General features: G+C 66.1%; 178 protein-coding genes, 8 tRNA genes and 2 pseudogenes (1 of these 188 cut by a window edge). 103 read left to right on the top strand and 85 right to left on the bottom strand.

The window, feature by feature from the left end:
- Window positions 1-621 precede the first annotated feature (621 nt).
- Window positions 622-1,989, bottom strand: a complete 1,368-nt coding sequence (gene purB, locus AC5P7X_RS07170; RefSeq protein WP_329842435.1) for an adenylosuccinate lyase — start codon at window positions 1,987-1,989, stop codon at window positions 622-624.
- A gap of 292 nt (window positions 1,990-2,281) precedes the next feature.
- Between purB and AC5P7X_RS07165 the strand changes: the two genes are divergently transcribed.
- A complete protein-coding gene (locus AC5P7X_RS07165; protein WP_005417504.1) occupies window positions 2,282-3,709 on the top strand; it encodes a class II fumarate hydratase in 1,428 nt (475 codons plus the stop codon).
- 108 nt (window positions 3,710-3,817) lie between these two features.
- Here the strand turns inward: AC5P7X_RS07165 and AC5P7X_RS07160 are convergent, their stop codons facing one another.
- The 7 genes from AC5P7X_RS07160 to AC5P7X_RS07130 form a co-directional block, all read right to left on the bottom strand.
- On the bottom strand, window positions 3,818-4,243 hold the full coding sequence (locus AC5P7X_RS07160) for a hypothetical protein (RefSeq protein ID WP_053499474.1): 426 nt from the start codon (window positions 4,241-4,243) through the stop codon (window positions 3,818-3,820).
- Between the two features lie 106 nt (window positions 4,244-4,349).
- Window positions 4,350-4,955, bottom strand: a complete 606-nt coding sequence (locus tag AC5P7X_RS07155; RefSeq protein ID WP_235648499.1) for a DUF2884 family protein — start codon at window positions 4,953-4,955, stop codon at window positions 4,350-4,352.
- 29 nt (window positions 4,956-4,984) lie between these two features.
- On the bottom strand, window positions 4,985-5,872 hold the full coding sequence (locus AC5P7X_RS07150) for a DUF4097 family beta strand repeat-containing protein (RefSeq protein ID WP_053499448.1): 888 nt from the start codon (window positions 5,870-5,872) through the stop codon (window positions 4,985-4,987).
- A 25-nt stretch (window positions 5,873-5,897) separates the two neighbouring features.
- The gene (locus AC5P7X_RS07145; protein ID WP_065178601.1) at window positions 5,898-6,926 is read right to left on the bottom strand and encodes an ABC-2 transporter permease; all 1,029 of its coding nucleotides are present in this window, start codon (window positions 6,924-6,926) and stop codon (window positions 5,898-5,900) included.
- Window positions 6,923-7,798 carry an ABC transporter ATP-binding protein gene (locus tag AC5P7X_RS07140; protein WP_005417484.1) on the bottom strand — a complete coding sequence of 292 codons (876 nt, stop codon included), beginning with the start codon at window positions 7,796-7,798 and terminating at the stop codon, window positions 6,923-6,925. The genes AC5P7X_RS07145 and AC5P7X_RS07140 overlap by 4 nt, the downstream gene beginning before the upstream one ends.
- Window positions 7,798-8,157 (bottom strand): GntR family transcriptional regulator, encoded by a 360-nt coding sequence (locus AC5P7X_RS07135; protein WP_005417481.1) that lies wholly within the window; start codon window positions 8,155-8,157, stop codon window positions 7,798-7,800. The genes AC5P7X_RS07140 and AC5P7X_RS07135 overlap by 1 nt, the downstream gene beginning before the upstream one ends.
- Window positions 8,158-8,159: 2 nt before the next feature.
- The gene (locus tag AC5P7X_RS07130; RefSeq protein WP_032954303.1) at window positions 8,160-8,396 is read right to left on the bottom strand and encodes a hypothetical protein; all 237 of its coding nucleotides are present in this window, start codon (window positions 8,394-8,396) and stop codon (window positions 8,160-8,162) included.
- Window positions 8,397-8,761: 365 nt separating this feature from the next.
- Between AC5P7X_RS07130 and AC5P7X_RS07125 the strand changes: the two genes are divergently transcribed.
- From AC5P7X_RS07125 to AC5P7X_RS07100, 6 genes are all read left to right on the top strand, one after another.
- Window positions 8,762-9,349, top strand: coding sequence for a glutathione peroxidase (locus tag AC5P7X_RS07125; RefSeq protein WP_053499455.1), 588 nt, complete (start codon window positions 8,762-8,764; stop codon window positions 9,347-9,349).
- Between the two features lie 96 nt (window positions 9,350-9,445).
- Window positions 9,446-10,423, top strand: coding sequence for an FKBP-type peptidyl-prolyl cis-trans isomerase (locus tag AC5P7X_RS07120; protein WP_014037761.1), 978 nt, complete (start codon window positions 9,446-9,448; stop codon window positions 10,421-10,423).
- 23 nt (window positions 10,424-10,446) lie between these two features.
- Entirely contained in the window at window positions 10,447-11,796 is a 1,350-nt protein-coding gene (locus AC5P7X_RS07115) for a UDP-glucose dehydrogenase family protein (protein ID WP_053499456.1), read from the top strand.
- Window positions 11,789-12,031: a SlyX family protein gene (locus tag AC5P7X_RS07110; protein ID WP_495204837.1), complete on the top strand. Its 243-nt coding sequence runs from the start codon at window positions 11,789-11,791 to the stop codon at window positions 12,029-12,031. Before AC5P7X_RS07115 ends, AC5P7X_RS07110 begins: the two co-directional genes overlap by 8 nt.
- A 10-nt stretch (window positions 12,032-12,041) precedes the next feature.
- Window positions 12,042-12,722: a DUF2058 domain-containing protein gene (locus AC5P7X_RS07105; protein ID WP_005417446.1), complete on the top strand. Its 681-nt coding sequence runs from the start codon at window positions 12,042-12,044 to the stop codon at window positions 12,720-12,722.
- A 48-nt stretch (window positions 12,723-12,770) separates the two neighbouring features.
- Window positions 12,771-14,843 (top strand): acyltransferase family protein, encoded by a 2,073-nt coding sequence (locus AC5P7X_RS07100; RefSeq protein WP_329842440.1) that lies wholly within the window; start codon window positions 12,771-12,773, stop codon window positions 14,841-14,843.
- Between the two features lie 12 nt (window positions 14,844-14,855).
- Here the strand turns inward: AC5P7X_RS07100 and AC5P7X_RS07095 are convergent, their stop codons facing one another.
- The 4 genes from AC5P7X_RS07095 to AC5P7X_RS07080 all read right to left on the bottom strand — a co-directional run bounded on the left by AC5P7X_RS07095 (window position 14,856) and on the right by AC5P7X_RS07080 (window position 20,896).
- Window positions 14,856-16,040 (bottom strand): MFS transporter, encoded by a 1,185-nt coding sequence (locus tag AC5P7X_RS07095; RefSeq protein ID WP_495214664.1) that lies wholly within the window; start codon window positions 16,038-16,040, stop codon window positions 14,856-14,858.
- 79 nt (window positions 16,041-16,119) lie between these two features.
- Window positions 16,120-18,804 (bottom strand): methionine synthase, encoded by a 2,685-nt coding sequence (gene metH / locus AC5P7X_RS07090; RefSeq protein WP_495214663.1) that lies wholly within the window; start codon window positions 18,802-18,804, stop codon window positions 16,120-16,122.
- A gap of 57 nt (window positions 18,805-18,861) precedes the next feature.
- Window positions 18,862-19,953: a homocysteine S-methyltransferase family protein gene (locus AC5P7X_RS07085; protein WP_329842441.1), complete on the bottom strand. Its 1,092-nt coding sequence runs from the start codon at window positions 19,951-19,953 to the stop codon at window positions 18,862-18,864.
- A 13-nt stretch (window positions 19,954-19,966) separates the two neighbouring features.
- On the bottom strand, window positions 19,967-20,896 hold the full coding sequence (locus AC5P7X_RS07080) for an ArsR/SmtB family transcription factor (RefSeq protein ID WP_049465810.1): 930 nt from the start codon (window positions 20,894-20,896) through the stop codon (window positions 19,967-19,969).
- A 152-nt stretch (window positions 20,897-21,048) separates the two neighbouring features.
- On the opposite strand from AC5P7X_RS07080, the gene AC5P7X_RS07075 reads away from it, so the two are divergent.
- Window positions 21,049-22,197 carry an acyl-CoA dehydrogenase family protein gene (locus tag AC5P7X_RS07075; protein ID WP_005417433.1) on the top strand — a complete coding sequence of 383 codons (1,149 nt, stop codon included), beginning with the start codon at window positions 21,049-21,051 and terminating at the stop codon, window positions 22,195-22,197.
- A gap of 122 nt (window positions 22,198-22,319) precedes the next feature.
- Window positions 22,320-22,718: a hypothetical protein gene (locus tag AC5P7X_RS07070; RefSeq protein WP_229766042.1), complete on the top strand. Its 399-nt coding sequence runs from the start codon at window positions 22,320-22,322 to the stop codon at window positions 22,716-22,718.
- A 152-nt stretch (window positions 22,719-22,870) separates the two neighbouring features.
- Here AC5P7X_RS07070 and AC5P7X_RS07065 read toward each other — a convergent pair whose 3' ends face one another.
- Genes AC5P7X_RS07065 through AC5P7X_RS07055 form a run of 3 tightly spaced genes read right to left on the bottom strand, consistent with a single transcriptional unit; the run spans window position 22,871 to window position 27,984 of the window.
- Window positions 22,871-26,044: a multidrug efflux RND transporter permease subunit gene (locus AC5P7X_RS07065; RefSeq protein WP_053499470.1), complete on the bottom strand. Its 3,174-nt coding sequence runs from the start codon at window positions 26,042-26,044 to the stop codon at window positions 22,871-22,873.
- A 15-nt stretch (window positions 26,045-26,059) separates the two neighbouring features.
- Window positions 26,060-27,328 (bottom strand): efflux RND transporter periplasmic adaptor subunit, encoded by a 1,269-nt coding sequence (locus tag AC5P7X_RS07060; RefSeq protein ID WP_495214661.1) that lies wholly within the window; start codon window positions 27,326-27,328, stop codon window positions 26,060-26,062.
- On the bottom strand, window positions 27,328-27,984 hold the full coding sequence (locus tag AC5P7X_RS07055; protein ID WP_005417420.1) for a TetR/AcrR family transcriptional regulator: 657 nt from the start codon (window positions 27,982-27,984) through the stop codon (window positions 27,328-27,330). The genes AC5P7X_RS07060 and AC5P7X_RS07055 overlap by 1 nt, the downstream gene beginning before the upstream one ends.
- Before the next feature lie 250 nt (window positions 27,985-28,234).
- Here AC5P7X_RS07055 and AC5P7X_RS07050 point away from each other — a divergent pair, with 250 nt between their 5' ends.
- From AC5P7X_RS07050 to AC5P7X_RS07040, 3 genes are all read left to right on the top strand, one after another.
- Window positions 28,235-33,211, top strand: a complete 4,977-nt coding sequence (locus tag AC5P7X_RS07050; RefSeq protein ID WP_070490443.1) for an NAD-glutamate dehydrogenase — start codon at window positions 28,235-28,237, stop codon at window positions 33,209-33,211.
- A 281-nt stretch (window positions 33,212-33,492) separates the two neighbouring features.
- Window positions 33,493-34,266: an NAD kinase gene (locus AC5P7X_RS07045; RefSeq protein WP_005417415.1), complete on the top strand. Its 774-nt coding sequence runs from the start codon at window positions 33,493-33,495 to the stop codon at window positions 34,264-34,266.
- Between the two features lie 47 nt (window positions 34,267-34,313).
- Window positions 34,314-35,258, top strand: coding sequence for a 5'-nucleotidase (locus tag AC5P7X_RS07040; RefSeq protein WP_005417414.1), 945 nt, complete (start codon window positions 34,314-34,316; stop codon window positions 35,256-35,258).
- 124 nt (window positions 35,259-35,382) lie between these two features.
- Here AC5P7X_RS07040 and AC5P7X_RS07035 read toward each other — a convergent pair whose 3' ends face one another.
- From AC5P7X_RS07035 to asnS, 12 genes are all read right to left on the bottom strand, one after another.
- Complete coding sequence (locus AC5P7X_RS07035) at window positions 35,383-35,934, bottom strand: DUF2939 domain-containing protein (protein WP_053500721.1); 552 nt, start codon at window positions 35,932-35,934, stop codon at window positions 35,383-35,385.
- A 42-nt stretch (window positions 35,935-35,976) separates the two neighbouring features.
- Complete coding sequence (locus tag AC5P7X_RS07030) at window positions 35,977-36,969, bottom strand: aldo/keto reductase (protein WP_053500719.1); 993 nt, start codon at window positions 36,967-36,969, stop codon at window positions 35,977-35,979.
- Window positions 36,969-37,655, bottom strand: a complete 687-nt coding sequence (locus AC5P7X_RS07025) for a DUF2461 domain-containing protein (RefSeq protein WP_053500718.1) — start codon at window positions 37,653-37,655, stop codon at window positions 36,969-36,971. The genes AC5P7X_RS07030 and AC5P7X_RS07025 overlap by 1 nt, the downstream gene beginning before the upstream one ends.
- The gene (gene sbcB, locus AC5P7X_RS07020) at window positions 37,652-39,091 is read right to left on the bottom strand and encodes an exodeoxyribonuclease I (protein WP_005417410.1); all 1,440 of its coding nucleotides are present in this window, start codon (window positions 39,089-39,091) and stop codon (window positions 37,652-37,654) included. The genes AC5P7X_RS07025 and sbcB overlap by 4 nt, the downstream gene beginning before the upstream one ends.
- Window positions 39,091-40,458 (bottom strand): FAD-dependent oxidoreductase, encoded by a 1,368-nt coding sequence (locus tag AC5P7X_RS07015; RefSeq protein ID WP_053500712.1) that lies wholly within the window; start codon window positions 40,456-40,458, stop codon window positions 39,091-39,093. Before AC5P7X_RS07015 ends, sbcB begins: the two co-directional genes overlap by 1 nt.
- Before the next feature lie 31 nt (window positions 40,459-40,489).
- On the bottom strand, window positions 40,490-41,764 hold the full coding sequence (gene kynU, locus AC5P7X_RS07010) for a kynureninase (protein ID WP_005417408.1): 1,275 nt from the start codon (window positions 41,762-41,764) through the stop codon (window positions 40,490-40,492).
- 169 nt (window positions 41,765-41,933) lie between these two features.
- Entirely contained in the window at window positions 41,934-42,455 is a 522-nt protein-coding gene (locus tag AC5P7X_RS07005) for a 3-hydroxyanthranilate 3,4-dioxygenase (protein ID WP_049439577.1), read from the bottom strand.
- Window positions 42,456-42,475: 20 nt separating this feature from the next.
- Entirely contained in the window at window positions 42,476-43,138 is a 663-nt protein-coding gene (gene can, locus AC5P7X_RS07000) for a carbonate dehydratase (protein ID WP_005417406.1), read from the bottom strand.
- A gap of 71 nt (window positions 43,139-43,209) precedes the next feature.
- A complete protein-coding gene (locus AC5P7X_RS06995) occupies window positions 43,210-43,848 on the bottom strand; it encodes an FMN-binding negative transcriptional regulator (protein WP_053500867.1) in 639 nt (212 codons plus the stop codon).
- 7 nt (window positions 43,849-43,855) lie between these two features.
- Window positions 43,856-44,170, bottom strand: a complete 315-nt coding sequence (locus AC5P7X_RS06990) for a hypothetical protein (protein ID WP_005417404.1) — start codon at window positions 44,168-44,170, stop codon at window positions 43,856-43,858.
- Window positions 44,171-44,175: 5 nt separating this feature from the next.
- Window positions 44,176-44,475: a hypothetical protein gene (locus tag AC5P7X_RS06985; protein ID WP_005417403.1), complete on the bottom strand. Its 300-nt coding sequence runs from the start codon at window positions 44,473-44,475 to the stop codon at window positions 44,176-44,178.
- 30 nt (window positions 44,476-44,505) lie between these two features.
- Window positions 44,506-45,900, bottom strand: coding sequence for an asparagine--tRNA ligase (asnS, locus tag AC5P7X_RS06980; protein ID WP_005417402.1), 1,395 nt, complete (start codon window positions 45,898-45,900; stop codon window positions 44,506-44,508).
- 128 nt (window positions 45,901-46,028) lie between these two features.
- Between asnS and AC5P7X_RS06975 the strand changes: the two genes are divergently transcribed.
- From AC5P7X_RS06975 to zipA, 6 genes are all read left to right on the top strand, one after another.
- Entirely contained in the window at window positions 46,029-46,367 is a 339-nt protein-coding gene (locus tag AC5P7X_RS06975) for a HesB/IscA family protein (protein ID WP_005417401.1), read from the top strand.
- A gap of 243 nt (window positions 46,368-46,610) precedes the next feature.
- Window positions 46,611-47,048, top strand: a complete 438-nt coding sequence (gene rpsF, locus AC5P7X_RS06970; protein ID WP_006452997.1) for a 30S ribosomal protein S6 — start codon at window positions 46,611-46,613, stop codon at window positions 47,046-47,048.
- Between the two features lie 11 nt (window positions 47,049-47,059).
- Complete coding sequence (gene rpsR / locus AC5P7X_RS06965; protein ID WP_002804494.1) at window positions 47,060-47,290, top strand: 30S ribosomal protein S18; 231 nt, start codon at window positions 47,060-47,062, stop codon at window positions 47,288-47,290.
- Window positions 47,291-47,394: 104 nt separating this feature from the next.
- On the top strand, window positions 47,395-47,844 hold the full coding sequence (gene rplI / locus AC5P7X_RS06960) for a 50S ribosomal protein L9 (RefSeq protein WP_043398478.1): 450 nt from the start codon (window positions 47,395-47,397) through the stop codon (window positions 47,842-47,844).
- A 259-nt stretch (window positions 47,845-48,103) separates the two neighbouring features.
- Window positions 48,104-51,607 carry a chromosome segregation protein SMC gene (smc, locus tag AC5P7X_RS06955; protein WP_329842446.1) on the top strand — a complete coding sequence of 1,168 codons (3,504 nt, stop codon included), beginning with the start codon at window positions 48,104-48,106 and terminating at the stop codon, window positions 51,605-51,607.
- Window positions 51,608-51,653: 46 nt separating this feature from the next.
- Window positions 51,654-52,394 (top strand): cell division protein ZipA, encoded by a 741-nt coding sequence (gene zipA, locus AC5P7X_RS06950; protein WP_053500863.1) that lies wholly within the window; start codon window positions 51,654-51,656, stop codon window positions 52,392-52,394.
- A gap of 117 nt (window positions 52,395-52,511) precedes the next feature.
- On the opposite strand, the gene AC5P7X_RS06945 is transcribed toward zipA, so the two are convergent.
- A complete protein-coding gene (locus AC5P7X_RS06945; RefSeq protein WP_065178621.1) occupies window positions 52,512-53,636 on the bottom strand; it encodes a pyridoxal phosphate-dependent aminotransferase in 1,125 nt (374 codons plus the stop codon).
- Between the two features lie 257 nt (window positions 53,637-53,893).
- Here AC5P7X_RS06945 and ligA point away from each other — a divergent pair, with 257 nt between their 5' ends.
- From ligA to AC5P7X_RS06895, 10 genes are all read left to right on the top strand, one after another.
- On the top strand, window positions 53,894-56,365 hold the full coding sequence (gene ligA / locus AC5P7X_RS06940; RefSeq protein WP_425520245.1) for an NAD-dependent DNA ligase LigA: 2,472 nt from the start codon (window positions 53,894-53,896) through the stop codon (window positions 56,363-56,365).
- Window positions 56,366-56,415: 50 nt separating this feature from the next.
- On the top strand, window positions 56,416-56,901 hold the full coding sequence (locus AC5P7X_RS06935) for a GNAT family N-acetyltransferase (protein ID WP_070489073.1): 486 nt from the start codon (window positions 56,416-56,418) through the stop codon (window positions 56,899-56,901).
- Window positions 56,898-57,854 (top strand): EF-P lysine aminoacylase EpmA, encoded by a 957-nt coding sequence (epmA, locus tag AC5P7X_RS06930; protein WP_070489070.1) that lies wholly within the window; start codon window positions 56,898-56,900, stop codon window positions 57,852-57,854. Before AC5P7X_RS06935 ends, epmA begins: the two co-directional genes overlap by 4 nt.
- A 138-nt stretch (window positions 57,855-57,992) precedes the next feature.
- Window positions 57,993-58,721 carry a DUF3011 domain-containing protein gene (locus AC5P7X_RS06925; protein ID WP_495214660.1) on the top strand — a complete coding sequence of 243 codons (729 nt, stop codon included), beginning with the start codon at window positions 57,993-57,995 and terminating at the stop codon, window positions 58,719-58,721.
- Window positions 58,722-58,768: 47 nt separating this feature from the next.
- Entirely contained in the window at window positions 58,769-59,833 is a 1,065-nt protein-coding gene (gene mtnA, locus AC5P7X_RS06920; protein WP_053497328.1) for an S-methyl-5-thioribose-1-phosphate isomerase, read from the top strand.
- Between the two features lie 256 nt (window positions 59,834-60,089).
- The gene (gyrA, locus tag AC5P7X_RS06915) at window positions 60,090-62,804 is read left to right on the top strand and encodes a DNA gyrase subunit A (RefSeq protein WP_053497326.1); all 2,715 of its coding nucleotides are present in this window, start codon (window positions 60,090-60,092) and stop codon (window positions 62,802-62,804) included.
- 131 nt (window positions 62,805-62,935) lie between these two features.
- Window positions 62,936-65,464 (top strand): membrane-bound PQQ-dependent dehydrogenase, glucose/quinate/shikimate family, encoded by a 2,529-nt coding sequence (locus AC5P7X_RS06910; protein ID WP_053497324.1) that lies wholly within the window; start codon window positions 62,936-62,938, stop codon window positions 65,462-65,464.
- Window positions 65,465-65,527: 63 nt separating this feature from the next.
- Window positions 65,528-65,938 carry a LysR substrate-binding domain-containing protein gene (locus tag AC5P7X_RS06905; RefSeq protein WP_256337623.1) on the top strand — a complete coding sequence of 137 codons (411 nt, stop codon included), beginning with the start codon at window positions 65,528-65,530 and terminating at the stop codon, window positions 65,936-65,938.
- A gap of 53 nt (window positions 65,939-65,991) precedes the next feature.
- Window positions 65,992-66,498: a DUF4952 domain-containing protein gene (locus AC5P7X_RS06900; RefSeq protein ID WP_495214657.1), complete on the top strand. Its 507-nt coding sequence runs from the start codon at window positions 65,992-65,994 to the stop codon at window positions 66,496-66,498.
- 64 nt (window positions 66,499-66,562) lie between these two features.
- Complete coding sequence (locus AC5P7X_RS06895) at window positions 66,563-67,993, top strand: serine hydrolase domain-containing protein (RefSeq protein WP_053497320.1); 1,431 nt, start codon at window positions 66,563-66,565, stop codon at window positions 67,991-67,993.
- 16 nt (window positions 67,994-68,009) lie between these two features.
- On the opposite strand, the gene AC5P7X_RS06890 is transcribed toward AC5P7X_RS06895, so the two are convergent.
- Window positions 68,010-68,402 carry a DUF3037 domain-containing protein gene (locus tag AC5P7X_RS06890; RefSeq protein ID WP_053497318.1) on the bottom strand — a complete coding sequence of 131 codons (393 nt, stop codon included), beginning with the start codon at window positions 68,400-68,402 and terminating at the stop codon, window positions 68,010-68,012.
- Entirely contained in the window at window positions 68,380-69,156 is a 777-nt protein-coding gene (locus AC5P7X_RS06885) for a HipA family kinase (RefSeq protein ID WP_495214655.1), read from the bottom strand. The genes AC5P7X_RS06890 and AC5P7X_RS06885 overlap by 23 nt, the downstream gene beginning before the upstream one ends.
- A 456-nt stretch (window positions 69,157-69,612) precedes the next feature.
- Here AC5P7X_RS06885 and AC5P7X_RS06880 point away from each other — a divergent pair, with 456 nt between their 5' ends.
- From AC5P7X_RS06880 to AC5P7X_RS06865, 4 genes are all read left to right on the top strand, one after another.
- A complete protein-coding gene (locus AC5P7X_RS06880) occupies window positions 69,613-69,942 on the top strand; it encodes a hypothetical protein (RefSeq protein WP_053497315.1) in 330 nt (109 codons plus the stop codon).
- Between the two features lie 168 nt (window positions 69,943-70,110).
- Window positions 70,111-72,573 (top strand): S9 family peptidase, encoded by a 2,463-nt coding sequence (locus tag AC5P7X_RS06875; protein ID WP_053497313.1) that lies wholly within the window; start codon window positions 70,111-70,113, stop codon window positions 72,571-72,573.
- A gap of 192 nt (window positions 72,574-72,765) precedes the next feature.
- Window positions 72,766-73,530 (top strand): hypothetical protein, encoded by a 765-nt coding sequence (locus AC5P7X_RS06870; protein WP_256337622.1) that lies wholly within the window; start codon window positions 72,766-72,768, stop codon window positions 73,528-73,530.
- A gap of 273 nt (window positions 73,531-73,803) precedes the next feature.
- Complete coding sequence (locus AC5P7X_RS06865; protein ID WP_070489048.1) at window positions 73,804-74,124, top strand: hypothetical protein; 321 nt, start codon at window positions 73,804-73,806, stop codon at window positions 74,122-74,124.
- Window positions 74,125-74,137: 13 nt separating this feature from the next.
- Here AC5P7X_RS06865 and AC5P7X_RS06860 read toward each other — a convergent pair whose 3' ends face one another.
- A complete protein-coding gene (locus tag AC5P7X_RS06860) occupies window positions 74,138-75,121 on the bottom strand; it encodes a hypothetical protein (RefSeq protein WP_171957323.1) in 984 nt (327 codons plus the stop codon).
- Between the two features lie 138 nt (window positions 75,122-75,259).
- On the opposite strand from AC5P7X_RS06860, the gene AC5P7X_RS06855 reads away from it, so the two are divergent.
- Window positions 75,260-76,225 carry a DUF2268 domain-containing putative Zn-dependent protease gene (locus AC5P7X_RS06855; RefSeq protein ID WP_053497308.1) on the top strand — a complete coding sequence of 322 codons (966 nt, stop codon included), beginning with the start codon at window positions 75,260-75,262 and terminating at the stop codon, window positions 76,223-76,225.
- A gap of 49 nt (window positions 76,226-76,274) precedes the next feature.
- Window positions 76,275-77,057 carry an SGNH/GDSL hydrolase family protein gene (locus tag AC5P7X_RS06850; RefSeq protein WP_253135767.1) on the top strand — a complete coding sequence of 261 codons (783 nt, stop codon included), beginning with the start codon at window positions 76,275-76,277 and terminating at the stop codon, window positions 77,055-77,057.
- Here the strand turns inward: AC5P7X_RS06850 and AC5P7X_RS06845 are convergent.
- Entirely contained in the window at window positions 77,032-77,916 is an 885-nt protein-coding gene (locus AC5P7X_RS06845; RefSeq protein ID WP_329842454.1) for a LysR substrate-binding domain-containing protein, read from the bottom strand. The genes AC5P7X_RS06850 and AC5P7X_RS06845 overlap by 26 nt on opposite strands.
- 104 nt (window positions 77,917-78,020) lie before the next feature.
- Between AC5P7X_RS06845 and AC5P7X_RS06840 the strand changes: the two genes are divergently transcribed.
- Both AC5P7X_RS06840 and AC5P7X_RS06835 read left to right on the top strand, forming a co-directional pair.
- The gene (locus AC5P7X_RS06840) at window positions 78,021-79,151 is read left to right on the top strand and encodes an agmatine deiminase family protein (RefSeq protein WP_262090923.1); all 1,131 of its coding nucleotides are present in this window, start codon (window positions 78,021-78,023) and stop codon (window positions 79,149-79,151) included.
- A gap of 67 nt (window positions 79,152-79,218) precedes the next feature.
- Entirely contained in the window at window positions 79,219-79,941 is a 723-nt protein-coding gene (locus tag AC5P7X_RS06835; RefSeq protein WP_111127365.1) for a hypothetical protein, read from the top strand.
- Between the two features lie 3 nt (window positions 79,942-79,944).
- Here AC5P7X_RS06835 and AC5P7X_RS06830 read toward each other — a convergent pair whose 3' ends face one another.
- Window positions 79,945-80,490, bottom strand: a complete 546-nt coding sequence (locus tag AC5P7X_RS06830) for a thioesterase family protein (protein WP_053497299.1) — start codon at window positions 80,488-80,490, stop codon at window positions 79,945-79,947.
- A gap of 69 nt (window positions 80,491-80,559) precedes the next feature.
- On the opposite strand from AC5P7X_RS06830, the gene AC5P7X_RS06825 reads away from it, so the two are divergent.
- The 4 genes from AC5P7X_RS06825 (at window position 80,560) to AC5P7X_RS06810 (ending at window position 83,219) form a co-directional block, all read left to right on the top strand.
- Complete coding sequence (locus AC5P7X_RS06825; protein WP_329842455.1) at window positions 80,560-81,135, top strand: TetR/AcrR family transcriptional regulator; 576 nt, start codon at window positions 80,560-80,562, stop codon at window positions 81,133-81,135.
- Window positions 81,136-81,188: 53 nt separating this feature from the next.
- Window positions 81,189-81,572: a nuclear transport factor 2 family protein gene (locus AC5P7X_RS06820; protein WP_053497297.1), complete on the top strand. Its 384-nt coding sequence runs from the start codon at window positions 81,189-81,191 to the stop codon at window positions 81,570-81,572.
- A gap of 198 nt (window positions 81,573-81,770) precedes the next feature.
- Window positions 81,771-82,505: a hypothetical protein gene (locus AC5P7X_RS06815; protein ID WP_070489038.1), complete on the top strand. Its 735-nt coding sequence runs from the start codon at window positions 81,771-81,773 to the stop codon at window positions 82,503-82,505.
- 240 nt (window positions 82,506-82,745) lie between these two features.
- On the top strand, window positions 82,746-83,219 hold the full coding sequence (locus AC5P7X_RS06810) for a hypothetical protein (RefSeq protein WP_346607447.1): 474 nt from the start codon (window positions 82,746-82,748) through the stop codon (window positions 83,217-83,219).
- Between the two features lie 46 nt (window positions 83,220-83,265).
- Here the strand turns inward: AC5P7X_RS06810 and AC5P7X_RS06805 are convergent, their stop codons facing one another.
- From AC5P7X_RS06805 to hutI, 6 genes are all read right to left on the bottom strand, one after another.
- The gene (locus AC5P7X_RS06805; RefSeq protein WP_495214653.1) at window positions 83,266-85,374 is read right to left on the bottom strand and encodes a TonB-dependent receptor family protein; all 2,109 of its coding nucleotides are present in this window, start codon (window positions 85,372-85,374) and stop codon (window positions 83,266-83,268) included.
- A 194-nt stretch (window positions 85,375-85,568) separates the two neighbouring features.
- On the bottom strand, window positions 85,569-87,005 hold the full coding sequence (locus AC5P7X_RS06800) for a serine hydrolase domain-containing protein (protein WP_495214652.1): 1,437 nt from the start codon (window positions 87,003-87,005) through the stop codon (window positions 85,569-85,571).
- A 164-nt stretch (window positions 87,006-87,169) separates the two neighbouring features.
- Window positions 87,170-88,837 carry a urocanate hydratase gene (hutU, locus tag AC5P7X_RS06795; protein WP_053497289.1) on the bottom strand — a complete coding sequence of 556 codons (1,668 nt, stop codon included), beginning with the start codon at window positions 88,835-88,837 and terminating at the stop codon, window positions 87,170-87,172.
- Complete coding sequence (gene hutG, locus AC5P7X_RS06790; protein WP_206620428.1) at window positions 88,834-89,688, bottom strand: N-formylglutamate deformylase; 855 nt, start codon at window positions 89,686-89,688, stop codon at window positions 88,834-88,836. The genes hutU and hutG overlap by 4 nt, the downstream gene beginning before the upstream one ends.
- Window positions 89,685-91,226 (bottom strand): histidine ammonia-lyase, encoded by a 1,542-nt coding sequence (gene hutH, locus AC5P7X_RS06785; RefSeq protein WP_206627256.1) that lies wholly within the window; start codon window positions 91,224-91,226, stop codon window positions 89,685-89,687. The genes hutG and hutH overlap by 4 nt, the downstream gene beginning before the upstream one ends.
- On the bottom strand, window positions 91,223-92,446 hold the full coding sequence (hutI, locus tag AC5P7X_RS06780; protein WP_070489089.1) for an imidazolonepropionase: 1,224 nt from the start codon (window positions 92,444-92,446) through the stop codon (window positions 91,223-91,225). The genes hutH and hutI overlap by 4 nt, the downstream gene beginning before the upstream one ends.
- A 67-nt stretch (window positions 92,447-92,513) precedes the next feature.
- Between hutI and AC5P7X_RS06775 the strand changes: the two genes are divergently transcribed.
- From AC5P7X_RS06775 to AC5P7X_RS06760, 4 genes are read left to right on the top strand one after another with little or no spacing between them, the layout of a single operon-like run.
- Entirely contained in the window at window positions 92,514-93,884 is a 1,371-nt protein-coding gene (locus tag AC5P7X_RS06775; protein ID WP_053497283.1) for a formimidoylglutamate deiminase, read from the top strand.
- A gap of 27 nt (window positions 93,885-93,911) precedes the next feature.
- Window positions 93,912-94,640 (top strand): histidine utilization transcriptional repressor HutC, encoded by a 729-nt coding sequence (gene hutC, locus AC5P7X_RS06770; protein WP_049438039.1) that lies wholly within the window; start codon window positions 93,912-93,914, stop codon window positions 94,638-94,640.
- Window positions 94,597-94,917 carry a type II toxin-antitoxin system HicA family toxin gene (locus tag AC5P7X_RS06765; RefSeq protein WP_326498121.1) on the top strand — a complete coding sequence of 107 codons (321 nt, stop codon included), beginning with the start codon at window positions 94,597-94,599 and terminating at the stop codon, window positions 94,915-94,917. Before hutC ends, AC5P7X_RS06765 begins: the two co-directional genes overlap by 44 nt.
- An 8-nt stretch (window positions 94,918-94,925) precedes the next feature.
- Entirely contained in the window at window positions 94,926-95,318 is a 393-nt protein-coding gene (locus tag AC5P7X_RS06760) for a type II toxin-antitoxin system HicB family antitoxin (protein ID WP_005417308.1), read from the top strand.
- 165 nt (window positions 95,319-95,483) lie between these two features.
- Here the strand turns inward: AC5P7X_RS06760 and AC5P7X_RS06755 are convergent, their stop codons facing one another.
- From AC5P7X_RS06755 to AC5P7X_RS06745, 3 genes are all read right to left on the bottom strand, one after another.
- Entirely contained in the window at window positions 95,484-96,488 is a 1,005-nt protein-coding gene (locus AC5P7X_RS06755) for a restriction endonuclease (protein ID WP_206620425.1), read from the bottom strand.
- Between the two features lie 236 nt (window positions 96,489-96,724).
- Window positions 96,725-97,216, bottom strand: coding sequence for a phasin family protein (locus AC5P7X_RS06750; RefSeq protein WP_053497278.1), 492 nt, complete (start codon window positions 97,214-97,216; stop codon window positions 96,725-96,727).
- A gap of 81 nt (window positions 97,217-97,297) precedes the next feature.
- Entirely contained in the window at window positions 97,298-97,573 is a 276-nt protein-coding gene (locus AC5P7X_RS06745) for a polyhydroxyalkanoic acid system family protein (protein WP_005417302.1), read from the bottom strand.
- A 125-nt stretch (window positions 97,574-97,698) separates the two neighbouring features.
- Between AC5P7X_RS06745 and AC5P7X_RS06740 the strand changes: the two genes are divergently transcribed.
- From AC5P7X_RS06740 to aroA, 4 genes are all read left to right on the top strand, one after another.
- Complete coding sequence (locus tag AC5P7X_RS06740) at window positions 97,699-98,505, top strand: FHA domain-containing protein (RefSeq protein ID WP_032954286.1); 807 nt, start codon at window positions 97,699-97,701, stop codon at window positions 98,503-98,505.
- A 216-nt stretch (window positions 98,506-98,721) separates the two neighbouring features.
- Entirely contained in the window at window positions 98,722-99,807 is a 1,086-nt protein-coding gene (gene serC / locus AC5P7X_RS06735; RefSeq protein ID WP_005417298.1) for a 3-phosphoserine/phosphohydroxythreonine transaminase, read from the top strand.
- A gap of 51 nt (window positions 99,808-99,858) precedes the next feature.
- Entirely contained in the window at window positions 99,859-101,058 is a 1,200-nt protein-coding gene (pheA, locus tag AC5P7X_RS06730) for a prephenate dehydratase (RefSeq protein WP_053497275.1), read from the top strand.
- 76 nt (window positions 101,059-101,134) lie between these two features.
- Window positions 101,135-102,442, top strand: a complete 1,308-nt coding sequence (gene aroA, locus AC5P7X_RS06725; protein ID WP_070489009.1) for a 3-phosphoshikimate 1-carboxyvinyltransferase — start codon at window positions 101,135-101,137, stop codon at window positions 102,440-102,442.
- A gap of 224 nt (window positions 102,443-102,666) precedes the next feature.
- Here the strand turns inward: aroA and AC5P7X_RS06720 are convergent, their stop codons facing one another.
- A complete protein-coding gene (locus AC5P7X_RS06720; RefSeq protein ID WP_005417293.1) occupies window positions 102,667-103,239 on the bottom strand; it encodes an energy transducer TonB in 573 nt (190 codons plus the stop codon).
- A gap of 119 nt (window positions 103,240-103,358) precedes the next feature.
- Window positions 103,359-103,997, bottom strand: a complete 639-nt coding sequence (locus AC5P7X_RS06715; RefSeq protein WP_053497271.1) for an energy transducer TonB — start codon at window positions 103,995-103,997, stop codon at window positions 103,359-103,361.
- A gap of 113 nt (window positions 103,998-104,110) precedes the next feature.
- On the opposite strand from AC5P7X_RS06715, the gene serS reads away from it, so the two are divergent.
- A complete protein-coding gene (gene serS / locus AC5P7X_RS06710) occupies window positions 104,111-105,391 on the top strand; it encodes a serine--tRNA ligase (protein WP_053497269.1) in 1,281 nt (426 codons plus the stop codon).
- Window positions 105,392-105,569: 178 nt separating this feature from the next.
- Here the strand turns inward: serS and AC5P7X_RS06705 are convergent, their stop codons facing one another.
- Window positions 105,570-105,920, bottom strand: coding sequence for an SH3 domain-containing protein (locus AC5P7X_RS06705; protein ID WP_329842466.1), 351 nt, complete (start codon window positions 105,918-105,920; stop codon window positions 105,570-105,572).
- A 137-nt stretch (window positions 105,921-106,057) separates the two neighbouring features.
- A complete protein-coding gene (locus AC5P7X_RS06700) occupies window positions 106,058-106,645 on the bottom strand; it encodes an FMN-dependent NADH-azoreductase (RefSeq protein WP_495214650.1) in 588 nt (195 codons plus the stop codon).
- Between the two features lie 127 nt (window positions 106,646-106,772).
- Between AC5P7X_RS06700 and AC5P7X_RS06695 the strand changes: the two genes are divergently transcribed.
- On the top strand, window positions 106,773-107,765 hold the full coding sequence (locus AC5P7X_RS06695; RefSeq protein ID WP_005410175.1) for a LysR family transcriptional regulator: 993 nt from the start codon (window positions 106,773-106,775) through the stop codon (window positions 107,763-107,765).
- Window positions 107,766-107,820: 55 nt separating this feature from the next.
- On the opposite strand, the gene AC5P7X_RS06690 is transcribed toward AC5P7X_RS06695, so the two are convergent.
- Together AC5P7X_RS06690 and AC5P7X_RS06685 are read right to left on the bottom strand one after the other, a co-directional pair.
- A complete protein-coding gene (locus AC5P7X_RS06690; protein WP_329842467.1) occupies window positions 107,821-107,982 on the bottom strand; it encodes a hypothetical protein in 162 nt (53 codons plus the stop codon).
- The gene (locus AC5P7X_RS06685) at window positions 107,979-108,893 is read right to left on the bottom strand and encodes a DUF4241 domain-containing protein (RefSeq protein WP_329842469.1); all 915 of its coding nucleotides are present in this window, start codon (window positions 108,891-108,893) and stop codon (window positions 107,979-107,981) included. The genes AC5P7X_RS06690 and AC5P7X_RS06685 overlap by 4 nt, the downstream gene beginning before the upstream one ends.
- Window positions 108,894-109,017: 124 nt before the next feature.
- On the opposite strand from AC5P7X_RS06685, the gene AC5P7X_RS06680 reads away from it, so the two are divergent.
- Window positions 109,018-109,107, top strand: a tRNA-Ser gene (locus tag AC5P7X_RS06680).
- Between the two features lie 1,562 nt (window positions 109,108-110,669).
- On the opposite strand, the gene AC5P7X_RS06675 is transcribed toward AC5P7X_RS06680, so the two are convergent.
- Together AC5P7X_RS06675 and acuI are read right to left on the bottom strand one after the other, a co-directional pair.
- Entirely contained in the window at window positions 110,670-113,423 is a 2,754-nt protein-coding gene (locus tag AC5P7X_RS06675) for a UvrD-helicase domain-containing protein (protein ID WP_346607448.1), read from the bottom strand.
- 151 nt (window positions 113,424-113,574) lie between these two features.
- Entirely contained in the window at window positions 113,575-114,564 is a 990-nt protein-coding gene (gene acuI, locus AC5P7X_RS06670; protein ID WP_171957348.1) for an acrylyl-CoA reductase (NADPH), read from the bottom strand.
- Window positions 114,565-114,665: 101 nt separating this feature from the next.
- On the opposite strand from acuI, the gene AC5P7X_RS06665 reads away from it, so the two are divergent.
- From AC5P7X_RS06665 to AC5P7X_RS06650, 4 genes are all read left to right on the top strand, one after another.
- A complete protein-coding gene (locus AC5P7X_RS06665) occupies window positions 114,666-115,013 on the top strand; it encodes a winged helix-turn-helix transcriptional regulator (protein ID WP_014037677.1) in 348 nt (115 codons plus the stop codon).
- A gap of 488 nt (window positions 115,014-115,501) precedes the next feature.
- Window positions 115,502-115,909 (top strand): hypothetical protein, encoded by a 408-nt coding sequence (locus AC5P7X_RS06660; protein WP_053497258.1) that lies wholly within the window; start codon window positions 115,502-115,504, stop codon window positions 115,907-115,909.
- 76 nt (window positions 115,910-115,985) lie between these two features.
- Window positions 115,986-116,849, top strand: coding sequence for a Smlt3025 familytype IV secretion system inhibitor (locus AC5P7X_RS06655; protein ID WP_206620422.1), 864 nt, complete (start codon window positions 115,986-115,988; stop codon window positions 116,847-116,849).
- A gap of 31 nt (window positions 116,850-116,880) precedes the next feature.
- A complete protein-coding gene (locus AC5P7X_RS06650; RefSeq protein WP_329842471.1) occupies window positions 116,881-118,203 on the top strand; it encodes a Smlt3024 family type IV secretion system effector in 1,323 nt (440 codons plus the stop codon).
- Window positions 118,204-118,252: 49 nt separating this feature from the next.
- On the opposite strand, the gene AC5P7X_RS06645 is transcribed toward AC5P7X_RS06650, so the two are convergent.
- Both AC5P7X_RS06645 and AC5P7X_RS06640 read right to left on the bottom strand, forming a co-directional pair.
- Entirely contained in the window at window positions 118,253-120,394 is a 2,142-nt protein-coding gene (locus tag AC5P7X_RS06645) for a TonB-dependent siderophore receptor (RefSeq protein WP_329842472.1), read from the bottom strand.
- 72 nt (window positions 120,395-120,466) lie between these two features.
- A complete protein-coding gene (locus AC5P7X_RS06640) occupies window positions 120,467-121,111 on the bottom strand; it encodes a TetR/AcrR family transcriptional regulator (protein ID WP_206620419.1) in 645 nt (214 codons plus the stop codon).
- 81 nt (window positions 121,112-121,192) lie between these two features.
- Here AC5P7X_RS06640 and AC5P7X_RS06635 point away from each other — a divergent pair, with 81 nt between their 5' ends.
- Window positions 121,193-122,716, top strand: coding sequence for an FAD-dependent monooxygenase (locus AC5P7X_RS06635; RefSeq protein ID WP_329842473.1), 1,524 nt, complete (start codon window positions 121,193-121,195; stop codon window positions 122,714-122,716).
- An 8-nt stretch (window positions 122,717-122,724) separates the two neighbouring features.
- Here the strand turns inward: AC5P7X_RS06635 and AC5P7X_RS06630 are convergent, their stop codons facing one another.
- The 7 genes from AC5P7X_RS06630 to AC5P7X_RS06600 all read right to left on the bottom strand — a co-directional run bounded on the left by AC5P7X_RS06630 (window position 122,725) and on the right by AC5P7X_RS06600 (window position 127,717).
- On the bottom strand, window positions 122,725-124,428 hold the full coding sequence (locus AC5P7X_RS06630) for an ATP-binding protein (protein WP_188218750.1): 1,704 nt from the start codon (window positions 124,426-124,428) through the stop codon (window positions 122,725-122,727).
- Window positions 124,429-124,613: 185 nt separating this feature from the next.
- Window positions 124,614-124,796 carry a hypothetical protein gene (locus AC5P7X_RS06625; protein ID WP_346607449.1) on the bottom strand — a complete coding sequence of 61 codons (183 nt, stop codon included), beginning with the start codon at window positions 124,794-124,796 and terminating at the stop codon, window positions 124,614-124,616.
- Window positions 124,797-124,806: 10 nt separating this feature from the next.
- The gene (locus AC5P7X_RS06620; protein ID WP_346607441.1) at window positions 124,807-125,055 is read right to left on the bottom strand and encodes a hypothetical protein; all 249 of its coding nucleotides are present in this window, start codon (window positions 125,053-125,055) and stop codon (window positions 124,807-124,809) included.
- 113 nt (window positions 125,056-125,168) lie between these two features.
- Window positions 125,169-125,414, bottom strand: a complete 246-nt coding sequence (locus tag AC5P7X_RS06615; protein ID WP_053500195.1) for a hypothetical protein — start codon at window positions 125,412-125,414, stop codon at window positions 125,169-125,171.
- A 124-nt stretch (window positions 125,415-125,538) separates the two neighbouring features.
- Entirely contained in the window at window positions 125,539-125,808 is a 270-nt protein-coding gene (locus AC5P7X_RS06610) for a hypothetical protein (RefSeq protein ID WP_005417254.1), read from the bottom strand.
- Window positions 125,809-125,958: 150 nt separating this feature from the next.
- Entirely contained in the window at window positions 125,959-127,170 is a 1,212-nt protein-coding gene (locus AC5P7X_RS06605; protein WP_346607442.1) for an MFS transporter, read from the bottom strand.
- Window positions 127,171-127,297: 127 nt separating this feature from the next.
- Window positions 127,298-127,717 (bottom strand): HD domain-containing protein, encoded by a 420-nt coding sequence (locus AC5P7X_RS06600; RefSeq protein ID WP_049415052.1) that lies wholly within the window; start codon window positions 127,715-127,717, stop codon window positions 127,298-127,300.
- Window positions 127,718-127,847: 130 nt separating this feature from the next.
- Here AC5P7X_RS06600 and AC5P7X_RS06595 point away from each other — a divergent pair, with 130 nt between their 5' ends.
- The 17 genes and pseudogenes from AC5P7X_RS06595 (at window position 127,848) to AC5P7X_RS06515 (ending at window position 145,616) form a co-directional block, all read left to right on the top strand.
- Window positions 127,848-128,105 (top strand): hypothetical protein, encoded by a 258-nt coding sequence (locus AC5P7X_RS06595; protein ID WP_005417248.1) that lies wholly within the window; start codon window positions 127,848-127,850, stop codon window positions 128,103-128,105.
- A 35-nt stretch (window positions 128,106-128,140) separates the two neighbouring features.
- Window positions 128,141-129,820 carry a type IV secretory system conjugative DNA transfer family protein gene (locus tag AC5P7X_RS06590; RefSeq protein ID WP_061480696.1) on the top strand — a complete coding sequence of 560 codons (1,680 nt, stop codon included), beginning with the start codon at window positions 128,141-128,143 and terminating at the stop codon, window positions 129,818-129,820.
- Between the two features lie 424 nt (window positions 129,821-130,244).
- Complete coding sequence (locus AC5P7X_RS06585) at window positions 130,245-130,691, top strand: hypothetical protein (RefSeq protein WP_032954281.1); 447 nt, start codon at window positions 130,245-130,247, stop codon at window positions 130,689-130,691.
- 89 nt (window positions 130,692-130,780) lie between these two features.
- Window positions 130,781-131,836 carry a VirB8 family type IV secretion system protein gene (locus AC5P7X_RS06580; RefSeq protein ID WP_019660295.1) on the top strand — a complete coding sequence of 352 codons (1,056 nt, stop codon included), beginning with the start codon at window positions 130,781-130,783 and terminating at the stop codon, window positions 131,834-131,836.
- On the top strand, window positions 131,833-132,612 hold the full coding sequence (locus AC5P7X_RS06575) for a TrbG/VirB9 family P-type conjugative transfer protein (protein ID WP_014037652.1): 780 nt from the start codon (window positions 131,833-131,835) through the stop codon (window positions 132,610-132,612). The genes AC5P7X_RS06580 and AC5P7X_RS06575 overlap by 4 nt, the downstream gene beginning before the upstream one ends.
- The gene (locus AC5P7X_RS06570) at window positions 132,609-133,880 is read left to right on the top strand and encodes a TrbI/VirB10 family protein (protein WP_070488988.1); all 1,272 of its coding nucleotides are present in this window, start codon (window positions 132,609-132,611) and stop codon (window positions 133,878-133,880) included. Before AC5P7X_RS06575 ends, AC5P7X_RS06570 begins: the two co-directional genes overlap by 4 nt.
- Before the next feature lie 14 nt (window positions 133,881-133,894).
- Entirely contained in the window at window positions 133,895-134,938 is a 1,044-nt protein-coding gene (gene virB11, locus AC5P7X_RS06565; RefSeq protein WP_329842475.1) for a P-type DNA transfer ATPase VirB11, read from the top strand.
- 3 nt (window positions 134,939-134,941) lie between these two features.
- Window positions 134,942-135,418 (top strand): annotated as a pseudogene (locus AC5P7X_RS06560) (lytic transglycosylase domain-containing protein); the annotation flags it as partial.
- 580 nt (window positions 135,419-135,998) lie between these two features.
- On the top strand, window positions 135,999-136,406 hold the full coding sequence (locus AC5P7X_RS06555; RefSeq protein WP_049444299.1) for a TrbC/VirB2 family protein: 408 nt from the start codon (window positions 135,999-136,001) through the stop codon (window positions 136,404-136,406).
- A complete protein-coding gene (locus tag AC5P7X_RS06550; RefSeq protein WP_019660289.1) occupies window positions 136,399-136,707 on the top strand; it encodes a VirB3 family type IV secretion system protein in 309 nt (102 codons plus the stop codon). Before AC5P7X_RS06555 ends, AC5P7X_RS06550 begins: the two co-directional genes overlap by 8 nt.
- Window positions 136,708-136,788: 81 nt before the next feature.
- A complete protein-coding gene (locus AC5P7X_RS06545; protein ID WP_206620901.1) occupies window positions 136,789-139,230 on the top strand; it encodes a VirB4 family type IV secretion/conjugal transfer ATPase in 2,442 nt (813 codons plus the stop codon).
- Between the two features lie 45 nt (window positions 139,231-139,275).
- Window positions 139,276-140,073 (top strand): hypothetical protein, encoded by a 798-nt coding sequence (locus AC5P7X_RS06540; protein ID WP_329842476.1) that lies wholly within the window; start codon window positions 139,276-139,278, stop codon window positions 140,071-140,073.
- Window positions 140,074-140,151: 78 nt separating this feature from the next.
- Complete coding sequence (locus tag AC5P7X_RS06535; protein ID WP_065196088.1) at window positions 140,152-141,315, top strand: TrbL/VirB6 family protein; 1,164 nt, start codon at window positions 140,152-140,154, stop codon at window positions 141,313-141,315.
- Between the two features lie 7 nt (window positions 141,316-141,322).
- On the top strand, window positions 141,323-141,874 hold the full coding sequence (locus AC5P7X_RS06530; protein WP_329842479.1) for a DUF4189 domain-containing protein: 552 nt from the start codon (window positions 141,323-141,325) through the stop codon (window positions 141,872-141,874).
- Window positions 141,875-142,648: 774 nt separating this feature from the next.
- The gene (locus AC5P7X_RS06525; protein WP_032954278.1) at window positions 142,649-143,185 is read left to right on the top strand and encodes a hypothetical protein; all 537 of its coding nucleotides are present in this window, start codon (window positions 142,649-142,651) and stop codon (window positions 143,183-143,185) included.
- Between the two features lie 57 nt (window positions 143,186-143,242).
- The gene (locus AC5P7X_RS06520; RefSeq protein ID WP_005417198.1) at window positions 143,243-144,250 is read left to right on the top strand and encodes an XVIPCD domain-containing protein; all 1,008 of its coding nucleotides are present in this window, start codon (window positions 143,243-143,245) and stop codon (window positions 144,248-144,250) included.
- 97 nt (window positions 144,251-144,347) lie between these two features.
- Window positions 144,348-145,616, top strand: coding sequence for a hypothetical protein (locus tag AC5P7X_RS06515; RefSeq protein WP_495214645.1), 1,269 nt, complete (start codon window positions 144,348-144,350; stop codon window positions 145,614-145,616).
- Window positions 145,617-145,668: 52 nt separating this feature from the next.
- Here AC5P7X_RS06515 and AC5P7X_RS06510 read toward each other — a convergent pair whose 3' ends face one another.
- From AC5P7X_RS06510 to AC5P7X_RS06500, 3 genes are read right to left on the bottom strand one after another with little or no spacing between them, the layout of a single operon-like run.
- Complete coding sequence (locus tag AC5P7X_RS06510; protein ID WP_111175872.1) at window positions 145,669-146,997, bottom strand: XVIPCD domain-containing protein; 1,329 nt, start codon at window positions 146,995-146,997, stop codon at window positions 145,669-145,671.
- A complete protein-coding gene (locus tag AC5P7X_RS06505) occupies window positions 146,994-147,647 on the bottom strand; it encodes a hypothetical protein (RefSeq protein ID WP_065186150.1) in 654 nt (217 codons plus the stop codon). Before AC5P7X_RS06505 ends, AC5P7X_RS06510 begins: the two co-directional genes overlap by 4 nt.
- Window positions 147,648-147,690: 43 nt before the next feature.
- Window positions 147,691-148,362, bottom strand: coding sequence for a hypothetical protein (locus tag AC5P7X_RS06500; RefSeq protein ID WP_495214643.1), 672 nt, complete (start codon window positions 148,360-148,362; stop codon window positions 147,691-147,693).
- 244 nt (window positions 148,363-148,606) lie between these two features.
- On the opposite strand from AC5P7X_RS06500, the gene AC5P7X_RS06495 reads away from it, so the two are divergent.
- Complete coding sequence (locus AC5P7X_RS06495) at window positions 148,607-149,113, top strand: GNAT family N-acetyltransferase (protein ID WP_495214641.1); 507 nt, start codon at window positions 148,607-148,609, stop codon at window positions 149,111-149,113.
- A gap of 34 nt (window positions 149,114-149,147) precedes the next feature.
- Here AC5P7X_RS06495 and AC5P7X_RS06490 read toward each other — a convergent pair whose 3' ends face one another.
- Entirely contained in the window at window positions 149,148-149,585 is a 438-nt protein-coding gene (locus tag AC5P7X_RS06490) for an acetyltransferase (protein ID WP_495214639.1), read from the bottom strand.
- A 184-nt stretch (window positions 149,586-149,769) separates the two neighbouring features.
- Between AC5P7X_RS06490 and tadA the strand changes: the two genes are divergently transcribed.
- The 4 genes from tadA (at window position 149,770) to AC5P7X_RS06470 (ending at window position 153,308) form a co-directional block, all read left to right on the top strand.
- Complete coding sequence (gene tadA / locus AC5P7X_RS06485; RefSeq protein ID WP_005417177.1) at window positions 149,770-150,294, top strand: tRNA adenosine(34) deaminase TadA; 525 nt, start codon at window positions 149,770-149,772, stop codon at window positions 150,292-150,294.
- Window positions 150,295-150,369: 75 nt separating this feature from the next.
- Window positions 150,370-150,942 (top strand): oligoribonuclease, encoded by a 573-nt coding sequence (gene orn, locus AC5P7X_RS06480; protein WP_206620893.1) that lies wholly within the window; start codon window positions 150,370-150,372, stop codon window positions 150,940-150,942.
- A gap of 170 nt (window positions 150,943-151,112) precedes the next feature.
- A complete protein-coding gene (locus tag AC5P7X_RS06475; protein ID WP_495214637.1) occupies window positions 151,113-151,985 on the top strand; it encodes an EcsC family protein in 873 nt (290 codons plus the stop codon).
- Between the two features lie 207 nt (window positions 151,986-152,192).
- On the top strand, window positions 152,193-153,308 hold the full coding sequence (locus tag AC5P7X_RS06470) for an alkene reductase (protein WP_495214635.1): 1,116 nt from the start codon (window positions 152,193-152,195) through the stop codon (window positions 153,306-153,308).
- A 131-nt stretch (window positions 153,309-153,439) separates the two neighbouring features.
- Here the strand turns inward: AC5P7X_RS06470 and AC5P7X_RS06465 are convergent, their stop codons facing one another.
- Together AC5P7X_RS06465 and ppsA are read right to left on the bottom strand one after the other, a co-directional pair.
- Entirely contained in the window at window positions 153,440-154,333 is an 894-nt protein-coding gene (locus AC5P7X_RS06465; RefSeq protein ID WP_171957369.1) for a mechanosensitive ion channel family protein, read from the bottom strand.
- Window positions 154,334-154,478: 145 nt separating this feature from the next.
- Window positions 154,479-156,857 (bottom strand): phosphoenolpyruvate synthase, encoded by a 2,379-nt coding sequence (gene ppsA / locus AC5P7X_RS06460; protein ID WP_053499806.1) that lies wholly within the window; start codon window positions 156,855-156,857, stop codon window positions 154,479-154,481.
- Window positions 156,858-157,001: 144 nt separating this feature from the next.
- Between ppsA and ppsR the strand changes: the two genes are divergently transcribed.
- The 15 genes from ppsR (at window position 157,002) to AC5P7X_RS06385 (ending at window position 171,564) form a co-directional block, all read left to right on the top strand.
- Window positions 157,002-157,823 carry a posphoenolpyruvate synthetase regulatory kinase/phosphorylase PpsR gene (gene ppsR / locus AC5P7X_RS06455; protein WP_495214634.1) on the top strand — a complete coding sequence of 274 codons (822 nt, stop codon included), beginning with the start codon at window positions 157,002-157,004 and terminating at the stop codon, window positions 157,821-157,823.
- 178 nt (window positions 157,824-158,001) lie between these two features.
- Window positions 158,002-158,511, top strand: a complete 510-nt coding sequence (locus tag AC5P7X_RS06450) for a DUF1249 domain-containing protein (RefSeq protein ID WP_495214633.1) — start codon at window positions 158,002-158,004, stop codon at window positions 158,509-158,511.
- A 41-nt stretch (window positions 158,512-158,552) separates the two neighbouring features.
- Window positions 158,553-159,041 carry an NUDIX hydrolase gene (locus tag AC5P7X_RS06445; protein ID WP_495214632.1) on the top strand — a complete coding sequence of 163 codons (489 nt, stop codon included), beginning with the start codon at window positions 158,553-158,555 and terminating at the stop codon, window positions 159,039-159,041.
- Window positions 159,042-159,184: 143 nt separating this feature from the next.
- On the top strand, window positions 159,185-159,799 hold the full coding sequence (locus tag AC5P7X_RS06440) for a DUF2239 family protein (protein ID WP_253137485.1): 615 nt from the start codon (window positions 159,185-159,187) through the stop codon (window positions 159,797-159,799).
- 117 nt (window positions 159,800-159,916) lie between these two features.
- Window positions 159,917-161,278, top strand: coding sequence for an MATE family efflux transporter (locus AC5P7X_RS06435; RefSeq protein ID WP_495214631.1), 1,362 nt, complete (start codon window positions 159,917-159,919; stop codon window positions 161,276-161,278).
- Window positions 161,279-161,733: 455 nt separating this feature from the next.
- Window positions 161,734-162,348: a CDP-alcohol phosphatidyltransferase family protein gene (locus AC5P7X_RS06430; protein WP_019660264.1), complete on the top strand. Its 615-nt coding sequence runs from the start codon at window positions 161,734-161,736 to the stop codon at window positions 162,346-162,348.
- Between the two features lie 22 nt (window positions 162,349-162,370).
- The gene (phaE, locus tag AC5P7X_RS06425; protein WP_346607845.1) at window positions 162,371-163,420 is read left to right on the top strand and encodes a class III poly(R)-hydroxyalkanoic acid synthase subunit PhaE; all 1,050 of its coding nucleotides are present in this window, start codon (window positions 162,371-162,373) and stop codon (window positions 163,418-163,420) included.
- Window positions 163,417-164,484 (top strand): class III poly(R)-hydroxyalkanoic acid synthase subunit PhaC, encoded by a 1,068-nt coding sequence (gene phaC, locus AC5P7X_RS06420; RefSeq protein WP_053499798.1) that lies wholly within the window; start codon window positions 163,417-163,419, stop codon window positions 164,482-164,484. Before phaE ends, phaC begins: the two co-directional genes overlap by 4 nt.
- A 33-nt stretch (window positions 164,485-164,517) precedes the next feature.
- The gene (locus AC5P7X_RS06415) at window positions 164,518-164,886 is read left to right on the top strand and encodes a YfeK family protein (RefSeq protein WP_206620887.1); all 369 of its coding nucleotides are present in this window, start codon (window positions 164,518-164,520) and stop codon (window positions 164,884-164,886) included.
- 112 nt (window positions 164,887-164,998) lie between these two features.
- A complete protein-coding gene (locus tag AC5P7X_RS06410; protein WP_194430536.1) occupies window positions 164,999-165,157 on the top strand; it encodes a PspC domain-containing protein in 159 nt (52 codons plus the stop codon).
- A 44-nt stretch (window positions 165,158-165,201) separates the two neighbouring features.
- Entirely contained in the window at window positions 165,202-165,606 is a 405-nt protein-coding gene (locus tag AC5P7X_RS06405) for a hypothetical protein (protein ID WP_141750863.1), read from the top strand.
- Window positions 165,607-165,991: 385 nt separating this feature from the next.
- Window positions 165,992-166,207 (top strand): hypothetical protein, encoded by a 216-nt coding sequence (locus tag AC5P7X_RS06400; protein WP_005417149.1) that lies wholly within the window; start codon window positions 165,992-165,994, stop codon window positions 166,205-166,207.
- A 206-nt stretch (window positions 166,208-166,413) separates the two neighbouring features.
- A complete protein-coding gene (locus AC5P7X_RS06395) occupies window positions 166,414-168,801 on the top strand; it encodes a Tex family protein (RefSeq protein ID WP_206620947.1) in 2,388 nt (795 codons plus the stop codon).
- A 208-nt stretch (window positions 168,802-169,009) separates the two neighbouring features.
- The gene (locus tag AC5P7X_RS06390) at window positions 169,010-171,199 is read left to right on the top strand and encodes a PAS domain S-box protein (protein WP_069138245.1); all 2,190 of its coding nucleotides are present in this window, start codon (window positions 169,010-169,012) and stop codon (window positions 171,197-171,199) included.
- Window positions 171,200-171,261: 62 nt separating this feature from the next.
- Window positions 171,262-171,564: a hypothetical protein gene (locus AC5P7X_RS06385; protein WP_346607846.1), complete on the top strand. Its 303-nt coding sequence runs from the start codon at window positions 171,262-171,264 to the stop codon at window positions 171,562-171,564.
- Here AC5P7X_RS06385 and AC5P7X_RS06380 read toward each other — a convergent pair.
- The gene (locus tag AC5P7X_RS06380; protein WP_065185761.1) at window positions 171,506-171,796 is read right to left on the bottom strand and encodes a putative quinol monooxygenase; all 291 of its coding nucleotides are present in this window, start codon (window positions 171,794-171,796) and stop codon (window positions 171,506-171,508) included. The genes AC5P7X_RS06385 and AC5P7X_RS06380 overlap by 59 nt on opposite strands.
- Window positions 171,797-171,857: 61 nt before the next feature.
- Complete coding sequence (locus AC5P7X_RS06375) at window positions 171,858-172,946, bottom strand: DUF5694 domain-containing protein (protein ID WP_495214630.1); 1,089 nt, start codon at window positions 172,944-172,946, stop codon at window positions 171,858-171,860.
- Window positions 172,947-173,478: 532 nt separating this feature from the next.
- Here AC5P7X_RS06375 and AC5P7X_RS06370 point away from each other — a divergent pair.
- Window positions 173,479-175,305 carry a methyl-accepting chemotaxis protein gene (locus AC5P7X_RS06370; protein ID WP_053500692.1) on the top strand — a complete coding sequence of 609 codons (1,827 nt, stop codon included), beginning with the start codon at window positions 173,479-173,481 and terminating at the stop codon, window positions 175,303-175,305.
- On the opposite strand, the pseudogene AC5P7X_RS06365 reads toward AC5P7X_RS06370, so the two are convergent.
- Together AC5P7X_RS06365 and AC5P7X_RS06360 are read right to left on the bottom strand one after the other, a co-directional pair.
- Window positions 175,288-175,540 (bottom strand): annotated as a pseudogene (locus AC5P7X_RS06365) (nucleotidyl cyclase domain-containing protein); the annotation flags it as partial. The gene AC5P7X_RS06370 and the pseudogene AC5P7X_RS06365 overlap by 18 nt on opposite strands.
- A gap of 269 nt (window positions 175,541-175,809) precedes the next feature.
- Window positions 175,810-175,895 (bottom strand) — tRNA-Leu (locus AC5P7X_RS06360).
- Window positions 175,896-176,027: 132 nt separating this feature from the next.
- On the opposite strand from AC5P7X_RS06360, the gene AC5P7X_RS06355 reads away from it, so the two are divergent.
- Window positions 176,028-176,408, top strand: coding sequence for a response regulator (locus AC5P7X_RS06355; RefSeq protein WP_053500690.1), 381 nt, complete (start codon window positions 176,028-176,030; stop codon window positions 176,406-176,408).
- A 124-nt stretch (window positions 176,409-176,532) separates the two neighbouring features.
- Here the strand turns inward: AC5P7X_RS06355 and AC5P7X_RS06350 are convergent, their stop codons facing one another.
- Window positions 176,533-177,489: an SOS response-associated peptidase family protein gene (locus AC5P7X_RS06350; protein ID WP_495214629.1), complete on the bottom strand. Its 957-nt coding sequence runs from the start codon at window positions 177,487-177,489 to the stop codon at window positions 176,533-176,535.
- 76 nt (window positions 177,490-177,565) lie between these two features.
- On the opposite strand from AC5P7X_RS06350, the gene AC5P7X_RS06345 reads away from it, so the two are divergent.
- Window positions 177,566-177,982: a GNAT family N-acetyltransferase gene (locus AC5P7X_RS06345; protein WP_053500686.1), complete on the top strand. Its 417-nt coding sequence runs from the start codon at window positions 177,566-177,568 to the stop codon at window positions 177,980-177,982.
- Between the two features lie 95 nt (window positions 177,983-178,077).
- Here the strand turns inward: AC5P7X_RS06345 and AC5P7X_RS06340 are convergent.
- From AC5P7X_RS06340 to AC5P7X_RS06310, 7 genes are all read right to left on the bottom strand, one after another.
- Window positions 178,078-178,153 (bottom strand) — tRNA-Glu (locus tag AC5P7X_RS06340).
- A 47-nt stretch (window positions 178,154-178,200) separates the two neighbouring features.
- Window positions 178,201-178,276, bottom strand: a tRNA-Ala gene (locus tag AC5P7X_RS06335).
- A 44-nt stretch (window positions 178,277-178,320) separates the two neighbouring features.
- Window positions 178,321-178,396 (bottom strand) — tRNA-Glu (locus tag AC5P7X_RS06330).
- A gap of 49 nt (window positions 178,397-178,445) precedes the next feature.
- Window positions 178,446-178,521, bottom strand: a tRNA-Ala gene (locus AC5P7X_RS06325).
- Between the two features lie 185 nt (window positions 178,522-178,706).
- Window positions 178,707-178,782: transfer RNA gene (locus AC5P7X_RS06320), tRNA-Glu, on the bottom strand.
- 54 nt (window positions 178,783-178,836) lie between these two features.
- A tRNA-Ala gene (locus AC5P7X_RS06315) sits at window positions 178,837-178,912 on the bottom strand.
- A gap of 103 nt (window positions 178,913-179,015) precedes the next feature.
- Window positions 179,016-179,414 carry a heavy metal-responsive transcriptional regulator gene (locus AC5P7X_RS06310; RefSeq protein WP_049415383.1) on the bottom strand — a complete coding sequence of 133 codons (399 nt, stop codon included), beginning with the start codon at window positions 179,412-179,414 and terminating at the stop codon, window positions 179,016-179,018.
- 186 nt (window positions 179,415-179,600) lie between these two features.
- Between AC5P7X_RS06310 and AC5P7X_RS06305 the strand changes: the two genes are divergently transcribed.
- The 7 genes from AC5P7X_RS06305 to AC5P7X_RS06275 all read left to right on the top strand — a co-directional run bounded on the left by AC5P7X_RS06305 (window position 179,601) and on the right by AC5P7X_RS06275 (window position 189,038).
- A complete protein-coding gene (locus AC5P7X_RS06305) occupies window positions 179,601-180,668 on the top strand; it encodes a GlxA family transcriptional regulator (protein WP_005417111.1) in 1,068 nt (355 codons plus the stop codon).
- Between the two features lie 82 nt (window positions 180,669-180,750).
- The gene (locus tag AC5P7X_RS06300) at window positions 180,751-181,554 is read left to right on the top strand and encodes a redoxin family protein (RefSeq protein WP_206620951.1); all 804 of its coding nucleotides are present in this window, start codon (window positions 180,751-180,753) and stop codon (window positions 181,552-181,554) included.
- A 30-nt stretch (window positions 181,555-181,584) separates the two neighbouring features.
- Window positions 181,585-182,424, top strand: a complete 840-nt coding sequence (gene dsbG, locus AC5P7X_RS06295; RefSeq protein ID WP_206620952.1) for a thiol:disulfide interchange protein DsbG — start codon at window positions 181,585-181,587, stop codon at window positions 182,422-182,424.
- Window positions 182,425-182,938: 514 nt separating this feature from the next.
- The gene (locus tag AC5P7X_RS06290) at window positions 182,939-184,369 is read left to right on the top strand and encodes a DcaP family trimeric outer membrane transporter (RefSeq protein WP_053499659.1); all 1,431 of its coding nucleotides are present in this window, start codon (window positions 182,939-182,941) and stop codon (window positions 184,367-184,369) included.
- 76 nt (window positions 184,370-184,445) lie between these two features.
- Complete coding sequence (gene adiC, locus AC5P7X_RS06285) at window positions 184,446-185,798, top strand: arginine/agmatine antiporter (protein ID WP_005410068.1); 1,353 nt, start codon at window positions 184,446-184,448, stop codon at window positions 185,796-185,798.
- Between the two features lie 20 nt (window positions 185,799-185,818).
- Window positions 185,819-188,107, top strand: a complete 2,289-nt coding sequence (locus AC5P7X_RS06280; RefSeq protein ID WP_053499657.1) for an Orn/Lys/Arg family decarboxylase — start codon at window positions 185,819-185,821, stop codon at window positions 188,105-188,107.
- A gap of 28 nt (window positions 188,108-188,135) precedes the next feature.
- Complete coding sequence (locus tag AC5P7X_RS06275) at window positions 188,136-189,038, top strand: cation diffusion facilitator family transporter (RefSeq protein ID WP_053499656.1); 903 nt, start codon at window positions 188,136-188,138, stop codon at window positions 189,036-189,038.
- 216 nt (window positions 189,039-189,254) lie between these two features.
- Here the strand turns inward: AC5P7X_RS06275 and AC5P7X_RS06270 are convergent, their stop codons facing one another.
- The 8 genes from AC5P7X_RS06270 to AC5P7X_RS06235 form a co-directional block, all read right to left on the bottom strand.
- On the bottom strand, window positions 189,255-189,968 hold the full coding sequence (locus AC5P7X_RS06270; protein ID WP_171957382.1) for an energy transducer TonB family protein: 714 nt from the start codon (window positions 189,966-189,968) through the stop codon (window positions 189,255-189,257).
- A complete protein-coding gene (locus AC5P7X_RS06265) occupies window positions 189,961-190,761 on the bottom strand; it encodes a ChaN family lipoprotein (protein ID WP_495214627.1) in 801 nt (266 codons plus the stop codon). The genes AC5P7X_RS06270 and AC5P7X_RS06265 overlap by 8 nt, the downstream gene beginning before the upstream one ends.
- The gene (locus AC5P7X_RS06260; protein WP_495214626.1) at window positions 190,748-193,219 is read right to left on the bottom strand and encodes a TonB-dependent receptor; all 2,472 of its coding nucleotides are present in this window, start codon (window positions 193,217-193,219) and stop codon (window positions 190,748-190,750) included. Before AC5P7X_RS06260 ends, AC5P7X_RS06265 begins: the two co-directional genes overlap by 14 nt.
- Window positions 193,220-193,283: 64 nt before the next feature.
- Complete coding sequence (locus tag AC5P7X_RS06255) at window positions 193,284-194,210, bottom strand: FecR family protein (protein ID WP_253136476.1); 927 nt, start codon at window positions 194,208-194,210, stop codon at window positions 193,284-193,286.
- Window positions 194,207-194,716 carry an RNA polymerase sigma factor gene (locus AC5P7X_RS06250; protein WP_171957386.1) on the bottom strand — a complete coding sequence of 170 codons (510 nt, stop codon included), beginning with the start codon at window positions 194,714-194,716 and terminating at the stop codon, window positions 194,207-194,209. The genes AC5P7X_RS06255 and AC5P7X_RS06250 overlap by 4 nt, the downstream gene beginning before the upstream one ends.
- 125 nt (window positions 194,717-194,841) lie before the next feature.
- Entirely contained in the window at window positions 194,842-195,348 is a 507-nt protein-coding gene (locus AC5P7X_RS06245) for a hypothetical protein (RefSeq protein WP_329842491.1), read from the bottom strand.
- Between the two features lie 108 nt (window positions 195,349-195,456).
- Entirely contained in the window at window positions 195,457-195,681 is a 225-nt protein-coding gene (locus tag AC5P7X_RS06240; protein ID WP_005417095.1) for a hypothetical protein, read from the bottom strand.
- On the bottom strand, window positions 195,678-196,306 hold the 3' portion of the coding sequence (locus AC5P7X_RS06235) for a glutamine amidotransferase (protein WP_253136474.1). It continues 73 nt past the right edge of the window; only the last 629 of its 702 coding nucleotides appear in the window; the start codon falls outside the window, past its right edge; it ends in the stop codon at window positions 195,678-195,680. The genes AC5P7X_RS06240 and AC5P7X_RS06235 overlap by 4 nt, the downstream gene beginning before the upstream one ends.

The raw sequence follows: 196,306 nt of genomic DNA, 5'->3' as shown, positions 1-196,306 counted from the left end.
GCGACTCGGCCAACTCCACGGCTTGGTGCTTGAACTCATCGGTGTAGCTACGACGGGTGATACGGGACATAAGGGACCTCCAGGTGCGATCAAAGTATCGCTTCTTGGCGTCCGCTGACGGGGGGCCAGATCAGACACCCCCGCGCAGCCCACCCGCCCGGCCCCTGACAGTTTCCTGCGCGGCCCGCCACGGAATGAAAGAAGAAAATCAAAGGCAAAAGCGGGTCGCGCGCTCCGCTTGCTCATGCCCTTGTAGAGCCGAGCCCACGCTCGGCTTGCTTTTGCCCACGCGAAAATCAGCCGAGCACGGGCTCGGCTCTACAAAAGACGCTCAAACAAAGAGGGACGCGGCGAAGCCGCGTCCCTCTCTCAAATTCCGTCCCGACAACCCAACGCTCTTCGATCCGTCCCCGGGAATCTGTCAGAGGTGGGGCGGGAGGGGCCAGCGGGACCGTTGGCGCCATGGATGGCGCCATCGAGCCCCCATGGAAGGGTTCACGGCGTGTCCCGCTGGCCCCTCCCGCCCCGCCCAGCTCGCAGCAATCCAGAGCCTGGATCGCTGTTGCTGTTGCTGTTGCCTGCCGCAGGCAGCGCCCGCGGCCGCCGCCGCAAGCAAACCCCTTAGATCTTCTTCGCCAGCGCCTCGGCCAGGCCGGTGTAGCTGCCCGGGGTCATCTCGAGCAGACGCTGCTTCGCATCCGCCGGCAGCTCCAGCCCCTGCACGAACGCACGCATCGACTCGGCCGTGATGCCTTGACCACGGGTCAGCGCCTTCAGCTGCTCGTACGGGTTCGGCAGGCCATGGCGGCGCATCACCGTCTGCACGGCCTCGGCCAGCACTTCCCAGGCTGCGTCCAGATCGGCATCCAGGCGCTGCGGGTTCACTTCCAGCTTGCCCAGGCCCTTGGCCAGCGAATCCAGCGCCACCTGGCTGTGGCCGAACGCGGTGCCCAGTGCACGCAGCACGGTGGAATCGGTCAGGTCACGCTGCCAGCGGCTGATCGGCAGCTTCGCGCTGAAGTGCTCGAACAGGGCGTTGGCGATGCCGAAATTGCCTTCCGCATTCTCGAAGTCGATCGGATTGACCTTGTGCGGCATCGTCGACGAGCCGACTTCGCCTTCCTTCAGGCGCTGCTTGAAGTAGCCCAGCGAGATGTAGCCCCAGATGTCGCGGGCCAGGTCGATCAGGATGATGTTGGCGCGGCGCGCGGCATCACCGATCTCGGCGACGTTGTCGTGCGGCTCGATCTGCGTGGTGTAGGGGTTGAATACCAGGCCCAGGCCGGTCACGAAGCGCTCGGCGAAGGCAGGCCAGTCCACGTCCGGGTAGCTGGCGATGTGGGCGTTGTAGTTGCCGACCGCACCGTTGATCTTGCCGGTCAGTTCGACCGCGGCGATCTGCCGGCGCTGGCGCTCCAGGCGTGCGACCACGTTGGCCAGCTCCTTGCCCAGCGTGGTCGGCGAGGCGGTCTGGCCATGGGTGCGCGACAGCATCGGCTGGCCGGCCCGGGCGTGGGCCAGGGTCCGCAGGGTGCTGGCGATGCCGTCCAGGGTCGGCAGCAGCACTTCACGGCGGGCCTGTTCCAGCATCAGGCCGTAGCTGAGATTGTTGATGTCCTCGCTGGTGCAGGCGAAATGCACGAATTCCAGCGCCGGGGCCAACTCTGCGTCATCCTTCAGCTGTTCCTTGATGAAGTACTCCACCGCCTTGACGTCATGGTTGGTGGTGCGCTCGATCTCCTTCACGCGTGCAGCCTGGGCCGGGCTGAAGCTGGCGGCCAGGGCGCGCAGGCGGGCGACGGCGGCGTCGGAGAACGGGGCCAGTTCGACGATGCCCGGCTCGGCGGCCAGCGCCAGCAGCCATTCCACCTCGACCGTGATGCGGGCCTTGATCAGGCCGTACTCGGAGAAGATCGGGCGCAGGGCGTCGACCTTGCCGGCATAGCGGCCATCGAGCGGGGACAGGGCGAGCAGGGCGGAATCGGACATGTCGGCAGGGCTGGGGCGAGCGGCGGGGGCCATATTCTACGACGTGCCGGGCAGGCGTGCCCTGTAGAGCCGAGCCTACGCTCGGCTGCTCCGGGTAATCCTGCGCCCACGGGCCAGCCGAGCGCAGGCTCGGCTCTACAACACGGCCCTGCGGATGAAACGATCTGGCCCGCGCTCGTCATCCCACGCTGCGGGCAAGGGAGTATCGTTGGCGCAGCCGCCAGCCCGGGAAGCGACACCCTGCCAGCCGCCGCTTCCCTTTCCCCAACTGAAGTAGTGCGGAGTTGATGCAATGAGCAAAGCTGCAAGCAAGGGTTTCAGAATCGAACACGACAGCATGGGCGAGCTGCAGGTGCCTGCCGACGCCCTGTGGGGCGCGCAGACCCAGCGTGCCGTGCAGAACTTCCCGGTGTCGGGCCAGCGCATGCCGCGCGGTTTCATCCGTGCCCTGGGCCTGGTCAAGGGCGCCGCTGCGGGCGTCAACGCGGAGCTGGGCCATCTGCCGAAGAACGTGGCAAAGGCCATCCAGACCGCTGCCGCCGAAGTGGCCGCCGGCAACTGGGATGCGCAGTTCCCGATCGATGTCTACCAGACCGGTTCGGGCACGTCGTCGAACATGAATGCCAATGAGGTCATCGCCACACTGGCCAACCGTGCCGGCAAGGCGGGCAAGACCGCCGTGCACCCCAATGACCACGTCAACCAGGGGCAGAGCTCCAACGACGTGATTCCGACCGCGCTGCGCGTGTCGGCGGTGTTGGCGACGCATGAGCAGCTGCTGCCGGCGCTCGTGCACCTGCGCAAGACCCTGGACAAGAAGGGCCGCAGCCTGCGCAAGGTGGTCAAGACCGGCCGTACGCACCTGATGGACGCGATGCCACTGACCTTCGAGCAGGAGTTCGGCGCATGGTCGGCACAGCTGGCCTCGGCGCAGGAGCGGATCGAAGACAGCCTCAGGCGCGTGCGCCGCCTGCCGCTGGGTGGCACCGCCATCGGCACCGGCATCAATGCCGACCCGCGCTTCGGCGCGCAGGTGGCCAAGGCACTGAAGCAACAGACCGGTTTCAAGTTCGACAGCGCCGAGAACAAGTTCGAGGGCCTGGCCGCGCAGGATGATGCCGTGGAACTGTCGGGCCAGCTCAATGCACTGGCCGTGGCGCTGATCAAGATCGCCAATGATCTTCGCTGGATGAATGCCGGTCCGCTGGCCGGGCTGGGCGAGATCGAACTGCCGGCGCTGCAGCCGGGCAGCTCGATCATGCCGGGCAAGGTCAACCCGGTGATTCCGGAAGCGACCGTGATGGCCTGCGCGCAGGTGATCGGCCACCACACGGCAATCACCGTGGCCGGGCAGACCGGAAACTTCCAGCTCAACGTCACCCTGCCGCTGATCGCGGTGAACCTGCTCGATGGCATCGGCCTGCTGGCCAATGTGTCGCGGCTGCTGGCCGACAGCGCGATCGCCGGGTTGAAAGTGCGCGAGGACCGTGTGGCCGAAGCGCTGGCGCGCAATCCGATCCTGGTCACGGCATTGAATCCGATCATCGGCTACGAGAAGGCCGCGGCCATCGCCAAGCGTGCCTACAAGGAACAACGCCCGGTGCTGGACGTGGCACTGGAAGACAGCGGGCTGGAGGAGGCCGAATTGCGGCGCCTGCTGGATCCGACCGCACTGACCGCAGGTGGCATCCAGGCTGGCGGTGGTGGCGCCGGCGGTTGATCTGCTGGTTGTAGAGCCGAGCTCATGCTCGGCTCAGGTTCCGGGCAGCAGCCGAGCATGGGCTCGGCTCTACAAAAGGAAACGCCGCCCTGGGGCGGCGTTTCTGCTTCAGCGACGGTCGGCGACGATGTTGCCGAACGTGTCGGTGTAATCCTTGAACTCGGGTATGCGCTGGATCAGGTCCGCCGGAATCACTTCCATGCCCTCCGGCGGCTGGATCTTCACCGGTTGCATGTTGGGATCGGCCGGGGCGGCGACCAGGGTGTTCTGGCGCAGCACCTGCAGCTTGCCGAACATCGTCTGCAGCATCTGCTTCTGCCCTTGGTCCAGCGGGATCTGGATCTCGTCCACCTTCATCGTGCCATCGCCGAGGATGATGATGTTCGGTGCCGGCGGGCGACGCACGGTCACCATGCCTTCGCTGACGGAAATCTTGGGCTTGCCGCGCTCGGCGCGGTGGTTGCGGTAATCCTTGTCACAGCCGACCAGGCCCAGGCAGAGCAGGGCGGCCAGCAGCAGGAACAACTTCTTCATGGCATTCGGTTCGGGGGCGTCCGGGCCCGCCATTGTAAGCCGGCCGGCGCACGACGGCCGGCAGCGGGACGCCGCTGCCGGCCGGGTGCGCTGATCTGTCACAGGCCTAGCGCTGGACCACGGTGTCCTTGCCGCAGTCGTCGACGTCACTCTGGTCCATCGTTGCGTAGGGCTTGAACGCCGGCAGCGATGCGGCCAGGGCCTGCTGGCTGGCCAGCATCGCCGGCAGGCGCTCGCAGATGCGCTTTGCCTGGGCCTCGATCTTCGCCGCCTTGGCGTTGATCCGCTTCTCGATGCCATCGCTGTCGCCACTGAAGATGCCCTTCAGCGCTTCGCTGGCAGCATCGGTGCCGAGTTTGGCGCCGGCCAGGCCGATCTCCATGCCTTCATTCGCCACGGCCACCACCTGGCTGCGGTATGCCAGCAGCTGGCGGCGCTGGTTGGCGTCGGCCGGTACATCTTTGCCGTCGATCAGCAGACGGCCGTCGGGGGTGATCTCGGCCTGTGGCTGGTTGGAGGAAGAAATCTTGATGTTGCCCTCGGTGATTTCCTTGCGGGCATCGTCCATGGCCTCCTTGATGGTCTGGCCGACGCCGCTGGTGGCCTCGGCGACGCTCTTGCCGATGGTCTTGTCGGGTGCGGAAGAAGTGCCGCCGCAGGCGATCAGCGGCAGGCACAGCAGGGTGGCAGGCAGTACGCGCAGCAGATTCATGGCAGTTTCCTCGATCGATCCGTTAGCGGTTACTTTTTACGGGGCAGGGTGACGGTGCCACTGACGTTGCGGTGGCCGACATCGCCGCTGCCGCTGTGGTCGACGGTCAGGCTGCCGCGCACGCCATCGACCTGGATGTCCCCTGAGCCGTGGCTGCGCACATGCACATTGCCGCCGATGTCGGACAGATCAACATCGCCCGAGCCGACCACACCGACCTCGACGTTGCCTTGCACGCGCTTGAACCCGATGTCGCCGGAACCGACCGTGTCCAGTCGTGCGTTGCCGCGGACATCGCTGATCTTCAGGTCACCCGAACCGACAGTGCCGGTGACCGCATCGCCACCGATGTTGCGCACCTTGACGTCGCCGGAACCCAGCGAAAGCAGGTTCAGCGAACTGCCGCCATCAATGTCCAGGTCGCCCGAGCCCACCGCTGCGTGGATGCTGCCGCGGGTGCCACGCACGATGGCATCACCGGAGCCGACATCCACGCTCAGCGACTGCGCGTTGTCCACGCTGGCATCGCCGGAGCCGACCTTCAGCTGCAGGGGCAGGTTGTCCGGCACGCTGCCACGGATGTCCAGCCAGGCGTAGCTGCTGCCCAGGCTGATGCCGCTGTCGCGGCCCTCGCGGCGCAGGCTCACCACCAGCTTGTCGCCCACCCTGCGCTGGTCCAGTACCAGCTGGTCCAGCCATTCCTGGCTGGACGCGCAGGCGCGGCCATCGAGCTGGCCTGTACCCTTGCCGGCGACGACCTTCAGGTCGTGCTGGTTGACCTCGAGCACCACAGCCCTGGCACCGGCCACATCCAGCTTCAGCGTGCGGGCGGCGGTGAACTTGCAGTTCGGAGCATCGGCGGCCAGCGCCGACAGCGGCAACAGCAACAACGCAGAACAGGCGAGCAGGGAACGCATGGGTGGTGCCTCCGGGTGGATGGAATCAGATCTCGCCGGCGCGCTTGCGCAGACGGATGGCAAGGACGATGAACACGGCGCCGACGGCGGCGCCGATCCACAGTTCCGGCATCGCCAGTGACTTCAGCTGCGAGGCCGGCGACATCAGGCTGACCACCGATTCGAGGTCGCGACGCGTGCCTTCCTCGGCGCTGAGGCGATACACCAGGTCCGTGCCCGGTACGCCGCCCAGCAGCAGCCGGCCAACGATGTTCTGCCAGAACCAGCCCGTGGTCAGGCCGATCAGCGGCATCACCTTGGTCGTGCTGACGATGACGCCGGCGAACAGCGGCAGCATCACCGCCCACAGGAACGGCTTGCTGCGGGCCCAGGCCGAGCACAGCAGCAGCCAGCCGGCGGTGGGCAGGGCCCACAGGGCGTAGACCGGGATCCAGGCCAGGTGGCCGGCGGCCAGGGTCAGCGGGCTGGCGGGGCCCCAGATCAGGGTCATTGGGCTGCCGCCGTGCATCAGCGCGACGATGCTGATCACCAGCATGAAGCCGAACATGGTGATGATGCCGGCGATCACCGCGATCAGCGGGGCCACGATCAGTGCGCTGATCACCTTGGACAGCACGGTCTGGGTATCCGACAGCGGCAGTGACTTCCAGAACAGGATGCTGCGGTCGCGGCGGTCGTCGTACAGGGCACCCAGGCAGTAGAAAAACACCACGAAGGCCAGTACCAGGAACGGCCAGGCCGAGCTGAGCACCAGGGTCAGGTCGAGGCCGTTGCCGAGGTCAGCCAGGTCCTTGGCACTGATGTCGCGGGTCAGCAGGGCCAGGTCCAGGCCGTTGATGTTCACGTCTTCGCCGTCGATGTGCAGGCCACCATCACGCGCGGCCCGGTGCAGGGCGAACAGGCCGAAGGCGATGCCGATGGTGCTCATCACCAGCGAGATCAGGCCGGCGATCAACGGTGCATACAGGAAACCGCCACGGTTCTCCCAGTACTCGCGCTTGAGCAGCCAGCGCAGGGTGCCCATCGGGCTGACGGGGTGGTTGACGGCATTCATGCGTAGGTCCCCTTCATGATGGCGACGAACAGATCGGCCAGGCCCGGGCTGCGGGTCTCGCCAAGGGTGGAGAGCTGGGTGCGCGGCACGCCATCGAACAGCATCACGGTCTTTCCGAACGCCAGGCTGCGCTCGTCGATCGGCTTCAGCGCACGCGCGGTCTCCAGCTGGTCGGCGTTGACCAGCAGCTCGGTGTAGCGCTGGCCGACGTCGTCCATGTCCGCGTCGAGCACGATGCGGCCATCACGGATGAACATGACGTCGCTGAGGATGTGCTCGATCTCTTCCACCTGATGGGTGGTGACGATGATGGTCTTCTGTTCGTCGAAGTAGTCCTCCAGCAGGCGCTGGTAGAACTCCTTGCGATAGAGGATGTCCAGGCCGAGAGTGGGCTCGTCCAGCACCAGGATGCGGGCGTCGATGGCCATCACCAGCGCCAGGTGCAGCTGCACGATCATGCCCTTGGACAGTTCGCGCACGCGCTGCTTCGGTTGCAGCTTGGTATTGGCCAGGAAGCGCTCGCAGCGGGCCCGGTCGAAGCGCGGGTGCACGCCGGCGACGAAGTCGATCGCCTCGCGCACCTTCAGCCAGCGCGGCAGCACGGCGACGTCGGCGATGAAGCAGATGTCATTCATCAGCTCGTCGCGATGCAGTCGCGGATCGCGGCCGAGCACGCTCAGGTCGCCTTCCACCGAGGTGAGGCCGAGGATGGCCTTCAGTGCGGTGGTCTTGCCGGCGCCGTTGGGGCCGATCAAGCCGACGATGCGCCCGCTCGGAATGCTGAAGCTGGCGTTGTCGAGGGCTACCGTGGTCCTGTAGGCCTTGCGCAGGCCTCGCGCGGTGATGACGGGTTCGCTTGCAGTGCTGTTCATCAGACGTTCCCCTGGGGCAGCAATTCGTCGAGGCTCAGGCCCAGGCGCTGAATGCGCTCCAGCACCGCGGGCCATTCTTCGTTGAGGAAGCGCTCGCGCTCGCTGCTGCGCAGCTGCGTGGCCGCCTGCTCGGTCATGAACATGCCCAGGCCGCGGCGCTTCTCGACCAGGCCTTCATCGGCCAGTTCCTGGTAGGCGCGCGAAACGGTGATGGGGTTGAGTTGATAGTCGGCGGCCACCTGGCGCACCGAAGGCAGGGCATCGCCCGGCTTCAGGATTCCGTCGAGCATCATGGCGATCACGCGCTCCTTCAATTGACGGTAGATGGGAGCGCCGTCGCTCCACTGGATGTCGCTCATATTCAGCTCCGTGGGGTCAGCGGCTGGGCGAACGAGAAATACGGCATGGACAGGGAGCTGTGCAGCCGACGCGGGGGAGGGGGGGAGGAATCGGCGTTCCCGGCCGGTGCAGCGGTTGCGTCCTGCGCACTGTCGGGAGAGGCGGGGGTGGTGGGCGTGGCCAGCCAGGCCAGCACGATCAGGGTCGAAACAGCAGCGGCCGCGGGTGCGGTGAGGTTGCGACGGATGCGGGCGTTCATGGCTTCCCCCTGTCTCAGGTGACTGGTGTTGTATGCAACTATAACACCGGCACGCCTGGGTGCAACCCCCTGCCGTCCCCAACTGATGGCAGGGGTGGTCGAATTGCTGAAATATCCTCTTATCCATTTGATTGGAAAGGGAAATAAATTTGATGTGCGGGCTGATCCAGTTCCGCCTGCCATTCAGTGTTGTCCATGCTATGTCATCACTGCGCCGTCGTTGGTAAGGCCAGCGGGAAGACGCCACGCCGCGCAAAGCCGCTGGCGCTTGCCGCAACAGGGGGGGCGGGGGGCGGTGCTATAGTTCGGCCGATTCCCGGCCGCTACCGGCCGGCCCTGTGAATGGCTACCGCGGACCGCTCTCGATGCCCCTGCCGACCGTTATCCCGCGCCGCCTGCGCGGCCTGTCCCTGCTGACCCTGCTGGTGGCCGGCCTGGCCGGTTCCTCCCATGTGCTGGCGGCCGATCTGCTGGACCTGGAGTACCGCCCACTCGCGAGCAAGCAGCAGGTCAACCTGCAGCAGCGCTACCACGGGCAGGTACTGCTGGTGGTCAATACCGCAAGCAAGTGCGGCTATACCCCTCAGTACGAAGGCCTGGAGGCGCTGCAGAAGCGTTATGCCGGCCGCGGCTTTGCCGTGCTCGGTTTCCCGTCCAACGATTTCAAGGGCCAGGAGCCCGGTGACGAAAAGCAGATCCAGGATTTCTGCACGCTCACCTACGGCGTCAGGTTCCCGATGTTCGAGAAGGTGCATGTCGTCGGTGCACAGGCCACGCCGCTGTACCAGAGGCTGACCGCGGCCACCGGCGTGGCGCCGGGCTGGAACTTCCACAAGTACCTGGTCGGCCGCGATGGCAAGGTCATTGCCCAGTTCGCCAGCAAGGTAACGCCGGACGATCCGCAGCTGACCGCCGCCATCGACAAGGCGCTGGCCGCAGCCGCCACGCATTGATATCCGGCACGGATGCCTCGACATCGACGGCATGCGTGCGACAATGTTTCTTTTCGCGCCGACGTCGGCGCCCAGACACTTCCAGGAATGCAGCGAATGAAGATGGGAATGCGCGGCGCCGCGGCGTCGGTTCTGATTCTGGCGATGGGCACTTCGGGTGTCGCTCTGTCGCAACAACCGGCTGCCCCCGCAGCCGCCAAGGAGACCGCAACCTTGAATTCCCCCAAGCAGAAGCTCGGCTACGCCATCGGCCTTGATGTCGCCAAGTCGTTCACCCCGATCGCCGATGAGATCGATGTGGCCGCGCTGCGCACTGCCGTGGAGCGTTCGTTCGAAGGCCTGCAGCCGCAGATCACCCAGGAACAGGCCAAGGCCACCGATGCCGCGTTGCGCCAGGTCGTGATGGCCCGCAGTGGCCAGCAGGTGCCGGGCATGGCGCCGGGTTCGCAGCCGCCGAAGGTCGATCGCGTCAAAGTGTCGCAGATGATCGGTTCGTACTCGGTCGGCCCGTCGCTGGCACAGCTGAAGGACGACATCGATGTCGCCTCGCTGTTTGACGCGATCAGCACAGGTCTGAGCAAGGGCCAGCCGAAGATGACGGAAGCTGACGCGACCGCCACCATCCAGGCCTTCATGGGCAGCAAGCAGGCCGAGATGCAGGCCAAGGCCGCCGCCGCTGCGCAGACCAACCGCGAGGAAGGCAACGCGTTCCTGGCCAAGAACAAGACCCAGCCGGGCGTAGTGACCACCCCGTCTGGCCTGCAGTACCAGATCATCCGCCCGGGTAGCGGCGAGCGCCCGCTGCCGAGCAGCAAGGTGCGCGTGAACTACGAAGGCAAGCTGCTCAACGGCACTGTGTTTGACAGCTCCTATGGTCGCCAGCCGGCCGAGTTCGGCCTGGACCAGGTGATCAAGGGCTGGACCGAAGGCGTCGCGCTGATGCCGGTCGGTTCGAAGTACCGCTTCTGGATCCCGGGTGAGCTGGCTTACGGTGAGAACGGCACCCCGGGTGGCCCGATCGGCCCGAACGCGACTCTGACCTTCGACGTCGAGCTGCTGGGCGTCCTGCCGTAAGCGACCACGGAGCCTGCACGGACATGCGCGTTGCGATTTTCGGTACCGGTTATGTAGGGCTGGTGACCGGTACCTGCCTGGCCGACGTCGGCCACCAGGTGGTCTGCGTCGATATCGACCAGGCCAAGGTCGATGGCCTCAACCAGGGCATCATCCCGATCTATGAGCCGGGCCTGGAGCCGATGGTGAAGGCCAACCACGCCGCGTCGCGGCTGGCGTTCACCACCGATGCCGCGGCCGCGATCGGCCACGGCCAGGTCGTGTTCATCGCCGTCGGCACGCCGCCGGACGAGGATGGCAGTGCCGATCTGCAGTACGTGCTGGCTGTGGCCCGCACCATCGGGCGGCACATGAGCGTGCCGACCGTGGTGGTCAACAAGTCGACGGTGCCGGTGGGCACCGCCGACAAGGTGCGTGCCGCCATTGCCGCAGAGTTGGCGGCACGTGGCGCGGACATCGCCTTCGATGTGGTGTCCAACCCGGAATTCCTGAAGGAAGGCGACGCTGTCGCCGACTGCATGCGCCCGGATCGCATCATCATCGGCGCGACCAGCGCCGAGTCGGTGGCGGTGATGCGGCGCCTGTACGCACCGTTCAACCGCAACCACGACCGCGTGGTGGAAATGGACGTGCGTTCGGCGGAGCTGACCAAGTACGCCGCCAACGCGATGCTGGCGACCAAGATCTCGTTCATGAACGAAATCGCCAACATCGCCGAACGTGTCGGCGCCGATGTCGAGCAGGTCCGCCAGGGCATTGGCTCGGATCCGCGCATCGGCTGGCATTTCATCTACCCGGGCGCCGGTTACGGCGGCTCGTGCTTCCCCAAGGATGTGCAGGCGCTGGCCCGCACCGCGCAGCAGGCCGGCCTGGAGCCGAAGCTGCTGAACGCCGTGGAAGCGGTCAACGATGCGCAGAAGGGCCATCTGTTCGCTCTCATCCAGCGTCATTACGACAAGGGTGAAGACGAAGGTGTGCGTGGCAAGACCTTTGCCGTGTGGGGCCTGGCGTTCAAGCCGAACACCGATGACATGCGCGAAGCCTCCAGCCGTCGTCTGCTGGCGCAGCTGTGGGAAGGCGGCGCGACGGTGCGTGCCTACGATCCGGAAGCGATGCACGAGTCGCAGCGCATCTTCGGCGAGCGCGATGATCTGGTGTTCTGCAGCAGTGCAGACGAGGCGCTGCAGGGGGCCGATGCACTGGTCGTGGTGACCGAGTGGAAGCAGTTCCGCAGCCCCGATTTCCAGATGCTGCGCGAGCAGTTGAAGGACGCGGTGGTGTTCGACGGCCGCAACCTGTACGAGCCGGCGGATGTGGAAGCGGCGGGCCTGGCGTACTACGGCATTGGCCGGGGGCGCTCGCTGCATGTCTGATCTGCTTACAACCGAACGCGAGCAGGCGCTGGAAGCGCGCCTGGTCGAACTGGAAATGCGCGTGTCCTTCCAGGAACAGGCGCTGGCCGAACTGAGCGATGCGCTGGCCGATGCCCGCATGCAGGGCATGCGCAACGCCGACGTGCTGCGCGTGCTGCTGGAAGACCTGGGCAAGGTCCGCAACGCGCTGAATTCTTCCGATCCGGCGAGCGAACCGCCGCCGCCGCACTACTGATCCGAATCCTATGAGCGATACCCTCCGCGACCAGCTGATGGGCCTGGGCTTCAAGCCTGCGCCCAAGCCCGAGCGCAAGAATGATGGCCCCCGCCGTGATGGTCGCCCGCAGGGCAAGGGTGGCAACGGCAATGGAAAGCCGCAGGGCGCTGGCAAGGGCGAGCACAAGCCCGGCGAGCGTCGTGGGCATGGCCACGGCGGCCCGGGCAAGCCCGGCCAGTCACGTGGCCCAGGCCAGCAGGGCCCGCGCAAGCCGCGCAGCGCCGAAGAGATGGACCTGGCCAAGGCCTACGCCATCCGCGCGCAGAAGGAAAAGGAAGAGCGCATCGAGACCGAGCGCCTGAAGCAGGAAGAGGCGCGTGTGCGCCGCGAGGCCAAGGCCAAGCTGGAAGAACTGCTGAAGGACAAGAGCCTGAACTCGGAAGCGGCCGATATCGCCCGCCACTTCCCATATGGCGGCAAGATCAAGCGCATCTATGTGACCGCCGAACAGCTGACCGCGCTCAATGCCGGCGAGCTTGGGGTGGTCCAGCTCAATGGCCGCTACCTGCTGGTGACCGCCGAGGTGCTGGCGCAGTCCGAGGCGGTGTTCGCCGCGTCGGTGGCGCTGAAGGTCGATCCGAATGCGCCGGCCGAGGAGGATCCGTACGCGGACCCGCAATACCAGGTGCCGGACGACCTGGTCTGGTAAGCGCGTGACCGCCGCGGGCGCGCTGCCGTCGCGGCCGTGGGGGAAGGGATGACCGCTGATCCAAGCCGCGGCTACGTGCCGCACATTGACGGCCTGCGCGCGATCGCGGTGCTGGCCGTCATCGTGTTCCACCTGGACCCGGCCTGGTTGCCAGGCGGGTTCACTGGCGTGGATGTGTTCTTCGTCATCTCCGGTTTCGTGGTCAGCGCATCAGTACACCGGCTGCCGCCGCTGTCGCTGGGGCAGTCGATGCTGCGCTTCTATGCGCGTCGCATCCGTCGCATCGCTCCAGCGCTGCTGGCGTGCGTGTTGCTGACCGCTGTGGCGAGCGTGCTGTTCATTCCCGAGTCGTGGCTCAGCGAAGCCAGCGACAAGACGGGGCTGATGGCGTTGTTCGGCTTCAGCAACTGGGTGCTGGCGGCGATCGGCAACGATTACTTCGCGCCCAAGGCCGAATTCAATCCCTATACCCATACCTGGTCGCTGGGTGTGGAAGAGCAGTTCTACCTGCTGTTCCCGTTGCTGTTCCTGGCCTGGGCACGTGGCGCGCGCGGGCGTTGGATCAGCCTGGGCCTGTTCGCACTGGTCAGCATGGCATCGCTGCTGCACGCTGCGGTGCTGGGTCTGCGCGAGGCGCCGCCATCGTGGGCGTTCTACGCCACCAGCACCCGTCTCTGGCAACTGGGGCTGGGCGTGCTGCTGTTCCAGCTGCTGCACGTGCGGCAATCGCTGGACCCGGCAACCAGCCAGGCACTGAAGCGCGCTGCGCCGGTGTTTCCCCTGCTGGCCATGATGGCGCTGGCCCTGCTGGGGTGGGCGCTATGGTCCTCGCGTGCCGGGCGCTCGCCGTGGCCTGACGGCCTGCTGCCGGCCTTCGCCACCGCGGGCCTGCTCTGGGCGCTGCATCACCATCCGCAGGCGTGGGTGGCGCGCCTGTTGGCCAGCGCTCCGATGCGCCGCATCGGTCTGCTTTCGTACTCGCTGTACCTGTGGCACTGGCCGGTGTTCGTGCTGATGCGCTGGACCGTGGGCCTGCAGACACCCGGGCAGATGACCGCTGCGATGGTGCTGGTACTGGTGCTGTCATGGGCGTCGTGGCGCTGGGTGGAACAGCCGTTCCGCGGCACGTTGGCGCAGCGCCTGCGCCCCGGGCGTTGGGTGCTGGCCGGCGCGGTCGTACTGCTGTGCGCCGCCGGTATCCAGGCATTGCTCTATCAGCAGGCGCCACGACTGTCGCTGAGTACCGTCAGCCGGCATCCGGCCGATTGGTACCCCAATGGCAAGAGCGTGGCTGGCGATTATCCCAATTGCGCTCTGCTGGCTGCCAAGCATCGTTTCGAAGGCGGCAGTGCGCGGACCTTTGCCCGTGGAAACTGCGACCGCCCGACGCCGGCCGGCGCGCCGAAGCGGGTGTTTGTTGCCGGTGATTCGCATGCGATGGCTTACATCGAGCTGCTGCAGCGGCTGGCGCTGGAAACCGGCTCGGAGGTCTCCCTCTATGGCCGCGGCGGATGCCCGCAGGTGAGCCTGCAGAAGTGGCGTGGGGCGGGTGCCGGTTGCGCTGATTTCGATGCCGCGGTGTTCGCCGATATCGCGCGGCGCGCGCAGCCGGGCGATGCCGTGGTGCTGGTGTCGCTGCGGATGCCGCGCCTGTCCGATCAGTTCGTGCTGTTCGATGCGCGGGCGCAGCTGGCGGGCGAACTGACAGCGGAGGCCACGGCAGGGCGTGAGGCCGAAGCGGTCGAGGCGATCAAGCAGTGGAAGCCACTGGCCGAGCGCGGTGTGCGCATCGTGCTGGAGGCACCCAAGCCGGTGCTGCCGGCGCCGCCCTATCGCTGCTCGGACCGATTCAATTCGCGCAACGAAGTCTGCCGCAATGGCCTGGACAGCACGCGCGAGGCGATGGAAGCGCTGCGTGCGCCGATGCTGGGCAGCCTGCGGCAGGTGGTTGATGGACTGCCGGGTGGCGTGCTGTGGGACCCGATGCCGGTGCTGTGCGACGACGCGCTATGTCCCGCGCAGCGCGATGGCCGCCCGCTGTTCTTCGATGGCGATCATCTCAGCGCGCATGGCAACCGCGTGCTTCTGCCATCGCTGCAGCAGGTGTTGCTGCAGCGCTGAATCGGATCGTTGTCAGTGTGCGCCGTGGGTCCGGCGCGCGCGTATCAGCGGCAGGCTCAGCGCGAAGAAGCAGAGCAGGGCGCCAATCAGGGCGAAGCCGCTGCCGGCCAGGAACGCGGTGCGGCCGTCGTCGATCTTCCACAGTTGGCCGGCAATGAGCGCGCCCAGCACACCGCCGACACCGGACGAAAAGCCGTACAGCAGTCCTTGGCCGTGGCCGTTGAGACGACCGGGAAAGCAGGTCGCCAGCATCTGCATCGCTGCAGCGAAGAACGCGGCAAAGCCCAGCGCGTGCGCGGTCTGCGCCAGCAGCATCACCGGCAGGTTCTCCGGGAACAGTGCTGTCACAGCCCAGCGCAGGCAGGAACTGACCAGCGCGATCAGCAGCATCCAGCTGGCGTCGTAGCGGCGGAAGAAGCGGCCGATGGTGAAGAACACGCCCACTTCGAAGACCACGCCGATGGTCCACAGCAGGCCGAGGGTGGAGGTACGGTAACCGTGATGGTCCATGTAGACCGAAAAGAACGTGTAGTACGGGCCGAACGACAGCTGTTCCATGAAGGCGGCCAGGAAGAACGCCAGCACCGGCGGCCGGCGCACGATCTGCCAGAAGCCGCTGGCGTCACCCGCAGTCTTGCCGATGCCGCGCGCGTAGTGATTGCTGAAGGCCGAGGCAACCAGCAGCACGAACAGGGGCAGCATCATCCACGGCAACAATCCGGCGTGGTTGCCGGCGCCATCGCCTTCGATCAGCCAGCCGAACAAGGTGACCACGGCGATGAAGCCGAGCGAACCCCAGACCCGGATCAACCCGTAACGATGGCTGTCGTTGCCCAGGTGGGTGAGGGTGATCGACTCGAACTGCGGCATCACCGCGTTGTAGAAGAAGCAGAACACGATCATCGCCGGGTACATCCACGGCTGCGGCAGTGGCAGCAGGAAGGCAGCGAAGCTGAGCAGGGTCAGCACGCAGCCGACGCGCAGCAGGCGGATCGGCCGCGGTGATGCGGCCGCCAGCGAGGTCCAGGTACTGGGTGCGATCACGCGGGTGGCGTACCACAGGCCCATCATCACGCTGATCGCGGTCACGCTCATGCCGCGCGCGGTCAGGAACAGGCTCCAGTACGGCGTGAACGCGCCGAGCGCCGCGTAGTAGAACAGGTAGAAACTTGAGAGGCGGGCAACGGGAACGGTCATCGCGGGAATAATGCACGGTAGCGCCGGGCCATGCCCGGCGGACGGGAGATGACGCCGGGCATGGCCCGGCGCTACCGTGTCATTCGGGGTCGTAGTCGAGGTTGGAGGCCAGCCAGCGTTCGGCTTGGGCGCGGTCCACGCCCTTGCGCCGGGCATAGTCGGTGACCTGTTCGCGGCTGAGCCGCCCGACCACGAAGTACTGGCTCTGCGGATGGCTGAAGTAGTAGCCCGAGACAGCGGCCGTGGGCAGCATCGCGAAGCTCTCGGTCAGTTCCATGCCCGCGTTCTTCTCAGCCTGCAGCAGGTCGAACAGGCGGCGCTTCTCGCTGTGCTCGGGGCAGGCCGGGTAGCCCGGTGCCGGACGGATGCCGCGGTACTGCTCGTCGATCAGGGCCTCGTTGTCCAGCGTCTCGGCGCGGTCGTAGCCCCAGAATTCGGTACGCACGCGCTGGTGCAGGCGCTCGGCCAGCGCCTCGGCGAAGCGGTCGGCCAGTGCTTTCAGCAGGATCGCGTTGTAATCGTCATGCTCGGCCTCGAAGCGCGCGACGTGGGCGTCGATGCCGATGCCGGCGGTGACAGCGAACGCGCCGATCCAGTCCTGCTTTCCGCTGTCGGCCGGTGCAATGAAATCGGCCAGGCAGAAATCCGGGCGTTCGGCTGGCTTGTCCACCTGCTGGCGCAGGAAGTGCAGGGTGGTTTCGCCCTGTGCGTGCTGCACGCGGACATCGTCGCCGATGCTGTTGGCCGGCCACAGGCCGAACACGGCCTTGGCCGTCAGCCACTTCTCGCCGACGATGCGCTCGAGCATCGCACGGGCATCCTTGTACAGCTCGCTGGCCTGGGTACCGACGATCCCGTCGGTGAGGATCGCCGGGAACTTGCCGGCCAGCTCCCAGGCCTGGAAGAACGGCGTCCAGTCGATGTAGTCGACCAGTTCGGCCAGGGGATAGTCGTCGAACACGTGCAGGCCGGGCTGATTCGGTGTCGGTGGAGTGTAGTTGTCCCAGCCGCCATGGAATTTCTGCGCGCGCGCATGTTCCAGTGTGACCAGGCGCTTGGCGTCGCCCCGGTTGCGGTGGCGTGCGCGGATTTCGGCATAGTCGGCTTCGTTGGCGGCAACGAAGGCCTCGCGCAGATCACGCGAGATCAGCGACTGCGCCACGCCAACCGCGCGCGACGCAACCTTCACCCACACTGTCGGCGCCTTGTAGTGCGGGTCGATCTTCAGCGCGGTATGCGCACGCGAAGTGGTCGCGCCCCCGATCAGCAGCGGCAGGTCGAAGCCCTGGCGCTCCATCTCGCGGGCGACGTGGCTCATCTCCTCCAGGGACGGGGTGATCAGCCCGGACAGGCCGATCAGGTCTGCGTTGTGCTCGCGGGCAGCATCGAGGATCTTCTGCGCCGGCACCATCACGCCGAGGTCGACCACGTCGAAGTTGTTGCAGGCCAGTACGACGCCGACGATGTTCTTGCCGATGTCATGCACATCGCCCTTCACCGTGGCCATGATGATCTTGCCGTTGCTCTTGGCGGTGTCACCGCTGCGCGCCTTTTCCGCCTCGATGTAAGGCAGCAGGTAGGCCACGGCCTTCTTCATCACGCGCGCGGATTTCACCACCTGTGGCAGGAACATCTTGCCGGCGCCGAACAGGTCGCCGACGATGTTCATGCCGTCCATAAGCGGTCCTTCGATCACGTCCAGCGGGCGGCTGGAGGCCTGCCGGGCCAGTTCGGTGTCTTCCTCGACGAAGGCATCCAAGCCGTGTACCAGGGCATGTGCCAAGCGCTGTGCCACCGGCTTGTCGCGCCAGGCCAGATCTTCGGTCTTCGCCGCGCCCTTCTTGCCCTTGTAGCGCTCGGCGATCTCCAGCAGGCGCTCGGTGGCATCGCTTCGACGGTTGAGGATCACGTCCTCGACACGCTCGCGCAGGTCCGGCTCCAGTTCGTCGTAGATCGGCATCGCGCCGGCGTTGACGATGCCCATGTCCATGCCGGCGGCGATCGCGTGGTACAGGAACACCGAATGGATGGCCTGGCGCACGGTTTCGTTGCCTCGGAACGAGAACGAGACGTTGGAGACGCCGCCGGAGACATGGCAGTGCGGAAGGGTCTGCTTGATGATGCGGGTGGCTTCGATGAAGTCCACCGCGTAGTTGTCGTGCTCTTCGATGCCGGTGGCGACGGCGAAGATGTTCGGGTCGAAGATGATGTCCTGCGGCGGGAAGCCGATCTCGTCGACCAGGATGCGGTAGGCGCGTGTGCAGATCTCGACCTTGCGCGCACAGGTGTCTGCCTGCCCGGCCTCGTCAAACGCCATCACCACTGCCGCGGCACCATAGCGCAGCACCTTGCGCGCGTGCTCGCGGAACAGCGCTTCGCCTTCCTTCAGCGAGATCGAGTTGACCACGCTCTTGCCCTGCAGGCATTTCAGGCCGGCCTCGATCACGCTCCACTTGGAGGAGTCGACCATCACCGGGATGCGCGCGATGTCCGGCTCGGACATGATCAGGTTGAGGTAGCGCGTCATCGCCGCTTCCGAATCGATCAGGCCCTCGTCCATGTTGACGTCGAGGATCTGCGCGCCGCTGGCCACCTGCTGGCGGGCCACGTCCACCGCCTCCTCGTAGCGGCCTTCCTTGATCAGCTTGCGGAACTGCGCGCTGCCGGTGACGTTGGTGCGTTCGCCGACATTGATGAACAGCAGGTCCGGGGTGATGACCAGAGGTTCCAGGCCGGACAGGCGGGTAGGGCGGACAGGCGTCATGGCAGGCGTCGGCTCAACAGCGGTAGGGCGGGAAGTGCGGGACAGTGGCGGCAACGTTCATGCGGCCTGCTCCCGGGTGCCGGGCAGTGCGCGCGGCGGCAGTCCGGCCACGGCATTGGCAATTGCACGGATATGCTCGGGGGTGGAGCCACAGCAGCCGCCGACCAGGTTCAACAGGCCATCCTCGGCGAAGCCGCGCAGGGTGGTGGCCATCTCTTCAGGGGTTTCGTCGTACTCGCCGAACGCGTTGGGCAGGCCTGCATTGGGGTGGGCGCTGACGTAACAGTCGGCGACCTGCGAGAGGGTTTCCACATGCGGGCGCATCGCATCGGCACCCAGCGCGCAGTTCAATCCGATCGACAACGGCCGGGCGTGGGCGAGAGATGCGTGGAAGGCCTCGGCGGTCTGCCCGGACAGGGTGCGACCGGAAGCGTCGGTGATGGTGCCGGAGATCATCACCGGCAGCCGCGCGCCGCGCGCATCGAACGCTTCCTCCAGCGCATACAGCGCGGCCTTGGCGTTGAGCGTGTCGAAGATGGTCTCGACCATGAGGGTGTCGGCGCCGCCGTCGATCAGGCCCTCGATGGCTTCGCGGTAGGTGTCGCGCAGCTCGTCGAAGCTGGTGTTGCGGAAGCCGGGATCGTTGACGTCAGGGCTGATCGAAGCGGTGCGGCTGGTCGGGCCGATCACCCCGATTACGAACCGCGGCTTGCCCGGGGTGGTTGCGGCCACTGCATCACAGCACGCGCGCGCGACCGCAGCGCCGGCCTTGTTCAACTCGTACACCAGGTGTTCGAGGTGGTAGTCGGCCTGGCTGACCGACGTGGCGTTGAAGGTGTTGGTCTCGACCAGATCTGCGCCCGCTTCCAGGTAGGCGGTGTGGATGTCGGCGACGATCTGCGGCCGGGTCAGCAGCAGCAGATCGTTGTTGCCCTTCAGGTCATGGCCTTCCGGTGTGGCGTGATCGCAGCCGGGGCCATGCAGATGGTCGTAGCCATCGGCGAAGCGCTCGCCACGGTAATCGTCTTCCTGCAGGCCATGGCGCTGGATCATCGTACCCATCGCGCCGTCGATGATCAGGATCCGCTCGCGCAGGGCGTCGAGCAGGGCGTTGGCACGATCTGGATGCAACCAGGGCAGGGCGGGCATGGCGGTCTCGGGCTCAGGGCTTGTTGGCGATCAGCGAAATCACTTCGAAGTGCGGCGGACGCTTCTCGCGGGTGACCGTCTCCAGGCTGGACACCTGCAGGCCGGCCTTGTCGACGAACCTGCGCAGTTCCTTGTCGCTGAAGCCGAGGTTGACGTGGCCATAGGCCTCCACGGCCGCCTTGTGCTCGTGCCGGGCCAGGCTGCACAGCAGCAGGCGGCCACCCGGTCGCAGTACGCGCGCGGCTTCGGTCACTGCCTGCGCCGGTTTGCTGGCGTAGGTCAACGCGTGCATCAGCACGACCAGATCGAAGCTGCTGTCCTTGAACGGCAGGGCATGCATGTCGCCCTCGCGCACTTCCACATTGGGCAGGCGGCGCAGGCGCTCGCTGGCGGCGGCGACCACGCGTGCGCTGGTGTCGATACAGATGTAGCGCTTGGCATGCGGGGCAACCAGTTCGGCCAGCACGCCATCACCGGAGGCAATGTCCAGCACGTCGCCGGTTTCCAGCAGTGGCAGCGCGGTGCGCGCAAGGGCCTCCCAGGTCCGGCCTGGAGAGTAGTGGCGCTCCATGTCGCCGGCCACGCTGTCGGCCCAGTTCTGGTCGGAGGCGCGGTGGGCCAGCACGGCGGCGACGCGTTCGGCGTCCTGGCGAAGCAGCGGGTCATCGCTTCCATTGCTCAAGGCATGCCACAATGCACGCTGCGCCGGGTCCAGCTGGGCCTCGTCGAAGCGGTAATAGGCCGACACGCCGGCACGGCGGTCGCGAACCAGGCCGGCTTCCTTCAGGCGCGCCAGATGGGTGGACACCCGCGGCTGTGCCAGCCGGGTGATCGCCGACAGTTCGGCCACGGTCAGTTCCTCCTGCTCCAGCAGCGCCAGCAGGCGCACGCGAGTGGCATCGGCGAACACCTTCAGGCGGGTCGACCAGTCTTCCAGATCCATAAACATCTACCTATCGCGATATAGAGATATATTCGCTGAAGGGGCTGTCGCGGTCAAGTCGCCAGCGTACGGAAACTGCCGGGCCCCGGTACAATCGGAGCACCTGGGCGCGCCGTATGCGGCCCATAACTTCATGTACCCGGGAGGGTGTTGTGGATTTCAGCTTTACCGAAGAGCAGTTGATGCTGCAGGACGTTGCGCGGCGCATCGCGCAGGAGAAGATCGCCCCCAGTGCGGAGCATCATGACCGCACCGGCGAGTTCCCGCTGGACAACATCCGCCTGCTGGGCGAGAACGGCCTGATGGGCATTGAAGTGCCGACCGAATACGGCGGTGCGGGCATGGACCCGGTTGCGTACGTGCTGGCGATGGTGGAGGTCGCCGCCGCCGACGCAGCCCATTCGACCATCATGTCGGTCAACAATTCGCTGTTCTGCAACGGCATCCTGACCCACGGTACCGAGCAGCAGAAGCAGACCTACGTACGTGCCATCGCCGAAGGCACGGCCATCGGCGCGTTCGCGCTGACCGAGCCGCAGTCCGGTTCCGATGCCACCGCCATGCGCTGCCGCGCGGTGAAGCAGGCCGACGGCACCTTCGTCATCAATGGCAAGAAGAGCTGGATCACCTCCGGTCCGGTGGCCAAGTACATCGTGCTGTTCGCGATGAGCGAGCCGGACAAGGCCGCGCGCGGCATCACCGCCTTCATCATCGATACCGACAAGGCCGGTTTCGGTCGTGGCAAGACCGAGCCCAAGCTGGGCATCCGCGCCTCGGCCACCTGCGAGATCGAGTTCAACGACTACGTGGCGCAGGCCGAAGACGTGCTGGGCCAGGAAGGCGAGGGATTCAAGATCGCCATGAGCGTGCTCGATGCCGGTCGCATCGGCATCGCTTCGCAGGCCATCGGCATCGCCCGTGCCGCCTATGAAGCGACGATTGAATACGTCAAGGAGCGCAAGGCATTCGGCGCGGCCATCGGTACCTTCCAGATGACCCAGGCCAAGATTGCCGACATGAAGTGCAAGCTGGACGCAGCGCTGCTGCTGACCCTGCGCGCGGCGTGGGTGAAGGGCCAGGGCAAGCGCTTCAGCAATGAGGCTGCCATTGCCAAGCTGACCGCCTCTGAGGCGGCGATGTGGATTACCCACCAGGCGGTGCAGATCCACGGCGGCATGGGGTATTCCAAGGAAATGCCGCTGGAGCGCTACTTCCGTGATGCCAAGATCACCGAGATCTACGAAGGTACTTCGGAGATCCAGCGCCTGGTGATCGCCCGCAACGAAACCGGGCTGCGCTGAGTCGCATGGCCGCGCCGCCGCAATGGCGGCGCGGCGGTAGGTCCACGCCACGCGTGGATGCGCTGTTCTCTGGCCGTCTGTAGAGCCGAGCCCATGCTCGGCTCCGGTACAAGCAGCCGAGCATGGGCTCGGCTCTACAGAGCGGCAACCTGCGCATCGCCATACATTTCATTCTGCGGCGCCCTCCCAAAGCCCCGCTACAATGCAGGCCGTTTTTTTCATGGGTCTGCACGATGATCTATCGCGGTTGGGGAATCATGACGCTGGTGACGCCGATTGCAGCGATCCTGCTGCTGGCGTACTTCTTTCCGCATGACGGCCCCAAGGGCAATACTCCGCTGTCACAGGTTCTGTTGGGCGCAGGCCTCGGCGCAGCGGTGAACGTGGTGCTGGGCCTGTGGCTCAACCGTGCGCCGCGGCAGAAGGGGGAGGCCGCGCCCCACCATTTCTTCTTCGTACCCATGCAGTGGGCCTCGCTGATTCTGGTGGCGGTGTGCGCCGTGGTCGCGGTGATGCGCTGAGGCGTTGCCCGAACAGCGCCAACCCAGGTTGACGGATATCGGCCATGCCGTTGTTCCGGTAGATGCCAACCTGGGTTGGCATGAATTCAATTGTGGCAATAAAAAGGCCCCGGATCGCTCCGGGGCCTTCTCGTTCTCAGCGCAGCACCGGATCAACGATCCGGACGATGTGCGGCATCCGCATCGCGCTGGCGTTCCATGAACTCCTTGGACGGTTCGTCCAGCTTGTCGCCCAGCATGCGGCGCACGACCACGAAGAACACCGGGATCATCAGCAGGCCGAGCAGGGTGGCGAACAGCATGCCGCCGATCACGCCGGTACCGATGGCGTGGCGGGAGTTGGCGCCGGCACCGGTGGAGATCGCCATCGGGATCACGCCCATGATGAACGCGAACGATGTCATCAGGATCGGGCGGAAACGCAGGCGCGCCGCTTCGATGGTGGCATCACGCAGGTTCTTGCCTGCTGCGCGCTGCTCCACCGCGAACTCCACGATCAGGATCGCGTTCTTCGCCGCCAGGCCGATCACGGTGATCAGGCCGATCTTGAAGAACAGATCGTTGGGCAGGCCGCGCAGCATCGACAGGCCGAGGGCACCCAGCACGCCCAGCGGCACCACCAGCAGCACCGCCACCGGGATCGACCAGCTTTCATACAGGGCGGCAAGGCACAGGAACACCACCACGATGGACAGCACCAGCAGCAGGGTCGCAGCGTTGCCGGCCAGGATTTCCTGGTAGGACATGCCCGACCAGTCGTAGCCGAAGCCGGCCGGCAGGTCGTCGTTGACGATGCCTTCCATGGTCTGCATCGCCTCACCCGAGCTGGTGCCCGGTGCCTGCGAACCGACGATGTTGATCGCCGAGTAGCCGTTGTAGCGGCTCAGCGACGGCGGCGCCGACACCCATTCGGACTTGACCACCGTGTTCAACGGGATCATCGCGTTGGTGCCATCGGCGTTCTGGGTCAGGCTGGACGGGCTGTAGAAGCTCTTCAGCGATTCCTGGCCAGTGCGGTACGGACCATCGGCCTGCATGGTCACGCGCTTGATGCGGCCTTCGTAGAAGAAGTCGTTGACGTACACCGGGGCCAGCATCAGCTGGATGGTGCTGTACACGTCCGACACCGACATGCCCATCGACTGCGCCTGCACGCGGTCCACGTGCAGCTGCAGCTGCGGCGCGTTTTCCAGGCCGTTGGGGCGCACGCCAACCAGGTGGTCCGGCTTCTGCGCGGCCTGGCCGAGCAGGATGTTGCGGGCCTGGGTCAACTGTTCGTAGCCGGCACCGCTACGGTCCTGCAGCCACATGTCAAAGCCACCGAACTGGCCGAGGCCCTGCACGGTGGGCAGGTTGACCACGAAGATCTGCGCTTCCTTGATGCCGTAGAACGCGCCGTTCATGTTCTGGATGAACTCGGGCGCGGTGAACTTGCGTTCCTCCCACGGCTTCAGGCGGATGAAGCCCATGCCCACGTTCTCGCCGGAACCGACGAAGCTGAAGCCGGCCACCTGAAGCATGCCTTCATAGCCATCCTGCTTTTCCAGGATGCCACGCATCTGCGCGAACACTTCGTTGGTCTGGCCCTTGGTCGAGCCCGGCGGCAGCTGCACGATCGCCAGCGCATAGCCCTGGTCTTCTTCCGGCAGGAAGCTGCCCGGCATGCGGGTGAACAGGAAGCCGCACAGCGCGGTCAGCACCACGAACAGGATCATCCAGCGCGGCGCATGGCGCACCGCCGAGGTGATGTGCCCCACGTAGGTGTGGCTGATCTTGTCGTAGTACTTGTTGAAGGTGCGGTAGACGATGTTCGGGTTGTCGTTGTGCGTCGGCTTGAGGAAGGTCGCGCACAGCGCCGGGGTGAAGCCCAGCGCCAGGAACGCCGAGAACGCCATCGAGATGGCGATGGTCAGCGCGAACTGCTTGTAGATCTCACCGGCGGCACCGCCCTGCAGGGCGGAGGGGATGAACACCGCGGCCAGCACGACGGTGATCGCCACCACCGCGCCGGTGATCTGGGTCATCGCCTTCTGCGTGGCCGGCTTCGGCGCCAGGCCCTCCTCGGTCATGATGCGTTCGACGTTCTCGATCACCACGATCGCGTCGTCGACCACGATGCCGATCGCCAGCACCATCGCGAACAGCGTCAGCTGGTTGATCGTGAAGCCGATCATCCACATGCCCAGGAAGGTACCGAGCAGGGCCACCGGGATGACCAGGGTCGGGATCAGCGTGGCGCGGAAGTTCTGCAGGAAGATCAGCATCACCAGGAACACCAGGAACACTGCTTCAAACAGTGTCTTGACCACTTCCTGGATCGAGATCTTGACGAAGGTGGTGCTGTCGTACGGCGAGAACCAGGTGACCCCGGCCGGGAAGCTGGGCTGCAGCTCGTCCATCTTGGCGCGCACCGCTTCGGCCACGTTCAGGGCGTTGGCGCCCGGCAGCAGCTGGATGGCGAAGGCGCCGGTCGGCTTGCCGTTGTACTGGGTGTCGAAGCCGTAGTTGTTGGCACCGAAGGCGACGCGGGCGATGTCCTTCAGCAGCACGCGCGAGCCATCAGCGTTGGCACGCAGGATGATGTTCTCGAATTCCTGCGGCGAGCTGAAGCGACCTTCGGCCGAGACCGTGGCGGTGAAGTGCTGGCCTTCCGGCGACGGATCCGAACCCAGCGCGCCGGCGGCGAACTGCACGTTCTGCGCACGCACCGCGGCCAGTACCTGGCTGGCCGACAGGCCGTAGCCCTGCATCTTTTCCGGGTTCAGCCAGATGTTCATGGCGTACTCGGAACCGAACTGCTGGGTGCTGCCGACGCCGGGGATGCGCGAGACCTGGTCGAGCACGCGCGAGCCCACGATGTCGTTCAGCGCGTCACGGTTGATGGTCGGGGTATCGGACTGCAGCGCCACCACCATCAGGAAGCCGGCGTTGGCCTTGGCCACCACCACGCCCTGCTGGGTGACTTCCGAAGGCAGGCGTGGCGTGGCCAGCGAGACCTTGTTCTGCACCTGCACCTGGGCGATGTCCGGATCGGTACCGGTCTCGAAGGTCAGGGTGATCTGCGCACGGCCGTTGGAGGCGGACGAGGAGCTGAAGTACAGCAGGTGATCGATGCCGGTCAGCTGCTGCTCGATCACCTGGGTGACCGACTTTTCCGTGGTATCGGCGCTGGCGCCCGGATAGGTCGCCGAGACGGTGACCTGCGGCGGGGCGATGTTGGGATAGGACTCCACGCCCAGGTTGAGGATCGCGATCACGCCGCTGAGCGAGATCAGGATCGCAACCACCCAGGCGAAGACTGGATGTTCGATGAAAAATTTAGGCATGACGGAAGGTTCCCGTTACTGCTTGTTCGAATCGGTGGCGGCCGGCTTGGCCGCATCGGCCTGCTCGGGCCTGGCCGCGTCGGCCGGTGCCTTGCCTGCAGCCGGTGCAGCGCCCGCCGGGGCGGCGCCGCCTGCGGCCGGCTTGCCGTTGGCGTCCTGGCCAGGGGTCCACGGCTTGGCCACCGCCGGTGCACCTTCCTTGACCTTCTGCACGCCGGCCACGATCACCTTGTCACCGGCGGCCAGGCCGTCGCTGACCAGCCAGTTGCCGTTCTGCGCGCCATCGGTCTTCACGTTCTTGCGCACGACCTTGCCGTCGGCGCCGACCACCATCACGTAGCCGCCGGTGGTATCGCGCAGCAGGGCCTGCTGCGGCACCAGGAAGGCGTTGTTGCGCTCGCCCAGGTTGGCCTGGAAGCTGACGAAGGCGCCCGGCAGCAGGATCTGCTGCGGGTTCGGCAGCAGCGCGCGCAACGACACGGCGCCGGTGGCCGGGTCGACCGTGGTCGAGGAGAAGTCCAGCGTGCCCGGCTCACCATAGGTGGTGCCGTCGGCGAGCTTGACGTTGACCGTAGCCTTGCCGTCGCCGGACAGCGCCAGCGCGCCCTTGGCCTGCTGCGCGCGCAGCTGGGTCAGCTCGTCCACGCTCAACGAGAAGTTGACGTACAGCGGGTCGAGCTGGTCGACGGTGGTCAGCAGGGTCACATCGCCCTGGCCCACCAGCGCGCCCTCGGTGACCTGCTGCTTGTTGGCCACGCCACTGATCGGCGCGGTCACTTCGGCATAGCCCAGGTTGATCCGCGAGGAGGTCACTGCCGCTTCGGCCTGTTTGACCGCGGCCAGCGCGGTGCGCTCGGCCGATTCGGCGTTGTCCAGGTCGGACTTGGAGACGAACTGCTGCGGGGCCAGCGAGCGTGCGCGGTCGGCGGCGACCTTGGCGTTGGCGTAGGTCGCGCGGGCCGAGGCCAGCTGGGCCTCGGAGGCGTTGAGCGAGGCACGCAGCGGCGCCGGGTCGATCAGGAACAGGGTCTGGCCCTGCTTGACCTGCGAGCCTTCCTGGTAGACGCGCTTGAGCAGCACGCCGGGCACGCGTGCGCGGACGTCGGCGCTGCGGAACGGCGACAGGCGGCCGGCCAGTTCGCGCTGCAGCGGCAGGGTCTGCGGCTTGGCGTCGATCACGCCCACCTCCGGCGGCGGGGGCGTCTGCTGTTCCGGCTTCTTGCAGGCAGCCAGCGCGACAGCAACGGCGCACGTCAAGGCAAGGGTGCGGAGTGGGGCGGTCATCAGGAGGAACTCCGGGGTTGGTTTGTAGACGGGGCCGGCGACGGCTGAGGCGCGAAGGCGCGCAGGAAGCTGTCGACGGAGAACTCTGCCCAGCGCCGACGCAAGAGCGCGTCATCACGGTGGGGGGTATGGAAGCGCTGTTTGTCGAAATCCTGACCGGCGATCATGCTCAGCAGCAGTTCGGCCATGAAGTGCGGGTCGTCATGCCGGAGCTGGCCCTGCATGCAAACGGTTTCAATCCATTCAGCAAGATGAAGCGACAACGCGCCGGCACCATGCCGGTACAGCGTACGCGCCTCTTCGGGAAACTGGGCCGCCTCGGCCGCGATCAGCCGGCAGGCCTGCCCTACGTGCGGTTGGTTGAAATGCTCCAGGAAGTCGGTGGCGAACTGGAGCAGGCTGGCACGCAGGTCGTCACTGCGGAGTGCACGAACCATGGCCCCGGTGGCGTGGCCGACGTGGCGCTGCATTACCCGGCGCAGCAGTTGCTGCTTGCTGCCATAGCGCGAGTAGAGGGTCTGCTTGGAACAGCCGGCATGCTGGGCCACCGCGTCCATGCTCATCTGGATGCCCTGCTGGGCCAGCAGTTCGCGCACGGCATCGAACACGCGCTCATCGCGTGCGTCGAGGGCAACGGGGAGGTAGGCCGGGTTCACGCGGTGGACTATACCGTCCAGTTCAGGATTGTGGAATCGAATCGGCGTCGCCGCGTGTGTCTTCCGGTAACACGCTTTGCCGATCCTGTCGGCAGTGCTGAAGCAGGCGCCAGCTCCATACCGGAGCGAACTGAATAGGCGTCTAAACCGCAGCAAACCCGAATCTGCTTATTCCGTCCTGCAGCAAGGCCTTTTCGTGCGGTAGGGCTACAATTTCATTTTCCCAACTGAGCAAGCGCATCGCTCTGCCATGAAACCGCAAAAAACCGCAGCCAAGACCGTGAAAAACAAGACGAAACCAGCAGAGTCGGAGGTCGCAGTGACCGCTGGTTTCTCCCTGGAGCCGGTGTACACGGCCTTGCGCAAGCGCTACCCCGCGGCCGCACAGGCCGAAGCAGTGGCCTTCGCCACTGACTTCTACAAGCGCATGGAGTCGGACGAGTTCCCGCACCACAGCGCTGAAGAGTGGGCCGCTCTCGCGGCTGAGACGCTGGAATTCGCCCGGGCCCGCAAGGCTGGCAAGGCCAACGTCCGCGTGTTCAATCCGACCGCGAAGGCCAACGGTTGGGAATCGCCGCATACCGTGCTGCAGATCGTCAACGACGACATGCCGTTCCTGGTCGATACCGTCACCATGTCGCTGGCCGAGCAGGGCGTGGGCGTCCACGTGCTGGGCCACCCGGTACTGCGTTTCACCCGCGACAAGGCCGGCAAGCTGGTCAAGGTCGGCGAAGGTGATGCCGAGTCGGTGATGCTGCTGGAAATCGACCGCCAGCCGGCCGATGCGATGGCCGCCATCGAGCAGGCCATCAACAAGGCGCTGGATGAAGTGCGTGCAATCGTGCGCGACTGGCAGCCGATGAAGGACAAGGCGCTGGCACTGGCCGACGACCTGGGCAGCCGCCAGCTGCCCGTCGACGACGCGTCGCGCAAGGAAGCACAGGAGTTCCTGCGCTGGGCCGCTGACAACCACTTCACCTTCTTCGGCTACCGCGAGTACCGCGTCGAGAAGCAGGGCAAGGAAGAGGTGCTGGCGCCGCTGAACGACACCGGCCTGGGCCTGATGCGCGGCAAGGACAAGTCCGCCGCCCGTCCGGTCAAGACGCTGGCCGCGCAGGGCCTGAATACCACGTCCGGTTTGAAGGATGCGCTGATCCTGACCAAGACCAATGCCCGTTCGCGCGTGCACCGCGCCGGCTACATGGACTACATCGGCGTGCTGGAGTTCGACGCCAAGGGCAAGATCATCGGCGAGCAGCGTTTCCTCGGCCTGTTCACCTCCAGCGCCTACAACCGTCGCCCGTGGGAAATCCCGCTGGTGCGCCAGCGCCACGAGCACGTGATGAAGCAGTCCGGGCTGGCCCCGGCCAGCCACAGTGGCAAGGCCCTGCGCCATATCCTGGAAACCCTGCCGCGCGAAGAACTGTTCCAGTCCAGCGAGGACGAACTGTTCCGCACCGCGATGGGCGTGCTGGGCCTGCAGGAACGCGTGCGCAGCCGCCTGTTCCTGCGCCGTGACAAGTACAGCCGTTTCATCTCCGCGCTGGTCTACCTGCCGCGCGAGCGCTTCAACACCGACGTGCGCCTGCGCATCGAAGCGATGCTCAAGGACGCGCTGCACGGCGAGTTCGTCGACAGCTCGGTGGTGCTGGGCGAATCGCCGCTGGCGCAGGTTCACCTGATCGTGCGCCCGAAGCCGGGTGAAATGCTCGACGTCGATACCGCCGAACTGGAGCAGAAGCTGGCCCAGGTGCTGCGCAACTGGCAGGACGACCTGCGCGAAGCGCTGGTGAGCCGCCACGGCGAGACCGAAGGCCTGCGCATCGCCGCCCGCATCGGCAAGGCGCTGCCGGCCGGCTACATCGAAGACAACAGCACCGCCGTTGCCGCCAACGATGTCAGCCAGCTCGACGCGCTGACCGGCCCGGACGACCTGCGCCTGAGCCTGCAGGCCGTGCCGCGCGAAAGCGGCGATGGCCTGCGCCTGAAGCTGTATCGCCAGCTGGATGACATCCCGCTGTCGGACGCGCTGCCGATGATGGAAAACATGGGCCTGCGCGTGATCGCCGAGCGTCCGTACCGCCTGTCGGTCGACAACGCGCCGGTGTACGTGCAGGACTTCGAAGTCGAGTCGACCGCTGGCGTGATCGATGCCGCCAGTGTCGATGAAGCGTTCGGCGAGACCTTCGCCCGCGTCTGGCACGGCGACGCCGAGAACGACGGCTTCAACCGCCTGGTGCTGGCTGCTGGCCTGCACTGGCGCCAGGTCGCCATGCTGCGTGGCTATTGCAAGTACCTGCTGCAGACCGGCGTGCCGTTCTCGCAGGCCTACGTGGAAGGCACCTTCGCGCGTTACCCGCTGCTGGCCCGCCTGCTGGTCGAACTGTTCGAGGCCCGCTTCGATCCGGCTACCGGCCATGAGAGCAAGGACGACATCGCGGCCGGTCAGGCCCAGCTGAAGGCCCACTTCGATGTGCTGGCCGCTGGCGACGATGCCACCCTGAAGGTGCTCAAGAGCGTGGTCGATGCCCGCAAGGGGGACCGCGACGCGCAGATGCAGGCCGCGCGCGATGCACTGCTGAAGCTGATGGATCGCGTGTCCAGCCTGGACGAGGACCGCATCCTGCGCTCGTTCATGGGCGTGATCGACGCGACCCTGCGTACCAGCTACTACCAGACCGATGCCAACGGCCAGCACGGCCATGTCATCAGCTTCAAGTTCGATTCGGCGCTGGTGCCGGACCTGCCGAAGCCGCGCCCGTACCGCGAGATCTTCGTGTACGGCCCGCGCGTGGAAGGTACCCACCTGCGCTTCGGCGCGGTTGCGCGTGGCGGCCTGCGCTGGTCGGATCGTCGCGAAGACTTCCGTACCGAAGTGCTGGGCCTGGTCAAGGCACAGATGGTCAAGAACACCGTCATCGTGCCGGTCGGCGCGAAGGGTGGGTTCTTCGCCAAGACCCCGCCGGTGAACGGCGATCGCGACGCGATCTTCGCCAACGGCGTGGCCTGCTACAAGCTGTTCATCCAGGGCCTGCTGGACATCACCGACAACATCGTCAACAACAAGATCGTGCCGCCGGTGGATGTCGTGCGCCACGACATGGACGATCCGTACCTGGTGGTGGCCGCCGACAAGGGCACTGCGACCTTCTCCGACATCGCCAACGGCCTGGCCATCGCGCACGGCTTCTGGATGGGCGATGCATTCGCCTCCGGTGGTTCGGTCGGCTACGACCACAAGGGCATGGGCATCACCGCGCGCGGCGCGTGGGAATCGGTCAAGCGCCACTTCCGTGCGCTGGGCCGCGACAGCCAGAGCCAGGACTTCACTGCGGTTGGCGTCGGCGATATGTCCGGCGACGTGTTCGGCAACGGCATGCTGCTGTCGCGCCACATCCGCCTGGTCGCTGCGTTCGACCACCGCCACATCTTCCTGGACCCGAATCCGGATGCGGCCACGTCGTTCATCGAGCGTGAGCGCCTGTTCACCCTGCCGCGTTCGAGCTGGGCGGACTACGACACCAAGCTGATCAGCAAGGGCGGCGGCGTGTACCCGCGCAGCCTGAAGTCGATCGAGATCACCCCGCAGGTGCGCGAAGCGCTGGGCCTGGACGAGAACGTCAAGGCGCTGTCGCCGAACGATCTGATGAGCGCGATCCTGAAGGCACCGGTCGACCTGCTGTGGAATGGCGGCATCGGTACCTACGTCAAGGCCGCCAGCGAGCAGCACAGCGATGTCGGCGATCGCGCCAACAACGCGCTGCGCGTGAACGGTGGCGAGCTGCGCTGCAAGGTGGTGGGCGAGGGCGGCAACCTGGGCATGACCCAGCTGGGCCGCATCGAGGCTGCCCAGGCCGGCGTGCTGCTCAACACCGACTTCATCGACAACTCGGCCGGCGTCGATACCTCCGACCACGAAGTCAACATCAAGATCCTGCTCAACGATGTGGTGCGGGCCAAGAAGCTGACCGTCGAGCAGCGCAACAAGCTGCTTGCGTCGATGACCGATGAGGTCGCCGAGCTGGTGCTCAACGACAACTACCGCCAGAACCAGGCGCTGAGCCTGATGGAGCGGATGGCAGTCAAGCGCCTGGGGTCCAAGCAGCACTTCATCCGCACCCTGGAACAGCAGGGCCTGCTCGATCGCCAGATCGAGTTCCTGCCGTCCGATGCCGAGCTCTCGCAGCGCAAGGCACGCGGCCAGGGCCTGACCCGTCCGGAACTGTCGGTGCTGCTGTCCTATTCCAAGCTGGTGGCGTTCAACCAGCTGCTGGATTCGGACATTCCGGAAGATCCGTACCTGTCCAAGGAGCTGCAGCGCTACTTCCCGACCCCGCTGCAGAAGAAGTACGCCGACGCGATGGAGCGTCACCGCCTGAAGCGCGAAATCATCGCCACGGCCGTGACCAACCAGACCATCAACCGCATGGGCGCCACCTTCCTGATGCGCATGCAGGAAGACACCGGCCGTTCCATCGCCGAGGTCGCCAAGGCCTACACCATCAGCCGTGAAACGCTGGATGCACGCGCACTGTGGGCGCAGATCGACGCGCTCGACGGCAAGGTGCCGGAGTCGGTGCAGATCGACGCACTGGAAGTGATCTGGAAGCTGCAGCGTTCGTTCGTGCGCTGGCTGCTGTCGCGCCCGGGCGCGATGCCGGGCATCACCGAGGCGGTCAACCGCTACCAGGGCCCGTTCAACGACATTCGCGTTGCTTCGGGCGTGCTGCCGGATTCGCAGCGTCCGACCTACGAAGCCCTGGTGGCCGAGTGGAAGGAAAAGGGCCTGCCGTCCGCGCTGGCACAGCAGCTGGCCGAACTGCACTTCCTGGAGCCGGCGTTCGACATCATCGAACTGGCCCGCACCCGCAAGCTGAAGCCGGTGGACGTGTCCAAGGTCCACTTCCGCCTGGGCGATGCCCTGCAGCTGCCGTGGTTGTTCGAGCAGGTTGACGCGTTGGAGGTCAACGGTCGTTGGCACGCGGTGGCGCGTGGCGTGCTGCGTGACGAGCTGGCAGCCAACCACCGCAACCTGGCCGGGCAGGTGCTGGGCACCAAGGGCAACAGTGCCGAGGCCAAGGTCGCTGCCTGGATGGGCCGCGACGACAACAGCCTGCGCTTCACCCTGGCGATGCTGGCCGAACTGGCCGAGCAGAAGACCCTGGACTACCCGACCGTCTCGGTCGCGGTGCAGCGCCTGGGCCAGCTGGCCGCGCATGGTGCGTAAGCGCATTCGCGCTGACGCCCCACGGATTGCTCTGCAAACCGTGGGCCCCATGCCAACCATGCTCCCAGACCCCCGCGCCGTTGGCGCGCCCCGCTGACTCAGGGGGGCTCCTGATCTGCAGCAGTTGGAGGAACGGCCCCGCGAAAGCGGGGCCGTTCTGCATTGTCTGGTAGTGCCGGCCGCTGGCCGGCAACCTCATGAATCGCAACCGGGTGCAGCAGCCGGCCAGCGGCCGGCACGACCGGGTATGCTCTTGCTGGCACACCCACCCGGATCCACCGATGAGCGACACCCCCCGCATCGCTTTCCTGGCCAGCACCGCCGAACCTGCACAGATGGCCCGCGCGGCGATGATCTCGCGTTATGGCGATCACGCGCCCGAGCAGGCCGACGTGCTGTGCCCGCTGGGTGGCGACGGTTTCATGCTGCAGACCCTGCACCGGCACGGGCACCTGGGCAAGCCGGTGTTCGGCATGAAGCTGGGCACCGTTGGCTTCCTGATGAACCAGTACCGTGGCGACGATGACGTGCAGGCCCGCATTGCGCGTGCCGAACCGGCCAACCTGCGCCCGCTGGAAATGGTGGCGCTGACCGAGTCCGGGACCAGCACCGGCTCGCTGGCGTACAACGATGTCTCGCTCCTTCGCCAGACCCGGCAGGCGGCCCATATCGGCATCGACCTCAACGGCCAGGAGCGGGTGGCCGAGCTGATCGGTGACGGCGTGCTGGTGGCCACCCCGGCCGGCAGTACCGCCTACAATTATTCCGCGCACGGCCCGGTGCTGCCGCTGGGGTCGCATACCATCGCGCTGACGCCGCTGGCTCCGTATCGGCCGCGACGCTGGCGCGGCGCGATCCTCAAGGCCGACACAGAAGTGCGCTTCCGCGTGCTCGATCCCTACAAGCGTCCGGTCAGCGTCACCGCTGATTCGCACGAGACCCGCGATGTGGTCGAGGTGACCATCCGCGAGTCGAGGGACCGTCGTGTGACCCTGCTGTTCGACCCGGAGCACAACCTGGAAGACCGGATCCTGAGCGAACAGTTCGTTTTTTGAGGACAATGGGCGGCCGGCCCCGCCGACCGCTTGAAGGACCCCCACCGATGGGCGACAACTCCCCCCGTTTGCTGACCGTCGCGGTCACCTCGCGCGCGCTGTTCGACCTCGAGGAAAGCCATGCGCTGTTCGAGAGCGATGGCGTGGCGGCCTATGCCGAGTTCCAGCGCCAGCATGAGGACGACATCCTCGGTCCCGGCGTGGCCTTTCCCGTGGTGCGCAAGCTGCTGGCACTGAACCAGGGCGCCAGCCCGGAGAACCCGCGGGTCGAGGTGATCCTGCTGTCGCGCAATTCGGCCGATACCGGCCTGCGCATCTTCAACTCGATCCAGCATTACGGCCTGGGCATCATCCGTGCGACGTTCACCGCTGGCGAGCCGACCTGGCCGTATGTGAAGCCGTTCGGCACCGACCTGTTCCTGTCGGCCAACCCGGAATCGGTGCGTAGTGCGCTGCGCCATGGCATCGCGGCGGCGACCATCCTGCCCAAACCACCGGGCGAGACCGCTGCGGCAGCGGCCGACCAGATCGATACCGGTCGCCCGGCCGGCCAGCTGCGCATTGCCTTCGACGGTGACGCAGTGATCTTCGGTGACGAGAGTGAGCGCATTTCGCGCGAGCAGGGCGTGGAAGCCTTTGGCCGCCACGAACGCGAACGCGCCCGCGAGCCACTCAGTGGCGGCCCCTTCCGCGGCTTCCTGTCGGCCCTGCACACGCTGCAGGAAGTGTTCCCGGCTGGCGACAGCGCGCCGATCCGTACCGCACTGGTGACCGCGCGGTCGGCCCCGGCGCACGAGCGGGTGATCCGTACCCTGCGGGAATGGGGCGTGCGCCTGGACGAAGCGCTGTTCCTCGGCGGCCGGCACAAGGGACCGTTCCTGCAGGCCTTCGGTGCCGACATCTTCTTCGATGATTCGCAGCACAACATCGACAGCGCCCGCGAGCATGTAGCCGCCGGCCACGTACCGCACGGCGTCGCCAACGAAGGCTGAGCCCGGTAGCTGCCAACCCTGGTTGGCATCGCGGCGCAGCCGCGCCCACCAAGGTGGGCGTCTACCAGAGCGGGGTACAAGGCGGCAGCGCCGGGCCATGCCCGGCGAGCGCAGCGGCATGGGGCTACGGGCTGCCCGACATCCCCAGCTGCAGGTCCACCACTTTCCAGCGCAGGCCCTGCGGCTCCAGCACCACCTTCATCGGTGGCTGGCCGGGGCCGCGATCCACATCGATCACGAAGCGGTCCAGCGCTTCGAAATGATGTTCGGCATTCTTCAACGGCCGCGCCGGTTCAGTTGCGCCGAAGGCGTCGCCACCCTGCAGTTCATTGCGGCCACGCTTCCACAGCACGTGGCCCTGCAGCATCGCGCCGATCCCGGTCGGGGTCACCATGGTTTCCACCGCGGCCCCCCCGAGCTGGTCGCCGAGGCCGTAGAGGAGGGCACCGAACGGGCTGGCCGCCACGTCTGGGCCGGACTGGCGCACCAGGTAGTCATTGAGCTGCGCGCGCAGGCTGCTGCGCACGCGCGGGAAATCGACGTAGCGCTCCAGGCGCGCAGTGTCGCGCTGCTCGATGGCCTTGGACAGGCCATTGACGGTCAGGTACGGGCCGCCGAACCACCAGGCCGCCAAGGCCAGGACCAGCAGCACAAGCAGTGCGGTGAGCTTCTTCATGCCGGACAGACTGCCGCAACGGCGGCAGTGCCGGGTGAAGACTCACTGACTGGGCGAACCACGGCCATCACCGAAGGCATCGACCAGCCGTTGGCGTTCTGCCGGAGTCAGCGCCTCCAGCCGCGTCGCCAGCACTTCGTCCAGGCTGCGGGTGCGGGTGGTGCCGAGGATGCCGCTGGCAACGCCGGGATGGCCCAGCGCATAGGCGAAGGTGGTCTGGGCCGGGCGCTGGCTGTGGATCGTGGCCACCGCGCGCCGCATCTGGCGAGCACTGCGCATCAGCTGGCGGCTGCTGGGCTTCAGCCACGCGCGCGCCAGATACCAGCCATCGGCCAGCCGTGGCAGGCGCGCACGCGCGGGCAGCAGGTGTCCTTGCGCCAGCACGGTGCCGGCCAGCACGCCGATGCCCACTGCCTGCAGCCGATCGATAAGCGGTTCCCGGTCCTGCTGCAGGGCGTTGTAGTCCAGCAGTACCACATCGAAGGCGTCCGGATGGGCGATCATCCAGCGCAGGGTCGAGGCCGAGTGGGTGTTGATGCCGGTGTACCGGATCAACCCACGTTCGCGCAGGCGCTGCAGTGCCGCCAGCAGGTCGTCACTGATGTCGTGTTCGCTGGCGCCATGCAGCTGGTAGACATCAAGATGGTCCAGGCCGAGGTTGCGCAGCGACGCCTCGCAGCTGGCGGTGATGGCCGCGGGCGAGAAGTTGCGTTGCTCGGCGCCGCTGATGCCGGCCTGGCCGGTCAGCGTGCCGCCCTTGCTTGAGATCACCAGTGAATCGCGCGGGTACTGCTTCAGCAACGGGCGCAGGATGCGGCCCAGGCGCGGCTCGGCATGGAAGCCGGAATAGTTGTGACCGGTATCGAGCAGGTTCACCCCGTGGGCAAGCGCATGTTCGACCACGGCAGCCGCCTCATGCTCGGGGAAGCGGCGATGACCCCAGAAGCCGGAGCAGCCCAATCCGATCGGTGAAACGGCCAGGCCGGTGCGGCCGAGCACGCGCCGCTGGCGGGCCAGCGGAAGATTCTGCGACATCAGAATTCCAGGTCCAGCGCAGCGCACAGGTAGTCGACGAACGGGCCGAGCGCGGCCAGGTCCTTGCCCAGCGTGGACAGCAGGCGTGGGCCGGTCATCGTGGCGTCGTCCAGCGAGCGCCACATCACCCAGTTGCGGTGCTTGAGGTCGTCGATGAACTCGAAGTCGGCCGGGAAGCCACGAGGGGGGCGCACCAGCTTCTCGCTCTCCTCGAAATCGAAGCGCTTGCGCAGGGCCGGCGCGTGCGCGGCGGCCTTCCAGCTGCCCGGGTTGTCGAGGATGAAATGGCGCACGCGGCGCTGGGTTTCCGGTTCCGGATGCCACAGGCCGGCGCCGACGAAGCTCTCGCCGGGTTGCAGGTGCACATAGAAGGACGGCGCGGCCACCTCTCGGCGGCGCTCATGGAACAGGCGCGCACCCTGCCAGGTCTTGTACGGTGACTTGTCGTTGGAAAAGCGCGCGTCACGGTGGATGCGGAACAGCGAGCCACCGACGCCGCGGGTATCGGCGCGGAAGTGCTCGCTGACCTCGGCCAGTGCCGGCTGCAGGTCGCCCAGCAGGCGCAGGAACGGCTGCCGGACGTGGTCTTCATACTGCTGGCGGTGGTCGTTGAACCAGGTCTTGTCGTTGTGCCGCGCCAGGCTGCGCAGGAACTTGAAACTGGCGTCCGAGAAATAGGTGCTCACAGCGTCTCCTGCAGGTGCTGGCCCCAGTCGCGCAACGATTGCAGCAGGGCCTGGCGCCGCGCGTCGCCGGGCGCTTCGGCGGCCAGTGCATCAAGCTGTTGCTGGTACTGGGGCAGGTTGAGTTCGCCCAGGCCGCCGTCGCCGAGCAGGCGCTGGCGGCGGTAATCCTGCCAACGCTGGTGTTCAGCCGGCGCGAGGCTGCCGGGATGGTTGCGTGCGCGGTAGCGGAACAGCAGCTCTGGCAGGCGCGGGTCGCGGAAGCGGCCTTCCAGCGCGGCCAGCTGCTCCGGCGCGGTGGTGCGTGCCAGCGCGAGCAGCGGCTTGTCGCCGTTGCCGAGGAATCCGTCGTACAGCGAGGCATCGACATCGGCCACGGTCGCGACGCGGGGCTGGTTGTAGACCTGGCGTGCCTTCTCGGCCAGCTGTGGAGCGAACGCGCGCAGCCGTTCCACCTTGGCTTCGATCGCGGCCACGTCCAGGCCGAGGCGCGCATGGTCATCGGCGCGCAGGTGGTTCCATGCGATCAGTGCCGGCACCTTGTTCAGGTGCACTTCCTTCAGCGGCACGCGTGTCACGCCTTCGGGCAGCTCGCTGGCCCGCATGTACAGGCGCTGTGCGATCACCTCGGCCGGCAGCTCCAGCAGGTCGTCGATCTCGCCTTCCAGGTCGAACACGATCACCCGGTTGTTGATGGTCGGGTGCACGGCCAAGGGCAGAACCGGTGCGGCGCAAAGGCGGCTGGCAGGGTAGCGCATGGAAATGTGCAGGACCGGCTTCATCGCGGCCACGTCCAGCAGGCCGCCGACGAAGCGCTTGTCGCGCAGCTTCAGTGCGTACTCCCACAGGCGCGGCTGCGACTGCTTGAACAGCCGAGCCATGCCGATGGTGGCGCGCACGTCTGACAGCGCTTCGTGCGCATCGCCTTCGCGCACGTTGTTGGCCTCGGCCAGGTGCTCGAGCTTGAACGAGGTGGCGCCGTCTTCGCGCAGCGGCCACCGGATGCCGTCCGGGCGCATCGCGCGCATCAACCGCAGCATGTCCAGCAGGTCCCAGCGCGAATTGCCATTGCGCCACTCGCGCTCGTAGGGATCGTGGAAGTTGCGGAACAACCCGTAGCGGACGAACTCATCGTCGAAGCGCAGGGTGTTGTAGCCAAGTGCGCAGGTGCCGGGGCGCGACAGCTGCTCGTTGATGCGGTCGAAGGCTTCGGCCTCGCTGATGCCCTCGGCCAGGGCCTGCTGCGGGGTGATGCCGGTGACCAGGGTGGCCATCGGCGAGGGCAGCAGGTCGTCTGCCGGGCGCACGAAGAAGCTGACCGGCGTGTCGATCTCGTTGAGGTCGGCATCGGTGCGGATCGCGGCGAACTGCGAGATGCGCGTGCGCCGCGGGTCCTGGCCGAAGGTTTCCAGGTCGTAGAACAGGAAGCTGTCTGCCATCAGTGCGCGCCCTCCAGGACCGGCAACTGCGCGTGGACCTGCGCTTCCAGTGCGGCCCAGTCGATGTTGTCCAGTGAATCGTGACCGGCGGTGGCTGCAACCAGCAGGTCGCGCTGCAGTTCGGTGCGGCGCAGCGCCTCGGCGTATGGCGTGTGCAGGAAGGTGACCATCGTGTAATGCGGCACGAAGCGGGTCGGCCAGCGCCGCTGCAGTTCCTGCTCCAGCTCGCGTTGCAGCAGGAATGCAGGGTCGGCCACGCGGTCGCGCATCTCCAGGTAGTTCTCAAGCGCCATCTGCTGGATGGCACGTGCATTCGGTTTGCGCTCGGCTTCGAACGCGGCGAACGCGCTTTCCAGGTCATCGGCCTCCATCAGCTGGCGGGCCAGTGCAACGCAGTCCTCGAATGCGCAGTTCATGCCCTGGCCGTGGAACGGCACCATCGCATGCGCGGCGTCACCGATCAGCACGGCGCGGCCCTGCTGATGCCAGCGTTCCAGGGTGAGCGTGCCGAGCAGGCCCGGCGGGTGTTGTTCCCAGTCCTTGCGCAGGTTGGGAATCAGCGGCAGGGTGTCGGCGAACTCGCGCGCGAACAGCGCCTCGGCCTGCGCGCCGGTGTTGACCGTGGCAAAGCTGGGATCGCCCTGGTTGGGCAGGAACAGGGTGACCGTGAAAGTGCCTTCGTGGTTGGGCAACGCGATGCACATGTAGTGGCCGCGCGGCCAGATGTGCAGCGCATTGCGCTCGATGCGGAAGCCGCCGTCGGCGGCCGGCGGGATCTCCAGTTCCTTGTACGAATGGTCAAGGAAGGCGATGTCCTCGCCCAGCGGCGCACGACGGTTCATCGCCGCGCGCAGTGCCGAGCCCGCGCCGTCGGCACCGATCAGGGTGTCAAAGCGGATGTCGTGCGGGCTGTCGTCACGGTCATCGATGAAACGCGCGTAGCCCGCGTCGAAATCCACGGTATGCAGGCGGCGATGGAAGTGCACGGTGGCACCGGCCTGTTCGGCCAGTTCCAGCAGCGTGGTGTTCAGATCGCTGCGATGGATCGACCAGATCACCTCGCTGTCGTCGCGGCCATAGCGCTGCAGCTGCGGTTCGCCGTCGCGTGGATGCACCATGCGCCCGCGCATCATCACCGCGCGCGCCATCACCTCGTCTTCCACGCCGGCCTGGCGCAGTGCATTGCGCCCGCGCTCGGCCAACGCCAGGTTGATCGAACGACCGCTCTCGTAGTCGGCAATGCGGGGATCGCCACGGCGTTCGTACAGGGTGATGCGCCAGCCTTGCCGTGACAGCAGGATGGCCAGCAGGGACCCGGCAAGGCCGGCACCGATAATGCTCAACGAGCGGGAGGCGTGTGCGATCAACGAACTGTCCAGCAGCAGGGGAGGGGTCGGCTTACAGGCCGGCCCAGGCTTCCACTTCCTCGACGAAATGGTGCACGTCCAGGTAGCGGTTGTAGAGCGGGGTGGGCGAGATGCGGATCACGTCAGGCTCGCGCCAGTCGCCGAGCACGCCGATGCCGCGCAGGTGCTCGAACAGTGCACGGCCACGCTCGCGGCCACCGATCACGCGCAGCGACAACTGGCAGCCGCGGCGCTGCGGATCGGCCGGGGTAATGATGTCCAGCACCTGCGGCAGGCGTGCGCGGACCAGTGCTTCGAGCAGGCCGGTCAGCGCCAGCGATTTGCTGCGCAGCGCCTCCATGCCGGCACGCTCGAACAGGTCCAGCGAGGCACGCAGTGGTGCCAGGCCGAGGATCGGCGGATTGCTCAACTGCCAGCCTTCGGCACCGATGGCGGGGGTGAACTGGGGCGCCATCTGGAAGCGGGTCGATTCCTCATGGCCCCACCAGCCGGCAAAGCGCGGCAAGGTGGTGTCGCGATGGTGGCGCTCGTGCACGAACGCGCCGGCCACCGCGCCCGGGCCGCTGTTGAGGTATTTGTAGTGGCACCACACGGCGAAATCGGGCGCCACCTCATGCAGGCGCAGCGGCAGGTTGCCAACCGAGTGCGCCAGGTCGAAGCCGATGCGTGCGCCCTGCAGGCGTGCGGCGCGGGTGATCGCATCGAGGTCGAAGGCCTGGCCGGTGCGGTACTGCACGCCGGGCCACAGCACCAGCGCCAGGCGCGGGCCGTGCTCGGCGATGGCGCGTTCGATCGCGGCCAGCGAAATCGTGCCGTTGGCTTCGTCCGGCTGCACTTCCACCAGACACTCGGCCGGGTCGAAACCATGGAAGCGGATCTGAGCTTCCACCGCGTGGCGGTCGGTCGGGAATGCGCCGGCTTCCATCAGGATCACCGGGCGCTGCGTGGTCGGCCGGTAGAAGCTGACCATCATCAGGTGCAGGTTCACGCTCAGCGTGTTCATCGCTACCACCTCGCTGGGCAGCGCGCCGACCACGCGGGCCAGCTGCGCGCTCACCAGGCGGTGGTAGGACAGCCACTGCGTCGGGCCGGTGAAGTGGCCTTCCACCGCCAGTTCGCCCCATTGTTTCATCACTTCCTGCACCGCTGCCTGCGCACCGCGCGGCTGCAGGCCCAGCGAGTTGCCGACGAAGTAGGTCTGCTCGCCGCCTCCATGGCGCGGAATCAGGAATTCGCCACGCAGCGGGCGCAGCGGATCGGCGGCGTCCAGGGCGATGGCGTGGGTGCGGCTGAGCAGGTCGGACATGGTCGGGCAACAGGCTGCAACGGGACCGCCAGTGTAGCGCCTGGGGCCGGCGTGATGCCGCGCGGCGCGCTCGCCGGGCATGGCCCGGCGCTACCTGGGGATCACGCGCATCGGTAGCGCCGGGCCATGCCCGGCGGAGGTAACAGCAATCGCCATGCCCACCGGCCTTTCAACCCGCCGCGGGCACCGGCAGCGGGTCCACGTGCCCGCACTGGCTGCAGGTACGCAGTTCCAGGCTGGCGTGGTAGCGCGCAAACACCTTGGGCAGGTCGGTTTCGATGTTCTGCAGCGGGAAATACTCTTCGTGCAGCTTGTGGTTGCAGCGCTCGCAGTGCCAGATCACGCCGTCCATCTCATGCGGCAGCCGCTTGCGCTCGACCACCAGGCCGATGCCCCCGGGCGGGCGCCGCGGCGAGTGCGGCACCTTCGCCGGCAACAGGAAGATCTCGCCGGCGCGGATCGGAATGTCGCGTACCGCGCCGTCCTCCTGCACCTTCAGCACCATCTCGCCTTCGAGCTGGTAGAACCACTCGGGGCCTTCGTCGTAGTGGTAGTCGGTACGCGAGTTCGGCCCGCCGACCACCATCACGATGAAATCGCCGTTGTCGATCATCTTGTTGCCCACCGGCGGCTTCAGCAGGTGGCGGTTCTCTTCGATCCAGGCGTGCAGGTTGATCGGTGGAGCGAGCATGGTGGTCATCCGTGTGGGGATCAGTCGCGACGGCCCTTGCGCGGCACGAAGGACAGCGCTTTTTCATACGCTGGCTGCAGCTCTTCCAGCGAACCGACGTCGATGCCCATTTCACGCACGCGTCCGTCTTTCAGGCTGTAGACCCAGCCGTGCACCATCAGCTTCTGGCCGCGGGCCCAGGCATCCAGCACGATGGTCGAGCGGCAGAGGTTGGCGACCTGCTCGATCACGTTCAGCTCGCACAGCCGGGCGTGCTTGAGTTCGTCGTCTTCGATGGCGTCGAGGATGCCCTGGTGCTTCTGCACCACGTCACCGACATGGCGCAGCCAGTTGTCGGCCAGGCCGACGCGGGTGTTGTGCAGGCAGGCATGCACGCCGCCGCAGCCGTAGTGGCCGACGATCAGGATGTGCTTGACCTTCAGCTGGTCCACCGCGTACTGCACCACGCTCAGGCAGTTAAGGTCGGTGTGGGCGACCACGTTGGCGACGTTGCGGTGCACGAACACTTCGCCCGGCGCCATGCCGATGATCTGGTTGGCCGGCACGCGCGAATCGGAGCAGCCGATCCACAGGTACTCGGGATGCTGCTGCTTGGCCAGCTGGTGGAAGAAGTCGGGGTCCTCCTTCTCGATGCGGTCGGCCCAGTCGCGGTTGTTCTGCAGCAGCTTGTGGATGTCTTTCATGTTCGGGTCCCTGGCGTCGGGTGGGGCGCACCGCAGCCATCCAGCTGCGACGTCGCGGGAATCGGGGGTGTTCAGCCGCTGCGGGCGGCCTGTTCGCGGTGCCAGCGCATCCACTGCGCCAACTCGGTGGAGGAAGGGGTGCCCAGCTGTTCCAGTTCGGCGATCACGGCGCGCTGGTTGGCGTCGGGATGGTTCTGGCTCAGCTTCAGCTTCAGCTGCACGTGTTCGACCTGGAAACGGAAGCCGACGATGGCACGCAGTTCCGGGCCATGTTCGGCACGCGTGGCATCGAACTGCCAGGCCTGGCCGACGCTGGCTTCGAAGTGGTCGCTGATCGTGCCGACCAGCCCGGCCAGCGCATCGGTGTCGTCGAAGGTGTGCAACTGGCCACGCAGCTCGGCGGCGGCGTAGTTCCAGGTCGGCACCCGCGCGGCAGGCTCCTTGTCCGGATACCAGCTGGCCGAGACGTAGCCGTGTGGTCCGTCGACCAGCACCTTGGCCGCACCGCCGTGGCGCGACTGCGGGTTGGCGCGGGCCCAGTGCCCGCGCAGCTCGATGCGCTCGCCCTCGCGCCGGTACAGCACCGGCATCCGGGTCAGCTCCGGCAGGCCATCGCTGCCGGGGGTGAGCACAGTGACGAATGGATCACGCGCCAGCAGGCGGTCCAGCCAGAGCAGGTCGGTCTCGGCGAAGGCGCGTGGAGTGAACATGCCTGGATCAGGCGCGCGCGCCCAGCGACTGGATCATGCGGCCGCGCAGGCCTTCGTCGTTGTCGGCCTGCGGCGGCTGCACTTCGTGCAGGCTGAAGCCGCGCACCAGCGCGTCTTCCTCGTCCAGACCGTCATACTCGACGAATTCGGCGTCGAACAGCTGCGAACGGGCGGTGTCTTCGCTGTCATAGCTCAGCGTATTGCCGTCGCTGTCGAGCACCTCAGCGGTGCCGGCCGGGCGAACGCGCAGGCGCGCCCAGATCAGGGTGTTGCCGAGGCTGGCCAGCCACCAGCTGTCGCGCGAGGCGGAAATGTCATTCATGGGGGTTACCAGAGCGAGGCCAGCCAGAGCAGGGCGGCCATGCCCAGTCCGGCCAGCAGGGTCAGCAGCGATACCCAGGCCGGCGTCGCCAGCCCGGACAGCGAGCGGTCCGGCTGCTGGCGATAGTCGCGGCGCAACAGCCAGGCCAGGGCATCGGGCTTGAGGAAGGCGCCGCTGCCGAAGCGCTCGGCGAGCGCCGGATGACGGTCGCGGACGTGCACCAGGGTCAGCGGCCAGAAGATCACGAAGGCACTGAACCCGGCCACTGCAACGCCGACGAAACACAGGGCGAAGAACAGGGTCATGGGAGCCGTACCTCCGTGGACGTGTGGGCCTTAGAAGTCCGCACTGCCCGGGGCGCGCGGGTAGGGGATCGCATCGCGGATGTTGGACAGCCCGCAGACGTACACCACCAGGCGTTCGAAGCCCAGGCCGAAGCCGGCGTGAGGCACCGAGCCATAGCGGCGGAAGTCGCGGTACCAGCTGTAGTGCTCACGATCCAGGCCGAACTGGGCCATGCGCGCGTCCAGCACGTCGAGGCGCTCCTCACGCTGGCTGCCACCGATGATCTCGCCGATGCCCGGGGCCAGCACATCCATCGCGGCAACGGTCTTGCCGTCGTCGTTCAGGCGCATGTAGAAGGCCTTGATGTGCTCCGGATAGTTGGTCACCACCACCGGACGGCCGACATGCTCCTCGGTCAGCCAGCGCTCGTGCTCGGTCTGCAGGTCCAGGCCCCATTCCACCGGGAAGTCGAACTTCCTGCCGGACTTCTGCAGCAGGCTGACCGCATCGGTGTAGTCGATGCGCTCGAACGGTGCGTTGATGAAATCTTCCAGCTTGGTGATCGCGTTCTTGTCCACGCGCTCGGCGATGAAGGCCAGGTCGTCGCTGCGCTCGTTCAGCACGGCGCGGAACAGGTACTTCAGGAACTCTTCGGCCAGGCGTGCGTCTTCGGCCAGGTCGGCGAAGGCGATTTCCGGCTCGATCATCCAGAACTCCGCCAGATGGCGGGTGGTGTGGCTGTTCTCGGCGCGGAAGGTCGGGCCGAAGGTGTAGACCTTGCTCAGCGCCAGGCAGTACGCCTCGACGTTCAGCTGGCCGGACACGGTCAGGAACGTTTCCTTGCCGAAGAAGTCGCGGCTGAAGTCGATCGCGCCCTTCTCGTCACGTGGCAGGTTCACCATGTCCAGGGTGGACACGCGGAACATCTGGCCGGCGCCTTCGGCATCGGAGGTGGTGATGATCGGGGTGCTGATCCAGTTGAAGCCGTTCTCGTGGAAGAAGCGGTGCACGGCCTGGGCCAGGCAGTTGCGGATGCGGGTGACTGCGCCGAACAGGTTGGTGCGCGGGCGCAGGTGCGCGACTTCGCGCAGGAACTCCGGCGACATCGGCTTGGGCTGGATCGGGTAGGTGAGCGGGTCTTCGACCCAGCCGACCACGTCCAGTGCGCTGGCCTGGATCTCGAACGACTGGCCCTTGCCCTGCGACTTCACCAGGGTGCCGGTGCCGATGACCGAGCAGCCGCTGGTCAGGCGCTTGATCTCGTCGAAGTTGGCCAGGGTGTCGTTGGCCACGATCTGGATCGGGGCGAAGCAGGAGCCGTCGCTCACATTCACGAAGGCCAGATTCGCTGAACCGCGCACCGTGCGCACCCATCCGCGTACCGTGACTTCGCCGCCTTCCGGGATCTTCCCGGCAAGCGCATGTTCAACGCTGACCACCGTCATGACTTGAATCCTCTGCTGATCGACTCGATCTGTGAACACGGGAGTTTACCGGTTGCAGCGTTCTGCTTGCGAGGCATTTTTCGCGGCAACGGCTCCTTATAATGTTCCCGTACCTCTGGAGTAGCCCCATGGCCGTCAGCCTGACCCCCATTGCCTTCGAGCGCGTGCAGCGCTTTGTCGCCCAGACCCCCGGCGCGCTGGGCCTGCGTTTCGGCGTGACCAGGACCGGCTGCTCCGGTTGGGGCCACGTGACCGACCTGGCCCGAGACGAGCGCGAGGGCGATACCGTGTTCGACCAGGACGGCGTGAAGATCTATGTCGACGCCAAGAGCCTGGCGCTGGTGGACGGCACCGTGATCGACTTCGGCAAGCATGGCCTGAGCGAGACCTTCACGTTCAGCAACCCGAACGCCACCGCCGAGTGCGGCTGCGGCGAGAGCTTCACCACCGACGCCGACAAGGCCTGACGCGCGGCTTTGGCGCCCGCCGGGCATGGCCCGGCGCTACCCGCCTGGTGGGTGCCGACCTTGATCGGCACCGGGGCAGGGCACTCCGGTTCAGAAGGTCGGGTGCCCCCGGTTGCCCGCCATTCCCATCTGCGCCATAATGCGCGGCTTCCTGCCTTCCTGGCGGGAATCCTTGCCCCACCGCGGTCTCAACGGCGGGGGGCTGTCCGGCCGAAAGGCCACATCCGAAAGGTAGAAAAAAACATGAGTCGTCATTACGAAATCGTGTTCATGGTCCACCCGGACCAGAGCGAGCAGGTCCCGGCCATGATCGAGCGCTACAAGTCGCTGGTCGAGAACGGCAACGGCACCATCCACCGCCTGGAAGACTGGGGCCGCCGCCAGCTGGCGTACCCGATCCAGAACCTGGTGAAGGCCCACTACGTGCTGATGAACATCGAAGCCGACCAGGCCGTTCTGAACGAACTGACCGAGAGCTTCCGCTTCAACGACGCCGTGCTGCGCAACCTGGTCATCAAGCGTGACGAGGCTGACACCGAGCAGTCGCTGATCATGAAGAGCAAGGACGAGAAGGGTGACAAGCCGGAGCGCGGTGAGCGCCGTCGTCGTGACGACGAAGAAGGCGAGTCCACCACCACCGCTGACAACGAAGCCGGCGACGACGCCGCTTCCGCCGCCTAAGGAGCCTTCCCATGTCCAAGTTCTTCCGTCGCCGCAAGTTCTGCAAGTTCACGGCTGAAGGTGTGAAGGAGATCGACTACAAGGATCTCAACACCCTGCGCCAGTACCTGACCGAGAACGGCAAGATCGTGCCGAGCCGCGTCACCGGTACCAAGTCGAAGTACCAGCGCCAGCTGGCGACCGCCGTCAAGCGCGCTCGCTTCCTGGCCCTGATCCCGTACACCGACAACCACGACGTCTGATGCCGGCGGGGCGGCCCGGTGCCGCCCCCGCTGTGCCAGCTATTCGGACAGCCTTTGTTGCGGGGCATCGCCTCGCTAACGAATAACTCATCTGGAGCAATACCATGCAGCTGATCCTCCTGCAGAAAGTCACCAACCTCGGCAACCTGGGCGACCTGGTCGACGTGAAGCCGGGCTACGGCCGTAACTTCCTCGTGCCGCAGGGCAAGGCCGTGCCGGCCACCGAGAGCAACAAGGCCGAGTTCGAAGCCAAGCGCGCCGAATACGAAGCCAAGGCCCAGGCCATCCACGCCGAAGCTGACGCCCGCAAGGCCAAGCTGGACGGCGCGAGCGTGACCATCCCGGCCAACGCTTCGACCGAAGGCAAGCTGTACGGCTCGGTCGGCGCCCGTGAAATCGCCGATGCCTTCACCGCTGCCGGCCTGCCGGTCAGCAAGAGCGAAGTCATCCTGGGCGAAGGCGCCTTCCGCAACATCGGCGAGTACGACGTGCTGATCCACCTGCACGCCGACGTCGAGACCACCGTCAAGGTCGTCGTCGTCGCCGAAGCCTGATTCCACGCCGCAAGGCCTGGCATCACCGCAGAACGGGCGCCCGCAAGGGTGCCCGTTTTGTTTTATGGTTCCGTTTCGCCAGCTCGGGCCACGTGCGGCCGGCGGGGCAGGGCCGGGCAATGTTCCACGCCCATTCGTAGAACACGGCCACATCGGTATACTCAGGGCGTCACACCCGTTCCACGGGCATCGATCCCAACAGGATCAATGACTTGGAGGGTAAACGCAGGCCGCTTGCCGGCCCCAGTCCGGAACCCCTATGCGTCTTTCCACGATCAAGCTGTCCGGCTTCAAGTCGTTCGTCGATCCGACCACCCTGCACCTGCCGACCAACATGACCGGCGTGGTGGGCCCCAATGGCTGCGGCAAGTCGAACATCATCGACGCCGTGCGCTGGGTCATGGGCGAGAGCTCGGCCAGCCGCCTGCGCGGCGACTCGCTGACCGACGTGATCTTTTCCGGTTCCAATGCCCGCAAGCCGGTGTCGCAGGCCACGGTCGAGCTGATCTTCGACAACTCCGACCACACGATCTCCGGCGAGTACGCCGCGTTCAACGAAATCTCGGTCAAGCGCACGGTCAGCCGCGACGGTACCAGCAACTACTACCTCAACGGCACCAAGTGCCGCCGCCGCGACATCACCGACCTGTTCCTCGGCACCGGCCTGGGCCCGCGCAGCTACTCGATCATCGAGCAGGGCATGATCAGCCAGATCATCGAGGCGCGCCCGGAAGACCTGCGTGTGTACCTGGAAGAGGCAGCCGGCATCTCCAAGTACAAGGAGCGCCGCAAGGAGACCGAGACCCGCATCCGCCACACCCGCGAGAACCTGGACCGGCTGGGCGACCTGCGCGACGAGATCAGCAAGCAGCTGGAGCACCTCAAGCGCCAGGCCAAGCAGGCCGAGCAGTACCAGGCCCTGCAGGAAGAGCGCCGGGTCAAGGATGCCGAGTGGAAGGCGCTGGAATTCCGCGGCCTCGACGGGCGCCTGTCGAAGCTGCGCGAAGGCCTGTCGCAGGAAGAGACGAGGCTGCAGCAGCTGATCGCCGACCAGCGTGATGCCGAGGCGCGCATCGAGACCTCGCGCGCGCGGCGCGAAGAGGCCGCCGACGCGCTGAACACCGCGCAGGCTGCGGTCTACCAGGTCGGCAGCACGCTGGCGCGCCTGGAGCAGCAGATCCAGCACCAGCGCGAGCTGTCGCAGCGCCTGCACAAGGCGCGCGATGAAACCCAGCAGGCGCTGGCCGAACTGGGCCAGCACATCAGCGGCGACGAGGCCAAACTGAGGGTGCTGCGCGAGGCGGTGGAGGCCGCCACTCCGCAGCTGGAAGCACTGCAGGAAGAAAACGAGATCAAGCAGGAAAGCCTGCGTGAGGCTGAAGAGCGGCTGGCCAGCTGGCAGCAGCGCTGGGAACAGCACACCTCGCAGAGTTCGGAAGCCTCGCGCGCCGGCGATGTCGAGCGCACGCGCGTGGACTACCTGGACAAGCAGATCCTCGACGCCGACCGGCGTCGCGAGGCCCTGGCCGCCGAACGCGCAGGCCTGGACGTGGACGCGCTGGAAGAAGCCTTCGAGCAGCTGCACCTGCAGCACGACACGCAGAAGGCCGCACTGGATGAATTGAGTGAAGACGTCGAGCTGCGCAAGCAGGGCGTGACGGCAGTGCAGGAACAGCAGCGCAATGGCCAGAACGAACTGGCTGAACTGCGCAAGCAGGCCAACGGCCTGCGCGGTCGCCTGGCCTCGCTGGAAACCCTGCAGCAGGCCGCGCTGGGCCAGGAGCAGGGTGCAGCCGTGGCCTGGCTGAAGGCGCGCGGGCTGGATTCGGCGGCGCGCGTCGGCGAACGCCTGGACGTGGATGCCGGCTGGGAAAACGCGGTGGAAAGTGCGCTCGGCCAGCTGATCGAAGGCGTGCTGGTCGATGACCCGGCCAGCCTGGTCGGCGCGCTGGGCGAACTTGGCGAAGGCCACATTGCGCTGGTCGCCGACGATGCTTCTGAACTGAAGGTGGCGCCGACCTCGCTGGCGGCACGCGTGCGCGGCCCGGCGGCGATCCGTCGGCTGCTGGCGCACCTGCATGGTGCGAAGGACCTGTCCGAGGCGAAGGCCCTGCAGGCCAGCCTGCCGGAAGGCGATTCGATCATCACCCAGGGCGGCGAGCGGCTGGGCCAGGGCTGGCTGCGCGTGTCGCGCTCCGGTGCCGCCGAGCAGGGTGCGCTGCTGCGCGAGCGTGAGATCAATGAACTGCGTGAGCAGATCGAGCAGCTGCAGGACCGCGAGGCCGAGCTGGAAGAGCAGCTGAGCGGTTTCCGTGAGCAGCTGCAGGCGGCCGAGCAGCAGCGCGAGGACGCGCAGCGCGCGCTCTACCAGGCCCACCGCGCGGTGTCCGAGCTGGCCGGCCAGCTGCAGGGCCAGCAGGGCAAGGTGGAAGCGGCACGCACCCGCATCGACCGCATCGAGGGCGAGCTGAAGCAGTTGCAGGAAACGCTGGAAGCCAACAACGAGCAGGCGCGGGAAGCGCGCTCGCGGCTGGAGAGTGCGGTCAGCAGCATGGGCGACCTGGAATCGACCCGGCAGCGGCTGGAGGGCGAACGTCGGCAGTTGACCGAGGCCCGCGACCTGGCCCGCGATGCCGCCCGCGCGGTACGCGAGCGCGCGCATTCGCTGGCCCTGACCCTGGAATCGCAGCGCGCGCAGCTGGCCTCGTTGAGCCAGGCGCTGGAACGCATGGGCACCCAGCGCGGGCAGCTGGACGCGCGGCTGGGCGAGCTGCACTCGCAGCTGGACGAAGGGGATTCGCCGGTCGAATCGCTGCAGGCCGAACACCAGAACGCGCTGGAAGAGCGCGTGCGGGCCGACCGTGTGTTGACCGAGGCGCGAACGCTGCTGGACGGCATCGACGCCGAGTTGCGCAACTACGAGCAGACCCGCCACCAGCGCGACGAGCAGGCGTTGGCCCAGCGCGAGCGCATTTCGCAGCGCAAGCTCGACCAGCAGGCCTTGGTGCTCAGCGCCGACACCCTGCAGGCGGCAGTGGAAAAGGCCGGCTTCGTGCTGCAGGACGTGCTCAATGCACTACCCGAGGACGCCCGCCTGGGCGACTGGGAGCAGGCCGTGCACCAGATCGACGCACGCATGCGCCGGCTGGAGCCGGTCAACCTGGCCGCCATCCACGAGTACGGCGAGGCTTCGCAGCGTTCGGACTACCTGGATTCGCAGCACGCCGACCTGACCACGGCGCTGGAAACACTTGAGGATGCCATCCGCAAGATCGATCGCGAGACCCGCGGGCGCTTCAAGGACACCTTCGACCGCGTCAACGCCGGCGTCCAGGCCCTGTATCCGCGCCTGTTCGGTGGCGGCCACGCCTACCTGGAACTGACCGGTGAAGACCTGCTCGACACGGGCGTGACCATCATGGCGCGCCCGCCGGGCAAGCGCGTGTCGAGCATCTCGCTGCTGTCCGGCGGCGAGAAAGCGATGACCGCGGTGGCGCTGGTGTTCGCCATCTTCCAGTTGAATCCCGCCCCGTTCTGCCTGCTGGACGAGGTGGACGCGCCGCTGGACGAAGCCAACGTCGGCCGCCTGGCCAACATGGTCAAGGAAATGAGCGAGAAGGTGCAGTTCCTGTTCGTCAGCCACAACAAGGCGACGATGGAGGCCGCGCACCAGCTGTCGGGCGTGACCATGCGTGAGCCGGGCGTCAGCCGCCTGGTCAGCGTGGACCTGGAAGAAGCCGCGCGATTGGCGGGCGCGGCCTGACGTGCCATCCTAGTTACCTGAATGAACTAGCCGGAGAACCTATCGAATGTCCGACACGGCACTGTTGCGCATCGGCATCCTGGCCGCCGGCCTGCTGTTGATCGCCGCGATCTTCCTGTTTGGCCGTCCGAAGAAAAAGCCCCAGGGGCGCCGCGTGGAAAACGCGGAACCGACCAGTGGCGAGCGCCGCGAACCGGTCCTGGGCGAGGACGGCGTCGTGGTGGCCGAGGGCCGCGTCGAACCGGGCATGGGCGGCGAAGGCGAGCAGGCCGAACTTGGCCTGGCCGACACCGATCCGGGCGCGGCCAACGACGTCGGCAAGCGCACCACCCAGGATTTCGACAAGATCGTCTCGCTGTTCGTGGCCGCCCGTGCCGGCGAGCAGCTGCGCGGCGAAGACATCGTGGTGGCGGCGGAGAAGACCGGCCTGGTATTCGGCCACATGAACGTGTTCCACCGCCTGGTGGAAGGCCACCCCGAGCGCGGCCCGATCTTCTCGATGGCCAGCATCATGAAGCCGGGCAGCTTCGACATGGCCAACATCCGTGCCATGGAAACCCCGGCCATCGCCTTCTTCCTGACCCTGCCGGCGCCGCTGACCGCGCTTGATGCCTGGGAGAAGATGCTGCCGACCGTGCAGCGCATGGCCGAGCTGCTCGATGGCGTGGTGCTGGATGACAGCCGCAATGCCCTGGGCCGCCAGCGCATCGCGCACATCCGCGACGAGCTGCGTGCCTACGACCGCCAGCACCAGGCACCGCCGCTGACCAAGACCCCGCGCTGGTGAGCGCCATGGCGTGCCGACCAACGGTCGGCACCCACCCCGACCAATGGTCGGCATCCACAACAGCAGATCCACGCCATGCGTGGATGGGGCGAACCAAGTTCGCCCCCACCAACGGGGTCAGGCCGGTACGCCGGCCACCTTGGCGAACGCACGGCGGAATGCGGCCATTTCGTCTTCGGTGCCGACGGTCACGCGCACGCGCTGTGGCCAGATCGGCCAGCTGCGGCCAATGATCACGCCGTTGTCTGCCATCGCCTTGGCAAAGGCGGCACCGTCGCGCTGCACATCCACCACGAAGCAGTTCGCTTCCGACGGGACGCAGCTGAAACCACGCTTGCCCAGCCACGCGATGGTGGCCTGCCGCACCTGGGCATTCTGCAGGCGCCGCTGCGCGATCAACTGGGGATCCTGCAGGCTGGCCAGTGCTGCGGCCAGTGCTGGCACGGGCAGTGGGTTGTCGCCCAGGCTGGCCAGTTCGCGCAGGCGGTCGGGATGTGCGGCCGCCACGCCCAGGCGCAGGCCGGCCATGCCGTACAGCTTGGAGAACGTGCGCAGCACGATCAGGTCATCGCGCTGCGCTACCTGCGCGATCAGGCTCGGCTGCTCGCTGTACTGCAGGTAGGCCTCGTCGACCAGCACGCGGGTCGATGCGGGCTTGTGGGCCAGCAGCCAGGCGAGCTCATCCGGTGGGCTGATCGAACCGGTCGGGTTGTTCGGATTGCACACATACACCAGCCCGGTCGGGCGCGCTTGCGCGGCGGCGACCATCGCACGCAGGTCATGCGCGCCGTCGTCGCGCAGCGGCACCTTCTGCACATGGGCGCCGCGAGCAGCGGCGACCTCGCCCAGCGTCTCGAAGGTCGGGTCGGCCACCACCAATCCCGCCTGCGGCCCGGTCCACACCGTGGCGGCCCGGTTCAACGGCTCGCTTGAGCCGGGATAGAGGCGCACGTGGTCGGCCGGAATACGTGCCTGCTCGATGAAGGCATCGCGCACCTGTGCGGCCAGGGCGAAGCGGTAGCGGCCGCAACTGGCGATACTGTCGCGCGCGGCCTGCTGGGCCGCCGGCGAGGGGCCGTAGGGGCACTCGTTGAAGTTCAGCAGTACCACGCCTTCGGCAGGGGCCGGGGCGACGGCGGCCGCAGGTTGGGCCTGGCCAAGCCGCGGCAGTCCGCTGCCAGCGACGGCGAGGCCGGCACCGGCCAGTTGCAGGAAGCGTCTACGGGAAGCAGGCAGGGTCACGGGTGGGATTCCGAGGAGTAGCCTTCGCACGCTAGCGCTGGTTGCGGTGGGCGGCAAGCCCGCTTTTTGTAGTGCCGAGCCATGGTCGGCTGCAGGTGTGCCAACCAAGGTTGGGCACCTGCCGGGGCGGGGAGATGGTTGGCATCCACCAGAGCAGCGGGGCGCCCGTCGAGCATGGCTCGGCGCTGCGAAGGGGGGGCATTACAGGGCCTGACGGCCGGGCGCGGTAGAATCCCCGGCCATCCCAGAACCACCGGATTCCGATGAGCTCCAGCCCCGCCGAACGCGCCGAAGATCTCCGCCGGCAGATCGCCCAGGCCAACCGCGCCTATCATGAGCTGGACGCCCCGGAGATCCCCGACATCGACTACGACCGGATGGTGCGCGAGCTGGAAGCGCTGGAGCGCGAACATCCGGAACTGGCCCGGGCCGACAGTCCGACCCAGCAGGTCGGCGCGCGTCCCTCCGGCCGTTTCCCCGAAGTCCGCCATGCGGTGCCGATGTTGTCGCTGTCCAACGCCTTCAGCGATGAGGAAGTGGCGGATTTCGTGCGCCGCATCGATGAACGCCTGGGCCGCCGCAGCCTGCAGTTTTCGGCCGAGCCGAAGATGGACGGCCTGGCGATCAGCCTGCGCTATGAGGATGGTCATTTCGTGCTCGGCGCGACCCGCGGCGATGGCAGCACCGGCGAGGACGTGACCGCCAACCTGCGCGAGATCGGCGATGTTCCCAAGCGGCTGCACGGCAAGGACTGGCCGGACGTGCTGGAGGTGCGCGGCGAAGTCTACATGGCGCGTGCCGATTTCGAGGCGTACAACGAACGTGCGCGCCTGCACGGCGGCAAGGTGCTGGCCAACCCGCGCAATGCGGCGGCCGGGTCGCTGCGCCAGCTCGACCCGAAGATCAGTGCGCAGCGCAGGTTGAGCTTCTTTGCCTACGGTACCGGTGAAGTGCAGGGCGGCGAGCTGCCCGATACCCATTCGGGCACGCTGGCGCAGCTCGGCGCCTGGGGTTTCCCGGTCAGCGCGCTGTGCAAGGTGGTGGAAGGCACCGACGGCCTGCTCGGCTACTACCGCGATATCGGCGAGCGCCGCGACGGCCTGCCGTTCGATATCGATGGCGTCGTCTACAAGCTCGATGACCGTGCCGGCCAGCAGGCGATGGGCTTTGTCTCGCGTGCGCCGCGCTGGGCCATCGCGCACAAGTTCCCGGCACAGGAACAGAGCACCACGGTGGAGGCGATCGAGATCCAGATCGGCCGCACCGGTGCGGCCACACCGGTCGCGCGGCTGGCACCGGTGGCCGTGGCCGGCGTGATCGTGTCCAACGCCACGCTGCACAACGCCGACCAGATCGCACGCCTCGACGTGCGCGTCGGCGACAGCGTGATCGTGCGCCGTGCCGGCGACGTGATCCCGGAAGTGGTCAGCGTCATCCTCGATCGCCGCCCGCAGGGCACCACGCCCTGGCAGATGCCGAAGCGCTGCCCGGTGTGCGGCTCGGAGATCGTGCGCGAGGAAGGGGCGGCCGCATGGCGCTGCTCGGGCGAACTGTCCTGCCCGGCGCAGCGCAAGGAAGCCATTGCCCATTTCGCTTCGCGCCGCGCGATGGACATCGACGGCCTGGGCGACAAGTACATTGAAACCCTGGTCGACGCTGGCATCGTCAAGAGCGTGGCCGACCTGTACAGGCTCAGTCGTGACCAGCTGCTGCACCTGAAGCTGGTGCTGGACGCTGAAGATCCCTCGGCGCTGGCCGCCGCACTGAAGCTGCACCTGCCGGCTGAAGGCAGTGGCGCGGTGCTCAATGCGGTGCTCAGGCTGGACGGCAACGATCCGGGCTGGCGCGCGCAGGCGCTGGCGCAGCCGGCCCGCTTCGAATGGAACACGAAGAAGATCGCGACCAAGTGGGCCGACAACCTGATCGCGGCCATCGACGCCAGTCGTGCCGCCACGCTGGAACGGCTGCTGTTCGCGCTGGGCATCGAGCACGTGGGCGAAAGCACGGCCAAGGCGCTGGCGCAGTGGTTCGGTGACCTGGAACTGATCCGCCACCTGCCGTGGCCATTGTTCAAGCGCGTGCCGGACATCGGTGGCGAAGTGGCGCGGTCGCTCGGCCACTTCTTCGAACAGCAGGGCAACCAGCAGGCCATCGATGACCTGCTGCAGGTCGGCCAGGTCCGCATCAGCGATGTGCACGCGCCCAGCGCCAGGCTGCGCGAGGGGCTGGACCTGGCGCAGCTGTTGGTCGAATCAGAGATTCCCGGCATCACCCGCCTGCGCGCGGAGAGACTGGTGGCTGCGTTGCCCGGTGCCCAGGCGGTGCTCGACGCCGAGCATGGGCAGTTCGTCAACGCCGGATTGCCGGACGACACCGCGCGTGGCCTGGCCCAGTGGCTGGACAGCGAGGGCCATGGCGCGATGCTGCTGGCAGCCGAGAAGGCGATGCAGCAGATCCTGGCCAAGGCACCGGCGCTGGCCGAGATCGTGGCCGGCCCGCTGGATGGGCAGACCGTGGTGCTGACCGGCACCCTGGCCCAGCTCACCCGCGATGCCGCCAAGGAGCGCCTGGAGGGCCTCGGTGCAAAGGTCTCCGGCAGTGTCTCGAAGAAGACCAGCTTCGTGGTCGCCGGTACCGAAGCGGGTTCCAAGCTGGACAAGGCGCAGTCGCTGGGCGTGCCGGTGTGGGACGAAGACCGCCTGCTGGCCTATCTGGCCGAACACGAGTGACGATCCCGCCGGGTGTCCCCGCGCCCGGCATGAAACACAAAGGAACACCGATGCAGACCGCCCCGCTGGATTTCCGCCTGGCCACCCGTGCCGACGAGGAGCTGTTGATCGCGCTGATGCGCGAGTTCTACGCCGAAGACAGGATCGACTTCGATGAGGCGCGCGTGCGTCGCGGCGTGGACGCGCTGCTGGCCGATCCGCGCAATGGCGAAGTGCTGTTGTGGATGGACGAGGCGGGCGAGGTAGTCGGCTATGCGGTGATCGCGATGGGCTTCAGCCTGGAGCAGGGCGGCCACTTCATGCTGCTGGACGAGCTGTACCTGAGCCATCGTGCGCGCGGTCGTGGCCGCGGCAAGCAGGCGCTGGCCATCTGCGAACAGCGCGCTCGCGGTCGTGGCGTCAGTCGCCTTCGCCTGGAAGTGAACCACCACAACGAACTGGCACGCCGCCTGTACCTGGCCAGCGGCTACATCGACGATACGCGCGATCTGCTGACCCTGCCGCTCGACCATCCGCGCCCGGAGGGCATCCTGTGAGCGAGGCCCTGCTGCGCGCGCTGCAGCAGCGTGCCGAGCTCAATGCGCTGGTGCGCCGCTTCTTCGCCGAGCGCGATGTGCTGGAGGTGGAAACGCCGATCCTGTCGGTGGCAGGCAACACCGAGCCGAACATCGACAGCTTCCACACCGATTTCACCGGCCATGTCGATGCCGGTGGCCGTCGTCGCTGGCTGCGCACTTCGCCGGAGTATCCGCTCAAGCGCCTGCTGGCGGCCGGTGTGGGCGACTGCTACGAGCTGGGTCGGGTATTCCGCAACGGTGAGGCCGGCGGCCGCCACAACCCCGAATTCACCATGCTGGAGTGGTATCGGGTCGGCTGGGACCACCATCGGTTGGTACAGGAGACCGCCGAGCTGATCGGACAGGCGCTGGCCCTGGTCGGACGCCGTGCAACGCTGCACGTGCTGAGTTACCGTGAGCTGTTCCAGCAGCACCTTGGCGTGGATCCGTTCGAGGCGGATGAGTCCACGCTGCGTGCCGCGTTGGGCGAGGTGCACATTGACCCGGTCGGATTGACCCGTGATGACTGGCTCGACCTGCTGATGACCCATCGTATCCAGCCGCATTTCGACGACGCGGTGATGACCGTAGTGCATGACTGGCCAGCCAGCCAGGCCGCGCTGGCACGCATCCGCGCCGGCACGCCGCCGCTGGCCGAGCGTTTCGAGCTCTACCTGGGTGCAGTGGAGCTGGCCAACGGCTATCACGAACTGAACGACGCCGACGAGCAGCGCGCCCGCTTCCGGCGCGACCAGCAGCGCCGCCACGAACGCGGGCAGGTGCAGCCGCCACTGGATGAGGCGCTGCTGGCGGCGTTGCCAGCGTTGCCGGCCTGTGCCGGCGTGGCGGTGGGTGTCGATCGCCTGCTGATGGCGATGAACCGCACGCCACGCATTGCCGATGTGCTGGCCTACGACTTTGCCCACGCGTGACGCCCGCGTGTTGCTGAACATCGCAGGCTGAACGAAACGCGGGCTCTGTGCGCTTGCGTCGGTAAGCAGGATGATGCTCTTATCACGGCCAATGCCGGACACTGGCATGCAGTTCATCCATTCCTGCTGGGGAAGGCTTTGGTCAAGTGGTTTGCGGTTGTCGCTGCACCGATGTACTCCATTGCGCTCTGGGGTGCCTGGCTGCCGTCGCCGGCGTCGGCCCAGCAGGTGGGCTACGACGATGAAGTGGTGACCTGCGAGTCCCGCGACATGGGCTGGGTGCACTGCGACATCGATGTGGCCAACGGCGTCGATCTGGTGCGCCAGCTGTCGAGCAACAGCTGCATCCGCGGCAGCGAGTGGGGCACCGACCGCAGCGGCGTGTGGGTCACCCTTGGCTGCCGCGCCGAATTCCGGGCGCGCCGTGCGCAGGGTGCGGCACCTGCGGCAACGGAAGGCAAGCGCCTGATGCGCCGCGTGGTGCGCTGCGAATCCAATGGCCGTCCGCAGAGTTGCCCGGTACGCCTGGATGGCGCGCCGGTGCGCCTGCTTCGCCAGTTGTCGGTGCTGCCGTGCCGGGAAGGCCAGGGATGGGGCTACAAGCGCAATGAAGTCTGGACCAGCCGTGGCTGCCAGGGCGATTTCGAGGTGGCCGACGAGGATGGCCGCTTCGTCGATGTGCCGCGCCGCCTGACCTGCGAATCGAAGTCGAAGAAGCGCCGCTTCTGCGGCGCGAGCATCTCGGCGGGTGCTGTGGTCTCCGAGCAGCTGTCCAGCACGCCCTGCGAGGAAGGCAGCACCTGGGGCTGGAACCGCAACGGGATCTGGGTGGATGGCGGCTGCCGCGCCGAATTCTCGGTGAATTGAGCCGGGGCAGGCTCCAACCGCGCGGGGCGTGGCCCTACAATGGGCCCATGAACACTGCCTCCGACATCGACTACGCCCGTTACGACCACATCCGCCCGATCCTGTGGACCGGCGATGCCTTGCAACTGCTGGACCAGCGCAAGCTGCCGTTCGTGGTCGAGCACGTGGTCTGCCATGACAGTGACGAGGTTGCCAGCGCCATCCACGCACTGACCGTGCGTGGCGCGCCGGCGATCGGCATTGCCGCCGCCTGGGGCGTGGTGCTGGCTGCGCGCGAGGTGCAGGCCGCAGACGGTGCGCACGCGTTGCAGCAGCTGGAGCCGGCACTGCAGCGCCTGAACGCATCGCGCCCTACTGCGGTCAATCTGGCCTGGGCGCTGGCACGGATGCGCCGTTGCCTGAACGCTGCCGGCGCCGACTGGAAGGCGTTGCTGGAGTCCGAAGCGCAGGCGATCGCAGAGGAAGACCTGGCGGCCAACCGCCACATGGGCGCACTGGGCGCTGGCCTGATCGAGGCTGGCAGCGGTGTGCTGACCCACTGCAATACCGGCTCGCTGGCCACCGCCGGCTTCGGTACCGCGCTGGGCGTCATTCGCGCCGGCATGGCCCAGCACCGCATCGCGCGCGTGTTCGCCGGCGAGACCCGGCCGTGGCTGCAGGGTGCACGCCTGACCGTGTGGGAGCTGCAGCAGGACGGTATCGATGCCACCCTGATCGCCGACTCGGCGGCCTCGCACCTGATGAAGACCGGTGCCGTGCAGTGGGTGATCGTGGGCGCAGACCGCATCTGCGCCAATGGTGATACCGCCAACAAGATCGGCACCTACCAACTGGCCATTGCCGCACGCCACCACGGCGTGAAGTTCATGGTGGTGGCGCCGTCCTCGACCGTGGACATGGAGACCGTTGACGGCAGCCAGATCGAGATCGAGCAGCGCGACCCGGGTGAGCTGTATGGCGTGGGCGGTGCCCGCACCGTGGCCGAAGGCATTGCCGCCTGGAACCCGGTGTTCGATGTCACCCCGGGCGAGCTGATCGACGCCATCGTGACCGAGCGCGGGGTGATCCTGAACCCGACCGCCGAGAACATGCGCGCCGCCTTCGGCGGTTGAGGCGGGCAGGGTTGCGGATGTCTGTAGAGCCGAGCCCACGCTCGGCTGCGGCGGATTGCCGGTCGAGCCGAGCATGGGCTCGGCTCTACAGGATCGGATGGACCCCTAAGTTCCTGATTTGTGCCGGTAAAATCCCCGTAAAGGGAGGCGGAAAACGGCCTGTTGTGGTAGTATCCACAGGTTGAATCGAGGTTCCGGCGCGACCGCCCACGGGCGAATGCGCCGGACTGGACCGCTACCAGACAACGGAACCCGAATGGCAGAAACCGCCAAGGAAATCATCCAGGTCAACCTGGAAGACGAGATGCGCAAGAGCTACCTCGATTACGCCATGAGCGTGATCGTGGGCCGCGCGCTGCCGGATGCGCGCGACGGCCTCAAGCCGGTGCATCGCCGCGTGCTGTATGCGATGAACGAGCTCAACGCACACAGCAACAAGCCCTACTTCAAGTCGGCGCGTATCGTCGGTGACGTCATCGGTAAGTACCACCCGCATGGCGACCAGTCGGTGTACGACACGCTGGTGCGCCTGGCGCAGCCGTTCTCGCTGCGCTACATGCTGGTCGATGGCCAGGGTAACTTCGGCTCCATCGATGGCGACTCCGCCGCGGCCATGCGATACACCGAAGCGCGCATGTCGCGCCTCGCGCACGAGCTGATGGCCGACATCGACAAGGAAACCGTCGACTTCCAGCCCAACTACGACGAAAAGGAACTGGAGCCGACGGTCATGCCGACCCGGTTCCCGAACCTGCTGGTCAACGGCTCGGCCGGTATCGCGGTGGGCATGGCGACCAACATCCCGCCGCACAACCTGAGTGAATCGATCAACGCCTGCATTGCGCTGATCGACAACCCGGAGATCGACGTCGACGGCCTGATGGAGTACATCCCGGGCCCTGATTTCCCGACTGCCGGCATCATCAACGGCACCGCCGGCATCGTCGCTGGCTACCGCACCGGCCGTGGCCGCGTGCGTATCCGTGCCAAGGCCGATATCGAAGTGGCCGACAATGGCCGCGAATCGATCATCGTCACTGAAATTCCTTACCAGGTGAACAAGGCGCGTCTGATCGAAAAGATCGCCGAGCTGGTCAAGGAAAAGAAGATCGAAGGCATCAGCGAGCTGCGCGATGAGTCCGACAAGGACGGCATGCGCATCTACATCGAGATCAAGCGCGGCGAATCTGCCGAGGTTGTGCTGAACAACCTGTACCAGCAGACGCAGATGGAATCGGTGTTCGGCATCAACATGGTGGCGCTGGTCGACGGCCGCCCGCAGTTGATGAATCTGAAGCAGATGCTGGAGGCGTTCGTCCGCCACCGTCGCGAAGTGGTCACCCGCCGCACCGTGTTCGAGCTGCGCAAGGCGCGCGCCCGCGCCCATGTGCTGGAAGGCCTGACCGTCGCGCTGGCCAACATCGACGAGATGATCGAACTGATCAAGACCTCGCCGAACCCGAACGAAGCACGCGAGCGCATGCTGGCGCGCGTGTGGGAGCCGGGCCTGGTCGGTGCGATGCTGGGTGCCGCCGGTGCCGAAGCCTCGCGCCCGGAAGACCTGCCCAAGGGCGTGGGCCTGATCGAGGGCGGCTACCAGCTGACCGAGATCCAGGCCACCCAGATCCTGGAAATGCGCCTGCACCGCCTGACCGGGCTGGAGCAGGACCGCCTGACCGACGAGTACAAGCAGCTGCTGGAAGTGATCGCCGGGCTGATCCACATCCTGGAAGATCCCGACCGCCTGCTGCAGGTGATCCGCGAGGAGCTGGTCAACGTCAAGGCCGAGTTCGGCGACGAACGTCGCACCGAAATCCGCCACAGCGAAGAAGACCTGGACATCCTCGACCTGATCGCACCGGAAGACGTGGTGGTCACCGTGTCGCATGCCGGTTACGTGAAGCGGCAGCCGGTGAGCGTGTACCGCGCACAGCGCCGCGGTGGGCGTGGCCGCAGTGCGGCGGCGACCAAGGAAGAGGATTTCATCGAACAGCTGTGGCTGGTCAACACGCACGACACGCTGCTGACCTTCACCAGCTCGGGCAAGGTGTTCTGGCTGCCGGTCTACCAGCTGCCGGAAGCGGGTTCCAACGCCCGCGGCCGTCCGATCATCAACTGGATTCCGCTGGAACCGGGCGAACGCGTGCAGGCCGTGCTGCCGGTGCGCGAGTACGCCGATGGCCAGTTCGTGTTCTTCGCCACGAAGAACGGTACGGTCAAGAAGACCCCGCTGGGCGAGTTCGCCTTCCGTCTGGCCCGCGGCAAGATCGCGATCAACCTCGATGAGGGCGATGCGCTGGTCGGCGTCGGCCTGACCGACGGCCAGCGCGACATCCTGCTGTTCGCCTCCAACGGCAAGACCGTGCGCTTCGGCGAGGACAAAGTCCGCTCGATGGGCCGTACCGCAACCGGCGTGCGTGGCATCAGGATGCCGGCCGGCGAGGAAGTGGTCAGCCTGATCGTGGCCGAAAGTGCCGGTGGCATCGAGGACGAGAACGAGGACGATAACGGTGTCGAGGAAGCCGCCACCACGGGTGATGCGGTGATCGATAGTGCCGACGACGCCAGCGTGCAGTACATCCTCACCGCCACCGAGAACGGCTACGGCAAGCGCACCCCGCTGCCGGATTACCCGCGCAAGGGCCGTGGCACGCAGGGCGTGATCGGCATCCAGACCACCGAGCGCAATGGCAAGCTGGTCGCCGCAGTGCTGATGGGCTCCCGCGACGAAGTCCTGCTGATCTCCGACGGCGGTACGCTGGTGCGTACGCGTGGCTCGGAAATCAGCCGCGTCGGCCGCAACACCCAGGGCGTGACCCTGATTCGCCTGTCCAAGGACGAGAAGCTGCAGGCGGTGGAGCGCATGGATGCCTCGATCGACGAGGACGAGGACGAGGTGGCAGTCGCCGCCCCGGCCACGACCGACAGCGCCCCGGCTGCGGCCAGCAGCGAGGACGCCGCACAGGACTGATTCTGCCGCGAGCCTGAGGCACCCGACGACGCCGGCCCCGTGCCGGCGTCGTCGTATCCGGATGCCACGCATACGCGCGCGCTTCACGCAGGCGGTGGGATAACGACGCATGCTGCCCCCGGAGATCGACGATGTCCGCCACGCCGCAGTCCGCTCCTGCTCCCGTCCGCGCTTCCCGGCACCCTCTCGTTACCGTGCTGTCGCTGCTGCTGGTCGTGCTCGGCCTGGTCATCGGCGGGCTCGGCGCGTGGCTGCTCAGCCTGGGCGGGTCTGCGTACTACGCCATCGCCGGGGCCGGCCTTCTGGCCAGTGGCCTGTTGTTGTTCGGCAATCGCCGCAGCGGCGCGCTGCTGTATGCGCTGGTGTTCGTCGGCACGCTGCTTTGGACCTGGTGGGAATCGGGCAGCGACTACTGGCGCTGGGTGCCGCGGCTGGGCCTGGTGACCGCGCTCGGCATCGTGCTGGCGCTGCTCGCGCCGACCCTTCGCGAACCGGTTTCAAAGCGCCTGTCGCGCAGCGTGGCGGGCGTCCTGATGCTGGTGTTCGTCGCTGCCTTCGGGTTGGCGTTCGCACCGCATGGTGAAGTGGACGGGCACCAGTCGTTCCCGGAAGGCGCGGCCAGCGCCGGACTGGAACCCACGCGGGATACCACCGGCCTGCAACCGGCCGACCAGCCGGCCGAGGGAGACTGGCCGGCGTGGGGCCGCAGCAATGCCGCCACCCGCTATTCGCCGCTGCAGCAGATCACCCCGGCCAACGTGGCCACGTTGGAGCTGGCCTGGCAGTTCCGCACCGGTGACCTGCCGAAGAAGCGCTGGGGTGCGGAAACCACGCCGCTGAAGATCGGCGACCGCCTGTACCTGTGCACTGCCCGTAACCGCCTGATCGCGCTCGACGCTGCCAGCGGCAAGGAACTGTGGCGGTTCGATCCGAAGGTGAAGGACGCCTCGATCCCGTACACCGCCGCCTGCCGTGGTGTGAGCTACTACGAGCAACCGGCAGCGCCGATCCTGGCCGATGCCACCCTGGCCGATGCCGCGGCTGATCTGGCGTTGCCCGAGCCGCCGACCAGCGTGAGCCGCAGCGCTGCACCGGGCAGCCGTCCGGCGTGCTGGGCGCGCATCATCGAAGGCACGCTGGACGGGCGCATCATTGCAGTGGATGCAGATAGCGGCCGTCCCTGCGCGAACTTCGGCAACAACGGCCAGGTCGACATCACCCTCGGCATGGGTGAGGTGCCACCCGGCTATGTGTCGATCACCTCGCCCCCGGCCATCGTGCGCGGCGTGATCGTCACCGGCCACCAGGTGCTGGATGGTCAGCGCCGCGACGCGCCATCGGGCGTGATCCAGGCCTACGACGCGATCACCGGCAAGCTGCGCTGGGCGTGGGACATGGACCAGCCCGAGCGCAGCGGCCTGCCGCCGCATGGGCAGACCTACACGCGCGGCACGCCGAACATGTGGACCACCGCGACCGGTGATGAGGCGCTGGGGCTGGTCTATCTGCCGCTGGGCAATTCTGCGGGCGATTACTGGAGTGGCTCGCGTACGGAAAACCAGAACCGCTATGCGACGTCGCTGGTGGCGATCGATGTGGCCACCGGTAAGCCGGCCTGGCATTTCCAGGCCGTGCGCAAGGACGTGTGGGACTACGACCTGGGTTCGCAGGCCAGCCTGATCGATTACCCGACGGCGGCAGGCAAGGTGCCGGCACTCCTGCTGCCGACCAAGCAGGGTGATCTCTACATCCTCGACCGCCGCAACGGCCAGCTGCTGACCGCTGCCGAAGAGCGCAAGGTGCCGGTCGGCGGTGTCGAACCGGAACAGCGCTCACCCACGCAGCTGTTCTCGCTGTACCACACGCTGCGCCGCGAGCATGACCTGACCGAGCGCGACATGTGGGGCATCACCCCGATCGACCAGCTGATCTGCCGCATCCAGTTCCGCAAGGCCTATTACGAAGGCTTCTACACGCCGCCGAGCAGTGATCGCCATTCCATCGAATACCCCGGCTACAACGGCGGTTCGGATTGGGGCAGTGTTTCCATCGATACGCGCCGCGGCGTGATCGTGGCCAACTACAACGATATGCCCAACTACAATCGGCTGGTGCCACGTGCCGAAGCCGACCGCCTGGGCTGGCTGCCGCGCGAGAAGATCCGTGCCGACAGGGGCGGTGGCGAGGGGGCCGGCGATCCGCAGGTGGGAACGCCGTATGGCATCCAGGTCAACGCTGGCTGGCGGCTGCCGTTCACGGGTCTGCTGTGCAAGCAGCCTCCCTACGGCGGCATCCGTGCCATCGACCTGCGCACCGGCAAGCTGTTGTGGGATCGTCCGTTTGGCAGTGCGCGCGGCAATGGGCCGTTCGGCATCCGTTCCGGCCTGCCGATCGAGATCGGCACGCCGAACAACGGCGGTTCGGTGGTGACCGCCAGCGGGCTGATCTTCATCGCCGCCGCCACCGATGACCTGCTGCGCGCCATCGACCTGAAGACCGGCAAGGAGCTGTGGCACGCGGCGCTGCCCGCGGGCGGGCAGGCTACGCCGATGGTGTATGAACAAGACGGACGCCAGTTCGTGGTGATCATGGCCGGCGGCCACCATTTCATGGAAACCCCGAACGGCGATTACGTGATGGCGTTTGCCCTGCCGAACTAGCGGTTGCCGGCCTGAACACGGTATGCGGGGCTGTGACCGCTGTCGCTGAAGTTGCGCTGGCGAGTGGGCAGCATCCATCGTCGGACCAGGACGGGGCCGGCCATTGTCCATCCGGCCGATCTGAGCCGGCACGAGTGCCTGGGCTTCGCGCATTCGATCATGCGTACGCGCTGGAGTTTCCGCGACACCGATGGCAGCGTGCTGACCGTGCCGGTGTCCAGCCGCTTCATGGTCAATCAGGCCGAGCCGTTGCTGACCGCGGCCGTCGGTGGGCTGGGGTTGATCCTGCAGCCCCATGAAATGCTCGCCGCCGCGCTGGCGCGTGGCGAACTGGTGGAAGTGCTGCCGGACTACGTGCCGGTGTTGACGTGGATCAACCTGGTGTATCCGCGCGACCGCCAGCTGACGCCCAAGCTGCGCAGTTTCCTGGACTTCTGCGTGGCACGCTTCAGCGAGCAGACGATGGCACGGTGATAGCGCGGTATCGGGTAGCATTCCTGTGACTGCCTGCGAAGGATCGCCCTGAGATGATTGCCCGGTTGCCGCTGCGTAGCGCGTGCCTGCTGCTGGGGCTGCCGGCATTGCTGTTCGCCGCCAACGTGATTGCGCAGCAGACGCCTGCGCAGGCGCTGGCCGCGTGGGAAGCGCAGGGGCGTGCGGACGGCCTGGCGCGACCGGATATCGAATGCCAGGATTTCCTGCAGGCGATGGAGCGGAAGCCTGCGGGACTGGAATACCTGGGCTGCAGCCAGGACGACGCGTCCTACATCAAACCCATGCAGGCCCACTACCGCGTTCCAGGCGCCCAGGCAGTGAAGGTGGAAGCCTATCTGCGCGAGACCTTTGGCACGCCTGCATTGCGCTACGTCTGTTGCGGCTGGAGCAATGGCGTGCCGTACTACTGGCGCGACGGCCCGGATGCGGTGCGGTACCAGATCGGCATGGGTGTGGAATCGCTGCCGTATGAGCGGATCGAATGGCATCGCATCAAGGCGTTCACTGTCACGGTCGAGGTGTTGCGGCAGAGTCCCTAGCGTGGATGCAGTGGGCGGTTCCATCATCTAGGATGCGTCCAGGGATAACCGCGAAGGAGCTGCCATGAAGGCTGTTGGACGCCTGCTTCTCTGCAATGTACTGGCCTGTTCGGTGTTGATGAGCCTTTCGGCTTTTCCGGCAGTGGGCGCACCTTCCAGCGAGCGTGCACATCCGCGTGCGCAGGATGCCATCGATGACTGGCTTGCGGCCTTCAATGCAGGCAGTCTCGATGCGTTGCAGACGTTCGCTGACAGGTATGCGAAGAAGGAAGGCAGCGGTCCCGGGGACTATCTCGAGTTCCGCGAGAGCACCGGCCCGCTGCGCGTACTGGAAACGATCGAGCGCACGCCCGGCCAAGCGAAGCTGCTGGTGATGGGGCAGCTGAGCGAACGTGCGATGTGGGTGACGGCGGTCATGGACCCGATCAATCCGTCGCACCTGAAGCAGTTCCAGATCGAGGGCACTGAAACGCCGGACAAGTACAAGCCGGCACGGGTTGCATTGCCTGCCCTGATGGCCGATGCCGCAGCGAAACTGGAGGCGCTGCGGGCGCAGGATGCGCTGTCCGGTGCGTTGCAGGTGGCACGGAATGGCAAGGTGCTGCTGGACTGGCGCGGTGGCGATGCCGATCGCACAGCTGGAATTCCAGTGGGCGCGGATACGCAGTTCCGCCTCGCGTCCTCCAACAAGATGTTCACTGCCGTGGCCATCCTGCAGCTGATGCAGACCGGCAGGCTCAGTCTCGATGACACGATCGGCAAGCACTTGCAGGACTATCCGAACAAGGCCGTCGCCAACAGCGTGACCGTGCGCGAGTTGCTGTCACATACCAGTGGCCTGGGCGACTTCTTTGGCGATGATTTCGAACAGTATTCCGCGTCCCTGAAGACGCTGGATGACTACGTGCAGCGCTTCGCCAAGGATGCGCCGCAGTTCACGCCAGGCAGCCAGGACAGCTACTCCAACTATGGCTTCATCGTATTGGGACGCATCATCGAGGCGGTATCGGGGCAGTCGTACTACGCATATTTGGAGGAGCACATCCTGCACCCGGTGGGCATGACCGGCACCGGCTTCGAGCCGGAAACAGTGAGCGTTCCAAAGCGTGCCGTCGCTTACACGAAGCACGATGGGCAATGGGTCCGTGAAACGAAGTCGCTGCCCTGGCGCGGCATGTCGGCCGGTGGTGGCTACAGCACAGTGGCCGACATGGTGAAATTCGCCGAGGCACTGCAAAGCGGAAAGCTGGTTTCACCTGCGTTGCTGCAGCAGGCCACTACGGCGCAGAACCACAAGGGCTGGTATGGCTTTGGTTTCGTGGTGCAGGGCGAGGGCAGGGAGCATCAGTACGGCCACGAAGGCGGTGCGCCCGGATCGAACAGTGCCATCGTGGTGCTGCCGGCGCAGGGCTATGTGATCGTTGGCCTGGCCAATGTCGATCCGGATGCGATCGGTAATGTGGTCAACTACATCGCGCGAAGGTTGCCACTGTGAACGCGGTAGGTGCCGTTCATTCCGGTACCCGCACCATCTTCGTCATCAAGTGTTCCACCACACCCGCTGGGTCCGCAGTGCGGCCGACATGCGTGCTCGACATCTGCACAATCGAGCTGCGCTTGGCGGTGAGGAAGTGAAAGCGGGCGCGCGCGGGCAGCTGTGCGATTGGTCCGGCGCTGGCGTCGCCGCGGCAGATGGCCACGATCGCATCCAGCCATGGCTGCAACGCGTCCTGGTCCAGCGCCGGAGCGAACGCGCGCAGGCGTGCCGGATCGATCTCGATGGCCGCTTCCAGATGGCGTGCGCCGGGGCAGGACACGATCACCCCGACGTTGATGAATTCCTCGCGTTCCACCCGCGGTACCACGCGGATGACCGCGTAGTCATACGTGTGCAGCGTGGGCACGGATGGCCTCCTGCACGAACACCGCATGCACTTTCAGGCGATGCTTGAGATAGTCGATGTAGCCCTGGCGATAGGCCTGCGGGCCGTCGAATGCCGGCTCGTTGACCAGCCAGCTGTCCGGCACCAGGCCGACGATGTGCTCGATCTCGGCATCGGTCAGGCGCGCGGCCAGCTCGGCATCCACCTCGGCGATGCGGCTGGCGAACGACAGCAGCACATGGTCGCGGATCAGCACGAAGGGCTTCTCGCAGGCATCGCCGGCATTGGCCCAGTCGTGATGGAAGTACATCGCCGCGCCGTGATCGATCAGGTACAGCTTTCGATGCCACACCATCAGGTTGGGATTGCGCGTGGTGCGATCGACATTGCTGGTGAACGCATCGAACCAGACGATGCGCGAGGCCAGGTCGGCATCCACCGGCATCGCTGCCGGGTCGTAGTTGATCGCGCCGGGCAGGTAGTCCAGGCCCAGGTTGAGGCCCTCGCTGGCGCGGATCAGCTCCTGGATCTCCGGGTCGGGCTCGGTGCGGGCGAACTCGCGGTCCAGCTCGACGAACAGGATCTCCGGAATCGGCAGGCCCAGCGTACGGGCCATCTCGCCGGCGATCAGCTCGGCGATCAGCGCCTTCGGGCCTTGGCCGGCGCCACGGAACTTCAGCACGGCCATGCCGTCGTCGTCGGTCTCGACCACGGCCGGCAGGGAGCCACCTTCCCGCAAGGGGGTGATGTAGCGGAGGGCATGTACGGTGCGCATGGCCGCATTCTAGCGTGGCGTCCGGTGCAGGCGTGCCGCGGCAGGGTGGGCGGCAGCTTAATGAACGGGTACCGCGCGAACCACCTTGTACAGGTCGCCTGCAATCTTCACTTGTTCCTTCCGCGCAGAGTGGCAACATTCGTTCCAACGGAGCAACACACCCGCGTGTGACCTTCAACAGGAGGCCCTCATGCCGCTACAGTGCAGCTGTCACGCTTCACCGTGTATGCAACGCAACGCGTGGTGTTGACCTTGACCTGACACGGTCACGCCATCGGCGTAGATGGCCGTCCCCCACAGTTCCAGACACCTTCCGCCCATCGCGCCCCGGCGTTGCCCGGTTGCTCCTGCGATCCAGCTGCTTGCGCCCCAAGAGAGATCCCTGCGTTGCCGTCGACGCTGGCAACGTGGGGCCGCCGAATCCACGCTATCCCCACAGGCTTTGGAGGTGCTCCGATGAACGACGAATTCAATCCCATTCTGCCCCCACTGGACGATGCGAAGGCCGAGGAAATGATCGGCAAGGTCGTGCTGGTGGGTGTCACCCGCTATGGTGGCGACGGCCAGGTGCAGGGTCTGGAGCAGTACGCGGGCACCGTGCTGCGCATCAGTGCCGACGAAGGCGTGGTGCTGGCCGACGAGGACGATGGCCATGAGCGCTACCTGCCGCCCATGCTCGACCAGTACCAGCGGGCCGAGCCAGGCGAATACCGCATGCGGAACAGTGGCATGATCGTGGTCGACCCCGATTACCTGACGGCCTGGGATCTGCACGCCCAGCAGTGATGACAGACCACGCCTGGCAGATGCCGGCCCATCGCCGGCCTCTCCGGGCGTGTCCCACTTTGCCCCATCCGGCCACTAGCCCTTCCGGCCCATTCACCCCAACCCCTGCGGTGCTAGATTCGGGTCCATGCCCGAATCCGGGTACCCATTCACACCCAGGGGATAAGGATGCTGATCCGTCGAACCTCTCTGGCGGCGGCTGTTGCCGTTGCCACCTTCGGCCTGCTGGCCGCTGGCCCGGCCTTCGCTGATTACGCGAAGCCGCCGGAACACCTGCTCAAGGTGCTGAAGGCGCCGCCGCCGCCGGCACCGAACGTGGCCCCGGGCGGCCAACGCCTGCTGCTGACCACCGCGCAGACCTATCCGTCGATCAGCCGCGTGGCCCAGCCCTACCTGAAGCTGGCTGGTGTGCGCCTGGAGCCGAAGAACCGCAGCCGCCATGACACGCCAGGCGGCTACGGCATTCCGGCCTGCGTGGCCGACTTCACCCTGGTTGATATCGGCAGTGGCAAGGAGACCAAGGTCAACCTGCCGCAAGGCTGTGCCACCGGCGCGCTGTGGTCGGCCGATGGCAGCCACTTCGCTTTCCAGAATGCGGTCGATACCAGCGTGCAGCTGTGGGTGGGCGATGCCGCCACCGGCCAGGTGAAGCAGGTGCCGAACGTGCAGTTGAACCCGATCTTCGGTAACACCGTGCAGTGGCTGGGCGGCAGCCAGAACCTGCTGGTGAAGCTGGTGCCGGCCAACCAGGGCCCGGCGCCGTCCAACGGTGGCGTGCCGACCGGCCCGGATGCGCAGGAGTCGCTGGGCAGCAGCGGCGAGAGCAGCACCTACGAAGCCCGCGATACGCTGACCAGCGTGCATGACGAAAAGCTGTTCGCCTACTACGGTGCCTCGCAGCTGGCCGTGGTCGATACCGTCGCCAACAGCGTGCGTCCGGTCGGCCAGCCGGCACTGTTCAACGACGTCAGTGCCGCACCCGATGGCGTGCACGTGCTGACCGAATCGATCAAGGCACCGTATTCGCACGCGGTGACCTACCAGCGCTTCGCCAACGACGTGGCCGTGCTGGATATCGCCAGCGGCAAGTCCACGCCGATCGCCAGCCTGCCGCTGGCCGACCGCGTGCCGGTGCACGGTGTGCCGGAAGGCCCGCGCGGTTTCGACTGGCGTGCTACCGATCCGGCCACCCTGGTCTATGCCGAAGCGCTGGACAAGGGCGACTGGAAGGTCAGCGTGCCGCATCGCGATCGGGTACTGATGCTGAAGGCACCGTTCAACGGCAAGCCGGTCGAGATCGCCCGCACCGCACAACGCTTCGAAGGCTTCGCATGGACTGCCGATCCGGCCGTGGCGTTCCAGTTCGAGAACGACGAGAACCGCCACTGGATGCAGACCCGCATCGTCGATGTGGATCAGCCGAAGAAGGAAGGCCGCCTGCTGTGGGACATGTCCAGCGATGAGCTGTACGGCAACCCCGGCAACCTGGTATTCACCCGCCTGCCGAATGGCGCGCAGGTCGTGCGCCGGGAGGGCGATCACGTGTTCCTGAGCGGCCGTGGCGCCTCGCCGCAGGGCGACCGTCCGTTCCTCGACCGCCTCGACCTGGGCACGCTGAAGAGCGAGCGCCTGTTCCGCAGCAGCGCCGATGCCTACGAGCAGTTCCTTGGTTTCAGCAATACGTCTGGGCGCTACCTGACCTGGCACCAGTCGGTGATCGATCCGCCGAATGCCTTCATCCGCCAGCAGGGTGAGGCGGTGGCCGATGCGAAGACCGGCGAGGCGCAGTTCGCGTCCACCGCGACCGCGCTGACCAAGCTGGTCGACCCGACTCCGGAAGTGCGCCAGATCAAGAAGCAGCTGGTGACCTACAAGCGTGCTGATGGCATGGACCTGTCGTTCACCCTGTACACGCCGCCGGGCTACAAGGAAGGCCAGCGTGTGCCGGCGATCCTGTACGCCTACCCGGCCGACTTCGCCAACGCCGCGCAGGCGGGGCAGGTGTCCGGTTCGCAGCAGACCTTCACCCGCCTGCAGCCGTACCGCCTGATGCTGCTGGCCGGCTACGCGATCATCGACAACGCCTCGTTCCCGATCGTAGGTGACCCGAAGAACGCCTACGACACCTACCTGGAGCAGCTGGAAGCTGACGCCAAGGCGGCGGTGGACAAGGCGGTGGACATGGGCGTGGTCGATCGCAACCGCATCGGCGTGACCGGCCACAGCCATGGCGGCCTGATGACCGCCAACCTGATCGCCCATACCAATCTGTTCAAGGCTGGCGTGGCGACCAGCGGTTCGTACAACAAGACCTTCACCCCGTTCGGCTTCCAGAACGAACGCCGTTCGGTCTGGCAGGCGCAGGACGTGTACCTGAAGGCCTCGCCGTTCTTCTACGCAGACAAGATCAAGCTGCCGCTGCTGCTGGTCCACGGCGAGGACGACGCCAACCCGGGCACCGAGCCGTTCCAGTCGCGCAAGCTGTACCAGGCGATCCGCGGCAACGGTGGTACCACGCGTCTGGTGATGCTGCCGAACGAGCCGCACTGGTACACCGCGCTGGAATCGAACGAGCAGCTGGTATCGGAAATGCTGAACTGGTTCGACACCTACGTGAAGAACGCCAAGTGAAGAACGCCAAGGCCGCCTCCGGGCGGCCTTGGCGTATCGGAGGAGGGAGGCAGACCCTGCACGTTGAATTCATTGCACATTGACAGAGAGTCAGCTCCTTTCGGATGATCGCAGCGTCAGGCAGCATCCAGGAGCGGCATGCGGGATCGGGAGCGATGGATTGTCATGGACGGCCCGGCACGGAGGGCATTGATGGTCGTCCTGCTTGTGTCACTGGCCGGTTGCGGACGCAGTGAAGCCGAGCGGGCCAAGGAAAGGTTGACGGGGGTCATCGGTGGTACTGCACTGAATGCCAGAGCCCAGGCGGTCTGGATCTGGGAGCTCGATCGGGAAGCTGATAGCCAAGGCATCACGCCATGCGGGCCGACCCTGCGCAGTGCAACCTTCCAGTTGCGCTGGCCCGAGATGGCTCCTCGTACGAAAGCCAACCGCGACGATTACAACACCCATCACTCCGGTGGAACGGGTGATTCACAGTGGATCGAGATTGGGATGTCTCAAGGGGGACCGGGGGAGATCGTTTCGTTGCAGGGAACGCGGGAGCGTGCGCTCGGTCGTGATCCGGCATGGGGGATGCCATACCAGGTTTCGTTCGAGTTCGGATGGGATGAGACCTTGGGACTTGAGATGGCACGGCCCAGCGTTTCCGAGCCCAAGAGCTACAATTGGAATCGGATCAATTACTCCGATACCTTCGCGATCGGGGCAACGCCCAACGTGCTGATTCGTTGCATGACCGGGCCGCAGTACCGACCTCCGCACTGGACGCCGCTCTGCGAGGCGACGCTGGAAGATGCCAATCTGAAGCAGGTCCACCTGAGCATCAGGTATCGTCAGAACCTGCTGCCACACTGGCGCGATATCGAGCGTGATGTCCGCCAGTTCCTGCGGAGCGTCCAGAGGGAATGCCCGATGCCGGGCCACGGGCCTGGCATCGCAGCTGGTACAACGGCTTGATCGCCTGTTTCGGCCTGCCTGCATTGCGCGGCGGTCCGTGATGCGGCAGGAGCCGGGCAGGAAGGTGCAGAGGCTGCGCAGCTGGCTGCCTGGGTACCGGTGCGGCGGGTGGCACGCGAGGCCCCGTGGCAGTTCTCAACAGCACTTGATTGATCCGAGGCGTGACCTCGTGTCATTGGCCGTTGCGATTGCGTAACCGTATGTGATGCGGGTGCCATGTCGCGCGGAAGCTGCGATACGCTGCAGGTCTGCTGTCCGCCATGGGTTTCACCAATGAAGTCCAAACTTGTTGCCGCAGTGTTGGTGCTGGTGATGTCGCCGAGCCTGCACGCCCAGTCACTTCCGTCGGAACTGGCACAGTTGGGCATCGTCGCCGGCATGCCCTATGCCAAGGCCAAGCGCCTGCTGGATGCGGCAGGATGGTTGGCGAGTCCCGCACAGGGCGCGCCCGAGTCACTCGAGGGCTTTCCGGAAGTGGGATGCCAGAAGGGCGCCAAGCAATGCGCAACAACCTTCGAAAAGGGCGGTCAGCAGATCGCGGTGCGGCTGGGCACTACCCTGGCAGGGCAGCCGTTCGTGCAGGGCGTGGACTGAGCGCTCATTGCGTTCAGGCCAGCGGTAACCGGTCCTGCGCGTGCGACAGCCGATCGTGCAGCTCGCGCACATGCTCGGCCTTGGCATGCACCCGGGAGGTATCGCCGAAGCTGCGCAGGTAGGTGCACGCGGCAAAGCCGGCACTCTTCTTTTCGTACTCGGCAATCCAGGCCAGTCGATCCGGATTGTTGGCCTGTTCGGCTGACCACGCGGCCACCGGCGGCCGGATGCGGTACTTCAGGCCGACGCGCCACGGCTTCGGTGTCAGTCGCGCACGGAAACAATGCTGCAGCCGGCACATGCGCGCGTACAGGGTGTCGGTGCCCAGTGCCTTGAAGAATGCCTGGAGCTGCTCGTCCTCCGGTGAGAACGTGGCATGCATCGCCAGCACGCGCAGCCCGGCGGGTGTGCGGTAGGCACGCAGGTGCCAATCGGGATGCTGTTCGCTGAAGGCGTCCACGCGTTTCAGCGCAAGCCCTTCAGCACCGCCGGCGGCGGCCAGGCGCTGCTTCCGCCGCATCAGCAGTGTCGCGTTGACCAGCAGCACTGCCGCCACGCCCAGTACCAGGCCCACCAGCCAGTGCCAGAGCAGGGTGCCGATGACGGCGCCGGCAAGCAGCACGATCGCAGCCACGATGGCCGGTATCACGCATCCGGCCGGTGGCTGCGCATGGTCGATGTCGGCAAACAGCACGTCGGGGCTGTTGAGGCACAACGCGCCATAGCTGTTGCGGGTGATGATGACATCGCCGTCGCGCTGCACGATCTGCTCGCGGATTGGCACACCCTCCACGCCATAGTTGCTGCGCACTTCACGACGCGGCAGCGCCTGCCCGGCGAGGATGGCATTGAGGGCTTCGTTGGCGCGGCGGTCGGCGTGGGCCTGGGCCTGGGCAGGACCCTCATCGGACCAGCCGAAGCGGCGTACGACCACCGGCCGGCCACGGAAACGGGCCTGCAGGCGGGCTTCGGCCCAGTACGCGGGAACGATCATCATCGTGCGGTGCTCCATCATCCATGGCAGGTGCCTGAGTGAGTCTGGCACAGCCCCGAAGGGCCTGCATGTGCCCGCTGCGGTGGCCGGGGCGGAGTGATAGATTGCGCGCTTCGCATGCACTCCACCAAGGACGGAGCGATGTCCAGCTTCCTGCGTTGCCTGCTTGCCCTGGCCTGTGCCGGGGCGGTCGGCGTGGCGTCGGCGGGTACCCCGCCGGGGCCGCAGATCCTCACCACCGATGCCAGCCGCTTCTACGCGCTCTACGACAGCACCGGCGGCAAGCCCAGCGTCGCTCAGCTGGCCGGTTACCTGGCCGAAGGCAGTCCGGGCCTGAGTGAACTGGCGAAGGCGCGCCGGGTCACGCCCGAACGCATGGCCGAAGCCATTGCCAGCCAGCCCGGAGTGTATGCGCAGGGCCGCAGCTGCCTGGCGGAGCTGCCGGCGGTGAAGCAGCGCCTGGTGCAGGTGTTCGGCAACCTGCAGGCGATCTATCCGCAGGCCGCGTTTCCTCCGGTGACCCTCGCGGTCGGCCGTGGTCGGCCGGTCGGGTTGACCTCGAAGAGTGGGGTGATCATCGGCCTGGAAGCGCTGTGTGCAGCCGATTTCATGAATCCCAACGTGCAGGACCGTTTCGTGCACGTGATCGCGCACGAGTACGTGCACATCCAGCAGACCGGCCTGACCGATTTCGAGCCTGGCGACCCGCATGCGACGGTGCTGCGTGTTTCGCTGGGCGAAGGCATCGCCGAATTCATCGCCGAATTGATTTCCGGCAACGTCGGCAACAGTCGCCATGCGGCGTGGACGCGCGGCCGCGAGGTCCACATTGAAAGCGCCTTTGCGCTGGATGTGGACAGTACCGATCTGTCGCCGTGGCTGTACAACTACAAGCCCGGTTCGCAGGAGCCCTATGACCTCGGGTACTGGGTGGGCTACCGCATCGCCAAGGCCTATTACCTGCAGGCCAAGGACAAGCGCGATGCGGTGCGTGCGCTGATCCAGCAGGACAACCCGAAGGCAATCCTGGCTGCCAGTGGCTGGACGCCCGGCATGTGGATGCCGGCCAAGGTGACCGGCGTGGCCGCGCGGTCGGCGGCGCGGTAAGCGCGGGGCCGCGCGCTAGACTGGCCCGGACATTCAAGGGAGAGACCCCATGCGTTCCTTGTCCGGCGGCCTGGCCGCAGTTGCCCTCGGTATCGCGCTGAGCGCCCACGGGGTGGCGGCCGAGATGCCCGCGATCAACCCTTTGCTGCTGGAGCCTGTCGAAAGCCTGCGCGCGGACGAAGTGCGCTTCATGCAGCAGCGCCTGGCCGATTGGCCGCAACTGCAGCGTTATCGCGACGCCAACGCGCGACTGCCTGCCGCTGTACCGGGGCAACCACGCGTGGTGTTCTACGGTGATTCCATCACCGAAGGCTGGGGCAGGGAAGGCAGCGCATCGTTCTTTCCCGGCAAGGGCTGGCTCAACCGCGGCATCAGTGGCCAGACCACGGCGCAGATGCTGGTGCGGTTCCCGCAGGACGTGCTGGCCCTGAAGCCACAGGTGGTGGTGATCCTCGCCGGCACCAACGACATTGCCGGCAACACCGGCCCGTCCACGCAGGCGATGATTGAAGACAACCTGCACGCGATGGTGGACCTGGCACGCGCACATGGCATCGCCGTGGTACTGGCATCGGTGCTGCCGGTCAGCGATTACCCGTGGTTGCCGGGCACGGCACCTGCTCCCAAGGTGCGCGCATTGAACGCGGCATTGAAGCGCTATGCCGATGCGAAGCAGCTGGTCTATCTGGACTACTACACGCCGATGACCAATGCCGCCGGAGGGCTGGATCCGCAGCTGGCCGAGGATGGCGTGCATCCCACGGCGAAGGGCTATGCGGTGATGGCGCCGCTGGCCGAGGCGGCGGTCAAGCGCGCGCTGCAGCAGAAGTAGCGTCAGCGGGCAGGCTCGCCAGCAACCACTCGCAGAAACTGATCACCAGCGGATCCGCCGCGCTGTCCTCGTGCACCAGCCAGCTCCAGCGCGGGCCGCGCACGCGTGCATCATCCAGGGGTCGCAGCAGCCCTTGTTCACAGGCGCGTGCGGCCAGCAGCTCGCTGACCAGCGCGATGCCCAGCCCTTGGCAGGCAGCATCCAGCAGCTGCCCGGGCTCGGAGAAATTCATGCCTTCGCGGCGCTGGCCAACATCGGCGCCACCTTGGACCTGCCACTGGCTCCAGTCCATTTCGCGCTCGCCATGCAGGGTGAGGCGTTCGTGCGTGGGCGTGGCCAGAAGGTCGGGATGGCAGGCCGGATAGAGACGGTCCTGCAGCAGCACGCGATGCTGGCACTGCGCCTGTGAGTCGAGGTCGTCACGCACCGCTACGTCCAGCGTCTGCGTGGTCATGTCCGGCGCATCCTCGCTGGTCAGCAGCCACAGGTCGGCGCCGGGGTGCAGGCGATGGAAGCTGGCCAGGCGCGGCACCAGCCAATGGCGGGCGAAGGCCGGGCTGGTGTTGACGATCAGTTGATTCGGCTTGCGGTACTGATCGAGCCGGCGGATGCCGTTGGCCAGCTGCCGCAGCAATGACTGGGTGGTTTCCAGCAGGTCGATGCCAGCGTCGGTGAGGGTGACGCTGCGGCCCTGCCGGAAGAACAACGGTTGCTGCAGCGAAGCTTCCAAGCCCCGGATCTGCTGGCTGATGGCCGACTGGGTCAGGTGCAGTTCCTCAGCCGCACGGTGGAAGCTGCCGAGCCGGGCGGCAGCCTCGAAACCCCGCAGGGCGTTCAGCGGTGGCCAGTGCTTGAGCATTCGAATAAGTAAAACTATTCAATTGTTGGCTGAATCTATCGTTTGTTCTTATGTGTCGGCAAGCGCAGCATGGCGCCCATCCCACACCGGCCATGGAGCCTGTCATGAGCAACCGTCGTCACTTCCTCACCCAGCTGGCGGGCGCCGCCGGTCTTGGTGGCCTGGCCGCTCTTGGCCTGGCCGGGCTGCCGGGCCGCGTGTCCGCAGCGGGGCCGGGTGCGGGCATCTGGCGCATGCCGGACGAGCACGGCCCGCAGGAGCGCGTTTTCCTGGCCTTCGCCGCGCAGCCTCGGGTCTGGGGCGCGCAGGCTGATGCGGTGAACACCGCCGTGGCGCGGCTGGCCCGTACGATCGCCCCCCACCAGCCGGTCAGCGTGCTGTGCCGCCCGGCGCAGTTGAAGCAGGCGCAGGACCGCTGCGGCCGCGACAACATCGAGTTCCTCGAGGTTCCGCTGGATGACATCTGGGTGCGCGATTACGGCGGCTGCTTCGTCACGGATGGTCATGGCGGGCTGGGCCTGGTCGACTTCAACTTCAATGGCTGGGGCGGCAAGCAGAGGGCGCGCAACGATGGCGCCGTGGCGCCGTGGCTGGCGCAGGTGACCGGCGCCACGCTGTTGGAAAGCGACCTGGTGGGCGAGGGCGGCGGCATCGAAGTTGATGGCCACGGTACCGCGATTCTCACCGAGAGCTGCTGGGTGAACCGCAACCGCAATCCGGACTGGTCGCGCGCGGATATCGAGGCGGAGCTGAAGCACCACCTCGGCCTGCGCAAGGTGATCTGGCTGCCCGGCATCGCCGGCGAGGACATCACCGATGCGCACGTGGATTTCTATGCGCGCTTCGCGCGCCCGGGCGTGGTGATCGCCAACCTGGACAATGATCCGGAGTCCTACGACTACGATCTGACCCGCGAGCACCTGGACATCCTGCGCGGGGCCACCGATGCCGATGGCCGTCGCCTGCAGGTGCACACGCTGCCGCCGCCGCTGGACGGGCGCGACAACGTGCATACCCGCGACAACGACGATCTGGCCATGGGCTACATCAACTACCTGCCGATCAACGGCGCCGTGGTCGCGCCGCAGTTCGGTGACGACGAAGCCGATGGTGTCTGCCGTGAACTGCTGGAAGACATGTATCCCGGCCGTGTGATCGAGCAGGTGGACATCGATGCGATTGCCGGCGGCGGTGGCGGCATCCATTGCGTGACCAAGAACATACCGAAGGTGTAGTCGGCCAAGGTACAGTGGCGCCGAAGCTGGCCACGCAGCGTGGCCGCCAGGGACGATGGGGTGGGTGATGCGGAAGGGAATCCAGGGATGGCTGCGCCGCAGCGGCGCAACGATGGCACTGCTGCTGGCGGCCGTACCGGCGTTCAGTGCAGACACGGCGGCGCCTTCGCCGCTGACGCGTGAGCCGGTGGCCGGAGTTTCACTGGCCGAATGGACCGCCCGCTGGTGGCGCTGGGCCGACGCCCAGGGCGGCGCGCCCTATCTCGACCCGGATGGCCGTGTATGCGATGTGGGCCAGGAAGGCCCGGTCTGGAACCTGGCCGGCACCAATGGCCGTTTCCGGCCACATCGCGAATGCGTGGTGCCGGCGGGCAAGTACCTGTTGCTGCCGATCATCAACATGGCGCACTACCAGGTGGATGAGTCTGTGTCCTGCAAGGAGCTGCAGGCGGGGGCGGCGGTCAACAACGATTATCTGATCAGTGCAGTAGTGCTGCTGGATGGCCAACCCCTGGGCGACATGCGCATGCATCGGGTGCGCAGTGAAGGCTGCTTCCGCATGGATGACGATGACGCAGACTCACGGCTGGCCGCCGCCGACGGCTACTGGGTGATGCTCAAGCCGTTGCCGCCAGGCCGGCATACCCTCAGCGTGGGCGCCAACTACGGCGTGCCGGAGGGTGGCGCGTACAGCCGCATGCGGCAGTCCTTCGAGTACGTGCTGCATGTGGGAGGGCGCACCCAGGTCGTATCGCGCAAACTGCACGCGGTGCCGCTGGCCGCCCCCTGAAGCTCAGGCATCGTCCTGCTTCAACGCTGCATCGGCCGCCAGCAACGCTTCGGCGGCCGCACCGAGCGGCGGCGAGGGCGGGGCAACCACACCGATCGCTTCCATCATCTTCGGCATGCCCAGGAACTGGCGCGCGCGGCGGTCGTAGATGCCGGTGACCAGCAACGCGCGCGTGGCGATCTTCTGCTCGGCACCGATCAGCACGCGCTGCTCCATGATGCCGCGCGAGCCGACCCAGCCCACCAGTCGTGTTTCCAGGGTGAAGCGCTGGAACGGCTTCAATTCGCGGCGGAACTGGATGGTGCCGGCGCCGACGATCGGCGCCCATTTCTCGCGCAGCGCCACCCGGCCCAGACCCATGCGCAGGATCAGGTCCAGCCGGCCCAGGTCGAAGATGTTCCAGTAGCGGCCGTTGGTCATGTGCAGGTTGCTGTCCAGGTCGTTGGGCAGCACCCGGAACTGCAGCCGCGAGACCCCGAACGGGGCCTCCAGTTTCGGCCGGAACAGGCTGCACAGCAGCAGGTGGAGCAGACGGAACCAGAGATTCATGGCTATGACGACTGTTATAGAATCGCCGGTACGCTAATCTATGACGACTGTCTTAGCAAGGAGACCGCCGTGAGCCCGCGACCGTCCGATGCCCCACAGCGCGTGATCGATGCCGCGGCGCAGATGCTGGCGCGGGTGGGCCTCAATGCCACCAGCATCCGCGAAGTGACCAAGCTGGCCGAGGCGCCATTGGGCTCCACCTACCATCACTTTCCCGGCGGCAAGCAGGAGCTGCTGGCGCGCGCCACCCACATGGCCGGCGACAAGGTGGAGGCGCTGCTGGTGGAGCTGTTGAAGGATGGGGCGGTACAGGGCCTGCAGCAGTTCCTTGCGATGTGGCGCGAGCGTCTGCTGCGCTCCGGGTTCCGCGCTGGCTGCCCGGTGCTGGCCGCTGCCGTGGAGGAGCCGGTGGAGGCGACACCCAGCCAACCCCGCGCGGCGGCCGCCGAGGTGTTCGCACGCTGGCACGGCCACCTCGCCTCGGCATTCGTCGCCGAAGGACACGCCCCGCCAGCAGCGGCTGAGCTGGCCAGCCTGGTGATCGCCAGCGTGGAGGGGGCGGTGGTGATGTGCCGTGCGCTGCAGGACATCGCCCCGTTCGATCAGGTGGCCGCGCAGCTGCTGAAGGCGGCCACGCGGCCTTGATCGGCCGGTGCCGACAGGCCAGACTCGCCAGCAGCCCACGACTGGATGCCGCCATGGACGAATTGCACCATCGTCAGTTGATCGAGCACTACCTGCAGGCCTACAACCGCTTCGATATCGACGCCATGCTGGCGGTGCTGGCGCACAACGTACGCTTCGAGAACCACAGCGGCGGCCAGCTGACGATGGTCACCGAAGGCGTCGATGCCTTTGGCGAACTGGCACGCCAGTCTGCGCGCCTGTTCCGGGAGCGCGAACAGCGCTTGCTGGCGCTGGTGTTCGATGGTGATCGGGCGACGGCGACGATTGGCTGGCGCGGCGTGTTCGCACAGGATGTTCCCGATGGACCGCGTGCGGGCACTGAGCTGGAACTGCAGGGCCAGAGCGAGTTCGTGTTCGCGGGTGACCGCATCGAACGGATCGTTGATCGCAGCTGAGGAACGGCCGCTTGGAACCGCCGTCTGGACAGCGGAGCTGCCCGCGGTAGAATCCGCCCAACACCGCCTACGCGTGCCCGGCAAGGATGTCCGCATGCAGCATCAGGTTCCCGAGGTCCCTGGCCGCGATGCCTCCTGCCCCCTGGCGGCGGCGTGAAGCGCTCGCGCCATTTTTCACGCAGTTCACTGACATTGCCGATGAACCGCGGCAGCGAAGTCGTGCGTGCGCGCCGGCACCTGCAGCAGCGTGGTTGGCCACGCCTGCAGATGGCGCTGATCGTCGCCCTGACCGGCGCTGCAGGCTTTCTTGCCTCGCACCTGCTGCGCCTGGCCGGTATCGACGCGATGTGGTTTCGCTACCCGATGGCCGTCGTGCTGGCCTACGGCGTGTTCCTGCTGCTGATGTGGATCTGGATCCGCTGGCGTTGGGACAACGTACTGGATGGCCTGTCGCCGGATGTGGGCGGTGGCAGCCCATCCCCTCGCGGCAGTGCCGTGGAATCACCGTGGAGCGGCGCCGGCGGCCGTTCCGGCGGTGGCGGTGCGTCGGCGTCGTGGAACGAGCCGGCATCGGCGAGCAGTGGCGACGCCGGAGAGCTGCCGTTGGCCGGGCTCGCTGAAGACGAAGCGGGCTTGCCGTTGCTGGCCATCCTCGGCATCGTCGCGCTGGTGGCGACCGTCCTGCTGGCCAGCGTGTGGGTGGTGTGGTCGGCGCCGGTGCTGATGGCCGAACTGCTCGTGGACGCGGCGATCGCCGGCGGCCTGTACCGGCGCATGCAGGGCATGCACGAGCAGGGATGGTGGCGGGTATGCGTGTCGCACACGGTCTGGCCGCTGATCGGCCTGTTGCTGTTCTTCGCGGTGCTGGGCTGGCTTGCTCAGGAACTCGTGCCGGGTGCGAGCCACCTGCTGCAGGTCATCCAGGGGCTGTAATGCGGTTGCTTCCTTCATATGGCCCGGTCCCGACCTGTTTTCAGCCGCCCTGAACAGTGGGCTATGATCGCGGTCGCCGAGGATTCGTGTCCTGGCGGTTTCACCTATCCGGAGCTTGTCGTACTGCATCGGGAACCGGGGCGCTGGATGGCCGAACGCCCATTGAGACACACAACCACTGACGAGGAAGAGCGCACGGATGTCGCTGCACGCAGGAACAGGACGTTGTTTCGTTGGATCATGGTGACGCTGCTGGCGGTGTTGTTGCCGTTTGCAGCACTGGCGCAGCCGGCAGCCGGGCAGGGCGATGGCGCTGAAGCCGGCACTGCCGCGGAAGAGGCGCAATGCCGCGCCTGCGCCTATGAGCGCATTGGACCGAAGGTTGATATCGGCCTGGTGGCACTGGTGTCGCTGCTGGTGGTGGGTCTGCTGGTAGCGGTGTCCCGCGAGTGGGGAACCACCTCGCAGCGCTGGACCTGCCGCACGCTGTCCCTGTTGCTGGTGGGCATCGGCCTGGCGTTGTCGTGGTGGGCTGGCAGCGTCGTCTACCTGGGCTACAACCCGTGGCAGGAAATGGCGGCTCCCGTCGATGGCTCGCTCACCTCGACACTGCTCAATACCTCACCGAAGTGGCTGGCGGCACTGGTGCTGGTCGGCTTCGCGCCTTCCATCTGGAAGCGCAGCGAGCGCCTGCCGTCCTGGCGTATCGGCTGACCCTGGAACGACGGCGCCGGATCACACCCGGCGCCGCCTGCGCCAATCACTCAAAGCGCCAGCGCACGCCTGCATAGAGGCCACGACCTTCGCCCGGGGTCGAGCGCGCAACATCCTTGCCGGCGTCGTCGTAGCCCGGCGTGACCGTAGCGGCGTAGCGGCGGTTGCCGAGGTTGCGCATCTCCGCCCAGGCCTGCCAGCGGCCACCGGGTGCGTCGTAGCCGATGCGGCTGCCGAAAATAAAATGGCTGTCGGCCCAGTAGCTGTTGGCGTAGTCCACCGCGATGCGCGAGGCGTATTCGGTGTTCAGTGCCGCGTACAGGCCGGATGCATGATCGAAGCGCAGCTCGGCCTGGTAGGCGTGGCGCGGCAGGCCGGGCAGGCGGTTGCTGCCGAAACGTGCATCGTGGCGGTAGCGGAAGTCGCTGAAAGTATACGCCTGGCGCAGCGACAGGCGGCCCGGCGCAGCCTGCCACAGCGTGCTGTCCAATCCGGCTTCGATACCGCGGTGCACGGTGGGGCTGGCATTGTTCTCGGCGATGAACAGGTTCGGCAGCGGTTGCAGTTCGACGCTCAGCAGTTCGTGGTTCACGTGGGCGTAGTAGCCGGTCAGTTCCCAGCGACCCAGCGCCGCATCACCGCGCGCGCCCAGTTCCAGCGTGGTGGCGGTCTGGTTCTGCATCGGCACCGGCGCGCGCTGGCGGCCGGTAGACGGGCCATCGCCCGGCCCGAAGTACTGGTTCGAGCCCCAGATCATCGACCACGGGTGCGGTGCCTCCACCGAACGGCTGAGGTTGCCGAACCACTGGGTCTGCGCGCTGTGCTGCCAGGTAAAGCCCAGTCGCGGTGCGTAGTCCCAGTCGTGGTCACGCAGGCGGCCGCCGCTGCTTGGCCAGGTCACCTGCACATCGCGGCGGGTGTTGATCAGCGCCAGCCCAGCCTGCATGCGCAGGCGGTCATTGAAGGCGAGGGTGTTGCTGACGTGCAGTGTGCTGTCGGTGCCGTGGTGGCGGAAGTCGCGCGTGCGCGTGCCGGCGGTATAGCCGTTGCTGGCAAAGCGCAGCGACTCGCGCACATCGGCATCCAGGTCATGGGTGACGCGCAGGCCGACCGTGGTCTCGCTGTCCAGCCCGAACAGCCGGTGGCGGTGGCGGTAGTCCAGTGTGGCGTTGAGGTTGGCGTAGTCCAGCTGCTGCCGGTACAGGCTCTCGTTCAAGTCCATCGGGTAGGTGTGGTAGACCAGCCCGGCCTGCAGCGACGAATCCTCATCGATCTGCAGCGTGGTGACATTGCCCACCCAGGTGCTGCCCGGCTGCGGGCGGCGCGCATCGATGGCCAGGTTGGCCGCATTCGCGGCATGTGGATCGTTGCGGATCTGGTCGCGGGTCAAGCGACCGGGCGTTTCGTGATTGGTTTCGCGGTAGCGCACGAAAAAGCGCGTCTGCAGATCGGGCGTGATCTGCCAGCCGATGTTGGCCATCGCGCCCTTGCCGTCGCCGTGCGCATGGCGCTGGTAACCGTCGAACTCGGTATCGGTGTAGGCCAGGAAGTAGTCGACATTACCGTTGACGCCGCCCCAGCTGAGGCCACGCTTCTGGTAGCCACGGCTGCCGGCTTCGTAGTGCAGCTGCACGCCCGCCGAATCACGGCCGCTGCGGCTGACGTAGTCGATGGCACCGCCCAGCGCGAGCGCGCCGCGCTCGAAGCCGTTGGCGCCGCGCAGGACTTCCACGCGCGACAGCCACAGGGGTTCCAGCAGTTCGTAAGGCGTGCCACCTGGGCCGGTCAGCGGCAGGCCGTCGATCGACACCGCAATGCCCGAGGCATGCGCGCCCGGCCCGCGGTTGATGCCCGAGCCCCGGATCGAGATCTTGGTGCCCTCGTTGCCCGGCGACTGCGCGCTGATGCCCGGCTGGTAGGCCAGCACATCGGCATTGCTGGACAGTCGGCTGTCGGCTTTGGCCACGTCGATGACGTTGCTGGCGCCGGGTACGCGCTTCAGCGCCTCGCGCGCCTGCGCGCTGGCATCGCCAGCAGTGACTTGCACGGCATCCAGCGTGGTGGCCTGCGGCGCGGCCGCGGCGGTGGAGGCGAGGCCGAGGGAAACGGCCAGGAACAACAGCGACGGGGTGGGGCGGTACGACGAGAGCGACATGCGGAAATGCTGTAAACCACGAAAGTGTCGCGCAAGTTAACAGGTCGACGGCGCCACGTCACCCATCGGCGGCGTATGGCCGCCCGCCGCGTTCCTGTAGAGCCGAGCCCTCGCTCGGCTAATCGCGCGCAGCGCGGGTTGTCTGCCATCGCGACGAAGAGCAGCCGAGCATGGGCTCGGCTCTACAGCAGGGTTTATGGCGAGGGTTTCGTCAGCGTCTTCGACTTTGCGTAGAACTGATCAGCTGCTTCCTTCTCGCCCAATGCCGCATGACACTCGGCCAGGCTGTCCCACACATTGGCCGAATCCGGATACAGCTCGGTGTTGAGGGCGAATACCTTCAACGCCCTGCGTGCACCAAGGCTCTCGCGGATGGCATAGCCGCTGGCGTTGATCGCTCGTTCCAGCTCGCTGCCCGCCACCCGGTTGTTATCGCGCAACCAACTGCGTATCGCCTGGGCAGCGACTGCATCATCATCCAGCGCATACGCGACCAGCCCCTCGGACAGCACCGCGTGCGGAAACGCCTGCGGCGCCGCGACCGCCATCGTGCTCTCCACCAGCGTGCTGGACCAGACATTGCGGGCGCTGCCGTTGGTCAGGTACACGAACACCCAGTAGCCGTCGGCCAGCGTGTCCTTGTACGCCAGCCGCGCACGTACACGGGTGCCGCCATCATGGCCGACCTGGGTGTAGCCGTCGCTGCGGGTGGTGTCCCATCCGGTGGAGAAGAAATTGCTGCCGCCACCGCTCAGTTTCTGCGGCTGCCAGAGCATTTCCAGGGTCTCCGTACGCACCAGCGTGCCGGTCGCCAGCGCCTGCAGGAAGCGGTTCATGTCGCCCACGGTGGTCTGCAGATCGGCATGGCCCCAGCCGTAGTCCGGCCAAGGATCTTCATTGGCAGGCTGCAGTTGGCCATCCTTGCCGATGTACGGCACCGCCGCGCGCCGGGCCGGCACGCTGGCAACGCCCCACGAGGTGCTGGCCATCTTCAATGGCTGCAGGATGCGTTCGCGCGCGATGGCCGGGTAGGGCTTGCGGTAGTGCGCTTCCAGCAACGCCGTCAGCACCAGGTAGTTGGCCTGGGTGTACTGCACGCGGCTGCCGGTGGCGAACTGCATCGGTGCAGCGCCGGCCACCTTCAGCGCAGTGCCAAGGTCAGGCGCTACACCGGGGTAGCCCTTGCTCACCCAGCGGTTATCCACCCGGTTGTAGTACTCGCCGATACCCGAGCTGTGGTTGAGGAAATCACGCACGTGGATCGCCTGCCATGCAATCGGCAGGTCCGGAACATAACGGCTGGCCGGCGCGTCAAGATCCACCTTGCCCTGGTCCACCAGTTGCATCACCAGCGTGCTTGTCAGCAATTTAGCCATGGACTGCGCGGCGAAGATGGAATCGACGGTGGCAGGTGTGTGCGTAGCGCGATCACGTTCGCCGCTGGCGCCCTGGTACAGCACCTGGCCGTTGTGGGCGACCAGTACCGCCTGACCGGCGATGCCGTAGCGTTCGAGGTTGGCCTGCAGTTGGGCGTCGAGCTGGGTAGAGAGGCCGGCGGAGAGGTCACTCGCTGATGCGGGCGGAGCAGCGAACAGGACGCAGAGCAATGCAGCAGCAAAGGTGCGGTACATCGCGGTGATCCATCAGCGGTGATGGCGCATCTTGGCATGTAGAGCCGAGCCCATGCTCGGCTGCCTTCGGGCCAGGCATCATGCACCCGGAAAAATGAGCCGCGCATGGCTCGGCTCTACAGGTGTTTTCGGGTCGTGCCGGCCGCGGGCCGGCACCCCTGCGATCAGCCCAGGATCGCCGGCAGATCCAGTCCCTTTTCCTTCGCACAGTCGATCGCGATGTCATACCCCGCATCGGCGTGGCGCATGACGCCGGTGGCCGGGTCGTTCCACAGCACGCGGCCAATCCGCTTCGCCGCTGCCTCGGTACCGTCGCAGACGATCACCATGCCGGCATGCTGGGAGAAGCCCATGCCCACGCCGCCGCCATGGTGCAGCGAGACCCAGGTCGCGCCGCTGGCGGTGTTGAGCAGGGCGTTCAGCAGCGGCCAGTCGGACACCGCGTCGGAGCCATCGGCCATCGCTTCGGTTTCGCGGTTTGGCGACGCCACGCTGCCGCTGTCCAGGTGGTCGCGGCCGATCACCACCGGCGCCTTCAGTTCGCCGTTGGCGACCATCTCGTTGAAGGCCAGTCCGAGTCGATCGCGATCACCCAGGCCGACCCAGCAGATGCGCGCCGGCAGGCCCTGGAACTTGATCTTCTCGGCGGCCATGTCCAGCCAGCGGTGCAGGTGGGGATTGTCCGGAATCAGTTCCTTCACCTTGGCATCGGTCTTGGCGATGTCTTCCGGGTCGCCACTCAGTGCCGCCCAGCGGAACGGGCCGATGCCGCGGCAGAACAGCGGGCGGATGTAGGCCGGCACGAAGCCGGGGAAGTCGAACGCGTTCTCCACGCCTTCTTCCAGCGCCATCTGCCGCAGGTTGTTGCCGTAGTCCACGGTCGGCACGCCGAGTGCGTGGAAGCCGAGCATGGCGCGGATATGGTTGGCCATCGACGCGCGCGCTGCTTTCTCCACTTCCTTCGGCGCGGACACGCGCTTTTCGTCCCATTGCTCGACGGTCCAGCCCTGCGGCAGGTAGCCGTTCACCGGGTCGTGCGCGGAGGTCTGGTCGGTCAGCAGGTCCGGCTTCACGCCGCGCTTGAGCAGTTCGGCCAGCACGTCGGCGACGTTGCCGAGCAGGCCCACCGACTTCGGCGTGCCGGCCTTGCAGGCTTCATCGATCAGGCGCAGCGCTTCGTCCAGGTTGTCGGTCCAGGTGTCCAGGTAGCCGGTGCGCAGGCGCATGTCGATGCTGCTCTTGCGGCACTCGACGGCCAGGCAGGAGGCGCCGGCCATCACGGCGGCCAGCGGCTGTGCGCCGCCCATGCCGCCGAGGCCACCGGTGAACAGCCACTTCCCGGTCAGGTCGCCACCGAAATGCTGGCGCCCCATCTCCACGAAGGTCTCGTAGGTGCCCTGCACGATGCCCTGCGCGCCGATGTAGATCCAGCTGCCTGCGGTCATCTGGCCGTACATGGCCAGGCCCTTCCTATCCAGCTCGTTGAAGTGGTCCCAGTTGGCCCAGCGCGGTACCAGGTTGGAATTGGCGATCAGCACGCGCGGCGCATCGGCGTGGGTGCGGAACACGCCCACCGGCTTGCCCGACTGCACCAGCAGGGTCTGGTCGTCGTCCAGGCGCTTGAGCGTTTCGACGATGGCATCGAAGCTCTCCCAGTCGCGTGCGGCGCGGCCGATGCCGCCGTACACCACCAGTTCCTGCGGGCGCTCGGCCACATCGGGGTGCAGGTTGTTCATCAGCATGCGCAGCGGCGCTTCGGTCAGCCAGCTCTTGGCGTTCAGCGTGGTGCCGGTCGGCGCGGTGATGGTGCGGGACGGGTCGTTGCGGGTCATGCGGCGCTCCGGTTCGTAGCGAATTCAAGGCAGGCATTGAGCACCTGCGCCAGGGTGTGGCGCAGCGGTGCGGCGTGGTCGGGGTCGAGCGGGGTGGGCCAGCTGTGCTCGTCCACCTGGTCCGGCAGGGGTTCGTGCATGTAGCCGCGGCAGGCCAGCTCCATCTGCAGGCTGTGCACGCCGCCGGCGATGTTGCTGTAGTGGCGGGTGATCCAGCCGCCCTTGAAGCGGCCGTTGCGCACCTGGCTCATGCCACTGATCTTCAGCAGGTTCTCCACCACGTCGCTCAAGGCGTTGTCGCAGGACGTGTCCGGCGCGCCAGACGGGCCAGCGGTACCCAGGTTGAACTGCGGCAGTTCGCCGTCGAACAGGTGCGGAATATGTGAGCGGATCGAATGTGCGTCGTACACCACCACCGTGCCGAACTTCGCGCGCAGGCGGGTGATCTGCGCGGTCAGCGCATCGTGGTAAGGCAGGAAATACGTGTCGCGACGCCGCGCGATCTCGGCGTCATCCGGTTCGCGTCCGGCGTGGTACAGCGGCTGGTTGTCGAAGGTGGTCAGCGGGCACAGGCCGGTCGTGTTCTGGCCGGGGTACAGCGAGACTCCGCTGGGGTCACGGTTGAGATCGATCACCGAACGCGAGATTGCCGAGCGCACCGTGGTCGCGCCCATGCCACGCACAAAGTCGTACAGATCGTGCACCCACCAATCGGCGTCACGACGGGCCAGCCACGGCGAGTGGTAGTCGCCCATCAGCTCATGCGGCAGCTCGCTGCCGGTATGCGGGAAGCTGACGATCAACGGGGCATCGCCCTCATGGATCGTCAGCCATTCGGGGTGGGCATTCATGCCTGCGGCTCCACGGTTGGCAGCAGCTCCGCCAAGCCCTGCGCCAGCGCGCCGCTGCGCACCAGATTCGTGGCGGTCACCATGTCCGGATGGAAGTAGCGGTCTTCTTCCAGTGTCGGCACCTGCGCACGCAGGGTGGCGCGCACGCTTTCCAGCGCGGCACTGGAGCGCAGCGGGGCGTGGAAGTCGCAGCCCTGTGCTGCGGCCAGCAGTTCGATACCGATCACGTTGGCGGCGTTCTCGGCCATCTGCATCAGGCGGCGTGCGCCGTGCGCGGCCATCGACACATGGTCTTCCTGGTTGGCCGAGGTCGGGATTGAATCAACGCTGGCCGGGTAGGCGCGCTGCTTGTTTTCCGAGACCAGTGCAGCCGCGGTCACCTGCGGAATCATGAAGCCGGAATTCAGGCCCGGGCGCGGGGTCAGGAACGCCGGCAGGCCGGACAGCGCCGGGTCCACCAGCATCGCCAGGCGGCGCTCGCTGATCGAGCCGATCTCGCACACCGCCATCGCCAGCATGTCGGCGGCGAAGGCCACCGGCTCGGCGTGGAAGTTGCCGCCGGACAGTGCTTCGCCGGTGTCGGTGAACACCAGCGGATTGTCGGAGACGCCGTTGGCTTCGATTTCCAGCGTGGTTGCGGCCTGGCGCAGGATGTCCAGCGCCGCGCCCATCACCTGCGGCTGGCAGCGCAGGCAGTACGGGTCCTGCACGCGCACATCGTTGTCGCGGTGCGATTCGCGGATGTCCGAGCCCTGCATCAGCGCGCGCAGCGTCGCGGCAGCGGCAATCTGCCCGCGCTGGCCGCGGATGGCGTGGATGCGCGGGTCGAACGGGGTATCCGAGCCCTTGGCCGCTTCCACCGACAGCGCGCCGGTGACCAGCGCGGCCTGGAACACGGTCTCGATCTCGAACAGGCCGGCCAGCGCGTAGGCGGTGGAGAACTGGGTGCCGTTGAGCAGCGCCAGGCCTTCCTTTGCGCCCAGCTCGATCGGCTGCAGGCCGGCACGCGCCAGTGCGTCGGTTGCCGGCAGACGTTGGTCACCAATGAACGCTTCGCCGACGCCCAGCATCACGCTGGCCAGATGCGAGAGCGGCGCGAGGTCGCCCGAGGCGCCGACCGAACCCTGCGCCGGCACCACCGGCAGCACGCCCTTGATGAGCATCGCTTCGAGCAGCAGCAGGGTTTCCTCGCGCACGCCGGAAGCGCCCTGCGCCAGGCTGACCAGCTTCAGCGCCATCATCAGCCGCACCACGCTGGCCGGCATTGGCTCGCCCACGCCGGCAGCGTGCGAGAGCACGATATTGCGCTGCAGGGTGGCCAGGTCCTCGCGCTCGATGCGCACGCTGGCCAGCTTGCCGAAGCCGGTGTTGATGCCATACACCGGTGCGCCTTTGGCGACGATGGCGGCCACCGCCGCAGCGCTGGCGCGCACCACCGGCAGCGCGGCCGGGTCCAGTGCAAGCGGCGCACCGCGATAGACCTGCCGCCACTGGGCGAGAGTGACATGGCCGGGGCGAAGAACCAGGGTGTTGCTCATGCGTTGCTCCAGGAGGCAGGCAGGTCGGGCTGCCCGCGCACCACGCGCGCGTGCAGCGGGTTGAATCCAATGCGATAGACCAGGTCGGCGGGCGCATCGATATCCCAGATCGCCAGGTCGCAGTCCATGCCCACGGCCAGGCGGCCGATGCGCTCGCCGTGGCCCAGTGCGCGCGCCGCTTCACGGGTGAAGCCGGCGATGCACTCATCTACGGTCAGGCGGAACAGGGTGGCGCCCATGTTCATCGCCAGCAGCGGGCTGGTCAGCGGCGAAGTGCCCGGGTTGCTGTCGGTGGCCAGCGCGAGCGGCACGCCGGCCGCACGCAGCGCGGCGATCGGCGGCAGGGTGGTATCGCGGGTGAAATAGAAAGCACCGGGCAGCAGCACGGCGACGGTACCGGCAGCGGCCATCGCGGCGATCCCGGCATCGTCCAGATGTTCGATATGGTCGGCGGAGAGCGCACCGAAACCGGCCGCCAGTTCGGCGCCATGCTGGTTGCTCAGCTGCTCGGCATGGATCTTCACCGCCAGCCCGTTGGCGCGCGCCGCTTCGAAGACCTGCCGCGCCTGCGCGGGCGAGAAGGCGATGTTCTCGCAGAACACGTCCACCGCTTCGGCCAGGCCTTCGGCGGCGATGGCCGGAATCATCACCTCGCACACCTCGTCGGTGTACTCCTGTGCCTCGCGGCCCGGCGGAATCGCGTGTGCACCGAGGAAGGTGGTCACCACGTTGACCCGGCATTCCTCGCCCAGCGTGCGTGCAACCTGCAGCTGCTTGCGTTCGTCGGGCAGGGTCAGGCCGTAGCCGGACTTGATCTCGATCGTGGTCACGCCTTCGGCGCGCATCGCCAGCAGGCGCGGGCGGCTCTCGCTGGCCAGTTGCTCGGGCGTGGCAGCGCGGGTGGCGCGCACGGTGGAGACGATGCCGCCGCCGGCGCGGGCGATCTCGGCATAGCTGACGCCCTGCAGGCGTTGCTCGAATTCGTTGGCGCGGTTGCCGGCGTAGACCAGGTGGGTGTGGCAGTCGATCAGGCCCGGCGAGATCCAGCGACCTTCGCCGTCGATGCGGGTGGTCGGCTGCAGGTGCGCATCGCTGCCGGCAGCGCCGACGTGGACGATGCGGCCCTCGGCGCAGGCCAGTACGCCATCGCGGATGACACCCAGGCCCTCGCCATCGAGGGTGATCAGGTGAACGTTGGACCAGAGGGTATCGACGTGCATGGCATCCACAACGCGGCTGTGCTTATATGTCTATACAATATAGGCGTCCATTTCGGGTTGTCCAGCCATGTCCGATTCGCGTTCCCTGCTCAGTTTCCATGCCACCCACGCCCTGCTGGCCGAGGGCTGGGCCCGCGATGTCCGCCTGCAGGTGCGGGACGGCCGCATCACGGCAATCAGCAAGGGGCAGGCCGCGCAGGGCGGTGACACCCGCGTCGGCATCCTGGTGCCGGGCCTGCCCAACCTGCACAGCCACGCGTTCCAGCGCGGCATGGCCGGCCTGACCGAGATCGGCGGCGGTGACGGCGACAGCTTCTGGAGCTGGCGCGAGCTGATGTACCGCTTCCTGGCCCATCTGCGCCCGGATGCGGTGCAGGCCATCGCCGCCCAGGCCTACATGGAAATGCTGGAAAGCGGCTTCACCCGGGTCGGCGAGTTCCATTACCTGCATCACGATGCCGATGGCCACGCCTATGCCAACCGTGCCGAGATGAGTGCACGGATTGCCGCCGCCGCCGACCAGACCGGTATCGGTCTGACCCTGCTGCCGGTGTTCTATGCGCATGCCGATTTCGGCGGGGCGCCGCCGAACCCCGCGCAGCGTCGCCTGATCGACGATGTAGACGGCTTCGCGCAGTTGCTGGATTCCGCCAAGCCGGCGTTGGCCGCGCTGCCTGATGCGGTGCTTGGCATCGCCCCGCACAGCCTGCGCGCGGTTACCGGCGAGGAACTGGGCGCGCTGCTGCCGCTCACCGACGGCCCGGTGCATATCCATATCGCCGAGCAGGTGCGCGAAGTCGAGGCCTGCCTGGCCTGGAGCGGCCAGCGGCCGGTGCAGTGGCTGTACAACCATGCGCCGGTGGATGCGCGCTGGTGCCTGGTGCATGCCACCCACATCACCGACGACGAGCGCGCGGCCATCGTGGCCAGCCGTGCCGTGGCCGGGTTGTGCCCGATCACCGAAGCCAACCTGGGCGACGGCCTGTTCCCGATGCAGGCCTTTGCGCGCGAGGGCGGGCGCTTCGGCATCGGCTCCGATTCCAATGTGCTGATCAACGCGGCCGAAGAGCTGCGCCTGCTCGAATACGGCCAGCGCCTGACCCTGCGCGGTCGCAACGTGCTGGCGCCGGATGCCACCCGCAGCACCGGTCGCTTCCTGTTCGAAGGTGCACTGCACGGTGGCGCACAGGCGCTGGGCGTGGCGGCTGGCCTGCAGGTGGGCGCCAGTGCCGATCTGGTCGAACTGGATGCCGCACACCCCGCGCTGCAGGCGCGACAGGATGACGCATGGCTTGACAGCTGGGTGTTCGCCGCACGTAATGGCGCGCTGCGATCGGTCTGGCGGCATGGCCGCCATTGCGTGGCCGAGGGCCGCCACCTGCAGCGCGAGGCGATCACCACCGCCTTCGCCGCCGCCCTGAAGGGCGTGCTGGGCTGATCGCCTCCGCCACCGGGATCCCATTACGTGAAGGCCAGCAAGTCCGCCACGCTCAACCAGCGTATCCGCAGCGATCTGGAAAGCCGCATCCTCAGTGGAGAGTGGGCGCCGGGCTTCCGTATTCCCTACGAGCACGAGCTGATGGAGCAGTACGGCTGCTCGCGGATGACGGTGAACAAGGTGCTGACCGCGCTGGCCGAGAGCGGCATGATCGAGCGCCGCCGTCGTGCGGGTTCGTTCGTAGCGCGGCAGCCGCCGCACCTGGAGCAGGTGGCGCTGGAAATTCCGGATATCGCGATGGAAGTCGGCTCGCGCGGCCACCAGTACGCGTACCGCCTGCTGCAGCGCGAGCTGCGCCTGGCCGACGCCGGCAATGCCGGTGAAGTGGAGCTGGCCGGCAGCGAGAAGCTGCTGGCGATGCGCTGCCTGCACCTGGCCGATGGCCGTCCGCTGGCGCTGGAGCACCGCCTGATCAGTCCGGTCGGCGTGCCCGAGGTACTGGAGGTCGACTTCAGCACCACCGCGCCGGGCAGCTGGCTGCTGCAGAATGTGTCGTGGACCCGTGCCCAGCACCGCATCAGCGCCTGGGGTGCGGACACCGCCACGGCCAGGCTGCTGGACGTGAAACCGGGCACCGCCTGCCTGGTGATCGAGCGCCTGACCTGGCGTGGCGATCAGCCGATCACCCGCGTGCGGCAGGTGTTCCTGGGGGATGCCTGGGACCTGGTTGCGCGCTTCGCGCCGGGCGCTCGCTAGGGATGCCATCCACGCATGGCGTGGATCTACTGGTCCGGTACGGCTGTCGTCTCGAACTCTGTTGGTGCGTGTGTACGATGTGTATCGTCCCTGCATGAAGAGCAGGGACCTCATCCGGGATCTTCAGGCGCCAGGTTGGACCTGTTGCAGGATTCGCGGATCCCATCATGTATTCGTGCACCCGCAGTGGCCTTACATCATCACCGTGCCTCACCCCAGAAAGGATCTGGGCAAGGGGCTGGTTCAGGCGTGGCGGAAGCTCGCAGGACTGACGTAGGAGGTCCCATGCGCTATCCAGTCTTGATTGAGGCCGGCGATGAACGCACCGCGTGGGGGGTCATCGTTCCCGATCTGCCGGGGTGCTTCTCGGCAGCCGACACGCTTGACGATGCGCTCAGCGCGGCCGAGGAGTCTGCGCTTGCCTGGATCGATGCGGCCCTGGATGAGGGGCGCTCGATTCCCAGTCCTTCTGCGCCACAGAAGATCGTCGCCGAGGCTCCCAGTGGTACGGCCTGGATTCTTGCCTACATCTGCATTGATCCATCTCTGCTGGACGACACCATCGAGCGGGTCAACATCAGCCTGCCGCGTCGCATCCTGGCCAGGCTGGATGCGCAGGCCAGGGCGGCCGGCGAATCCCGCTCCAGTTACATCGCCCATCTCGCAGCATTGGGCTGAGCAGGCGCCTTGTAGAGCCCAGCCCATGGTCGGCTGCTGTTCGCGCGTTGCGCGATGAGTCGAGCGTGGCTCGACTCTGCAAAGGCATCCACGCATGGCGTGGATCTACCAGAGATTCGTGTATCGGGATTCAGTAGATCCACGCCATGCGTGGATGTTGCCCCATCAATACGTGGCGCACTGCCGCCAGCGCACCGGCTCATCCACGCCGGGGCGGGCATTGAGCTGGATGCGCACGTTGCGCAGGGCGGGGTAGTGCAGCACTTCCTCGCAGACCTGCGGCCACACCGCGTCCAGTTCGCCGGTGCGGTTGATCGCCAGCGTCTGCCGGGTCAGCCAGACACCGCTGGCGATGCCGGGCTTGCCGGCCAGAGCGCGGGCCAGATCGGCCTGGAAGCGCTCCAGCGTGGCTGCATCCGGATTGGGATTGCTGCGCGCGTCGACCGCCGGGGCGACGGCAGCCGCGGGTGCAGGGGCGGCCGGGAGCACTGCCGCGGTGCCAGCAGGTTTCGCCGCAGGCGCCGTTGAAGGCGTCGCCACCACCGGCGCTGCAGCAACCGGCGCGGCCTCTTCCACACGCAGGCCCTGCAGGCCCAGGCCAACCAGCAGCCCCAGCGTTGCCGAACCCAGTGCGGCGATGGCGATGCGGCGCAGCGCTTCGTGCCGGGCGCTGGCGCGCACGCGCGCTTCGATGTCGCCGGGCAGGTAAGGCTGCAGCAATGGCCACAGGCGCGGGCCGTCCAGCACTTCAACCGCCTGCTTCTCGGCGGCGCTGCGGCCGTCGCGCTCGATGCGGCCTTCGGTCAGCAGCACGCCGCCCTTGGCCCCGGCCAGGCGCGCGGCCGCACCCAGCTCGTTCACTGCGGCGGTGCCGATGCGGTAGGCCAGGCCATGCTTGCACGACACCAGCCAGTGGTTGGGGCCATCGCTGAGCATGAAATCGCTGCTTGGCTCGCGGGCTTCTTCCGCCGGATCGATCAGTTCACGCAGGCCGCGCTGTTCGCGCAGCATGCGCTTGACCAGAACGGAGAATTCGCGCCAATGCATGCCCGCCAGGGCCTGCAGGCCGAGTTGCATCTCCTTCTGCCGCCGCTTGACCCACCACAGATAGACAACGGCCAGGAAACAGCTAAGCAGGGCCGACAGCAGGGCCAGGATCCAGGGGAGCATGCAGGAGTAGGGCGGAAGGGGCGAAAGCGGAGAACGACAGTGTAAAGGTCGCGGTGCCTGGCCGGGTCAGGATGTTCCTGACAGAAAGCGTGATGGAGCGCGCAGATCGGCGTACAGCGGGCACGAAAAACCCGCCAATCCTGAAGCCGTGAGGGGAGGGAACAAACGGCAGCCGAAGCGATTGGCGGGTTGCTCGCGATTGTCAATCAATTTTTATTGCATTGCAACAATCGTGGTCAGGGCACGCTGTCCGGTGACTGATGGCTGCCCGGAGCAGGGGCATCGGTGCCGGACGCGGCGCGGTTTTCCAGCTTGGCCAGGCGCGCGTGCAGGGCATCAATGCGCGCCTCCAGCGCGGTCACTTCGTCGGCGGTGGGTACATGCAGGCGCTTGAGTACGCCCTGCACCTGGTCATCGAAGGCCTTCTCGACCTTGTTCCAGGTGCCGGAGGCCTTCTCGCGGGCCTCGTCCAGCGAGGTCTCGACATTGTCACGCCAGCCCGGGCCCTGGTCGCCGTTGCGTTCACGGCGGCGGGCTTCCCAGGCTTCGCCTTCCTTCACCAGGCCGTCGAAGAAGCGGCTGCCCTCGGCCTGGGCGCGACCCAGCGCACCCAACCCGGCCAGCCAGACCTGCTGGGCCGAATCGCTCAGCTTGCGCGAGAAGCGCTCGGCCTGGTCACCGAAAGAGGCATCGTCGTTGCGGCGGTCGTCGTTCTCGTAGTGGTTCATCGCACTTCCCGTGGGAGTTGGGCCTGCCCCCGAGAGTAGCGCGCACCGGCGTTGCACGGCCGTGACGGCCGCCGCCGGGGTTCAGCCCAGCTTTTCCTTCAGCACACGCTGGATCTCGCCTTCGACCATGCCCTTCATCGCCGACAGCAGGAAGCCCAGCTTGGCGGTTACGCGCACCGCGCCCGGCTGCAGTTCGATCGCACCGTCCACGCCGCTGCCGGAGAAGTTCAGTACGTCGGCGGTCCAGGACGACTTCAGGCCAAAGCGCTCGGACAGCTTGGCAGCGACCTGTTCGATCGCGGCGCGCGCCTGTGCATCGGGCAGGGCGTGGGCGTGGCGGACATCGATGGTGGACATGCAGGCTCCTGGCGCAGGGCGGGGATGGTCGAAGAGGGCAAGCATTGTGCGCATCAAGGGCCGCCGCGCCAAGCACTCATCGTGGGTTCTTCTTCGTTGGCGACCAACCTGCTAGGCTGCGCCGCGTGCAGAACCTGCTTGTTCACTTCAGTCAACAACAACAGCCCGACCAGCCCTTGCGGCCCGGGGTGCAGCGCATCGTGCGCCAGGCCAACGGCAGCGTGCGGCTCGGAGATCCTGGCCACGGCGCACTGCTGCTGGCCCAGTTCTGCATGGATGATCGCGGCCTCTGGCTGCAGGTCGGCAACGGCATCCGCGGCGTCCACGTCAACGGTCGCCCGGTACGCCGGATGGCCCTGCTGCGTGCAGGCGATGCGGTGTATGTGGATGGCGTGGAGATGGTCCTGCAGGGCGAGGTCGAAAGCCTGCTGCAGGCGCCTGCGCCGAAAGCCGAAGATGGCAGCGACGAGCAGCAGCGGCTGCTGCGCGGTGTCGGCGGTCTCCATCATGGCCGCAGCTTCACCCTGTCGCGGGCCCGCCTGATCGGGCGTGGCAACGAGGCCGACATCGCCATCGATGACCCGGCTTTTGCCGAGCAGCATGCCCGCGTGGAAGTGCACGGCGAACGCGTGCTGCTGCGCGACCTCGGCAGTGCCGACGGCACCCGCGTCAATGGCGTGGCCGTGCGCCATTGCTGGCTGCAGGCCGGCGACCAGGTGGTGTTCGATGGCCAGCACCGTTTCGTGCTGGAAGTGCCGCATGATCCGCGCCGACGGTCGTTGCCGGTCGAGGACGAGTCGGGCGAGGACGTGGAACAGGCGCCGGTGCTGCCGGCCGCGCCGCGCAGGGTGCGGCGCTGGCCGTGGCTGCTGGTCAGTGCGCTGCTGCTGGCCGCGCTGCTCAGCCTGCTGCTCTGGTTCGGCGCACGCTGATCTGTATCCGCTGGGCCCGCCCTGGCAGGTGCCGACCTTGGTCGGCACGCTCCGTCGGCGGGCATGACGCCTGACGGCGTATGCCGACCAAGGTCGGCGACTACCGGTCCATGCGGACGGCCAATGGATTCCGATGAAACCAAATTTCCCTTGCCGCACAAGGCCGCAAGGCTGGTGCACTGCGGCATACTAGGGGTCTTGCCCCACAGGTGTGACATGACGCGCGCGTTCAACTTCAGTGCCGGCCCTGCGACCTTGCCGGAATCGGTCCTGCGCCAGGCGCAGGCGGAAATGCTGGACTGGCACGGGTCCGGCGCTTCGATCGTGGAAATGAGCCATCGCGGCGCAGAATTCATGTCCGTGGCCGCCGAGGCCGAGGCCGACCTGCGTCGCCTGCTCGATATTCCCGAAGACTATGCGGTGCTGTTCCTGTCCGGTGGTGCCACCACCCAGCAGGCGTTGATCCCGCTGAACTTCGCCGCCCCCGGCCAGCGTGCCGACTACGTGGTCAGTGGCCACTGGGGCAAGACCGCGGTCAGGCAGGCCGGTGTCTACGTGGACGTCAACATCGCCGCCAGCAGCGAGGCCGATGGCTATCGCACGCTGCCGCCGCGCGCCGACTGGCAGCTGTCACCCGATGCCGCCTACGTGCACATCACCGCCAACGAGACCATCCACGGCGTCGAGTTCCGTGATGTGCCCGACACCGGCAACGTTCCGCTGATCGCCGACTTCAGCTCGTCCATCGCCAGCGAGCCGCTGGACGTGCGCCGCTACGGTGTGATCTATGCCGGCGCGCAGAAGAACCTGGGCCCGGTCGGCATCGCGGTGATGATCATCCGCCGCGACCTGCTCGAGCGCAGTGGCCAGCCACGCGCGGACATCTTCGATTACCGCTCGCATGTCGCCCGCGATTCGATGCTCAACACCCCGCCAACCTGGAACTGGTACCTGGCCGGCCTGGTGTTCAAGTGGATGCTGGCCGAGGGCGGCGTGGCCGAGTTCGCCAGGCGCAATGCCGCCAAGGCCGCGCTGGTGTACGGCGCCATCGACGGCTCCGGCGGCTTCTACCGCAATGAGGTTGCACACGCGGCCCGTTCGCGGATGAACATCCCGTTCTTCCTGCCAGATGCCGATCTCGATGCCCGCTTCGTGGCCGAGGCCAAGGCCGCTGGCCTGCTGGCGCTGAAGGGGCACAAGGTCGTCGGTGGCATCCGTGCCTCGCTGTACAACGCCATGCCGCTGGCCGGGGCCGAAGCGCTGGTCGCCTTCATGGCCGATTTCCAGCAGCGTCACGGCTGAGCAATGAACGGCGCGCACCGTCGGGTGCGTGCCCCGCAACAAGGAATTCCGATGGCAAGCAGCAAATCCAGCAAGAAGGCGCCGAAGAAGGCCGAACCGGCCAAGGACAGCGTGCCCACCAAGGCGAAGGGCAAGGCCAAGGCCATCTCGAACCCGGCACCCACCCTGGCGCCGCTGGCGCTGGCCGATGTGCGCTCGAAGATCGACCAGATCGACCGCGACATCCAGAGCCTGATCGCCGAGCGCGCGCGCTTCGCCCACCAGGTCGGCAAGGCCAAGGGCAAGCTCGCCGCCGCCGTCGACTACTACCGCCCCGAGCGAGAAGCGCAGGTGCTGCGCATGGTGGTGGACCGCAACGAAGGCCCGCTCAGCGATGAACTGCTGGTGCACGTCTACCGCGAGATCATGTCGGCCTGCCTGGCCCAGCAGGAGCCGCTGAAGATCGGTTACCTCGGCCCGGAAGGTACTTTCAGCCAGCAGGCCGTGCTCAAGCACTTCGGCCGCTCCGCGCTGGGCCTGCCGATGGCCAGCATCGAAGAGGTGTTCCAGGAAGTGGAAGCGGGCAACGCCGATTTCGGCGTGGTGCCGGTGGAGAATTCGGGGCAGGGCACCATACAGATCACCCTGGACATGTTCCTGACCTCCAACCTGAAGATCTGCGGCGAAGTGGAGCTGCGCGTGCAGCAGTACCTGATGTCGCGCAGCGGCCGCATCGAGGACATCGAGCGCATCTACGCGCATCCGCAGTCGTTCATGCAGACCTCGGCGTGGCTGCGCGCCAACCTGCCGAAGGCCGAGAAGATTCCGGTGTCGAGCAACGCCGAAGGCGCGCGCCGTGCGCGCAACGCCGACGACGCGGCGGCCATCGGCGGCGAAAGCGCCGGCCACGTCTACGGCCTGAAGAAGGTGGTCACCAAGCCGATCCAGAACGATGCCGACAACACCACCCGCTTCCTGGTGGTGGGCCGCAACATTTTCCCGACCTCCGGGCACGACCGCACCTCGGTGCTGGTGTTCATCCATGACAAGCCCGGTGCGCTGTTCGACGTGCTCAGCCCGTTCGCCCGCCACGGCATCAGCATGAACCGAATCGAGTCGCGGCCGTCACACCACGGCAAGTGGGAGTACGGTTTCTTCATCGACCTGGCCGGCCATATCGACGACGCGCCGATGCAGGCCGCGCTGGCCGAACTGGAAGCGCACTCGGCGCAGATCAAGGTGCTGGGCTCCTATCCGGTGGCCGTGCCCTGAGTGCTGCTGTGGCGGCAACAGCCGCCGCTCCCTGATGCATCGCCGGCGCTGCCGGTGTTTACGGAATGATCGAACGATGAGCAACGCGCAACACTGGATTGCCCGCAAGGGCCAGCCGCTGCAGGGCAGCCTGACCATTCCCGGCGACAAGTCGGTCTCGCACCGCTCGGTGATGTTTGCCGCGCTGGCCGATGGCACCTCGCACATCGAAGGCTTCCTGGAAGGCGAAGACACCCGCGCCACCGCGCGCATCTTCAGCCAGCTGGGGGTGCGCATCGAAACCCCCAGCCCGTCGCAGCGCATCGTGCATGGTGTGGGTATCGACGGCCTGAAAGCGCCGCAGGCACCGCTGGACTGCGGCAATGCCGGTACCGGCATGCGCCTGCTGGCGGGCCTGCTGGCAGGCCAGGCCTTCGACTGCACGCTGATCGGCGATGAATCGCTGTCCGGCCGCCCGATGCGCCGCGTGACCGGCCCGCTGTCGCAGATGGGCGCAAGGATCGACACCCAGGACGACGGCACGCCGCCGCTGCACGTGCATGGTGGCCAAGCGCTGCACGGCATCGATTTCGCCTCGCCGGTGGCCAGTGCGCAGGTCAAGTCGGCGGTGCTGCTGGCCGGGCTGTATGCGCAGGGCGAAACCAGCGTGACCGAACCGCACCCGACCCGCGACTACACCGAGCGCATGTTGTCCGCATTCGGCGTGGACATCGCGTTTTCGCCGGGCAAGGCCCGCCTGCGCGGTGGCCAGCGCCTGCGCGCCACGGATATCGTGGTGCCCGCCGATTTCTCTTCGGCCGCGTTCTACCTGGTCGCCGCCAGCATCATTCCCGGTTCCGAGCTGCGCCTGAAGCAGGTCGGCCTGAATCCGCGTCGCACTGGCCTGCTGCATGCGCTGCGCCTGATGGGTGCGGACATCAGCGAAGAGAACCCGGCAGAACAGGGCGGTGAACCGGTGGCCGACCTGGTGGTGCGCTACGCCCCGCTGAAGGGCGCACGCATTCCGGAAGCGCTGGTGCCGGACATGATCGACGAGTTCCCGGCGCTGTTCGTGGCCGCCGCGGCCGCCGAGGGCCAGACCGTGGTGAGCGGTGCGGCCGAACTGCGAGTGAAGGAATCCGACCGCCTTGCGGCGATGGCCACCGGCCTGCGTGCGCTGGGCATGCAGGTGGACGAGACCGAAGACGGCGCCACCCTGCACGGGGGCGTGCGCCTGTGTAGCGGCACCATCGAAAGCCACGGTGACCACCGTATTGCCATGGCGTTTGCCATTGCCGGCCAGATCAGCGACGGCGAAGTGCGCATCAACGACATCGCCAACGTCGCCACCTCCTTCCCGGACTTCGACGGCCTGGCACGCAGCGCCGGCTTCAACCTGGCCTGATCGGCCGATCAGGTTTTCCGGTAGGTGCCAACCTCGGTCGGCACGCTCACATCGCCCGGTAGGCGCCGACCTCGGTCGGCACGCTCACATCGCCCGGTAGGCGCCGACCTCGGTCGGCGCGCTCACATCGCCCGGTAGGTGCCGACCTTGGTCGGCACGCTTCTCCGCATAAAAGGACGGAGGCCGAAGCCTCCGTCTAAACATCACGAACCCCTCGTCCGCGATCAACGCTGTCCGGTACGGAAATCCACCGGGACCCGCACCACACTGGCCACTGCACGGCCTTCATGCATCGCCGGCTGGAACTTCCAGTTCTGCACGGCGCTCAGCACCGCACGATCCAGGTCACGGCTGCGCTCGCCGCTGCGCGAAACAATCGCAGCATTGGTGACCTGGCCGCGGGCATCGACATTCAGGCTGGCGATCACGCTGCCCTGCACGCCATTGCGCAGCGCGGCAGCGGGGTAGGTCGGCTTGCTGTTGCCTGCCAGCGGGCGTGCCTCGCGATTGCGTACGGCAGGGGGGGCCTTGCGCTGGTTGCCGGCCGCTGCGGCCTGGCGGGCCGCAGGCTGTTGTACATCGGCGACCGGCGCCTGCTCGGGCGCGGGCAGCATGCGCTCGCCGACCGGTGCCGGCGCCACGTCTTCCTGGTTCGAGTGACGCAGCCAGAGCAGCGCGGCGGCAAACATCGCCACGATCAGCGCGATCCACATCCAGGGCGACGTGGGCTTGTGCTGTTCGCTGGCGTCCTGCTGCAGCTGCGGCGAATGAAGGTCTTCGTGGGTGGTGGCGGTCATCGCAAACTCCTTCCGTCAATGGACGACGGGGAGAGTGTTGCGCGGGCCAGTGGCGGGAAGTGTCAGCGTTGCGTCAACGCGACCGGCAGGGTTCAGTTTGCCTGCCGGGAAACGTTCAGTTACTGGGTCTTGAAGTCGAACGGCACTTCAATGCTGCCCGGTACGGCCTGGCCGTTGCTCTGCGCCGGGGTGAAGCGCCAGCGGCGCACCGCATCGGTCGCGGCACGGTCGAGCTCGCGTGAGCCGCTGCGCTGGATCACCGTGGCATTGTTCGGATAGCCGGTGGCATCCACATCCACGCGCACCACCACGCTGCCGGTCTCGCCGGCGCGTAGCGCGGCGGCCGGGTAGGCCGGTGGAGGCGACTGGCCGGCAATCGGCATCGGCTGGCTGTTGCCTGTGGCAGCCGGCGCCGGGGCCGGTGCGACCGGGGCCGCTTCAGCGACGGGCGCCGGCGGTGGCGGCGGGGTTTCGACCAGCTTCGGGGCTTCCTCCTCGACCGGGGCCGGCTTGGCATCGGGCATGTCGCTGGAACCGGCGGCCGCAGCCAGCGGTTCGGGCAGCGGTTCCACCTGCGCCGTCTCCTGCGGGGTCTGTGCGGCCGGGTCGGCGCGGAAGAATTCCTTGTCGCGACCGGTGAACCAGACCAGCACGAACAGCAGCACGCCCACGCCGAAGGCGATGCCCGCGATCTTCAGGGCGTTGCGCGGGATATGCACGGTAAACGACTTGGCGGACGACGAGCGGGGTGCAGACATGGACCGGACCAGTACGGAATGCCCCGATTCTGCCACGGCGGGAATGAACCGGGCGGCAGAAATCCGTATAACAAGCGATAATCCCATCCCTGATACCCACCACGACACCTGCCATGCTTGATCCAGCCCTGCTCCGCCACCAGCCCGCCGACCTCGCCGAACGCCTGCGCACCAGCCGCGGCTTCGAGCTCGACGTGTCTGCCCTGGAGTCCCTGGAGGCCGATCGCAAGCGCATCCAGGTGCGTACCCAGGAGCTGCAGAGCCTGCGCAACAGCCGTTCCAAGGCCATCGGCCAGGCCAAGGCCAAGGGCGAGGACGTGTCGGCCATCATGGCCGAGGTCGCTGCATTCGCCGACGAGCTGAAGGCCTCGGAAGTGGCGCTGGACGAGCTGCGCGAGAAGATCGAAGCGATCTCTATGGGGATCCCGAACCTGCCGGCCGATGACGTGCCGGCCGGTGCCGACGAGAACGACAACGTCGAGCAGGCGCGCTGGGGTACCCCGCGCCAGTTCGACTTCAAGGTGCTCGACCACGTTGAGCTGGGTGCGCGCAACAAGTGGCTCGATGGCGAGACCGCGGCCAAGCTGTCCGGCTCGCGCTTCACCGTGCTGCGCGGCCCGCTGGCTCGCCTGCACCGCGCCCTGGCCCAGTTCATGCTCGACCTGCACAGCGGCGAGCATGAGTACCAGGAAACCAACGTACCGGTGATCGTCAACGCCGACAGCCTGTACGGTACCGGCCAGCTGCCCAAGTTCGAAGAGGACATGTTCATCACCCAATTGGGTGAGCAGAAGCGTTACCTGATCTCGACCTCGGAAATCTCGCTGACCAACATCGCCCGCGACGAGATCCTCGACGCCGAGCGCCTGCCGCTGCGCATGACCGCGCATTCGCTGTGCTTCCGTTCCGAAGCCGGCAGCGGCGGCCGCGACGTGCGCGGCATGATCCGCCAGCACCAGTTCGAGAAGGTCGAGCTGGTCTCGATCAGCCGCCCGGAAGACAGCGACGCCGAGCACCAGCGCATGACCCGCTGTGCCGAAGTGGTGCTGGAAAAGCTGGGCCTGCCGTACCGCAAGGTGCTGCTGTGCACCGGCGACATGGGCTTCTCGGCGGTGAAGACCTACGATCTGGAAGTCTGGCTGCCGTCGCAGGAGACTTACCGCGAGATCTCCTCGTGCTCGAACTGTGGCGACTTCCAGGCCCGCCGCATGCAGGCGCGCTGGCGCAACCCGGCCACCGGCAAGCCTGAGCTGGTGCATACCCTGAACGGCTCGGGCGTGGCGGTTGGCCGCGCGATGATCGCGGTGATGGAGAACTACCAGAACGCCGACGGCAGCATCACCGTGCCGGAGGCCCTGCGCCCGTACATGGGCGGCCTGGAAACCATCGCCTGATTCCCTGACCGGGTAGGTGCCATGCTTGCATGGCACCGCCGTGGCTCTGGTGGGGGCCATGCTTGCATGGCACCGCATCCACGCATGGCGTGGATCTACTTGAGGATGTTGCACGCGCCGGGCATGAATGCAACGATGCCCCAGTAGATCCACGCCATGCGTGGATGAACCCCCGCGATCACTCCACAGCGCGCAGCTTCTCCAGCGGCACCCATCCCGGTTCGCCGTTCTCCGGCACGCACCACGCCCAGCCATTGAGGATGCGCAGCCCGCGCAAGATCTGCCCGGGATCCACATCCAGCTCCCGCGCGGAGTAATCCTCCGTGGCAAACGCGCCACCCTGCGCATCGCGGCCGATCACAGGCGCCGGCACGAAGCCGGGCTGCTGCCCCTCGGCCTCGCACAGGAACCAGTCGTCCCAGCCCTCCGGGCCTTCATAGCGTTCGCCCACTACCAGCGCCTGGCCGCGGCGCAGGGTGATCGGGTGCGGAAATTCGCTGCGGTGCGCAGCGGTCACGATGTAGTTCATGCCCCCAGCCTAGCGCGTCGCAAAAGAAAACGGCCCCGCATAGCGGGGCCGCCAGGGTGGGCCGGGATGGGGGAGGGGATCCCGGCCCGCGTTCAGCGCCCAGACGAGGAGAGAGGGGCGCCGAACGTTGGAACGCGTTACGCAGCGACGGCTTCGGCCGCTTCGTGCGACGGAAGTGCCGCCAGCGCACCGGCAATGGCGTCTTCACGATGCTGCGGCGAATAGGCGATGCCTTCGGCGCGCACGAATTCGACCTCGTTGATGCCCATGAAGGCGAACACCTGGCGCAGGAACGGCTCCTGGAAGTCGGCCGGCGAGTCGGTGTAGATGCCGCCACGGCTGCTGGCGATGATCACCCGTTTGCCACCGGCCAGGCCCACCGGGCCGTTCTCGGTGTACTTGAAGGTGCGGCCGGCCACGGCCACGCGGTCGATCCAGGCCTTCAGCGTGGACGGAATGCTGAAGTTGTACATCGGCGCGCCGATCACCACGATGTCGGCGTCCAGGAACTGCTGCATCACCTGTTCAGCATCGATCGCCTCGGCCGCGTCGGTCTTGGCCAGCGAGCTGCTGCGCAGATGCGGTACCGGATTGGCGTCAAGATCGCGATAATCGACCTGCAGGCCATCGATCTGGCTGGCGAAGCGGGCGACCACAGCGGCCGACAGCTGGCGCGAGACGGAGTTGTCGCCAAGCACGCTGGCGTCGAGATGCAGAAGCTTCATGGCAGTCACCTGTGTTCTGGGAGGAAGGGGCGGGGTGGCCCCGCCGACGGAGAGAACGATAGGTTGTTGCAAAGGCGGAATAAAGGTGGTTGAATGCCACGTATTGTTCTAGATATGGAACTCGGGTATGCATGACCTGAATGACCTGTACTACTTCGCGATGGTGGTCGACCACGGCGGATTCGCCGCCGCCGAGCGCGCACTGGGTATTCCCAAGTCGCGCCTGAGCCGCCGCATCAGCCAGCTGGAAACCGACCTGGGCGTACGCCTGCTGCAGCGCTCCACGCGCCGTTTCGCGGTCACCGATGTCGGCACCAGCGTGCACCGCCATGCGCAGACGATGCTGGCCGAGGCCCAGGCCGCACGCGAAGTGGTGGACCGCCTCAGCGCGGAGCCGCGCGGCGTGGTGCGCGCCAGCGTGCCGGTGTCACTGGCGCAGATGCAGCTTCCCAAGCTGCTGCCCAAGTTCCTTGAGCAGTACCCGAAGGTGCGGCTGCAGCTGAACATCAGCAATCGCCGCGTGGATATCATCAATGAAGGCTACGACGTCGCCCTGCGCGTGCGTTCACGCCTGGACGACGACGGCAGCCTGGTGATGCGCAGCTTCGGCCAGGTGCAGGAATTGCTGGTGGCCAGCCCGAAGTACCTGGACCGCGCCGGACGCCCCAAGGACCCGGAAGAGCTCACCCAGCACGTCACCCTCAGCATCAGCGAAGACGAAGCACGCCAGCGCTGGGAACTGCATGGCCCGGAAGGCGAAGTGCGCCGGGTCGACTTGCAGCCGCGCGTGGCCGGTTTCGACTTCCCGCTGCTGCAGAGCATGGTGAAGGACGGTTTCGGCATCACCATGCTGCCGGAGACCGTGTGCGCCGACGCCGTGCGCAACGGTGAGCTGGAAGTGGTGCTGCCGGACTGGTCGCTGCCGCAGGGCGTGTGCCACGCCGTGTTCGCTTCGCGCCGCGGCCTGCTGCCGGCGGTGCGCGTGTTCATCGACTTCCTGGCCGAGCACCTGCCGCCGCAGCTGGAGGCCTCGCGCCTGGATTGCGGTGGCGCCTGTGAAAAGGCCAAGGAGCGGATCAAGGCCAGTGCGCTGGGTGCGCTGGCGGTGGATGCCGGCTGAGAGCGCTGAACGGTAGCGCCGGGCCATGCCCGGCGTTGCTGTTTTCCGATGCCGATCAGTTCCGGCCGAACAGCCGGTCCCAGAAGCTGCGGCGTCGCGCTGCGGCCGGTGGCGGTTCGGCTGCAACGACGGGCGCTTCCAGCACCGCCATCAGTTCCGCGCTGCGCGGCTTCTTCAGGAAGCGCGCATAGTCCAGATAGCCGGTCACCTTGCTCATGTGCAGGCGTTCGGGCATTGCCGGCAATGCGCCGCCCTGCAACAGCACCGCAATGCCTGCGGGCGGTCCAGGCGGATCGCCTCGTACAGGGCGGTGCCGCCGCAGCCCGGTTCGATCTGGTTGGCGCGTTGCGGCGCATCCTTCAGCAGGTCCTGCAATGCCTCCGCGTCGTCTCCTTCTACCGCAGCCACCAGCCGCGCCAGCGCCTCGGCTTCCGCAGGGGGCAGGTTGTCGCGATAGGCCTGGTCGGCAATCTCGCGCTCGTCGCGCCCATCGCCGCCCTGGATGCACAGGAAATCGGTGACCAGGGCGACCGGAATGCCGGACGTATCCAGCCCCCAGTAGCTGGGATAGACACCGTCGCCCCAGCCGCTGGTGAAGACCACCAGGCCGTGCGGCGAGTTCTCCCCCCAGGGGCGGTATTCGACGCCTTCGTCCAGGCCATCGTGGTCGATCAGTGCATCCGACCATTCACTCTCTTCCTCGCCATCGGCCTGTTCGATCAGGGCCAGCAGCGCCTGCTGGGTGTCGGTGTCCATGAAACAACCGATGCCAGCGTCGACCGGATAGCCGATGAAGCTGTCCTCATCCAGGCCGGTCAGGTCCTGGGTGGTCCAGCGCGCCATCTGCCAGTGCAGGGCGGTCGCGGTAAGAGCTTCGCGGGGCTTGAACCAGACCACGGCCAGGGCCGGGCGGCCGCTGTGCACGATGATTTCGACCGGGTGCCGGCCCAGCGGGGCGGTGTAGTCGGCCAGCGCAGGCGCCTCGGCCTGGACCAGCGGATCGCACACCACCAGCTGCCCGCTGCTGACCGGCAGGTGCCCCGCGAAGGTGCGGTGCAGGGCCACAACGGCCAGCTGTGTATCGTCCAGCAGGCAGGTGCGCAGGTTGGCCAGATCGAGATGGGCCATGGCGGCTCCGAGTGCGGTGAAGGCTCCCACCGTGCCGGATGCGAAGGGCAGGGGCAAGGTGGTCTTGGGCAAATGCCCTTCACGTGCGAGAATACGTCGCTGCCCGGGCGACCGGGACCCGATTGGAGAGATGGCCGAGCGGTTTAAGGCACCGGTCTTGAAAACCGGCGAAGGGTTAAACCTTCCGTGGGTTCGAATCCCACTCTCTCCGCCAGTCTTTGCAAAAAGCTCCTGGAAATAGGGGCTTTTTCGCTTCTACAGCCTTAGCTGCCCGCCCGCTTACCCTTCCACCTGCAAAGGTCGATTCTGCGCGATCTGCTGCCGAACCCAGCCTTGCACCCCCGGATTGTATCCAGAGGAAGTTGTCGCCTCGGCCAACAACAGGCGCAGCGCAATCTTCTCCCTGCAGCGACGGAGGCCGCGCCGAACCTTCTGCTCTACGAATTGACCGTCTGACGAAACAGGGCACCGCCCGAGCGTCGGCAAGCATCCGGGCAGTGCCCCAACACAGGTGATCTCAGCACCTGACATGGCCGTCGCCCCTCGCCAGAGCGTCGGGATTGTCGTCAGGGCCTACGGTAATGGGGAACAGCAAGTGTCTACTCTACGTTGGGTTGCTCAGCTGCTGCGCCTGTACGTACCAACGAATACTCATCTGAATGTGGATTCAGGGAGACTGCACAGCGCTGAGGGAACCTCTACCAGTAGCACACCGCTGTGGTATGCATCCTTCCATCGACGTGTTCACAGTTCGGGCATCACTTATCAGACACGCCACTTGCGCTGTGTGTGTACCTTCGAATGGTGAGCTATATGGCTCGGTCACCGACGTTGTACATCTTCCATCATCGATGGAGAGCGTTGCCTTCATGTCTCCCGCGACTACACTCTTAAAAGCAACAGCGCCAGTGGATGTGAAATTTTTCGCTACAGGATAGTACCCGTCGGGGGCGACAGCGTACAGATAGTCCGAGCTCCTGGCGGAGATTGGAGCATTGCTCGAAGAGGGGACATCAGCTTTGCTGTTTGTGCAGGACCAACTCCACACTGCCTCTCCGGAGATTGTGGTTGCCCCTCTTGAGGGGACAGAGTCTTTTGCTTCACACAGGGCCTGGTGATAGATCTTGGTTGCTTGACTTTGGTCGTCAAACCGATAGACAAGCCCACCCTTTCCATCTCTGAACAGACGTTGCTCAACCATCACCGTACCGCCTTGGAAATCGGACGTCGGGATGGTTCGAACGATCCACTTCTTTCCATCGGAAGATTCAAGCTGGCGTTCATGAATCGCCGATCTTTCACTGGCAATCGGATTGGCGGCCGCTAGTCCTGGCGCGACCGCAACGAGAATGGCGAGGGCGATCAAGGCCTTTCCAATCGGCTTCGATGATTTCTTTACAGTGTCCATACTTTTCCCTTGTTCGATTTGGCGCATCAGTCGAGCTGTTTTCGCATCTGGCCAGTGACCTCCTGGACTCAAATGCCGAGAGACTTGGAGACACTGCCTACACCATATGCGATGCAGGGCTCGCTTGTGCGAGGTTGCTCGCATTTTGTGAAATTGGTTGGCATTTTAACTTTCCCGCGCTGATCGTAATCTTCGCTGGGTGGTGCCTATATTCTTGGGCCTGGTTTCATGGCGATACTGGGAGACAGCCGGCTGGGTGCGGTCACTCTCATCGCCATGCTCGAATGTCCAAGGAGAGGCATTTGTGTTTCTGACAGACTACGACCCCTGGATACTTGAACTGCTGGCTCGCTGGTGAGGTCACGTGTTCACCCACGACGCCCACCCTTCGGCTTGTTATGGCACAACGGGTAACTCGAGCACGACCGGAACGCCCCGTGCGGCCCATTGCGGTCCACGAACACGCCCACCTTGCACACCGGGCAGCGCTCTTCGTGGATGGCCGCGCCTGAAATCGCGGTCACTTCCACTGCCCCGTCCTCCACCAGCTCATCCAGGAACGGCGAGTGCCTGCCCTGCACGGTGAACATCGCAACCGATCGTCGTGCACGCGTCAGCGCGACATAGAACAGGCGTCGTTCTTCGCTCAGCGGATAGGTATCACCATCCGGCATCGCCAGCGAAAGCACCGGGTCATCGGCGCGCAGGCTCGGGAAGCTGCGGTTGATCATGCCCGGCAGGATCACGTAGTCCGCCTCGCGCCCCTTCGATCGATGTGCGGTCAGGAACTCGACGTCCATCGTGCTGCCAAAGGCCGTCTTCCAATCCGAAGGCACCGCGCCGCGGTCCGCGCGGTAGCGCCCCAGAACAAAGACCGTCACGCGCCCGTTGCGGCCCTGCGCCACCGCGCCTGACAATAGTTGCTGGTGCAGTTTCGACAGGTATTGGCGAACGCCATCCTGCACCTCCTCACGCCGGTTCATCTGGAACGCCTGCAGCACCGGGCCCATTGCCGGCGCAGCAGAGCGGACCTTCTTGGCGATCTGCGCGGGGTTGCGGCTGATGAAGCGGCTGGAAACATCACACAGTGCCTGCGGGCATCGGAATGTCTGCTCCAGTTTCAGCACCTGGCCATGCCCCATCCAATCACGGAATCCGGTCATCATCGAAACGTCGGCGCCAGCGAAGCGGTTGATCGACTGCCAGTCATCGCCCACCGCAAACAGATAGCGGCCCGGTTGGCTGACCAGCGCACGGCAGAGGCGCGCACGGGCGCGCGAGGCATCCTGGAATTCGTCGGCCATCACCAGATCGTAGGGTGATTCATAGTGGCCCTGTTCCAGCAGCCCGGCGGCCATGTTGAGCATGTCCTCGAAGTCGATGCTGCGCTCGTCAGCCAGCGCGTTGTCCCAGGCCTGGAAAACCGGCCCGGCGATCTCCAGGAAGCGCCGGTACCGTTCCTTGAACTGATCCTCGGGCATCTGCCGCAGGCGCGCCGCCATGTCATCCAGCGTCAGGCAGTTGCTCTTGGCATGCGCAATGAAGGTGCGCATCAGGCCAATCAGGTCTGCATCCGGCATCGGCTTGGCGCCCTGGTCAGGCAGCTCGCGGTCCGGGTGCGGGTCGAGTTCGACACCAGACGCACCCAGCCGCTCGGCAAGATGCTGCAGGGCCTGTCCACTGCGCAGGCCGAACGACGTCGTTTCGACCAGTGCGGTGCCGCGTGCCGCATGCTGCTGCCGCTTCCAGTGCATCCCTTCGCTGTAGTTGGCAAAGTGCTTCGGCGGCTGGCCATCGGCATCCAGCGCAAAGTGCTCGTGATACAGCTGGGCGTCCGGATAGTAGAAGTCCGGACGATACTGGCGGTGGGTATCCGTCGCGGTATCGAACTCGTAGCGCCGCTCGTAGTCGTACGCCACGCCGTTGTAGAACAGCCAGTCGGCGATGACGCACTCTTCCAGGCTCTTCACCCGCTCACCCTGCAGGGTACGTATGTAGGGTGTGCCATCGCGGTCGTAACCATCGGCCATCATGTCGGCACCCAACGGCGGCAGATCGCGTCCGAATACCAGGCGGAACATGTCCCACTGGGTGCGGAAGTGGGTCGAACGGTCCTTCAGGTCGTCCACCAGTTCGGCCAGCTTGTTGAAGCCCAGGGTCGCATCGACCGCCCATTCCGGGATATCGGGCTTGCGCCCTGTGGCTTTGGCGATGATGGACAGGCCCAGGGCGTGGAAAGTCCGGGCTTCCACCACGATGTCGCCCATGCCGAGCCGGTCGAAGCATCGCTGCGCACGCTCTTCCAGCTCCTGAGCGGCGTCCTTGTTGAAGGCGAGCATCACAATCCGTTCGGGCTGGACAAAGCCGCGATCGATGGCATAAGCGGCCTTGGCAACCATCGTGGAGGTCTTGCCAGAGCCGGCCGCGGCCACGACCTGCACCCGGTTGTCGAAGCAGATGACAGCGCGGGCCTGCTCCTCGGTCAGCGGCCTGCTCTCGACCCGGTCCAGGAAGGGCTTGGCCAGACCCAGTTCACGGGTCGCCATTGCCTCATTGGCGTCCGCCCACATGGCGGGCCAATCCAGCTGCCAGTCGTGCAGGGCGTCCAGCGCCATGCGGTGGCGGTCCGAGTGCAGGTCGTCATGCACCTCCTCGTCGAGGAACAGCTGCTCCAGCTCGGCTGACGGGAGGGGCAGGGACGGGCGCTCGGCCAGCAACGCCTGCTGCTGTTCGTACGTGATCCAGCGGCGGCCGGTGGTGCCTCGGTCGGTAAGCGCGTCCGCCTCGGCCAGCCACGCCTGGATCTGCGCCAGAACGTGCTCAAACAGTGCCTTGCGCCCCCGCCTGGAGCGCGCGAAAAGCACGTGCTGAACGGCAGCGGCAAGCCGGGAGCCCTGGCTGTTCGGCAGCCCATCCACGGACAGTGCTTCGCCGCGCTCGGTCGTCAGTTCGACCCTGGACCAGAGCACGCCGCGAACGACCCGCACGCTGTGTTCGTTCGCTACATGCTGGCGATACTGCCCGCCGTCGATCAACAGTGCGACCTGTTCGCCATCCAGCCGCAACTGCCAGTCCGGCGAGCGGGTCACACGCTGGCCCCAGACCGAGGGGCGCCATTCCATAGACATCCAGATACTGCCTTGCGTACGTCACCGGGCGTAAAGCGCCCTTGCCGCCCCATGATAAGGCGGCTTGGCGTGGCACGCTGCGTTTTCCGGTCAGTCGCGCGCGTGAGCCAGCGATGGCATTGCACCCTCGCCAGCGCGACAGGCGTCAGGCGTTCACATCCACGACGATGCGGCCGCGCACCTTGCCGGGGATGATCTGCTCATAGACATCCAGCACCTCGGCGAGGCCGATCTGCTGCACGGTGCTTTCCAGCTTTTGCGGGTCCAGGTCGGTCGCAAGCCGATCCCAGGCGCGCTGGCGAACCTCTTGTGGAGCATTCACCGAATCCACGCCGGCCAGGGTCACGTTGCGCAGGATGAAGGGCAATACCGAGCCGTGCAGAGCGTCGCTCTGCGCCAGGCCGCACGCGGCCACGGCACCGCGATACTTCGTCTCGGCGATGGCGTTGACCAGGGTAGGGCCGCCGGCCACATCCACCACACCGGCCCAGCGTTCGGCGCTCACGGGCCGGTTGCGCGGTTCCGAAAGCTGCGCGCGGTCGATGATTTCGCTCGCCCCCAGGTTGTGCAGATACTCAGCATGCTCCGGGCGCCCGGTAGCGGCCACCACGCGGTAACCCAGCTTCGAGAGGATTGCCACCGCGATCGAGCCGACGCCACCGTTGGCGCCGGTGACCAGCACATCGCCCTGTGCAGGCGTCACCCCTGCATGTTCCAGGGCCAGCACGCACAGCATCGCGGTGTAGCCAGCCGTGCCGATGGCCATTGCATCGCGGGTGCTCAGGTTGTCGGGAATCCGGTTGAGCCATTCGCCCCGCACCCGGGCGCGCTGGGCCAGGCCGCCGTGGTGGCCCATGCTCAGGTCCCAGCCATTGAGCACGACGCGGTCGCCTGGCTTGAAGTCGGTCCTGCTGGATTCCAGTACCACGCCTGCCAGATCGATGCCGGGAATGAGCGGGAACGTCCGGATGATCGGACTCTTGCCGGTGAGCGCAAGCGCATCCTTGTAGTTGAGCGTGGAGTACTCGACCTGCACCAGGACGTCGCCGTCCATCAGGTCGGCCTCGTCGAAATCGACCAGCTCGGTCGAGAGCTGGTTGTTCGTCTTGCGGGTCAGCAGTGCTTTGAACGTCATGGATGGCCTCACATTCATGGGATGGGGCCATGCTAGGCTCGCGCCTCTATCGCAACAAGAACGACGATTTTCCGTAGGTACTATGGTTTTCCGGAGTATGCATGCGTAGCAAACGGTGGGACGGCAAGAGCGGTTGCGCGGTGGAAGTGACGCTGTCCGTGATCGGCGGCGTGTGGAAGCCGATCATTCTTTTTCACCTGATGACCGGCAAGCGACGTTTCATGGAACTGACCCGGCGAGTGCCCAATGCCACCCAGTCCATGCTGACCAGCCAGTTGCGTGAACTGGAAGCCGATGGCGTGGTGATCCGCCACGTGTATCCGGAAGTGCCGCCGAAAGTGGAATACGAGCTGTCCGAGTTCGGCCGCACGCTGGTGCCGGTGCTGCTTGCCATGCGCGAGTGGGGTGAAACCTATCGTGGCTATCAGAGCACCCAAGGCGATAGCTGAAAGCTGAGCGGCGTTGCGCTTGCCGCATGTGGGTTTCGCGAATGCCTACAGCCATCGGCGGGTCTTTGGCACCGCGAGCGCGCATGTCGTATACGGCTGGCCAGGGCGTCCGGAAAGTACGCGTCGATGGTAGTCGCCTGCTGGCGAAGAACGCCAGTCAATGGACAACTCGACATCCACTGACGCAACCAACGTAGCGACGTGATCGATCAGGATTTCCCTGCTTTCCACCGCCGGTTCAGGGCGGTAACCATGGCCGCGCCAGGGCATTCGCCGTGGCCGGGATTGGCGTCCCGAACGTACATGATGCGCGGCGTCACGGTTGCAGCCAGAGTTGCCACCGTGACAATGCATCGCCTGCCAGTTCATGGCGGACGGTGCGTGGGGATCTCTCGATCCGCCGGCTTCTTGCATCATGTATCCGGCACGCCAACCCGCACCGTCCGCCACCTTGCATCTGCAGGTGGCCACATCGTGAGGTTGCCGTCATGCCCGAACGTCTTCCCGATCATCCCCGCCTGCATGCGCTGCTGGGAGCCGCTGTACTTGATCTTCCCGCTGCCTTGGCCGATACGCTGGAGAACGCGCTCCGCGAATCCTCCGATCTCGTCACGCCATCGGCATTCTTTGCACACCTGAAAGGCTACGGCAGGAACCTGCGCGCCGATGGCGAGGTCTGGAGTGAAATGCGCCTGAGCCCCGGCCGCGCCTTCGACATGGCCCTGGCGACCCGCAGCGCGTCGGGCATCACGGCGTTGACCGCGGTGCTGCACGCCGCGCATGTGGCACGGGAGAGCGACGATCCCGCCTGCTATCCGTCCGCGGCGCTGGTCGAGGGCCTGTTCAACGCCTGCCAGGTGCTGTCGCTGCAGGTGGAGCGCTGTCTGGTTCCATGAAGGGCTACGATGCGGTTCCTGTTCCGTTGACGCCCGGTTCCCTATAGTGGCGCCGGAGCCCTGCAATGGAATGCCCATGCACGTGATGTCCCCCGGCCGTTGCCTGACGCTTGCACTTTCCGTCGCGGTGAGTGCCGGCGCGTGTGCGCGGCCGCCGTCCACCGAACACGAAAGGAATCCCGCCATGTCCGGCGCAACGCAGACCGGCCGCACGATCAACGGTCACACCTATACCGATGCCCCCGTGGACGTGAAGCTAGGGCCGAACACCTTCCGCATCCCGGCCAACTACCTGGACAGCCAGATCGCACCGTGGCCCGGCGAGGGCGTGACGCTGGTCATCGAATGGCCGGACATGACACCGACGGCGCCGGGTGCCCGGGCGAGTCCGCGTACGAATGATTTCCGGAAGGAGATTCCAATCCGGATCAACTATGTTGATCGCGTTCCCGTTGAAACACTGCTTTCAAGGCTGTCGTCAAATGAAGCCATCACGGAGGAGGGCTCTGTGGAAAGGGAGGATCCCAGGGACCGTCTCGATCAACGCGTTGCACAGCCGGAGACCTTGGGCCTGACGCCCTATGCAATCGATGAAGCGAAGATGGTGGTGTACGCGAAGAAGTATGAGGCGCGGTACGGAAAGCCGCCTGTGCGCAATCCCGCCTACGAAAGAGACTGGTACATCGCACGTCAGGGCGACGGCCGGATCAGCTCATTCATCAAATGCGACGGCGAGGAATTCCGACGCGACGGCGTGCGGCTGGAGGGGCGCGAGGTGATCAGTGAGCCAGGGGAAGTGGCCGCGGGCTGCGTTCATTACTTCGTGGACGTCGACAACAAGCTGTCCGTCAGCCTGGACTACAAGAGAGCGTTTCTGAAAGACTGGAAGCGCATGGAAGAGGCCGTCAGGGACGTCATCGCGCGTACCCGGTCCAAGTGATCGGTGATTCAAGGAAGAGAAGGGGCAGGGTATGAGTGGATTGACCGAACGCGATCTGAGCGTCCTTGGCAGCTATGCCAGAGACGGCAACCGCGAGCTTTACTGGAACTACCTGTCGCAACTGCCGGGAGCCGATGGATACGGGACACTGGCACTGGGTGTTGTACGCAATGACAGCCTGCCGGGACGCGTCGCGAACGCGTATGCACAAAGCTACGCAAAGACCCAGCAGGACGAGGGATCCCGATTTTCAAATGCACAGTTGACCGAGCGGCAATGGGAGTCCTTTGGGCAGACCCTGCTCGAAAGAGATCTTGAGTTGCGGCAGCAGTGGATGAACGAGCGCCGTCCAGACCTGGCACTGAATCTCCCCGGCAAGGATGTAATGCTGGCTCACGACCGCGCATTTGAACGGCATGAACTCGATCCCAACTGCTGGACGCCGCGCGTGTTGCTGCAGGCGGCCGAGCAGAAGAGCGGCCCCGAGAAGCTGGAACAGATCTGGACCAACATGCTCAACAACGACTATGCCGGAGGCCCGCGCGTAGGCAACACCAGCGTCGATGCCATCAGCCAGATGGGATGGGCGAAGGGTGGGCAGTACCTCACCCGGTTGAGCGTGCTGGAAGCCACCCAGGCACTGGAAGGGCGCTCAGCAGTCGATCCGAACGTCATCGGTGGCAACAGCTACTACGCGATGTATTTCGCAGCGGACAGGAAGTGGGCCAGTGTCACCGCGGGTGGTGGCCACATTTCGATGCGTGAGATCACCGATCCGGCCCGCATCGCCGAGCTCAACGACGCGCGCGAGGTTCGTCTGGAGCGCCAGGAAAAACGCACCCAGTTCCACCCGGACGACCCGTACCGGACCATCACCCGCAGCCCGCTGACCGCCGCCGTGGACGACGTGCCGGATCCCTCGCAGGCACCGACCCGCCTGGCCGACATTGGTCCGGGCCACCGCGACTACGCACTGATGCAACAGGTGCGCGAAGGCGTGGCCGCGATCGACGCCCGCGCCGGGCGTACCCACGACGAGAACAGCGAGCGCCTTGTGGCGAGCGTGATGGCATTGGCCCGTCGCAACCAGCTTGAACGGGCCGACCATGTGCTGCTGAGCACGCAGACCGCCGAACATCCGGCCGGCCGCAACGTGTTCGTGGTGCAGGGCGAGATGAGCGATCCCGCGCATCTGCGTGCCGTCATGCCTACGGACACGGCAGTGCAGACGCCGGTCGAACACTCGCTGCGGCAGATCGAGGCCGCCAGCCTGGAGCGACAGCAGGCGACCATGCAGCGCCAGCAGGACAACGACGTCCACGCGCGTGACAACCCTGCGATGCGGATGGGCTGAGGTTACGCAGCAGAGCCGCGCGGGCGCCCGGCTCTGCTGGAAGGCCTTCTCAGAAGCGGTAGGCCGCCTGCACATACACCCGCCGTGGCTCGCCCGGGAAATGCCCGTTGCGTTCGATGAAGCCACTGGCTGCGTACACCTTGTCGAACAGGTTCTTGACGTTGGCCTGGAACTGCCACTGCTTCCACGTGGTCTTCCAGCTCATGTCGAATACCGTGTAAGCCTTGACCGTCTGCCCATCCAGGCTGACACGCTCGCCCACATGGTCGGCGCCGAAGCCGATGGCCGAGTTGATCGACGGCAGGTCGTAGCGTGTCCACAGGCCGAGCTTGTTGCGTGGCGCATTCGCGAAGCGGTCGCCGGAGGCATTGGTGATGCCATTCGGTCCGGCGTCCTTCACCCGTGCGTCGTTGTAGGCGTAGGTCAGATTCACCACCCAGCGCTCGGTCACATCGGCCAGCAGGTCCAGTTCCATGCCTGTGCTGCGTACCAGGCCCAGCGCGGCCAGCTGGTTCACGCCGTCTCTCACTTCGCCGGTGGCCTGCACGATGTTGCTGCGGTCGATGCGGTAGGCCGCCATGTTCAGGGTCACACGGTCGGCCAGCAGGGATTTCAGGCCGATTTCCCATTGCCTGCTGCGCTCAGCGTCGAAGGGCCCACCGGCCGCCGGATTCTGGTTGGCGGCACTCTGCGGCACGAAGCCACTGGCGACGTTGGCGTACAGGTTCACGCCGTCCCGGGCGGCAAAGGTGCTGCCCAGACGCCAGCTGAGCGCATTGCCATCCACGCTGCTGCCACCCATGCGGTCCTCATCCTTGAAGCCATCCCAGCGCAGTCCGGCCAGCACATGCCAGCGCGTGCCCAGTGCCAGCTCATCCTGCAGATAGCCGCCGTAGCGCTTGCTGCGGGTGGCGGTGCTGCGCCAGGGCAGGGCGGCCAGGTTGTAGTCGTGCCAGGTGCTCGCGCCATAGACCGGGTTGAACAGGTCGATGCCGCGCACAGGGCCGGCGCCGCGTGCCAGGTCGGCACTGTTGGCGGTCTGCGCGGTGAAGTCGGCGTCGAGTTGATACACGTCGGCACCGAACAGCACCTTGTGTTCGATACGGCCGGTGTTGATCCGCCAGACGGCATTGCCGCTGGCGGTGAAGGCCTCGTTGTCGCGGATCTGGTTGCGCAGCTGGCGCGTCATCCACTCGGCCACGCCGTCGCGATCACGATCAATCAGCCCCATCGGCTCGTGGTACATCTGGTGCTCGTTGTTGCTGAACCAGCGCGCGGCAATGTCCACGTCCAGGTTGTCGCGCGGTGCGAAACGATACTGCGCCAGGGCGACCTTGGCGCGCATGTCGAGGAAGTCACTGGCCTCGTTGTGGTTCCATCGCCGGTCGGTCAGGAAGCTGCCGGCATCGTTCACCGGCACGCCGCGCAGGCGGTTGCCGCCCAGGTTCTGGGTGATGTCGGTGAACTGCAGCACCAGTTCGCCGGTCTGGCCGACATCGAAGGCCAGCGAGGCATCGCCGATCACGCTTTCGCTGTCGGCATTCCAGCGCACGCCCTGCTCGCTGTCGGCATACAGGCCGGCGCGATAGCGAATGCTGCCGCTGGCATTCAAGGGGCCGGTGCCTTCGATCGATCCAGCGCGGAAGTCCCTGTCGCCTGCCTGCAGCTCGATGCGGCGTTCGGCGCGCGCCTTGGGCTTGCGCGTCACATAGTTGATGACACCGCCCGCATCACCACCGCCGTACAGCGCACCGGCCGGACCTTTCAGCACTTCCACGCGTTCGATATTGAACAGTTGCGGCACCGAGAAGCCTGCATAGGGATCACCGCGAAGGCCGTCGTAGAGCACGTTCTCCTGGCGGAACCCGCGCAGGGTGACGCCGGCATAGCTGAAGAAGCTGATGCCGCTGATGCTGCGGTACAGATCGGTGACCTGGCGCGCCGCCTGGTCGTCGATCAGATCGCGCGGCACGACCTGGATCGACTGCGGTACCAGTTCCAGCGGGGTATCGGTGCGGGTGCCGACGGCCGCATCGTTGGTGCGATACAGGGTCTGCGCGCGGCCGCGGACTTCCACTTTGTCCAGGTCCTTCGGGGTGTCAGCGGAGGCCTCGGAAGCCAGTGCAGGTGTAGCCAGGAAAAGGGGCAGCGCCAGGCAGAGGGCGTGCTTGAGCGGGGTTGGAAAGGGCATGAGGGGCGAGGCTGGGCTGCAAATGAGAAAGATTAGCATTTGCAGTGCTTCGGGACCTATCCCCCGGATGCACTATGGACGCGGGCCCGGGTCGGTATACGGGGTGCCGGCCAGGGCCACCAGCACGCCGGTCCCGCCGCGCACGATCAGCTGCAGCATCGCCTGGCGCGGATCCTCACCCTCCTGCTGGCTGGCCAGGCCTCCCTGATAGGCCGCCACCATCGACGCCAGCAGCATCGCCGCACCCAGGCGTGCCTCGGCATCATCCGCTGGCCGCCCGACCGCGCTTGCCATCAACAGCGTGAGGTCGTCGGCCAGCAGTGCCTGCAGCCGTCGCGCGTGCGCCACCAGCACCGGACTGTCGGCCACGGTGGCCCAGAAGGCCGCTGCACCGGAGTTGATCCGCAACAGGGGATGGCCGCTGTCGAGCAGCTCCCTCACCAGCGACTGGAAAGCGGCCAGCGGCGTCATGCCGCGGCGCGCCGCCATGCCCTCGCGCAGCAACACCCGCGCCTCCTCGTCGCGGTCGAATACCAGGTCCTCCTTGCTGGCGAAATAGTTGAAGACTGTCTTGCGCGAGACCCCGGCGGCCTCGGCGATCTCGGACATCGACACCGCCTCGAAGCCACGCCGGATGATCAGCGCGGTGGCGACATCGGAAATTGCCTGTCGGGTCTGTGCCTTGCGTTGCTCGCGACGGCCTTGGGGCGGGGTCATGGCGGTTGGCTTGTGTAAACGTACACCCAGTGTAACATTGTGCGCACCAGAGCGCCGGGCCGGCGCAGGCCGGGGAACCTGATGCTGTACGACGTTGTCATTGCCGGGGCCGGCCCGGTCGGCTTGTTCCTGTCCTGCGAGCTGGCCCAGGCCGGCTGTTCGGTCCTGCTGCTGGAGCAGGCTGAGTCGCCCGATTCAGCCCTGAAGCGCCTGCCATTTGGCCTGCGCGGCTTGAACGCGCCCACGTTGGAAGCGCTGGATCGGCGCGGCCTGCTGGACGCGGTCGCAGCCCGCCAGGTGCTGAAGCCGGACAAGGGCGCACCGCCGCCCGGCACCGCCCATTGGCTGGCACAACCGCGGCCGTTGGGAGGCCACTTCGCCGGCATTCCGTTCGCGCTGGATGACGTGGACAGCGGGCGCTGGCGTGATCGCCTGCCGACCCCGGTACCCACCCAGATGGCGGTGGAGCTGCAGTCGCTGGAGACGGTGCTGGCCGAGCGCGCAGTGTCGCTGGGTGTGCAGATCGAGCGTGGCTGTTCGGTGCAGGCAGTGCAGGCACACGACGCACAGATGCAGGTGCAGACCGGTCGCGGGCTGATGCGGGGCCGATGGCTGGTCGGTTGCGATGGCGCCCGCAGCACGGTACGCAAGCACTCCGGCTTCGAGTTCGCAGGGACGGCGCCCGAGTTCACCGGGTACACGCTGCAGGTTGAACTGGCCGATCCGTCGGTGCTCACCCCGGGGCGTCAGTTCACCGAATACGGCATGTGCAATTTCAACCCGCCGGGCGTGCTGGCGCTGGCCGATTTCGACGGTGGCGCAGGCCACCGCGGGCCACTGGACCTGCACGCCGCCCAGGCGTTGCTGCGGCGGGTGTCCGGGCGCCAGGCAACGATCACCGCGTTGCATCTGGCCACCACATGGACCGATGCCGCGCGCCAGGCCACGGCCTATCGCAGCGGCCGCGTGCTGTTGGCTGGTGATGCGGCGCACATGCATTCGCCGCTGGGAGGCCAGGGCCTGAATCTCGGCATCGGCGATGCGATGAACCTGGGGTGGAAGCTGGCCGCCGTGGCGCGAGGCGACGCCGCCGAGACGCTGCTGGACAGCTATCAGGCGGAGCGCCATCCGATCGGCGCGCGGGTACTCGACTGGTCGCGTGCGCAGGTGGCGCTGATGCGACCAGGCCCAGGGCAGCGCGCGCTGGCGGCGGTCTTCGCCGACCTGGCCGCGACCCGCGACGGCGCCACCTATCTCGCTGAGCGTTTGTGGGGCGTGGCACAACCACCGGTGTTCAACGGCGAGCATCCGTGGGTTGGCCAAAGCGTGCCTGACGTCCAGCTGGCCAATGGCGATCGCATGGGGGAGCTGCTGCGCGCAGGGAAGGGCGTGCTGCTGGGGCTCGATACCGGCGTTTCACTCGGCCCGATCTTTGCGCGCTGGCAACGCTCGGTTCCCTGCGTGATATCCACGGCGCGCGATGCGATGGGACTGGGTGCGTTGCTGGTCCGCCCTGACGGTATTGTGGCCTGGGCCTGCGATGCTGGCGGCGACACCTCGGGGCTGGAGCCTTCGCTGGAACGCTGGTTCGGTTTGCCGTGGTGAACGGCGCGCTAGGGGGATGCCACCATGGCCTGGGCGCGGTGCCCGGTCTCGGTCATCACCGAGGCCAGCTGCTTCAATGAGTACGGCTTGCGCAGCAGGGTGAAGCCATGGCCAGGATCCCGCGCCAGCAATTCGCTGTAGCCGCTGGTGAGGATCACCGGAAGCTCCGGGAAGCGGGCGCGGATGGCACGGGCCAGATCCAGGCCGTTCATGCCCGGCATCACGACGTCGCTGAACACCACATGGAAGCGCGCGGCATCCCGTTCCAGCTCGGCCAGGGCCTCGTCCGCATTGCGTGCAAGGACCACGCTGTAGTCGAGTTCGCGCAGGGCGCCCACCGCAAATTCGGCCACGTCGACGTTGTCTTCCACCACCAGCACGCAGACGCCATGACCATGCTGCAGCCCCGATTGCGCCGCCGGCCGTTCCGCCGTTTCTCCTGCCTGCGCCAGTGGCAGATACAGCGTAAAGCGGGTACCGGCGCCGGCCTGGCTCTGCACGTCCACCTCGCCTTCTGACTGCTTGACGAAGCCGAATACCTGGCTGAGACCGAGCCCGGTCCCAGCGCCCACGCTCTTGGTGGTGAAGAAGGGCTCGAAAATGCGGTCAACCACCGCAGGGTCGATGCCCGCTCCGGTGTCGGTCACACTGATCGCGGCAAAGTCGCCCTTCATCGGCGCGGCGAAGCGCACCGAAGGCACGGCGGTTACCCGTTCCACTTCGATGGTCACCCGGCCGTGTCCCTCGATCGCGTCGCGGGCATTGACCGCGATGTTGATCAATGCGGTGTCCAGCTGGGTCCGGTCCAGCAGTACCGGCATCGGTGTATCGGGCAATGTCAACGACACCTGGATGCGCGCGCCAAGTACCGTGGTGATGATATCCGAGAGCGCGTGCACGCTTTCGCAGAGGTCGAAGACCTCCGGCGACAGGCTCTGGCGACGCGAGAATGCAAGCAGTTGCGCGGTCAGCTTGGTGGCGCGGTCCGACGCTGTTGCAATGGCCTGGATGTAGCGGCGCCGGGTGTCGTCTGCCGGCCACGTGTGCAGGAGCATGTCTACCGAACCGGTGATGACCTGCAGCAGGTTGTTGAAGTCGTGGGCCACCCCGCCGGTGAGCTGGCCGATCGCCTCCAGCTTCTGCGACTGGCGTAGCTGCTCGCGGGCGCGCACCAGTTCCAGATGGGCCTCCCGCGCCTGCTCGGTGATCGCCGCGACCTGGCGGCTGTGCAGGTCGCGCTCGATCACCCGTTCGGTCTGTTCGCTGACCACGCACAGGATGCCGGCCACACTGCCGCAGCCGACGCGCAGCGGCGAATAGGAGAACGTCCAGAATGTTTCACGCAGCGTGCCGTCGCGATCCATCATCAGTGGGAGGTTCTTGAAACTGCGGCTGGTGCCGGCGAAGGCATCGTTGACGGCCTGCACCACGTTCGGCCATACGTCCGCCCAGACATCCTCCAGGCGATTGCCCATCGCGCCGTGCAGTTTTTCCCCCAGCATGGGCAGGTACGCATCATTGAAGAAGAACGCCTTGTCTTCCTTGCCCCAGGCAAGCCACAGGGGTTCTGGCGAATCCAGGATCATCGCCAGCAACGTGCGAAGTTCGGCGGGTGCGCTTGCGGCAGTGGCCGAGCGGGCCCAGTCACTGTCCTGCAGCAGTCGGTAAGCGAGCTGATCAGGTGCAGAGACTGGCAGGGGAAAAGGATGCATGGCCGCCATTGGCGCAGGAAGGTGGCGCAGCATAGCCGAGCGCATGTCATGACGCTCTGCACACCGCCGACATGAAAGGCCTCGCCACTTCGCCATCGACGTGGCAGGGATGCACCCTTTGTTCCGCAGGTTGCCGCTATCGCGGCGCAGCGCGAAGGGAGGCGAAGCTGGCCTGAGCGGCGGGTCTAGCCCTCACGACCTGCCTGCGCGGTGAGCGCATCCCGGCCAGCCTCGGTGAGATCGATATCCCCGTCCTCTGCCTGTACCGCCCATCCGGCGGTCACCGCCCACGTTGCGGCATCACCGCGCACCGGTTCTGCAGCGGCGATGGCCTGGAGTATTTTCCGCTGTTCCACAGTCATTATCACGTCGCGGTCCTCAGATACCCAGCAACGACGCCGGTTGCCAGTCCGACAGACGGGCATGGCTGACCGGTTGATGGCAGCCGCACCCGTCGCAGCGGAACAATGCTCCACCTGGCAAGTGCACCAGATTGTCCTCACTGGCCGAACTGGTCGATGCGCAATGCCGGCAGGTGACCGTGAGCGCGGTGATGCGCTGCACGCCCCCTGACAGATCGAACACGGCCTCGAACGCGCGAATGACAGGGTGGGCAGTGTCCGGCATCTGAATCTCGACAGGGTGGGGAGACCTCATCGTCGCGCGCCGGTTGTGATGGGCCAGTCAGCCAGGTGCATGGACATGATCAAGACAGCCGCGGCAACCGGCAGCGCTCCATTTCAGAGATCCTTTTTCTTTCCGCTCAGGTCCAGCGGCTTGTCACTGCCGCCGCGCTCGCTCGACCACACTTCCACACCCTTGTTGCAACGGCTCTCGCGGGCAGCGACCTCGCGTGGCAGATCCTTCAGATGGGGTGACTCCTGGCAGGCCGGATGCATGGCGCTGTCGTCGTAGGTGGCGCAGGCGCTGAGCGACGCCAGAGCGATGACAGTGAGGGTGGCGCGGAATGAAGGCTGCAGGTTCATGGGATGGCCTCGGGTCATGCCAGGATGGCCATGGAATTCAAATCCGTGACGCCGGGCATGCACAATCGGACCCATTGCACTTGTTATTCTGTAACAAATGCGCGATAGTCCGGCCCCTGCTGGGTCAGGCGATGCAGATCATCAGCACCATGCACAGCGCCACCATCAGCACGAACACACGACGGCTCAGCGCCAGGCAGGCCAGATAGGCTGCGAGCGCCCAGGCAGCCAGCAGCGCGCAGGCCACCACCCACAGCCCGATCCCCATCATCGAATCGGCTGCCAACGCGGACAAGGCGATGGCCTTGGACAACGCCACCCCCAGCACGCTGCCCAGCATGCCGGCCTGCAAGGCGATGGCATCGTGGCGGGCAGGGGCGCGAGGGTGGTGCATTGCGGGTCCGGTGCAGGCCGAGAAAACGGCGTCGGCTGCACTGTGCCCAAATGCACATCCACGAAATGTGTTCATCGCGCGTCAGGAGCGCGACGAAGCCGGCTCAGTCGAACGGTTGACCTGTGGATGCGGTGGTTGGACGCCCGTTCTTCAGTGGGTGACGGCGACGGGCGGGTTGCGCTTCTTGTCCAGCATCACCGCCACGCACCACAGCAGCAGGCCGCCGATCGCGGTGGCTGCGCCGACATAGCCGGTACTGGCCGGGCTGAAGCCGGCGCTGATCGCCATGCCGCCCAGCCACGGGCCGAGTGCGTTGGCGGTATTGAAGGCGGCGTGATTGGAGGCCGCCGCCAGCGTCTGCGCTTCGCCGGCCACGTCCATCAGGCGCGTCTGCAGCACCGCCGCCAGCGCACCCATGGTGCCGACCGTGATGATCATCGGGCCGATGGTCCACACCGACTGTGCGGCCAGCGGATACAGCAGCAGCATCACGATCGACCACAGCAGCACCACGGCGGCGGCCTTGAAATGGAACTTGTCCACCAGCCAGCCACCGGCGATGTTGCCGATGATCGCGCCGATGCCGAACACGCCTACTGCCAGCGGCATCCACGATTCGGCCACGCCGGTGACCTGCACGAGGGTGGGTGCGAGGTAGGTGAACACGCAGAACATGCCGGCGAAGCCGACCGCACCGATCGCCAGCGCCAGCCACACCTGGGGAGTGTTGAAGGCGCGCAGTTCGCGCATCGGCGAGGTACGCACTTCGTCCGGGTCCGGCAGCAGGAAGCGCGCGATCATCGCCACCGTGGCAATGGCCAGCACGCTGACCAGGGCAAAGGCGGTGCGCCAGCTCAACTGCTGGCCCAGCCAGGTGGTCAACGGATTGCCGACCAGGATCGCGATCGACAGGCCCAGCAGCACCCGCGACATCGCCTGGCCGCGCTGGCCGGCAGGGCTGATCGCAGCGGCCACCAGCATCGCAACGCCGAAGTAGGCGCCATGCGGCAGACCGGCGACGAAGCGTGCCACCAGCATCGTGCCGTAATTCGGTGCCAGCGAGCTGGCCAGGTTGCCGATCGCGTAGAAGCCCATCAGCGCCAACAGCAGCTTGCGGCGCGGGAAGCTGGCACCCACGAAGGCGAGGATCGGGGCACCGACCACCACGCCGATGGCGTAGGCGCTGATCAGGTGCCCGACCTGGGTTTCGGAAATCGACAGGCCGCGGCTGATCTCCAGCATCAGCCCCATGCTGGCGAATTCGCTGGTGCCGATGGCAAATCCACCCAGCGACAGGGCGAGGATGATCAGGGTGCGCTGGCGGGGCGTCAGCCGCGCAGCCAGGGAAGAGTTGGGGCTCATGCGGGGGCGCGATGGGGCGGGGGAGCCGTCCATTGTACTGCTGCACTGCAACAGGAGCAGCAGCACTCAGGGTAAATCAGCGTTTGATCGGTGACACGCCGGCCCTCCGCGCCGCCTCGCGGCCGGCTCAGATGCCCAGCGCCGCCCGGGCATGAGCGTATTTGTCGCGAAGGCGCCCTGCCGTGGTCCCGTCCAGCATCGCCAGCCGCTGTGGATCGGCGTTGTCATCCAGATCGGCGCGCTTCACTTTCAATGCAAGCGGGTGGGCGGCAATGCGCGCGTAGTAGCTGTCCGCGTCAGGAGCTGCATCGCGGTTGAGCAGTTGCACCGCCTCGCGCAGCGGCGCCGGAAATACCTCGATCCGCGCGGCAAACGCCGGGCAGTCCTCGGCCACGTCATGCAGCCAGGCCACCACTTCGGCGTCATCGTCGCCGCGCACGGCGGCCGCCACCCGCGCCACATGGCCGATATAAGGCTGGCCGGCCTTGTCGATCTGCCCCGCGTGGGCCTCGGTGGCCAGCGTACGGGCAAGTGCTACCCAGTCCATTGCAGTCTCCTTGGATATCCGCGCACAGTTTCGCGCAAAAGCCGCAGCGGTTGTGGATGCGCCCATGACGCTGCCACGGGCATGATGGCGAGGCAGGGGACGCAGTGTTGCCCCGACAAGGAGGAGTGAGATGCAGGAATTCAGGCATGTGCTGGAAACCCGTGGCCGCTATCAGCTGGTAGCGGTGTCCTACGAGCCGGTGTACGCTCCCGGCGATGTGGTCGGCCATGCGGTCGTCGCCGACGATGGGGATCGTCTGACCGACCTGATATCACTGGCCGAAGCGCGCCAACGCTTGCTGCAACTGGTGCGTGAAGAGGGCGAGGAGCCCGGGCTGGAAAACGAGAACCACCTGCGGAAGAAGGCGTCGCGCTGGCGCCACCGCTAGGCCGTCGCGCCGCGTGCGCATCATGGAGGATTCGGGTGTTGCCCAGTAAGAAGTATCTGCTCATCGCCATCATCACGCTGGCGACCCTGCTGCTCGGTTTCGTGTTTTCCGGCTATCTGACCCTGCTGTTCCTCGGGCTGGACACCCAGCTGTTCACCTGGAACACCTACTACCAGTACGTCCACGCCATCGGCCAACCGCAGGTCGCGCCCTTCGTGGGCAAGATCAAATGGGCTGGCTACGTGGGCTTCGGCCTGCCCCTGCTGGTGCTGCTGGTGGCCGGCCTGGTGCTGCTGCTGAAGAAGGACAAGCGCTCGCTGCACGGCGACGCGCGCTTCGCCACCGGCGCCGACCTGGCCAAGCACGGCATGTTCAAGAAGACCGGCCAGAGCATCGTGGTCGGCAGCCATGGCGGCAAGCTGGTGCGCCTGGATGGCCAGCAGTTCGTGATCCTGGCCGCGCCGACCCGCTCGGGCAAGGGCGTGGGCGTGGTCATCCCGAACCTGCTGGAGTACGGCGAATCGCTGGTGGTGCTGGACATCAAGCAGGAGAACTTCGACCTGACCAGTGGCTGGCGCGCCAGCCAGGGCCAGGAAATCTACCTGTTCAATCCCTTCGCCGAGGACCGGCGCACGCACCGCTGGAACCCGCTCAGCTACGTCTCCGATGATCCGGCCTTCCGCGTGTCGGACCTGATGAGCATCGCCGCGATGCTGTATCCGGACGGGGCCGAGGACCAGAAATTTTGGGTCAGCCAGGCGCGCAACGCGTTCATGGCCTTCACCCTGTACCTGTTCGAGAACTGGGACGACGAGCGCAGCAGCGGTTTCCCGGGCGGCGCCGGCACCCCCACGCTCGGTGCGGTGTACCGTCTGTCCTCCGGCGACGGCACCGACCTGAAGAAGTACCTCAAGACCCTGTCGGAGCGGCCGTTCCTCAGCGCCAACGCCCGTTCGGCGTTCGCCAACATGCTGTCGCAGGCCGATGAGACCTTCGCCTCGATCCTGGGCACCTTCAAGGAACCGCTCAATCCCTGGATCAATCCGGTGCTGGACAAGGCCACCAGCTGCAACGACTTCCTGCTGACCGATGTCCGCAAGAAGAAGATGACCATCTATATCGGCATCCAGCCGAACAAGCTGGCCGAGAGCCGGCTGATCATCAACCTGTTCTTCAGCCAGCTGATCAACCTCAACACCAAGGAACTGCCCAAGTCCAACCCGGACCTGAAGTACCAGTGCCTGCTGCTGATGGACGAATTCACCTCGATCGGCAAAGTGGAGATCATCGCCTCGGCGGTGTCGTACATGGCTGGCTACAACATCCGCCTGCTGCCGATCATCCAGAGCATGTCCCAGCTCGACGCCACCTACGGCCGGGAAGTGTCACGCACCATCATCACCAACCATGCCCTGCAGATCCTGTACGCGCCGCGTGAGCAACAGGATGCCAATGACTATTCGGACATGCTGGGCTACACCACGGTGCGCAAGAAGAACGTCACCCATGCCCGCGAGAAGACCCACAACTTCACCGAGGAACGGCGCGCGCTGATGCTGCCGCAGGAGCTGAAGGCAATGGGGCCGGACATGGAGGTGTTCCTGTATGAGGGCATACCGCATCCGGTGAAGTGCGACAAGATCCGCTACTACAAGGACCGCTACTTCACTTCGAGGCTGCTGCCGAAGGTGGACGTTCCGATGCTGAACGTCTAATTCACGACGCTTAATTTGTGAATTTGATTCGAAGTTAAGAATGTGAATTCGTGATTTCGGTCAAGAATTTGGCATTTGTTCATGGATTTTCAGACTTGTCTGACATGGAATTGACGCGTGGTTGTGCGACCCTGTGCATGTCGTCCAGAAGTGTGTGCTGGATGTCGAAGATGTAGCAGCAGGGTGGCCAGGAGTTTGTGCCATGGAAACAAGGATGGTTTCGACGTTGGTGAGGTATGCGGATGTGTTGTCGGCTGCGCCGATGGCCCCGCGACCTGGTTGGCAGCCTTTGGGCTGCAGGGGAGCCGGAGTGGGTGCGCTGCACACAGCGTGTCGCTCCGATTCCGGCGTGCGCGATGCAGCGCCGGACGACCAGGGGACCAATGCTCGGGACTGCTTTTTCGTACGTCAAAGTGAAGCCCGTATGAATCAGGCGTTTATCGCGAAAATGTCCATCGCCGCAGTGGCGGCGCTGATGGTGGCCGGTTGCGCCACCAAGTCCGCTCCGGATTTCGGAGGCCGCTGGAAGCCGGTCAACCGCTTTGCTGCGACGACGACCGAAATTCCGCTGTACTCCAGCTACGTCTACCAGGCCTCGCCGATGGATGGCACGCTCAAAGCCATGCTCGAGCGTTGGGCCAAGGATTCCGGGCGCACGCTGGACTACCGCCTCAGCTCGGATTTCACTCTGTATGGCGCGGTCTCGAACATCGACACCACCAACGCACAGCAGGCCGTGATCGATCTGACCGCAGCCTATGCGGCGCAGGGCATCTCCGTCTCCATCGTTGGCAACCAGATCGTTGTGCAGAGCGCTGGCTCGACGCCGACCGCGTCGGCGCAGGGCGCTGATTCCAACAGCGGCACCTGAATCCACCTCGAAATCATCGAACGTGCCGCTCCCCGCGCCTGTCGCAGGGGCGCCACGCCCATTGATGTTTCAGCAGTACGGAAGAATCCATGTTCCGCAAGAAGGATCCCGGCAATAGTCCCAAGGTCGAGCAGTCGGTCGCCAAGGCGGTCAGCTACGAGATCACCGTGGCCGACATGGCGCGCCGCAGCGAGCGGCGCGCGTGGTGGGTCGCCACGGGCTCGTTGTTGATGTCGCTCGCCCTGGCGGGCGGCTACTACTACATGCTGCCGCTGAAGGAGAAGGTGCCGTTCCTGGTGATGGCCGATGCCTACACGGGTACCGCGACCGTCGCGCGCCTGAGTGGCACCTTCCAGGGCGAGACGATCACCACCAACGAAGCGATCAATCGCAGCAACGTCGCCCAGTACGTGCTCGCGCGCGAATCGTACGACTCGGCGGTGATGGGGCTGCGTGACTGGGAACTGGTGTTCGTGATGTCTACCGATCCGGTGGCGCAGTCCATGCGTGTCCGGTATGCCGGCAACAATCCGCAGAACCCGTTCGTGATGTATGGCCGCGAACGCGCGATCCGGGTCAAGATCCTCAGCATCACGCCGCTGGGCGCAGAACCGAACGGCAGCTTCCGCGGCGCTTCGGTGCGCATCCAGCGCAGCCTGCTGGACAAGCGCACCGGCGTCTCTACCTACCTGGACAACCAGCTGGTGACGATGCGCTTCGAGTACAACCAGAACCTGGCGTTGTCCGAGCAGGATCGCATCCTCAATCCGCTGGCGTTCCAGGTCACCGAGTACCGCGTCGACAACGACTACTCGCGTGGCGTGCCGGTGCCGGATGACGGCGCCATGCAGGCACAGGCGCAGCAGGCCGCGCAGGCCGCGCAGCAGGCGCAGGGTGTCTACGATCCCAACAATCCGGCCGCGGCCACCATGATCGACCCGGCCACCGGCCAGCCGGTCGCGGTGCCAGCCAACGGCCAGGTACCGGGTCAGGCAATGCCGGGACAGCCTGTACAGGGCCAACCGATGCCGGGTCAGCCGGTGCAGGGGCAAGCAATGCCGGGGCAGGCCATGCCCGGACAGCCGGCCATGAGGCCGGCGCAGAACAATTCCACCGGAACTGCTGATGGAGCAAGCAACCGATGAGTAGTCGAAATATCAGGGGAAGCGCGCTGGCGCTGCTGTCGATGTTGTCGTTGCTGTTCTCAGCAGCGGCGATGGCGCAGGCGGTTGACCACTACGAGTACGAGAAGGACCGCATCTATCCGGTTCGCACTGGCCTGGGGCTCACCACCCAGATCGAGTTGAGCCCGAACGAGAAGATCCTCGACTACAGCACCGGCTTCAGCAGCGGCTGGGAACTGACCCGCCGCGAGAACGTGTTCTACCTCAAGCCGAAGAACGTCGACGTCGACACCAACATGATGGTGCGCACCGAGACCCATTCCTACATCTTCGAACTGAAGGTGGTGGCCACCGACTGGCGCCAGCTGGAGCAGGCCCGCCGCGCGGGCGTGCAGTACAAGATCGCCTTCGTCTATCCCAATGACACGGTGTTCGGCGTCGCCCAGGAAGCGGTCGAGGAAGAGGCCAAGCCGTTGTTGAGCTCGGAGCTGGCCAAGGACCGGCAGTACAACTTCAACTACTCATATTCGACCAGCAAGGCGAAGAAGATGGGGTGGCTGATCCCGGTCAACGCCTATGACGATGGCCGTTTCACCTACCTGAAACTGCCGAACTCGCCGGAATACAAGACCGGCATCTTCCCGGCCGTGTTTGGTCGTGAAACGGAATACGGTGAAGACTTTGTGGTCAACACCACGGTTGAAGGCAATACGCTGATCGTGCACGGGACGCACCCGTACCTGGTCATCCGCCACGGCGACTTCGTCGTCGGCCTGCGAAGGAACGTGAAGAAATGAGCCAGCAGAACACTCCCGGAAACGACCCGAACAACGGACGCGACGAGAGCCAGAGCCCGTACGGCGCACAGGGTGCCGCGGACGCGCCGTCGAATCCCTATTTCGGCACGGCCCAGGCCGAGCCGGCGCCGGATCTGGACGCGGCCGCGCCGCAGCTGCGCTCGGCCGAAGAGCAGCGGCTGAACCGAAAGGCGCTGCTGTTCCTGGGCGGCATCGTGCTGCTGCTGGTGGCCATGGGCTTCCTGCTGTTCCGCAAGGGCCAGGATGACAAGGACGCTGTGCAGAAGGTGCCGGACGTTGCGCGCGTGTCTACGCCGACGCTGCCGGACGCCGTGCAGACGAGTCCGGTGCCCTCCCAGGCCATGCAACCGGTTGATCCGATTCCGATGTTGCCGCCGCCGCCGCCACAGGAGAGCAACGCTATTTCGCCAGCGATGATGGGCGCGCGTCAGGAGCGCGAGATCGAGCGTGGCCCCTCGCTGCTTGATCGCCGCATTGCCGGGTCTGGCAGCGGCGTGGGTGGCATGGGTGAAGGGCAGGGTCAGGCTGGGGGTGCTCCTTCATCCTACGAACAGGCCATGCTCGCCACGCTGCAGGCGCAGAACGGCAACACCGCCCCCGCAAAGGTTCGCCGCGGCCCGGACGTCGAGGATGTCTCCAGCGCCACCTACATCCAGAGCCCCGACGCGCTGCTGGTGCGTGGCACCTACCTGCGTTGCGTGCTGGAAACCCGCATCATCACCGACCTCGCCGGCTATACCTCGTGCCTGCTGACCGAGCCGGTGTACTCGATCAACGGTCGCAACCTGCTTCTGCCGAAGGGCTCCAAGATCTATGGCGCCTATGGCGGCGGTCCGATGGGCAAGCGCGTGGAAGTGATCTGGGATCGCATCACCACCCCCAATGGCATCGACGTTGCGATGTCCAGCCCGGGCGTGGATCAGCTGGGCGGCGCCGGTCATCCGGGCCAGTACAGCGCGCACTGGGGTAGCCGTATCGCTTCGGCGCTGATGATCAGCCTGATTTCCGATGCCTTCAAGTATGCGGCCGCCGAGCACGGTCCGGAGACCACGACCATCGCCAACAATGGCATGACGGTGCAGTCGCCCTATGAGAGTGCTACCGCACGCACGATGGAGCGCCTGGCCAATGAGGCTCTCAGCAGCAACCGTCGTCCGCCGACCGTCACCATCAACCAGGGCACAATCGTGAACGTCTACGTTGCAAAGGACGTCGACTTCACCAACGTGCTGCACCCCCGCCGGTAACCCAACGAACGATCATGGACGCCGAAGTGTCACCCCTCGCCCTCGTCTCCAGCGATTTCCTGCGCTATCAGTACGAAGTGCTGGGCATCGCCGAGTACATGACCTCTCCGGAAGTGACGGAAATCTGCATCAACCGTCCCGGCGAGCTGTACCTGGAAACCCGGGCGGGGTGGCAGCGGGTGGACGTGCCGAGCCTGACGTTCGAGCGGGCCCGGCAGTTCTGCACGGCAGTGGTGAACGAGAGCAACACCGGCCAGCGCATCACCGATGCCGATCCGGTGGTGTCGCTCACGTTCCCCACCGGCCAGCGTGCGCAGTTTGTGATTCCGCCGGCCTGTGACGCGGGGAAGGTGTCGATCACCATCCGTCTGCCGTCCAAGCACACCAAGTCGCTCAGTCAGTATCACGAAGACGGCTTCTTCAATCAGATCCTGGAAAGCGATGGCAGCATCAGTGAGCAGGATCGCGAGCTGCTGGAGCTGCGTCATTCGCGTGAATACGCCGAATTCTTCCGGCGTGCGGTGATGTACCGCAAGAACATCGTGGTATCCGGCGCGACCGGCAGCGGCAAGACCACCTTCATGAAGGCGCTGGTCAACCATATCCCGGACAACGAGCGCCTGGTCACGATCGAGGACGCACGTGAGCTGTTCCTGACCCAGCCCAACGTGGTGCACCTGTTGTATTCCAAGGGCGGACAGAGCACCAGCAATGTGACAGCCAAGAGCTGCATGGAAGCCTGCCTGCGCATGAAGCCCGAGCGCATCATCCTGGCCGAGCTGCGCGGTGACGAAGCGTTCTACTTCATCCGCAACTGCGCGTCCGGCCACCCGGGATCGATCACCAGCTGCCATGCCGGCAGCCCGGAGCAGACATGGGACCAGCTGGCGCTGATGGTTAAGGCTTCAGTCGAAGGTTCGGGCCTGGAGTTCAACGTGATCAAGCGGCTGTTGATGATGACCATCGACATCGTTGTGCATATCAAGGCGCATGCCGGTTCGCGCTACATCACCGGCATCGACTTTAATCCTGGGCGTGCCCAGGGGCAGGAGGGCTGAGGGATGCTGCCAGGACTGGAAATGATGGCGTGCCCGGAGATGGCCGTATCGATGGATGTGATGCAGCACGTCATCAATGTCGAATCGTCGCGCAATCCCTACGCCATCGGCGTGGTCGGCGGTGCACTGGTGCGCCAGCCCAAGGCGTTGGATGAAGCGCTGGCGACGGTGCGAATGCTGGAAGAGAAGGGCTACAACTTCTCGATCGGGCTGGCCCAGGTCAATCGCTACAACCTGGGCAAATACGGGCTGGATTCCTACGAGAAGGCCTTCCAGCAGTGCCCGAACCTGCAGGCCGGTTCGCGCATTCTCGCCGAGTGCTACAAGCGCTCCGGTGGTGACTGGGGCAAGTCGTTCAGCTGTTACTACTCGGGCAACTTCGAGACCGGCTTCCGTCACGGCTACGTGCAGAAGATCTACGACTCGATCCGCCGCGGCCAGCAGGTTGCCAGCAATGGCGTCGCACCGATCGACGTGGTCAGTCGAGGTGAGCGCCGCGCGGTGAAGGTCGAGCATCACCCGCAGCTCGCTTCGCCGGCGCAGGCGCGCATCGTTGCTCAATCCAATGGCCCGGTGTACGTGCCGTCCGAAGATCCCGCACGCGCCTATGTCGTGTACCCGTCCACCGGGGCGATGGCGCGGGGTAGTTTGCTGAATCTCGCCGACCAGGCGCTGTCCAAGGTGGTGCTGGGTTCGGTGGATCGGATGATGCAGCCGCAGGCGCAGCCGGCCCAGGTGGGCGCCTATCCGCAGCAACAGTCCAGTGGTATGCCGCAGCAGTTGCCTCAGCAGCGTGCTGCGCAGGCCATGGCCATGCCGCAGCAGTTGCCGGGCGCCGCCGGTGCCAGCAATGAGGGGCCCGTGATGCTGCGGCCCTGGAGCGAGCGCAACCAGCCTGTCGCCGGTGGCGACAATTCATTCAACGCGCCGGTGCAGGCCGCACCGGTGCAGCAGATTCCCGCAGGGGATGCGGCCTTCGTGTTCTGACGAAGTCGTGGTGCGGCCAGTCCCCCGGCTGGCCGATTCAGTTGTGTTAGTCCATCAACAAGGAAATCAATCCATGAAGCGATCCAATCTCGACCTCGTCCAGGCCCAGCGCACGCTGAAGACCCTGCTGATGGCCACGATCTTCGTTGGCGCACTGTTCGCCCCGCAGGTGTTCGCCACCGGCACCGACTTCGGCGGCACCGACAAGAAGGTCTGCGGTTTCTTCTCCAACATCAACGGCCTGCTGAACATGGCCTCCATCGCCGTCGTGACCATTGCGGTGATCTTCGCCGGCTACCAGATCGCCTTCGCGCACAAGCGCATCGGTGACGTCGCGCCGATCCTGATCGGTGGCGTGCTGATCGGTGCCGCTGGTCAGATCGCGCGCATGCTGTTGGGCGAGGGCAGCGACGGCAAGTGCACCGGCGGCAGCACGACGTACTACCTGATCAACAACGCGATCCAGTACTACAGTGCATAAGAACGTCGTGTTCCGCGGCTGCACGCGCCCGGCCATGTTCCTGGGCGTTCCCTACCTGCCATTCTTCATGGTGGCAGGTGGGTTGCTGCTGCTCAGCATGTACACGAACTTCTGGTTCCTGCTCACCATTCCGGTGGCGGTCTTCATCATGCGGCAGATGGCCAAGCGTGACGAAATGATCTTCCGCCTGTTGGGCCTGCGCCTGATGTTCAAGCTGAAAGTCCGCAACGTGCAGGAACACGATGGCATGTGGGTGTTCAACCCCAACCATTACCGCGACAAGCCGGCCCGAATGGATTGAGGTCCGGATCCGGCCCGGCGGGCGCCAGCGCCCGTCGGGTCTGTTGAAACTTCTTGGCAGTACCTCTTTGGAAGCAGTCGTATGTTCAGCCCAGACACCTCCATCAGCGAGTTCATTCCATTGTCGTCGCACGTCGCCCCGAACGTGGTCAAGACCACGGGCGGCGACTACCTGCTGACCTGGCATCTGGAAGGGCTGCCGTTCGTCGGCCGTGAGGAGTGGGAGCTGGAGCATCGCCACAACACGTTCAACCGCCTGCTGCAGACGCTGCGTGCTCCCGACTTCGTGAACGTGGCGTTCTGGGTGCATGACATCCGTCGTCGCCGCACCCTGAAGGGCAAGAGCAACTACAAGCAGCGCTTCAACCAGGACGTGTCCGATCAGTACATGGGCATGCTGTCCTCGCAGCGCATCATGCAGAACGAGCTGTACCTGACCATGATCTATCGCCCCGTGGTGGCGGGTAAGCGCTTCGTCGAGAAGTCGGCGAACGTGGACAAGCTGCGCGCGGAGCAGGAGCAGGCAGTCGAAAAGCTGATGGAACTGGCCGGCAACGTCGAGGCCGTGATCCGCGACTACGCGCCGTATCGCCTGGGCATGTATGAGGCCAAGAATGGCGTGGTGTTCTCGGAAACGCTGGAGCTGTTCGGCTACCTGATCAATCGCATTGACGAGCCGGTCCCGGTGCTGTCGGCACCAATCAAGGACTACCTGCCGGTCAGCCGGCACATGTTCTCGTCCAAGACCGGTGACTTCGTCATCAATACCCCCAATGGTACCAACCACTTCGGCGCCATCCTGAACATCAAGGAGTATGCCGAGGGAACTTACCCGGGCATCCTCAACGGCCTGAAGTACCTGGACTACGAGTACGTCATCACCCATTCGTTCAGCCCGATGGGGCGTCAGGACGCGCTCAAGGTGCTCGACCGCACCAAGGGCATGATGATCTCCTCCGGCGACAAGGCAGTCAGCCAGATCGTCGAGCTGGACCAGGCGATGGACCAGCTGTCGTCGGGTAATTTCGTGCTGGGCGAGTACCACTTCATCATGACGGTCTACGGCGACAGCCAGGCCAAACTGTCGCAGAACGTGGCCACGACGCGCGCCGAGCTGTCCAATGCGGGTTTCGTGTCGACCAAGGAAGACCTGGCGGTCGCCTCGTCCTTCTATTCGCAGCTGCCGGCCAACTGGCGCTATCGCACCCGCCTGGCCAATGTCAGCTCGCTGAACTTCCTGGGCCTGTCGCCGCTGCACAACTTCGCGACCGGCAAGCAGCACAATAACCCGTGGGGCGACTGCGTCACCACGCTGCAGACCACCAACGGCCAGCCGTACTATTTCAATTTCCACGCGACCCATCCGTCGGAAAACTCGCTGGGCGAGAAGGCGATCGCCAACACCATGGTGATCGGCAAGTCCGGTACCGGTAAGACCGCGCTGATCAACTTCCTGCTCAGCCAGGTGCAGAAGTACGAGCCGTCGCCGACCATCTTCTTCTTCGACAAGGATCGTGGTGCGGAGATCTTCGTCCGTGCCTGCGGTGGTAACTATCTGGCCCTGGAGAACGGCGCGCCGACCGGCTTCAACCCGTTCCAGTGCGAAAACAATGAAGCCAACGTGCAGTTCTTGGCCGACCTGATCAAGGTGCTGGCCGGCAAGCGTGAGTACAGCGCCCGCGAGGAAGAGGATATCTACCGCGCTGTAGAGAGCATGCTCGATACGCCGATGCACCTGCGCAGCATGACCAACTTCCAGAAGAGCCTGCCCAACATGGGTGACGACGGGCTCTACGCGCGCATGCGCCGCTGGACCTCGGGCAATTCGCTGGGCTGGGTCTTCGACAATCCGGTCGATACCGTTGACCTGAGCAAGGCCAACATCATCGGCTTCGACTACACCGACATCATCGACAACCCCGAAGTGCGCGTGCCGGTCATCAATTACCTGCTGCACCGCCTGGAGTCGCTGATCGATGGTCGTCCGCTGATCTACGTGATGGACGAATTCTGGAAGATCCTGGACGGCGAGGGTGGCCTGAAGGAATTCGCGAAGAACAAGCAGAAGACCATCCGTAAGCAGAACGGTCTGGGCATCTTCGCAACGCAGAGCCCGGAAGATGCACTGAAGAGTGACATCTCCGCCGCGCTGATTGAACAGACCGCCACGCTGATCCTTCTGCCCAACCCGAATGCCAGCAAGAGCGATTACATGGACGGCCTGAAGCTGACCGAGGCCGAGTTCAGGGTGGTTACCGCCCTGGACGAGCGCTCGCGCTGCTTCCTGGTCAAGCAGGGCCATGCGTCCAGCGTCTGCCAGCTCAACCTGCGTGGCATGGACGACATCCTCTCGGTGATCTCGGCCTCGACCGACAACATCGACATCATGCATCGGGTGTTGCAGACCGCTGCAGTCCGCAACCGGATCACCGTGGATGAGCTGACGCCGGAGCAGTGGCTGGAAGATTTCTACAAGAATCGAAAGGGTTCGGGCAAGACGGCGAGTACGGAAGCTGTGGCGTGAGTCGGGTGTCCCGACGCTCTTGAACGACCGACTATGGAGACGATGATGAACAGTCCGCACAAGAACAGTAAGCAGGCCCGTATGCCGCGCAGCACGAGACTGAGCGCGCTGGCATTGGGCGCCGTGATGTCATTGGCAACCACGACGGCGAACGCAGGCTGGCCGGTGTTTGATTACTCGAACCTGATGCAGGCCATCTATGAGTACAAGAACTCGATCACCAGTTACGCGGCCGACGCTGCCGAGTATGCCGAGCAGGCAGAGCGTTGGAAAAGGACGCTGGACCAGTACGCTCAGGCGCTGGTGAAGGTGCAGGCTCAGATGCGCAAGATCGGCCTGCCGGAGGGGCAGCCGTTGGTACCCGTGCCTGCGGACTATCTGGTGGCGGAAACCTGTGGCAGCAAGAGCAGTTTCTCGCCCGGCGATCTTTTCAAGAGTCTTGTGTTCAATCCGACCGGTGACATGAAGGAGCAGCAGACCCAGATCTGCGTGAACATCCGCATGATGCAGAATCGCAAGTACAACGATTCGGTCATGTTCCTCGCGCAGTCCATTCCCCAGATGGAGTCGGGCCTGAAGGAAATATTCGATCTGCGCATCTTCAGCAATGATCAGGGCAACGTCCAGGGTTCGGACAGCGAAGCGACCCGCATGGCCAACAACCTGGAAGTGGCAGCGCAGAGCTGGGAAGGACGCATGCGTTCTTACGATGCCTACATTGAAGTCATGGAAGCCAACCAGAAGATTGTGGCACAGGCGGCGCTCAAGGGAGATCCCACCAAGACCCTTGCGAGCGATCTGGTGAAGACAGTCGCGCTGAAGGCTGCACTGTCCATCGATTGAGGCAGGCGGTGGGGTGGCCAGAGCAAGTGCAAGGGGCGGCCACCGGTGCAAAAGCGGTATTACCAAGGGATTGCAGGAATGACGATCAGGTCGATTGCCAACTTTGATTTTTCGGGCGGGTTCCAGGATCTGATGGAGCACGCTGTGCGTATCCAGTCGATCGGCGACTTCGTGTTCTTCAAGCTGATTCTTGACTACCTGCGCGACAGGATTGGCAAGTTCGGCTTCCATTTGATGGAGAACATGATGACGTGGGTCGGCGGCATCGCGCTGACCCTGATGACCCTGTGGGTGCTGGTACAGGGCTATCGGATCGTCACCGGCCGCAGCCGGGACTCGATGATGATCCTTGTGACCAACATGGCGCGCGCCGCCCTGATCGTGGCGGTGGCGACGAGCATGGGCATGTTCGGTCGCGACCTCCATGAATTCCTGACGGAAGACGTGAAGGGCCTGATCACGCACGTTGTGACCGGCAAGGATGAAAAGCCCGAGGCGCAGATCGACAAGAGCCTTGCCTGGATGCAGGTGGCGCTGTCCAGCATCGATGGCATCAAGATTCTCAATGATCCCGAGCTGCAGGCTGACAAGACCCGCGCGATGTGGTTCATCGGCCTGGGCACGGGTGGCCCTGCGGTGACGGCAGGTTCAATGCTGCTGCTGTATGAGGTCGCGATGGCCCTGTTCATCGGCTTGGGACCACTGTTCATTCTGTGCCTTCTGTTCGACCAGACCAAGCAGCTGTTCCAGCGATGGCTGTTCTACGGTATTGGAACCATGTTCTCCATGGCGGTACTGGCGGCGATGGTCTCGATCGCGCTGGACATGGTGATCCGCGTGTCGGCTTCGTTCTGGATGACGGCGCTTGTGAACAAGTTCCCGCTCATGGGCGCGTCCAGTGACGGTATGACCAGTCAGGCGATGCAGCAGGGCGGCATGGGATTGATCCTGACGACGTTGATTCTGACTGCGCCCCCAATGGCGGCCATGTTCTTCCAGGGCACCTTGGGCAGCTTCATGGCATATTCGCAGATAGGTGGCAGCCCGGTGGCGCAGGCGCCGGGCCCGAATGGGCAGCCGCCGGGTAGCTACTACACGCCGGCCGCTCCGGAGAAGGGGCGCGCAGGGGCGGATGATGGTGTCCACGATAAGCACTCAGCTGCGCGCATGACTTTGCCACAATCAGATTCAACAAGAGTGGTTGATACTGGCTTGCGAGCGGCTCATCCTGGTAAGCAGTAATTTCCATATGTATCGGAGTGGTGACGTGAAGAATATCTCGGCCTTCATTATCGCGACTGGGATTTTCCTGATCTTATTGTTAGCCGGGAACGCCCAAGCAGAAGGCCGATGCCCGCCTGGGCAGTATCCAGTGGGCGACGAGCAGAAGGGGGTTGGTGGCTGTGCCCCAATACCTGGCTCAGGGGCAGGGGAAGGGCAAAGTGGTCCTGTTGCGACTGGTCGTTGGATCAAAACTTGGGGGGCTATTGCAGACGCTGTGGTAACCGGCGACATGGGGGCTTCAGTGGGAAAGCGATCTAAACGAGAGGCGGAATCTGAGGCATTGTCGCGTTGCGCAACCCATGGCGCGACTGACTGCAAAGTTAGTACGACCTATAAGAATCAGTGCGTTGCATATGCCAATCCCGAGCCGGGCAGTAAGGGCATAGTTTCAATCTCGGTCGCCGGCTCAAGAGAGGAGGCGACCAGGCGGGTTCTCTCCTACTGTGCGAAGAACGGTGGTGGGCAATGCAAGGTGTTGTACACGGATTGTGCTGAGCCAATATTTGAATCTTTCTGATCTATGCCAGTTGAGTCATAGGTGGGATTATGAATCGGCCTTTGCATGATGGGCATGGCCTGCTGAAGAGCAGGCCATCTCATTTATGGGCAGGCCGGAACTGCTGATCAAGGTGGTAATGCTGGGTGTCGTCACTAGTCACTTGAATGCAGTTGCATGGGGGATGCCCCAGTTTGGGGCATGGTGATTTTGGCGTCGACTTCGCTTAGCACAATAGCGCTGGTGAACAAGCATTCTCTGGCCGTTGCCTTTAGCAATCGCATGCCCGCACAGTTGGCGCAGCGGGGCGGCATGGGCCTGATCCCCACGACACTTTTGTTTGCTGATGCGTCTCACATTGGCAGCCAGATTCTTCCAGACAGCGCTGAGCGTCCCCATGGCATATGCGCAGCCATGTGGCTGTTGTGAACGCCCGGGCACACTCCAGCGCGGTGCCCGACGGCAGGGGTGGGTAGGCATCCATTCACGTTAACCGCGCTTTTTATGTGATCAAGTGCGCTTTTCATCCCAAGCCCCCTTCGACGAGCCCCGCCTCCTCGAAGTAAGCTGCGTGCGCGTCAAAATCCCGGCGCGCCGGTGCCATCGAACGCAGGAGCTTTTCCGTCCATGAGGACTGTGCCCCCCCGCGATGCGGGTGACGCTTGCCACCATCGCGGTTGCCGTGGGCTCGGGGCTATCATCCGCCATGGCGGCCGCAGGGCACGTGCGAGGCATCGCCCCGTTTCCGGCCTCCGCTCGGGAACTGGCAGGACGGGATTGAAGGAGTTGCAGGGGATGGAGAAGGGGAGTGGCGTACACATGGACAATGCCTTGGCGTTCGTTCCGTCCGGCGCGAACCTGCTGGAAGCCGTGCGCGGTGATCTGACTGGCAATGGTTTCCAGGACCAGCTCCTGGTGATCGACCAACCTCCTCCGGAGGGCTTGCTGCCCGGCGAGCACGGTCCCAACCGGGTGCTGTTGCTGCTGCTGGGCGACGCCACGGGCCGCTGGCAGTTGGCGGCGCGCAACGACAAGCTGGTGCCGTGTTCCACCCGGGGAGGCATTGCCGGCGATCCCTTCGCGTACGTGACCATCGAGGATGGTGCGTTCAGTGTGATCACCAACGGCGGCAGTCGCGAACGCTGGAGCAGCGTCTACACGTTCCGGTATGCACCTGCCGAGCAGGCGTGCTGGGTGCATGGCGTGCAGCGCAGGGTGGTCGACACCGAGACCGAGGCCACCCATACGCGTGACTTCTCGGCCGCTGAACTTGGCCGGGTGCGGTTCGAGGATTTCGATCCGTCCGTCGTCGCCGACGTCAGCTTGCCCTGAGTGCCATGCCGGTGAGGAGGCGGGAGTATCCAACGATGATCGAGCAGGAGTTTCACCGTGTCGCAGGATAGGGAGTCGCAGCTGTTGCGGCAGGCCACGGAGGCCGGCATGACCTCGTCCCGGGAACTGGCCAACTTCATGGCGCAGGCCGGGCACGAGTCCCGTGGCCTGAGCCGGCTCAATGAAAGTTTCAACTTCACCCGGGGTATCTCACAGATCCCGGTGGAAGCGGCGTGGCGCAATGGCAATGGTGCGCTTGAGAGCGCGCGCCAGGAGGCGCTGCGTGGTCGGCCGGAGAACCTGGCCGAACTGATGTATGGCGGGCGTATGGGCAATGACGCGCCTGGCGATGCGCTGAAGTATCACGGCCGTGGCTATCTGCCTCTGGTCGGCAAGGAGAATTACGAGCGTGCCGGCAAGGCGCTGGATCTGGACCTGGTGAATCACCCGGAACTGGCCGCGCAGCCCGAGCACGCAGGCCGCATTGCCGTGTGGCAGTGGCAGACGCGGGTGCCGGAAGCGGCGCGCGAGGACGTGCGCGAAGCGACGCGCGCGATCAATGGTGGCCTGAACGGCATCGAGGCCCGCCAGCAGCGATTCGAGGTGTGGCAGCAGAAGCTGACGCCTGATGTGATGGCGCGGCTGGAGCGGGGCGAAGTCGGGGCGCCGGCCCAGCAGGCCACCGTGCGCGACATGTCGCAGCCTGGCGCGCCGGGGCATGCCCTGTTCCAGGGCGCCCGCCACCATCTGCAGCAGATGGGACCACAAAGCGGTCTGCGCAGCGTGCAGGAACTGGACAATGCTGCCGGCGCACTGGCGCTGAGCGCGCAGAAGGCGGGGATGTCGCGCATCGATCATCTCCTGGCTGGCAACGACGGCCGCACGTTGTTTGCCGTGCAGGGCGCGCTGGGTGACCCGGCCATGCTGCGCGCTTCGGTCGAGCGCGAACAGGCGGCGCAGCAGCCGCTGGCGCAGAGCAGCCAGCAGTTGGCCGCCAGTGTCGCCCAGCAGGACCCCGCGGCCGCGCTCGCCCGCGAGCAGGAGCAGCGCTCTCGATCCCTGTAGCACCTGATGCCGGCGGGCAGAGTGCCCGCAGGCGCTTTACGTACGACGCGTGGCGCCCTGTGGCGCCGACATGGAAACCCACTCGTAAGGACACCACATGCGAATCGTTCCCTCGAATACCCGGCACGCCGCTGCCCGCTGCACTGCATCCGTGCGCCGCCTGCCGCCACTCTGGCTGCTGTCACTTGGACTTGCCGCAGCGTCGGCACAGGCTCAGGAGGCAGCGGCATCTGTGGTGGAGACGCCCCCCGCTGCCGAGGCTACCGTTGAGGCGCCTGCAGAGGCGGCGGCCGTTGCAGCGCCCGCGGCGGCCGACGCCGTTGTCGCGGCGCCGACGCCCGAGGTGTCGGCTGCCGTGACACCCCCTGCGACCCCTGTGGTGGACGCGCAGCCGGCGCCGACTGCCGATCCGGCGCCGGCGCCCGTTGCGCCCGCAGCGGCGGCAACTGTGGCTGCACCGCCCGCCTCCGTCGAGCCAACCGTTCCCGCAGTAGCCCCCGCTCCGCCCGCATTGGCCATCGTGCCGTTGCCGCCAGAGCAGGCGACCGAGCGGGCGCTCGGTGCCCGCTGCCCGGTGGATCTGGCCGGGCGGCTGGCGACCCAGGGCGACCTGCTGATTGGCGCCTGCCAGGGCACCATGCCGGCGCATCTGGCCGCGTTGCTGGTCGCGCTGCCCGCGCAGGACATCCACCTGCCGCGCAGCTGGCGCGAGCGTGAGGTGCGGCAGAAGGCCTGGTTCAAGGCTGTGCCGGGCTATGGCCAGCGCCCGGACTTCATCGTGCGGATGGGCGACATCTGGGTGCGTTCGCTGGAAGGGCGCGACGCCGACAGCACGTTCTATCTGGTGTCGGCGCCGTTCACCTGCAGCGACCAGGTCGCCAACCGTGATGAGTACGGCGCGGAGCCGGTCCGCGTACCCGCAGGTGATTGCCGCGAGGCTTATGTGGCCCAGCGTGTGTACCAGGTCCGCGGGGATGCGGCGCCGCGGGATGTGACCGCCGATGCCATGCCGACGATGCCCCCGGTCACGGAGGCCGATCGTGCGCGCCAGCTGTCGCGTGAGGGCCGGATCAGCCTGGACCACAGCAAGCTGCAGTACGGCCCGGCCATGCGTTGGTTCGTGCAATACCCGGAGTCGGCGCAGAAGGGTGGTCCGCGCGCCTACAGTGACTGGAACCGTGAGCACATCGCGTTTGTGGTCTGGACCGGTGATCGCTTCGAGCTGCGCGAGAAGGTCGCGCGCGCGCAGTGGCCCTGTGACCCGGTGGCACCCGGCGATCGCGCCTGTGGCGGATTCCCGGATTCCGGGCCCGATCTGTTCGTGACGGCCGCAGCATCCGTGCCAATGGCAGCGTCCAGCCCCTGAGCCGGAGTCTCGAAGTGATGCGGGAGCCGGGCTGACCGGCTCCCGCGCTGCATCAGGCCTGCAGGCTGCGGGTCTGGTTCCGCTGCTGTTCCAGCTGCTGGTCGCGCTCCAGCGCAACGCGCTGGTCGGCGGCCTGCTGGTCGATGCGCTGGCTGCTCTGTTCCAGCGGGGTGTTCATCGCCACTGCCGTATCCACCGACACACGAAGGTGGGCGGGGTCACCGCCCTGGCCCTGCACGGCGAAGCTGCGCGAGGCATCGGCATTCATGACCACTTCGTCGATGCGCTTGCCGCCTGCTGCGTGCATTTCGGCGGCCAGGCTGCCTGCCAGTTGCGTGCTCATCACGTCTGGTACCCGGCCGACGCGGACATCCTGCGCGTGCACGCCACGGATCGCGTCGTTGAACAGTGGGTTGCCCACATGGTTGGCATCGTCCATTCGCAGCATGCTGGTGTGATGGCCGTTCTTCTCCGCTTCGCGGCGTGCCGGCTCACCGGGCTGCAGCGGGCCGCGGATGTGGTCGTACAGGTCGACGGCGCCGCCTGGAATGCCCCGCGCCGCGCGGGTGATACCGCTGCGCAGCGATTCCAGGTTGTCGCGGTACTCCTCGATCATCCTGGCGTTGTCTTTCGCCAGCGTCTGGGTTTCCGGGTGCTTCAGCACCGAGCCTTGATCGAGGAAGTTACCCAGTTTGTGGGAGCCCAAAGAACTGGCTGCCGCGATGACCGGGTAGTCTGGAATCAGGGCGCGCAACGAGTGGTTGCTGAAACCGGCAGCAGACAGCGTCCTGATCTCCTCCGGCTTGGCATAGATGCGCACCTGGCCGAAGTGCGGCGAGGCGGCGCTGACCGGATCGGAGGCCATGACATGATTGATCATGGTGTTGCCGCCTTCCGGGATGCGGTAGCCGAGGCTGACCGCGCCGTAGGCGTTGAAGGTCTCACCCTTGATGTTGAAGTGATGCGAGGTAATCTGGGCCAGGGCGCCGCCGAGGGAATGGCCGGTGACGGTGACTTGAGGAGTTGGTCCGCCGCTCAAGCGGGACTGCGCCGCTGCGGCTTCGAGCGTTCTCTGCGTCAATGCGATCGCGTCAGGTGCCTGCACATTGGTGCGGGCGACGACCATGCCTCCATCCGTCAGGATGCCATCGCGTCCGATCTGCTCGGTGCCCCGATGTGCAATGACGATTTCCTTGCTGTCTACGCGTTGATAGACCGTACCTTGATAGCCATTGAGCCGATTGTCGACATGCTCAAGGATCTTGTACTCATGGCCGTTCAGTATGACCTTCTCTTCTTGACCAGGGGCGCGTCGACCGACAGCGCGATCCTTATATGCGTCATCGGATAAGGCGGCGTAGTCTTGTGAGGTGATGGTCACGGGGCCACCTCACTTGCAGAAAGACTGATCGTGAACAAATTGTCCCGCAGATCGACGGCATAGCCGCTGCGATCGGACTCGCCACTTGCCGGGAAATTGGGAACACGGTCTGTCCGCGGATAGACGAGATCAGGATAGAAAAGCGTGTGCGTTTTCCCTTCGATCAGCGGTTCCGCGTCAGCGAAGGTCAGGAAGCGGGTCTCCTCTTCAGCACCCGTTGCCTTCAGCATCGCGCCTGCACCGGTGAATTCCCATTTGCAGACACCACGACCGTAGTAGTCCTCGTCCAGCATGCGGTCCACATACAGCGTGCCGCGGTACTCGCCATCAGCGACCTTGCGCAGTTCCACCGGCTCCTGGCTGGTGATGCGTGCGGCCGTGCCGGTGGCCGGCTCGATGTGGCCGCACTGGTCTTCGTTGGTGACGTCGTACTGCGCGACACCTTCGACCACCGCGAAATCGCCGGGGGCGTCCTTCAGGCGCAGCACCAGTTCATAGGCCTTGCGCGGGCTGGGGTTGAGCTTGGCTAGGCCGCGCCCACCCTGGGCGACATCGGCTTCAGCAGCGGCACGTTCCTGGTTCATGGCGGTCTCCGGATGGCAGGCGGTCAACAGAAGCAGAGCAAGGCACGGAATCATCTTGTGGCGCAATGTCGGCCTCCTGGTGTGCAAGGGTGAATGTGGCACTGGCGGCTCATGGCACGAGCTTCTGCACAGTGGTGGTGGATGAGAACAACGCGTTGCGTAGTTCCTCTTTGTAGGCCGACGGATCTTCTTTACCGCTGGCAGGGAAGTTGGCAGCAAGCTCGGCGCGGGGATAGGCAGTCTTCGGGTAGTAGAGAGTCAGCGGCGATCCTGCGTCCATGCGCTCTTTATTGACGTAGGTCAGAAATCGCGTATCGGCTTCGCCGTTCGTCGCACGCAACATCGCGCCAACACCGGTCAGAGTCCAGTGGCACGTACCGCGATCGTAATAGTCCTGATCCTGCATGCGGTCGAGGTAGAACGTACCCCGGTATTCGTTCTCGCCCGTCCTGCGCAGTTCCACTGGTTCCTGGCTGGTGATGCGGCTGGCCGTGCCCGTGGACCAGATGATCCGCCCGCAGTCTTCGTAGTTGCTGACGTCATACTGGGCCACGCCCTCCACGATCGCGAACGGGCCCGGCGCGTCCTTCAGTGTCAGCACCAGTTCGTAGGGCTGCTTCGGCGCCGGGTTGAGTTTGGCCAGGCCGCGTCCACCCGCGGCGACGTCACGCTCGGCATCGGCGTAGGGCGAACATGCCGCCAGCGGGACGAGGGCGAGCAATGCCAGCAGCGGCCGCCCCCTGGGTTCGGGGCGAGCTACACCCATGGCGTGATCCTGCATCGTGCGTCCATGTCCATCTATCCTTCCTGGGTGGCAGGTTTCTCGATTATGGAACGTGCCGGGAGCGCTGTGCCACCCTTGGAGACGGATTTTTGACGCCCCGGGGACGCATTGCCCGGGCGGATCGCTTGCCGCACAAGGCTCGCGATCGTCACGTTGGCATTGCTGCCGGAGACATGTCTGCGGCTGAATTCGTGACCGAAATCAATCATTCACATGTCCATCACTTTATAGAAGGCTTTCCTTGAACTGCATGATCCGCCCTGAAAACCGCGAAGACCGTGCTGTCATCCACGCACTCACCGAGGCGGCCTTCCGCGAAGCCCCGCACAGCAGCCACACCGAGCAGTTCATTGTGGATGCACTGCGTTCGCGTGGAGAGCTGAGTCTCTCGCTGGTCGCCGAGAAGGACGGGCAGGTCGTCGGGCATGTTGCCTTGTCGCCGGTGACGATCAGCGATGGCAGTACGGGCTGGTTTGGCCTGGGACCAATCTCGGTGCTGCCCGGATGGCAGGGGCAGGGTGTCGGCGCGGCGCTGATGCATGCGGCGCTTGATGCACTGCGTGAGCAGGGGGCGCAGGGCTGCGTATTGCTGGGAGAACCCGCGTACTACGGTCGATTCGGATTCCGCGCCGAGCCGGGCCTGGTGCTGCCGGGTGTTCCGCCAGAGTACTTCCAGGCACTGTGCCTGCGGCCACCGATGGCGCAGGGAGAGGTGCAGTACTCACCGGCATTCGAAGCCACGGCCTGATGATCGGGGGCGGGCCTCGAATATCCGTCGAATGTCAGCCGTTGTACCGGAGATGGATCAGGGGATACGGACGGCCCTGCGAATCGAGCGGTGAGCGGCCGGTTTCGACGAAGCCCATGCGCAGGTAGAAGCCAACGGCCTGTGCGTTCTGCTCATTGACGTCGGTACTCAGCTGCGGATGCTGGGCCAGCGCGTGCTGCAGCAGTTGCCGGCCGATACCAGTGCCGCGCACGTCCGGATCGATGAACAGCGCTTCCATGTGCGTGCCGTCGATCAGCATGAAGCCCAGTGGCCGATCCTGTGCATCGACCGCAACGGTCATCGGCGCCTGCGGCAGGAAGCTGGCGACTTCGGCATCGATGGCCTGGCGGTCTTCGGCGCTGAGGAAGTCGTGGGTGGCGTCGACGGCACGGCGCCAGAGGTCGACGAGGGCGGCGCCGTCATCGGCGCGCGAGGGACGGAGGGTGGTCATGTGTTCACCAAGGTGCTTGCGGAAGGGCTCAGTATGAGGCCTGCAGCCTGGCTTCAGCGCGCTCGCTGCTTGGACCGCCGGTCGCGCGCAATGGCACCGCCGATACCCGCGCCGCCTGCACGGCCGCGGGCGTACAATGCGGCCCCGGCGGCCATCCTGGCCCTGCAGACACGCGAGAACCGCCATGACCGATGCCCTGGGTGTACCGGTGCACGACGCCGATGAACACTGGATGCGCCATGCGCTGGCGCTGGCCGAGCGTGCGCAGCGCGAGTTCGACGAGATTCCGGTCGGTGCGGTACTGGTGGGCGCCGATGGCCAGCTGCTGGGCGAGGGCTGGAACCTCAACATCGCCTCGCACGATCCCAGTGCGCATGCCGAGATCGTGGCCATGCGCGCCGGCGGCACGCGGCTGGCCAATCATCGGCTGCTCGGCAGCACCCTGTACGTGACCCTCGAACCCTGCGCGATGTGCGCGATGGCCATCGTGCATGCACGCGTCGCCCGCTTGGTCTACGGCGCCAGCGACCCCAAGACCGGCGCCTGCGGCAGCGTGTTCGACCTGCTGGGTGATGCCCGGCACAATCACCGGGTGGAAATCCACGGTGGGGTGCTGGCCAAGGAGGCCAGCATGCGCCTGACCAATTATTTCCGCGCCAAGCGCGGCAAGCCGCCGTTGCTGCTGGAAGACCATGCGGGCGAGGGCTGAGGGGCGAACGGGTATGATGGGCGCCTCTTTCCTTCATCGGTAGGCCGCGCGCCTGCCCAGCAACGAGGCGACACAATGGCGGACACCGGCGCGGCCAACGAGCGACTGATCTGGATCGACCTGGAGATGACCGGGTTGGATACCGACAACGATTCGATCATCGAGATCGCTACAGTGGTCACCGATGCCCAGCTCAATGTGCTGGCTGAAGGCCCCGAGTTTGCCATCCACCATCCGCTGGAAACGCTGGAAGCGATGGATGAGTGGAACCGCAACCAGCACCGTCGTTCGGGCCTGTGGCAGCGCGTGGTGGACAGCAGCACCACCCTGGGCCAGGCCGAAGCGCAGACGGTGAACTTCCTGGCGCAGTGGATTCCGGCCGGTCTTTCGCCGATGTGCGGCAACTCGATCTGCCAGGATCGCCGCTTCCTGCACCGCCAGATGCCGAGGCTGGAGAAGTACTTCCACTACCGCAACCTGGACGTGTCCACGGTGAAGGAACTGGCCAAGCGCTGGGCGCCGAGCGTGGCCGCCGGCGTCGGCAAGAACAGCAACCATACCGCGCTGAGCGACGTGCACGATTCAATCGCCGAGCTGCGCCACTACCGCCAGTTCATGGGCGCGCTGTCGGGCCTGCCGGCTGCCTGAACGACGCCGTCGGGCATGGCCCGGCGCTATCGGGTGACACACCAACGGGTAGTGCCGGCCGCTGGCCGGCAAGGCGCCGGGGTCGGATCCCTTTCCTGCGGAAAGGGCTCTGACCCCTCTGTCGTACCCCGCGACGAACCGTTCAACTTCCGGGCGCTAAGATCGGCGCCATGAACGAGCCCATCCTGCTTCCCCGCGACATCGCCCATGACGCCCGCGACTGGTCCGACCTGCAGCGCGCGGTGGAGCTGCTGGAAGCGCCGACCCTGACCGCGCGCATGGCGAACCTGGTCGGTACGCCGCTGGAGTTCGCGGTGAAGGCGCTGCCCAGTTCGGTCTCCAACCGCATCCACGGTGCGGTGCAGGCGGCACTGTCCAAGTCGGCGCAGGCAGCCCTGTGGAGCATGGACAACTCGCCCGGCAAGGGAGCGTCGACCCGCTGGCACAAATTGGCGGCAGCCACCTCCGGTGCGGTCGGCGGTGCCTTTGGCTTTGCCGCCCTGCTCATCGAGCTGCCGGTGTCGACCACCATCATGATGCGTGCGGTGGCCGACGTGGCCCGCAGCGAGGGCTTCGACCTGTCCGAGTTCAGCACCCGCCAGGCGTGCCTGGAAGTGTTCGCGCTGGGCGGCAACTCGCCGCGTGATGACGCCAGCGAGACGGGCTATTACCTGGCCCGCGGCTTCACCACCGATGTGATGCGCCACCTGTCGGCCGAGCTGGCCGGGCGGGTGGTGACCGGCCGCGACCTGACGCTGGGCGTGGCGCCGAAGGAAGCCGGCAAGCTGCTGGCGAAGATGGTGGAGAAGGTGGCGGCGCGCTTCGGCGTGGTTGTTACCGAGAAATTCGCTGCGCAGGCGGTGCCGATCGTTGGTGCGGCCGCGGGTGCAACACTGAATACCATGTTCACCGATTACTACCAGGACATGGCGCGTGGTCACTTCATCGTGCGCCGGCTGGAGTTGAAGTACGGGGAAGATGTGGTGCGCGCCTGCTATGACCGCGTGGCGCATGGCGGCGTGCTGATCGAACCCACGCTGTAACCGGCTTCGGGGTCGGAGCCCTTTGCGTTGCAAAGGGACCCGACCCCGGTTGCGCGCGGGGCCGGATCCCGTTCCGCAGGAAGGGGCTCTGCCCCCCGGCTGGCCATCCTTGCCTTCGGGGAACAACTGTTTTGCCAGTGCATGCCTGTTGCCTGGCAGCTGGCATCCCCATCCTTTGCGGCAGTCCCCCCGCAAGAGATCGCCGCCATGTTGTTCACTCCCCACCGCTTGGGCGCCTTGACCCTGCCCAACCGCATCGTGATGCCGCCGATGACCCGCTCGCGTGCCGCCGACGGCAACGTCGCCACCGCGGACATGGCCGCCTACTACGCCCAACGCGCCAGTGCCGGCCTGATCGTCAGCGAGGGCACCCAGATCAGCCCGCAGGGCCAGGGCTATGCCTGGACCCCGGGCATCCACAGCCCGGAACAGGTGCAGGGCTGGCGTCGGGTGACCGATGCGGTGCACGCCGCTGGCGGCCGCATCTACGCCCAGCTGTGGCATGTGGGCCGGGTCTCGCACGTGGCCCTGCAGCCGGGCGGCGCCGCCCCGGTATCGTCGTCGGCGTTGTTGGCGGAAGGCGTGCAGGTGTTCGTCGACCCGACCGGGGCAGGTCCCGAAGCCGGGGTGGGCGAAATGCTCCAGCATTCGATGCCGCGCGCGCTGCGCGAAGACGAGATTCCCGGCATCGTCGCCGACTACGCCCAGGCGGCACGCAACGCGCTGGACGCAGGCTTCGATGGCGTGGAGTTGCACGGTGCCAATGGCTACCTGATCAACCAGTTCATCGACTCGCAGGCCAACCGGCGCACCGACGGCTATGGCGGCGCGTTGCAGAACCGGCTGCGTTTCCCGCGAGAGGTCGTGCAGGCGGTGACGGCCGTAGCCGGTGGTGACCGCGTCGGTGTCCGTCTGGCGCCACTGACCACGTTGCAGGGCGCGGTGGACGATACGCCACAGGCGACCTATCTGGCTGCGGCGCACCTGCTGGCTGAGCTGGGCGTGGGCTACCTGCACATCGCCGAAGCCGACTGGGACGATGCACCGCTGATGCCGGTGGCGTTCAAGCAGGCGCTGCGCATGGTCTACCCGGGGACGCTGATCTACGCTGGCAAGTACACCGCCGAACGCGCCGAGCAGGCACTGGCTGAAGGCTGGGCTGACCTGATCGGCTTCGGCCGCCCGTTCATCGCCAACCCGGATTTGCCGGAGCGTCTGCGTACCGGTGCGGCGCTGAATCCGCCGGATCGTGCGACATTCTTTGGCGGTGGCGCGGCGGGCTTCACTGATTATCCGACGCTGGAAGAGAGCGTCGCGGCCTGATCCTGAAGGCTGCCGGCCAGCGGCCGGCACTACCGGTGCATGGAGATGGGTGGGTGCCGGCCAGCGGCCGGCACTACCAGGGGGCGCGGGGCAGGGTAGTGCCGGCCGCTGGCCGGCATTTCTGTTTGGGATCAGGGCTTGTCGCGCACCAGCGCGTCCGCCTCGACCACACCGCCATCCTTCCCATGCAGGTACAGGTGCATGTCCTGCTGAGGGTACGGGATGTTGATGCCGGCCCTGTCAAAGCCCAGCTTGAGCTGCTCCAGCAGCGTGACCTTGGTGCCGAACCAGTCGGCCGACTTCACGTAGCAGCGGATGCCGAGGTTGATAGCGTGCGCCCCCAACTCGTACACCACCACGTCCGGTGCCGGCGTCTGCAGCACGCGCGGGTCCGCCTTCATCAGCGCCAGCGCGGTGTCGCGTGCCAGCTGGATGTTGTCCTCGTAGCCGATGCCGATCACCAGTTCGACGCGGCGGGTCGGCTCGGCCGTCAGGTTGATGATCGGTGCGGCGGTGATCAGCGTGTTCGGAATGGTGGTGTGCTGGTTGTCGGCACCGGTGATGACGGTCTGGAAAATGCGCACTTCGCGCACCGTGCCGGTCTGTCCGGCAACGGTGACCACGTCGCCGACGCGGAACGGCCGCAGTGTCACCAGCATCACGCCCGAGGCGATGTTGGACAGCGAATCCTTCAGGGCAAGGCCAACGGCCAGGCCGGCGGTGCCGAGCACGGCCAGCAGCGGCGTGATCTGCACGCCCAGCGTGCCGATGGCCAGCACCACCACGATCACCAGCGATGCGGCGTACACCACGTTGCGCAGGAAGCTGCCCAGCATCGGGTCCACGCCCATGCGCGCTGTGGCGCGCGGCATCGCGTTGGACAGGCGACGCGCCACCCACAGGCCCACCAGCAGCACCACGATGGCGGCCAGCAGCGGCACACCATAGGTCTCCAGCAGGCGTTCCCAGTCGAGCGAGTGGAACCAGGGCGTTGCGGCGGGGGCGGGAGGTGCGGCGGCGATCATGCGGAAGTCCTTTGCTGCGTAGCGATGTCTGCGTGGGGCCGGGCGTGCGTGGACGCCAGAAACAGCAAGCCCCGCAGAGGCGGGGCTTGCGTGCAGCAGCAGTATGGGCGGACGTCGATGAAAGCGACGTCAGCCCATCACGGCATCAGCCGTTGGCTTTCAGCTTGGCCAGGCGCAGCCAGGTATCAACCACGGTGTCCGGGTTCAGCGACACCGACTCGATGCCTTCCTGCATCAGCCATTCGGCCAGATCCGGGTGATCGGACGGGCCCTGGCCGCAGATGCCAACGTACTTGCCCTTGGCACGTGCCGACTTGATCGCCATCGACAGCAGCTTTTTCACCGCCGGGTTACGTTCGTCGAACAGGTGCGCGACGATCGACGAGTCGCGGTCCAGGCCCAGGCTCAGCTGGGTCAGGTCGTTGGAGCCGATCGAGAAGCCGTCGAAGATCTCCAGGAACTCATCGGCGAGCAGTGCGTTGGACGGCACTTCGCACATCATGATGATCTTCAGGCCGTTCTCGCCCTGCTTCAGGCCGTTCTGTTCCAGCACCTCGATGACCTTGCGGCCTTCTTCCAGGGTGCGCACGAACGGAATCATGACCCACAGGTTGTCCAGGCCCATTTCGTTGCGCACGCGCAGCACGGCCTTGCACTCCAGCGCGAAGGCGGCCGAGAAGCTCGGATCGACGTAACGGCTGGCGCCGCGGAAGCCGATCATCGGGTTCTCTTCGTGCGGCTCGTAGTTGCTGCCGCCGATCAGGTTGGCGTACTCGTTGGACTTGAAGTCCGACAGGCGCACGATCACGGCGTTCGGGGCGACCGAGGCGGTGAGGGTGGCGATGCCTTCGGCCAGGCGGTCGACGTAGAAGCTGACCGGATCACCGTAGCCGGCGATCTTCTCGTCGATCTTCTTCTTGGTCGCGGCGTCCTGGCGGTCGTATTCCAGCAGCGCATTCGGATGGATGCCGATGTGGCTGGCGATGATCATTTCCAGGCGGGCCAGGCCGATGCCGGCGTTCGGCAGCTGGCCGAAGTCGAAGGCACGTTCCGGGTTGGCCACGTTCATCATGATCTTCAGCGGCGCCGGCGGCATGTTGCCCAGATCGGTGGTGGTGCGTTCAAAGCCGAGCTTGCCTTCGTAGATGAAGCCGGTATCGCCTTCAGCGCAGCTGACGGTGACCAGCTGGCCATCTTCGATGACCTGGGTCGCGTTGCCCGAACCAACCACGGCCGGTACGCCCAGCTCGCGCGCGATGATCGCGGCGTGGCAGGTGCGGCCACCGCGGTTGGTGACGATGGCCGAGGCGCGCTTCATCACCGGTTCCCAATCCGGATCGGTCATGTCGGCGATCAGCACGTCGCCGGGCTGCACGCGGTTCATGTCGTCCAGCGTCTTCACCACGCGGGCCACGCCCGAACCGATCTTGGCGCCGACGGCACGGCCCTCGGCCAGCACCTTGCCGCCCTTCTCGGTCAGCGCGAAGCGCTCGATCTGGGTGGCGTGGCTGCGCGACTTCACCGTTTCCGGGCGCGCCTGCACGATGAACAGCTTGCCGCTGACACCGTCCTTGGCCCACTCGATGTCCATCGGGCGGCCGTAGTGCTTTTCGATGACCAGCGCCTGCTTGGCCAGTTCCTGCACGTCCTCGTCGCTGATCGAGAAGGTGGTGCGCAGTTCGGCCGGCGTGTCTTCGATACGGACGCGCTCACCGGGGACATCCGAATACACCATGCGGATCGCCTTGCTGCCGAGCGAGCGGCGCAGGATCGCCGGCTTGCCGGCCTGCAGGGTGGGCTTGTAGACGTAGTATTCGTCCGGATTGACCGCGCCCTGCACGACCATCTCGCCCAGGCCGAACGAGGAGGTGACGAACACCACGTCGCGGAAGCCGGACTCGGTGTCCAGGGTGAACAGCACGCCGGAGGAACCGACGCCCGAACGCACCATCAGCTGCACGCCGGCGGACAGGAACACGTCCTCATGCTTGAAGCCGTGGTGCACGCGGTAGGCGATGGCGCGGTCGTTGTACAGCGAGGCGAACACTTCCTTGACCTTGTGCACGACGTCGTCGGCACCGGTCACGTTGAGGAAGGTTTCCTGCTGGCCGGCGAAGGACGCATCCGGCAGATCCTCGGCAGTGGCAGACGAACGCACGGCCACGGCCACGTCGCCGCCGCCATTCTCGGCGCTCAGCTTGGCGTAGGCGGTGCGGATGTCCTGGTCCAGCTGCGGCTGCAGCGGGGCGTCGATTACCCAGCCGCGGATTTCCTTGCCGGCGGCGGTCAGCGCGTTGACGTCCTCGACGTCCAGCGTGGCCAGCCTGTCGAAGATGCGCTTGGACAGGTCGTTGTGCGCGATGAAGTCCTTGAAGGCTTCAGCGGTGGTGGCATAACCGCCCGGCACCGAAACGCCCAGACCGGCCAGGTTGCCGATCATCTCGCCCAGGGACGAATTCTTGCCGCCTACGCGGGCCAGATCGGCCAGACGCAGTTCGTGCAACCACAGGATGTTCTCGTTCAAGCGCGATGCTCCGTTTGGCCATCGCCCGAGGCGGGCTGAGTGGCCGCGTCCGTAGGAAGAAGCCGATATGATGCCGGGCAGAGCACCGTCGGCACAAGCTTGTGCTGGCGGCCTTTTTAAGCTTCGTAGGGGGTAAAAGCGCGCATGTCGACCATCCGTCCGGTGTTCTACGTTTCCGATGGAACCGGTATCACCGCTGAAACCATTGGGCATAGCCTGCTGACCCAGTTCTCCGGGTTCAGCTTCATTACCGATCGGATGTCGTTTGTCGACGACCCTGAAAAAGCGCGTGAAGCCTGCGCCCGGATCCAGGCGGCGGGGGAGCGGTACCAGGTCCGGCCGATCGTGGTGAACTCCTGCGTGGACCAGAGCCTGAGCCTGATCCTGGCCGACAGCGGTGCCCTGATGCTGGATGTGTTCGCGCCGTTCATCGAGCCGCTGGAGCGCGAACTGGCCAGCCCTCGACTGGCCCGGGTCGGCCAGGCCCACGGCATGGTCGATTTCGACACGTACCACCGCCGCATCAACGCGATGAACTTCGCCCTGACCCATGACGACGGCATCGCGGTGAACTATGACGATGCCGACGTGATCCTGGTGGCGGTGTCGCGCGCCGGCAAGACGCCCACCTGCATCTACCTGGCTCTGCATTACGGAGTGCGCGCGGCCAACTACCCGCTGACCGACGAAGACCTGGAAAGCGACCGCCTGCCGCCGCGCCTGCGCAACTACCGGCGCAAGCTGTTCGGGTTGACCATCGATCCGGACCGCCTGCAGCAGATCCGCCAGGAGCGCCGTCCGAACTCGCGCTACGCGAACCTGGACACCTGCAAGCGGGAGGTGGCCGCGGCCGAGGCCATGTTCCGCATGGAGCGGATCCCGACCCTGAGCACCACCCACACCTCGATCGAGGAGATTTCCAGCAAGGTGCTGGCCACATTGGGGCTGCAGCGCGAGCTGTATTGATCCTTTCCGGCGCGCCTGGCTGCGCCCGTAGAGCCGAGCCCACGCTCGGCTGGGCCACCGGGTTCTCCCAGAACAGCAACCGAGCATGGGCTCGGCTCTACAGTGGTGACAGCGACCGACGGGTTGGCTGTGGCTTGAGGCGCCCCCACGTTGAAGCACCAACGTGTAGGATCGACCCATGGCCCGAGCCTTGCCCCGTACCGAACGCATTCCCCGCCTGAGCCGGCTGAGCTGGCTCATGGGCCTGTACGCGGAGAACTACCGCCATCTGGTGCGCCTGTTCGAACCGGCGGGACTGGCGGCGGGCAGCTACATTTCCTCGATCGGCGACGGCCTGGATGTCCGCCTGGACGTGATCGAGTGCCACCGCTATACGGTGGAACTGCGGCTGACCTACGACATTGCCGACCCGGTCACCGGCGAGCCGGATCCCTCGGCCTATGTTCGCGTGTACCGTGACGCGCGCCAGGCCGAGACCACCCATTGCTACGTCGGCCGCCGCTGGCAGGACACCATGGGCCTGTACCCGCCGCCGGCGGAGTTGATCAGTCATCGCATGCGGATGAACACCTTCCTCGGCAAGTGGCTGGAATACCTGGCCGAGCGCGGCCACGGCGTCGCAACGCTGCGCCGTGACCTCGATGGCGCCGGTGCGCCTGCCGAGCGCCGCCTGTCGCTCGTGCGCTGATCGGCCATAATCCACGGCTGACCTGCCGCTGGATGCCGCCCATGCCGTACACCCCGATCGTCGCCACCCTGGGCTACGTGCTGTCGCCTGATCGTCGCCAGGTGCTGATGATCCACCGCAACACCCGTCCGGGTGACCACCACCTGGGCAAGTACAACGGGCTGGGCGGCAAGATCGAAGCGGACGAGGACGTGGCATCCAGCATGCGCCGCGAGATTGCCGAGGAAGCCGGCATCGACTGCACCGGCATGCGCCTGCGCGGCACTCTCAGCTGGCCCGGTTTCGGCAAGCACGGCGAAGACTGGCTGGGCTTCGTGTTCGTCATCGACAGCTTCGAAGGTACCCCGCACGGCGGCAACCACGAAGGTACGCTGGAGTGGGTAGATCTGGACAAGCTGGACACGCTGCCGATGTGGGAGGGCGACCGCAACTTCCTGCCGCTGGTGTTCGACGCCGACCCGCGCCCGTTCCACGGCGTGATGCCGTACAAGGACGGCCGCATGGTCAGTTGGTCCTACAGCCGGCTGTGACCCGGTGAATCGGGGAGGTGCCAACCATTCCGGGGAGTGCCAATCTGGGTTGGCACGCTCTTTTGGTCGATTAATACCCGGGCAATATTGACAATCATAAATTACCCGGGCAATATTCGCGCATCACCTCTGATGCCATTGCCATGCCTGCGTCCCGACTCCCTCCCTTCAGTTGTTTCGACGGCCATCGCCTCGTTGCCTGCGGCAGCCCGGAAGTGGCGGCACTGGCGCTCAAGCGGCTGCGCGCCGACAACGCTGCCGGACCATTGCTGGTGTTCGACAACGCCACCGGTCGCACCCGCGATTTCGATACGCGCGGCAGTGACGAGGAACTGCTGGCGCGGGTAGCCGAAGCGTTTCCCCCCTCTGACGAGGCGGATGCCGAAATCACTGCCGAAGACGCTGCGACCCCGCGTGGCCGTGGCCGCCCCAAGCTGGGCGTGGTCGCCCGTGAAGTGACCTTGCTGCCGCGCCATTGGGCCTGGCTGGCCGAGCAGCCGGGCGGCGCCTCGGTGGCATTGCGAAAACTGGTGGAGGCGGCCAGCCGCGCCGGTGCCGACGAGGATCGGCAGCGCCGCCACAGCGAGCGTACCTATCACTTCCTGCAGACCATCGCCGGTGACCTGCCGGGCTTCGAGGAGGCCATCCGCGTGCTGTTCGCGCACGACCGTGCGGGCCTGGAAGCGGTGCTGCATTCCTGGCCCAGGGATGTGCGCGACCACGCCCTGCGTCTGGCGTTCGACAGCGCTGCCGGCTGAACCATCGCGCTGTCGTTGAGCGGCGGCGCCACCTGATCGCGGGCCACGGCCCGGTCCCCTGTGCTTGCTTTGCTGGTGGAAACGCCGGGCAGGGCAGTGCCTTGTCCAGAGAACCCCATGAACTCCCCTGTACATCCCACGCCCCTGGTCGCGCCGCCTCTGTGGCGCACCTACCTGGCCCTGCTGCTGCCGATGCTGCTGACCAATGCGCTGCAGCTGGCCGCAGGCACGCTGGACAACATCTACCTCGGCCATCTGCTCGGTAGCCAGGCGGTGGCCGTGGCCGCTGCGTTCTTCCCGGTCTTCTTCCTGCTGCTGGCCCTGGTGATGGGCCTGGCGACCGGCGCGATGGTGCTGATCGGGCACGCCTGGGGCGCGGGTCGGCCGCAGCAGGTGCGCGCGGTAGCTGGCAGTGCGGTGGCGCTGATCCTTGTGCTGTCGGTGCTGGTGATGGCTCTGGGGAGCGGTTTCGCACCACAGCTTCTGATGTCACTGGGTACACCGGCACCGATCCTCGGTGAGTCCATCGTCTACGCGCGCGTGCTGCTGCTGGCGGCGCCGGCGTTCTTCCTCCTGTGGCTGGCCACTGCCGTGAGCCGCGCAGTAGGCGATGCGAAGACGCCGCTGCATGCGCTGCTGCTGGCCACGGCGGTGGGCCTGCTGTGCACGCCGCTGCTGATTCTGGGCTGGGCCGGCCTGCCGCGGCTGGGATCGGCCAGTGCGGCGGTGTCGGCGGCGTTTGCCTCGCTGTTGGCCTTGGGCTGGCTGTTGTTGCGTTGGCATCGGGCAGGACATCCCCTGGCACCGGGCCCTGAGTTGTTGCATGCCATTCGTTTCGATGGCGCGATCATCCGATCGATGCTGCGCATCGGCATACCCTCCTCGCTGCAGATGCTCAGCCTGGCCATTGCCGAGATCGTATTGCTGGGCTGGATCAACCGTTACGGCTACACCGCTACGGCCGCCTACGGTGCGGTCAACCAGCTGATGAACTGGGTGCAGTTGCCGGCAATGTCGTTGGGGATCACCGCCACCATCCTCGCGGCGCATGCGATGGGCGCCGGGCGTACAGCACGGCTGCCGGCCATCGCCCGGACTGGTGTGCTGGTGGCGCTGGCGACGCTGAGCGTGGTGGTGGTGCTGGTTGTGGCGCTGGCGCGCGGGCTGACCGGGCTGATCCTGGCGGCAGCCGACGTGCGCGAGCTGGCTGCGTTGCAGCTGCGCACTGTGGTGTGGGGCGTGCTGGCGATGGGAATCAGCGCGGTGCTTGTCGGGGTGATGCGCGGCAGCGGCACGGTATGGTTGCCAGCGTTGCTGGGTATGGCAGCGGTGCTGCTGGTGGAACTGCCGCTGGCGATGTGGATGCAGGCGCAGCACGGGCTGGCCGGCGTGTGGTGGGCGTGGCCGCTGGGGTTGCTGGCCATGCTGGTGATGCAGGTGTTGTGCTTCGCGCGTTGGCGGCGGGTGCACGCTGGGTAGTGCCGGCCGCTGGCCGGCACTCCGGAATGGCAGGGGCAGCCGGCCAGCGGCCGGCTCTACCACTTCAGGGCCGCTGCGCCAGCAGCAGGTGGAAGCATCCGGCATCATCATCGCCCGTCACCAGGAATCGGACGTGGCGGCGGCGGGCCCGCCGGTGACCATAGCGCCGACCTCGCGGCTTGGGAAGTAGGGAAACCCCGCGTCAGGGTGATGAGGAAATGTCCACCGTCGCAGTCGGTGAGATCTGGTTGTCCACAGGGGGTGTGGATTACGCGTGGGCAACTTTGTGGATAAGCCGCGACAGGCGCCACCCCCCTAGGCTGTCAAGATGGGTGGCGAAAAATTCACCGTCGGTGAGGGCGGGTGAGGGGGCGGTGAAGGGTGGGCCCCGTCAGCGCTGTCACCAGCGACGGCGCTCGCGGTAACCTGTGGGCCTTGATGCTCCGTGAGTCCCCATGAAACGTCACTTCTCGATGCTGCGCGAATTCCAGCTGGCCGACTGGTTCACCCTGGCCAATGCTTTCTGCGGCACCGGTGCGGTATTTGCCGCCATGCGCTTCCTGCAGGACGGCGAGCGTGGCTACCTGCTGTTCGGCATGGCGCTGATCCCGTTGGCCTTCATCTTCGACGCCCTTGATGGGCGCATCGCGCGCTGGCGCAAGTCCAGCTCCACCCTGGGCCGCGAGCTGGACTCGCTGTCCGACGTGATCTCCTTCGGGGTGGCCCCAGCGGCGCTGGCCTATGCCTGCGGCATGCAGGGTGGCTGGGACTGGCTGGTGCTGAGCTACTTCGTCTGCTGCGGCGTCAGCCGCCTGGCACGCTACAACGTCACAGCCGAGGCAATGACCGGCGATGAGGGCAAGGTCACGTATTTCGAGGGCACCCCGATCCCGACCAGCCTGGTGCTGGTGATCGTACTGGCGATCGCCGCCGGCACCGATGCCATCGGCCAGAACATCTGGTTCGGCCAGTGGCAGATCGGACCGTGGCAGCTGCACCCGATGGTGCTGTTGTTCGCCCTGTCCGGGTCGCTGATGATCAGCAAGACCCTGCGTATCCCCAAGCCATGAGCCAGCCCTGCGGAGGCCTGCGATGACCAGCTCGGCCCACGATGCCGGCAGCAGCGATTTCGAGACGCTGGCCCGGCAGTATTTCGGCGCCTGGGGTGATGCCCTGCGCCATGCGGGCGCGCCCGCTGCACCTGCCGGTGACGACCCCGGCAGCTGGCAACGGTTGTTTGACTGGTGGGGCCAATTGCTGCCCGAACAGGCGCCCGGCGCGCCGGAAGATGCCGTGCGCCGGTTCCGCGAACAGGCGGGCAGCTGGTACGGCACCATGCAGGAGGTCGCCGCTCGGTTTGCCGGCCGCGACGCCAGCAGTGCCGACGTGGCCCAGGCCTGGCGCGAGGCGGTGCAGGGGCAGGGCGACGGCATGCTGCAATGGATGCTGCAGGGCGCCCGCGGCAGCACCCACGCCGGTGCCGCAGTACCTGAATTCGCCGCATGGCTGCAGCAGTTCCAGCTGCAGGCGGGCCCGTGGCTGCATAGCCCGGCATTCGGCCCCGGCCGCGAGCACCAGGCGCGTTGGCAGGCCCTGCTGCGTGCGCAGGAGGAATACCAGCAGCATTCGCGCGCCTATGTCGATCAGATCAAGCAGGCACTGGACGAGGCCTTCGCGCTGTTCGAGCAGCGCCTGGCCGAGCACGAACAGCCGGGCAGCCAGCTGACCAGCGCCCGCGCGATGTTCGACCTGTGGATCGAAGTGGCCGAGGAGGCCTACGCCAAGGTCGCCATGTCCGGACCGTTCCAGCAGGTGTACGCCGCGCTGGGCAATGCGCAGATGCGTCTGCGCGCCGGCCTGCAGCGCGAGGTGGAACAGATGAGTGAACGCATCGGCCTGCCGACCCGCAGCGAGATGGATGCCGCACACCGCCGCATCGCCGAGCTGGAGCGCAGCCTGCGCCGGCTGCAGGCACAAGTGGCGGTGCTGGCTGGAACCGCTGCGGTCGATCCGGTGGCGCAGCCGACGCCGGCGAAGGTGAAGCCAGCCGCCCGCAAGGCCGCGAAGAGGGCCGCGCCGGCAAAGAAGGCGGCTGCCAAAAAGTCCGAATCTCGCACCACCTCACGGGCACGTGACCGATGAAGGGACCGCTGGGCTTCAACGCCGATGACCTGATGCAGGAAACCCTGGCGATGCAGCGCAAGCTGATGGAAGGGCTGAAGCTGCTGCCGCAGGTGGAAGACGTTGACTATGGCGTGACCGCCCGCGAGGAAGTGTGGCGCGACGGCAAGGTGGTGCTCTACCGCTTCGTCGGCGAACAGGCGCCGACCCGGCGCACGCCGCTGCTGATCGTCTACGCGCTGGTCAACCGGCCGTACATGGTCGACCTGCAGGCCGACCGCTCCCTGGTGCAGAAGCTGCTGGCACTGGGCCAGGACGTGTACGTGCTGGACTGGGGCTACCCGGATCGCTCGGAGCGCTTCCAGACGCTGGAGGACTATCTGCTGCGCTATATCGATGGTGCGGTGGATGCACTGCGCGTGCGCAGTGGCGGCCCGATCGACCTGCTCGGCATCTGCCAGGGCGGCGTGTTCGCACTCTGCTACGCAGCGTTGCGCCAGCGGAAGCTGGGCAAGCTGATCACCATGGTCACCCCGGTCGATTTCCAGACGGCCGACAACATGCTCTCGCACTGGGCGCGGCAGGTGGACGTGGATCTGCTGGTGGATACGCTGGGCAACATACCGGCTGACCTGATGAATGCCAGCTACCTGATGCTCAAGCCATTCCGCCTGAACGTGCAGAAGTACGTCGGTCTGCTCGATATCCTCGACGACAAGGCGGCGCTGGAGGATTTCCTGCGCATGGAAAAATGGATCTTCGATTCGCCGGACCTGGCGGGCGAGGCGTTCCGCGACTTCATCAAGCAGTTCTACCAGGGCAACGGCCTGGTGAACGGTACGGTGCGGATCGGCGAGGAAGCCGTGGATCTGTCGCAGGTGACCTTGCCGGTGCTGAACATCTATGCCGAGCAGGACCATCTGGTACCGCCGGACGCCTCGCGCGCGATGCGTGGGCGCCTGGGCACGGACGACTACACCGAGTCCAGTTTCCGCGGTGGCCACATTGGTATCTATGTGTCCGGCCGCGCCCAGCGCGAAGTGCCGGCCACGATCGATGGCTGGTTGAAGGCGCGTGACCTGTAGAGTCGAGCCATGCTCGACGGACCTGGGGGGATGATGACGTACCGGATTTCGTTGGTTCTTGCGGCACTGCTGGCAGCACAATTTGCCCACGCCGCACCCAGTGCCGATGCACGCCGGGAGATCGCCCAGCTGATTTCCAGCCTGGACGGCTCGCAGTGCCGTTTCCAGCGCAATGGCAGCTGGTACGACGGCGGCGATGCGCGCGCCCATCTGCAGCGCAAGTACGACTACCTGCTGAAGAAGGACATGGTGGACAGCGCCGAGCAGTTCATCGAGCGCGCCGCCAGCCAGAGCAGCATGAGCGGGAAGCCTTACCGCATCCAGTGCCCGGGGCAGCCTGAACAGACCGCGGCCGCCTGGTTCGGTGCGCGCCTGCAGGCGCTGCGTCTCCGCACGCCGTAGACACAGAGGCGGTGTAGAGTCGCGGCGTGCTCGACTGATTCTGCCCGCAAGCCGAGGAGACACCGCCGTGAACACCACGCCCAAGACGCTGTCGCGTTCATTGAACGACCGCATGATTGCCGGCGTGATGGGCGGCATTGCCCATCGCTTCGGCTGGAACCCCACCCTGGTGCGGATCGTGTTCGTGCTGGTATCGATCGGCTCGGCCGCCTTCCCCGGCATTCTGATCTACCTGATCCTGTGGCTGCTGATTCCGAACGAGGCGGATTGAACACCGCCGCTCGATCCTGGCCGCTCTGGCTGCGCGCGCTGCAGATGCTGGGCGCCGCATGGACGCTGCCCAACACACTGATCGGCCTGATCGGCGGCTTGGCCGGCATGCTTGGCGGCGCGACGCTGCGCTGGAGCGGGCGGGACTGCGCCGTGGTGTTCGATCACTGGCCGTGGGGGCCGGGCGGTGCGATCACCCTGGGCAACGTGATCCTGCATACCGGCCATGACCTCGGCATCTGCTGCCGGACCTATGCGCATCAGGCGGGGTGGGGCGTGGAGCCGCTGATCCGGCTGGACGACCACGAGCGCGCGCACGTTTACCAGTACATGGTGCTGGGGCCGCTGTACCTGCCGGTGTACCTGCTGTGCGGCGGGGTGAGCGCGCGCAACCCGTTCGAGCGCGCGGCCGATCATTTCGCCCGGTTCGGGAATGGTTGGTGGCCGTAGTTTCCAGCCAACGGCGCAGCCCCTCGTGGGTGGTGATGCCTGGTTGTCAAATGCAAAACCCTCGCGCTGGTCGGTCGGGTTGGGTTCACGGCGTCCCCGGCCTACCCACCCTCCCGGCCAGCCCACAGGAAACCGGCTTTCCGCGACCAACCAAACCACCCACGAGGGGCTGCGCCGTTGGCGGGAATCCCCCGTGGATTCGTTAGCTGAAAGTTAAAGATCCGTAAGCATTCTGCTGCGATCCCGCAGTCATCTGCATGCAACCGATCGTCATTAGCCTTCGTGACGTTCCAGTCAGGTTCGACGCGGTAAGCTCTTCCTTGATGAGCTCGCAGCATCGCTCATCGAGCGCAGTACGCAGTAGCAATTTGGAGGAATACATCACATGGCAATCGTTCTTTATGTCGGTGGTAGCAAGGATGGCGAGAAGGGCGTGGTGCCCTACGGCTTCAGCAAATCCCGCGCCGACACCGCGCTGGGGCCGGAGTTCTACACGGAGCGGTTCATGGAACTGCAGGGTGTCGGCAAGGTCCGCCTGATGGCCCTGGAAGGCATGCGTGACGACATCGTCATGCAGCGCGCCGCTCGCCACTATCGCTGACCGACGCAACACGCGGCAGGGCGCGCCCACCATCGCGCGCCCGCGCCGGCATCCCAGCCCCGGGCCAGTCCGAGCCCGCTCTTTGCCAGGATGCCGGCGTCCAATCCGGCTTCGCCGCTGAACCTCGCCCCCTGTCAATGCCTTGTCCGGCTCCGTCGCGGATTGCCAGAATGGGGGCTTCCGAAACGCGGCACAGACCTGAAGCAATGCACGACGCCAAGAACGCCCAGAGCGCGCTCGCCCAGCAGATCGCCCAGACCATCGCCGACGAGATCGGTGCCCAGTCCGCCCAGGTACGCGCCGCAGTCGGCCTGCTCGACGAAGGCGCCAGCGTTCCGTTCATCGCGCGCTACCGCAAGGAAGTGACCGGTGGCCTGGACGACACCCAGCTGCGCAACCTGGAAACCCGGCTGACCTACCTGCGCGAGCTGGAGGACCGCCGTGCGGCGGTGCTGGCCAGCATCGGCGAGCAGGGCAAGCTCAGTGACGAGCTGCGCAATGACATCCTGGCCGCCGACACCAAGAGCCGGCTGGAAGATCTGTACCTGCCGTACAAGCCCAAGCGCCGCACCCGTGCGCAGATCGCCCGCGAGGCCGGCCTGGAGCCGTTGGCCGATGGCCTGCTGGCCGACCCGACGCAGGACCCGCAGGCGTTCGCGGCCACCTTCGTCGACGCCGACAAGGGCGTGGCCGACACCAAGGCCGCGTTGGAAGGCGCGCGCGCCATCCTGATGGAGCGCTGGGGCGAAGACGCCGCGCTGGTCGGTGAACTGCGCACCTGGCTGGGCGAGACCGGGGTGATCCGTGCCCGCGTCGCCGAGGGCAAGGAAACCGAGGGCGCCAAGTACCGCGACTACTTCGAGCATGCCGAGGCGCTGGCGAAGATTCCGTCGCATCGCTTGCTGGCACTGTTCCGTGCGCGCCGCGAGGAGATCCTGTTCCTGGAACTGGACCCGGGCAGCGATGCCGAGGCTGGCCATCAGTACGCCGAAGGACGCGTGGCGCGCAAGGCCGGCATCGCCGACCAGGGCCGCGCCGCCGACCGCTGGCTGCTGGATGCGTGCCGGCTGACCTGGCGCGCCAAGCTGCACACCCATCTGCTGCTGGACCTGTTCAACCAGGCCCGCGAAAAGGCCGAAGCCGAAGCCATCGCGGTGTTCGGCGACAACCTGAAGGACCTGTTGCTGGCGGCACCCGCCGGCCCGAAGACCGTGCTCGGACTGGACCCGGGCATCCGCACCGGCTGCAAGATCGCCGTGGTCGATGCTACCGGCAAGCTGGTCGCCACCGACACCATCTACCCGCACGAGCCGCGTCGCCAGTGGGAGCAGTCGCTGCAGACGATCAAGCAGCTGTGCGCCAAGCACAACGTGGAACTGATCGCGATCGGCAACGGCACCGCCAGCCGCGAAACCGACAAGCTGGCTGGTGAAGCGATCAAGGCCGCTGCCAACCCGAAGCTGCAGAAGGTAGTGGTCAGCGAGGCCGGGGCGTCGGTGTATTCGGCGTCCGAGTTCGCGGCCAGGGAGTTCCCGGAGCTGGACGTGTCGCTACGTGGGGCGGTGTCGATCGCCCGCCGCCTGCAGGACCCGCTGGCCGAACTGGTGAAGATCGAACCCAAGGCGATCGGTGTCGGCCAGTACCAGCACGATGTGGACCAGTACCGCCTGGCGCGCGCGCTGGATGCCCGCGTGGAGGACTGCGTGAACGCGGTGGGCGTGTACGTGAACACCGCTTCGGCTGCACTGTTGTCGCGGGTGTCTGGCCTGTCGGCCACGGTGGCCGAGAACATCGTGCGCCACCGTGATGCGAACGGCCCGTTCAAGCGCCGCAAGGACCTGCTGAAGGTCGCGCGCCTGGGCGAGAAGACCTTTGAACAGTGCGCGGGCTTCCTGCGCATTGCCGACGGTGATGAGCCGCTGGATGCTTCGGCGGTACACCCGGAAGCCTACCCGGTGGTCGAGCGCATCGTGGCCAGCACCGCGCGCCCGATCAAGGCGCTGATCGGTGATGGCAGCTTCCTGCGCGGCCTGAAGGCCGAGCAGTTCACCGATGCCACCTTCGGCGTGCCGACCGTGCGTGACATCCTCAAGGAACTGGAGAAGCCGGGCCGGGACCCACGTCCCGAGTTCAAGGCGGCACGCTTCGCCGAGGGCGTCGAGGACATCAAGGACCTGCGCGAGGGCATGGTGCTCGAGGGTGTGGTCAGCAACGTGGCGGCCTTCGGTGCCTTCGTCGATATCGGTGTGCACCAGGACGGCCTGATCCACATCTCGGCGCTTTCCGATACGTTCGTGAAGGACCCGCGCGACGTGGTCAAGGCCGGTGATATCGTCAAGGTGAAGGTGCTGGAGGTGGACGTGGCGCGCAAGCGCATCGCCCTGACCCGGCGCCTGGACGATACCCCCGGGCAAGCGACCAGCCGCCCGGGCCAGCGTGATGAGCGCGGCCATGGGCAGGGGCCGCGCCGCGATGCAGGCGGCCAGAACCGCGGGCCGAACCGGGGTCAAGGCAATGGCAGCCGTCCCGCCGCGTCGGCGCCGCCGGCCAACAACGCCCTGGCCGAGGCCTTCGCCCGCGCCAAGCGCAGTTGAGGACCGCGTTCCCCGTCACACTTGATTCGTGGCGGGGGACTTGTCGATTTTCCCCGTGATTGCGCACACTTGCGCTTGAGGGGAGGCGTCCGGCCACCCCGCTGTTGCTGGGGAGGGCCATGACGCCAGCACGACCCGCCATCTTCGTTGCAGGCCGCAGCGTTCCGCTGCGGTCGGCGCCTGCCCGTGCCGGCAGGGGACCGGAATGATGCCGGGCCAGGGCACCCACGGCAATGGACTGCTGGAGCGCCGCCTGCAGGAGCTGGCAGAAGAGCGTCGCCGCCTGGCGATGATCATCGACGGTACCGCCGCGGGAACCTGGGAATGGAACGTGCAGACCGGCGAGATGCGGGTCAACGCGCGCTGGGCTGAGATCGTCGGTTACCGCCTGGAAGAGCTGCAACCCATCTGCCAGAAGACGTTCCTGAAGCTGGTCCATCCCGATGACATCGCGCTGTCCGATGCGGCGCTGGATGAGCATTTCGAAGGCCGCAGCGACAACTACGCCTGCCTGCTGCGCATGCGCCACAAGAACGGGCAGTGGATCTGGATCCAGGACCGCGGGCGGGTCTTCGAATGGGATGGGCAGGGCAAGCCGTTGTGGATGGCCGGCGCGCATGCTGACGTCACCGAGCTGCAGCAGGCGAGGCAGGACGCGGCCGAGACCCGGCAACGCCTGCAGGCCGTGGTCGATGCGTCCGATGAGGTAGCGGTGATCGCCACCGATACCGATGGCACCATCACCCTGTTCAACACGGGTGCGGAGCGCCTGCTGGGCTACAGCGCAGCGGAGGTGGTCGGCCAGCGCCGGCTCGATGCGTTCCACGATCCGGAGGAACTGAAAGCCTGGCTGGAGCCGCTGGCCGATGCCGAGGGCAACCTTCCCGACGTGTTCGAAGCGCTCAGTGCTCGCGCTGACGGGCAGACCTACTCGCGGCAGTGGACGTTGCTGCGCAAGGAGGGCCTGCCACGCCAGGTGCGCCTGTCGATCAGCCGCATGGAAGGTGCCGAAGGCGCACGCATCGGCTACGTCGGCATGGCCATCGACATCACCGAGATCCTGCAGGCACGGGCTGAGGCGCGGCTGTCGGCGGAGAAGTTCGCCGGTGCATTCACGTCGGCGGCGTTGGGCATGGCGCTGGTGTCGCTGGAGGGGCGTTGGCTGGACGTCAATGATGCGCTGTGCCGGATCCTGGGTTACCCGCGCGAAGAGCTGCTGCAGGTCGACTTCCAGCGCCTGACCCATCCCGATGACCTGCAGACCGACCTGGCCCTGGTGCAGGACCTGCTGGCCGGACGGCGCAGCCATTACCACCTTGAAAAGCGCTATCTCGACCGCGACGGCCGCATCATCTGGGCGCGGCTGTCAGTGTCGCTGGTGCGCAGCGAGCATGGCCAGCCACTGCATTTCGTGTCGCAGATCCAGGACATCACCGCCCAGCGCAGCAGTGAGCAACGCCTGTTCGAGAGCGAACAGCGCAGCCGCATCACCCTGGATGCGGTGGCCGACCTGGTGCTCAGCGTCAACCTTGACGGCCGCATCGACTATGCCAACGCGGCCGCGGTACGCACCCTGGCCGGTGATGGCGCGCTGTCGCTGGCCGGGCACAGGGTGCAGGACGTGCTGGCGCTGACCACCGAGTACGCGCCCGGCTCGGTGCTGGATGTGCAGGTACTCCTGGACCCGGAAAGCAACGCGGTGGACCTGCATGCCGACCTGCTGCTGCGCCTGGGCACGGCAACGGTGCCGGTGGACCTGACGCGGGCCTGGCTGCGCGATGACGAAGGCCATGTGCGCGGCGCGGTGTGGGTGCTGCGCGACGACACCCAGCAGCGGGCGCGGCAGCGCGAAGCCCGCCACCTGGCCGAGATCGATCCACTCACCGAACTGAGCAACCGCCGCGGTTTCGAGGTGCACCTGCAGCAGGCGATCACCCGCGTCGAGCGCACCGGGCAGGCCGCCTCGCTGATGTACATCGATCTGGACCGCTTCAAGCCGGTCAACGACACCTGGGGCCACCTGGCCGGCGATGCCGTGCTGTGGGCGGTGGCCAGTGTGCTGCGACATGGTGTGCGTGATTCGGACGTGGTGGCGCGGCTGGGCGGCGACGAGTTCGCGGTGATCCTGTCCGGGTGTACGCCGCGTCGTGCCGCACGGATCGGCGGTGAGCTCCTGCAGACCCTGTCAGCGCTGTCCATTCCATGGGATCAGCACCGGCTGCGGGTCGGTGCCAGCATCGGCATCGCGCCCCTGGCGGGGGGCATGAGCGTGGACCAGGCAGTGGCCGCTGCCGATGCACAGTGCTACCGGGCCAAGGCGCTGGGGCGCAACAACGTGCAGGTGCAGGGCGAGCTGTCGGGGCTTCCAGGCGACGATGCCGATGCCGCCCAGGACTGATCTCAGCCTGTGAGAGGACGCGCGCGAATACTGCGCGCATCTCCACTCAAGCAGGTGAACCCATGAATGCCTGGAACCCGGTTGCGGTGCGCAAGTTCATTCCGGCCCTGATCGGCTGGTGCCTGGCGCTGGCCACCTGCCTGCGCGCCGAACAGCTGCGCGGCGACCCGTACGCGCAGGCGTTGTTGCCCGTGCTGCAGCAAGGCGCGGTCGCGCTGCTGGTCCTGAGCCTGGCGTGCACGGTTGCAGCCTGCCTGTTGCTGTGGCGGCACGGCCGCAGCGTCGGCGGGCGTCTCGCTTCCGGCACTACACCCGTGCGGCGTCCATCAGCAGGACCCGGCACGGTGCGCGCTGGAACGCGTTGATCTGAGGCACCAGACGCTGGAAGTGCTCGCTGGCGCAATGGATATCCAGTGCGTCGCGGTCCGGCCATTGCTCGATGAAGACGAAATGCCCGGGGTCCTTCTGGTCGACGAACAGTTCATAGCCGAGGCAGAGCGGCTCGCGCTGCGTGCATGCGACCAGCTCGCGGTACAGGGGAAGCACGGTATCCACGGCATCGGGATGGATGAAATCCTCGGCGATCACTTTCAGCATGTCGGCACCTGCAGACGGGCCTTGCAGGATAGTGCCAGCGCATGGCCGGCACCTATCCTGGTCAACGCAATACTGCGTCAGTACTGACCAGCTGCACGTCGTGCATCTGATTGAGGTAGGCCTCGTAGTAGCCCTTGTGCGAGGCACCGACGATGGCCAGCATTCGGCTGCCAGGGTGCAGGCCCAGCACGTCGCGGATGTTGGCGACCATGCGCAGGTTGCGGGTTTCCCAGTAACCGACATACATCCGGCCGAACGCCTTGGAGGACGGCTCGGCGAGCGTCGCGCCGAAGTCGCTCTGGTACGCGGCCATCGCTGCCGCCGGGCTGTTGTAGTCCCTATACAGCGCGATGACGCCGCCAGGCTTGTCCAGGTTGGCCACGAGGCGTGCATCTGCCTCCCGTCGCGCGCGCGAGTGCGTATTGTTCCAGGCACCGGTGATGGTCGCGCTGGCCGCCGCTTCATCCTCGGCGGGCGTGGGGGAATCGGCCGTATGGTCGTCCACGGCCCACAGCCGTTCATGCCCGAGGCGGGCGGCGACTTCGGCGGCGATCAGGTTGGTTTCATTGCGGCGAACCAGGCCTTTATCGAGGATCTCGACCAGGGCGGGGGTCAATCCATCACCGGCTTTGCGCTCGGACGCAGGCAGGCGCAGCCACTGCACCTGCGCCGAGCCGCGTTCGCCCGCTGCCAGGAACAATGCAGCGAGTCGACGACGCTGGGCGGGCGCCGGCTCGTCCGGCCATGTCGCAAGCAGGCGCTCGGCCTGGGCGTTCGCTGAAGGCACGTCCAGGCCGGTGGCAGCCTGCGCAGCGGTGGTGTCGAAGCAGTAGGTGGCCACGCTCTCGGCATAGCGTGCCGGGTAGCGACGCATGAAATCACACTGCAGGCCTGACAGGTCTTCGGTGGCGATCAGCTCGGGCTTCCAGGTGACCAGTCGCTGCAGCAACGGTTCAAGCAAGGCGGGCTGGAAGGACTTGGGCAGGCCGGACAGGTGGGCGGTGCCCAGTACCAGTACCTCGTTCGGTCGCCCTGCAGGCGGCCCCTTCAGCTGGTCCGGCTGGAAGGCGGGCCGATAGGTGGCATCGGCAGCGAGGGCGCCGGTACTGCACAGGCCCAGGATCAAGAGGCTGGCCAAGCGTGGGAACATGCGATCTCCGTGTCAGTGAGCGTCCTGCGGTTCGCTGCATGCTGGCCATTTTCACCTGCCATGGAATCGCCCGTTGGTCATGCAAACCTTTTGGGCTTGAACTGCATCGGCGTGCCGGGCAAGGCTATGCCCAGTGACGGCGGCAACGCGCGATATGTTCCGTGACGACACCCCGTGCCCCGCCGAGCGTGAGCAGAATGTGAAGTACATCGCGATTGTCTAGCGCGCCCCTGCAGCCGCATCTGAAGTTGCGACGGACGTCGCGTAATCCGGCTAAAGCCACCGATCCCCTCGCCGATACTCCCTCTGGATCCCGCTCCAGTCACCCGCCGCAGGACCCCAGGCCGTCCCCGATGGGCGGCCCGCGCTGTGTGTTCCGCCGCTCCCAGATGCCGATCGCACCCGCAGCAGACGTTCGTGGCAGTCGCTCGAGAGGTGCCGGTTGGCACCTGTAGTCCCTGGCACCTGAAGTTGCCGCCGGGCATCCCGCCCGTCGGGTCGCAACCGCTTACCGGACACCGAGGATCAGACAATGCTCATTCCAGGCTTCACGGCGGGCGCGCAGGCGCCGGCCGAGCTGCATACCCGTTGGTCGCCGTGGCGTGCCCTGCTGGGCGCGCTGGCTCCCCAGCACCGCACCGGCGCCGAGGCCGTGTCCGATGGCCGTGCCGAGCTGGAAGCCCAGGTCGCGGCGCTTCACCGGGTCCAGGCGGTCATCGAGTTCGCCCTCGATGGCACCATCCTGCAGGCCAATGACAACTTCCTGCAGGCGATGGGCTACCGGCTGGAGGAGATCCAGGGAAAGCATCATTCCCTGTTCGTCGATCCCGAGCAGGCGCGCAGCGCCGAGTACCGCGAGTTCTGGGCGCGGCTGGGGCGTGGCGAATATGACGCTGGCCAGTACCGGCGCTTCGGCAAGGGCCAGCGCGAGATCTGGATCCAGGCCTCGTACAACCCGGTGCTGGACCGGCAGGGGCGGCCTTACAAGGTGGTCAAGTTCGCCACCGACATCACTGCGCAGAAGCTGCAGGCAGCCGACTCGGCCGGGCAGCTGGCGGCGATCGACAAGTCGCAGGCGGTGATCGAGTTCGGCATGGACGGCCGCATCCTTTCGGCCAACGACAACTTCCTGGCCGCCACCGGCTACAGCCTGGACGACGTGCGTGGCCAGCACCACTCGCTGTTCGTCGAGCCCGAGTATCGTGGCAGTGCCGAGTATCGCCAGTTCTGGGAGAAGCTCGGCCGTGGCGAATACGATGCCGGCCAGTACCGGCGCCTCGGCAAGGGCGGGCGCGAGGTCTGGATCCAGGCGTCCTACAACCCGATCCTGGATCTCAACGGAAAGCCGTTCAAGGTGGTCAAGTACGCCACCGACATCACCGCGCAGGTGCATGAGAACCAGGCCATGCAACGTGCCGTGGCGCAGACCCGTGAAGTGGTGGCGGCCGCGAAGGAGGGCGACCTGACCCGGCGCGTGGCCACTGCCGACAAGAACGGGCCGATCGCCGAGCTGTGCGAGGGCGTGAATTCGTTGGTGGAGGCGATGGCCGCGATCATCGCCCAGATCAAGTTCGCCGCCGACACCATCGTCGTCGGTGCCACCGAGATTGCGCAGGGCAACAGCGATCTGTCGCAGCGCACCGAGCAGCAGGCCGCGTCGCTGGAGGAGACCGCGGTGTCGATGAAGGGCCTGGCCGAGACCGTGCAGCGCACCGCGACCAACGCACGGCAGGCCAGTCAGCTGGCCGGTGGTGCTGCTGATGTCGCTGCCCGCGGTGGCAACGTGGTGCACGAAGTGGTCGAGACCATGGCCGTGATCAACGCGTCCTCGCGGCGCATCGTCGACATCATCGGCGTGATCGACGGCATTGCTTTCCAGACCAACATCCTTGCGTTGAACGCGGCGGTGGAAGCAGCGCGTGCCGGCGAACACGGGCGTGGCTTCGCCGTGGTCGCCACCGAGATCCGCGAACTGTCGCAGCGCTCGGCCAGTGCCGCGAAGGAGATCAAGCAGCTGATCGATGCGTCGGTGGCCAATGTCGGCGCCGGTACCGCGCAGGTTGAGAGCGCCGGACGCACCATGGACGAGATCGTGGTCAATGTGCGCCGTGTCAGTGATCTGATGTCCGAGATCAGCACTGCCGCGCAGCAGCAGAGCGACGACATCCAGCAGATGAACCATGCCGTCGATCTGATCGACCAGGGCACCCAGCAGAACGCCGCGCTGGTCGAGGAAGCCTCGGCCGCAGCGCGCAGCATGGAAGAGCAGTCGGCGCAGCTGCTGCAGACGGTGGCCAGCTTCCGGGTGCAGGGCGGGGCCGGGCACCTGCACGGTGGGGCGGTGCTGCGCGCGGTCTAGGCGCGCCGATTGGCGTGTTGTTCCCCGGCCTTGTGGGGCGGCCTGCTCATGCGCAGCCTGCCAGGCTACGCCGATGCTGATGGTCACATGGGCCTCAGCGGCGGGCAGCGCGGCGGCTTCCACGGCGGCGCGCAGGCGCTCGCAGGGCGGCGATGAATTCCTCGCCGCCGTCGCGGGCCAGCAGGTCATCACCGCGTTGCGGGCAGCCGTCGAGGATCGCGGCAACCGCCTGCAGGTTGTTGGCGTCCCAGCGCCCGGCGCTGATCGGATGCGTCAGGCAGATGGCGGGCGATCTGCAGCGCCATCGCCCGTTCGGAAACGTCGCCCCAGCTGGTGTGCTCGATCACGCCTGGCAGCGAGAAGTAGTGGGACCGGGCGACGGCGTCGGACGCCCGCAGGAGCGGCAGCCGCGCGGGCAGGGCATGCTGGGCATGCTTGCCAGTGTCGGGCGCTCGGACCCGGGAAATGCAAAAGGCCAGGTCATGGACCTGGCCTTTGATGCAGTGGTGCCGGTGAAAGGACTCGAACCTTCATGGGGTCACCCCCGGCTGATTTTGAGTCAGCTGCGTATACCATTCCGCCACACCGGCAGGCAGCGTGCGAGTGTAACCGAGGTCGGCAGGCGATGCATAGTAGGAGGGCCTATGAGGGCGGTTCCTGTCGGCATTGGCCCCTTGATAGCTATACTCCCAGCGTGCAATTGCCTCCAGGAGCGGTAGCCGATGACAGTGTTGCAGGACCTGAGGGTGCTGGTGGTCGAGAACGACGAAATGAGTGCGGCCCTGCTGCAGATGCAGCTGGTGCATGCCGGAGCGGTCGTGGTTGGCCTCGCAGCGAGTGTGTCCGAGGCCCTGCGGCTGCTGGAGCAGAGCACTCCTGATGTGGCCCTGCTGGATTACCGCCTGGCCCGCAACGAGACCAGTGAACCGGTGGCTGCAGCGCTTTCGGCACGTGGCATTCCGTTCGTGCTGGCCACCGGAATGCTGGCCGAGCAGCTGCCAGCACCGATGTTGGCCGGCCTGTTGCTGGTCAAGCCCTACCTGTCGGCCGATCTGTCACGCGCGCTGGCGCGTGCGGTGGGCCGCTCCGGCGTCAAGGCCTGAGCAGTCCGCCGCGCGCTGGCAGGGGTCTGCTGCCGAGGCCTGAATACTCAGGCCTGCGATGTGTGGCGGCAACCCCTGATCCAGGAACCCCGCCCAGGCGGGGTTTTTCAATTGCGTCCGGCGCTCAGACCGCTTCCTCGTACACGTAACGGATCTCCTCGCGGTCGTCGAGGATGCGGTACTGGCGCGCCAGGTCATCCGGTTCGGGGTTGAGCCAGGCGTCGAGGTGTTCCTTGCGGATCGGTACCACGCCGCGGTCATGCCCGGCAGCGGCGACGTCGCTGGGCGGTGCGTCGGTGATCGTGGCAAACGACAGCAGGCGGCCTTCCGGTCCTTCCCATTCTGCCCAGAGGCAGGCCAGCAGCAGGTCGCGGGGCGGATCGGGACGGAATTCGAGTACCACGTCCTGTTCCTTTTCGTCGGCGCCGAGGGTGCGGCCGGCGATGGCGTGGCGGGGCACGTGCTCGTAGAACGCCTGTACCACCACCACGCCATGGCGCAGTCCGAACGCACCCCGCCAGTAACCTTCCAGGCTGTCGCGCCGCGCATTGTAGGTGCCGGGGTAAAGCACGTCGTTGCGCGCCGGCTTGTCCGGCAGCCGGCACTGGTAGCGCATCGGCTTGATCACGCGCTGGCCGTTCTCGCTGACCATCACCGGTGCGTAGGTGCCGGGGAAAATGCGGTTGTCACGCGGCAGCAGCTGCACCCGATGCAGGTCTTCCAGCCGGGCCTGTGCGCGCTCGATGCGGTTGCCGACCACGCGCAGGTCGTTGCGCGCCTTCTGCGTGGGCCGGGTGGCCAGCGTGGCATGGGCAATATCGCGTCGTTCGCGTTGCCGGGCCAGTTCGGCCTCCAGTGCCTGTTGCTCCTGCGCATGCCATTGCTGGATCTTCGCCACGATGTCCCGCCCCTGTTCGGTACGCGCACCGGCGAATCCGTCATCCATCGCCTTCGGGGTCTTCGGCCGCTTCTTGCCCGGATCGTGTGCGTACAGCTCGGCGAAGTCCTCCAGCGACAGGATGGCGCCGAACTCGCGTACCAGCTTGGCGTAGTCAGCGCGGATCAGGGCGGAATAGCACATGGGACTCTTTGGGCCTGGGTCGCAGCGGCTGCGACGTGGATGCGGCAGGATAGCCCGACCCATCCGGAGATGCCGCATGAATGGTTCCATCACCTGCCAGTTCCGCGAAGCCGTACCCACGGTCGAGGACTACTGCCAGTTGCGCGTGCTCGCAGGCCTCAGCGCCAAGTCCCGCGAAGCAGCCGCCCGCGCGCTGCCCAATACGTTGTTCGGCGTGTGCGCTTACCAGGGTGCAGAACTTGTGGCGATGGGCCGTATCGTCGGCGATGGCGGCTGCCACCTGCAGGTCTGTGATATCGCGGTGCTGCCGCGTTTGCAGGGGCAGGGCCTGGGCAAGGAAGTGATGCGGCGGCTGGACGGCTGGATGCAGGCCAACCTGCCGCCGTCGGCGTACGTCAGCCTGCTGGCCGATGGCGAGGCGCATCGGCTGTATGCACAGTTTGGTTTCGCACCGACTGCACCGGCATCGATCGGGATGTATCGGCGGTTCTGAGCCGTGGGCGGGGTGAAGCCATCTACGCGCAGGGCGGTTTGATGGCAGATCGCGGGCAAAGAAAAACCCCGGCCGAAGCCGGGGTTTTCAAGAATTGGCGTCCCCACGGGGATTCGAACCCCGGTCGCCACCGTGAAAGGGTGATGTCCTAGGCCTCTAGACGATGGGGACGCACGAAAACTTCAAGTTGTAGATCCTTCGACGGCCTAATGTCGAAGTGGTGGAGCCAAGCGGGATCGAACCGCTGACCTCCTGCATGCCATGCAGGCGCTCTCCCAGCTGAGCTATGGCCCCATGAAACTCTGGATATCTGCCAGGAGCAGAGTCCGTTTTGAAACTGGCGTCCCCACGGGGATTCGAACCCCGGTCGCCACCGTGAAAGGGTGATGTCCTAGGCCTCTAGACGATGGGGACGCACGAAAAACTTCAAGTTGTAGAACTTTCGACGGCCTAATGTCGAAAGTGGTGGAGCCAAGCGGGATCGAACCGCTGACCTCCTGCATGCCATGCAGGCGCTCTCCCAGCTGAGCTATGGCCCCGTGTTACCGAGCCGCCTATCATACCTGCGTGTTCACGTTTGTGGAAGCTTTTTTCGAACTTTTTTCGTCCCGGTTCAACCTTCGCCACCAAGGGCAGGGGAACCGCAACGCCACAACCTGAATGCCGGTAGGCGGTGAACAAAAAAGACCCGGTTATCGGCCGGGTCCTCGTTGTTCGTGATGAGTGGCGTCCCCACGGGGATTCGAACCCCGGTCGCCACCGTGAAAGGGTGATGTCCTAGGCCTCTAGACGATGGGGACGCAATTCTCATCAATGTTCTTTAGCGACCTTTCGACGGCCTAATGCCGAAAGATTGGTGGAGCCAAGCGGGATCGAACCGCTGACCTCCTGCATGCCATGCAGGCGCTCTCCCAGCTGAGCTATGGCCCCACGTCGCTGAGGAGCGAAATAATAGCCTTGCCCCAGAGGGTTGGCAAGCATTTGTTGCACTTTTCTTCACGTGCGTTGCGAGGGGGGCGACGATCGCACGTACTCAGTCGGCGCCGTCGGTCAGCGCCGCCAGGATCGGGCACTGATCCAGGGTGCCGTGGCCGGGGCAGGCGTCGACCAGCTGCGAGAGCGCGCTGTGCATGCGTTGCAGTTCAGCCATGCGCTGCGCGATGTCCTGTAGGCGGGCCTGTGCCGCGTCGCGCACGCTGCCCATGTCCTGCGGGTGGCGATCACTGAGTGCCAGCAGTTCGGCGATTTGTTCCAGGCTGAAGCCCAGTGTCTTGGCGCGGCGGATGAAGCGCAGCCGGCGCAGGTCCTGCTCACCGAAGATGCGGTAGCCCCCGGCCGAGCGTGCCGCGGTGGGCAGCAACTGCTGGCGCTCGTAGTAGCGCACGGTATCGATCGGTACGCCGGCCTGGCGCGCCAGTTGACCAATGTTCATGGCGGATTCCTGCGGATGCTGCCGGTCATTCTGAAGCCTTGAGTGCGGTCCAGGGTCAAGCTCCCGCCGCTGACGGCGCATTCAGCGCACTTTGCAACTTTCTTCATAGCCCCGCCGTCGTGGCAGTTCCTACCCTGCGCCTGAACCGGCCGCTGGATGGCCCGCAACGAACCGAGGAGATGCTCTGTGGAAGGATTCAGGAACGAAGGATTCGTAGAGGTCGCGGTGGTCGAGTACCCGGGAGGCGACCCGTCGGCCGCCTCTGTGCTGACCGAAATGGCACATGTCGCCAACCGGCTTGCCCAGCAGCAGCGTCGCCCGTTCAAGCGTGTCCTGGTAACCCGCTGGGTCGTGCCAGCCAGCCAGACCGGCGTGCATCGCATTGCCGGCGCGGAGATGCTCGAGGCGGACATTCCCGCCGTGATCGCCGTGCCTGGCCAGATCAGTCAAGGCGTCTGCCTGCGCGCCGATGAGGTCCTGCTGGATTGGCTGCGCGCGCATTACGATGGCGGCAGTCTGCTGGCAGCTGCCAGCGATGGTGTCAGCATGCTGGCACGCGCGGGTCTGCTTGCCGGGCGCACCGTCAGTGGGCCGGACCTCGGGCGCCATCCGGGCCTGCAGGGGCAGTCGGCCAGCTGGGTGCCCAGTGAGCGCGCGCTGGTCGACGACGGTGATCTGCTGACAGTGGCCGGTTCCCAAGCCTGGCGCTTCCTCGCCCTGCGGCTGCTGTACCGGCTGCACGGCCAGGGCGTAGCGAGTTCCGTGGCGCAGCAGTTGGGGATCACGGTGCCCGCGGCGATCCAGCAGGATCTGGAGCGTTTCAGTGCCAACTTCGCCCACGGCGATCGCGACGTACTGAAGGCGCAACGCTGGCTGCATACCACCGCTGCGCGTGGGGCCACGCTCGGAGCGATCTGCGAGGTTTCCGGACTGGAGCCACGGACTCTGCAGCGGCGCTTCCTGAAGGCCACCGGCCTGCGTCCGATCGAGTATTGCCAGCGGTTGCGTATCGCCAAGGCACAGACATTGCTGCAGCAGGGGGCGGGTATCGATGAAGTGGCCTGGGGGGTGGGCTATGCAGACCAGAGCGCATTCCGCCGCCTGTTCCTGCGCATTGTTGGAATGACGCCGGCCAACTATCGGCGGCAGGTCAACAACAAACGGCGCGAACGGCCGCTGTTGTCGTCGGTGGCGGGCAGCCTGCGCGGGCTGCAACCGGCGCCTGGCATGCAGATGCCGCGCAGCGCGGCCTGAAGCCTGCGGTGGGCGTCGTACTTGCAACCTGGGCGCGACGCTTTGACCATGCAGGCAACGAGATGATGGGACGGGTGGGTTGATGTCGAGTGTTGGACCGGTGCCGATGCCGGTGGTGCTGATCCTGATGTGCGTGCTGCTGGCCATGGCGGTGGCCCACCTGTGGCCGCGGCCGAAGGACGGGATGGCAGTGCCTTCCGGGGCCAGCCTGGTCCTGGACATGTTGCTGATCGGCCTGCTGTGTGGACGCATCAGCTTCGTGGCCTTGAACTTCGCGCTCTACCGTGAGGCCCCCTGGAGCATCCTGCAGATCGCCGACGGTGGGTATCACCTTGCAGTCGTGCTGGTTGCGGGCCTGGCGTGGGGCACCTGGCGGCTGCGGTTGTGGCGCGCGTTACGTGCGCCGGTGTTGGCGGGGGCGCTGGTGGGTGTGGGGCTGTGGGCGGCGGGCAGCCACCTGCTGGCAACATGGCAGGAGCAGCGGATGCCGCTGCCGGCGGTACAGGTGGCGGATCTGCAGGGGCGCAGGATCGATCTGCAGCAGTTCCGTGGCAAACCGATGGTGCTGAATCTCTGGGCCAGCTGGTGTGGTCCCTGCCGTCGCGAGATGCCGGTACTGGCATCCGCACAGCAGACCCACACTGACGTGCAGTTCGTGTTCCTCAACCAGGGGGAAACCCTGGACGAAGTGAAGGGTTTCATCGCATCCGAACAGCTCTGGCTGGGCAACGTATTGCTGGACGATACCGCGTCGGCGTCAACCGTGCTGGGTGTACAGGCCTATCCGTCGACGCTGTTCTTCGACGCCGAAGGCCGCCTGCGTGAACTGCACCTTGGCGAACTGACGGCGGCGGGTCTTGAACACAAACTGCGCCGGCTGCGGTAGCCTGCGCGGGCATCTCACTACGGAGTTCCCATGTTGTCGACTTCCCTGCGCATCGCTCCGGCGGTGCTGTTGCTGCCGGTCATGCTGGCATTGGCCGCCTGCAGCCAGGCCCAGACCCCGCCGGGCAAGGCGGCCGCGCCGGCAGCGAGCGCTCAGGCCCCAGCGGCCAAGGCCGAGCGCCCCGCAGTGCTGAAAGGCATCGAGAAGCACGGTTTTGAAGTCGTTGCCGAGTTCGATGCACCGGGTGGCCTGCGTGGATTCGCTGGTGTGGTGGGCGGGCAGCAGCCGGCCGCAGCCTATGTCACCACCGACGGCAAGCATGTGCTGGTAGGCAGTCTGTTCGATGCCGAGGGCAACGACGTGGCCGCCGAGGCGGTGGAGAAGCTGGTCGCAGCACCGATGTCGGCCAAGATGTGGACCAAGCTGGAGGCCAGTGCCTGGGTGCGTGACGGCAAGGCCGATGCGCCGCGCGTGGTCTATACCTTCAGTGATGCCAACTGCCCGTACTGCCACAAGTTCTGGGAAGCGGCGCGTCCGTGGGTCGACGCCGGCAAGGTGCAGTTGCGCCACATCATGGTCGGCGTGATTCGCGAGGACAGCCCGGCCAAGGCTGCGGCCATCCTGTCTGCGCGTGACCCGAGTGCGGCCTTGCTGGAGAACGAACACCAGTTCGACCGTGGTGGCATCAAGGCCCTGCCGAGCATCAGCCGCGAGATCGCCGCCAAGCTCGACGCCAACCAGGTGCTGATGATTGAAATGGGCTTCCAGGGCACGCCGGGCATCCTGTTCCAGGATGCACAGGGCCAGGTGCAGCGTCGCGCCGGCCTGCCACAGGGCGCTGACCTGCAGACGGTGCTGGGCCCGCGCTGATCGGCACCCATGTCGTGATGCGACACCACAGGCCCGCATGGCAGCATGCGGGCCTGTTGCGTTTCGTCACTTGTGCGGGTGATGCAGGCTGCGCACCACCTGTTCGTCGTCACGTCTGAATCGTGACTGACATCAAGCATCGCGCCTTGATTCCAATCAAGGCCAAAAACGACAGGCGGACTAGCCTGTGACGCATGGAATACAGCGTCAACGCGCCAGGGATGCCGCGCCTGACACGCCCTGAACCGGGGCAGTCGGCACAGCCATTCACGACGTTCTCACTCCCTGGTTGTTACCCAGACTGCTGCGGTCGCCACCTCTCCGGCAGTGCGGCCCTGATGGCGTCGATATCGGTACGGGCAGGGCAGTGTCATCGTCCTGTTGCCTGCCACGCGCAGGCTGGCCGGTGTCGTCGACGCAGTACCCGCATTTCCAGCAACGGCAACGCAACGTCGGAGCTGCGCCTGCGCGCGCGCCGTCAGTGCGCTGCGAATGTTCGTCCAGGGAGGATGCAATGCGCTTTGCGGTACTGAGTCTGGCCTGCCTGACCGCGCTGGCGGTCACGCCCGCATATGCGCAGCAGAATGGCCAGGAGGATGCGCACGCATTGCGCCAGGAAATCGCTGCCATGCGGCAGGCACTGGAGGGCATGCAGAAGCGTCTGGATCAGCTCGAACAACGCGAGGGCGCTGTCGCGGCCGCTGCGCAGGTAGCAGCGCCGGTGACACCACCTGGCAGCAGCGCCAACCTGCTGCATCCCACCCAGGTGCCGGGTGTGGCGCAACCGGTGCTGCCGCAGCGCGAATCGGTGGCCGATCCCTCAACGGCGGCCTCGCGTCCCGACAGCGCTGCTGGGCCGACCGACCCGGATCTGAAGGGGTTCTTTGCCATTCCAGGTACTGACACGGTGATCCGCATTGGCGGATATGCCAAGCTCGATGCGATTGCCGATTCGCGCGCGGCCGGTGACGAGGATCAGTTCATCCCTTCGTCGATGCCGGTGGGCGGCAGCCATCGCGATGTTTCCAATTTCAACATCCACGCCAAGCAGACCCGCTTCAGCTTCGAGGCGCGGCGCCCGACCACGCACGGCAACCTGCGCTTCTACCTGGAGAACGACTTCTTCGGCAGCAGCGACGGCTACGCGTTCCGCCTGCGTCATGCCTATGGCCAGCTCGGCAATACCTATGCCGGTTATGGCTATTCCAGCTTCATGGACCCGGACAGCCTGCCCGACACGCTGGATTTCGCCGGGCCCGGCGGCGCGGGCTATCTGCTGGTGGCCGGCATCCACCACAGCTTCGCGATGGGCAAGGGCAACACCCTGACGCTGGCCGCCGAAGACCCCAAGACCGAACTGGCCGGTGCCAGTGATGAACGGGCCGCAGTGAACCGGCTGCCGGATGTGACCGTGACCGCACGCATGGAGCGTGACTGGGGCCATCTTCAGCTGGGCGCGGTGGCGCGCAGCCTGGCCTATGACGGCGAGGGCGAGCGCGACCGGCGCATGGCCGGCGGCCTGCAGTTCAGTGGCTCGGCATCGGTAGGCGAGCGCGATCTGTTGCTGTTCGGCGCGCTCGGCGGGCGCGGCCTCAGCCGCTACACCGCGGACCTGACCGGCTCCGGGCTGGACGCGGTGGTCGGTGCCGATGGCCATCTCGACGCGCTGGACCTGCACGGCGGCTTCGTCGGCTACACGCATTACTGGTCCGAGCTGTGGCGTTCGAACCTGATCTTCGGCCAGCTGACCCTGGAGCGGAACGCGGCACTCGCTGCTGACGCCTTCCGGCAGAGCCGATACGGCGTGTTCAACCTGATCTGGAGCCCGGCGCCGTCGTGGACGATGGGCATGGAGCTGCTGTACGGCCGCCTGGAACAGCAGGGCGGTGCGCGCGGCGACACGGTCCGGGTGCAGGGCAGCCTGCAATACAACTTCATCAAGTAAGCGCCAGCGGCGTTACGCCAGCGCAACCGTCCCCACGCCCGGCCGCACCGGGTTCATGCCAGTACAGGAGATTGTCATGGCAGAAGCAAAGAAAATCGGGGTGGTCGGAGCCACCTTCCTTGTCGCCGGCAACATGATGGGCTCAGGCGTGTTCCTGTTGCCGTCCAGCCTGGCCAAGATCGGTACCGCATCGATCTGGGGCTGGCTGATCACCACGGCCGGTGCGCTGTTGCTGGCCTTCGTATTCGCCAAGCTGGGCAAGCTGGCGCCGAAGGCGGGCGGTCCGTATGCCTATGCGCGTGACTGGTTCGGGCCTTACATGGGCTTCCAGACCAATACCATCTACTGGTTCGCCAACTGGATCGGCAACGTTGCCATCCCGATCGCCGCGGTGGGCTACTTCAGCTACTTCTTCCCGATCCTGTCCGAGCCGCTGGTGCGCTGCATCGCGGTGCTGATCCTGGTGTGGGCTCTGAGCTTTGCCAACGTGATCGGCCCGGCCTTCGTCAGCCGTGTGCAGACGGTCACCACCAGTTTCGCGCTGGTGCCGATCCTGGGCATCGCCATTTTCGGCTGGTTCTTCTTCGATGCCGACATTTTCAAGGGCGCCTACAACGTGTCCGGTGAGTCCAACTTCGGTGCGATCTCCAGTGCCGCGGCACTGACCCTGTGGGCTTTCATCGGTGTCGAATCGGCTTCGGTCACGGCTGGCGTGGTCGAGAACCCGGAGAAGAACGTGGCCCGTGCCACCCTGGCCGGTGTGTTCCTGGCTGCCATCGCCTACATCGCCAGTTCCTCAGTGATCATGGGCATGGTGCCCAATGGCGAGCTGCAGACCTCCGACGCACCGTTCGCTCTGGCGGCGGCCAAGGCGGTCGGTGGCTGGGGCGGCGCGCTGGTCAGCCTGTGCGCCTTCATCGGTGCCGCCGGCTCGCTGGGTGGCTGGATCCTGCTGACCGCGCAGAGTGCCAAGGCGGCCTCGGATGATGGCCTGTTCCCGAGCATCTTCAGCAAGACCAACAAGGACGACGTGCCAGTCAAGGGCGTGCTGATCGTGGCGGTGCTGATGACCCTGGCGGTGCTGGTGACGTCCACCTCGGAAACCGCGTCGGCCCAGTTCGACGTGATCACGTCGGCGGCCGTGGTGCTGACCCTGCTGCCCTACATCTACTCGTGCGTGGCCTGCTACTTCGTGGTCGAGCGTTCGCACACCCTGGTCCATACCGGTGCGTTCTGGACCCTCACCAGCCTGACCGTCGTGTACTGCCTGTGGGCGATCTACGGCTCGTCGGGAACCATCGTGCAGTACGCCTTCCTGTTCGTGCTGTTCATCACCGTGTTCTATCCATTCTTCAGCGAGGAGCGCCGCCAGCAGCGGCAGCGCGCCCGCGAGGCATCGGCCATCAGCGCCGGCGCCCAGCGTTCCTGAGTTCGACAAGGAGAATCAACGTGTACTTCAAGTCCCTGGACTACCCGGTCATTGTCATCGACAACGACTACGAGTCGCCGCGCATCGGCGGCATCCTGATCCGCGCCCTGGTGGAAGAGCTGCGCAGCAACGACCAGCGGGTGCTGTGCGGGCTGAACCTGGATGATGCGCGTGCCGGAGCCCGTACCTATGTGGCGGCCTCGGCGGTGCTGATCTCGATCGATGGCAGCGAAGAGGTGGATGGCGAGTTCCAGCGCCTCACCGCCTTCCTGCGCGAGCAGAGTGCGCGCCGCGCCAACCTGCCGGTGTTCCTGTACGGCGAGCGCCGCACCATCGAAAAGGTGCCGAGCAAGCTGCTCAAGTACATCCACGGCTTCATCTTCCTGTTTGAAGACACCAAGAGCTTCATCTCGCGGCAGGTGATGCGCGCGGCCGAAGACTACATGAAGAATCTCCTGCCGCCGTTCTTCAAGGCGCTGATCCATCATGCGGCAGAGTCGAACTACTCCTGGCATACGCCGGGCCATGCAGGCGGCGTGGCATTCACCAAGTCGCCGGTCGGCCGTGCGTTCCACCAGTTCTACGGTGAGAACACCCTGCGCAGCGATCTGTCGATCTCGGTACCGGAGCTGGGCTCACTGCTGGATCACACCGGCCCGATCAAGGATGCCGAGGAAGAGGCGGCGCGCAACTTCGGTGCCGACCATACCTTCTTCGTCACCAATGGCACCTCCACCGCCAACAAGATCGTCTGGCATGGCACGGTGGCCCGCGGCGACGTGGTGTTCGTCGACCGCAACTGCCACAAGTCGCTGCTGCACGCGCTGATCATGACCGGCGCGGTGCCGGTGTACTTCACCCCAAGCCGCAACGCACACGGCATCATCGGCCCGATCAGCCTGGATCAGTTCACACCGGAATCGCTGCAGCAGCGCATCGCCGCCAACCCGCTGGCCAGCCAGGCCTACAAGGCCGGTTCCAAGCCGCGCATTGCGGTGGTGACCAACTCGACCTACGACGGCCTGTGCTACAACGCCGAGAAGATCGCCGACGAAATCGGCAGCGCGGTCGACTTCCTGCACTTCGACGAAGCCTGGTACGCCTACGCCGCGTTCCATCCGTTCTATGAGAACCACTACGGCATGGCCAAGGGCAAGCCGCGCGAGCAGGATGCGATCATCTTCACCACGCATTCCACCCACAAGTTGCTGGCCGCGTTCTCGCAGGCGTCGATGATCCACGTACGCAACTCGGCGCAGCGCGACCTGGATGCCGAGCGCTTCAACGAGTCGTTCATGATGCACACCTCGACCAGCCCGCATTATGGGGTGATCGCGGCCTGTGACGTGGCCTCGAAAATGATGGAGGGCGAGGCCGGCCGTTCGCTGGTGCAGGAAATGCATGACGAGGCGATCGCCTTCCGCCGCGCGATGCTGCACGTGCGTGACGACCTCGGCCGCGACGACTGGTGGTTCAGTGTGTGGCAGCCGACCAAGGTCGAGCGCAGCCTGGACAAGGGCGATACGCCGGCTCCGCTGGTGGCCAAGCGCGAGGAGTGGTACCTGCAGCCGGACGCGCACTGGCACGGCTTCGAGAATCTGGTCGATGACTACGTGCTGATCGACCCGATCAAAGTGACCCTGCTGACCCCGGGCCTGGCGATGGACGGCAGCATGGGCAAGCTGGGCATTCCGGCGGCGGTGCTGAGCAAGTTCCTGTGGGGCCGCGGCATCACTGTGGAGAAGACCAACCTGTATTCGGTGCTGTTCCTGTTCTCGATGGGCATCACCAAGGGCAAGTGGAGCACGCTGGTCACCGAGCTGATGGCCTTCAAGGAGCTGTACGACTGCAACGCGCCGTTGAGCCAGGCATTGCCGACGCTGGCGGCGGACTATCCGATTGCCTACGCCGGCTGGGGACTGCGTGACCTGTGCGATGCATTGCACGCGTTCAACCAGGAATTCGAGGTCGCCAAGGTGATGCGCGAGATGTACGTGGATCTGCCGACGCCGGTGATGACCCCGGCCGATGCCTACAACCACCTGGTGAAGGGCGAGATCGAGCGGGTCGACATCGAGCAGCTCAGTGGTCGCGTCGCGGCGACCATGCTGGTGCCGTATCCGCCGGGCATTCCGACCATCATGCCGGGCGAGCGATTCGGCGACAGCGACGAGCCGATCATCCAGTCACTGCGTATTGCCCGTGAACAGAATGCGCGTTTCCCGGGCTTCGAGTCGGATGTGCACGGGCTCATCATCGAGCACGATGGCGATGTGACCTCGTACAGGGTGGAGGTGCTGAAGGCCTGACCGGGGACGGTCGGCCCTTCGGCGAGCGATGGATACCGCGCGCGAGCAACGCATCCTGAAGTTCTCCATCGGGGTGACCATCGCGGTGAGCGCGGTCGGCTTCATCGGTGGCCTGCTGGTGGGATCGCAGGCCATCCTGTTCGACGGCGTGTACAGCCTGGTCGACGTTGCCTTGACCCTGGTTTCGTTGTCGGTACTGCGGCTGGTGGCGCGGGAGCAGAGCCCGCGCTTCCAGTATGGCTATTGGCACCTGGAGCCGATGGTCGAAGCACTCGGTGGGGTGATCCTGTCGCTGGCCTGCGTGTACGCGCTGGCCAACGCGGTCATCGGCTTGACCACGGGCGGGCACGAAGTGAAATTCGGGCCCGCGCTGTGGTGGGCGGCGCTGCTGAGTGCCAGCAACCTGGCAATGGCGACGTTCGTCGCGCAGCGTGCGCGGCGCCTGCGCTCGGCGTTGTTGTGGCTGGATGTAAGAGGCTGGCTGCTGGGTGGATTGATGAGCCTGGCGGTGGTGCTGGCCTTCGTGCTGGCCCTTGTCCTGCATGGCGGCGAGTGGCACCACTGGGTCCCGTACCTGGATTCGATCGTGCTGGCGTTGATCAGCCTGGCGGTACTGCCAGTGCCGGCGCGCAGTGCATGGAAGGCCATGCGCGAAGTGCTGCAGGTGGCGCCGGATGACCTGGACCGGCGCGTGCAGCAGGTAATGCAGGCATTCGTGTCCGAGCGTGGCTATGCCGGTTTCACCAGCCACGTGGCGAAGATGGGGCGGATGCGCTTCATCGAGATCCATGTGCTGGCAGACCCCGGTACGCCATTGGGCTCGGTGGGCGAGGTCGATGCGATGCGCGATGAGATCGCCGTGCGGCTGGATGCGCGGGGCAGCACGTTCTGGTTGACCATCGATTTCACTGCGGATCCGGCGTGGACGTAGCCCTGCCTCTTTCGCGCCGGGGCCTTGCCCGGCCAGGTTCTGTTCGCCTGTAGAGCCGGGCCCATGCTCGGCTGCCGTTCGCATGGAACAGCCGAGCATGGGCCCGGCGATACAGCACGCTGCGATCGTTGCACACGGCGGACTGCTCTGTTGCGCCGGATGTGTTTGACCTGAACCTGGGTTGAGGTCGCAGACTGCGGCACAGTTCCACAACGCTTAGCGCAGGTAGTACTCCACCGGCACCACCAGTTCCTGTGGTGCCTTCAGTTCATCGGGAATGGGCGGCAGCGGCTGCGCGCGGCGGAAGGTCTGCAGTGCGGCGCCGTCAAGCATCGGCTGGCCACTGGACTGCTCCAACCGCAGGGCCAGCAGGCGTCCCTGGCGATCGATGCTGGCCCTGACCCAGGCAGTGCCCTGCTGGCGCCGTGAGCGGGCCGCAGCAGGGTAGTAGCGATAGCGCTCCAGCCGCGCCATCAGGCGGGCTTCCCACTGGTCGCTGGCGGCGCCGGCCTGGAAGTCCGCCGGTGGGGCGTCGGGAGCGGGCGGCGCGGCCGTGATCGATGCCGGTGCGGGACTTGCATCGGTCGCGGCCGCAGGCGGGGCGACCGGCAGGGCTTGCCGGCCAGCGCCACTGCGTTCGCTGGCGGCCACTTCGCCCTCGCGTGCGGCGGTGGGCTTCGGTGGAGGGGGCGACTTCGTGGGTTGGGATGCGCGCGCCTGCTGCGCCTGGCTGGGGGTGTCGGCCTGGCGTTCTTCCACTGGCTGCGGCGGCGTCGCCGGTGCCAGCAGGCGCAGGCTGATGCGCACGTCCTGCTCGGGCGGCGGCAGCAATGGCGGCGCGGCCACCCAGTGCACCAACAGCAGCAGTGGCAACAAGTGAAGCCCGATGCTGATGGCGATCGCCTGCCAGTGTTGGCTGCGTTCACTCATCGCCCAGCACCCACAGCAGATCGGCATCGACCGCATCGACGGTTTCATCGGGTGAAGCAAGTGCGATCACCAGTGCCGGTGCGTCCGGTGGCAGGTAGCCCGGCACGCCGGTGCCGCGCAGTACATGCCAGCGGCCTGCCAGCAGCAGCGCGGGTGCAGGGGCTGCAGTCAGTACCTGTGCCATGCGCGTGTCGCGGGCCTGTTGCACGGCCAGCATTCCTTCCAGCATCGGTGCTGCGTCTGCGTGCTGGGCCAGCACCACGGTCGACAGTCGTTGCCGGGCGGTGGGCATCGGGAACCGCACCGGCCCGTTGGAAGCGAGCAACGCATTGACCTCGGCACGCGACAGGTTGCCGCCGAGCAGGGGGATGCCGGCAGCGGTGGCGTCCTGTACCAGCCCGCCATAAGCCGCCCACGGCCAACGTGTATCCCAGCCCAGCAGCTCCTGCAGGCGCGTACCGTCGGCATGGTTGCCGTTGGCCAGCCAGCGCTGCACCCGCTGCAGGCGCGGCTGGCGTTCGCTGGCAATCATCTCCAGCACCAGCGCGCCTTGTGGACGCTGCTGCTGCAGCGTGTGCAGCAGCCAGCGCTGGGCGGCGTGGTCACCGGCCAGATCGTGGCGTTCGCCCAGCAGCAGTCGCGGGGCATTCGCTGCGCGCTTCACGAATGCGGCTTCGTCCAGGTGCTGGCCCGTGGCCAGGTCGATCACCGTGCCGGGCATCGGCTGCGCGCTGGCCATTGCGGCCAGCGCAAGCAGGCACAGCAGCCACCAGCGACGGCTAGAACGCCACATTGACGCCCATCGAGACGGTGCGGCCACGGCCGTTGCCGCGGTCCAGGATCGGGCTGAAGATGCTGTCGATCGAGGCATTGTTGTCATAGGCTTTGTTCTGCAGGTTTTCGATGTTCAGCCACAGGGTGGTGTTGGGCTGGGGCTTGAAGCTGGCGTAGAAGTCGAGGAGTACACCGGTACCACCGGTCTTGCGGGTCTGGAAGAAGTCGTAGCCTTCTTCGGTGGGCCCGGAGTATTCGGCGCGCAGGCCGGCCTGCACGCGCTGTTGCCACCAGCGGCCGCCTACGTCCAGCGTCCAGTAGCGGTCGGGCAGGGCGGTAATGTCTTCCAGGTTGACGAATTCGATGGCGGGCGCGCTGGTGTGCGAGCGGGTCCAGCTCAGCGTCGCGTGGTAGTGCGCGCTGGCGTAGTGCGCTTCCAGCTCGATACCGCGCATGCGCACCACGCCCGGGTGGTTCATCCAGCGCGTGGTGGTGCTGAAGTCGTCCACGTCCAGTGCGTCGGTCCAGGCAGTGAGCTGCGGATCGTTGTCGATCGGTACCACGGCTGGCTCCACTGCCGGCGGATGCACGATCAGCAGGTATTGTGGCTTGATGTAGTCGCGGATGCGGTTGTCGAAGCGGGTGACGCGCAGCTGCGCCAGGTCGCCGTCAACCAGCAGCGAGTCGGTGCTGAGGTTGGCGCCGAACTGCAGGTTGCGCGAGCGCTCACGGCGCAGGAACGGGTTGGCGCCGACGCCATCGGCATCGCTCATGCCTTCCAGCGGGATCTTCTCGAAGAACATCTCCTGCACGCGTGGCGGCCGCGAGGTGCGCGAGACTTCAGCGAAAAGTTGCAGCCAGTCGGTGGCCTGCCACGAAACCGCCAGGCTGGGGCTGAGCGCGTGCTGGGTGCGGCGCACGTCGATGCCGCCGCCATTGATCTCCGCGCACTGGCCGGGGACATCCGAGCACACCGGAACGTGGCCACGGATGCCATAGCGATCCTGGCGCAGGCCTGCAGTCAGCGCGTAGACGTCGTACTGCAGTTCCAGCGTGCTGAACACGCTGTCCAGCTGGCTGCGGCCCTGCGGGTTGGCGCCGCGCAGGGTGGGGGTGTCGGCTACATAGATGTCAGACTGGTGCTTGATGCCGGTGTTCCAGCGCGCCTGCAGCGCGCCGATATCGAAGCGGCTGGTGTTGTCGAGGGTCCAGCTGCTCAGGCTGCTGTGGGTGCGGCGACCAATGTAGCTGGAATCCTCCACGGGCGGATAGAACAGCCGGGTCTTGTTGCTGGCAAAGGTCGCGCGCAGGTCGATCCACGGCGAATAGGGCGTGTAGTGGTAGCTGGCGCGCTGGTTGCGTGCGGAAATCTGCCACGGGTAGTTGTGGTAGAAGTCGTTTTCGTAACGCATGTGGCTCAGGTCCAGCCGATGCTGGTCGCTCGGCTGCAGGCGTGCTTTCAGCAGCCAGCTGCTGGGCTGCTGGCTGCCCGGGTCGGCGGGGTTCTTCTGCCCCCGCGCGGTGGCGTATTCGCTGCTGCGGCTGCTGCTGGCAGCGGCGAGCAGGCCGAACTGGCGATCACCGCCGTCCTCGCTGTGGCGCCAGGCGCCGGCGAACGTGCGGCCATTGCCGTAGCCGTTGTTGCCGTGGCGGTAGCCTGCACGCAGGCCCCAGTCACGGTCTTCACCGAGCAGGTCACCGATATCCAGCGTGCGGAAATTGGCACTGCCGGCCAGCGTGCCTGCGCCATCACCACCGGAGACCGCGCCGCGTTGCACGTCCACGCCGGCCAGCAGGAACGGGTCGACGTAGGCGAACGGACCGCCGGAGCCATGGCCCGCGTTGTTGCGGAAGGTCTGGGTGACACCATCGATCATGGTGTTGACCCGCCCGGCGCCGGTCATGCCGCGGATGTTGACCTGCAGGCCGGGCTGGCTGCGCGAATGGAAGCTGTGGGTGCCGGGCATCGAGCGCAGCAGGCTGTTGCCATCCTGGCGCTCGGCCATTGCCACGCGTTCGCTGCCGACGGAGGGCGCGAAGCCATCGCCGGTGGCCGGTACATATTGGCTGGCGCCGGTACCCGGTGCCTGGCCGTGCGTGGTAGTGCCCTGTACGCGCAGCGGGCCGGTTCGACGGCTGCCGTCGGTGGGTTCGGCCGGCGCCGGTTCCAGCGTGGCACGGCGTGTGTCGATGAAGCGGGGGCGCAGGCCGCTGCCGACCAGCAGGCGCGACAGCGCCTGCGCATCATCGAACTGTCCGCGCAGCGCCGGTGCCGTCTGGCCACTCGGCAATGCGGCCCCGATCACCAGATCGACACCGGTCAGCCGGCTGTACGCATCCAGCGCGCTGGCCAGCGGTTGTGCAGGGAGATCGAAGTGGCGCGTGACGGTCTGCGCGTGCGCGCTGGCCGACACCAGTGGAAGCGGAATGGTGCAGGCCAGTGACAGGGCGAGGACAAGGGGGTGGTGAAACGGCATCGGGGGCTCCAGGGGCTGACGCGGCGCGTCGTCATCCTGGGTAGACGCAGCGGCAGGGCCGATGTCAGGGTGCATCGCGATGTCCCCTGCGTGGCGGCAGCCACACCTGCACGCCCGCACCCAGGCGCAGCACGCGCACACGCAGCTGTGTGGCCAGCTGGTCGCGGCTGCGCGCCGCGCCGTCGGCGCTGCCCAGCAGGGTGACCGGCTGCTGGCGCAGCTGTGCGCCGATGATCCAGGTGTGGCTGCCATGCCAGCGATCCAGGCCCTGGGTGACCTCGGCCAAGGGGGCGGAGACCCAGTGCAGGCGCCGCTCGCGCCAGGCCAGCGCACCGCGGCTGTCAGCCAGGCCGATGATCGGTGCCTGTCCATCGAAGCGCAGCTGCTGTCCTTCGATGGCCTGCTCACTGCGGGCGCCGCTGTCGACGCGGACGCGATGCTCGGTGACGGTGACCACGCTGTCGTTGTCCTGTACGGCAAGGTCGAAGGCCGTGCCGAGCGCGGTGACCGTGCCGTGCGTCGTATGCACCTGGAACGGGTGCTGCGCATCGGCGGCTACCTTGAACCAGGCCTGGCCGCGCTCCAGCTGCAGCTGTCGGCGCTGTGCATCGATGCGGACATGGACCTCGCTGCCGGGCGAGAGCAGCACGTGCGAGCCATCCGGCAGTACTTCTTCGCGGATCTCGCCTGCCGCCGTGCGCATCACCTGCGCGGCCGGTGGCGCGGCCTGGCGGGTATACAGGCCCAAGGCACAGAGCAGCAGCACGGCGGTGCCTGCGTCGCGCAGGCGTCGGCGCTGCAGTTTGCGCTGGTGCCGCTGCAGGCTGGGCGTCGCATCACCGGCCTGCCAGAGCGCCTGCAGGTGCTGGTACTGCGCGGCGTGGCGCGCATCGGCGTGGTACCACTGGTTGAACGCACGCTCGTCGCGGCCGCCGTCGTGGCCATCCAGCCACCAACGTGCGGCCTCGCGCGCGATCGCCTCCTGGCTCATGCGTCGGGGACCTGCTGCAGCGCGACCAGCGCACGCAGCAGATGGCCGTGCGCGGTCTGCCTGCTGATACCCAGCTGGCGGCCGATCTCGGCCAGTGCCATCTGCTCCACCCGTGCCAGCAGGAACACCTGGCGCGACCGGGGTGGCAAGGCGGCAATGACCGCGTCGAGGTGGCGCAGCTGCTCGCTGTCGAGCAGGCGCTGCTCCGGCAGGGGTAAAGGATCAGCGATGGCGAGCAGCTGCGCGTCATCCAGAGCGTCTTCGCGCCGGCGTTGGCGTTGCCGGTAGTGATCAGCGATCAGGTTGTGGGCGACGCGGTACAGGTAAGCGCGGCCATTGCTCAGCAGGCCACTGGCGGCGATTCTGACGACGCGCAGCCAGGTCTCCTGGACGACATCATCGGCGTCGCTGCGTTGCGGGAGTTTACGGCGGACATGGGCGTGCAGCGGCCGGTAGTGGGCCGCGCACAGCTGCGCGACATCCGTCGGTTCGACAGGCGTGGACACGGGGCGGGCGACAACTGGGAAAGGGAACAGCCCGCGGCGGCAAGGGCAGCGGCTACACCTTACAGCAAAAGAGAATCATTTGCATAAATGGACGCGAGGCGCGGCATGCGTGGCCGACTGCGAGGTCAGCGCGGACGAAAGTCGCAGTGGATCTGCAGGGCTTCGGTGGGGTTGTGATGCAGCTCGAAACCGCAGTGCTGGAGGCTGCGCTTCACCCGGGCGATCGCTTCGGCATGGCGGGCGGTGCGACGCTGCTGCCAGCGCGGCGGGGTGAACACGCCCAGGGGCAGCAGCCGCAGCCGCTTGCCGTGCAGTACCAGCGAGACATCGATATGACGGCCATCGATGTCGTGGCCGTTGGCACCGAAGATGGCGTCGACCTCATCATGGCGTTGCGGATAGCAGGCGCGGAACACCGCGATGCCGAGCCAACGCACGCCACGACGGAAGCTGCCAAGGCGGCTGTTTCTGGGTTCGAAGCCGCGCGTGACCAGCAGGCGGAGCCCGGCAGGCAGCAGTGCTTGTGCGTCGCACAGGCGTTGCAGTACCTCTTCTTCCAGTTGGATGCGGGTGGAGGGCCAGCGCGGTGCGATGAGCAGTCCGTGGTGGCTGCCGCGTTGCAGGGTCAGCATGGGTGAAGCTTCGCACGCGGGCGAACAGCCGGGGTAGTGCCGGCCGCTGGCCGGCAAATCTGTTGCCCGTCGGGTGCCGGCCAGCGGCCGGCACTACCGTGACGATCGTCAGAGGTCGCGGTACTGGATCTGCGAAGCCAGTACGCGCAGGCCATCGGCATTGCTGGACAGGATGCGCTCTTCGCCGATGCCTTTCTGCCGTTTCAGCTGGAAGCCCTGGTCTGCAGGCAGCTGTGCGGCGATGGCGTCCATGCGTTGCATGGCATCGGGGCCGCTGCAGTCGAAGTGGCCCCAGTAGGCGCCATCGCGGTGGATCTGCAATCGGTAGTTCATTGCGGTAGCTCCGGCAGGTCCTGCAGCCAATGGTCGAACATCGCGGTGGCGGCCGCGGCCAGTGGCGCGCCATAGCGACGCGCCTGCGTGCGCAGGTCGTTCGGATCGATGCCGGCCTGCGCCAGTTCCAGGGTGTGACCGATCAGCCAGCGCTCGAACTGGCGCGCGTCCAGCTCCGGATGGCATTGCAGTGCCAACGCATGGTTACCGATGGCAAAGGCCTGGTGGCGGCAGGCCGGCGTGCTGGCCAGGCGGCGTGCACCCGCTGGGAGTTCGAACGCCTCGCCATGCCAATGCAGTACCGGAATGCCCTGCAGGGCCTGCAGTGGCGAGCGCTGACCGTCATCGGTGAGCAGCAGTGGCGCAAAGCCGATCTCCTTGCCACCACTGGCGGCGACGTCGGCACCGAGTGCACGCGCCATCAGCTGCGCGCCCAGGCAGATGCCCAGCGTGGGCCGCTGCTGCTGCAAACGCCCTTGCAACAGCGCGATGCTATCGTTGAGGAACGGGTAAACATCAACATCGTTGACGCTGATCGGGCCACCCAGCACCACCAGCAGGTCAGCCGCTTCGGCCGGATCGAGTGCATCTACACCCGCCTGCAGCACCTGCAGCTGCCAGCTCT

Source organism: Stenotrophomonas sp. YJH_SMC_53 (assembly GCF_059369995.1).
Note: the sequence above shows the minus strand (reverse complement) of the source record. Positions and strands in the feature narration are given on the sequence as shown.

Excerpts from the sequence above, each read along its gene's own strand:
- AC5P7X_RS07035 (WP_053500721.1), bottom strand. The coding sequence starts at position 35,934 with ATGAAGAAGCTCACCGCACTGCTTGTGCTGCTGGTCCTGGCCTTGGCG.
- AC5P7X_RS06300 (WP_206620951.1), top strand. The coding sequence starts at position 180,751 with ATGTCGAGTGTTGGACCGGTGCCGATGCCGGTGGTGCTGATCCTGATG.
- AC5P7X_RS06345 (WP_053500686.1), top strand. The coding sequence starts at position 177,566 with ATGAATGGTTCCATCACCTGCCAGTTCCGCGAAGCCGTACCCACGGTC.
- AC5P7X_RS06655 (WP_206620422.1), top strand. The coding sequence starts at position 115,986 with ATGCACGTGATGTCCCCCGGCCGTTGCCTGACGCTTGCACTTTCCGTC.
- AC5P7X_RS06650 (WP_329842471.1), top strand. The coding sequence starts at position 116,881 with ATGAGTGGATTGACCGAACGCGATCTGAGCGTCCTTGGCAGCTATGCC.
- ppsR (WP_495214634.1), top strand. The coding sequence starts at position 157,002 with ATGTCGACCATCCGTCCGGTGTTCTACGTTTCCGATGGAACCGGTATC.
- AC5P7X_RS06855 (WP_053497308.1), top strand. The coding sequence starts at position 75,260 with ATGTCCAGCTTCCTGCGTTGCCTGCTTGCCCTGGCCTGTGCCGGGGCG.
- AC5P7X_RS06910 (WP_053497324.1), top strand. The coding sequence starts at position 62,936 with ATGTCCGCCACGCCGCAGTCCGCTCCTGCTCCCGTCCGCGCTTCCCGG.
- AC5P7X_RS06270 (WP_171957382.1), bottom strand. The coding sequence starts at position 189,968 with ATGAGTGAACGCAGCCAACACTGGCAGGCGATCGCCATCAGCATCGGG.
- AC5P7X_RS06600 (WP_049415052.1), bottom strand. The coding sequence starts at position 127,717 with ATGGACTGGGTAGCACTTGCCCGTACGCTGGCCACCGAGGCCCACGCG.
- AC5P7X_RS06430 (WP_019660264.1), top strand. The coding sequence starts at position 161,734 with ATGAAACGTCACTTCTCGATGCTGCGCGAATTCCAGCTGGCCGACTGG.
- AC5P7X_RS07095 (WP_495214664.1), bottom strand. The coding sequence starts at position 16,040 with ATGACCGTTCCCGTTGCCCGCCTCTCAAGTTTCTACCTGTTCTACTAC.
- AC5P7X_RS07040 (WP_005417414.1), top strand. The coding sequence starts at position 34,314 with ATGGGCGACAACTCCCCCCGTTTGCTGACCGTCGCGGTCACCTCGCGC.
- AC5P7X_RS07060 (WP_495214661.1), bottom strand. The coding sequence starts at position 27,328 with ATGACCGCCCCACTCCGCACCCTTGCCTTGACGTGCGCCGTTGCTGTC.
- AC5P7X_RS06885 (WP_495214655.1), bottom strand. The coding sequence starts at position 69,156 with ATGCGCACCGTACATGCCCTCCGCTACATCACCCCCTTGCGGGAAGGT.
- AC5P7X_RS06720 (WP_005417293.1), bottom strand. The coding sequence starts at position 103,239 with ATGACCGCCACCACCCACGAAGACCTTCATTCGCCGCAGCTGCAGCAG.
- asnS (WP_005417402.1), bottom strand. The coding sequence starts at position 45,900 with ATGACGGTGGTCAGCGTTGAACATGCGCTTGCCGGGAAGATCCCGGAA.
- AC5P7X_RS06840 (WP_262090923.1), top strand. The coding sequence starts at position 78,021 with ATGAGCAACCGTCGTCACTTCCTCACCCAGCTGGCGGGCGCCGCCGGT.
- phaE (WP_346607845.1), top strand. The coding sequence starts at position 162,371 with ATGACCAGCTCGGCCCACGATGCCGGCAGCAGCGATTTCGAGACGCTG.
- hutI (WP_070489089.1), bottom strand. The coding sequence starts at position 92,446 with ATGCACGTCGATACCCTCTGGTCCAACGTTCACCTGATCACCCTCGAT.
- AC5P7X_RS06685 (WP_329842469.1), bottom strand. The coding sequence starts at position 108,893 with ATGGCCCATCTCGATCTGGCCAACCTGCGCACCTGCCTGCTGGACGAT.
- AC5P7X_RS07085 (WP_329842441.1), bottom strand. The coding sequence starts at position 19,953 with ATGCCCGCCCTGCCCTGGTTGCATCCAGATCGTGCCAACGCCCTGCTC.
- AC5P7X_RS06660 (WP_053497258.1), top strand. The coding sequence starts at position 115,502 with ATGCCCGAACGTCTTCCCGATCATCCCCGCCTGCATGCGCTGCTGGGA.
- AC5P7X_RS06585 (WP_032954281.1), top strand. The coding sequence starts at position 130,245 with ATGAATCAGGCGTTTATCGCGAAAATGTCCATCGCCGCAGTGGCGGCG.
- AC5P7X_RS06690 (WP_329842467.1), bottom strand. The coding sequence starts at position 107,982 with ATGAGCAAGGTGACCGGCTATCTGGACTATGCGCGCTTCCTGAAGAAG.
- AC5P7X_RS06610 (WP_005417254.1), bottom strand. The coding sequence starts at position 125,808 with ATGCACCACCCTCGCGCCCCTGCCCGCCACGATGCCATCGCCTTGCAG.
- AC5P7X_RS06290 (WP_053499659.1), top strand. The coding sequence starts at position 182,939 with ATGCGCTTTGCGGTACTGAGTCTGGCCTGCCTGACCGCGCTGGCGGTC.
- AC5P7X_RS06810 (WP_346607447.1), top strand. The coding sequence starts at position 82,746 with ATGGTGACGCTGCTGGCGGTGTTGTTGCCGTTTGCAGCACTGGCGCAG.
- serS (WP_053497269.1), top strand. The coding sequence starts at position 104,111 with ATGCTTGATCCAGCCCTGCTCCGCCACCAGCCCGCCGACCTCGCCGAA.
- AC5P7X_RS06900 (WP_495214657.1), top strand. The coding sequence starts at position 65,992 with ATGATTGCCCGGTTGCCGCTGCGTAGCGCGTGCCTGCTGCTGGGGCTG.
- hutH (WP_206627256.1), bottom strand. The coding sequence starts at position 91,226 with ATGAGCAACACCCTGGTTCTTCGCCCCGGCCATGTCACTCTCGCCCAG.
- AC5P7X_RS06525 (WP_032954278.1), top strand. The coding sequence starts at position 142,649 with ATGGAGAAGGGGAGTGGCGTACACATGGACAATGCCTTGGCGTTCGTT.
- AC5P7X_RS06470 (WP_495214635.1), top strand. The coding sequence starts at position 152,193 with ATGTTGTTCACTCCCCACCGCTTGGGCGCCTTGACCCTGCCCAACCGC.
- AC5P7X_RS06350 (WP_495214629.1), bottom strand. The coding sequence starts at position 177,489 with ATGTGCTATTCCGCCCTGATCCGCGCTGACTACGCCAAGCTGGTACGC.
- AC5P7X_RS06715 (WP_053497271.1), bottom strand. The coding sequence starts at position 103,997 with ATGTCTGCACCCCGCTCGTCGTCCGCCAAGTCGTTTACCGTGCATATC.
- sbcB (WP_005417410.1), bottom strand. The coding sequence starts at position 39,091 with ATGGCAGACAGCTTCCTGTTCTACGACCTGGAAACCTTCGGCCAGGAC.
- AC5P7X_RS06875 (WP_053497313.1), top strand. The coding sequence starts at position 70,111 with ATGCTGATCCGTCGAACCTCTCTGGCGGCGGCTGTTGCCGTTGCCACC.
- AC5P7X_RS06540 (WP_329842476.1), top strand. The coding sequence starts at position 139,276 with ATGAACAGTCCGCACAAGAACAGTAAGCAGGCCCGTATGCCGCGCAGC.
- AC5P7X_RS06760 (WP_005417308.1), top strand. The coding sequence starts at position 94,926 with ATGCGCTATCCAGTCTTGATTGAGGCCGGCGATGAACGCACCGCGTGG.
- hutG (WP_206620428.1), bottom strand. The coding sequence starts at position 89,688 with ATGAATGCCCACCCCGAATGGCTGACGATCCATGAGGGCGATGCCCCG.
- AC5P7X_RS06545 (WP_206620901.1), top strand. The coding sequence starts at position 136,789 with ATGTTCAGCCCAGACACCTCCATCAGCGAGTTCATTCCATTGTCGTCG.
- AC5P7X_RS06370 (WP_053500692.1), top strand. The coding sequence starts at position 173,479 with ATGCTCATTCCAGGCTTCACGGCGGGCGCGCAGGCGCCGGCCGAGCTG.
- AC5P7X_RS06465 (WP_171957369.1), bottom strand. The coding sequence starts at position 154,333 with ATGATCGCCGCCGCACCTCCCGCCCCCGCCGCAACGCCCTGGTTCCAC.
- AC5P7X_RS06745 (WP_005417302.1), bottom strand. The coding sequence starts at position 97,573 with ATGTCCACCATCGATGTCCGCCACGCCCACGCCCTGCCCGATGCACAG.
- AC5P7X_RS06755 (WP_206620425.1), bottom strand. The coding sequence starts at position 96,488 with ATGCTCCCCTGGATCCTGGCCCTGCTGTCGGCCCTGCTTAGCTGTTTC.
- AC5P7X_RS07070 (WP_229766042.1), top strand. The coding sequence starts at position 22,320 with ATGGGCTCGGCTCTACAGAGCGGCAACCTGCGCATCGCCATACATTTC.
- AC5P7X_RS07150 (WP_053499448.1), bottom strand. The coding sequence starts at position 5,872 with ATGCGTTCCCTGCTCGCCTGTTCTGCGTTGTTGCTGTTGCCGCTGTCG.
- AC5P7X_RS06500 (WP_495214643.1), bottom strand. The coding sequence starts at position 148,362 with ATGCAGGATCACGCCATGGGTGTAGCTCGCCCCGAACCCAGGGGGCGG.
- AC5P7X_RS06515 (WP_495214645.1), top strand. The coding sequence starts at position 144,348 with ATGCGAATCGTTCCCTCGAATACCCGGCACGCCGCTGCCCGCTGCACT.
- AC5P7X_RS06575 (WP_014037652.1), top strand. The coding sequence starts at position 131,833 with ATGAGTAGTCGAAATATCAGGGGAAGCGCGCTGGCGCTGCTGTCGATG.
- AC5P7X_RS06845 (WP_329842454.1), bottom strand. The coding sequence starts at position 77,916 with ATGCTCAAGCACTGGCCACCGCTGAACGCCCTGCGGGGTTTCGAGGCT.
- orn (WP_206620893.1), top strand. The coding sequence starts at position 150,370 with ATGGCGGACACCGGCGCGGCCAACGAGCGACTGATCTGGATCGACCTG.
- AC5P7X_RS06860 (WP_171957323.1), bottom strand. The coding sequence starts at position 75,121 with ATGATGATCGTTCCCGCGTACTGGGCCGAAGCCCGCCTGCAGGCCCGT.
- AC5P7X_RS06240 (WP_005417095.1), bottom strand. The coding sequence starts at position 195,681 with ATGAACTACCGATTGCAGATCCACCGCGATGGCGCCTACTGGGGCCAC.
- AC5P7X_RS07160 (WP_053499474.1), bottom strand. The coding sequence starts at position 4,243 with ATGAAGAAGTTGTTCCTGCTGCTGGCCGCCCTGCTCTGCCTGGGCCTG.
- AC5P7X_RS06260 (WP_495214626.1), bottom strand. The coding sequence starts at position 193,219 with ATGCCGTTTCACCACCCCCTTGTCCTCGCCCTGTCACTGGCCTGCACC.
- AC5P7X_RS06835 (WP_111127365.1), top strand. The coding sequence starts at position 79,219 with ATGCGGAAGGGAATCCAGGGATGGCTGCGCCGCAGCGGCGCAACGATG.
- AC5P7X_RS07115 (WP_053499456.1), top strand. The coding sequence starts at position 10,447 with ATGCGCGTTGCGATTTTCGGTACCGGTTATGTAGGGCTGGTGACCGGT.
- AC5P7X_RS06705 (WP_329842466.1), bottom strand. The coding sequence starts at position 105,920 with ATGAACTACATCGTGACCGCTGCGCACCGCAGCGAATTTCCGCACCCG.
- can (WP_005417406.1), bottom strand. The coding sequence starts at position 43,138 with ATGAAAGACATCCACAAGCTGCTGCAGAACAACCGCGACTGGGCCGAC.
- AC5P7X_RS06310 (WP_049415383.1), bottom strand. The coding sequence starts at position 179,414 with ATGAACATTGGTCAACTGGCGCGCCAGGCCGGCGTACCGATCGATACC.
- AC5P7X_RS06815 (WP_070489038.1), top strand. The coding sequence starts at position 81,771 with ATGAACCGCGGCAGCGAAGTCGTGCGTGCGCGCCGGCACCTGCAGCAG.
- rplI (WP_043398478.1), top strand. The coding sequence starts at position 47,395 with ATGCAGCTGATCCTCCTGCAGAAAGTCACCAACCTCGGCAACCTGGGC.
- AC5P7X_RS06880 (WP_053497315.1), top strand. The coding sequence starts at position 69,613 with ATGAACGACGAATTCAATCCCATTCTGCCCCCACTGGACGATGCGAAG.
- AC5P7X_RS06750 (WP_053497278.1), bottom strand. The coding sequence starts at position 97,216 with ATGAACCACTACGAGAACGACGACCGCCGCAACGACGATGCCTCTTTC.
- AC5P7X_RS06265 (WP_495214627.1), bottom strand. The coding sequence starts at position 190,761 with ATGTGGCGTTCTAGCCGTCGCTGGTGGCTGCTGTGCCTGCTTGCGCTG.
- AC5P7X_RS06400 (WP_005417149.1), top strand. The coding sequence starts at position 165,992 with ATGGCAATCGTTCTTTATGTCGGTGGTAGCAAGGATGGCGAGAAGGGC.
- serC (WP_005417298.1), top strand. The coding sequence starts at position 98,722 with ATGACGCGCGCGTTCAACTTCAGTGCCGGCCCTGCGACCTTGCCGGAA.
- AC5P7X_RS06440 (WP_253137485.1), top strand. The coding sequence starts at position 159,185 with ATGCCTGCGTCCCGACTCCCTCCCTTCAGTTGTTTCGACGGCCATCGC.
- AC5P7X_RS06405 (WP_141750863.1), top strand. The coding sequence starts at position 165,202 with ATGCTGGGCGCCGCATGGACGCTGCCCAACACACTGATCGGCCTGATC.
- AC5P7X_RS07155 (WP_235648499.1), bottom strand. The coding sequence starts at position 4,955 with ATGAATCTGCTGCGCGTACTGCCTGCCACCCTGCTGTGCCTGCCGCTG.
- AC5P7X_RS07120 (WP_014037761.1), top strand. The coding sequence starts at position 9,446 with ATGAAGATGGGAATGCGCGGCGCCGCGGCGTCGGTTCTGATTCTGGCG.
- AC5P7X_RS06850 (WP_253135767.1), top strand. The coding sequence starts at position 76,275 with ATGCGTTCCTTGTCCGGCGGCCTGGCCGCAGTTGCCCTCGGTATCGCG.
- AC5P7X_RS07145 (WP_065178601.1), bottom strand. The coding sequence starts at position 6,926 with ATGAATGCCGTCAACCACCCCGTCAGCCCGATGGGCACCCTGCGCTGG.
- AC5P7X_RS06375 (WP_495214630.1), bottom strand. The coding sequence starts at position 172,946 with ATGTTCCCACGCTTGGCCAGCCTCTTGATCCTGGGCCTGTGCAGTACC.
- AC5P7X_RS06555 (WP_049444299.1), top strand. The coding sequence starts at position 135,999 with ATGAAGCGATCCAATCTCGACCTCGTCCAGGCCCAGCGCACGCTGAAG.
- AC5P7X_RS07135 (WP_005417481.1), bottom strand. The coding sequence starts at position 8,157 with ATGAGCGACATCCAGTGGAGCGACGGCGCTCCCATCTACCGTCAATTG.
- acuI (WP_171957348.1), bottom strand. The coding sequence starts at position 114,564 with ATGACGTTCAAAGCACTGCTGACCCGCAAGACGAACAACCAGCTCTCG.
- smc (WP_329842446.1), top strand. The coding sequence starts at position 48,104 with ATGCGTCTTTCCACGATCAAGCTGTCCGGCTTCAAGTCGTTCGTCGAT.
- virB11 (WP_329842475.1), top strand. The coding sequence starts at position 133,895 with ATGGACGCCGAAGTGTCACCCCTCGCCCTCGTCTCCAGCGATTTCCTG.
- kynU (WP_005417408.1), bottom strand. The coding sequence starts at position 41,764 with ATGTCCGACCTGCTCAGCCGCACCCACGCCATCGCCCTGGACGCCGCC.
- metH (WP_495214663.1), bottom strand. The coding sequence starts at position 18,804 with ATGACGCCTGTCCGCCCTACCCGCCTGTCCGGCCTGGAACCTCTGGTC.
- AC5P7X_RS06355 (WP_053500690.1), top strand. The coding sequence starts at position 176,028 with ATGACAGTGTTGCAGGACCTGAGGGTGCTGGTGGTCGAGAACGACGAA.
- hutU (WP_053497289.1), bottom strand. The coding sequence starts at position 88,837 with ATGACCCGCAACGACCCGTCCCGCACCATCACCGCGCCGACCGGCACC.
- AC5P7X_RS06570 (WP_070488988.1), top strand. The coding sequence starts at position 132,609 with ATGAGCCAGCAGAACACTCCCGGAAACGACCCGAACAACGGACGCGAC.
- AC5P7X_RS07110 (WP_495204837.1), top strand. The coding sequence starts at position 11,789 with ATGTCTGATCTGCTTACAACCGAACGCGAGCAGGCGCTGGAAGCGCGC.
- AC5P7X_RS06935 (WP_070489073.1), top strand. The coding sequence starts at position 56,416 with ATGCAGACCGCCCCGCTGGATTTCCGCCTGGCCACCCGTGCCGACGAG.
- AC5P7X_RS06535 (WP_065196088.1), top strand. The coding sequence starts at position 140,152 with ATGACGATCAGGTCGATTGCCAACTTTGATTTTTCGGGCGGGTTCCAG.
- AC5P7X_RS06385 (WP_346607846.1), top strand. The coding sequence starts at position 171,262 with ATGAATGCCTGGAACCCGGTTGCGGTGCGCAAGTTCATTCCGGCCCTG.
- AC5P7X_RS07100 (WP_329842440.1), top strand. The coding sequence starts at position 12,771 with ATGACCGCTGATCCAAGCCGCGGCTACGTGCCGCACATTGACGGCCTG.
- AC5P7X_RS06380 (WP_065185761.1), bottom strand. The coding sequence starts at position 171,796 with ATGCTGAAAGTGATCGCCGAGGATTTCATCCATCCCGATGCCGTGGAT.
- AC5P7X_RS07045 (WP_005417415.1), top strand. The coding sequence starts at position 33,493 with ATGAGCGACACCCCCCGCATCGCTTTCCTGGCCAGCACCGCCGAACCT.
- AC5P7X_RS06595 (WP_005417248.1), top strand. The coding sequence starts at position 127,848 with ATGCAGGAATTCAGGCATGTGCTGGAAACCCGTGGCCGCTATCAGCTG.
- AC5P7X_RS06865 (WP_070489048.1), top strand. The coding sequence starts at position 73,804 with ATGAAGTCCAAACTTGTTGCCGCAGTGTTGGTGCTGGTGATGTCGCCG.
- AC5P7X_RS06985 (WP_005417403.1), bottom strand. The coding sequence starts at position 44,475 with ATGACCCTGTTCTTCGCCCTGTGTTTCGTCGGCGTTGCAGTGGCCGGG.
- AC5P7X_RS06645 (WP_329842472.1), bottom strand. The coding sequence starts at position 120,394 with ATGCCCTTTCCAACCCCGCTCAAGCACGCCCTCTGCCTGGCGCTGCCC.
- AC5P7X_RS07105 (WP_005417446.1), top strand. The coding sequence starts at position 12,042 with ATGAGCGATACCCTCCGCGACCAGCTGATGGGCCTGGGCTTCAAGCCT.
- AC5P7X_RS06450 (WP_495214633.1), top strand. The coding sequence starts at position 158,002 with ATGGCCCGAGCCTTGCCCCGTACCGAACGCATTCCCCGCCTGAGCCGG.
- AC5P7X_RS06675 (WP_346607448.1), bottom strand. The coding sequence starts at position 113,423 with ATGGAATGGCGCCCCTCGGTCTGGGGCCAGCGTGTGACCCGCTCGCCG.
- AC5P7X_RS06820 (WP_053497297.1), top strand. The coding sequence starts at position 81,189 with ATGGACGAATTGCACCATCGTCAGTTGATCGAGCACTACCTGCAGGCC.
- AC5P7X_RS07125 (WP_053499455.1), top strand. The coding sequence starts at position 8,762 with ATGCCCCTGCCGACCGTTATCCCGCGCCGCCTGCGCGGCCTGTCCCTG.
- AC5P7X_RS06490 (WP_495214639.1), bottom strand. The coding sequence starts at position 149,585 with ATGACCACCCTCCGTCCCTCGCGCGCCGATGACGGCGCCGCCCTCGTC.
- AC5P7X_RS06390 (WP_069138245.1), top strand. The coding sequence starts at position 169,010 with ATGCCGGGCCAGGGCACCCACGGCAATGGACTGCTGGAGCGCCGCCTG.
- AC5P7X_RS06530 (WP_329842479.1), top strand. The coding sequence starts at position 141,323 with ATGTATCGGAGTGGTGACGTGAAGAATATCTCGGCCTTCATTATCGCG.
- mtnA (WP_053497328.1), top strand. The coding sequence starts at position 58,769 with ATGAACACTGCCTCCGACATCGACTACGCCCGTTACGACCACATCCGC.
- AC5P7X_RS06995 (WP_053500867.1), bottom strand. The coding sequence starts at position 43,848 with ATGTTCACTCCACGCGCCTTCGCCGAGACCGACCTGCTCTGGCTGGAC.
- AC5P7X_RS06640 (WP_206620419.1), bottom strand. The coding sequence starts at position 121,111 with ATGACCCCGCCCCAAGGCCGTCGCGAGCAACGCAAGGCACAGACCCGA.
- AC5P7X_RS06990 (WP_005417404.1), bottom strand. The coding sequence starts at position 44,170 with ATGAATGACATTTCCGCCTCGCGCGACAGCTGGTGGCTGGCCAGCCTC.
- zipA (WP_053500863.1), top strand. The coding sequence starts at position 51,654 with ATGTCCGACACGGCACTGTTGCGCATCGGCATCCTGGCCGCCGGCCTG.
- AC5P7X_RS06870 (WP_256337622.1), top strand. The coding sequence starts at position 72,766 with ATGGTCGTCCTGCTTGTGTCACTGGCCGGTTGCGGACGCAGTGAAGCC.
- AC5P7X_RS07080 (WP_049465810.1), bottom strand. The coding sequence starts at position 20,896 with ATGGATCTGGAAGACTGGTCGACCCGCCTGAAGGTGTTCGCCGATGCC.
- AC5P7X_RS06765 (WP_326498121.1), top strand. The coding sequence starts at position 94,597 with ATGCCTGGGACCTGGTTGCGCGCTTCGCGCCGGGCGCTCGCTAGGGAT.
- AC5P7X_RS06805 (WP_495214653.1), bottom strand. The coding sequence starts at position 85,374 with ATGTCGCTCTCGTCGTACCGCCCCACCCCGTCGCTGTTGTTCCTGGCC.
- AC5P7X_RS06255 (WP_253136476.1), bottom strand. The coding sequence starts at position 194,210 with ATGAGCCAGGAGGCGATCGCGCGCGAGGCCGCACGTTGGTGGCTGGAT.
- AC5P7X_RS06245 (WP_329842491.1), bottom strand. The coding sequence starts at position 195,348 with ATGCTGACCCTGCAACGCGGCAGCCACCACGGACTGCTCATCGCACCG.
- AC5P7X_RS06275 (WP_053499656.1), top strand. The coding sequence starts at position 188,136 with ATGGATACCGCGCGCGAGCAACGCATCCTGAAGTTCTCCATCGGGGTG.
- AC5P7X_RS06630 (WP_188218750.1), bottom strand. The coding sequence starts at position 124,428 with ATGCATCCTTTTCCCCTGCCAGTCTCTGCACCTGATCAGCTCGCTTAC.
- dsbG (WP_206620952.1), top strand. The coding sequence starts at position 181,585 with ATGTTGTCGACTTCCCTGCGCATCGCTCCGGCGGTGCTGTTGCTGCCG.
- AC5P7X_RS06800 (WP_495214652.1), bottom strand. The coding sequence starts at position 87,005 with ATGTACCGCACCTTTGCTGCTGCATTGCTCTGCGTCCTGTTCGCTGCT.
- AC5P7X_RS06445 (WP_495214632.1), top strand. The coding sequence starts at position 158,553 with ATGCCGTACACCCCGATCGTCGCCACCCTGGGCTACGTGCTGTCGCCT.
- AC5P7X_RS06775 (WP_053497283.1), top strand. The coding sequence starts at position 92,514 with ATGTCCGATTCGCGTTCCCTGCTCAGTTTCCATGCCACCCACGCCCTG.
- AC5P7X_RS06635 (WP_329842473.1), top strand. The coding sequence starts at position 121,193 with ATGCTGTACGACGTTGTCATTGCCGGGGCCGGCCCGGTCGGCTTGTTC.
- AC5P7X_RS06700 (WP_495214650.1), bottom strand. The coding sequence starts at position 106,645 with ATGAAGCTTCTGCATCTCGACGCCAGCGTGCTTGGCGACAACTCCGTC.
- AC5P7X_RS06580 (WP_019660295.1), top strand. The coding sequence starts at position 130,781 with ATGTTCCGCAAGAAGGATCCCGGCAATAGTCCCAAGGTCGAGCAGTCG.
- AC5P7X_RS06830 (WP_053497299.1), bottom strand. The coding sequence starts at position 80,490 with ATGAATCTCTGGTTCCGTCTGCTCCACCTGCTGCTGTGCAGCCTGTTC.
- AC5P7X_RS06435 (WP_495214631.1), top strand. The coding sequence starts at position 159,917 with ATGAACTCCCCTGTACATCCCACGCCCCTGGTCGCGCCGCCTCTGTGG.
- AC5P7X_RS06415 (WP_206620887.1), top strand. The coding sequence starts at position 164,518 with ATGACGTACCGGATTTCGTTGGTTCTTGCGGCACTGCTGGCAGCACAA.
- AC5P7X_RS07140 (WP_005417484.1), bottom strand. The coding sequence starts at position 7,798 with ATGAACAGCACTGCAAGCGAACCCGTCATCACCGCGCGAGGCCTGCGC.
- AC5P7X_RS06975 (WP_005417401.1), top strand. The coding sequence starts at position 46,029 with ATGGCCGTCAGCCTGACCCCCATTGCCTTCGAGCGCGTGCAGCGCTTT.
- AC5P7X_RS07165 (WP_005417504.1), top strand. The coding sequence starts at position 2,282 with ATGAGCAAAGCTGCAAGCAAGGGTTTCAGAATCGAACACGACAGCATG.
- AC5P7X_RS06475 (WP_495214637.1), top strand. The coding sequence starts at position 151,113 with ATGAACGAGCCCATCCTGCTTCCCCGCGACATCGCCCATGACGCCCGC.
- phaC (WP_053499798.1), top strand. The coding sequence starts at position 163,417 with ATGAAGGGACCGCTGGGCTTCAACGCCGATGACCTGATGCAGGAAACC.
- adiC (WP_005410068.1), top strand. The coding sequence starts at position 184,446 with ATGGCAGAAGCAAAGAAAATCGGGGTGGTCGGAGCCACCTTCCTTGTC.
- gyrA (WP_053497326.1), top strand. The coding sequence starts at position 60,090 with ATGGCAGAAACCGCCAAGGAAATCATCCAGGTCAACCTGGAAGACGAG.
- AC5P7X_RS06620 (WP_346607441.1), bottom strand. The coding sequence starts at position 125,055 with ATGCCGGACACTGCCCACCCTGTCATTCGCGCGTTCGAGGCCGTGTTC.
- AC5P7X_RS07005 (WP_049439577.1), bottom strand. The coding sequence starts at position 42,455 with ATGCTCGCTCCACCGATCAACCTGCACGCCTGGATCGAAGAGAACCGC.
- tadA (WP_005417177.1), top strand. The coding sequence starts at position 149,770 with ATGACCGATGCCCTGGGTGTACCGGTGCACGACGCCGATGAACACTGG.
- AC5P7X_RS07050 (WP_070490443.1), top strand. The coding sequence starts at position 28,235 with ATGAAACCGCAAAAAACCGCAGCCAAGACCGTGAAAAACAAGACGAAA.
- rpsF (WP_006452997.1), top strand. The coding sequence starts at position 46,611 with ATGAGTCGTCATTACGAAATCGTGTTCATGGTCCACCCGGACCAGAGC.
- AC5P7X_RS06410 (WP_194430536.1), top strand. The coding sequence starts at position 164,999 with ATGATTGCCGGCGTGATGGGCGGCATTGCCCATCGCTTCGGCTGGAAC.
- AC5P7X_RS06605 (WP_346607442.1), bottom strand. The coding sequence starts at position 127,170 with ATGAGCCCCAACTCTTCCCTGGCTGCGCGGCTGACGCCCCGCCAGCGC.
- pheA (WP_053497275.1), top strand. The coding sequence starts at position 99,859 with ATGGCAAGCAGCAAATCCAGCAAGAAGGCGCCGAAGAAGGCCGAACCG.
- AC5P7X_RS06615 (WP_053500195.1), bottom strand. The coding sequence starts at position 125,414 with ATGAACCTGCAGCCTTCATTCCGCGCCACCCTCACTGTCATCGCTCTG.
- AC5P7X_RS07130 (WP_032954303.1), bottom strand. The coding sequence starts at position 8,396 with ATGAACGCCCGCATCCGTCGCAACCTCACCGCACCCGCGGCCGCTGCT.
- purB (WP_329842435.1), bottom strand. The coding sequence starts at position 1,989 with ATGTCCGATTCCGCCCTGCTCGCCCTGTCCCCGCTCGATGGCCGCTAT.
- AC5P7X_RS06695 (WP_005410175.1), top strand. The coding sequence starts at position 106,773 with ATGCATGACCTGAATGACCTGTACTACTTCGCGATGGTGGTCGACCAC.
- AC5P7X_RS06895 (WP_053497320.1), top strand. The coding sequence starts at position 66,563 with ATGAAGGCTGTTGGACGCCTGCTTCTCTGCAATGTACTGGCCTGTTCG.
- AC5P7X_RS06395 (WP_206620947.1), top strand. The coding sequence starts at position 166,414 with ATGCACGACGCCAAGAACGCCCAGAGCGCGCTCGCCCAGCAGATCGCC.
- aroA (WP_070489009.1), top strand. The coding sequence starts at position 101,135 with ATGAGCAACGCGCAACACTGGATTGCCCGCAAGGGCCAGCCGCTGCAG.
- rpsR (WP_002804494.1), top strand. The coding sequence starts at position 47,060 with ATGTCCAAGTTCTTCCGTCGCCGCAAGTTCTGCAAGTTCACGGCTGAA.
- AC5P7X_RS07065 (WP_053499470.1), bottom strand. The coding sequence starts at position 26,044 with ATGCCTAAATTTTTCATCGAACATCCAGTCTTCGCCTGGGTGGTTGCG.
- AC5P7X_RS06665 (WP_014037677.1), top strand. The coding sequence starts at position 114,666 with ATGCGTAGCAAACGGTGGGACGGCAAGAGCGGTTGCGCGGTGGAAGTG.
- AC5P7X_RS07030 (WP_053500719.1), bottom strand. The coding sequence starts at position 36,969 with ATGTCGCAGAATCTTCCGCTGGCCCGCCAGCGGCGCGTGCTCGGCCGC.